At 36.2% G+C, this 230,686-nt stretch carries 208 protein-coding genes, 7 tRNA genes and 1 riboswitch; of the genes, 99 read left to right on the forward strand and 116 right to left on the reverse strand.

Features of this window, described 5'->3' with window-relative positions; translation table 11 throughout:
• Positions 1-113: 113 nt before the first annotated feature.
• From ACUTSE_RS03760 to ACUTSE_RS03775, 4 genes are all read right to left on the reverse strand, one after another.
• Positions 114-530, reverse strand: coding sequence for a hypothetical protein (locus tag ACUTSE_RS03760; RefSeq protein WP_445639295.1), 417 nt, complete (start codon positions 528-530; stop codon positions 114-116).
• A gap of 10 nt (positions 531-540) precedes the next feature.
• A complete protein-coding gene (locus ACUTSE_RS03765) occupies positions 541-1,269 on the reverse strand; it encodes a YqjF family protein (RefSeq protein ID WP_445639296.1) in 729 nt (242 codons plus the stop codon).
• Between the two features lie 420 nt (positions 1,270-1,689).
• Positions 1,690-2,601 carry a GYDIA family GHMP kinase gene (locus ACUTSE_RS03770; RefSeq protein WP_445639297.1) on the reverse strand — a complete coding sequence of 304 codons (912 nt, stop codon included), beginning with the start codon at positions 2,599-2,601 and terminating at the stop codon, positions 1,690-1,692.
• Positions 2,602-2,606: 5 nt separating this feature from the next.
• Positions 2,607-3,923 (reverse strand): hydroxymethylglutaryl-CoA reductase, degradative, encoded by a 1,317-nt coding sequence (locus tag ACUTSE_RS03775; RefSeq protein ID WP_445639298.1) that lies wholly within the window; start codon positions 3,921-3,923, stop codon positions 2,607-2,609.
• A gap of 407 nt (positions 3,924-4,330) precedes the next feature.
• On the opposite strand from ACUTSE_RS03775, the gene ACUTSE_RS03780 reads away from it, so the two are divergent.
• The 6 genes from ACUTSE_RS03780 to ACUTSE_RS03805 all read left to right on the forward strand — a co-directional run bounded on the left by ACUTSE_RS03780 (position 4,331) and on the right by ACUTSE_RS03805 (position 14,368).
• Positions 4,331-6,496 carry a S9 family peptidase gene (locus tag ACUTSE_RS03780; protein ID WP_445639299.1) on the forward strand — a complete coding sequence of 722 codons (2,166 nt, stop codon included), beginning with the start codon at positions 4,331-4,333 and terminating at the stop codon, positions 6,494-6,496.
• A 68-nt stretch (positions 6,497-6,564) separates the two neighbouring features.
• Complete coding sequence (locus ACUTSE_RS03785; protein WP_445639300.1) at positions 6,565-8,337, forward strand: peptide MFS transporter; 1,773 nt, start codon at positions 6,565-6,567, stop codon at positions 8,335-8,337.
• A gap of 38 nt (positions 8,338-8,375) precedes the next feature.
• Complete coding sequence (locus ACUTSE_RS03790; protein WP_353101227.1) at positions 8,376-9,902, forward strand: peptide MFS transporter; 1,527 nt, start codon at positions 8,376-8,378, stop codon at positions 9,900-9,902.
• A gap of 151 nt (positions 9,903-10,053) precedes the next feature.
• Positions 10,054-11,688 (forward strand): MFS transporter, encoded by a 1,635-nt coding sequence (locus tag ACUTSE_RS03795; RefSeq protein WP_445639301.1) that lies wholly within the window; start codon positions 10,054-10,056, stop codon positions 11,686-11,688.
• A gap of 101 nt (positions 11,689-11,789) precedes the next feature.
• Positions 11,790-13,898: a peptide MFS transporter gene (locus ACUTSE_RS03800; protein ID WP_445639302.1), complete on the forward strand. Its 2,109-nt coding sequence runs from the start codon at positions 11,790-11,792 to the stop codon at positions 13,896-13,898.
• Between the two features lie 17 nt (positions 13,899-13,915).
• Complete coding sequence (locus tag ACUTSE_RS03805; protein ID WP_445639303.1) at positions 13,916-14,368, forward strand: thioredoxin family protein; 453 nt, start codon at positions 13,916-13,918, stop codon at positions 14,366-14,368.
• 2 nt (positions 14,369-14,370) lie between these two features.
• On the opposite strand, the gene ACUTSE_RS03810 is transcribed toward ACUTSE_RS03805, so the two are convergent.
• Genes ACUTSE_RS03810 through surE form a run of 5 tightly spaced genes read right to left on the reverse strand, consistent with a single transcriptional unit; the run spans position 14,371 to position 19,218 of the window.
• Positions 14,371-16,371 (reverse strand): ComEC/Rec2 family competence protein, encoded by a 2,001-nt coding sequence (locus ACUTSE_RS03810; protein WP_445639304.1) that lies wholly within the window; start codon positions 16,369-16,371, stop codon positions 14,371-14,373.
• A gap of 48 nt (positions 16,372-16,419) precedes the next feature.
• A complete protein-coding gene (locus ACUTSE_RS03815) occupies positions 16,420-17,025 on the reverse strand; it encodes a C40 family peptidase (protein WP_445639305.1) in 606 nt (201 codons plus the stop codon).
• Between the two features lie 15 nt (positions 17,026-17,040).
• On the reverse strand, positions 17,041-18,168 hold the full coding sequence (lpxB, locus tag ACUTSE_RS03820; RefSeq protein ID WP_259187673.1) for a lipid-A-disaccharide synthase: 1,128 nt from the start codon (positions 18,166-18,168) through the stop codon (positions 17,041-17,043).
• Positions 18,169-18,447 carry a hypothetical protein gene (locus ACUTSE_RS03825; protein WP_115092342.1) on the reverse strand — a complete coding sequence of 93 codons (279 nt, stop codon included), beginning with the start codon at positions 18,445-18,447 and terminating at the stop codon, positions 18,169-18,171.
• The gene (gene surE, locus ACUTSE_RS03830) at positions 18,448-19,218 is read right to left on the reverse strand and encodes a 5'/3'-nucleotidase SurE (protein WP_181816752.1); all 771 of its coding nucleotides are present in this window, start codon (positions 19,216-19,218) and stop codon (positions 18,448-18,450) included.
• A 183-nt stretch (positions 19,219-19,401) separates the two neighbouring features.
• Between surE and ACUTSE_RS03835 the strand changes: the two genes are divergently transcribed.
• Positions 19,402-21,636 carry a carboxy terminal-processing peptidase gene (locus ACUTSE_RS03835; RefSeq protein ID WP_445639306.1) on the forward strand — a complete coding sequence of 745 codons (2,235 nt, stop codon included), beginning with the start codon at positions 19,402-19,404 and terminating at the stop codon, positions 21,634-21,636.
• A gap of 12 nt (positions 21,637-21,648) precedes the next feature.
• Positions 21,649-22,734 carry an ABC transporter permease gene (locus ACUTSE_RS03840; RefSeq protein WP_445639307.1) on the forward strand — a complete coding sequence of 362 codons (1,086 nt, stop codon included), beginning with the start codon at positions 21,649-21,651 and terminating at the stop codon, positions 22,732-22,734.
• 3 nt (positions 22,735-22,737) lie between these two features.
• On the opposite strand, the gene ACUTSE_RS03845 is transcribed toward ACUTSE_RS03840, so the two are convergent.
• From ACUTSE_RS03845 to ACUTSE_RS03865, 5 genes are all read right to left on the reverse strand, one after another.
• Positions 22,738-23,637 carry a glycoside hydrolase family 25 protein gene (locus ACUTSE_RS03845; protein WP_445639308.1) on the reverse strand — a complete coding sequence of 300 codons (900 nt, stop codon included), beginning with the start codon at positions 23,635-23,637 and terminating at the stop codon, positions 22,738-22,740.
• 54 nt (positions 23,638-23,691) lie between these two features.
• Positions 23,692-24,528: a mechanosensitive ion channel family protein gene (locus ACUTSE_RS03850; protein WP_445639309.1), complete on the reverse strand. Its 837-nt coding sequence runs from the start codon at positions 24,526-24,528 to the stop codon at positions 23,692-23,694.
• Between the two features lie 157 nt (positions 24,529-24,685).
• Positions 24,686-25,147: a hypothetical protein gene (locus tag ACUTSE_RS03855; protein ID WP_445639310.1), complete on the reverse strand. Its 462-nt coding sequence runs from the start codon at positions 25,145-25,147 to the stop codon at positions 24,686-24,688.
• Positions 25,128-26,261, reverse strand: coding sequence for a hypothetical protein (locus ACUTSE_RS03860; RefSeq protein WP_445639311.1), 1,134 nt, complete (start codon positions 26,259-26,261; stop codon positions 25,128-25,130). Before ACUTSE_RS03860 ends, ACUTSE_RS03855 begins: the two co-directional genes overlap by 20 nt.
• A gap of 50 nt (positions 26,262-26,311) precedes the next feature.
• Positions 26,312-26,791 carry a hypothetical protein gene (locus tag ACUTSE_RS03865; RefSeq protein ID WP_445639312.1) on the reverse strand — a complete coding sequence of 160 codons (480 nt, stop codon included), beginning with the start codon at positions 26,789-26,791 and terminating at the stop codon, positions 26,312-26,314.
• Positions 26,792-27,155: 364 nt separating this feature from the next.
• On the opposite strand from ACUTSE_RS03865, the gene ACUTSE_RS03870 reads away from it, so the two are divergent.
• Positions 27,156-28,943, forward strand: coding sequence for a hypothetical protein (locus ACUTSE_RS03870; RefSeq protein ID WP_445639313.1), 1,788 nt, complete (start codon positions 27,156-27,158; stop codon positions 28,941-28,943).
• 193 nt (positions 28,944-29,136) lie between these two features.
• Complete coding sequence (putP, locus tag ACUTSE_RS03875) at positions 29,137-30,666, forward strand: sodium/proline symporter PutP (protein ID WP_445639314.1); 1,530 nt, start codon at positions 29,137-29,139, stop codon at positions 30,664-30,666.
• A gap of 51 nt (positions 30,667-30,717) precedes the next feature.
• On the opposite strand, the gene ACUTSE_RS03880 is transcribed toward putP, so the two are convergent.
• The 16 genes from ACUTSE_RS03880 to ACUTSE_RS03955 form a co-directional block, all read right to left on the reverse strand.
• Positions 30,718-32,028 carry a DEAD/DEAH box helicase gene (locus ACUTSE_RS03880; protein ID WP_445639315.1) on the reverse strand — a complete coding sequence of 437 codons (1,311 nt, stop codon included), beginning with the start codon at positions 32,026-32,028 and terminating at the stop codon, positions 30,718-30,720.
• A gap of 280 nt (positions 32,029-32,308) precedes the next feature.
• Positions 32,309-32,743 (reverse strand): DUF6896 domain-containing protein, encoded by a 435-nt coding sequence (locus ACUTSE_RS03885; protein ID WP_445639316.1) that lies wholly within the window; start codon positions 32,741-32,743, stop codon positions 32,309-32,311.
• 43 nt (positions 32,744-32,786) lie between these two features.
• On the reverse strand, positions 32,787-33,113 hold the full coding sequence (locus ACUTSE_RS03890) for a DUF1493 family protein (RefSeq protein WP_445639317.1): 327 nt from the start codon (positions 33,111-33,113) through the stop codon (positions 32,787-32,789).
• A 42-nt stretch (positions 33,114-33,155) separates the two neighbouring features.
• Positions 33,156-33,314, reverse strand: coding sequence for a hypothetical protein (locus ACUTSE_RS03895; protein WP_445639318.1), 159 nt, complete (start codon positions 33,312-33,314; stop codon positions 33,156-33,158).
• Between the two features lie 770 nt (positions 33,315-34,084).
• Complete coding sequence (locus ACUTSE_RS03900) at positions 34,085-34,354, reverse strand: hypothetical protein (RefSeq protein WP_445639319.1); 270 nt, start codon at positions 34,352-34,354, stop codon at positions 34,085-34,087.
• 5 nt (positions 34,355-34,359) lie between these two features.
• Positions 34,360-35,085, reverse strand: coding sequence for a hypothetical protein (locus ACUTSE_RS03905; RefSeq protein WP_445639320.1), 726 nt, complete (start codon positions 35,083-35,085; stop codon positions 34,360-34,362).
• A gap of 168 nt (positions 35,086-35,253) precedes the next feature.
• Positions 35,254-35,589 carry a hypothetical protein gene (locus tag ACUTSE_RS03910; protein WP_445639321.1) on the reverse strand — a complete coding sequence of 112 codons (336 nt, stop codon included), beginning with the start codon at positions 35,587-35,589 and terminating at the stop codon, positions 35,254-35,256.
• A 6-nt stretch (positions 35,590-35,595) separates the two neighbouring features.
• A complete protein-coding gene (locus ACUTSE_RS03915; protein WP_445639322.1) occupies positions 35,596-36,327 on the reverse strand; it encodes a hypothetical protein in 732 nt (243 codons plus the stop codon).
• Positions 36,328-36,529: 202 nt separating this feature from the next.
• The gene (locus ACUTSE_RS03920; RefSeq protein WP_445639323.1) at positions 36,530-36,964 is read right to left on the reverse strand and encodes a DUF6896 domain-containing protein; all 435 of its coding nucleotides are present in this window, start codon (positions 36,962-36,964) and stop codon (positions 36,530-36,532) included.
• A gap of 208 nt (positions 36,965-37,172) precedes the next feature.
• A complete protein-coding gene (locus ACUTSE_RS03925) occupies positions 37,173-37,673 on the reverse strand; it encodes a HEAT repeat domain-containing protein (RefSeq protein ID WP_445639324.1) in 501 nt (166 codons plus the stop codon).
• 116 nt (positions 37,674-37,789) lie between these two features.
• Complete coding sequence (locus tag ACUTSE_RS03930) at positions 37,790-38,170, reverse strand: hypothetical protein (RefSeq protein ID WP_445639325.1); 381 nt, start codon at positions 38,168-38,170, stop codon at positions 37,790-37,792.
• A gap of 126 nt (positions 38,171-38,296) precedes the next feature.
• The gene (locus ACUTSE_RS03935) at positions 38,297-38,626 is read right to left on the reverse strand and encodes a hypothetical protein (protein WP_445639326.1); all 330 of its coding nucleotides are present in this window, start codon (positions 38,624-38,626) and stop codon (positions 38,297-38,299) included.
• Between the two features lie 232 nt (positions 38,627-38,858).
• Complete coding sequence (locus ACUTSE_RS03940) at positions 38,859-39,194, reverse strand: hypothetical protein (protein WP_445639327.1); 336 nt, start codon at positions 39,192-39,194, stop codon at positions 38,859-38,861.
• Between the two features lie 42 nt (positions 39,195-39,236).
• Entirely contained in the window at positions 39,237-39,572 is a 336-nt protein-coding gene (locus ACUTSE_RS03945; RefSeq protein ID WP_445639328.1) for a hypothetical protein, read from the reverse strand.
• 328 nt (positions 39,573-39,900) lie between these two features.
• Positions 39,901-40,266 (reverse strand): hypothetical protein, encoded by a 366-nt coding sequence (locus tag ACUTSE_RS03950; RefSeq protein ID WP_445639329.1) that lies wholly within the window; start codon positions 40,264-40,266, stop codon positions 39,901-39,903.
• 351 nt (positions 40,267-40,617) lie between these two features.
• Positions 40,618-40,699 (reverse strand) — tRNA-Leu (locus ACUTSE_RS03955).
• Positions 40,700-40,847: 148 nt separating this feature from the next.
• Between ACUTSE_RS03955 and ACUTSE_RS03960 the strand changes: the two genes are divergently transcribed.
• Positions 40,848-42,236, forward strand: coding sequence for a dipeptidase (locus ACUTSE_RS03960; protein WP_445639330.1), 1,389 nt, complete (start codon positions 40,848-40,850; stop codon positions 42,234-42,236).
• 22 nt (positions 42,237-42,258) lie between these two features.
• On the opposite strand, the gene ACUTSE_RS03965 is transcribed toward ACUTSE_RS03960, so the two are convergent.
• Complete coding sequence (locus tag ACUTSE_RS03965; RefSeq protein ID WP_445639331.1) at positions 42,259-43,521, reverse strand: glycosyltransferase; 1,263 nt, start codon at positions 43,519-43,521, stop codon at positions 42,259-42,261.
• A gap of 90 nt (positions 43,522-43,611) precedes the next feature.
• Here ACUTSE_RS03965 and ACUTSE_RS03970 point away from each other — a divergent pair, with 90 nt between their 5' ends.
• The gene (locus tag ACUTSE_RS03970; protein ID WP_002989469.1) at positions 43,612-44,193 is read left to right on the forward strand and encodes a tRNA-(ms[2]io[6]A)-hydroxylase; all 582 of its coding nucleotides are present in this window, start codon (positions 43,612-43,614) and stop codon (positions 44,191-44,193) included.
• 31 nt (positions 44,194-44,224) lie between these two features.
• Here ACUTSE_RS03970 and ACUTSE_RS03975 read toward each other — a convergent pair whose 3' ends face one another.
• Positions 44,225-44,758: a hypothetical protein gene (locus ACUTSE_RS03975; RefSeq protein ID WP_445639332.1), complete on the reverse strand. Its 534-nt coding sequence runs from the start codon at positions 44,756-44,758 to the stop codon at positions 44,225-44,227.
• A 139-nt stretch (positions 44,759-44,897) separates the two neighbouring features.
• On the opposite strand from ACUTSE_RS03975, the gene ACUTSE_RS03980 reads away from it, so the two are divergent.
• From ACUTSE_RS03980 to ACUTSE_RS04005, 6 genes are all read left to right on the forward strand, one after another.
• Positions 44,898-45,317, forward strand: coding sequence for a hypothetical protein (locus ACUTSE_RS03980; protein ID WP_445639333.1), 420 nt, complete (start codon positions 44,898-44,900; stop codon positions 45,315-45,317).
• Positions 45,314-45,679 (forward strand): BlaI/MecI/CopY family transcriptional regulator, encoded by a 366-nt coding sequence (locus ACUTSE_RS03985; protein WP_060872810.1) that lies wholly within the window; start codon positions 45,314-45,316, stop codon positions 45,677-45,679. Before ACUTSE_RS03980 ends, ACUTSE_RS03985 begins: the two co-directional genes overlap by 4 nt.
• Before the next feature lie 3 nt (positions 45,680-45,682).
• Positions 45,683-46,927: a M56 family metallopeptidase gene (locus ACUTSE_RS03990; RefSeq protein ID WP_445639334.1), complete on the forward strand. Its 1,245-nt coding sequence runs from the start codon at positions 45,683-45,685 to the stop codon at positions 46,925-46,927.
• Between the two features lie 277 nt (positions 46,928-47,204).
• Positions 47,205-47,732 (forward strand): energy transducer TonB, encoded by a 528-nt coding sequence (locus ACUTSE_RS03995; RefSeq protein ID WP_445639335.1) that lies wholly within the window; start codon positions 47,205-47,207, stop codon positions 47,730-47,732.
• 2 nt (positions 47,733-47,734) lie between these two features.
• A complete protein-coding gene (locus ACUTSE_RS04000; protein ID WP_445639336.1) occupies positions 47,735-48,511 on the forward strand; it encodes a hypothetical protein in 777 nt (258 codons plus the stop codon).
• Between the two features lie 229 nt (positions 48,512-48,740).
• Positions 48,741-49,178, forward strand: a complete 438-nt coding sequence (locus tag ACUTSE_RS04005) for an energy transducer TonB (protein WP_445639337.1) — start codon at positions 48,741-48,743, stop codon at positions 49,176-49,178.
• A gap of 34 nt (positions 49,179-49,212) precedes the next feature.
• On the opposite strand, the gene ACUTSE_RS04010 is transcribed toward ACUTSE_RS04005, so the two are convergent.
• From ACUTSE_RS04010 to ruvC, 4 genes are read right to left on the reverse strand one after another with little or no spacing between them, the layout of a single operon-like run.
• On the reverse strand, positions 49,213-49,584 hold the full coding sequence (locus tag ACUTSE_RS04010) for an MmcQ/YjbR family DNA-binding protein (protein WP_002989458.1): 372 nt from the start codon (positions 49,582-49,584) through the stop codon (positions 49,213-49,215).
• Positions 49,585-49,595: 11 nt separating this feature from the next.
• Entirely contained in the window at positions 49,596-50,366 is a 771-nt protein-coding gene (locus tag ACUTSE_RS04015; protein ID WP_445639338.1) for a cyclase family protein, read from the reverse strand.
• Between the two features lie 4 nt (positions 50,367-50,370).
• The gene (hemW, locus tag ACUTSE_RS04020) at positions 50,371-51,504 is read right to left on the reverse strand and encodes a radical SAM family heme chaperone HemW (RefSeq protein WP_445639339.1); all 1,134 of its coding nucleotides are present in this window, start codon (positions 51,502-51,504) and stop codon (positions 50,371-50,373) included.
• Positions 51,504-52,058 (reverse strand): crossover junction endodeoxyribonuclease RuvC, encoded by a 555-nt coding sequence (ruvC, locus tag ACUTSE_RS04025; RefSeq protein ID WP_002989453.1) that lies wholly within the window; start codon positions 52,056-52,058, stop codon positions 51,504-51,506. The genes hemW and ruvC overlap by 1 nt, the downstream gene beginning before the upstream one ends.
• Before the next feature lie 60 nt (positions 52,059-52,118).
• On the opposite strand from ruvC, the gene ACUTSE_RS04030 reads away from it, so the two are divergent.
• Positions 52,119-53,057: a hypothetical protein gene (locus ACUTSE_RS04030; RefSeq protein ID WP_445639340.1), complete on the forward strand. Its 939-nt coding sequence runs from the start codon at positions 52,119-52,121 to the stop codon at positions 53,055-53,057.
• 169 nt (positions 53,058-53,226) lie between these two features.
• On the opposite strand, the gene ACUTSE_RS04035 is transcribed toward ACUTSE_RS04030, so the two are convergent.
• A complete protein-coding gene (locus ACUTSE_RS04035; RefSeq protein ID WP_115092317.1) occupies positions 53,227-53,706 on the reverse strand; it encodes a hypothetical protein in 480 nt (159 codons plus the stop codon).
• 50 nt (positions 53,707-53,756) lie between these two features.
• Between ACUTSE_RS04035 and ACUTSE_RS04040 the strand changes: the two genes are divergently transcribed.
• Positions 53,757-54,260, forward strand: a complete 504-nt coding sequence (locus ACUTSE_RS04040; RefSeq protein ID WP_115092316.1) for a DUF456 domain-containing protein — start codon at positions 53,757-53,759, stop codon at positions 54,258-54,260.
• On the opposite strand, the gene ACUTSE_RS04045 is transcribed toward ACUTSE_RS04040, so the two are convergent.
• From ACUTSE_RS04045 to trxA, 8 genes are all read right to left on the reverse strand, one after another.
• Positions 54,257-55,129 (reverse strand): DMT family transporter, encoded by an 873-nt coding sequence (locus ACUTSE_RS04045; protein ID WP_445639341.1) that lies wholly within the window; start codon positions 55,127-55,129, stop codon positions 54,257-54,259. The genes ACUTSE_RS04040 and ACUTSE_RS04045 overlap by 4 nt on opposite strands.
• Positions 55,130-55,273: 144 nt before the next feature.
• Positions 55,274-56,371 carry a DUF4465 domain-containing protein gene (locus ACUTSE_RS04050; RefSeq protein WP_445639342.1) on the reverse strand — a complete coding sequence of 366 codons (1,098 nt, stop codon included), beginning with the start codon at positions 56,369-56,371 and terminating at the stop codon, positions 55,274-55,276.
• A 1-nt stretch (position 56,372) separates the two neighbouring features.
• Entirely contained in the window at positions 56,373-57,320 is a 948-nt protein-coding gene (locus ACUTSE_RS04055) for a PKD domain-containing protein (protein WP_445639509.1), read from the reverse strand.
• Between the two features lie 244 nt (positions 57,321-57,564).
• A complete protein-coding gene (locus tag ACUTSE_RS04060) occupies positions 57,565-58,698 on the reverse strand; it encodes a YncE family protein (protein WP_445639343.1) in 1,134 nt (377 codons plus the stop codon).
• Positions 58,699-58,702: 4 nt separating this feature from the next.
• Entirely contained in the window at positions 58,703-60,775 is a 2,073-nt protein-coding gene (locus ACUTSE_RS04065; protein ID WP_445639344.1) for a TonB-dependent receptor, read from the reverse strand.
• Between the two features lie 101 nt (positions 60,776-60,876).
• Positions 60,877-61,056, reverse strand: a riboswitch (cobalamin riboswitch).
• Positions 61,057-61,324: 268 nt separating this feature from the next.
• Positions 61,325-61,401 (reverse strand) — tRNA-Asp (locus ACUTSE_RS04070).
• A 114-nt stretch (positions 61,402-61,515) separates the two neighbouring features.
• Positions 61,516-61,589 (reverse strand) — tRNA-Asp (locus ACUTSE_RS04075).
• A gap of 419 nt (positions 61,590-62,008) precedes the next feature.
• Positions 62,009-62,326 (reverse strand): thioredoxin, encoded by a 318-nt coding sequence (gene trxA, locus ACUTSE_RS04080; RefSeq protein WP_002989433.1) that lies wholly within the window; start codon positions 62,324-62,326, stop codon positions 62,009-62,011.
• A gap of 203 nt (positions 62,327-62,529) precedes the next feature.
• Between trxA and ACUTSE_RS04085 the strand changes: the two genes are divergently transcribed.
• Positions 62,530-63,060, forward strand: coding sequence for a MepB family protein (locus tag ACUTSE_RS04085; RefSeq protein WP_445639345.1), 531 nt, complete (start codon positions 62,530-62,532; stop codon positions 63,058-63,060).
• Positions 63,061-63,116: 56 nt separating this feature from the next.
• Here ACUTSE_RS04085 and dnaE read toward each other — a convergent pair whose 3' ends face one another.
• Both dnaE and ACUTSE_RS04095 read right to left on the reverse strand, forming a co-directional pair.
• Positions 63,117-67,652 carry a DNA polymerase III subunit alpha gene (gene dnaE, locus ACUTSE_RS04090; protein WP_445639346.1) on the reverse strand — a complete coding sequence of 1,512 codons (4,536 nt, stop codon included), beginning with the start codon at positions 67,650-67,652 and terminating at the stop codon, positions 63,117-63,119.
• Between the two features lie 117 nt (positions 67,653-67,769).
• A complete protein-coding gene (locus ACUTSE_RS04095; RefSeq protein ID WP_115092307.1) occupies positions 67,770-68,366 on the reverse strand; it encodes a DUF6252 family protein in 597 nt (198 codons plus the stop codon).
• A gap of 405 nt (positions 68,367-68,771) precedes the next feature.
• Between ACUTSE_RS04095 and ACUTSE_RS04100 the strand changes: the two genes are divergently transcribed.
• From ACUTSE_RS04100 to ACUTSE_RS04125, 6 genes are all read left to right on the forward strand, one after another.
• Positions 68,772-69,227, forward strand: coding sequence for a hypothetical protein (locus ACUTSE_RS04100; protein ID WP_445639347.1), 456 nt, complete (start codon positions 68,772-68,774; stop codon positions 69,225-69,227).
• A 197-nt stretch (positions 69,228-69,424) separates the two neighbouring features.
• Complete coding sequence (locus ACUTSE_RS04105; protein WP_002989422.1) at positions 69,425-69,946, forward strand: 30S ribosomal protein S16; 522 nt, start codon at positions 69,425-69,427, stop codon at positions 69,944-69,946.
• A 12-nt stretch (positions 69,947-69,958) separates the two neighbouring features.
• On the forward strand, positions 69,959-70,489 hold the full coding sequence (gene rimM / locus ACUTSE_RS04110) for a ribosome maturation factor RimM (RefSeq protein WP_002989420.1): 531 nt from the start codon (positions 69,959-69,961) through the stop codon (positions 70,487-70,489).
• A 288-nt stretch (positions 70,490-70,777) separates the two neighbouring features.
• Complete coding sequence (locus ACUTSE_RS04115) at positions 70,778-71,479, forward strand: DUF1003 domain-containing protein (protein ID WP_445639348.1); 702 nt, start codon at positions 70,778-70,780, stop codon at positions 71,477-71,479.
• Positions 71,480-71,703: 224 nt separating this feature from the next.
• Positions 71,704-72,243: an adenylate kinase gene (locus tag ACUTSE_RS04120; protein ID WP_445639349.1), complete on the forward strand. Its 540-nt coding sequence runs from the start codon at positions 71,704-71,706 to the stop codon at positions 72,241-72,243.
• 431 nt (positions 72,244-72,674) lie between these two features.
• Positions 72,675-73,604 carry a hypothetical protein gene (locus ACUTSE_RS04125; RefSeq protein WP_445639350.1) on the forward strand — a complete coding sequence of 310 codons (930 nt, stop codon included), beginning with the start codon at positions 72,675-72,677 and terminating at the stop codon, positions 73,602-73,604.
• A 54-nt stretch (positions 73,605-73,658) separates the two neighbouring features.
• Here the strand turns inward: ACUTSE_RS04125 and ACUTSE_RS04130 are convergent, their stop codons facing one another.
• Together ACUTSE_RS04130 and ACUTSE_RS04135 are read right to left on the reverse strand one after the other, a co-directional pair.
• Entirely contained in the window at positions 73,659-73,859 is a 201-nt protein-coding gene (locus ACUTSE_RS04130) for a helix-turn-helix transcriptional regulator (RefSeq protein ID WP_445639351.1), read from the reverse strand.
• 3 nt (positions 73,860-73,862) lie between these two features.
• On the reverse strand, positions 73,863-74,327 hold the full coding sequence (locus ACUTSE_RS04135; RefSeq protein ID WP_445639352.1) for a hypothetical protein: 465 nt from the start codon (positions 74,325-74,327) through the stop codon (positions 73,863-73,865).
• Positions 74,328-74,542: 215 nt separating this feature from the next.
• Between ACUTSE_RS04135 and ACUTSE_RS04140 the strand changes: the two genes are divergently transcribed.
• From ACUTSE_RS04140 to thrA, 4 genes are all read left to right on the forward strand, one after another.
• A complete protein-coding gene (locus ACUTSE_RS04140) occupies positions 74,543-75,250 on the forward strand; it encodes a tRNA1(Val) (adenine(37)-N6)-methyltransferase (RefSeq protein WP_002989411.1) in 708 nt (235 codons plus the stop codon).
• Between the two features lie 308 nt (positions 75,251-75,558).
• On the forward strand, positions 75,559-76,836 hold the full coding sequence (locus ACUTSE_RS04145) for an O-acetylhomoserine aminocarboxypropyltransferase/cysteine synthase family protein (RefSeq protein ID WP_445639353.1): 1,278 nt from the start codon (positions 75,559-75,561) through the stop codon (positions 76,834-76,836).
• A gap of 32 nt (positions 76,837-76,868) precedes the next feature.
• Positions 76,869-77,834: an alpha/beta fold hydrolase gene (locus tag ACUTSE_RS04150; protein ID WP_445639354.1), complete on the forward strand. Its 966-nt coding sequence runs from the start codon at positions 76,869-76,871 to the stop codon at positions 77,832-77,834.
• A gap of 12 nt (positions 77,835-77,846) precedes the next feature.
• A complete protein-coding gene (gene thrA, locus ACUTSE_RS04155) occupies positions 77,847-80,249 on the forward strand; it encodes a bifunctional aspartate kinase/homoserine dehydrogenase I (protein ID WP_445639355.1) in 2,403 nt (800 codons plus the stop codon).
• Between the two features lie 131 nt (positions 80,250-80,380).
• On the opposite strand, the gene ACUTSE_RS04160 is transcribed toward thrA, so the two are convergent.
• Positions 80,381-81,496, reverse strand: coding sequence for a TlpA family protein disulfide reductase (locus ACUTSE_RS04160; protein WP_445639356.1), 1,116 nt, complete (start codon positions 81,494-81,496; stop codon positions 80,381-80,383).
• Between the two features lie 242 nt (positions 81,497-81,738).
• Between ACUTSE_RS04160 and ACUTSE_RS04165 the strand changes: the two genes are divergently transcribed.
• Positions 81,739-82,554, forward strand: coding sequence for a DUF4349 domain-containing protein (locus tag ACUTSE_RS04165; RefSeq protein WP_445639357.1), 816 nt, complete (start codon positions 81,739-81,741; stop codon positions 82,552-82,554).
• A 132-nt stretch (positions 82,555-82,686) separates the two neighbouring features.
• Positions 82,687-83,790 (forward strand): Fic family protein, encoded by a 1,104-nt coding sequence (locus tag ACUTSE_RS04170; RefSeq protein WP_445639358.1) that lies wholly within the window; start codon positions 82,687-82,689, stop codon positions 83,788-83,790.
• 37 nt (positions 83,791-83,827) lie between these two features.
• Here the strand turns inward: ACUTSE_RS04170 and ACUTSE_RS04175 are convergent, their stop codons facing one another.
• Complete coding sequence (locus tag ACUTSE_RS04175) at positions 83,828-84,937, reverse strand: redoxin family protein (protein WP_445639359.1); 1,110 nt, start codon at positions 84,935-84,937, stop codon at positions 83,828-83,830.
• 218 nt (positions 84,938-85,155) lie between these two features.
• Between ACUTSE_RS04175 and ACUTSE_RS04180 the strand changes: the two genes are divergently transcribed.
• From ACUTSE_RS04180 to ACUTSE_RS04190, 3 genes are all read left to right on the forward strand, one after another.
• Positions 85,156-86,334, forward strand: coding sequence for an acyl-CoA dehydrogenase family protein (locus ACUTSE_RS04180; RefSeq protein WP_115092300.1), 1,179 nt, complete (start codon positions 85,156-85,158; stop codon positions 86,332-86,334).
• Between the two features lie 91 nt (positions 86,335-86,425).
• Positions 86,426-87,196 (forward strand): DUF3050 domain-containing protein, encoded by a 771-nt coding sequence (locus tag ACUTSE_RS04185; protein ID WP_445639360.1) that lies wholly within the window; start codon positions 86,426-86,428, stop codon positions 87,194-87,196.
• Positions 87,197-87,224: 28 nt separating this feature from the next.
• The gene (locus ACUTSE_RS04190; RefSeq protein ID WP_445639361.1) at positions 87,225-87,944 is read left to right on the forward strand and encodes a 3-ketoacyl-ACP reductase; all 720 of its coding nucleotides are present in this window, start codon (positions 87,225-87,227) and stop codon (positions 87,942-87,944) included.
• A 128-nt stretch (positions 87,945-88,072) separates the two neighbouring features.
• Here ACUTSE_RS04190 and ACUTSE_RS04195 read toward each other — a convergent pair whose 3' ends face one another.
• Together ACUTSE_RS04195 and ACUTSE_RS04200 are read right to left on the reverse strand one after the other, a co-directional pair.
• On the reverse strand, positions 88,073-88,405 hold the full coding sequence (locus tag ACUTSE_RS04195) for a helix-turn-helix domain-containing protein (protein WP_231737943.1): 333 nt from the start codon (positions 88,403-88,405) through the stop codon (positions 88,073-88,075).
• A 72-nt stretch (positions 88,406-88,477) separates the two neighbouring features.
• Complete coding sequence (locus tag ACUTSE_RS04200) at positions 88,478-88,819, reverse strand: type II toxin-antitoxin system RelE/ParE family toxin (protein ID WP_445639362.1); 342 nt, start codon at positions 88,817-88,819, stop codon at positions 88,478-88,480.
• Positions 88,820-88,975: 156 nt separating this feature from the next.
• Here ACUTSE_RS04200 and mtgA point away from each other — a divergent pair, with 156 nt between their 5' ends.
• The 5 genes from mtgA (at position 88,976) to ACUTSE_RS04225 (ending at position 92,381) form a co-directional block, all read left to right on the forward strand.
• Positions 88,976-89,674 (forward strand): monofunctional biosynthetic peptidoglycan transglycosylase, encoded by a 699-nt coding sequence (mtgA, locus tag ACUTSE_RS04205; RefSeq protein ID WP_445639363.1) that lies wholly within the window; start codon positions 88,976-88,978, stop codon positions 89,672-89,674.
• Positions 89,675-89,755: 81 nt separating this feature from the next.
• Complete coding sequence (locus ACUTSE_RS04210; protein ID WP_445639364.1) at positions 89,756-90,223, forward strand: hypothetical protein; 468 nt, start codon at positions 89,756-89,758, stop codon at positions 90,221-90,223.
• A 161-nt stretch (positions 90,224-90,384) separates the two neighbouring features.
• Complete coding sequence (locus tag ACUTSE_RS04215) at positions 90,385-90,858, forward strand: Dps family protein (protein ID WP_002989390.1); 474 nt, start codon at positions 90,385-90,387, stop codon at positions 90,856-90,858.
• Positions 90,859-90,946: 88 nt separating this feature from the next.
• On the forward strand, positions 90,947-91,552 hold the full coding sequence (locus ACUTSE_RS04220) for a DUF1684 domain-containing protein (RefSeq protein WP_002989388.1): 606 nt from the start codon (positions 90,947-90,949) through the stop codon (positions 91,550-91,552).
• 73 nt (positions 91,553-91,625) lie between these two features.
• Complete coding sequence (locus ACUTSE_RS04225) at positions 91,626-92,381, forward strand: SDR family oxidoreductase (RefSeq protein ID WP_445639365.1); 756 nt, start codon at positions 91,626-91,628, stop codon at positions 92,379-92,381.
• Between the two features lie 82 nt (positions 92,382-92,463).
• On the opposite strand, the gene ACUTSE_RS04230 is transcribed toward ACUTSE_RS04225, so the two are convergent.
• The 5 genes from ACUTSE_RS04230 to ACUTSE_RS04250 all read right to left on the reverse strand — a co-directional run bounded on the left by ACUTSE_RS04230 (position 92,464) and on the right by ACUTSE_RS04250 (position 98,432).
• The gene (locus ACUTSE_RS04230) at positions 92,464-94,584 is read right to left on the reverse strand and encodes a prolyl oligopeptidase family serine peptidase (RefSeq protein WP_445639366.1); all 2,121 of its coding nucleotides are present in this window, start codon (positions 94,582-94,584) and stop codon (positions 92,464-92,466) included.
• 112 nt (positions 94,585-94,696) lie between these two features.
• Positions 94,697-95,239, reverse strand: coding sequence for a DUF4625 domain-containing protein (locus ACUTSE_RS04235; protein WP_002989379.1), 543 nt, complete (start codon positions 95,237-95,239; stop codon positions 94,697-94,699).
• 62 nt (positions 95,240-95,301) lie between these two features.
• The gene (locus tag ACUTSE_RS04240; protein ID WP_445639367.1) at positions 95,302-95,625 is read right to left on the reverse strand and encodes a hypothetical protein; all 324 of its coding nucleotides are present in this window, start codon (positions 95,623-95,625) and stop codon (positions 95,302-95,304) included.
• Complete coding sequence (locus ACUTSE_RS04245) at positions 95,625-97,991, reverse strand: TonB-dependent receptor (protein ID WP_445639368.1); 2,367 nt, start codon at positions 97,989-97,991, stop codon at positions 95,625-95,627. The genes ACUTSE_RS04240 and ACUTSE_RS04245 overlap by 1 nt, the downstream gene beginning before the upstream one ends.
• Before the next feature lie 69 nt (positions 97,992-98,060).
• Positions 98,061-98,432: a DUF2946 family protein gene (locus tag ACUTSE_RS04250; protein WP_445639369.1), complete on the reverse strand. Its 372-nt coding sequence runs from the start codon at positions 98,430-98,432 to the stop codon at positions 98,061-98,063.
• A gap of 532 nt (positions 98,433-98,964) precedes the next feature.
• On the opposite strand from ACUTSE_RS04250, the gene ACUTSE_RS04255 reads away from it, so the two are divergent.
• Genes ACUTSE_RS04255 through ACUTSE_RS04270 form a run of 4 tightly spaced genes read left to right on the forward strand, consistent with a single transcriptional unit; the run spans position 98,965 to position 104,045 of the window.
• The gene (locus tag ACUTSE_RS04255; RefSeq protein ID WP_445639370.1) at positions 98,965-100,158 is read left to right on the forward strand and encodes an aromatic amino acid transporter; all 1,194 of its coding nucleotides are present in this window, start codon (positions 98,965-98,967) and stop codon (positions 100,156-100,158) included.
• A 36-nt stretch (positions 100,159-100,194) separates the two neighbouring features.
• The gene (locus tag ACUTSE_RS04260) at positions 100,195-101,343 is read left to right on the forward strand and encodes a BamA/TamA family outer membrane protein (protein ID WP_445639371.1); all 1,149 of its coding nucleotides are present in this window, start codon (positions 100,195-100,197) and stop codon (positions 101,341-101,343) included.
• 10 nt (positions 101,344-101,353) lie between these two features.
• Positions 101,354-103,075, forward strand: coding sequence for a sulfatase-like hydrolase/transferase (locus ACUTSE_RS04265; RefSeq protein ID WP_445639372.1), 1,722 nt, complete (start codon positions 101,354-101,356; stop codon positions 103,073-103,075).
• A 4-nt stretch (positions 103,076-103,079) separates the two neighbouring features.
• Positions 103,080-104,045 carry a PCMD domain-containing protein gene (locus ACUTSE_RS04270; protein ID WP_445639373.1) on the forward strand — a complete coding sequence of 322 codons (966 nt, stop codon included), beginning with the start codon at positions 103,080-103,082 and terminating at the stop codon, positions 104,043-104,045.
• Between the two features lie 112 nt (positions 104,046-104,157).
• On the opposite strand, the gene ACUTSE_RS04275 is transcribed toward ACUTSE_RS04270, so the two are convergent.
• The 4 genes from ACUTSE_RS04275 to ACUTSE_RS04290 form a co-directional block, all read right to left on the reverse strand.
• Entirely contained in the window at positions 104,158-104,541 is a 384-nt protein-coding gene (locus tag ACUTSE_RS04275; protein WP_002989355.1) for a DUF805 domain-containing protein, read from the reverse strand.
• Positions 104,542-104,715: 174 nt separating this feature from the next.
• Positions 104,716-105,330 carry an FAD-dependent oxidoreductase gene (locus ACUTSE_RS04280; protein WP_002989352.1) on the reverse strand — a complete coding sequence of 205 codons (615 nt, stop codon included), beginning with the start codon at positions 105,328-105,330 and terminating at the stop codon, positions 104,716-104,718.
• An 8-nt stretch (positions 105,331-105,338) separates the two neighbouring features.
• A complete protein-coding gene (locus ACUTSE_RS04285; protein ID WP_002989350.1) occupies positions 105,339-105,533 on the reverse strand; it encodes a hypothetical protein in 195 nt (64 codons plus the stop codon).
• A gap of 375 nt (positions 105,534-105,908) precedes the next feature.
• The gene (locus tag ACUTSE_RS04290) at positions 105,909-106,913 is read right to left on the reverse strand and encodes an OmpA family protein (protein WP_002989347.1); all 1,005 of its coding nucleotides are present in this window, start codon (positions 106,911-106,913) and stop codon (positions 105,909-105,911) included.
• A 309-nt stretch (positions 106,914-107,222) separates the two neighbouring features.
• On the opposite strand from ACUTSE_RS04290, the gene ACUTSE_RS04295 reads away from it, so the two are divergent.
• Positions 107,223-107,792: a DUF3109 family protein gene (locus ACUTSE_RS04295; protein ID WP_002989345.1), complete on the forward strand. Its 570-nt coding sequence runs from the start codon at positions 107,223-107,225 to the stop codon at positions 107,790-107,792.
• Positions 107,793-107,794: 2 nt separating this feature from the next.
• Here the strand turns inward: ACUTSE_RS04295 and ACUTSE_RS04300 are convergent, their stop codons facing one another.
• Entirely contained in the window at positions 107,795-108,232 is a 438-nt protein-coding gene (locus ACUTSE_RS04300) for a retropepsin-like aspartic protease (protein WP_002989342.1), read from the reverse strand.
• A gap of 80 nt (positions 108,233-108,312) precedes the next feature.
• Here ACUTSE_RS04300 and ACUTSE_RS04305 point away from each other — a divergent pair, with 80 nt between their 5' ends.
• The 4 genes from ACUTSE_RS04305 to ACUTSE_RS04320 all read left to right on the forward strand — a co-directional run bounded on the left by ACUTSE_RS04305 (position 108,313) and on the right by ACUTSE_RS04320 (position 111,380).
• Positions 108,313-109,083, forward strand: coding sequence for a TatD family hydrolase (locus ACUTSE_RS04305; protein ID WP_445639374.1), 771 nt, complete (start codon positions 108,313-108,315; stop codon positions 109,081-109,083).
• A gap of 53 nt (positions 109,084-109,136) precedes the next feature.
• Positions 109,137-110,273, forward strand: coding sequence for a 1-acyl-sn-glycerol-3-phosphate acyltransferase (locus tag ACUTSE_RS04310; RefSeq protein ID WP_002989337.1), 1,137 nt, complete (start codon positions 109,137-109,139; stop codon positions 110,271-110,273).
• On the forward strand, positions 110,263-111,291 hold the full coding sequence (locus ACUTSE_RS04315; RefSeq protein WP_259187616.1) for an asparaginase: 1,029 nt from the start codon (positions 110,263-110,265) through the stop codon (positions 111,289-111,291). The genes ACUTSE_RS04310 and ACUTSE_RS04315 overlap by 11 nt, the downstream gene beginning before the upstream one ends.
• A gap of 4 nt (positions 111,292-111,295) precedes the next feature.
• Positions 111,296-111,380: transfer RNA gene (locus tag ACUTSE_RS04320), tRNA-Ser, on the forward strand.
• A gap of 1,246 nt (positions 111,381-112,626) precedes the next feature.
• Here the strand turns inward: ACUTSE_RS04320 and ACUTSE_RS04325 are convergent.
• Positions 112,627-112,971 carry a hypothetical protein gene (locus tag ACUTSE_RS04325; protein ID WP_445639375.1) on the reverse strand — a complete coding sequence of 115 codons (345 nt, stop codon included), beginning with the start codon at positions 112,969-112,971 and terminating at the stop codon, positions 112,627-112,629.
• A gap of 177 nt (positions 112,972-113,148) precedes the next feature.
• Between ACUTSE_RS04325 and ACUTSE_RS04330 the strand changes: the two genes are divergently transcribed.
• The 3 genes from ACUTSE_RS04330 (at position 113,149) to ACUTSE_RS04340 (ending at position 114,726) form a co-directional block, all read left to right on the forward strand.
• The gene (locus ACUTSE_RS04330) at positions 113,149-113,334 is read left to right on the forward strand and encodes an Arm DNA-binding domain-containing protein (RefSeq protein ID WP_445639376.1); all 186 of its coding nucleotides are present in this window, start codon (positions 113,149-113,151) and stop codon (positions 113,332-113,334) included.
• Between the two features lie 245 nt (positions 113,335-113,579).
• The gene (locus ACUTSE_RS04335) at positions 113,580-114,059 is read left to right on the forward strand and encodes a hypothetical protein (protein ID WP_445639377.1); all 480 of its coding nucleotides are present in this window, start codon (positions 113,580-113,582) and stop codon (positions 114,057-114,059) included.
• Positions 114,060-114,123: 64 nt separating this feature from the next.
• Positions 114,124-114,726 (forward strand): hypothetical protein, encoded by a 603-nt coding sequence (locus ACUTSE_RS04340; protein WP_353101871.1) that lies wholly within the window; start codon positions 114,124-114,126, stop codon positions 114,724-114,726.
• Between the two features lie 204 nt (positions 114,727-114,930).
• On the opposite strand, the gene ACUTSE_RS04345 is transcribed toward ACUTSE_RS04340, so the two are convergent.
• A complete protein-coding gene (locus tag ACUTSE_RS04345) occupies positions 114,931-115,479 on the reverse strand; it encodes a GNAT family N-acetyltransferase (RefSeq protein WP_115092280.1) in 549 nt (182 codons plus the stop codon).
• Positions 115,480-115,781: 302 nt separating this feature from the next.
• Here ACUTSE_RS04345 and ACUTSE_RS04350 point away from each other — a divergent pair, with 302 nt between their 5' ends.
• From ACUTSE_RS04350 to ACUTSE_RS04410, 13 genes are all read left to right on the forward strand, one after another.
• The gene (locus tag ACUTSE_RS04350) at positions 115,782-116,453 is read left to right on the forward strand and encodes a 4'-phosphopantetheinyl transferase family protein (protein WP_445639378.1); all 672 of its coding nucleotides are present in this window, start codon (positions 115,782-115,784) and stop codon (positions 116,451-116,453) included.
• A 307-nt stretch (positions 116,454-116,760) separates the two neighbouring features.
• The gene (locus tag ACUTSE_RS04355; RefSeq protein ID WP_445639379.1) at positions 116,761-119,871 is read left to right on the forward strand and encodes an amino acid adenylation domain-containing protein; all 3,111 of its coding nucleotides are present in this window, start codon (positions 116,761-116,763) and stop codon (positions 119,869-119,871) included.
• A 100-nt stretch (positions 119,872-119,971) separates the two neighbouring features.
• Entirely contained in the window at positions 119,972-120,601 is a 630-nt protein-coding gene (locus ACUTSE_RS04360) for a hypothetical protein (RefSeq protein ID WP_445639380.1), read from the forward strand.
• Between the two features lie 114 nt (positions 120,602-120,715).
• On the forward strand, positions 120,716-121,291 hold the full coding sequence (locus ACUTSE_RS04365; RefSeq protein ID WP_445639381.1) for a hypothetical protein: 576 nt from the start codon (positions 120,716-120,718) through the stop codon (positions 121,289-121,291).
• Between the two features lie 11 nt (positions 121,292-121,302).
• Positions 121,303-121,938, forward strand: a complete 636-nt coding sequence (locus ACUTSE_RS04370) for a hypothetical protein (protein ID WP_445639382.1) — start codon at positions 121,303-121,305, stop codon at positions 121,936-121,938.
• Positions 121,939-121,993: 55 nt separating this feature from the next.
• Positions 121,994-122,680, forward strand: coding sequence for a DUF4919 domain-containing protein (locus ACUTSE_RS04375; protein WP_445639383.1), 687 nt, complete (start codon positions 121,994-121,996; stop codon positions 122,678-122,680).
• Between the two features lie 42 nt (positions 122,681-122,722).
• Positions 122,723-123,283, forward strand: a complete 561-nt coding sequence (locus ACUTSE_RS04380) for a DUF4240 domain-containing protein (protein WP_445639384.1) — start codon at positions 122,723-122,725, stop codon at positions 123,281-123,283.
• A 15-nt stretch (positions 123,284-123,298) separates the two neighbouring features.
• Positions 123,299-123,874: a hypothetical protein gene (locus ACUTSE_RS04385; protein ID WP_445639385.1), complete on the forward strand. Its 576-nt coding sequence runs from the start codon at positions 123,299-123,301 to the stop codon at positions 123,872-123,874.
• Positions 123,875-123,898: 24 nt separating this feature from the next.
• Positions 123,899-124,342 (forward strand): hypothetical protein, encoded by a 444-nt coding sequence (locus ACUTSE_RS04390; protein ID WP_445639386.1) that lies wholly within the window; start codon positions 123,899-123,901, stop codon positions 124,340-124,342.
• 41 nt (positions 124,343-124,383) lie between these two features.
• Positions 124,384-124,785 carry a hypothetical protein gene (locus ACUTSE_RS04395; RefSeq protein WP_445639387.1) on the forward strand — a complete coding sequence of 134 codons (402 nt, stop codon included), beginning with the start codon at positions 124,384-124,386 and terminating at the stop codon, positions 124,783-124,785.
• A gap of 527 nt (positions 124,786-125,312) precedes the next feature.
• Positions 125,313-126,071 carry a hypothetical protein gene (locus ACUTSE_RS04400; RefSeq protein ID WP_445639388.1) on the forward strand — a complete coding sequence of 253 codons (759 nt, stop codon included), beginning with the start codon at positions 125,313-125,315 and terminating at the stop codon, positions 126,069-126,071.
• Between the two features lie 16 nt (positions 126,072-126,087).
• A complete protein-coding gene (locus tag ACUTSE_RS04405) occupies positions 126,088-126,801 on the forward strand; it encodes a hypothetical protein (RefSeq protein ID WP_445639389.1) in 714 nt (237 codons plus the stop codon).
• Between the two features lies 1 nt (position 126,802).
• On the forward strand, positions 126,803-127,663 hold the full coding sequence (locus ACUTSE_RS04410; RefSeq protein WP_445639390.1) for a hypothetical protein: 861 nt from the start codon (positions 126,803-126,805) through the stop codon (positions 127,661-127,663).
• 20 nt (positions 127,664-127,683) lie between these two features.
• Here the strand turns inward: ACUTSE_RS04410 and ACUTSE_RS04415 are convergent, their stop codons facing one another.
• Positions 127,684-128,337 (reverse strand): carboxylesterase family protein, encoded by a 654-nt coding sequence (locus ACUTSE_RS04415; protein WP_445639391.1) that lies wholly within the window; start codon positions 128,335-128,337, stop codon positions 127,684-127,686.
• 278 nt (positions 128,338-128,615) lie between these two features.
• Between ACUTSE_RS04415 and ACUTSE_RS04420 the strand changes: the two genes are divergently transcribed.
• Positions 128,616-129,458, forward strand: a complete 843-nt coding sequence (locus ACUTSE_RS04420; RefSeq protein WP_445639392.1) for a hypothetical protein — start codon at positions 128,616-128,618, stop codon at positions 129,456-129,458.
• Between the two features lie 43 nt (positions 129,459-129,501).
• Here the strand turns inward: ACUTSE_RS04420 and ACUTSE_RS04425 are convergent, their stop codons facing one another.
• The gene (locus ACUTSE_RS04425; protein WP_445639393.1) at positions 129,502-129,999 is read right to left on the reverse strand and encodes a DNA-deoxyinosine glycosylase; all 498 of its coding nucleotides are present in this window, start codon (positions 129,997-129,999) and stop codon (positions 129,502-129,504) included.
• Positions 130,000-130,016: 17 nt separating this feature from the next.
• Entirely contained in the window at positions 130,017-130,826 is an 810-nt protein-coding gene (locus ACUTSE_RS04430) for a helix-turn-helix domain-containing protein (RefSeq protein WP_445639394.1), read from the reverse strand.
• Between the two features lie 110 nt (positions 130,827-130,936).
• Here ACUTSE_RS04430 and ACUTSE_RS04435 point away from each other — a divergent pair, with 110 nt between their 5' ends.
• A complete protein-coding gene (locus tag ACUTSE_RS04435; RefSeq protein WP_445639395.1) occupies positions 130,937-131,848 on the forward strand; it encodes a GNAT family N-acetyltransferase in 912 nt (303 codons plus the stop codon).
• 31 nt (positions 131,849-131,879) lie between these two features.
• Here the strand turns inward: ACUTSE_RS04435 and ACUTSE_RS04440 are convergent, their stop codons facing one another.
• Complete coding sequence (locus ACUTSE_RS04440) at positions 131,880-132,950, reverse strand: SDR family oxidoreductase (RefSeq protein WP_445639396.1); 1,071 nt, start codon at positions 132,948-132,950, stop codon at positions 131,880-131,882.
• 88 nt (positions 132,951-133,038) lie between these two features.
• Complete coding sequence (locus ACUTSE_RS04445; RefSeq protein ID WP_445639397.1) at positions 133,039-133,617, reverse strand: Crp/Fnr family transcriptional regulator; 579 nt, start codon at positions 133,615-133,617, stop codon at positions 133,039-133,041.
• 146 nt (positions 133,618-133,763) lie between these two features.
• Between ACUTSE_RS04445 and ACUTSE_RS04450 the strand changes: the two genes are divergently transcribed.
• The 3 genes from ACUTSE_RS04450 (at position 133,764) to ACUTSE_RS04460 (ending at position 136,665) form a co-directional block, all read left to right on the forward strand.
• Complete coding sequence (locus ACUTSE_RS04450) at positions 133,764-134,234, forward strand: Lrp/AsnC family transcriptional regulator (RefSeq protein WP_002989261.1); 471 nt, start codon at positions 133,764-133,766, stop codon at positions 134,232-134,234.
• Positions 134,235-134,425: 191 nt separating this feature from the next.
• Positions 134,426-135,181, forward strand: coding sequence for a PdaC/SigV domain-containing protein (locus ACUTSE_RS04455; protein WP_445639398.1), 756 nt, complete (start codon positions 134,426-134,428; stop codon positions 135,179-135,181).
• A 26-nt stretch (positions 135,182-135,207) separates the two neighbouring features.
• Positions 135,208-136,665, forward strand: coding sequence for an oligosaccharide flippase family protein (locus ACUTSE_RS04460; protein WP_445639399.1), 1,458 nt, complete (start codon positions 135,208-135,210; stop codon positions 136,663-136,665).
• A 37-nt stretch (positions 136,666-136,702) separates the two neighbouring features.
• Here ACUTSE_RS04460 and ACUTSE_RS04465 read toward each other — a convergent pair whose 3' ends face one another.
• The 5 genes from ACUTSE_RS04465 to ACUTSE_RS04485 form a co-directional block, all read right to left on the reverse strand.
• On the reverse strand, positions 136,703-138,358 hold the full coding sequence (locus ACUTSE_RS04465; protein WP_445639400.1) for a DUF4139 domain-containing protein: 1,656 nt from the start codon (positions 138,356-138,358) through the stop codon (positions 136,703-136,705).
• Positions 138,359-138,376: 18 nt separating this feature from the next.
• Positions 138,377-139,747: a DNA repair protein RadA gene (gene radA / locus ACUTSE_RS04470; RefSeq protein WP_445639401.1), complete on the reverse strand. Its 1,371-nt coding sequence runs from the start codon at positions 139,745-139,747 to the stop codon at positions 138,377-138,379.
• A 123-nt stretch (positions 139,748-139,870) separates the two neighbouring features.
• Positions 139,871-140,443, reverse strand: coding sequence for a hypothetical protein (locus ACUTSE_RS04475; RefSeq protein ID WP_445639402.1), 573 nt, complete (start codon positions 140,441-140,443; stop codon positions 139,871-139,873).
• Between the two features lie 19 nt (positions 140,444-140,462).
• Positions 140,463-141,191, reverse strand: coding sequence for a LytR/AlgR family response regulator transcription factor (locus ACUTSE_RS04480; protein ID WP_445639403.1), 729 nt, complete (start codon positions 141,189-141,191; stop codon positions 140,463-140,465).
• Entirely contained in the window at positions 141,188-142,234 is a 1,047-nt protein-coding gene (locus tag ACUTSE_RS04485) for a sensor histidine kinase (RefSeq protein ID WP_445639404.1), read from the reverse strand. The genes ACUTSE_RS04480 and ACUTSE_RS04485 overlap by 4 nt, the downstream gene beginning before the upstream one ends.
• Before the next feature lie 174 nt (positions 142,235-142,408).
• Here ACUTSE_RS04485 and ACUTSE_RS04490 point away from each other — a divergent pair, with 174 nt between their 5' ends.
• On the forward strand, positions 142,409-144,760 hold the full coding sequence (locus ACUTSE_RS04490; RefSeq protein WP_445639405.1) for a TonB-dependent receptor domain-containing protein: 2,352 nt from the start codon (positions 142,409-142,411) through the stop codon (positions 144,758-144,760).
• A gap of 2 nt (positions 144,761-144,762) precedes the next feature.
• Here the strand turns inward: ACUTSE_RS04490 and ACUTSE_RS04495 are convergent, their stop codons facing one another.
• Genes ACUTSE_RS04495 through panC form a run of 3 tightly spaced genes read right to left on the reverse strand, consistent with a single transcriptional unit; the run spans position 144,763 to position 146,948 of the window.
• Positions 144,763-145,680: a lysylphosphatidylglycerol synthase transmembrane domain-containing protein gene (locus ACUTSE_RS04495; RefSeq protein WP_445639406.1), complete on the reverse strand. Its 918-nt coding sequence runs from the start codon at positions 145,678-145,680 to the stop codon at positions 144,763-144,765.
• 57 nt (positions 145,681-145,737) lie between these two features.
• Positions 145,738-146,088 (reverse strand): aspartate 1-decarboxylase, encoded by a 351-nt coding sequence (gene panD / locus ACUTSE_RS04500; protein ID WP_002989232.1) that lies wholly within the window; start codon positions 146,086-146,088, stop codon positions 145,738-145,740.
• Between the two features lie 11 nt (positions 146,089-146,099).
• Positions 146,100-146,948, reverse strand: coding sequence for a pantoate--beta-alanine ligase (gene panC / locus ACUTSE_RS04505; protein WP_445639407.1), 849 nt, complete (start codon positions 146,946-146,948; stop codon positions 146,100-146,102).
• Positions 146,949-147,057: 109 nt separating this feature from the next.
• Here panC and ACUTSE_RS04510 point away from each other — a divergent pair, with 109 nt between their 5' ends.
• From ACUTSE_RS04510 to ACUTSE_RS04530, 5 genes are all read left to right on the forward strand, one after another.
• Positions 147,058-147,861 carry a glycogen/starch synthase gene (locus tag ACUTSE_RS04510; protein ID WP_445639408.1) on the forward strand — a complete coding sequence of 268 codons (804 nt, stop codon included), beginning with the start codon at positions 147,058-147,060 and terminating at the stop codon, positions 147,859-147,861.
• 72 nt (positions 147,862-147,933) lie between these two features.
• A complete protein-coding gene (locus ACUTSE_RS04515; RefSeq protein ID WP_445639409.1) occupies positions 147,934-149,541 on the forward strand; it encodes a DUF4270 domain-containing protein in 1,608 nt (535 codons plus the stop codon).
• 6 nt (positions 149,542-149,547) lie between these two features.
• Positions 149,548-151,392, forward strand: a complete 1,845-nt coding sequence (gene glmS, locus ACUTSE_RS04520; RefSeq protein WP_445639410.1) for a glutamine--fructose-6-phosphate transaminase (isomerizing) — start codon at positions 149,548-149,550, stop codon at positions 151,390-151,392.
• A gap of 153 nt (positions 151,393-151,545) precedes the next feature.
• On the forward strand, positions 151,546-153,057 hold the full coding sequence (gene atpD, locus ACUTSE_RS04525; protein WP_115092254.1) for a F0F1 ATP synthase subunit beta: 1,512 nt from the start codon (positions 151,546-151,548) through the stop codon (positions 153,055-153,057).
• Positions 153,058-153,080: 23 nt separating this feature from the next.
• Positions 153,081-153,362 carry a F0F1 ATP synthase subunit epsilon gene (locus ACUTSE_RS04530; protein ID WP_002989214.1) on the forward strand — a complete coding sequence of 94 codons (282 nt, stop codon included), beginning with the start codon at positions 153,081-153,083 and terminating at the stop codon, positions 153,360-153,362.
• A 236-nt stretch (positions 153,363-153,598) separates the two neighbouring features.
• Here the strand turns inward: ACUTSE_RS04530 and ACUTSE_RS04535 are convergent, their stop codons facing one another.
• The 6 genes from ACUTSE_RS04535 to ACUTSE_RS04560 all read right to left on the reverse strand — a co-directional run bounded on the left by ACUTSE_RS04535 (position 153,599) and on the right by ACUTSE_RS04560 (position 158,376).
• Positions 153,599-154,975, reverse strand: a complete 1,377-nt coding sequence (locus ACUTSE_RS04535; RefSeq protein ID WP_445639411.1) for a hypothetical protein — start codon at positions 154,973-154,975, stop codon at positions 153,599-153,601.
• A 277-nt stretch (positions 154,976-155,252) separates the two neighbouring features.
• The gene (locus ACUTSE_RS04540) at positions 155,253-155,861 is read right to left on the reverse strand and encodes a hypothetical protein (protein ID WP_445639412.1); all 609 of its coding nucleotides are present in this window, start codon (positions 155,859-155,861) and stop codon (positions 155,253-155,255) included.
• A 269-nt stretch (positions 155,862-156,130) separates the two neighbouring features.
• Positions 156,131-156,204: transfer RNA gene (locus ACUTSE_RS04545), tRNA-Asn, on the reverse strand.
• Positions 156,205-156,253: 49 nt separating this feature from the next.
• Positions 156,254-156,327, reverse strand: a tRNA-Asn gene (locus ACUTSE_RS04550).
• Positions 156,328-156,409: 82 nt separating this feature from the next.
• A complete protein-coding gene (locus ACUTSE_RS04555) occupies positions 156,410-157,060 on the reverse strand; it encodes a trimeric intracellular cation channel family protein (protein ID WP_002989212.1) in 651 nt (216 codons plus the stop codon).
• Positions 157,061-157,083: 23 nt separating this feature from the next.
• Positions 157,084-158,376, reverse strand: a complete 1,293-nt coding sequence (locus ACUTSE_RS04560; RefSeq protein WP_445639413.1) for an aldehyde dehydrogenase family protein — start codon at positions 158,374-158,376, stop codon at positions 157,084-157,086.
• 195 nt (positions 158,377-158,571) lie between these two features.
• On the opposite strand from ACUTSE_RS04560, the gene ACUTSE_RS04565 reads away from it, so the two are divergent.
• Positions 158,572-158,748 carry a hypothetical protein gene (locus tag ACUTSE_RS04565; RefSeq protein WP_445639414.1) on the forward strand — a complete coding sequence of 59 codons (177 nt, stop codon included), beginning with the start codon at positions 158,572-158,574 and terminating at the stop codon, positions 158,746-158,748.
• Positions 158,749-158,907: 159 nt separating this feature from the next.
• Here the strand turns inward: ACUTSE_RS04565 and ACUTSE_RS04570 are convergent, their stop codons facing one another.
• On the reverse strand, positions 158,908-159,861 hold the full coding sequence (locus ACUTSE_RS04570) for an NAD-dependent epimerase/dehydratase family protein (RefSeq protein ID WP_445639415.1): 954 nt from the start codon (positions 159,859-159,861) through the stop codon (positions 158,908-158,910).
• A 196-nt stretch (positions 159,862-160,057) separates the two neighbouring features.
• Here ACUTSE_RS04570 and ACUTSE_RS04575 point away from each other — a divergent pair, with 196 nt between their 5' ends.
• The 3 genes from ACUTSE_RS04575 (at position 160,058) to ACUTSE_RS04585 (ending at position 165,436) form a co-directional block, all read left to right on the forward strand.
• The gene (locus ACUTSE_RS04575; RefSeq protein WP_002989201.1) at positions 160,058-160,660 is read left to right on the forward strand and encodes a hypothetical protein; all 603 of its coding nucleotides are present in this window, start codon (positions 160,058-160,060) and stop codon (positions 160,658-160,660) included.
• A 3-nt stretch (positions 160,661-160,663) separates the two neighbouring features.
• Positions 160,664-164,023 carry a transcription-repair coupling factor gene (mfd, locus tag ACUTSE_RS04580; RefSeq protein WP_445639416.1) on the forward strand — a complete coding sequence of 1,120 codons (3,360 nt, stop codon included), beginning with the start codon at positions 160,664-160,666 and terminating at the stop codon, positions 164,021-164,023.
• A gap of 885 nt (positions 164,024-164,908) precedes the next feature.
• Positions 164,909-165,436 carry a hypothetical protein gene (locus ACUTSE_RS04585; protein WP_445639417.1) on the forward strand — a complete coding sequence of 176 codons (528 nt, stop codon included), beginning with the start codon at positions 164,909-164,911 and terminating at the stop codon, positions 165,434-165,436.
• A gap of 362 nt (positions 165,437-165,798) precedes the next feature.
• Here the strand turns inward: ACUTSE_RS04585 and ACUTSE_RS04590 are convergent, their stop codons facing one another.
• Positions 165,799-168,723, reverse strand: coding sequence for a M16 family metallopeptidase (locus ACUTSE_RS04590; RefSeq protein WP_445639418.1), 2,925 nt, complete (start codon positions 168,721-168,723; stop codon positions 165,799-165,801).
• A gap of 118 nt (positions 168,724-168,841) precedes the next feature.
• On the reverse strand, positions 168,842-170,488 hold the full coding sequence (pafA, locus tag ACUTSE_RS04595; protein ID WP_445639419.1) for an alkaline phosphatase PafA: 1,647 nt from the start codon (positions 170,486-170,488) through the stop codon (positions 168,842-168,844).
• A gap of 304 nt (positions 170,489-170,792) precedes the next feature.
• On the opposite strand from pafA, the gene ACUTSE_RS04600 reads away from it, so the two are divergent.
• From ACUTSE_RS04600 to ACUTSE_RS04610, 3 genes are all read left to right on the forward strand, one after another.
• Positions 170,793-171,353 carry a Crp/Fnr family transcriptional regulator gene (locus ACUTSE_RS04600; protein WP_353101993.1) on the forward strand — a complete coding sequence of 187 codons (561 nt, stop codon included), beginning with the start codon at positions 170,793-170,795 and terminating at the stop codon, positions 171,351-171,353.
• Between the two features lie 84 nt (positions 171,354-171,437).
• A complete protein-coding gene (locus ACUTSE_RS04605; RefSeq protein ID WP_002989186.1) occupies positions 171,438-172,124 on the forward strand; it encodes an HAD family hydrolase in 687 nt (228 codons plus the stop codon).
• Positions 172,125-172,169: 45 nt separating this feature from the next.
• A complete protein-coding gene (locus tag ACUTSE_RS04610; RefSeq protein WP_445639420.1) occupies positions 172,170-172,652 on the forward strand; it encodes a hypothetical protein in 483 nt (160 codons plus the stop codon).
• Between the two features lie 184 nt (positions 172,653-172,836).
• On the opposite strand, the gene ACUTSE_RS04615 is transcribed toward ACUTSE_RS04610, so the two are convergent.
• From ACUTSE_RS04615 to ACUTSE_RS04655, 9 genes are all read right to left on the reverse strand, one after another.
• Complete coding sequence (locus tag ACUTSE_RS04615; RefSeq protein ID WP_445639421.1) at positions 172,837-173,538, reverse strand: outer membrane beta-barrel protein; 702 nt, start codon at positions 173,536-173,538, stop codon at positions 172,837-172,839.
• Between the two features lie 10 nt (positions 173,539-173,548).
• Complete coding sequence (locus ACUTSE_RS04620) at positions 173,549-174,847, reverse strand: TolC family protein (RefSeq protein ID WP_181816748.1); 1,299 nt, start codon at positions 174,845-174,847, stop codon at positions 173,549-173,551.
• Between the two features lie 7 nt (positions 174,848-174,854).
• Complete coding sequence (locus tag ACUTSE_RS04625; RefSeq protein ID WP_445639422.1) at positions 174,855-177,968, reverse strand: efflux RND transporter permease subunit; 3,114 nt, start codon at positions 177,966-177,968, stop codon at positions 174,855-174,857.
• Positions 177,969-177,991: 23 nt separating this feature from the next.
• Entirely contained in the window at positions 177,992-179,107 is a 1,116-nt protein-coding gene (locus tag ACUTSE_RS04630; RefSeq protein ID WP_445639423.1) for an efflux RND transporter periplasmic adaptor subunit, read from the reverse strand.
• A 200-nt stretch (positions 179,108-179,307) separates the two neighbouring features.
• Complete coding sequence (gene mgtE / locus ACUTSE_RS04635; protein ID WP_002989165.1) at positions 179,308-180,705, reverse strand: magnesium transporter; 1,398 nt, start codon at positions 180,703-180,705, stop codon at positions 179,308-179,310.
• Positions 180,706-180,723: 18 nt separating this feature from the next.
• Entirely contained in the window at positions 180,724-181,419 is a 696-nt protein-coding gene (locus ACUTSE_RS04640) for an MgtC/SapB family protein (RefSeq protein ID WP_002989162.1), read from the reverse strand.
• Between the two features lie 228 nt (positions 181,420-181,647).
• A complete protein-coding gene (locus ACUTSE_RS04645) occupies positions 181,648-183,006 on the reverse strand; it encodes a sensor histidine kinase (protein ID WP_445639424.1) in 1,359 nt (452 codons plus the stop codon).
• Positions 182,996-183,697, reverse strand: coding sequence for a response regulator transcription factor (locus ACUTSE_RS04650; RefSeq protein WP_002989156.1), 702 nt, complete (start codon positions 183,695-183,697; stop codon positions 182,996-182,998). The genes ACUTSE_RS04645 and ACUTSE_RS04650 overlap by 11 nt, the downstream gene beginning before the upstream one ends.
• 99 nt (positions 183,698-183,796) lie before the next feature.
• On the reverse strand, positions 183,797-184,120 hold the full coding sequence (locus ACUTSE_RS04655; RefSeq protein WP_445639425.1) for a single-stranded DNA-binding protein: 324 nt from the start codon (positions 184,118-184,120) through the stop codon (positions 183,797-183,799).
• A gap of 136 nt (positions 184,121-184,256) precedes the next feature.
• Here ACUTSE_RS04655 and ACUTSE_RS04660 point away from each other — a divergent pair, with 136 nt between their 5' ends.
• The 3 genes from ACUTSE_RS04660 (at position 184,257) to ACUTSE_RS04670 (ending at position 187,692) form a co-directional block, all read left to right on the forward strand.
• The gene (locus ACUTSE_RS04660; RefSeq protein WP_002989151.1) at positions 184,257-185,783 is read left to right on the forward strand and encodes a GNAT family N-acetyltransferase; all 1,527 of its coding nucleotides are present in this window, start codon (positions 184,257-184,259) and stop codon (positions 185,781-185,783) included.
• Between the two features lie 438 nt (positions 185,784-186,221).
• A complete protein-coding gene (locus tag ACUTSE_RS04665; protein ID WP_445639426.1) occupies positions 186,222-187,097 on the forward strand; it encodes a methylated-DNA--[protein]-cysteine S-methyltransferase in 876 nt (291 codons plus the stop codon).
• Positions 187,084-187,692, forward strand: a complete 609-nt coding sequence (locus ACUTSE_RS04670) for an alpha-ketoglutarate-dependent dioxygenase AlkB family protein (RefSeq protein ID WP_115092239.1) — start codon at positions 187,084-187,086, stop codon at positions 187,690-187,692. The genes ACUTSE_RS04665 and ACUTSE_RS04670 overlap by 14 nt, the downstream gene beginning before the upstream one ends.
• A 112-nt stretch (positions 187,693-187,804) precedes the next feature.
• On the opposite strand, the gene ACUTSE_RS04675 is transcribed toward ACUTSE_RS04670, so the two are convergent.
• Positions 187,805-189,223: an MBL fold metallo-hydrolase gene (locus tag ACUTSE_RS04675; protein ID WP_002989139.1), complete on the reverse strand. Its 1,419-nt coding sequence runs from the start codon at positions 189,221-189,223 to the stop codon at positions 187,805-187,807.
• Positions 189,224-189,384: 161 nt separating this feature from the next.
• Between ACUTSE_RS04675 and acnA the strand changes: the two genes are divergently transcribed.
• Complete coding sequence (gene acnA / locus ACUTSE_RS04680; protein ID WP_002989137.1) at positions 189,385-192,117, forward strand: aconitate hydratase AcnA; 2,733 nt, start codon at positions 189,385-189,387, stop codon at positions 192,115-192,117.
• 35 nt (positions 192,118-192,152) lie between these two features.
• On the opposite strand, the gene ACUTSE_RS04685 is transcribed toward acnA, so the two are convergent.
• The 4 genes from ACUTSE_RS04685 to ACUTSE_RS04700 all read right to left on the reverse strand — a co-directional run bounded on the left by ACUTSE_RS04685 (position 192,153) and on the right by ACUTSE_RS04700 (position 196,231).
• Entirely contained in the window at positions 192,153-192,812 is a 660-nt protein-coding gene (locus ACUTSE_RS04685; RefSeq protein ID WP_002989135.1) for a response regulator, read from the reverse strand.
• 266 nt (positions 192,813-193,078) lie between these two features.
• Positions 193,079-194,068: an aspartate-semialdehyde dehydrogenase gene (locus ACUTSE_RS04690; RefSeq protein ID WP_115092235.1), complete on the reverse strand. Its 990-nt coding sequence runs from the start codon at positions 194,066-194,068 to the stop codon at positions 193,079-193,081.
• A gap of 37 nt (positions 194,069-194,105) precedes the next feature.
• A complete protein-coding gene (gene recJ / locus ACUTSE_RS04695; RefSeq protein ID WP_445639427.1) occupies positions 194,106-195,806 on the reverse strand; it encodes a single-stranded-DNA-specific exonuclease RecJ in 1,701 nt (566 codons plus the stop codon).
• Positions 195,806-196,231, reverse strand: coding sequence for an OsmC family protein (locus ACUTSE_RS04700; RefSeq protein ID WP_002989130.1), 426 nt, complete (start codon positions 196,229-196,231; stop codon positions 195,806-195,808). The genes recJ and ACUTSE_RS04700 overlap by 1 nt, the downstream gene beginning before the upstream one ends.
• Before the next feature lie 219 nt (positions 196,232-196,450).
• Here ACUTSE_RS04700 and mtnN point away from each other — a divergent pair, with 219 nt between their 5' ends.
• Complete coding sequence (mtnN, locus tag ACUTSE_RS04705) at positions 196,451-197,152, forward strand: 5'-methylthioadenosine/S-adenosylhomocysteine nucleosidase (RefSeq protein ID WP_445639428.1); 702 nt, start codon at positions 196,451-196,453, stop codon at positions 197,150-197,152.
• Positions 197,153-197,192: 40 nt separating this feature from the next.
• Here mtnN and rsmI read toward each other — a convergent pair whose 3' ends face one another.
• Both rsmI and ACUTSE_RS04715 read right to left on the reverse strand, forming a co-directional pair.
• Positions 197,193-197,864 (reverse strand): 16S rRNA (cytidine(1402)-2'-O)-methyltransferase, encoded by a 672-nt coding sequence (gene rsmI / locus ACUTSE_RS04710; RefSeq protein WP_002989126.1) that lies wholly within the window; start codon positions 197,862-197,864, stop codon positions 197,193-197,195.
• Between the two features lie 4 nt (positions 197,865-197,868).
• Positions 197,869-199,101, reverse strand: a complete 1,233-nt coding sequence (locus ACUTSE_RS04715) for a hypothetical protein (RefSeq protein WP_445639429.1) — start codon at positions 199,099-199,101, stop codon at positions 197,869-197,871.
• Positions 199,102-199,201: 100 nt separating this feature from the next.
• Between ACUTSE_RS04715 and ACUTSE_RS04720 the strand changes: the two genes are divergently transcribed.
• The 3 genes from ACUTSE_RS04720 to ACUTSE_RS04730 all read left to right on the forward strand — a co-directional run bounded on the left by ACUTSE_RS04720 (position 199,202) and on the right by ACUTSE_RS04730 (position 201,347).
• Entirely contained in the window at positions 199,202-199,813 is a 612-nt protein-coding gene (locus tag ACUTSE_RS04720) for a thymidine kinase (protein ID WP_002989122.1), read from the forward strand.
• A 20-nt stretch (positions 199,814-199,833) separates the two neighbouring features.
• Positions 199,834-201,069: an MFS transporter gene (locus tag ACUTSE_RS04725; protein WP_445639430.1), complete on the forward strand. Its 1,236-nt coding sequence runs from the start codon at positions 199,834-199,836 to the stop codon at positions 201,067-201,069.
• Positions 201,070-201,273: 204 nt separating this feature from the next.
• A tRNA-Met gene (locus tag ACUTSE_RS04730) sits at positions 201,274-201,347 on the forward strand.
• Positions 201,348-201,537: 190 nt separating this feature from the next.
• Here the strand turns inward: ACUTSE_RS04730 and ACUTSE_RS04735 are convergent.
• Positions 201,538-204,414 carry a tetratricopeptide repeat protein gene (locus tag ACUTSE_RS04735; protein WP_445639431.1) on the reverse strand — a complete coding sequence of 959 codons (2,877 nt, stop codon included), beginning with the start codon at positions 204,412-204,414 and terminating at the stop codon, positions 201,538-201,540.
• A 637-nt stretch (positions 204,415-205,051) separates the two neighbouring features.
• Here ACUTSE_RS04735 and ACUTSE_RS04740 point away from each other — a divergent pair.
• Positions 205,052-205,459 carry a hypothetical protein gene (locus ACUTSE_RS04740; RefSeq protein WP_147279647.1) on the forward strand — a complete coding sequence of 136 codons (408 nt, stop codon included), beginning with the start codon at positions 205,052-205,054 and terminating at the stop codon, positions 205,457-205,459.
• A 129-nt stretch (positions 205,460-205,588) separates the two neighbouring features.
• A complete protein-coding gene (locus ACUTSE_RS04745) occupies positions 205,589-205,855 on the forward strand; it encodes a hypothetical protein (protein WP_115092229.1) in 267 nt (88 codons plus the stop codon).
• A gap of 257 nt (positions 205,856-206,112) precedes the next feature.
• On the opposite strand, the gene ACUTSE_RS04750 is transcribed toward ACUTSE_RS04745, so the two are convergent.
• The 4 genes from ACUTSE_RS04750 to ACUTSE_RS04765 all read right to left on the reverse strand — a co-directional run bounded on the left by ACUTSE_RS04750 (position 206,113) and on the right by ACUTSE_RS04765 (position 209,309).
• Entirely contained in the window at positions 206,113-207,066 is a 954-nt protein-coding gene (locus ACUTSE_RS04750; RefSeq protein WP_445639432.1) for a tetratricopeptide repeat protein, read from the reverse strand.
• A gap of 74 nt (positions 207,067-207,140) precedes the next feature.
• Positions 207,141-208,373 carry a type II toxin-antitoxin system HipA family toxin gene (locus ACUTSE_RS04755; protein WP_445639433.1) on the reverse strand — a complete coding sequence of 411 codons (1,233 nt, stop codon included), beginning with the start codon at positions 208,371-208,373 and terminating at the stop codon, positions 207,141-207,143.
• Positions 208,370-208,678, reverse strand: a complete 309-nt coding sequence (locus ACUTSE_RS04760; RefSeq protein ID WP_445639434.1) for a helix-turn-helix domain-containing protein — start codon at positions 208,676-208,678, stop codon at positions 208,370-208,372. The genes ACUTSE_RS04755 and ACUTSE_RS04760 overlap by 4 nt, the downstream gene beginning before the upstream one ends.
• A gap of 133 nt (positions 208,679-208,811) precedes the next feature.
• Positions 208,812-209,309, reverse strand: coding sequence for a DUF6265 family protein (locus ACUTSE_RS04765; protein ID WP_445639435.1), 498 nt, complete (start codon positions 209,307-209,309; stop codon positions 208,812-208,814).
• A 150-nt stretch (positions 209,310-209,459) separates the two neighbouring features.
• Between ACUTSE_RS04765 and ACUTSE_RS04770 the strand changes: the two genes are divergently transcribed.
• Positions 209,460-209,876, forward strand: a complete 417-nt coding sequence (locus tag ACUTSE_RS04770) for a hypothetical protein (RefSeq protein WP_445639436.1) — start codon at positions 209,460-209,462, stop codon at positions 209,874-209,876.
• Between the two features lie 90 nt (positions 209,877-209,966).
• Here the strand turns inward: ACUTSE_RS04770 and ACUTSE_RS04775 are convergent, their stop codons facing one another.
• The 6 genes from ACUTSE_RS04775 to ACUTSE_RS04800 form a co-directional block, all read right to left on the reverse strand.
• A complete protein-coding gene (locus ACUTSE_RS04775; protein ID WP_445639437.1) occupies positions 209,967-211,940 on the reverse strand; it encodes an OmpA family protein in 1,974 nt (657 codons plus the stop codon).
• A gap of 17 nt (positions 211,941-211,957) precedes the next feature.
• Positions 211,958-212,890 (reverse strand): PorP/SprF family type IX secretion system membrane protein, encoded by a 933-nt coding sequence (locus tag ACUTSE_RS04780; RefSeq protein ID WP_115092224.1) that lies wholly within the window; start codon positions 212,888-212,890, stop codon positions 211,958-211,960.
• Between the two features lie 8 nt (positions 212,891-212,898).
• Positions 212,899-214,188: a gliding motility-associated C-terminal domain-containing protein gene (locus tag ACUTSE_RS04785; RefSeq protein WP_445639438.1), complete on the reverse strand. Its 1,290-nt coding sequence runs from the start codon at positions 214,186-214,188 to the stop codon at positions 212,899-212,901.
• 6 nt (positions 214,189-214,194) lie between these two features.
• Positions 214,195-214,800, reverse strand: coding sequence for a hypothetical protein (locus ACUTSE_RS04790; protein ID WP_445639439.1), 606 nt, complete (start codon positions 214,798-214,800; stop codon positions 214,195-214,197).
• 82 nt (positions 214,801-214,882) lie between these two features.
• The gene (locus ACUTSE_RS04795; protein WP_445639440.1) at positions 214,883-218,158 is read right to left on the reverse strand and encodes a hypothetical protein; all 3,276 of its coding nucleotides are present in this window, start codon (positions 218,156-218,158) and stop codon (positions 214,883-214,885) included.
• Between the two features lie 31 nt (positions 218,159-218,189).
• The gene (locus ACUTSE_RS04800) at positions 218,190-223,925 is read right to left on the reverse strand and encodes a DUF11 domain-containing protein (protein ID WP_445639441.1); all 5,736 of its coding nucleotides are present in this window, start codon (positions 223,923-223,925) and stop codon (positions 218,190-218,192) included.
• A gap of 1,167 nt (positions 223,926-225,092) precedes the next feature.
• On the opposite strand from ACUTSE_RS04800, the gene ACUTSE_RS04805 reads away from it, so the two are divergent.
• The 4 genes from ACUTSE_RS04805 to ACUTSE_RS04820 all read left to right on the forward strand — a co-directional run bounded on the left by ACUTSE_RS04805 (position 225,093) and on the right by ACUTSE_RS04820 (position 228,018).
• Positions 225,093-225,854: an enoyl-CoA hydratase/isomerase family protein gene (locus ACUTSE_RS04805; RefSeq protein WP_445639442.1), complete on the forward strand. Its 762-nt coding sequence runs from the start codon at positions 225,093-225,095 to the stop codon at positions 225,852-225,854.
• A gap of 69 nt (positions 225,855-225,923) precedes the next feature.
• Positions 225,924-226,706: a hypothetical protein gene (locus tag ACUTSE_RS04810; RefSeq protein WP_445639443.1), complete on the forward strand. Its 783-nt coding sequence runs from the start codon at positions 225,924-225,926 to the stop codon at positions 226,704-226,706.
• A gap of 82 nt (positions 226,707-226,788) precedes the next feature.
• Entirely contained in the window at positions 226,789-227,241 is a 453-nt protein-coding gene (locus tag ACUTSE_RS04815) for a 6-pyruvoyl trahydropterin synthase family protein (RefSeq protein ID WP_445639444.1), read from the forward strand.
• A gap of 6 nt (positions 227,242-227,247) precedes the next feature.
• Entirely contained in the window at positions 227,248-228,018 is a 771-nt protein-coding gene (locus ACUTSE_RS04820; protein ID WP_445639445.1) for a UDP-2,3-diacylglucosamine diphosphatase, read from the forward strand.
• A 306-nt stretch (positions 228,019-228,324) separates the two neighbouring features.
• On the opposite strand, the gene ACUTSE_RS04825 is transcribed toward ACUTSE_RS04820, so the two are convergent.
• Positions 228,325-229,635 carry an HTTM domain-containing protein gene (locus tag ACUTSE_RS04825; protein WP_445639446.1) on the reverse strand — a complete coding sequence of 437 codons (1,311 nt, stop codon included), beginning with the start codon at positions 229,633-229,635 and terminating at the stop codon, positions 228,325-228,327.
• Complete coding sequence (locus tag ACUTSE_RS04830) at positions 229,607-230,560, reverse strand: bifunctional riboflavin kinase/FAD synthetase (protein ID WP_445639447.1); 954 nt, start codon at positions 230,558-230,560, stop codon at positions 229,607-229,609. Before ACUTSE_RS04830 ends, ACUTSE_RS04825 begins: the two co-directional genes overlap by 29 nt.
• Positions 230,561-230,686: the final 126 nt, after the last annotated feature.

The raw sequence follows: 230,686 nt of genomic DNA on the forward strand, positions 1-230,686 counted from the left end.
ACTGCACAATGTCTACCTTTTTCTAAAGGCGTCATCTGATTCCAATCTTCAGAACAAGGTTTAGGGATATCGATGGTATATTTTGCCATACAGAACAGTCTATAAATAAAGTTTTATTTTTTATGCTTGCTTAAAAGTAAGTAATCTTTTTCTCTTTGGATGTCATATACTCCTAATTCGACCGTTTCAACACGAGAGGAAGAACAAGTACCACTTTGTTCCACTTGATGTAAAGTAAGCACTACTTGGTCTTGCCCTTTATATGTAAAAACACCTTCACTAGAAGTAAAACAATCATTTCCACAAGGCGCTGCATAGTTACTTGTAAAAGTACCATCATCCTTAAACACAATGAAATTACCATATAAAGCCACTTCCTCTGTTTCATCGTTCCTATTTACAAAAGTCATGACGTATTGCTCCTTCACGCGATAAGTTAAGAGCTCATCCGTTCTCCATATTCCCTCAATACCTTGCGCATGTACAGCACCTCCTATCAACAGTAAAAAAAGTAAACTAAAATTCTTCATTGCCTTTTATTTATTCGTTTATTTTTTCTTTACTCCAAGCGACTACTTTAATTCCATCCGAATAATTAGGAGCGATTACCTGGTCTTCCGTCAAGTGAATCCCAACGAGTTGATAATCTACTTTCAATTGATCAAACGTTATTTCTTTCAGCTGCCAAACTTCATGGTGAATTTGATAGCGATACAAATTATGGTTGACGTAAACATACAAACAATAGCGCTCCGTTAACCATACTTGCAACGGCGTCTTCTGTTGTACTTTTTCTCCGATCGTGTATTTTGCTTCTAATTGAAATTTCTTTTTTTCATTTGAAGAGGCATATACCATCTCTTTGCGTTTCATGGTTGCTTTTTCATAGGGTAACCCCGATAGTTGTTTGGAAACAAAAACAGAAAGTGATTTTCCACCTTCAATATTCAAAAAGTAAACGCCTGCTTTCCCTTCTTTTTTTACATAAGTGCGCACATTAATTTCATCAAAATTGGAAATAAAACCAACAGCAGGTAAAAACCGAGGACGAATCTTCTCCATGGTAAAAGGAACAACTGAGATGTAGTATTTTCCGTCAAATTCATCTAGTTCTAATGCAGTAGGCACTAAAGCTCGTAAAACATCAAAAGGAACTTCAAAGTGCATGAAGAGCAATCGGTTCCACTCTTGATAATAGCTCCACGATCCGGAGGGTAATGCCCAAGGCCTATGCGCAGTATCTGCCATAATGTCTTTGATCTTCTTCATTTCTTCTTTTTATTTAAAGGTACTGAAAACCAAAGTAACAAACACTAAAAAGGCACCTGAATAAGATGCCTTTTTCTCAATAGCTTCTTCCTATATTGCTCATACCAAAAGCTATTACTATACAATTGAACACATTCGGAAACTAAAAGAGTTATCAACGAATTAAAACATTATAAATATACTAAATTCCACTAAAACTTCCCCCTACTAGCGAGGCAAACCCTTATTTTTCAATAATACCTAGCGAAACAATCAAAAATCAATTAATCTGTTGACCAAATGAAACATCTCATTTAATATCCTTAGTAAAAGGATTGGATTACAATAGGTTCTTCGCTTTTTGCATTGAGAAATCGTGCCATTGAAGCTAAAAAGCACAAAAAAACTCGAAGTTGAACTTCGAGTTTTTTGTTTTTCTATTTATATCGCTATCATTTCTGCGTAAGGCAGTACCGTAGCATATCCTTTCTCTTGAAAATAACTTGTTGGATCATTTTCGGCAACCGCCATAGCAAAATCACCTCCCCAAGCACCTAAGCTTTTAATTGCTCCATCAAAATCAGCAAACAATTGTTGTTGAATTGGTGGAATACCTAAAATAGTGCTGAGAATCGATTCATGTTCCGTCATTAACGCTTGAAACTCCTCTCTTGTGTTTGCCGTTACCAACAGCTGGCTAATCGCCGTAATACGTTGTATTTGTTCCGCAATCTCTCCTTTCTTCGTTCTATATGCCGCAATTGCCTCTTTACTACTTTGTTTTTGATTCAGGTAGACAAAGTAAATATGTTGGGCAAAAGCAGGTTGAAACTCCACTAAATCAACTTTGGGTTGAATTGGCGACGTTCGTTGGTACAACAGTGCGCTTTTAAATTGTGCACAAGCAATATCATACCCACTTCCTCCGAATGATTCTTGCAGTAATTGGTATGGATTAATTCCGAACCATTGCGCAACATTATTGATCCAAGTCGATGATGTTCCCAATCCCCACAGCCGTGGAAAGGTTAGTTTACTTTCAACTCGAAATCCTCCTTGTTGTATCAGTACGTTTGGATTTTGTCGATGTGCTGCATGTAAGACGTCAATTAAAGTTTGAAGGTAAGAAGATTCTTGTCTATCAGTTCCATTTACTATTTCTTCAATTGCTACTTGTTCTTGCATCCAAACCTGCCCATCTACATCATAGCTGGTCCAATACAGTATAGGCTCTTCAATTGCTGCTACGTGTAAGGATTGTCCCATTGCTGTGGGCAATGCAAAAGCAACTGCTCCATCAAGGACCACATACTCGCCAGATACCAACAATTTTCCATGACTATAAAACTCCATCGAAATTACTTTCTCAGCGTTTCTAACAATTCTACAACGGCACTATGTGACACTACATTTTTTTCAAAATGCGTCACTACTTTTACGCGTTCTTCATCTGTTGCTTTGAATTGATTTAGGATATTCATCAAGTGCATTTTCATATGTCCTTGCTGAATTCCCGTTGTTGTTAGGGATTTCACAGCAGCAAAATTCTGTGCTAATCCAGCAACTGCGATGATTTGCATCAATTGTGTTGCTGAAGGTTTTTGCAGCATTTGCAAAGCAATCTTCACCATTGGATGTAAAGAAGTTAATCCACCTACTGTTCCCACAGCTAATGGTAAATCAATCCAAAATCTAAAGATACCCGCTTCAATTGAAGCATGAGATAAACTGCTGTATTGTCCATTTCTAGATGCATAAGCATGCACACCCGCTTCAATCGCTCTAAAGTCATTTCCAGTTGCTAAAACTACCGCATCTACTCCATTCATCACTCCTTTATTGTGTGTAACTGCGCGGAACGGTTCAATTTCAGCAATGCGTACCGCTTGTACAAATTTCTCTGCAAAAAGCACTGGATCTTGAATCTCACTTGATTTTAATTCTTCAACTGGACAAGATACTTCAGCACGCACTACACAATTCGGTACGTAGTTTGACAAAATACTCATCACGACATCAATTGCTTTTTCTTCCGCAGTAAATGCAGCATATTGCAAAGCCTCACGTTTCAATGTAGTTGCCATTTGCTCCAAACACGAATTGATAAAATTCGCCCCCATGCTATCTTTCGTTTCAAAAGTAACATGCAATTGATAATAGTTTGGAATAGCATCTGTTTTATCGCGCAAGGTTACAGAAAGAATTCCTCCTCCGCGTTTCTGCATATTTTGCGTAATTGAAAAGGTATCCGTTAAGAAAACACCTTGTATCGATTGGATAAATTGTTCTAATTTTTGCTTTTCTCCTTTATAGATAAAGTGAACTTGTCCAATTTTTTCGGTGTTTAGAATTGAAGCTTTAAATCCGCCTCGATCCGCCCAAAACTTAGCAGCTTTGGATGCTGCGGCTACGACAGAACTTTCTTCAATTACCATTGGAATGGTATACCAAGTATCATTAATCAGGAAGTTAGGAGCTACACCAAGAGGCAAATAAAAATTCGTAATCGTATTTTCAATAAATTCATCGTGCAATTTTTGCAACTCTTCATCTGAATTCCAATATTGCTTGATTAAATCTACGACCGCTTCTTGGTTGTTTAAATATGTTTTTGCTATCCAATTGATTTTCTCTTCTTTGTTTAGTTTCGAAAACCCATTTATACTCCCTATCATGATTAAATATTTTAATCACAAAGATAGGAGATTCTATTGGGTTATTGGAAAGGAGTTCATAGAAAAGGGAGAATGGAAAGCAAGTAATGAAATATTTATTTACGATTTAACTCTATTTTCATTTCCTTACCATCCATTTCTCCGCTCTATTTTACGCGCTCTTATATTCATTTTCCCATCTTCCATCCCCTTTCTTCTTCAAATTATTCATGATGCAAGGATACTCTAAACATCAGGGAGTAAAAAATGTAAATAGCAGAAATTAGGTACGATTTGTTCAAGGTATTATGATTTTCACTACCAATATCGCGTCAATAATTTTAAGTTTTTATTGTTTAATCTCAATTAAAATTGGCATAAATCATATTTTTTCAGTAAAATTGGAAGTTTTTTCGACTAATTAGATAATGAAATACATTAAAATTACCTCTCTAATTTGTGTGATTGCCACGCAAATTGGTCTTGCACAAAAGAAGATCGAGCTATCAGAAATTTGGGATGGCACCTTTAAAACGGAGGCTATGCAAGCGGTTAATACGCTAAATACCACGAATCAATACGCGCGTATTGAGCGCATCGCTAAGCAGCATCAGGTCATCAACTTATACAACTTTGCAACTTTAGAAAAAGCAAAAACTGTATTTAGTAATGAACACTTTCCGGAAATCAAATCGATTGAAAGTTATGTTTTTGATGCAAAAGAGGAACAAATTCTAATTGGAACGAATACTACCCCAATCTTTCGTCGTTCTTTTTTAGCGGATTACTACTTATTTAATCCCAAGACGAATCAAACGACTAAAATAGCCAATCATCCAATCATGGAGCCTTTATTCTCACCTGATGGAACTAAGATTGCCTATGCCTACCAAAACAACTTGTATGTTTATACTATTGCGACACAACAAACGACGCAATTAACTCAAGATGGAGCGAAAAATCATATCATCAACGGTATTTCAGATTGGGTATACGAGGAAGAATTTAGCGTAGTACGCATGTTTGATTGGAATAAAGCAAGTAATCAACTGGCTTATGTGAAGTTTGATGAAACAGAAGTGCCTGAATATTCCATGGATGTCTACGGCAGTGGCTTATATCCAACACAAGATAAATTCAAATATCCTAAAGCAGGAGAAAAAAATGCAGAAGTAGCTTTATACATCTATGACGTAGATAAAGCAACCAATAAACGCGTAGATTTATCTGAATTTTCTGATTTTTACATCCCTAGAATTAAGTGGACAAATGATGCTAAGCACCTGAGTGTTCAAGTAATCAATAGACATCAAAACGATTTAAAAGTATTTTTTGTCGACGGTTCTACTTTAACGAAAAACCTAATTCTCAACGAAAAGGACAATGCTTATGTCGATGTACATACACTTTCTTTTTTAGACAATAACGACTTTGTTTGGCTAAGTGAACGAGATGGTAACAACCATTTATACCACTACAACAAAGAAGGAAAACTATTAAATCAAATTACCAAAGGGAACTGGGAAGTTACAGATTACTATGGTATTGATTTAAAAAACAAGAAATTATTCTTCCAATCGGTTGAAAGAGGATCAATTTACCGAGACATCTATTCAATTGATTTAAATGGAAAAAATAAAAAGCTATTATCCAATCAATTAGGAACGAATACTGCAATTTTTAGTCCTGATTTTGATTTGTTTATCAACACCTATTCTTCTACTACAACAGCCCCACTTTACACCTTACAACAAAGTAAAACGGGTAAAGTAGTAAAAGAAATATTAAACAATACCGCTTTAGAGCAGAAATTACAAGCCTACCAATTACCACAGAAAGAATTTACTCAAATTCCAACTGTTGATGGGGTATTATTAAATGCCTGGATTATGAAGCCAGCTGATTTCGATGCCTCGAAAACGTATCCGGTATTCATGTATCAATACAGTGGTCCTGGATCACAACAAGTAGCAGACAAATGGTTGGATTCCAATGACTATTGGCATGCCATGTTAACGCAAAAAGGATACATTGTTGTAACTGTTGACGGAAGAGGTACTGGATTTAGAGGTGCTGAATTTAAGAAAACAACACAGTATGAATTAGGAAAATACGAAGTTGAAGATCAAATTGAAGCAGCTAAATATCTAGCTAAACAAAACTATGTAGATGCAAATCGAATTGGTATCTGGGGATGGAGCTATGGAGGTTTTATGTCAACGAATTGTTTGTTAAAAGGCAACGACGTTTTCAAAATGGCTATTGCTGTAGCACCAGTAATCAACTGGAGATTTTACGATTCAATCTATACAGAGCGCTACATGAAAACGCCACAGGAGAATCCTTCTGGTTATGATGACAACTCGCCGTATTTCTTCGCCAACCAATTGAAAGGTCGTTACTTACTTGTTCATGGAAGTGCAGATGACAACGTACACGTTCAAAATGCCATGGCCATGATTGAAACATTGGTGCAACACAACAAAGACTTCGATTGGTTAATTTATCCAGATAAAAACCACGGAATCTACGGAGGAAACACACGCTTACAACTGTATACCAAGATGACGAATTTCATCTTAAACAACCTATAACACTATTAACGATCAACTATAAAACTATAGTTTAAACTTTAAAACAAACTATATTAAACTTAACGTAAATGGCAGCAGAAACAGCTACTAAATCGGACCTTTTTAAGTCTAATGTCTTAGGGCATCCAGCAGGTCTTTTCGTTCTTTTCTTCACGGAGATGTGGGAACGTTTCTCTTTCTACGGAATGAGAGTCTTATTGATTCAATTCTTAACCGCTCAAGTGCTTTTTGGCAGTGAGTTTTCAGGTTGGGGTTGGTCAGCAGAGCAAGCCGGAGCCTTATATGGTACTTATGCTATGCTTCTTTATTTAACTCCAATTTTAGGGGGAGTTATCGCCGATAAATACATTGGTTCTCGTTGGGCTGTAATCGTTGGAGCGATTATTATGACCGTAGGTCACGCTTCTATGGCAGCAGAGGGAATCTCTAAAATCTGGTTCTTCGTCGGATTGGCTTGTTTAGTTATTGGTACAGGTTTCTTTAAACCAAATATGCCTTCAATGTTAGGAGAAATGTATAAATCGCTTCCTGAAAAGAAAGATGGAGCGTATACTATTTTCTATATGGGAGTAAACTCAGGTGCTTTCTTCGGAATGATGCTTTGTGGTTACTTAGCAGAAACAAAAGGATGGCACTATGGATTTGGATTAGCTGGTATTTTCATGTTATTGGGAACGATTCAATTCTGGTTAGCTAAACCGCTATTTGGCGATTTAGGGGAATTGAAAAAAGTTGACGTAACGAAAGAGAAAACAGAAGAGGAAATCAAAGAAGAAGAGGAAACAAAAAACCCTTATACCCTTGTAGATTACATCTTAATCGCTATCGTATCTATCGTTGGATTACTATATGCGTTTAATGACCCGTTATCAAAAAACAACGTATTAGATCTTTTTGCCTTCTTAGATACTCCGTTCTTACGTGGACAAAACTTAATGGCTATCTTGGCTTTAGTTTCTTTCTTATACCTAGTAGTTTCTCGTATTCTACGTTATGGAAAAGTAATTAGAGACCGTATGTTTGCGGTTATCTTATTGGCTTTCTTCTTAATGTTCTTCTTCATGAGTTTTGAACAGGGTGCTACTTCATTAGTATTAGTTGCTAGAGATTATGTAGATCGTACTTTAGAAGGTACAGCCTTGACAATATTCAACATCGTCAATACGTGTTTAACCATTATTCCATTGTTGATTATTTCATGGGTATTGATTCTATTAGCTAAAGCAACTTGGAAAAAAATTGCCTTATCTAATGTTATCTTATTCATTTGTTTCGCTGGAATTTGGGCGATGGCTATTTATATGTTAAATGCAGAATTTTCAAAAGAAGTATCTGAAATCACCGTTTCTTGGTTCTCTATTTTGAACTCATTCTTCATCATTGCTTTAGCATCATCTGTATCGAAACTATGGGATTCTAAATACAACCCACCTGCTGCATTTAAATACGGTATTGGTTTGTTATTAGTGGCTGTTGGATTCTTAATTTTAGGATTGGGATCAATGGGATTAGGTGATGGTGTAAAAATGTCGATGATATTTTTAGTTTTAACTTACTTATTCCATACTTTAGGGGAATTATTTATTTCACCAGTAGGATTGTCTTATGTGTCGAAATTAGTACCTGGAAAAATGCTAGCTTTTATGTTTGGTATGTGGTACTTAGCTTTGGCTATTGCACAGAAATTTGCAGCCATCCTAGGAGGTCAAATTGAAAATATCAAAGAAGAATATTCATTGAGTCACTTCTTCTTCTTGTTTACTTTAATCCCTGCTGCAGCTGCAGTATTGGTGATGTTAGTAAATCCATTATTGAAAAAACTAATGCACGGTGTTCGTTAACCCACCGTGCATTGCACAATAAATAAAAACTATATACAATGAGTCAAACACAAACAATAGAAGAGATTCAGAATTTCGAGGGAAAATACCCTAAACAGATCTGGAGCTTATTCTTCTCCGAAATGTGGGAACGTTTTTCGTTCTATGGAATGAGAGGAATGTTGGTATTCTTTATGATACACCACTTGGATTTCGAACATGGAAAAGCAAATTTACAATACGGAGCTACACAAGCATTCGTTTATGCTTTTACCTTCTTAGGAGGAATCTTTGCAGATAAAATTTTAGGTTTTCGAAAGTCTCTTTTTTGGGGTGGCTCAATGATGATTTTAGGAAGTTTGATTCTTGCGATTGACCCGCATGCTTACTTCTTTACAGGTATTGCCTTTACCGTTATTGGAACAGGTTTCTTTAAACCAAACATTTCAACTATGGTAGGTAAATTGTATAAAAAAGGAGATAACCGTACTGATGCTGGTTTCTCGTTATTTTATGCAGGAATTAACTTAGGAGCTTTACTAGGAGGATATTTGTGTATCGCTATTGGTAAAGGTCAACTTTTTGCTGATACTATTGATGAAGCTCATCGTTGGAATGTAGCTTTCGGATTAGCAGCATTTGTGATGTGTGTGAGTTTAATCAACTTCATCTTTACAAAGAGACATTTAGGTCCTATTGGACTTCAACCGATGCAAACAAATGCAAATGGGGAGCAAACTAAAATGCCTTTATGGAAAGAAGTTGGAACTTACATCTTAACTTTTGCTATGGTTCCTGTTATTGTATTCATGATTGACAATACAGAATATACAGCATACTTCATGTATACTGTTGGACCATTAGCATTGATTTACTTATTCTATGAGATGAGAAAATTAACGAGCGCTGAACGCAAGAAAATTATTGCAGCTTTAGTATTTATTTTCTTCTCTATCTTATTCTTTGCGATTTACGAACAAGCAGGAGGATCATTGAGCATCTTTGCTGCACAAAACTTAAATTCAGAGTTATTGGGGATGCATTTAGATCCGAACGGGGTGAATAACTCTGGGGGAGCTTTCTTCATCATCTTTATTGCTCCAATCTTAGGTTTATTGTGGATCTGGATGGCGAAAAAGAAAATTGAACCTAATACAGTTATGAAATTCGGTATCGGATTTATATTATTAGGAGCAGGTTTCTACGCTTTATTCGGAACTAGATTCTTCGCCGATGCTGCAGGTATGACTTCTTTAGACTTCTTTACCTTTGCTTTATTAATCATCACGTTAGGGGAATTGTGTTTATCGCCAATTGGATTATCCATCATGACTAAACTTTCTACAGCAAACCTTCAAGGGATGATGATGGGAATGTGGTTCTTAGCTAGTGCATATGGTCAATATGTTGCTGGTATTATTGGGGCTTCTATGTCTACACAAGAAGTTGAAAATCCAACAAACTATGATTTATTAATTACATATACAGACGGATATAAAGAATTAGGATTATACGCTGTAATTGCAGGGGTAATCTTAATTGCTTTCTCTCCAGTAATGAAAAAATTAATGCAAGAGGTGAAGTAATTATACAACACTTCTTTTCTATCCTATCAAGAAAAAGCGGCTAATTAGCCGCTTTTTCTTTTTTAGAGCGTTTTTTTTAACACGGAATCCATTGCTATATAGAATATAGGAATTAAATTACGCTCCTTAATTTTAACAATCTTTTATACGCATGTCACAAAATAATAAAACCTTTGGACAGACTTTAAAATCGTTCAATAAAAACTTCTGGATTGCCAGCTTCATGGAACTTATGGAACGTTGGGCATGGTATGGTATCTATACCCTTTTAGGGCTTTACTTGGTCGGATCAACAGACACAGGTGGTCTTGGTTTCGACCACGTACAAAAAGGAAGTATCATGGGCGGTGTTGTAGGTATCTTATACTTCTTACCTTTATTTTTTGGTGTTATCGCTGACCGTATCGGTTATAAAATATCATTGATTATTTCCTTTGTTATCATGATTGCTGGTTATTACCTTTTAGGGGAAGTAACTGCGTTCTCCAATGTCTATGCTGCATTTTTATTAGTTGCAGTAGGAGCCGCTTTCTTTAAACCAGTAGCATCAGCCATTATCGCAAGTAACACCGATGAATCTACGGGTACCTTAGGTTTCGGTATCTTTTATATGATGGTTAACATCGGAGGTTTTATCGGACCAGCGATGTCTTCGGGATTGCGCACTACCTATGGTTGGAACATCATCTTCATCCAAGCGGCTGTGGTAATCGCCATCAACTTAATTGTCGTATTGTTTTTCTATAAAGAATCAAAAGTAGAGAAACCGAAAGACTCTATCGTAAAAGCCATTAAAGATTCTGTACTAGGTATTTTTGAAGCTTTAAAAGACGTCCGTTTAGGTATCCTTTTGTTGTTAATGATTGGGTTTTGGACCATGTTTAATCAATTGTTCAATACACTGCCAAACTTTATCGAAGACTGGGTTAACTCGGCGGTATTAAGTGAATGGATCAATGAACATATACCTTTCTTAGGAACATTACTAACACAAGATGGTCAGGTAAAACCAGAATGGTTTACCAATATTGACTCATTTATGATTATCATTTGTCAGGTAACTATTTCCTATTTCGTGACTAAAATGCGTCATATCAATGCCGTAATTCGCGGAGCTATTATTGCAAGTATTGGAGTTGGATTAACCTTCTATACCAACAATCCGCTTTTCACTATTTTAGGTACAATGATCTTCTCTATTGGAGAGATGATGTCAAGTCCAACAGTATCTTCGTTTATTTCATTAATCACGCCTAAAGGAAAAGATGGTTTGTACCAAGGGACTTACTTCTTACCTGTAGCAGCGAGTTACTTTGTTACGGATTACATCTCAGGAAACCTATACCAATCGTGGTCTGATAAGTTATCCCTATTAAAAACAGAGATGGCAACACGCAATGTTCCAATGCCTGAAGTAGTCAGCCATGAACAATTTATTGAACAAGGAGCCAAAACGCTAAACATGTCGATAAATGCTTTTGAAAAGCAATTTAATCTTAAAGCTGAATCTGTAGATTGGCCTACTGTAATACAATCTTTTAAAGACTTTGCGATATCTAAGAGTATTGACATTAGCCAAGTACACTTTCCTTTCTCTAAGAATGAATACTTTGCTTTAGCAGAACAAAAGCTAGGTATGTCACATTGGGAAATGGTCGATATGTTGTGGGCTACCTACAATCCAAACAAAATTTGGTATGTAATTGTTGCGATTGGTGTATTTTCTGTTGTTACGCTAATGATCTATGACAGATTGGTGATTAAACCGATCGAAAATAAGAAATAATGGACTGTTTTTATATTAAAATTATTGAGAACAAAAAAAATAGCCTTTTAAACTAAATAAAAATAGCTATCTTTCTCAACCAATTTAAAAAACGACTATTTATGCAGACAAGCTCGAGTACGCAGCCGAACTTTTTTGACACCAAGGTACTTGGACATCCGGCCGGTTTATTTGTTTTGTTTTTCACTGAAATGTGGGAACGATTCTCTTTCTATGGAATGAGGGTTTTATTGATTCAATTCTTAACCATGTCCGTGATAGGAATCAACACCGGTTGGGGTTGGAGCGTTGAAGATGCGGGAGCCTTGTTTGCTACATATGCCATGCTATTGTACATCACTCCTATTTTTGGAGGTATCCTAGCAGATAAATACATTGGTTATCGCTGGGCTGTTGTTATTGGTTCTTTGATTATGACCTTAGGACACGCAGCTATGGCCTTAGAAGGCGAAACCTTCATGTATATTGGATTGGCGTGTTTGGTAATCGGAACAGGATTCTTTAAACCGAATATGACCTCGATTCTATCTGAGATGTACAAATCCTTTCCTGAGAAAAAAGACGGTGCTTACACCATCTTCTACATGGGAGTAAATGCAGGTGCATTCTTCGGGATGATGCTTTGTGGTTACTTAGGAGAACGCGTTGGATGGCATTGGGGATTCGGATTAGCTGGAATCTTCATGTTGTTGGGAACCTTACAATTCTGGTTGGCAAAACCTATTTTCGGAAATATCGGAGAGGTACCTTCTAAAGAAGCAAGAAGTGATAAAGAAGAAGTGGTAGATACAACCAATATGACAGCAGAAGAAAAAGATTCGCTAAAACGCAATCCTTTTACAACTGTTGATTATATCTTAATTGCTATTACAACCATTATCGGATTAATGTACGCCTTTGACGATGTATTCCGAATTGTTGGTGGTATTAACTTATTCCCTGAAACAATTCTAGGGCAAGACGGTTCTACCGTTGGAATTGCTTTCGGATTAATTGTGTTCTTACTCTTAGTGATTTGGCGTATTGCCCGCTATGCAAAAATAGTGCGTCACCGTATGATTGCAGTAATCATCTTTGCTTTCTTTACTATCTTTTTCTGGATGAGTTTTGAACAAGGAGCAACCTCTTTGGTTATTTTCGCTCGTGATAATACACAACGTGTACTTTCTGGTGATACGGCTCTGCTATTCAAAATATTCAATACGCTATTGACGATTATTCCATTGGCTTTGATTTCATGGGTATTAATCATCTTAGCGAAACGAACGTATAAAAAAGCATTGATTTCCAATATCATCTTAGGACTTACCTTTTTAGGTGTTTGGGGTGCTGTGGTTTGGATGTTAGACCGAGATTGGTCTTCACACGCCTACCAAGTACACTTCCAAACAGTGGAAACACCTGTGCTAAATGCAGATGGTACACCAAAATACGATGAGAACAAAAATCAAACGTATCATTATCAAGCTATCTCAACTGCTTTTCAAGCGAAAGACGGAGATAAAATTGTAGAAAAAAATACGATTATTTCCAATAGAGGGGAATATGAAATTGGTTCTACTATCAAGATTTACGAAGAGTTAGGTACTTATCATATCCTAACAGAAGAAATAGAAACTAAGTTAGTCGCAGAATATGGAGCGAAAGATAAAACTCCACATATTGTTCAAGCAGAGATTAAAGAAATTAAGGACAACCAAGTGGAGATTACGGCTTCGTGGTTCTCTATCTTAAACTCTTTCTTTATTATTGCTTTTGCTTCTTTGGTTTCTAAATTATGGGATTCAAAATACAATCCACCTGCTTCAATTAAGTATGGATTAGGATTAATCATTATGGCACTTGGATTCGGTGTGTTAGCGTATGGAGCACATGGAATTACAGAAGGAAATAGAGTTTCGATGATGTGGCTTGTTTTTGCCTATTTATTTCATACCTTAGGAGAATTATTCTCTTCACCAGTAGGGCTTTCTTATGTTTCTAAGCTTGTTCCTGCGAGAATGATTGCCTTTATGTTTGGTATGTGGTATTTGGCTATTGCAATTGGTAATAACTTAGCAGCTAAATTAGGGGGACAAATTGAAAATATTACAGAAAAATACTCTTTATCTGGGTTTTTCTTGATCTTTACCATTGTTCCAATTGTTGCGGGTATTTTAGTAATTGCACTAAATCCAGTTATGAAACGTCTAATGCATGGTGTTAAATAAAAACAAACCTAATTACAATGAAAAAAATCGTATTCTTATTTGCCTTGATTTTGGTTGGATTCACAACACAAGCACAAGAAATCAAGTGGATGTCATTAAATGACGCTTTAGCTGCACAAAAGAAAGATCCGAAACCTATTTTTATGGATGTGTATACAGATTGGTGTGGCCCATGTAAAATGCTAGATAGCAACACATTCAGTGATGCAAAATTTGCAGAGTATGTAACGAAAAATTACTATGCTGTAAAATTCAATGCTGAAGGAAATGAAACGGTTACCTATAATGGTAAAAAATACAGCAACCCGAACTATGACGCGAGTAGAAAAGGAAGAAATGCAACGCATGAATTAACTTTATTCCTACGTGTACCTGGTTATCCAACAATGGTTATCTTGGATAAGAAAGGAAACTTAGATCAATCGATTGTTGGTTATCATACACCTGCTCAGTTGTTGAGTAAAATATAATCTCAAAGAAATTGAGAAGACCAATATCCCTTTTCGCGCATATCGTGAAAAGGGATATTTCTTTTTAGGCAACTCTGTATTACTTTATCTCGATACCAGAAACTCATAGCACGACCGATAATAATCATTTTGGGCTGATGTAAGGCCAAAACGCGATCAATGTTCACTTGGATAGGCTCACTCAAGTAAATCAGCTCAAAATGCAATTGAAATTGATAATAAGGCATCTCTTTGGAAAGTACCAACAACTTGTGATTTGCATCAACTTGAAATAGATTCTTACGCGGTTTCTTGATTACATCCTTAGGCACATAGTACTTGTTATATCCCTCCACAACTCCTCTTGTCTGTTGTTCTTCTCCAAATACCTGCAATTGCTGTTGGATATAATGTAGAAACAACGGCTCTTTTCCCTGTACTGAGGCAATAATAAATTCATCTTGATTTGCCTTTTGATCCGCAAGGCGAAAACAGCTAATTTGAACAACCATGGCTACTACTCCAAGATAAGCGATTTGCTTGATGCGAGGTTTATACAACACCACTCCTATTCCAACTCCCACCATACACATAGCCATCATCACTTCCTTAGTAATATAGAACGAGATAACTGAAAGATTAATCTCATTCAACCCCTGAAGCACGGTAAAAATAAACTGTATCACTTGCTCCAACAGCCAGCCTAAAAAATCAGCAATGGAGGTAGACATCCATCCCATACTCAAAAGGCAAAACCCTCCCACTAACACTACTGTAATTAAGGGAATGACGACGAGATTACTACCTAGAAAAGTCCAAGAAAAAGAATTAAAATAGTACAATTGAAGAGGCAATACACAAAGCTGAGCAATCAACGAAACATAGACTATGCCTAAAAAATAATTGACGATATTCGATTGTGTATATCCCTTTTTAAACAAAGGCATCAACCATACAATACCGAGAACAGCCAAATAGCTCAACTGAAATCCCAAATCAAAAAGCCAATAAGGTTCAAACAATAAACTAAGAAAAAAAGCCAAACCAATACTTTCCTTAGTCGGTTGCTTTCTCTTAAATGATTGAGCTAGAATCAGGAGGGTAAACATAAAAACGGTACGGAAAACAGAAGGAGAAAAACCAGCTAGAAAAACAAAAATCCACAAGAGCACCAAGAGTATACAATGGCGATAACTGGTTCGCAAAAAAGAGGTGATTTTAGATACAAATACAGTAATCACACCAATATGCAATCCTGAAATAGCTAAAATATGCATCAACCCCAACCGCTGAAAAGAAGCAACTGTTTGTTCATCCATCTGATTTCGGTTTCCCAACAACAAACTACTCAACAGTGCTTTGCTCTGACTAGATAATTGTTCGTTTTGATCGATTTGCTTTTGGAACGCAGCTCGACCTTGCATCAACCAGGCATATATGCCTTCAGTTGATCCAATAGAAATTGAGGTTTTAGTCTTTAGCTGTTTTCCTATATGCTTTCTTTTCATATAAGTCTGATAATCAAACTGCCCCAGATTTCCTGCAGTCGGAAACGATTGAAAAAAACCAATAGCAGTAAATCTATCCCCTATTTGAGCCAAACTATCCGCGGACATCAACAACGCTTTTCCTCCTGTTTGCTTCCCTTCTACTTCTTCAATCACAACAACATAACGCATTGCTTGCCCTTTCGTCTTTTGTTTTTCGACGATGCGATACTGCACAGCATACAATTGTCGATCCGTTACGTGCGGAAGATAACTAGCCTGATTGTCCTTCCAGTCTGCATAATGCACAACCAGAAAGCCTAAGATAAAACACAACAAATAGAACACAATCCCTGTTAGGTAGAAGACAACAGGATGAAAAAGCCAATTTTTCTTACTATAAGCACCAACAGCCAGTAATCCAAGTAGCACAACAAAAAGAAGACTCATAGCCATCAGATTGCATGCATCTTTAGCCAGAATACCAAACGCTACCGCAGTAGCATAAAACAAAAAAGAGAATTTTAATGGACTCATACGCTGAGTACATCAAAATTCTCTCCAATTTAAATTAAATCCTTTGATTTAAATATCTTGATCCAATAAAACTCGGTTTATTTGAACAAATCTTCTTTTATAATAATCTTCTTTAGTTGAAGAAACAATAACTCCTTTTGTTGTTGAAGAATGAATGAACTTAATTTCGTCATCAATAACCTCTGTAATAATTCCCACGTGGCTAATTCTACTTCCTCTTCCTGTGCGGAAAAAAATCAAATCCCCCTTTTGTGCATCGTTTTTAGAGATTTTATCTCCTACTTGCGCCATTGCACTAGAATTTCTAGGTAGATTAATTGACGTATCATTAAAAGCATTCATTACTAATCCAGAGCAATCCAATCCACTGCGTGTTGTTCCTCCAAAGCGATAACGAACACCTTCAAAGTCAAAAGCAGCACTTAATACAAGATCAGATACTTCTTCACTCATACTTTTTGACGTACTCATTTCTTCTAAAAGAGCATCTAATTCATTTCGAATCGCATCATCCGTCTTTTTGCTTTCTTTTAAAACAAGCGTTTCTTTCTTTTTACCTGGGTTCTCGACTTCTGCTTTTGCAGCCTGTGTATGACTTGAGCAAAGTAGGCTCAAACCAAATAAAATTGTGGAAAGTATTGTTTTATTTTTCATAGCAAAAAGGGGGTTTTACATAGTCAATCCTAAATTAGAATTTTTAATTATTTCATTAGCGGCTAAATCACTAGCCCCTCGACCGCCTAAATTATGAATTAATTCTTCATAATCCAACAAAATTTTGTCTCTTTTTTCACTTTTGACAATTTTTTCGAATTCTACAGCAATTCTTTTAGCATTACAATCGTGTTGAATAAGCTCTACAACCACCTCATTATCCATAATTAGGTTGACCAGTGAAATATATTTTAATGTGATGATTCGCTTGGCAATTTCATACGAAATTGTATTTCCTTTATACAAGACCACCTGAGGTACTTTGAACAAAGCGGTTTCTAACGTAGCTGTTCCCGAAGTTACTAAAGCAGCATAAGCAACATCCAACAAAGCATACGTATCATTGGTAATAAAAGAGATATTTTGTCCTTTTAGAAATTGTTCATAAAATACGGGTTCCTGTCCTGGAGCACCTGCAATTACAAACTGATATTCCGGGTGCTTTTGCACCACAGATAACATTTCGCCTAGTAGTCGTTTAATTTCTTGTTTTCTACTTCCTGGCAATAGCGCAATAATTGGACGCTCATCCAACTGGTACTTTTTGCGGAAGTCAACTTTTTCACGACTGCGGAACTCTTCAATTTCATCAATTAAAGGATGCCCTACGAAAGTCACCGGATAATGATGCTTTTTTTCGTAAAAGTCTTTTTCGAAAGGCAAAATCACATACATATAATCTACGTCGCGTTTAATTGCTTTAATTCGATTTTCCTTCCACGCCCAAATTTGTGGTGATATATAATAATGTGTAGGAATTTTGTGTTCCTTTGCCCATTGTGCGATACGCATATTAAACCCTGGATAATCAATAAAGATTAAAACATCAGGGGCAAACGCAGCAATGTCTTTTTTACACAAGGAGATATTTTTTAGAATTGTACGCAGGTTTTGTACGACTTCCACAAATCCCATAAAAGCCAAATCTTTATAATGCTTTACAAGTGTTCCTCCCACTTTTTGCATTAAATCTCCGCCCCAAAAACGCATTTCTGCTTGAGGATCTTTGGCATAAATCGCTTTCATCAAATTAGCACCATGCAAATCGCCAGATGCCTCTCCTGCAATAATGTAATACTTCATCTATAAGAATAGGGTAATTAGTGTTACAATAATCACTGCAAAGATGCAGCCTCTTGCATAATAGTCTTTTCTTCGATTGATAAAAAAGGTAAAAATCCCTAAATTCAACAAACTTCCGATAGCGACAATTCTGCCTAATAATCCTGCTTTTCTAATGAGGTCAAAATTGACAAATAAGTCAAAATTGGTAAACAACCTCAAATAAAGTTCAGCGCCCAATACGGTCAAACCCGAGCCAATTAAAAAGCCCAGAAGAATATCTTTAATTCTATTTCCCATTTATACTAATTCCCAATTATTAATTCTATTAATAGCGTGATGTGCAGTTAGATCAAAATGTACTGGAACGATCGAAATAAATCCATTTCTCAAAGCCCATTCATCTGTATCTTCTCCTTTATCTTGGTTGACAAATTCTCCTTTTAACCAATAGTATTCTTTTCCATTTGGACTCAATCGTTTATCAAAATCCTCAATCCAAACCGCTTTCGCTTGTCTACATACTTTAATTCCTTTGATTTCATCTGTTTGTAGTCTTGGAAAGTTGACATTCAATACCACTTCTTTTGGGATGCCTTTTTCTAATGCCTGTGTTGTAATCTTTTTGACAAACGTACGCACTTGCTCAAAATCAGCATTCCAACTAAAATCCAACAAAGAAAAACCAATCGCTGGTATTCCGCTCATTCCTGCTTCCAAAGCAGCACTCATTGTACCAGAGTAAATCACATTGATAGATGAATTCGATCCGTGATTAATTCCTGAAACACATAAATCTGGTTTGCGATCTAGAATTTGGCCCAACGCAATTTTGACACAATCAACAGGAGTACCTGAACAAGCGTATTCATGTTCTAATTCAGCATCAATCTGAACCTTTTCTAAAGTCAAGGTATTATTAATTGTAACCGCGTGTCCCATTCCAGATTGCGCACTGTCAGGAGCCACCACAACTACTTCTCCTATTTCTTTCATCACATCAATCAAAGCACGGATTCCTGGCGCCGTGATACCATCGTCATTAGTAACAAGTATTAATGGTTTTTGCATCATCTCAAATTTTTAATTACTTTCGTAAAAGTAACAATTATTATGTAAAACATTCCGTTATTTCAGACTTTCTAAACATTAAAACACGTCCATTCGAAGTTGTATGTTGTGATTTAACAAATAATTATCTGCTTACTTAATAATTACTTTGCTTTTTTAACTACTTTAGTTCAAAACTATTTAATGAATACTATTTGGGCATTTATGAAAAGAAATTATAAGGTTATCATTCTTCTACTCGCAGTTTCTGCAGCTTTATGGAGTTTTATACCTAAAAAGGAAACTGAGGATCCAGAAAAAGACCAACTTTTATTAGAGTTAGTCACTTATCTAATGGAGCGTACCCATTATGATCCACCCAAGTTAGACGATAAGTTTTCACAACAAGTGTACAAAGAGTACATCAAGGCACTTGACCCGATGAAACGCTATTTTCTTCAATCTGATTTAGATGAATTCAATAAATACGAACTTTTAATTGATGATATGATTCAATTGAAAGAACTTTCATTTTTTGATTTAACCTATGAGCGTATTACAGCTAGAATGAATGAGGCTAAAGCCATCTATACAGATGTCTTAGCAGAACCTTTTGACTATAATCAAGAAGAATCATTTGATGCAGATTACGACAATATTGAATTTGCTAAAACACCAGAGGAATTAAAAGACCGTTGGAGAAAACAATTGAAATTGAATGCTTTATCTACACTTACTGATAACATCAAAGTCCAAGAAGGCAAAGATGTTGTGGAAAAAGAAGAGGAAGAAGTAGATGAATATGGCAATACGGTTGAAAAAGCAAAACCAGCTAAAAAGAAAAAAGACGATAAGCCGAAAGAGATTAAATCTTTCGAACAATTAGAAAAAGAGGCGCGTGAAAGCACTAAAAAATCTTTAGATGAATACTTTGATGCCTTGAATGATTTAGAGCGCAAAGATTGGTTCTCTGTTTACTTAAATTCTATTGTTGAGCGTTTTGACCCGCACTCGTTTTACTTTGCTCCAGAGAACAAAGAAAAATTTGATGCGAGCATGAGTGGTAGTATCGAGGGAATTGGTGCTGTCTTAAGAAAGAAAACAGAAGGTGTTGAGATTAATGAATTAGTACCTGGAGGTCCAGCTTGGAGAGGAAAAGAAATCGAAGTTGGAGATATCATTCTTAAAGTAGCACAAAGTAAAGAGGAAGAACCTATTGACATTGTAGGGGTTCGTCTGGATAATGTGGTAAAATTAATCAAGGGAAAAAAAGGAACAACGGTATACTTGACGATTAAAAAAATCGAAGGAACAATCAAAACTGTTGCCATTACTCGTGAGGTTATTGAGTTTGAAGAAACATTTGCTAAATCGAGTATTATTGAAGATGGAGATAATCGCTATGGAATCATCCAACTGCCGAAATTCTACATCAACTTTGAAAATAAAGATAACCGCAATGCCTTTACTGATGTTCAAAAAGAAATTATTGAACTGAAAAAACAAAATGTAGATGGTATTATCATGGACTTGCGAAACAACGGTGGAGGATCCCTTCAAACGGTTGTAGATATGTTGGGGTTATTCTCTAAAGAAGGCCCAGTAGTACAAGTAAAATCATCAAGAGGAAAACAACAAATCTTAGATGATAAAGGAACTCCAATTGTTTGGGATGGCCCCTTAGTTGTATTAGTAAACAATTTCTCTGCTTCGGCTTCTGAAATTTTTGCTGCGGCAATTCAGGATTACAAACGTGGATTAATCATTGGTAGTAAACACACATACGGAAAAGGAACAGTTCAAAACTTAGTTGATTTAAATGAGTTATTGAAAAAACAACCTTATGGTGATTTGGGTGCCTTAAAAATTACCCTACAAAAATTCTACCGTATCAATGGAGGTTCTACACAGCGCGAAGGTGTATTAAGTGATATTGTTTTACCAGACCGCTATTCGTATATCGATATGGGAGAACGCGATATGGACAATGCAATGCCTTGGGATAAAATTGACCGTGCAAACTATACTCCATACAACAATGACTTTACTTCTGTGATCAACAAAAGTAAATCTAGAATTGCGGGTCATGACCAATTCAAATTGATTGATGAAAATGCGAAATGGATTAATGAGCGTAAAGACGAAAAATCTTTCACATTGAATCTGAAGAGCTACGAGAAAAAACAAAAAGAAGTAGACGAAAAAGTGAAGAAATTCAAGTCGATTTCAAAATACAACAACCATTTAAAATTCTCTTCTTTGCCAAGTGAAATTGAACGTGTAAAAACGGATACACTTCTAGAGCAAAAAAGAGATAGATGGCATGAGTCTTTAGGTAGTGATGTTTACGTTGAAGAAGGTGTAAAAATCTTAAAAGACATTCAACAGCTAACGAAAGCGCCGAGAAATACGAAAACGTTTTCAGATAAAAAAATATAAGCTACTAGTTTAATGGCTAGAAATAAGAATAGTAACACAAGTATTGCGCTCCGAAAATTCAAAAAAGATTTTCGGGGCGTTTTGTGTTTTTGGGTTATCATCTTTTTTCTTTTGATCAGTGTGTTTGCGTATTTCATCATTCCAGATCAATCGCAACATGCTAATGCAGGAGATTTAGCTATTCGTTCCAAGCATCCTGGTTTTAGTACCGCTGTATTGGTTTTTCCAGCTACGGCGTCCACTACGTGGTCCGAATATTGGTTTGGTCGTAAGACACCCAGAGAACAAATTCCATTGCTTAGCCATCGTATAACACAGGACACCTTATTTTATACACCTTATACCGAACTAAGTGAATTAGCACAAGAAAAAAAACTAGCTTTAGCCTCTTTCTCAGCAGAAGAAAAAGCAAACTTAATCCAGCAAAAAACCTTTTGGTTGGGCACAGACAATCAAGGTAGAGATTACTACAGTCGATTGGTATTGGGGTCTCGTGTTTCTATCGCGATTGGTTTCATTGCTGTTTCCATCTCCTTGATTATCGGTATTAGCTTAGGTGCTATAGCGGGATATTACGGCGGTAAAATTGACGCCTTTATCTTATGGGTGATCAATATCTTTTGGTCCATTCCTACCCTCTTACTCGTTATTGCTATTACGCTAGCATTAGGTAAAGGATTTTGGCAAGTATTCATTGCTGTCGGACTAACCATGTGGGTAGAAGTTGCCCGTGTTGTTAGAGGACAAGTAATCAGCGTAAAACAACAACAATATATCACAGCAGCTCGCGCTTTAGGTTATTCGGATTACGCGATTATCACCCGACATATTTTACCCAATTGCATGGCACCTGTCATTGTAATTTCAGCAGCTAACTTTGCTTCCGCTATTTTAGTTGAAAGTGGGTTGAGTTTTTTAGGGATAGGTACGCAAGTACCCACACCCAGTTGGGGCGCCATGATTAAAGAAAATTACAACTATATCTTAGTTGGTAAAGCGTATTTAGCGCTATTACCCGGTTTTGCGATGTTTATCATCGTTATGTGCTTTACGCAACTAGGCAACGCCATTCGCGATGCTTTTGACGTGAGAAAATAGCGCTTACTTGACAAGTATATTGCGAATATCAGACTTGTTTCCGTTGTAGATATTTAAGTCGACCTTACCATCAATTCCCTTTACTATTCCTTTTTCTGTAAATTGCCAAAAGTGCCAATCAGGCTTTATTTCTTCCACAAAGAAATTATAATTAGCAATCCAAACAATATGGTCGGGAAACCATTTTTGAAGGTGATTGGTATAATAGTGTTCCCCTGAATATAAAATAGGCTGTACACCATAGTGTTCTTCAATCATTTCCATCCATCGCTTCAATCCTAAAACTAAATTTTCCATGGATTGCTTTTTAGGTAGATCTTCAATATCCAGTACCGGAGGAAAATCTCCTTCTGATAATTTTACGGTTGCAATAAAGTTTTCTGCTTGTTTGATGGAATTTTCATCTGGACGATAATAGTGATAAGCCCCGCGAATAAAGTGATTGGCGCGTGCCCCTTTCCAGTTTAAATCAAAGGCTTTATCTTTTCCATCATCCCCCATCGTTGCGCGTACAAAAACAAATTCCAAAGGCGCACGTTGAGCCACAGAATCCACGGCCTCCCAATCAATAACACCCTGATAATGAGAAACGTCAAATCCAATCATGCGATCATGATGACGTTGCAATACTTCTACTGTTCTAAAATCAAAAAAGGATTTCTCATCCGCCTCTTTGCGTTGAGCACTAAAAAAGTACTTAATTCCCTCTTGAAAAGTAATACCAAACCACACACCTGCTCCTAGTAAAACCACAACAATACACACCCATTTGATGCGTGTAAATGTTGCATTGTTTTTTTTCTTCTTTGGGCGTCGAGGTGTTGGCTTTCTTCTTGCTGGTTGTTTTTGATTCACAACTGCTATGGGAGAATTTTTTCCAGTTCCGTATTTTGTAGAAGCCATAATTACATTAAAAAGACAAAAGTACGTATTTTACCCGAACGTCATTCAACTGAATTACGCTACAGGTGTTTGATCTACTTTCAGTACCGGTACTGGAAGTGCAATATTATTAAGCTTAAATTTCTTGTCAATGGCAAAGCGTATATCACTTGAAATACGATCGTTATCAAACGCATTTTCGATGAAGTAGTACAGAATAAATCGAATGGATGAATCCCCAAACTGGTCGATAAAAACGATTGGTTGAGGATTTTTCAATACATCTTTATTGTCCTCCACTGCAGAGATTAAAACGGCTTTTACCAATTCTACATCTGTTCCAATATATACACCCACATCAATTCGCGCACGAATAACAGGATCTTCATGTGTCCAGTTGTACACGATATCATCAATTAACTTGCGGTTGGGAATTACAATATCCTTTAAATTTCGCGTTTCCACTATCGTACATCGCAAGTGGATTGCTTTTACACGAGCAACTTGTCCATTCACTTCAATGACATCCCCCATATTCAGGGTTTTATCAAATAGAATATAGATTCCCGCAATGATATCGCGGAAAATATCTTGAAGTGCAAATCCCAATCCAACAAATAGAGCTGCTGAAGTGGTCAAGAACATACTAATATTCAATCCAACTACATTGAGTATGAAAAAGAACATAATCACATAGATGAAGTAATTGACAAAATTAAATACACTTCTCAAGCGCAAAGCGACATCAGGCGGTGAGTTTTTAATTACAGTTTTGCGCAAAAACAACAATCCATACTTAGTAATCAACAAGGTAAAAACGATAAAGAGAATCGTACCTATTGTAATACTAAGTGATTTGCTTGTATAAAGCTCATATTCTAAAAACTTGGAAAGCAGTAGTTTTAAATTCAAAATAAGTCTCTTATTAAGTTAGCTATACTATTTGGACTCGCAATCGTTGAAAAGTCACTTTTATGAACCATCCAATTGATAAATTTAAAGCTTTATAAGAAATATTGAAAGATTTGAGGCAAATAAAAACAAATCTGAATCTTTTTTCCTTTTTGCATTAAGGATATACAAGAGCGGAAAAATAGTTTAAATTTTCTTGCAACACATCCGAATTGGATAACACGAGAATTGTATCTAGTTGCTTCTCTTTAAAAACAAGTACGGCGGAGTCCTCAATAATATTCTTATTATAGAATAATTTCTTATTATCAATAATTAGATTTTCCTTATTGATTGTTTTTAATTCAGACAAGTCAACAAAACGCTCATCATTAGACACGACAAATAATATATCCTCATTATCGATATGCTGAAGCATAAACGCATTCAATGCTTTTTGGCAACTGGGACAACTCCCATCTTCTAACACTAAAATTGCTTTATAGTCTTTTCGTATGTTTAGCGAATCAACTAATAAGGTCTGAATGCGATCATACTTACTAGGAACTGCTTGTTCACAAGCAGCAAACAAGACTAAAACAAACAGGTAAAAACTTATTTTATATTTTGAACAGGTCATAACTTAAGGAATTGGTTTTATAATTTGGATTCATTTTACTATTAGAATGGATGAGCAATCCTTCTTTGGTGGGAAACATACTTTTATAAAAATCATATTTTCGATTATAGAATACTTGTTCATCTATTTTATTCAATGCTTCGTCATACGTAATAATCGAAAAAGGCCTATTGGTGTATTTTTGTTCTGGATTCTTCTCCACATCTGCACGATGAGCCAATACAACTAAAAACGTATTCCGATACGGATCATAAATGATTTGATTAACCGAAGTTGCATATTCATAATTATAATCTGTAAAATTGACAGTCTTTGCTTTTTCTTTGGTATAAAAAGTAAAACGATCGATCGACGTATCCGTATACTCAGACTCAATCGCGACTGTTCGTTTTACTTGTAAAGTCTGTCGATCTAGTACATAGATGAGATTGGCCGATCGATCCACAAATAACACTTGATTTTTAGCCAATATAGCCGAAGTATAGGAGGAGAAATGTTCTTCCTTATTTTTCTTTGCCTGTTCCGTTAAGTAAGCTGGAGTTAGATTAGAATAAATTAATCTAGCATCACTATCAAACCCTTCAATTTTACCAAAACAAGGCCTATATTTTTCAGCTTCTACTTTCATCTCTAGGCTTTCATTTTGTAATGGATCCATATAAGCAAAATCAAGTAAAATCGTCTCCCCTTCAATTCCATCTATATCATTAGTAAAATAAGGCCATACTGCTTTGTTTGATTCAAGGTTATAGAATTTGACTTGTGTTTTTATCTGCCCTAAAGAATCAAGTCTATAAATAAATCGGGTAGCATAATCTAGAAGGTAAATATCATTTCTAGTTAATACTTTTACTTGAAATCCGTTTGTATTGGGAGCAGTTACATGTTCCAAATTCAACCGATTTAACTCATTCCCTTTGCTATCATAAAAACGCATGGTTTGCGTGCCTAAATTGGTTGTATAGAAAAAATCACCTTCCTCTACATAACCAGACCAATAAGAAGATGAATAAACATCAAAACTTATTGTACGATCGTAGGTATATCTCTTTTTTTGCTGCTGTTTACAACTAAGTAAAGCAAGCATTAGGACAATTAAAATAATTTTCTGCATCTGATGTATGTTTGTAGTGGAAGACCTTACATCTTCCACTAATTAAAAATTTACATTTGAATTGGATAAACACCCACATCCATATCATCTATTATGCGATAGAATCTAACATACTTGGTATTTGTACCCTTATTGAAATCAATGCGAATAGAAAAAAATGCATCTATCGTTCCCTCTACTAACTTGGGATCGAATGTTTCAAGTGCCACCTCTTTATACCTTGTAAAAAGATCAACAACCTCTTGTGGATTTTGCTCTAATCTTTCAATAAGTTCTTCTAGTTTCGGTCTTGTAACAATAACTGTTGTATCCGCACAAGCACTACCATTACCACTACAATCGCCTTTTACTGAATCATACCACCCCTTAGCTGGTCCTCCTGCCAATTGAAAGTCTTTATAATCGCTAGGAGATTCATCATTTACTGATGTTTGGTTAACGAGATTCGAATTGTTGGATTCTACCTCATGTTCATTAGAACAACTAGTCATAAAAACAATGCTAGCCATAAAAAAGAAAATATTTTTCATAATGTATTGTATTCAGTATTTAACCGCTGTCTCCCGTTTTAATTAGTTTAATCAAAAAACACAAAAACAATACCTAAAAAGTAACTAATCTCATTTTTAATTGAAACATTACACAAAAAACACCTTTATCATTGATTATTTAACAACACACCTAACTCTAAGCTTCTAAAAGCTCCAATAAAAAAGAAAACAAAACACAAAAGGCCAGCTTTTCGCCCTTCCAAAAAGAATATAATCATCAAATTATCAACACAATATAAAGAATAAAAAGATTTTTACAAATTCATTCTAGTATGATAAATATCACCTCTTACGCACCATAATTTAGCTATTTTTCGCCCTTTACAACTAAACCTAAACTCGAATGAAAATAAAACCTTTGCATTCCTTTCACATTCCTGTGATGGGGCTCGCTTACACCATTGACAGTCCTGTACGCGTTGCACAATATGGACTAGCTTCCACGTTATCCGTTATGGACGATGAGCTTATTGAACGCATGAATAAATTCTACTGCGAGAAATTCGAATTGCCATACCAAGAGATTACGAAAAAAATTGAAGATTTCAGAGCCAAGCGCATCACTGCCTACCTCAACACACTGGATACCATTGTAAAACAAAAATTCGACCACCTCAAAAAGGATTTACTTCAAAGTAAAAAAAACGTAGAAGATTATATTGAGATGTTACCTACCGTTTCGGATATGCGCAAGCAATTACAAACGTATATTGACGATAAGATTTCCGTAGATAACCTCAAGAATATTCTCGATACCTATCTGACTCCAGGAGATATTGACGTCAATATTATGACGAAAGTAGATCGTGAAAACTTTGATAAAAAAGAACCACTACCTGCTAAATTCAACGATGCACATGCCGCTTTACGAGGATTTAGCAACAGTAGTTTAAATTCTTCTGTTGTATTATCTGCAGGGATGAACCACAAATTATTTAGCTATTTTGAAGAATTTGATGCCTTTTACCCCGCACCTGATCAAGCCTTACAGAAGCGAATCATCTTAAAAGTAAGTGATTACCGTTCTGCCTTAATTCAGGGGAGTTTTTTGGCTAAAAAAGGGCTTTGGGTATCCGAATACCGCATTGAATCAGGGTTAAACTGTGGTGGGCATGCTTTTGCTACAGATGGTTATTTACTAGGGGTTATTTTAGAAGAATTCAAAACGAAGCGTCAAGAATTAATTCAAACTACCCACGACCTGATGTGTAAGGCTTTAGCACAGAAAGAACGCTTTGTGCCGGCATTGCCTTTGGAATTAAAAATTACAGCTCAAGGAGGAGTTGGAACGGCGGCTGAACATCAATTTTTACTTGATTATTACCAAGTAGATTCTGTGGGATGGGGATCTCCATTCCTCTTAGTTCCCGAAGCTACTTCTGTGGATGTTGCCACGCGTCAACTTTTGGCCAATGCTAAAGAAGAAGATTTGTATTTAAGTCATATTTCTCCTTTGGGTATTCCCTTTAACAACATCAAAGGAACAACAAATGAATTTCACAAAGCACAGCGCATCGCCAAAGATAAAGCAGGAAGTTCATGCCCACGCAAGTATTTAGCTTTAGATAAAACGCATGATAACGAAGGAATTTGTACAGCATCACGCAAGTATCAAACCATCGAGCTCGCGGCTTTAAAAAGTCAAAAGGAAACACTAACAGCAGCCGCTTATCAACAAAAAATCAATGCCATTACTGAAAAAGCATGCTTGTGTATTGGATTAGCCAATGCGTCTTTTTTAGAAAATGACTTGCAAATCAAAGGAGAAGCCCAAGGCGTTGTTATTTGTCCAGGACCTAATATTGCCTATTTCACTAAGGAAGTATCTCTCAAAAATATGATGCAACATATTTATGGGCGAACCAATATTATAGCAGATGATAACCGTCCACATTTCTTTTTAAAGGAATTGCGCATGTATATGGATCATTTTAAACAGGAGAAAAGCCAATTAGAACTGGAATCGACACCTTTAAAAATGAAAAAAATAGAGAAAACCAGAGCGAATTTACTAGCTGGTATTACCTATTATGAAGCTCTATTCGCAGATGATACTGTTTATTTTACGAATCATCAATCGAAGATTCTCGAAGAATTAAACAACAGCAAAATAGCGTTGTTACACGCATAGCCCCCCTAATTAGTTTTTTTTGATTGTAATCAGGTTCTCTTTCTTTGAGAACCTGATTTTTTTTATTCTATTCGTTTTCGTTTTAATTGCTTCCACTATTCTTATACAATTAAAACATCTACCCTCAAATACTTACTTATATCACACATCGTCAAGGTATTGCGATTTTTTTTATTTAGTTTTAAAAATAAAAATGCAGCTCGACCCAACCTTATTGACCTTTTCCCTCTATCTGTTGCTTATTTTAAGTATCGGAATCATCGCCTATTTGAGAACTAAAAACTTTTCAGATTACATTCTTGGTGGACGTCGTTTAGGTCCATTGGTAACCGCTTTATCAGCAGGAGCATCAGATATGTCGGGATGGTTGTTAATGGGATTACCAGGTAGTATTTTTAAATCGGGATTAGCACAAAGTTGGATTGCGATAGGTTTACTGATTGGAGCTTATTTCAATTGGCGTCTTGTAGCAGGTCGATTACGCGTACATACCGAATACAATCACAATGCTTTGACTTTACCTGATTTTTTCTTGTATCGATTTGGTACAACAGGTCAATGGGTTAAAACCATCGCTGCACTCGCTATTCTTCTGTTCTTTACTTTATACTGTGCATCTGGTATGGTTGCAGGGGCGCAACTATTCACCACAATCTTTCACCTTCCTTACCTCCAAGCTTTACTGCTTAGTGCATTAGCTACCATTATCTATACATTTATTGGTGGTTTCTTGGCTGTAAGTTGGAGTGATACCCTACAAGCGTCTTTAATGTTATTTGCTTTAATTCTAACCCCTGTCATGATTGTTGTTTCACTTGGGGGTTGGTCTGAGATACAAGAACAGATGGAATTGGCTATTCAAACGCATCAAATCGCCTATGCGAACCTCATCCACAACGTCAATTTCATCACTATTGTAAGTGCTGCTGCTTGGGGTTTAGGCTATTTTGGTCAACCCCATATCCTAGCTCGATTTATGGCTGCAGACAGTGCAAAGACGATGCGCAATGCACGCCGTATCGGTATGACTTGGATGTTGTTGTGTCTATTTGGTGCTGTTGCTATTGGTTATTTGGGTATCAGCTATTTTCAAGCCCATCCCAATCAAGCAACTGCTGTACACAAAAATAACGAAATGATTTTTATTGAATTAATTCACTACCTCTTTAATCCTTGGGTAGTTGGAATTTTACTATCTGCTATACTTGCTGCTGTCATGAGTACATTAAGTGCTCAACTGCTCATGGCATCAAGTACATTAACGCAAGATTTTTATCGTTCGTATTTTCGACGCAATGCGCATCAACGGGAATTAGTCTGGATGAGTCGCTTAGCCGTTTTACTCATTTCCTGTCTTGCCTTGTATATTGCCTTAGATGAAAACAACAGCATTTTAGGCTTGGTATCACGTGCTTGGGCTGGTTTTGGTGCAGCCTTTGGACCGTTGATTCTCTTTGCGCTATTCTCTTCCAAAACAACGGGAACAGCTGCCTTAACCGGAATCATCGTTGGAGGGCTAACCGTAATCTTTTGGCCCCTTTTTCAAGAACAAGTTTTAGGCGGTGTTATTTTTGGTTATCATGAACCATTATATGAAATTATCCCAGGATTTATATTGAGTGCACTGAGCATTTACCTCGTTTCTACTTTTGGTTCACCAGCTACTCCAACGATGAAGCTACAATTTAAAGCTGCTGATGCAAAATATCACAGAGAGAAATAAAGGTAAGCATGTGTATACCAACAAAACAATTAGATACAGCTAAGAATAAACTTAATCCTTAGCTACAGCAATCTTAACTTTTTTATTCTTTAATCGGGTATTTTCTAGTGTACGCAATAGTGGTTTAATTTTAGCGGTACGCACTGCCACAAAAGCTTGTGTATCGCGTACGTCAATTAATCCGATATCCTCCTTTTGAAGGCCTCCTATTTTAATTAAATACCCAACGATATCCACTTTATTGACTTTGTCCTTTTTTCCAGCACTGATGTAAATCGTTTTAAAATCTGTGGTATTGTCGATCTTATATTCACCTTTCAGCTGCTCAATAGGCATCTCTGGATCAAGAAAGCTATACTCTTCTTCATTGGTAACCATCACATAGGCTTTCCCCGTTGCTTTCATACGCGCAGTTCGTCCATTTCGATGAATAAACGCATCTTCCTTCTCTGGAATCTGATAGTGAATAACATGTCCAATTTCAGGTATATCCAAGCCTCTAGCAGCTAAATCCGTCGAGATTAGAATATGACAACTTCTATTGCGAAACTTCATCAATGCACGCTCTCGATCCTCTTGTAGCAATCCTCCGTGAAAAGCACCATTAGCCACTCCTTTTTTAGTCAAGGTTTCACTGATTCTCGCTACTGCCTCTCGGTGATTACAAAACACCAAAATGGTATCCTTTCCAATTTTTCCTATCAATTGGATGACAGCTTCTAATTTTTCTTCTGCTGGACAAACAACTTTACTAAATGTCAACTTGGGTTTGATTTCTTCCGTCTGTAAGAACTTGAGGTTTTTAGGATTGTCAATTCCAGTAAATTCTGGTATTTTTTTCAATGCCGTAGCTGAAGTCAACATGCGAAATTCAAGCTGATCGAAAGAATTAATAATGTAATCCATATCATCTTGAAATCCCATTTCTAATGCTTTGTCGAATTCATCAATCACATAGCTATGTACATTGGCTGTATCAAAAGAATTTTCTTCAATATGAAAAGCCACACGTCCTGGTGTTCCGACTAAAACAGCAGGTGGAGAAGCTAGGTTATTTAATTCTGTACGCGTGGAGTGTCCCCCATAACACGCATTGATTTTAAAAGCAGTTCCCATCTTCTTAAACACCGTTTCAATCTGAAGTGCAAGTTCACGTGTTGGCACGAGAATAACGGCTTGTACGCCTTTTACTGCAGGATTTAATCGTTGAACGATAGGCAACAGAAAAGCCAATGTTTTACCAGATCCTGTCGGAGATAATAAAACAATGTTATTTTTTGTTTGCGCGGTTTGAAGGGTTTGAAGCTGCATCTCATTTAGAGCTGCAATCTCCAATTTTTTAAGGATATCTGCTTGATTCATGCAACAAAGGTAGGGATTTTGGTTGATAGTTTAGGGTGAACTATTTACCGTTTTTCTGCTGATTATCTTTATTCAATGATCAGATCAAATCTCTGATAAAAATATTCTCTTCTTTTTGCCTTTCTAAGAAAGACACATAAAAAAGGGGATACAAAAAATCGTTCCTTCTATGTTGAATCGGAAATACCTGCTACTAAAAAAGCAGTAGAATCAACGCTACTGCTTTTTTTTACAATTATAAATCGTTAGGCAGGATTTAGAGATGCTACCTAGCGGATTCTTATTTATATCTTTTTATCAAAAACGAATTATACACCCTACCATCTTCAATCACTTGTCCGACAAAACCTTCTTTTGCTAATGCTACTAATTGGTCATTTAATTCCTTTTCATCACTAACAAGATGATAATAGCTATCCACAAAATCTTTCAACTTCATAGCAGTTATTTGATAAGTTAAATCCTCTATGAAACGAGAATAATTAAAATCACATTTTACACCATCTTTCTCTACAAAACATCCTGCTCCATGGTACTGATAGTAGTATCCCTTTATCTTACCCCGTTTATAATTAATACTACCCTTCGATTTTGAAAATAGTTTATGAATTTCTTGGTATACATCTTCTTCAACCAATCCTAACTCTTTTCTTAATGTATCCTCAAAATCAAGAATAAATTTTCTAAAATCAATGATACTTTGTTTTATTTCCATTTTCAACATTAAGACCAAAATAATATTTTTTCATCTGCTTCATTTAATACTCCCTTTTTTTATTCCATTGTTTTTTATCCAATGATAGTATCAAATCTCTTACAAAAATTTCATCTTCTCTTTTTCTTTTAGCAAAGACACTTAAAATAGTATGTACAAAAAAACCGCTCTCCTCAGGAATAAAATCTCTGTAATTTGTTCCTTCATACTCTATTTTAAATTCTTTGAAGAACTTTACTAAAAACGCTAGGACATCATCCCCATCTAATCCTAAATCAGACAGTGAAGTATTAACTGTTAATTTACTTTTATCATAATTAAGTTCTTCACAGATATAATCTAATACAATACGATAATTTCTATTTTCCATTAATTATGTTATTTGTGTATTATAAAGTGTCATTCACACATCTTATGCAAGTAGGCCCCAAAAATTACCTCCTGTTAGTACAGCTACTCCTCCTCTACTAACCGTAGAAAAAGAAACCATTGCAGCGGTATTATCTTTTAAACTATCGCCGTATTTAAAAAACCTTGCACTATTTATTATTCCAAATATAATGCTTTTCACAAAGCTGTAACTCTTTTTAAACGTTGCTAGTGTACATGTATCACCTTATGATTAATCTTCAACAAAGTTAGAAGTGCCCATACATCAAATGTAAGTTGAATAGGGAATATCATAGAAAGAAAAAAGAGGGAGGTCTTTTGGGATCCCCCTCTTTCAATTATTTACTTGTGTAATCTAGGAGTAAAGTCTTTATTTTTTAATAATTCTAAATTTTCTATTCTATTTATTTTAAATGACCAAACAATGAGTTAGAAGCAGACATATATAAACCACGGTTAGGGTTGTACTTCCAAATAGCGTTTATTGAATTCCCTACATTTGGACTGCCTATCCCTCCAAAATAATCAATCAATTGCTGCTATCTACCTCTTATGGCATAGTACCCTATTGGATAAACTTGCCTTGCAAAGTCAAGTGTTGGACTTCCATATCCAAAGGCACGCATATAAGGAAAAGCATATCTTCCCATCATTACAACATAAGGGCTTCCAAATCCACTTGCTCTACCGCATAAACTTGGCCTACGCTATTTCTCAAAGTGTATGTAACATAAACTCTCTGCGAAAGATTATAAACAGCTTTACAATATATACCCAAAAACCTTTTAAAATAAAACAACTAACTAAACACCAATTACCTGATTAATGCATTTGATACTAATAGGCACTAATTTGATTAGAATAATAATCTTGTGGCCCGGAATTACTGGCTCTTTTTGAAAAACGAACATTTTAAGTATGGGCAATTAAATTACCCACACTATAAAACTGTTAAAACTTCTCTTCCTTTTTAGTTTTTATAATCGATATACCATAAATCCCTATCGAAGAAAGAAAAATTACAATAAGCGCAATCTTTTTACTTCTATCAATATCCTTCTTTTTTTTAATTGAAATCAGCATTTCTTCTTGATTAGGGTTTAACCCCTCCAATTGTGTTTCATATTTTTCGGATACTCCCAAATTAAAATAAGCGAAACTCGCAACAAAACATAAAACAAACAATAATATTATCAACATTTTCTTCATTTTTATTTTCATAGTTTCTATAATTTTGGTCCTAGAAAACTTGGATTATAACCATTTTTAATACTCTGTAATTTTTGAAAATCATATAACATTCCTGCAGGTGTCTGAGCAGCATTAATACTAGCTCCACCTTTATTTAATCCCTTATAGGCTATCGTTGTACAATTATTTCCTCCAGGTTCTATTAAACTATAGGTATCAACAACTCTAGCGAAAGACATATATCCTGATTTTCCACTTATTTTTTGTCCTGAGTTATACATTCTATCGTAATAAGCTTTGACTTTAGATCCATTTACTTCAACAGCAAACCTAGATGTTGGGTATTTAGAAGTTTTTTCAGCCACAAAATTAAGTGCATTTTCACCTTCTAAACGCAGCAAAACACCATCTCCGTATGGCCTCAAACTACATGATACAGGAGAATAGCTACCATTGTATCTACCATATGAATAAACTACACCATCCACTTCCACATGTCCGACTCCATCTGTTTCGATATAAACATTCGCCGTTGACTCTTTATCGCCTTTCTTTGAATTGGCATTATGCGCTGTATGATTCAACATACTCACATAAAAGGCAGTTGCGGCTCCTTGCCAAAAATTACCTCCTGTTAGGACAGCTACTCCTCCTCCACTAACCGTAGAAAAAGAAACCATTGCAGCGGTATTATCTTTTAAACTATCGCCGTATTTAAAAAAACTTGCACTATTTATTATTCCAAATATAATGCTTTTCACAAAGCTGTAACTCTTTTTAAACGCTGCTAGTGCACATGTATCACCTCATAATTAATCTTATACAAAGTTGAAAGTACCCACATAGTAAATGTAAGTTGAATAGGAAATACCTGATAATAAAAAAGCAGTCGAATTAACTCTACTGCTTTTATTGGTTATTATAAATCGTTATTGGGGGTCAAACCACGCTTTTCGTTTAGCGACTTCAATCATATGTCCAACTGTAATAGGTGTTTTTTGAGCGTATTTCTTTTCAATTCTTTTTGGAAAAAAACCTAAAAACAAAGCATCCAAAAAAGCTAATTTATAGAAATACTTATCGATATCAACATCAAAACAGCTAGATTCCTCTATGTCAAATTCAACTAAAAAATCCTCAAAAATCATTATAGCATCTTCTCGGTCTAATTCTATCGTGTTAATAACCTTATCTAACACATTCAACTTATCACACAAATCCCACTTATTAAAAAAATCAATAACTTTAGTTTCCATTAATTCCATAACCATTTAATTACTCATTAATCCTCCAGTACCTGCAGCAGTTCTCGAACCACCAAAAATCAAAGTATTTCTTCCCATAAAAGAGGACCAATAATGTGTTCTACCAACACCATAAACTGAAAGATAAGGGAGTCTTTTTATGCGACCACCAAATAAATTTATCTCTTTAGCTCCTAAAATCGATTTATAATATACAGATGATTGTAGCGTTCCTCTCGAGGTATCCCTTCCAAAAACTTTCAATAGTAAATCCTTTTTTAATAATACTTTAACTCCCATTTTCAGTTCATATGCTCCCGTAATTACATTAAATGCATCCAACACAAAATCAGTTAATCCCATTCCAACCCCCTGTGGGCCAACCATATTTATTTTAAATCCATTATCCCTTAATACTTGTCCTAATTCTCCTTTGGGGGTTGCCAGAACTTCTTTACCATCTACAAAAATTTTATCATAATCATCCTTCATTCTTTCAACTTCGACTGTTTTATCTTTGGTATTAATTCTAACATTATCCTCTGTTGTCATTTTATGCACCCCATGATTCAACATACTCACGTAAAAAGCAGTTGCAGCTCCTTCCCAGAAATTATCTCCTGTTAGTACAGCTACTCCTACTCCACTAACCGTAGAAAAAGAAACCATTACAGCGGTATTATCTCCTAAACTACCTCCGTATTTAAGAAAACCAGCGGACAACAAACTATTTATTATTCCAAATATAGTGCTTTTCATAAAGCTGAAACTCTTTTTAAACGCTGCTAGTGTACATGTATCACCTCATGATTAATCTTCTACAAAGTTAGAAGTACCCACACATCAAATGTAAGTTGAATAGGAAATACCTGATAATAAAAAAGCAATAGAATCAACTCTACTGCTTTTATTTACAATTATAAATTGCTAGGCAGAATTAAGGATGCTACCTAGCGGATTCTTATTTATACCTTTTTATCAAAAACGAATTATACACCTTCCCATCTTCAATCAATTGTTCGATAAAACCTTCTTTTGCTAATGCTACTAATTGTTCATTTAATTCCTTTTCATCACTAACAAGATGATAATAGCTATCTATAAAATCTTTTAGTTTAAATGAATCAATACAGTAGGTTAAATCTTCTGTAAACCGAACATAATCAAAATCGCATTTTACACCTTCTTTCTCTACAAAACATCCTGCTCCATGGTATTGATAGTAATATCCCTTTATATTACCCCGCTTATAGTTGATGCTACCCTTCGATTTTGAAAATAGTTTATGAATCTCTTGATACATATCTTCTTCAACTAATCCATACTCACTTCTAAGCGTATCCTCAAAATCAAGAATAAATTTTCTAAAATCAATGATACTTTGTTTAATATTCACCTTTAAATTATTTTTAATATTAAAATAAACCTTGATGTATTGGATCTATTAAATCTCCAAATTTTTGCATTCCTTTTTGAGTATTAAGTTTTACAACTTCTGAAGATTTATTCACATTAATAACAGCTTGGATTCTGTGATGCCCATCTAAAAGATTTGTTACCTCAAGAGCAACTTTATTCTTTACTTGAAAATATTGCCTTACGCGTTAATTCCTTTTAAGAACCTGCTCAAGTTGAAAGGTTGCATTTTCTTTTATTATAGAATCGTCATAACTTTGTAATAACTCCAATTTTTGTATTGCTTCTGGTGTATTGATTGCACTTAAAGCCCACATGCATTTTTTCGCCAAAGCCCTCATCTCATCATAATCAGGAATATTAATAGCAACTTCGTACAATTTATCTACACTCTTAGCATCTTTAATTAATTCAAGGATACTTACAATATCCTCTTCATAAATATGCCATTTCTCATCTAAAAGATGTAGTAAAATATCGGTATAATCACTATCAGCTCCATCATTATAAATAATAGCTAGGGTAGCAGCTAATCCTTTTTCATTTTTATTTGCAACATTTTCTTTAAGTAAAGAAAATGTCTCTTCTTTAAATCGTAAATGTTGACCACTAGGAAACTGCTCCCAATAATTATCAAAATAATCGGTTCTATCTAATAGACCTTTATAAAATTTCCAAAAATCAAACATTACTTAATTGCTTTAAAACTATTTATCCAAGGATTAAACATATGTATATTTTGTTGTATTCCTAAATTCATCGCTCCTTCTTCTGATTTCCACCATAATCATCATAAAAAACCAAACTAATTGACATCAAAAGACACCTTACTTTTACTATCATAATAAATAACAGTGATATTTGTCTTTTTAGATACCTCTCCGTACATCAAAATATCCTTTGTATAAACCCTCATTGTATCGTTAAGTTGATTGACGCTCCATTTCTCTACCATCGAAATTTCATCTAATTTAGAAATTAGGTATTTGGTGTCTTTGACTTTATATGTGAATTTTAAAGAACCATTATCAATATCATGCGTTCCTTCAAAATTAGCTTCAACTCCGATCACAAATGGTTTTAACCACTCATATTTTACAACATCTTCTTGTTTTAGTTTAACTGTATTTCCACAAGAAAAACACAAAAAACCGAGTATCACAAAAGCTCTTTTTATGGAATACATCTTACTACTGTTTAGGTAAATTATTTGGTACAAATTTAGAGAGTACCTCTTGATATGTAAAATTATAATAATTGAAATAAGGCAATTTTTGAGCTGACAGTCTTCAATCGACATTATTATGTTTCGTTATTTGAATGACCATCTATCATCAACACCATTACCTTCATGATCTATTACATAAACATATTCACCTATTTCTTCTCCTTCTTTTCCTAGAAGTATAAGAAATACTTCTATCGTATAATCAGTTGTATTCTCATGAAACCAAAAAATAGTAATTTGATTATTTTTTATTATAATATCGTTAAAGCAAATTCCAAAATCTTCTCTTAATTCATCTTCAATCGATTTATTGTCAGGAACACTTATCATATATTTGAATCCTTCCTGTGCTTCAACATAAAGCCTATTCATCTCCTGTGCACTTGACATATCATACAATTTCTTTGTCTTCATATTCAATTCTTATATATCATTTTAATCAAAAATCTTAAAAAATAGATTTTACTATCAATCTGATTCCCTTCCATGTCTTCTACAGAATGAAAATCAAAGCACTATTCTATTACATTTAGTTTAATTAAGAAATCCCTAACAACAAAAAAAGTAGTAAAAGATTGCTTTCTACTACTTTTATTAATTCAACATGTTGTATCAATACAAGTCTCAAAAGTGATTCTCAAAAAAACTAAATATCAAAAGTCCACCTATCATCAATAACATTACCTTCTGCATCTAAAACATAGACATATTCGCCTATTTTCTCACCTTTCTTTCCTAAAAGAGTAAGAAATATTTCAATGATATAATCTATGATGTTCTCATGAAACCAAAAAACATGAATTTCCTTATTTTGCATCGTAATATCTTGAAAAGAAACATCTAAAAGTTCTTTAAGTTCATCTTCTAGGTTTTCTTTATTATCAGGAATACTAATTAAATGATTAAATCCCTTTTGTGCTCTTGCATAATATTTTAAAGCATCTTCTTCACTGTGTAAAAAAGACAGTCCTTTTTTCTCCATTACTTACTTCTTATATTCTTTTATTAAATACTAATTATTTCCTTATTCATAAATATGATAGAAATAAAAATTATCATCAATATGATTACCTACCATATCTTCAGAATACACAAATTCACCCAATTCAACCTTATTCTTACTTAAAAAAATAATTTTTACATTTATCATATAGCTGTCAAATTTTGTTTTTGTCCAAACTAAGGTTATTCTATCATTCTTAAAATGAATTTCTTCTAAATAAACTGCAGCTATTTCTTTAGTTAACTTTATTCTATTTTCAGAATTTCTCATCCACTTATCTCCAGCTAATCTAGCCTTATGAAAGAGAATCTGCATCTCTGATTCATCTTTAAAATATAATGCGTTCTTTGTATTCATTGTGTCATTTATTTTTTTTATGTCCCATAGCTTTCTCGAAAAAAATATGCCCATTCGCATTACCATAAATTCTAAGATCCTCTGACTTTGCGCCTTTCATTTTTAATTTATGAGTAAAGCCTGTTGCTTTAGCTTCAGAGGCTGTTAACCTCATGATTATTCTTCTACAAAGTTGGAAGCACCCGCAGATCAAATGTAAGTTGAATAGTAAATACTTTATAATAAAAAAGAAGTAGAATCAGCTCTACTGCTTGTATTGGTTATTAAAAATCGTTATTTGGAATCAAACCATTTTTTATATAGTTGCTTAAAAGTTAACAACACAAATTTAGATATCGTTCCACCAGGTCTGAAAATCGTTAATTTCTTCAAACGAATAATCAAAATCCTCCGTCTTCAAAGTTCCTATTTTTGTAAAAACTTCATCCAGTCTTCCCTCGTTGATTATGTGATTCATAGCCTTTTTAATCGTTGTTTTTTCCATATTTGCAATAACGATTGTATCCACCATATCGATATATCCGTCATAATCGCGTTTCGAAGCTAATGTCGTGACGTTTTTTACAGTCATTAGTAAGCCAAAATATATTTCTCCTGTCTCCAGTACAATATTAACATCACAATTATCATCCACTTTATTTACTAAACTAAAGGGACTGATGAAAATAATTTTATACTTCACTTTATGTTCCATAAATTCTTTTTAGTTGATTAATTACTGTTTGTTGCTTACGTTTATTAGAATAACTTAAAATATCAATCCCATTATTATTTCTAAAATATATTCTAACATTTGCACCACGAAATTCGTGTACATTTTTGAACAGAAACTTATTCCCCTTTTCAGGATTCATAGTGCTACCCTTCTCCCTCCTTCGTCAGGATGACAAAAGTGAAAGAGATTTTTTATTTTTCAAGATAACATACAAACCAAAAACGAGAAGGTAAAAAGATAGCCATTTATATCTCTTGTACCTGATTTTGTAAACTGCAAACTGTTCACCATAAAGCATAAAAAAAGCCTCTTCTTTCGAAGAGGCTTTAGTGCGGGTGATAGGACTCGAACCTACACACCTTGCGGCACCAGATCCTAAGTCTGGCGTGTCTACCAATTTCACCACACCCGCAGGTGGCTTAGAACTGCCGTACACTTGTGTACTGTTGTTCTTTTAAGACGTTGCAAATATACAACCTGTTTTTTAATGCGCAAGAAAAAAATAATTTTTTTTTATTCTTATGTTTGTAAGGAATAATATAACTGTATCGATACATACTATGAAAGATTCAAAACAATTTGTTCAAGAAAACAAGCAACGTCTTCTAGATGAGCTAATTGAACTACTTAAAAAACCTTCTATCAGTGCAGATAGTGCGTACTCTCAAGACGTAATAAACACGGCTGAAGCAGTAAAAGAAAATTTAATAAAAGCAGGTTGCGACAATGTAGAATTGTGCGAAACTCCAGGATATCCTATCGTATATGGAGAAAAAATCATCGATCCTGCTCTTCCAACGGTATTGGTTTATGGTCATTATGACGTACAACCAGCAGATCCAATTGAACTTTGGACTTCTCCACCGTTTGAGCCTGTAATTAAAACAACACCAATTCACCCAGAAGGAGCTATCTTCGCTCGTGGAGCTTGTGATGACAAAGGACAAATGTTCATGCACGTGAAAGCGGTTGAATATATGATTGCAACAAATACTTTACCTTGTAACGTGAAATTCATGATTGAAGGAGAAGAAGAAGTTGGATCAGTAAGTTTAGGATGGTTCGTAAAAAGAAACCACGATAAATTGAAAAATGACGTAATTCTGATTTCTGATACTGGAATGATTTCTAATCAACAGCCTTCTATTACAACAGGATTGAGAGGATTAAGCTATGTTGAAGTTGAAGTAACTGGACCGAACCGAGATTTACACTCTGGATTATATGGTGGAGCGGTTGCTAACCCAATCAACGTATTAACGAAGATGATTGCTTCCTTACATGATGAAAACAATCATATCACTATTCCAGGATTCTACGATAAAGTAGAAGAGCTTTCTCGTGAAGAAAGAGATGAAATGGCAAAACGCCCATTCTCTTTAGATGATTACAAAAAAGCATTGGATATTGATGAAGTATACGGAGAAACAGGATATACAACAAACGAACGCAACTCTATTCGTCCAACATTAGACGTAAATGGAATTTGGGGAGGTTATACTGGTGAAGGAGCGAAGACTGTTATCGCTAGTAAAGCATTCGCAAAAATCTCGATGCGTTTAGTTCCAAACCAAGATTGGGAAGAAATTACAGCGCTATTCAAGAAGCACTTTGAAAGCATTGCGCCTGCAGGTGTGAAAGTAGAAGTAAAACCTCATCATGGTGGGCAAGGTTATGTAACGCCTATCGACTCTATTGGATATCAAGCGGCTGCAAAAGCGTATGAAGATACATTTGGTGTAACGCCAATTCCAGTACGTTCAGGAGGAAGTATTCCAATTGTTGCTTTATTTGAGGAAGAATTAGGATCTAAATCAATTATGATGGGATTCGGATTGGACTCTGATGCGATCCACTCTCCTAATGAGCACTTTGGTGTATTCAACTACCTAAAAGGAATTGAAACTATTCCATTGTTCTATAAATACTATATGGAATTAGTAAAATAATAAAAAAAGCGAGTAAAGATTTTTACTCGCTTTTTTTATGTTTATTTTTCTCTTCAATCCAAAGGGCCATGTACTTTGTACTTTGTGCACTGTGGTGTTTGAATACTTCTTTTAAAAAATGGGTCTTGCGATACTGTTTCAATGTCGTATCCATATCAATTACTTTCGCTTTACATGCAGCTGTAAAATGTGTTTTACTATAATACTTTTGAATGATGTCTACGCCTTTTTGTTGTTTAACTTTCCAAAGGGCTTCATCTTCATAAAGTTCTACTGCTTTTGAAACAAATTCCTCCACTTCATCTGCACAACATCCACTCCACTCTTCAGGAGTTGCCATAGCTTCTATACCAACCCTAGTAGTTACATTGGGGGTTCCCACACGCATGGCATCAATAAACTTCCCTTTAATTCCAGCACCAAAAGGAATAGGTGCCAATAGCACTCGGGCCTTTGCAATTACTTCCAAAGCATCTTCCGCTCTACCGTGGATAAAGAAATTTTCTTGTTCCTTGTGTAACTGTAACACTTTAGCCGAGGGATAGGCTCCATAAATATGCAATTTTGCTTTAGGCAATCGCTTGCGCAACACAGGCCAAATGACGGTCTTTAATTGCAACACCGTTTGCCAATTGGGCTCGTGTATAAAGTTTCCAATAAAGACAAAATCTTCTTTCTCTTCAAAGGTCAACCAGTTCTGTTGTTGTTCTGTTGTTATTTCTTCTTCTAAAAAAGGCAACACAAAGAGGCCTTCCGCGGGTAGTCGAAAAGTTTCAGTCAACAGATGAAATTCGAAACTAGAAATCAACAGCGTCAAATCACATCGCATGATACTCGCGAGCTCTCGTTTCGTTCGTTCGCTATACAAGTAGTCTTCCAAATGACCTTCTTCTTTTTTGCATAACTCTTGACGCGCATAACGCAAAAAGTGTAGATCTTCTGTATCGAGTAGGGTTAACGCATTAGGGCATTGCGCGCTGATACGCCATCCGAATTGTTCTTCAATCATAAAACGGTCATACATCACCCAATCGGGCTGCAAATCCGCTAATAACTGGTCGGTGCGCTCATCATTGAGGAAAACCTCAACTTCTTTCACAGCATAAGGGATTAAATCATCGCTATACGGTGTTTTCTGTGCCGTAGATCCAAAGTAAATCTGCATCTCCCATCCTTGAAAAACATCCAATAGCTGCAACATGCGTTTACCTGCTGCAGATGAACGAGATTCAGGCCAAACTTGCCCAATGATCAATATTTTCTTTCCTTTTAACGAATGCTCCATCTTACAAAAGTACAGCTTCTAAAGCAGTATCACTCCTTAATTTTTAATCTCTATTATATTTAGTATTTTTGCTACAAACGAAAAGGAACTATGTTAGGACTTAAACTTTTAACCGATCCAAGATGGGCAAATATTGCAGAATCAAATCTTGAGGAAATCTTGACGGATCATTGCTGGTGCGAACAAAAAGCCGCAACCAATGCCATTACGTTGATTACGTACAATTCAGAACACGAAGATTTAGTAACCGAATTGACAGCAATTGCTATTGAAGAAATGGAGCATTTCAAGATGGTACATGAAATCATCAAAGAAAGAGGCTATACTTTAGGGCGCGAACGCAAAGATGACTATGTCAATCAGTTGGTTAAATTCTGCAAAAAAGATGGAAGTCGAAATGACGCTTTCATTGATCGTTTGCTCTTTGCTGCTATGATTGAGGCTAGAAGTTGTGAGCGTTTTCGCGTTTTATCTCAAAATATAAAAGACGAAGAATTAGCAACGTTTTACTATGATTTAATGGTTTCTGAAGCCAATCACTATACAACCTTCTTAAAATTCGCCCGCAAATACACGGAACGCGTAGATGTAGATCAACGCTGGAAAGAATGGTTGGAATTTGAAGGAAACTTAATTCAGAGCTACGGAACAAAAGAACATATTCACGGATAATAGCTAAATGCGAGTCATACACTCGCATTTTTTATTTCAATGCACTAACTTTCTTCAGTAGTTTTCGGGCCTTACTTTGGTAAGCAGGTGTTTTGGCAGCAAATCTAACTTCAATTAATTCGGCAATTAACTTCGCTTGTTCTGGAAACTTTGCAGCCAATCGCATGATGATATGCATCGCATTGGCTTCTGTAGCTACTTTGGTTTCTGAAGTTAGCCAAATCAAACACTGATCGAGGATCGCTTCCTCTAAGGTTGCATTGAGCAAACTTTGGCGTTTCTCAACCAATACAATTGTCATTTTACTCGTTAGTCGCTTGACACTTTCATCTTTGACTGATGACAGTTGAAGAATAAAGCGTTCAATATCATCATCTAATAGCAAGGGATTCTCTTGGACTAAATCATCCAAAACAATACTAGCCAGTACATTTACTTTACAGGTAGCATCAAATGTAAATGCAACTAAAGTGGAAATTAAATTTGGTTGTTTTCCTATCATTTCCACCATTTTTTTTCTACTTGCTAAGCTTGTATTTCCAGCCGCTAATATCTCATAAATCATAGTATAAATCGCATAGATGGTTCAATATAAAGGCATTGAGCTAGTAAATATACTAGATTTTTTTTCTGTTTTTAAAAATAACATTTGGTTTTTAAAATACTTATTCTATATTTGTAGAACAACATCTACATAAATAGAAATGAAAGCAATTGTCTTACTTTTAGTTTTACTGTTTTTACAAAGCTGCGCCATCAATCAAAAGGTCAATGGTGAAAAAGTAGGACGTTGGGTCTATAGAACTAAAATAGAAGACAAAGATAACGAAGTCGTACGAGGGCGTTATGACAACAAGGGATTTCAAAAAGGAGTCTGGCGTTATCGTTACAATGGAAAATTATACAAGAAACAACAGTTTAAAGATTCCATTGCTTATACGACCTATTACCATCCCAATGGCAAAATAGCCGAAAGAGGACAAACGAAACTAGTATCTACAGCTTCTAGCTTGCATTATTTTTACTTTGGCTCTTGGTTTATTTATGATACTAAAGAACATTTGACGCATGTTAGACATTATGAATTTGGGCAATTAAAACACGAAACAAAATTACAACGATGATAAAACTACCTCAAACTGAAGAACAATTAATGCAGTATATCTGGGATTTAGAAACAGCTTTTTCCAAAGAATTGTTAGATAAATACCCCGATCCAAAACCGGCACAAACGACCTTAGCAACGTTGCTTAAACGACTGACAGAAAAAGGTTTCATTACCTATGAAATGTTTGGAAACTCAAGAGCGTATACTCCCTTGATTAAAAAAGAAGATTATTTCGAAACACATCTGAACACCATGGTCGAACAACACTTCAATAATTCTGCTTTCTCATTTGCTTCTTTCTTCACCCAAAAAAGTAAGATGAGTAAAAAAGAATTAGAAGCGTTGAAAAAGATTGTAGAAGATCAACTAAAAAAATAAACTATGCTGCTATACCTCATCCAAACCACACTCTTATTGCTGTTATCTATTGGACTATACAAGCTCTTCTTAGAATCGACGAAGATCCATGTATTCAAAAGATATTACTTGCTTTTTGCTCTTGTCTTCATTTTTATTTTGCCTTTAATCAAAATACCTTCAACTAGTATATTGACCACGACAAATACTAAATTACAGGAATTAAATGAAGTAATTATTGCACCGCAAATCGAGTCTGCTTCGTCTGCCTCATCGATATGGACCTTATCTACGTTTCTTTGGAGCATTTATGGACTAGGTGTGTTCATTATGTTCGCACGTTTTCTCCTTTCGCTTCGACGTTTTAGTCGTTTAGCTCAACAGGGGACTCTAATTGTTGACAAGGGGCAAAAATTTGTGTTCGTTCAGCATCTCGATGCTGCATTTACATTTAGACAAACCATCTACCTGCCACTTCATATTCCCATTGATTGGACCAATAAAATCATTTTACACGAATACAATCACGTGAAACAACAGCACTCTTTTGATATTTTATTGATTGAAGGGCTGAAAATAATCTTTTGGTTTCAACCTCTATTATACTGGTACCAACAACAGATGGCGTTGAATCATGAATTTTTAGCCGATGACACGCTTAATGCTTCCAAACAAGAAACACAAGAATACCTACAGCTACTATTAACCCAAACCTATTTACACAATGAACAACCGCTCAGTAGTTCATTCAATTTTAATTTAACCAAAAAACGTTTTACTATGCTTACAAAAAACAACAATCCCCTACAAAACACCTTTGCTGTGTTTGCTACATTGACCTTCTTTAGCTTCTTAGGTCTTACTACCGTTTTTGCGCAAGACAAAACAAACCGAGACCCCATTGTATCCAAATCAACTCAAAAAGAAGACCCTAATGAAGTCCACATTTCTGTTACAGAGCCTGCCAACTATCCAGGAGGGATGCAGGTTTTTAACCAAGATTTTATTACCAATTTTAATACACCTAAATTTGAAGGAAAATCAATCCGTGTTATCCTTCAGTTTATTGTGGAAAAGGACGGAAGTTTGAATGAGATTAAATTGGTCAAAGATCCTGGCTATGGCGTAGGAGAAGCAGCATTAGACGCCTTGTCAAAAACCAAAAAATGGATACCTGCAAAAGATCATGGGAAAGTAGTTCGCAGTCAATTTACGTTGCCTATTACCATACAAACTGACATAACAGATGAGGCAACAACAGATGCTTAGTTTGTTTTAGTAGGAATAGTTGTTGGCTTTTTCAATAGCGCACGACTTAGCTTTGTGTAAAAGAAAAAATCTATTGCGAAGGCTTCATTTTCTCAACTTCAATTTTTAAGTTATATTTATCAAAAAAATAAATTAAAATATTGTTTTTTTGATAAATATAGCTCAAATATAAGATAAGTTCTACCAGTTTACTTATTCCTCTTCTTGTACTGAACCTATCTATCAAATCAACATTCATTGAGAAATTTATTTCCTATTATTTAACCAACATTTTATCATGCTAACAAACCAAACCAAACGCCTACAACACACATTTTCTCTTTTGAGCATCCTGACTTTCTTTATTTTTATGGGGGTATCTCCTGTATTTGCACAAAATAAACCCAAACAAAAAACTATTGTATCTCCATCCATACCAGAAGAAGCGCCTAACGAAATACTTGATACCCCGTCAGATCCAGCAACTTATCCAGGAGGTATACGTGCATTTAATAGAGACTTCATAAAACACTTTAAGTTGTCAAAACCCGTGATTACTGACACCCGTGTTATCTTAACCTTTTTCGTCGAAATAGATGGAAGTTTAAGCGACATGAGAGTCATTCAAAACCCTGGTTTTGAGATATCAAAGGCAGCTCTAGCGGCTTTAGCTAAAACTAAAAATTGGATTCCAGCTCAACACAATGGAGAACTAGTACGCAGTCAATTTACTGTACCAATTACCATTGTTGGATCTGGTACAATGAATCATTCGAATCAACTAAATCAAACCAATCCTACAGATTTAACAAAACCAGCCATATAGATATGATTCAAAAAAAATCTTTTAAACTATATACCCTATTTCTTTTATTACTAGCAACACCAGGATTTGCACAGACAGCATCATCACTGTTTAAAAATTATACTAATTTTCTAAATGTATCGTTTTATGATTCTAGTCCTTTTATCCAAATCAAAGAAGTAGAATCATCTTTTCCTCATGCCTCTTCTGTCAACGGACAGCCAAGTTTTTGGGATTTTATCCTTGTCAATTACACTGAGCGTTTGGATTACGATGCATTAGCACAAATTAAAGATACAGTAGTAGTGCAACAAAAAGTAATCCAACATCTTGAACAAGACAAACGTTTCGGATCACTGCTACAGACGTATGAAGCTAAAGTACTAGATCACACACAAGCTAAAGACACTGTATCCATGAATGAAATACTCAACGTGGCTGTAAAATTCTTTAATCTAACGGGCGTTACCCCTGTAGGATATTCTTCAAAAATTTGTGTAGGAATTAATGCTCTAAAATATACAGAGAAAAAGCGATCACCTTATTTAGAAGCCTTTGCTTTTGATGCAATTATTAACAATTTAAATAATGAGATCTATCCATTTTACGATGATTTTATTCAAAGCGTTCACAACGTATATAAACTTAATTTAGGTATTGATGAACAAGAACAAGTGTTGCGTGCTCAAGGTGCTATATTTGTTCAAATGTTTCAATCTATTGAACTTCAGAAACTGTTATTAGCGGAATACGAACGCAAAAAAAATATTCTTCCCTTTTATTTAATAACCCAAAAGTAAAACTTCTTTTTATTGTATTGCACTACAACCAAGAAAAGATACCTGCAAAAGACCATGGAAAAGTGGTTCGCAGTCAATTTACGTTGCCTATTACCATACAAATTGCCCCAACAGAAGAGGCAACAAAAGAAGCCTAACATAAGGTATTAACATTTTTTTATAAAAAATTCAAGAAGAGCGTTTAAGCGCTCTTTTTTTTATTACCTTTAATCCACCTAAAAACTACTAAATGAAAATTCACCTTACTATTTTTTTATTTATTATAACTTTAGGTAGTATCTCAGCGCAAACACTTGTTCCGACTAACACTCAAAAGGAACAAGTACAGGATGATAACGATATTTATACCCTTGTTGATACGCCCGCTAAATATCCTGGAGGCTCTACTGCATTCAATCAAGCTTTTATCGACAATTTCGAACCGCCCAAAATCGATTCTTCTGTGCGAAAATTAGTTTTTACGATTCAATTTGTCGTAGAGAAAAATGGCCATATATCCCAGATTAGTGTACTCAAAGATTTCGGATACGATATCGAACAAAATGTAAGAGCCGCATTCGAAAAATTAGATACTTGGACGCCGGCGCTAATCAACGAAAAGCCTGTGCGATATAAAATGACATTTCCTTTTACAGTCAATCCTCCAATTGAAGAAGAATCAGATTAAAAAATATAGTTGCTAAAAACAGCTTCCTTTGACTTTACACTAGTTCATCGTTTAAACTGTCTTTGACTTTTTTGGTCAAACTGGCATAAACTAACTCATAGGAGTGATCGATTAACGCTTTAAGCAAAGTCCATTGTACAGCACCCCCTAGGTGTACGCTATTCCAATGTTTTTTGCTCATGTGATACCCTGGAACGATTTCACTGTAATCAGCACGCAATTCTTCTGCTTTTTCAGGATCACATTTTAAGTTGACAAAACAACTTCCCTGCTCCCATTTTGTTAAGTTCAACAAGAGATAAATCTTACCTCCTACTTTAAAAGTCAATGTTTCTTCATCAAAAGGAAAATCTTCTGTTGTTCCTTTTTTATTTAAACAATAATCGTAAATCACATGTACATCCATCGCGTATGAGATTAAAAAATTTGATACAAAATTGGTTTACTTGGTGAGGCATCATTGACAAAAGAGGCAATCTGAATATTTAGAATATACATTCCATCTGCTACCTCATCAGCAACATAAATTAGTTCTGTAATCGTCGCATCGAATTGAGCGTCATTATTCACTTGATTTACATCCTTGACGTTCCAAAACGCTTTGTGAGCCGCTAATTTTCCTTCGTCTTTTTCTTTATCTACACTTGGTAAGTCAATCAATAGGTGCTTGATTCCTTTTTCACGTAAAAATGCAGCGGCATCTGCTGCTAAATACGGAGGATTGGTATGAGAATATTTGCTGTGTTTTTTATTTTCTTGATTAGGTAAGGTACGAAGAACAACAGCTGTTTGGTTTTGTTCGTTCCATTGACGTTGAATTTGTGTCAAAGTAATCACCGCATCCCCATCTTCTTGTTGTTCTGGCGTTATCGTTAGTAATTGTGTAAGAAAAACAAAGGTTTTCAACGTATCATTAATACTGTAAAATTCACGTGTAATATGACCTAAACACTCCGTATGTGTTCCATGTCCATGTGGATTAAACGCAATAGTATTAAAATTGGTCGATGATTGCCCTTCACTCACTTTTCCTACCCAATCGCCCATGCGCACTGGTTCAATAGAAGGTTTGTCCAAATACCAAGCAATGGGATTTTCATCTGTATTCGTCAAGGGAATTGAGATATCTATAGGCTGCGAAAAATCAACAGTATAGGTCTGATTGGAAATAGAGAGGGTTGCTTTCAATGTTTTATTTCAAATCTAACCAAAATAAATCAGATGCAATGCCGTCACTTAAAAATTTTCCTTTATCGGTAATCGTTAAAATATTCGCTTGCTGTTGCATCAATCCATCTGCAATAAATGAAGCGGATTCTCGAACGAGATAGTCGTGAAATTTAATACCAAATTCATTTGAAACACGCGTTAAATCAACTCCCCATATTGTTCGCAATCCCGTCATTACGTATTCATTATACCGATCAACAACAGAAAGTTCTTCTATTTCAGACGGCAATTCACCAGCTTCAATGGCTTTGATATACAAGGGATTATTGGAGATATTCCAACTGCGGTATCGCCCATCAAAACTATGTGCTGAGGGTCCTATACCTACATATTTTTTACCCAACCAATACGCTGAATTATTTTTAGAGTAATATCCTGGTTTTGCAAAGTTCGACAACTCGTAATGTACATAGCCATTGGCTCTTAATTTTTCAATTAACAGCATAAAGTGTGCGTGAGCCACTTCTTCTTTGGGACTGGGAATCACGCCTTTTTGAATGAGCTTATTTAAGGCTGTACGCTCCTCAACAGTAAGCGCATAACAAGAAATATGGGGAATACCTAAATCTAAAATACGCTGGATATTTTCTAACCAACGTTCATTGGATAAATTGGGAATTCCGTAGATTAAATCAATCGAAATATTATCGAAATACTTTACTACTTCTTGTAAACAGCTGATCGCTTCTTGTGCATTATGCGCGCGATTCATCATTTTGAGGTCTTCTTCTCCGAAAGATTGAATGCCTATACTCAAACGATTGACTTTCGATTGTGCTAAACGCTGAATCGTTGCGACATCTAAATCATCTGGATTGGCTTCTAACGTGATTTCAGGTTGTTCTACAACAGTATATTGCTGGTACACGGTATCAATCAACCTATTGATTTCATCCACAGCGAGTATACTTGGTGTTCCTCCTCCAAAGTAAATGGTTTCGATGTGCTCCCCTGCTAATTCATCTTTACGCAAAAAGAGCTCTTTTTGAATAGCTGCTAACATTTCTTCCTTCTTCTTTAATGAAGTAGAAAAGTGAAAGTCACAGTAATGACAAGCTTGCTTGCAGAAAGGAATGTGAATATAAATACCAGCCATTATTTTTTTACTCGATCTTGATTTTGTTTAACAAAAGCATCCCAACCCGTATAAGACTTGCCTACAACGGTTTTTCCTGAATTAAAGAAATGACATACCGCCGCCGCTAAACCATCTGTACTATCTAGATTTTTGGGTAATTCTTTTAATCCTAAAAGTTGTTGGAGCATCTTTGCCACTTGTTCTTTACTCGCATTTCCATTTCCTGTAATGGCCATTTTTATTTTCTTGGGCTCATATTCGGTGATGGGAATACCACGGGAAAGTCCGGCAGCCATTGCGACTCCTTGTGCACGTCCTAATTTCAACATGGACTGCACATTTTTACCAAAGAAGGGGGCTTCAATGGCAATCTCATCAGGACAATGTGTTTCAATTAATTCAATGGTACGTTCAAAAATTCGACGCAATTTAGTATAGTGATCATCGTATTTATTCAACTGTAATTCATTTAGTTGAATAAACTCCATCTTCTTATTTACCACACGTATCAGTCCAAACCCCATGATGGTTGTTCCTGGATCAATCCCTAATATAATTCTATCTATTGTCAAATCTTTACTTTTTTTCTTTCCTATTCATCAAGACCAAAAAATATGATTTACTTTGCATGAATGAAAATTGTATCCAACAAAACTAAGCAATTCCTAGTACTTCTACTTAAGATTATTGTCGTAAGTAGTGCTTTTTATTATATCTATAACAAACTCTCCAGCGATGCTACTTTGGATGGGAATTTACTCAAAGAAGTTTTGGTTGATCCTCAAAATACTTGGGCCTTATTAGCTTTGCTTTTCTTGACTTTTTCCAATCGCTTTGTTGAGATTTTGAAATGGCAGAATCTATCTTCATTAATTCAACCCGTTACAGTAGGACAAGCGACGAAACAAGTATTGAGCGCTTTAACCTTGGGAATTTTCACCCCTAATGGCATTGGGGAATATGCGGGAAAAGCGTTGTATTTTTCTAAAAAAGATACTGGAAGGGTTATTTTTCTCAATATGGTGTGCAATGGTGTTCAGGTCATTTATGCCATTTTATTTGGTTTACTCGGTCTAACCATCCTCAATTACACCCATCAGTTTATTCCGCCTTACTACTTGTGGATTCTCTATGGAATCGCCTTAACGATTATTCTTTTGGTCTTTTCTTTTCGTCATTTGAGCATTAAAGGATATTCTATCAATACCCTGATTCAAATGCTTCGAGATATTCCTAAAGAAAAACATCGCAAAAATCTATTTTTAGCTTTGTTGCGCTATGCTTCATTCACCCATCAATATGTGATTTTATACTATCTCTTTGGGGTAGATATTCCTTATTTTGAGTTGTTATGCGCCGTATCAGCCATCTATCTTTTGGCCTCTTCTCTCCCTAATTTTCAATTTTTAGAATTTGCCGTAAAAGGGAGTATCGCCATGTTTATTTTTTCTGCTTTGGATGTCAATCAATGGGTTGTTGCTTTAGTGGCTACCTTAATTTGGTTACTGAATATCGTATTGCCCATCTCTATTGGTAGCTACTTTGTGTTAACTTTTAAAGTAAAAAAATAAGATTGATCGCTTTATTGTGGGATTCTTTTTTACAATAACTTGATTTAGTTATCGGGCAAATTGCCTTTTGCTTTTACGTTTTCCCCTTCATACATCGCCCTTTCATTTTACAATAAATAAATCAAGTTATTGGGCAAATTGCCATTTGCTTTTACATTTTCCTTTTTTCTTATTGCTTATGCAACACCAATGGCAATACAAATTGACTTGTTACGGGAACGCCTCTTTTTGTTGCAGGAGAAAGTTCGTGAAACTTCTTGCTTTTTTCTACCAATAAGCTATCTACACTTTTTAACTGTTGTTTCAAACTGTCGTTCAATTGATAGAGCGATAGCGACACTTGAGCATCTGCTTGAATCGTCACAAGTACTTTTAGGGTATCTAATGTGGCAAAAGTGCCACGAAGGGTATCTACGCGTAAATTTTCTTCTAGAGCGGCTGTGATATAGTCGAAAAAGCAGGTTTTTCGAGCTGTTTCATCAAAAATAGAATCACAACTAGCAACACTGGGATAGGTATCTACTTTAGTCCAATCAATTTTATTCAACTCTTCCTCCAGCAATTCTTGCTCATTGGGAAGCTGAGCGGACATCCACTGACAAGAAGTGAATACAACGGGAAAAAAGAAAATAATCCAACTCGATTTCATGAAATAATATTGTTGTACTTTAGTTAATCAAAAATACAAAAAAAATAGAGATGGACTATTTCTTATTAATCTTAAGCCTTTTACTATTAATTTTCGGTATTATTGGTAGTGTTCTTCCGGCATTACCTGGGCCTCCTGTCAGCTGGTTAGGGATACTGTGCTTATATTTTGTTGATGGAGTTGAAATCAGTTCGATTGCCCTTTGGGGAAGTTTACTCATTACTATTGTGGTCTCTATTTTAGATTACGTCATTCCGGCGCAAGGAACCAAGCGCTTTGGCGGAAGTAAATATGGCGTTTGGGGAACCAATATCGGTTTAATCATAGGAATCATTGCTCCTATCCCGTTTGGCTTTATACTAGGCCCATTCTTAGGTGCTTTGATTGGTGAACTAATCTTGGATAGCCGAGACATTTCTCGGGCGTTAAAAGCAGCTATTGGCTCTTTTATTGGCTTTTTAGCCTCAACCTTTTTAAAAGTGGTATTGGGTATTGCTTTTCTAATCTGGGGCGTTTTACTGATTATCCAAAAGTTTTCTGCATATAGTTTTTAATTTGATGATCCTACTAAGGGTTTATTGATAAAGGTAATTCCAATTCCCACCAGAATAATACAACCACCAATAACCATTTGCAGGGAAATTGCCTCATCTAAGAAATACCAAGCTAATAACGCGGCAAATAAGGCTTGACTGAGCAAACTCAACGACACACGAGTAGCTCTCATATTTTGGGTAGCATAGCTAATGAGCAACCACGCCAACAATTGACAAACAACACCTTGTACGACTAAAGTCATCCAACCTTCTGGAGAGAATCCCGTAAACGCAGACCCCATAATTAAGTTGAGTATAGCAAGGAAAATAGTTGAAACGAAAATACTATAGGACATAAATGAAACAACGCCTACTTGCTCTAATACTTTTTTACTCATTAGAATGTACGTTGCATACAGCAATCCTGATAGGATACTAAACAGAAAAGGGATATCAAACGATAAGTTCACAAATACCTCAACGCCAACTAAGGTCACCATTCCGATTAAAGCGAGGATTGTTCCCAACCAAAAATTGAGCGTTGGTTTAATTTGTAAAAAGAAATAACTTCCAATTCCCACCCATACAGGAGCCAAGTTACCGAGTAAAGTAGCCTGCGTTGCTGTTGAACCTTGAATGGCAATATTCCAAACACCAATATCCAACCCAAAACACATGCCGCACAAAACAATCAACAGCATGGTTTTTCGATCGTATACTTTGATTTGCTTGGTAAATAAAGCATAGGGTACAATAAAAAGAGCCGCAATTGCCATGCGATAGAAGGCGGATATTAAGCCAGGCACTAAAGCCATTTTTACTAAAACAGGGAAAATAGAAATACACAAAATTCCTATAAACAGTGCAATTCTAGGTTTATTTGCCATGGGATTGTATGCTTTACATTTGCCCCGCAAAATACATTAGTTTTTCTGGTTAAAAGGTGTTTTTTGCATTTTTGTTTTTCCTTGACAACAACAAAAAAACCCTATCACAGGGATAGGGTTTCTTCATTTATGTATTGATTTTTTTTATTCTTCGATTTTATCAACAGTTAATTTATCCATTGTAAAATACAACGCTGTATTCGCATATCCTTGTGCGTTTACATCTGTTGTTTCAAGGAAAAATAACAAGTATTTCACCTCACCTAAAGAAGATAAATCCAGGGTACTCCAATTTTTATTAATTGTATTAACTCCATTTCTGAAATCAACTAAATAATGGGTTACAGGTTTTGCAGATGTTAATTTCATATCTGCTCCTACTCCATACACTTGAAGTGCAAAATAATCTCCTTGTTTAAATTTAGTTGCATAGTCATCTCCTTCTGCAATTCCATAATAAGCCCATGGACTTAAAGCAACAGCTGTACTTACTGCTTTGTATCTATTTTCGTCATCTAAAGTTACCACAGCACTGAAGTTTTCTACATCAATTGTTGCTCCTTGTTGTAATACACTTGCATCAGGTTTATGATCTGCATAAGCCACTAAGAACGGTTTTCCAACTCCATCAACTCCACCTTGTGCCATGGATCCCCATTGGTTTTTCACCCAGCCTCCTTCAGCATCAATCTGATTGCTGTTATCTGAACTGTTAGAAACAGTAAATCCATACCAAGTATTCCATTCTTCAATAGCATTGTGGTTAAACGAAAAGATGTTCGATTTTAAAACTGCATCTTCTGTAAATGTATCTTTCCAGATTTTCCCTCCAGTTACTTCTACACCATCAGCTAAATCAAAATCAACAAGATTCAATTTTACGTATCCAAAATCATCTGATTTTGCAACATCAACGCTATACTTATATAATTGTACGTTACTACCACGTTCAATTTTTAATGAGATGTTATGAACTCCTGGTGTTTGGAAAGCATGTTTTAAAACTGCTTCCTTCGATATCACAACATTCGTTGTATGATCAAACCAAGTAAACACGCCTCCTTGTGTTTCTACTTGTGGATCAATTACAACTTCTTGGAAGGTAACAGCTGTTAAACCTCCTTTGTCAACTGAAACATTGTACACATTACTGTCATCACTAGAACAACTCGTCAATGTTACTGTTGCTAAACTTAGCCCAAGAACAAATAAGGTGCTAAGGCGCAAAAAACTTTTTTTCATATTATTTAAGTGTTTGTATTGATGTTCCTTCTACATGTAAGTCAATCGCTCCAGCTACTTCAGTTGAGGTTTCCCCTAACCAACCCGCTTCTTGATTTAATCCTGTATATACTTTTACAAAATCAATTCCAGGTAAGTGCACTTTATTTCCTGCTTGGTCTACAGCCCAATCAATATCAATAGTAGCTCCTTCTTGACGATTGGGATAATTATCTGCATACCCCCAGGCAAAAGTTTGCAACTGCCAACTCGTTGCTGTTTCTCCTACTTGCACGGCATTATTGGGTAATAAAGTACCTTGAAATGTAATCGTTTCATCTTCTATCCATTGCGGATAATAGCTTTGATGATGAAACGTATTTTTCGTTTTCCACCCTTCATTTCCTTGGTTATCCGTCCAGCGAATATAATGATCTAACGCTTCAACTGTCTCATCATGCTCTTTGGATGGTTTATAATATGTAATCCTATATTCTTTAATCGTTTTCTTATTTTCATGTTCACTTCCTGCAATTTCATACCATTCATCTTCATCGGGAACTCCATTTTTATTTTTGTCGTATGCCACTAAAATGACTCCTGGTTCTGCATTATGTGCAAAAGCATTGCCTAAAACTTTGAAATCTCTTTCTCCAGCAATATTTTCAATGGTATGATCAAAACCAAAAACAACATAGCCTCCAAATCCTCCCAACGAAATAACCTCATTATTAATTAAGGCTTTTTCTGCTTTTATGCGCATGCTTTCTGCCGTATCTCCTACTTCATATCGAGGCAATTCATTGACGAATTGTCCAAAAGCAGGTACATACTCCAAAACACGTGTAATGGTTGCTTTGTATTGCTTCGGCTCTTCTCTTGAATCACTATCACTTGAACAGCTTATGCCACTCCATAAGGCTATTCCTACTACACAAAATAGTCCTACTCTACTTTTTTTGTTTTTCATTTTCTTTTTTTTCTTCTGGTGAATGGTCTTTGACCCATCCATTTTCTCATTTGATTGCCAAATCTCCATGTTATGGGGCAATTACCATTGACCCCTACTTGATTTTCTTGGTATGAAATTCTCATTTGATCTCCAAATCTTCATGTTATGGGGCAATTGCCATTGACCCATACCTGATTTTCTTGGTATGAAATTCTCATTTGATCTCTAAATCTTCATGTTATGGGGCAATTGCCATTGACCCCTACCTGTTTGTGAATGCAAGATGTGCGGGAATATTTCCGGCCATTGTTTTCCACTTTAATTCCCCTTTTGAGGAAAAACAGTAAATATAACCACTCCCTATATAATCTTGTGCATCGGTTACAAAAATTTCTTTGGTTTCTGGGTTTACTGCTATTCCATAAGGCATCAGTATCTTTTTTTCTGTACCATCTGTACTTAATGAAGGACGTATGATTTGCTTTGTATTGGTATCTAATATTCCCAAGGATACTTCATTTGTATTGGTGCTAGCCTGATAAGCGCTAGCATAATAGTACAACTGATCTTCATCAAGTGTCATATTTGAAACTGGAATATCCAATTTTTGTCTGACTTCATCCACTGCTGAATCAATCACATATAAATTAGGGGGTATATCCTTGTAGTTTCCACGTGAACTTACATAGATGTCTCCTCTACGATCTACTTGCATGCGATGTAAATTGGGCGCTACTTCTATTTTTTTGATCTCGGTAAACGTCAATAAATCAACAACGGAAACCGTAGTATCATAATGAGGTTCTCGATAGCCTCCAGAATTAGCCACATACAACTTATTGCCTCTAATTGCCATTTCCTCGGGTTGATATCCCACTTCTACTTTTCGTCTCACCTGCAAAGCAATCGTATCGATTTCCGCCACAAAACCAATTTCTGCATTGGGATTGGTTTCTATTTTGCCTGAAAAAGAACTCACGTAAACTTTTCCATCAGCAAAAGCTAAATACCGACAATTAGGCACATGAATTTGCTTGATGTGTTTACCTGTTGCTACATCAAAAACCTCAATAAAATTGGAGGCATTGATGGTTGCATAGGCTTTGGTTCCATAAATTTTAAGGTCATTTCCAACATCGCCTAATTCACGGGGAATCGCAGGATTTCGTTCAGCAAAAATATCCCGTGTATACAATCCTGTTTCATAATCAAACCAATCGAGGGTTGCGCGATTCATTCCCATATTTCCTTCATTTAGAAGATAAAAACCTTGAATATTTTCTAATTGTACAGGGATAGAAACTGCGGAACTATCGGAAACAAAAATCAATTCGTCCTTGCGACAGCTGCTCAATAATAAGCCTACAATCAACAGGATATAGCTAATTTTTCTCATATACTTATAAGGCTACACGTAGGGTTAAACGAAAATTTCTTCCAGGCATAGGGAAATTGGTCACTACTTCATAATATTGATCGGCTAGGTTATTCGCCTCAGCTCTAATCTGAATAGTCTTATTTCTCCACTGCAACTGTTTTTGTACGCTTAAATCATGCGTATACCACGGTTGTAACTCATTGCGTTTGGTATTGTTTTTATTGCCATTGTAGCGCTTTCCAACATAAATGAAACTATAATCCAGCTGCCAATCGTGATAATCTAAACCGAAGATAGCGGATCCAGAATGCCAAGGGGTATAGGGAATTTGATCTCCATAAAAAGAAGGTTTTCCTGAAGGCGTCAAGCTTAAATCTTGAGCAATGGTATATTCATACGTTGCTCCAATTTGAGCCGTCATCCCCTGCATCAGTTCCCAATGTGTTTTGATTTGGCTTTCTATTCCATAATGCTCCACTTTTCCTAGATTGGACATCATCCAACGCATCATACTCGAAGTAGGCGAAGCAATTATCTTGTCTTCTACTTGAGCGTAGTATGCATCTACCGTCAAATGAACTTCTTTCAGCAACTTGCTTTTAATTGCTACTTGATGGGCAAATCCTACATTAAACTGACGAGAAAGTTCTGGTTTTAAATGAGATGTTCCGATTTGAGTATAATACAAATCATTAAATGTAGGCAGGCGATACATCTGTTTGTAAAACGCATGTACCGTAAAATTTGATGTATCCCAAGGTTTATAACGCAGAAAAACAGAGGGTGTAAACAAGGAGCGATTCGGCGCTTGGTAGTTATACCGCACCTTTTCTTTAGTAAAAGTCCCTAAAAGGTTTGCTTGTGCTTTCAATCGACCTACATCTACACTTGTTGAAAGCACCGTATAAAAGGTATAACGCTCTGGATAGGTAAACAGGGCTTCTTGCCCTAAACGCGTTGCATTTAATTTATTATACTGCACATCTGTAGCTAGCGAAACATTCCAAAATGGGGCTAGTGTAAATAAATGAGAGGCCGATAGGTACCATTCTTGTTGGTGATAAGTATTATCAAATTGAGGATTATAGGTTACCTCTTCGCCTTGAAAGTCGACTGTTTTTCTCGATTGATAATGCAGTTGATCATAGGCAAACTTCCCTTTTATCATCCATTGATACAAAGGAGATACCACGCGTTTCCACTCCCCTTGCAACATGACATTTTTATCGTTTTGTTTTTCATTGTTTTGTTCTGTAGCCAGAGTTGCATCGCTTTTTTTAATAATTGCTTCTGGCAATCCTCGGTGGGATTGATAATAGTATAGATTAACCTGCCAAGTATTGACTTCATCTTGACCAAACCAATTATTTTCTAAACGAAAGGATTCAATACCGCTATTTTTTCGATACGCGGTGGTATCATAGGCTACTGTCCCATCCAGATTAAAGCGTTTTTGCCTGAATTTATAATTGCCATTGGAATATAAATAAGCTGCACTAATACTCGTACTAACATGATCGCTGACTTTAATAGCTACACGAGCCGAAGGATTGGTCCATTGAATGGATCCTAACTTATATTGAAACTGCGTGTGTATTTTCTCTTGCGCGGTAAAAGTGGGGCGCTTGGTTTGAATATAGATGGCTGATGCAGCTGCATATTCTTTAGCAGCTTGCAAGGGAGCACTTCGCTGTCCGTTATACAATTGAATCGCTTCAATATCATCTAAAGAGAACTTCCCTAAATCAACAACTCCATTTTGGGCATTGCCCAATTGGGTACCATTGTAAAAAACACCTACTTGATGGGTTCCCATATGGCGTACATCAACTGTTTTCATCCCTCCCATACCTCCGTAGTCTTTCATCTTCACTCCAGCGAAATAACGCAGGGCATCTGCTACATCTGTACCATTTAAACGGCGTAATTGCTCTCCTTCTAATGTTTGGGGTAAAATAATATCTTTTGTTCGTTCTTTGACTACTAAGATTTCCTTTAATGCTGTAAGAGAATCTTGGGTTTGTTGTGCATATCCACTAGGTGCTCCGAAAAACCACAGACTTCCTACTAAGAAAAATAAATACTGTACTCGCATAAGCATGAATCATTTCGCATACAAACGCATCGTACGGGTCCCCTTATCAGATGAATAACGGGTACGTAGTATTGCGTTTACTATTTTGGCATCGAAAACATTAAACAAAACCTAAAATGGCAGGTATTCTGACTTACTCTTAACAAGGTCCTTCCCATTTTACAACAGTGGACAACCAAGCTTGTTAAACCATTGAGCTTACAGCAGCGGGCCTGTTGGAGATTTTCACTCCATTCCCTTTTCATTATCTTTTCAGATAAACCATTTTATTGATGCGCAAATATAGTGAAAAAGTGATGGGAAAAGAGTGGATAGTTTATGGTGGACGGTTTACGGTAAGTCTAAAAAGAAAGACTCTCCTCTCCATTTTCCAATCCGGTATAAAAACAAAAAAGCTCTCCGTGAATTTCAGGAAAGCTTTTCATTGGTCTAACTACTAAACCTAGTGCTTGCGCACTTAACAACACAACTAAATTTTACAATCTAATAATCCAGTGATTATTAGAGGGCAAAAAAAGCCTCCCACGAAATGAGAGGCTTCTTTTTTACTGGCGGTCTGGACGGGACTCGAACCCGCGACCCCATGCGTGACAGGCATGTATTCTAACCAACTGAACTACCAAACCAGTATTAACCATAAAATCATTACAGCGACAAAGATAGACTTTTTTTAAAAACTACAAAGAAAATTATTCTTTTCTTCGTCTTTTTCGCTGACTCAAAATTGCTCTTGAGTTTTGCGGTCTGGACGGGACTCGAACCCGCGACCCCATGCGTGACAGGCATGTATTCTAACCAACTGAACTACCAAACCTTGTCTTTATTGCTGTAATGCGGTGCAAATATACGACCATTTTCTACACTTCCAAATCCTACGGCAAAAAAAATCAAACTTTTTTTCACCAAAACCAGAAGCCACTTGAGTTTCAGCACTATAAAACCATAAAAAAAATGAACTTTTTTTTCATCATTTTTGAATCTTTCCCCATTTGAAGGAAATAATTCCTCCTTCTTTCTACTTCAAAACGGCGACAACTCCATTTTTCCCACTCTTTTTTTGTTCCTTCTCTATTCTTTTTTGTTCTTTTTCTTCAATCCTCCCTCTTATTATTCTTCTTTTCGATGTAGAAATTTATCTTTTCAGGTGCTGTAAAAACAAAATAGAGCAAAAAAAAACAGCAGTGAATCAAATTTCACTGCTGTTTTTTTATCTTTTTAATCGTAAAAGGCTTCTTATAAAGCTTCATTGATTAAGTCTTCGTATGCTTTTTTAGGAGCTACTCCTACTTGACGTCCTACAACTTCTCCATTTTTGAATACTAATACTGTAGGAATGTTGCGGATTCCATATTTTGAAGCGAATTCTTGGTTGTTATCTACATCCACTTTTCCAATTACTGCTTTTCCTTCGAAATCTGCACTTAATTCAGATACAACTGGAGCTAACATTTTACATGGTCCACACCATACTGCCCAAAAATCTACTAAAACTGGTTTGTCTGATTTTAATACTACTTCTTCAAATGTAGCGTCTGTTATTTCTAATGCCATGGTAATACTTTTTTACGTTATAAGACAAAACTACTAAAATAATTATACTTACCTCATCCTTTTTAATCAATTTTATCTATTTCGAGATATACAAAGCTAATTCACAAGATACACTATATGATGATATCCGTTTTTCCATTTTATTTATCCCATCCAACTACAGCAAAATAATACCGATATTTGTATCTCTTTATGGAATTGTTATGCAAAAGGAATTACAACAGCTTGAAGACTTTTTTCTACAACATGCAGAAATGAATTTCATTCCGCAAGCAATAGATCCCGAATGTGAAGAATACAACGGTTATACCTGTCTATTGGATACCTTTACTATTAAGTTTAGAAAAGCCAAAATAACACCTAAAAAAATCGGTCAATTTGTAACGGTATGGAAACGGAATACTGAGGGCATCACAACCCCCTTTTCCCTTTTAGATCCTTTTGATTTTTACCTTATACTGACGGAAGCATCAAATCAAGTCGGCTGTTTTATTTTCCCCAAGTCTATTTTGGGAGAGAAAGGTATTCTAACTACCCCTAAACAGGAAGGGAAGCGCGGTTTTCGCGTGTATCCTACTTGGGATGCTCCAACGAGCAAACAAGCGCAAAAAACGCAGCAATGGCAAGAAAACTATTTTATTTTGCTCTCTGCTCAAGAGGGTCAACCATCCACGAGTCGTAACACAGTAGAGCTTCATCAAATATTAAAACAACATATCGATACAGTGAAATAAAAAAACGCCTTACTTCCGTTGAAGTAAGGCGTTTTACTATAACTAAATTGGTAGATTTAATTCAATTTAAACATGATCTGTTGGCGTTCTAATTCTTCTAACAGATCCGCGCTAATTGTAATACGGCTATTTCGACTTGACATCTCAATGCGATTTACAATTCTAAATTCTTCTCTTTTATCTTCTAATTCAAAAGAAGCTCCTTCTCCATCTTCCATATCATCCAGCATTTCTCCATCTTCATTCAGTGCCATATTGATAACCGGCATTGGTTTATTCTCTTCTTCCAATTCTACTTTCTCCACTTCAAAAATATCAAAGAAAACCTGTTTATCTCCCATATATTTATCTAGCGTAGCCTTGATTTCATTGAGTTTATTTTCGCTCAGCTCCTTAATGTTCATTTGCACGACTAATTGTTTTGCAAAAGCAGGAATCACCTCATGTAATAATTTCATCTCCATAAACTGTAAACGAGGTTCTCCACGTTCACCCGTATCCTTGCGAATCCATCCTTCATTTACTTGCACGCGAACAAATACAAAAGTATTCGTCAATAAGAAATGTCTAAATTTCAAGAAATCCTCATTAAACAAACGGAATTCAAAAGACTCGTCATATCCTTCAATAGTAAAGGCCGCCCAATCTTTTCCTTTTGCTGACGTTCGAAACTGAACATCGCTAATCATTCCGCCAAAACTAACAACACGTCCTGTAAAGTTTTCCAAACGAACCAATTCTTCTACTCGAACATTACAGAAATTTTTCAATTCAAAACGGAAATCATCCAAAGGATGTCCAGAAATATAAATTCCAACGACTTCTTTTTCTTTCGCTAGTTTTTCCATGGTGCTCCACTCTTCACAAGCAGGCAACATCGGCTCTGGAATCTGTACTTCACTACTATCTCCAAATAAACTCACCTGTGCCGAGTTCTCACTTTCTTGTGTTTTTGCTCCATACTTAATGGCTTTTTCCAAGAAGGTATTTGGATCTGATGGATCTGTATAGAAATATTGCGCACGATGTGTATTCTCAAAACAGTCAAAACCACCAGCTAATGCTAAGTTTTCGAATGCCTTTTTATTTGCTGCTCTCAAATCAATTTTCTTCGCTAAATCGAAAATCGAACGATAACGAGCATTGCTTCGATTATCGACAATCGTTTTCACGGCTCCTTGTCCAACTCCTTTAACTGCTCCCATTCCAAATCGAATCGCATATTCATCGTTTACCGTGAATTTATAAAACGACTCATTTACATCTGGTCCTAATACGTGAAGCCCCATGCGTTTACATTCCTCCATAAAGAACGTTACTTGCTTGATGTCATTCATATTATTCGATAGTACAGCAGCCATGTATTCTGCAGGATAATGAGCTTTCAAATAAGCCGTTTGATACGCAATCCAAGCATAACAAGTCGAGTGCGATTTATTGAAGGCGTACGAAGCAAATGCTTCCCAGTCTTTCCAAATCTTTTCTAGCACTACAGGGTCATGTCCTTTTTTTGCCGCTTGCTCCACAAATTGAGGCTTCATTTTATCCAGTACATCTTTCTGTTTTTTACCCATAGCCTTACGCAAAACGTCAGCCTCACCTTTCGTAAAGTCAGCTAATTTTTGCGACAAAAGCATTACCTGCTCTTGGTATACGGTAATTCCATAGGTCTCTTGTAAGTATTCTTCACAAGCATCTAAATCGTATACAATGGGTTCTTCCCCATTTTTACGGCGAATAAACGAAGGAATATACTCCAAAGGCCCTGGTCGATATAGGGCATTCATGGCGATTAAATCCGCAAATACCGTCGGTTTTAATTCGCGCATGTATTTCTGCATTCCCGCGGACTCGTACTGGAATACCCCAATCGTTTCTCCACGCTGGAACAATTCATACGTCTTTTCATCATCAATCGGAATCAAATCGGGATCAATTTCAATTCCCGTTCTATACTTCACTAACTTGATGGTATCTTTAATAAGGGTTAAGGTTTTCAACCCCAAGAAGTCCATTTTCAACAACCCTGCACTCTCTGCCACGGAGTTATCAAATTGCGTCACATATAAGTCCGAATCTTTCGCTACGGTTACAGGCACGAACTTGGTAATATCATCTGGTGTAATAATTACCCCACAGGCATGAATACCAGTGTTTCGCATGGACCCTTCTAATATCTTCGCTTGCTGAATCGTTTCTGCAGCCAAAGAATCTTCTTTCGCCAATGCGATCAGCTCTTTTACTTTATCAAACTCCTCACTTCTCAACACGCCTTTAATCGCATCTTCTCCTTCCGATAAGAAACGAGCTAAATTCCATTTGGAAGGCATCATACCTGGAATCAACTTCGCAATACGATCGGCCTCAAACAAAGGCAAATCCAATACCCGAGCTGTATCTCGGATTGCAGACTTGGTTGCCATCTTACCATAGGTAATAATTTGCGCTACTTGATTGGAACCATATTTATCAATTACATAATCCATTACCTTGCTACGACCTTCATCATCAAAGTCAATATCAATATCGGGCATGGATACACGATCTGGGTTTAAGAAACGCTCAAAAAGCAAGTCGTACTCAATCGGATCTAAGTTGGTAATCCCTAAGCAATAAGCTACAGCAGAACCAGCAGCAGATCCACGACCAGGTCCAACGGAAACGCCCATTTGACGAGCTGCAGCAATGAAATCCTGTACAATTAAGAAGTACCCTGGATATCCCGTACGCTCAATGGTCGCCAATTCAAAGTCTAAACGCTCGCGTATTTCCTCTGTTACTTCAGGATAACGGCGTTTAGCTCCTTCATAGGTTAAATATTTTAAGTAGTTGTTTTCCCCTCTTTTTCCAGATCCATCTCCTTCTAAATCTCGAGCATCTTGAAACTCTTCAGGAATATCAAATTTAGGAAGTAATACATCGCGGTGTAAAACAAAAGGTTCAACTTTATCTACAATTTCTTGTATGTTGTAAATTGCTTCAGGTACATCCTCAAACAATTTTTTCATTTCGTCTTCTGACTTGAAATAGTACTCTTGATTGGGTAATCCATAACGATACCCACGTCCTCTTCCAATTGGTGTACTTTGTTTTTCACCATCTTTCACACACAATAAAATATCATGTGCATTGGCATCTTTTTTATCTAAATAATAGGCGTTATTCGTCGCTACCATTTTGATATTGTGCTTGCGAGCTAGTTCAATTAACACTTGGTTCACGCGATTTTCATCTTCTTGACCGTGACGCATTAATTCAACATAGAGATCCTCGCCAAATTGTTCTTTCCACCACACTAACGCTTCTTCAGCTTGACGCTCTCCAACGTTTAATATCTTTCCAGGTATTTCTCCAAATAAGTTCCCCGTCAATACGATGACGTCTTCTTTGTATTGCTCTACAACCTGCTTGTCAATACGCGGCACGTAGTAGAATCCATCGGTATACGCAATAGAGGCCATTTTAGCCAAATTATGGTATCCCTTTTTATTTTTAGCCAAGAGTACTACTTGGTACCCGTTGTCTTTTTTCGTTCGATCGAGGTGATTTTCATTGATGAAGAATTCACATCCCACAATAGGAGTAAGCAAAGGCAAAGCCTCTTCCCCATTTTCCAATCGCGCTTTATTCTGGGCTTCAATTCCTTTGTTGTGGTTATTGACCGCCATAACAAAGTGAAACGCTCCCATCATATTTCCGTGATCTGTCATTGCGATGGCAGACAAATTCATTTCTCCTGCTTTTTTAACTAGATTGGGAATCCCAATTGTCGATTGCAATACGGAGAACTGCGTATGCACGTGTAAATGTGCAAATCGAGCGTTTTGAAACTGTTGGCGTTCTTCTGTAGAAATTGCTTCTGTAGCACTTCCTTGTAATTTCGCCAAACGCGCTCTGATTTCATCAGATGCTTTCTTTAAGTTGATGTGTTTTAATCCTACTGGTTGAAAAGGCTGTGGATTGAAAGCGGTATAACGTTGAATATACGTTTCATCACATTGCAATTCATCCTTAGAAAACGTTTCGCGTTTAATCAATTCAAGAAAACAACGCGTTGTTGCTTCCACGTCGGCTGTTGCATTATGCGCTTCTGCGAAAGCTTCTCCAAATAGATAAGTGTGCAATTCCGTTAGGGTAGGCAATTTATATCGTCCTCCACGTCCACCAGGTAGTTTCAACATTTCTGCCGTAACCTCTGTACACGTATCTAATACCGCCATGGTTGTCAATTGGCTATCCACCCCCATACGGTAAAATTCACAGCCCATAATATTCACGTCAAAACCAATGTTTTGACCCACAATAAAACGAGCTTTTGAAAGCGCAATATTGAATTTGGCTAATGCTTCTTCTAAGTCAATCCCTTGTTCTTCTGCTAATTCTGTAGAAATTCCGTGAATACGCTCTGAATCATAAGGAATATTAAACCCTTTCGGCTTGATTAGGTAATCTTGATGTTCAACAAGTCGCCCCATATCGTCATGTAACTGCCACGCGATCTGTACACATCGCGGCCAATTATCCGTATCCGTTAAGGGAGCCGACCAACTCTTCGGAAGCCCAGTAGTTTCCGTATCAAAAATTAAATACATACTTGATTTATAGAATATTAACCCAAAAACAGGGAGATTTGTAACAATTTCAAAGGTACAAAAAAAGCTGCTTAGTTAATAAGCAGCTTTTCTCAATATCGATATTTTCACAAATCTTTATTCTCCTTTTCCTAGTGGAATTCTAAAGAATACTCCACCGTCGAATGTTTTTCTATCCACATAACGCTTGATCACTTTGTTTTTATCATCCAACTCGTTATCTGGTAAGATACTCGCATTCATGTTAATTACAAATGTTCCAGAAATAGTTCCTGGCACTTGTTTATCAGCAGGATCTAAGATAATATATCCTGGGCGATTCACTGGTTTATTTGTAATAACGCTCAATGCATCCGTAGAATACATTGAAGCTGTATTTTTATAATCATCATACACGATATAATCGGCTTTGATATTATCTGTTGCGTTAAATTCATATTTTGCCCCAAATTCATAATCTGGTAAATAGATTCTCAAAGTAGTTGAATCCGTTTTAGCTTCTATGTTCAACGTTTTCTCATTCACTACAAATGCTTTAAACGTTTGTGGTTTGTATTCCGTATAATGACTATAGGGATTACCATTTATTCTCGTTGAATCTGTGATTGCATCAAGAGTCATTGATGCATACATTCCTGGATCTGAAAATTTAACATCACTTTCACATGCCATGAACCCCAAAACTAACGCGAACATTCCTATTATCTTTCTCATATTATACTAATCTATTAGTGATATATATACATCGCAAAAATATATTTTTTATTGTTCATAAAAAAATTTTTTTAATAAAACTTTAACTTTGAAAAAGAACTTATTTTTCCGTTTCCTTAAAATAAAATTTCAATGCTGCTTCATGTGCCACTGAGAATTAATTTCTATTGAGAAAAATACAATTTTTATATATTATAACTGCTTTTCTCTTTAGATTTTTTTAATTGGATACTTTTTCTTTCCCTTTCTACTTATTCCTACCCTAACTTCAACTAATCTCCCAAAAACAAATAATTCTTCTATTTTATTCTTAGAAACAAACGCTGTAAATAAAGATAATTAAAGTTCACATTTGCCAATATACTTTGTTTTAACTTTATTTGCTTTTTTTTAACAAAAATAATTATGAAGAAACCTTTACTTCTCCTTTGCCTTATTGCAAGCATGTTAACGATAAACAGTTGTAATTCAACTGATGATAATGATGGCCCACCAACAACAAAAGAAGCCTTGGAAAAAAAATTACAAGGTCGATGGGAACGCTACAAAATTGTAAATATATTCACCAAGCAAGAACTAAGTGTTGAGGAATACGATTTTAATTCACTTTTTTTTCTTGATTTTGGTACCCTAAATACCATTTTTTTTAAATGGGACACGGGTATATATAACGAAGAATATCCCATTGACTCAGGTCGTTACACAATCTGGACTCCTGGTTCATTTTATATCAATCCAAACGATTCAAAAGAAGAAGAAGAAATTCAATATCTAATTATGGAAATAACGAACAATAAACTTGTTCTTTATAGAAATGGAAATAAAACAGGCGCTGCAGAACACTTTAAACGTGTCAAATAATTTCTTTTTTCTTGTATTGCGTCGTTGATTCACATCAAAAAGACCGCATCATTTTGGGTTATCAGCGGTAATTCGCTTAGAATCAAGGAGATTAAAAGACATATTTTTATACGTAAATACCGTGTTGCATTAAAAAAGTTAGTATCTTTGCGCAAATTTTTAACCGAGGTCGGGTACCTCAAACAAAACAAATTATTATGTCTGTAAAAATTAGATTACAAAGACACGGTAAAAAAGGAAAACCTTTTTACTGGGTAGTAGCTGCTGATTCACGCGCTAAAAGAGATGGTAAATACTTAGAGAAAATCGGTACTTACAATCCTAACACTAACCCTGCAACTGTTGAAATCAATGTTGATTCAGCTGTTAAATGGTTATTCAACGGTGCACAACCAACGGATACTGCTAGAACATTACTTTCTTACAAAGGTGCTTTATTGAAACACCACTTACAAGGTGGAGTGAACAAAGGTGCTTTAACTCAAGAGCAAGCAGATGCTAAATTCACTGCTTGGTTAGAAGAGAAAGCAAACAAAATCAACGCTAAAAAAGATGGTTTAACATCTTCTAAAGCGAATGAGAAAGCTCAAAAGCTTGCTGCTGAAAAAGAAGCAAACGCTAAACGTGCTGCTGCTCAAGTTGCTAAAGTTGCTGCTGAATCTGCACCTGCAGAAACAGAAGAAGTAGCTGAAGAAAACAACGAAGAAACTCAAGCATAATTTCTGAGCGATATGCGTAAACAAGATTGTTTCTATTTAGGCAAAGTCGCAAAAAAATTTAGCTTCAAAGGGGAAGTTTTGGTCTATTTAGATACAGATGAACCTGAGTTATACGAAAATTTGGAATCAGTGTTCGTTGACTTTAACGGACAACTGGTTCCTTTTTTTATTGAAGCCGCTTTTTTGCACAAAAATGATTTCTTAAGAGTCAAATTCGAAGACTGCCAATCCGAAGAGGATGCAGACCGTATTATTGGTTCGGAATTATATTTGCCCTTAAATTTATTACCTCCATTGGAAGGAAATAAATTCTATTATCACGAAGTGGAAGGTTTTGAAGTAATTGATACGACCCTAGGTTCTGTAGGAACTTTGATCCGTATTAATGATAGCAACTACCAAGTCCTATTCGAAATTGATCACAACGGAACTCAAATCTTAGTTCCAATGATTGACCAATTCATCGAACAAGTTGATCGCGAAAACAAAAAATTAATCCTTCATATTCCTGCTGGTTTAGTAGATTTATATTTAGATAATTAATTTTTACCGTTGATAATTTAAAAAAACGCCAAGAGGAAACCTCTTGGCGTTTTTTTTGAGGCGATGAGATTGGTGAGGTGATGAGAAAGTAGGGCGATGAGATCACCTCACCCTCTATCTCATAGGCTTATATTTGTTTTCGCATTCGATGAATATATCTCACCTATTTTATATTGGTTTTGGTGTTCGATGAATCTACACTTCGTTCCGATTTCACCACCTCACCACCTCACCAAAAAAACAATTCCGTGATTTCACAAAAAAATCTATACTTTTAATAGAAAAAAGATGAAGATCAGTGCTATAAGTAAAACAACCATCAATCTAGGCGAAGACATTCGAGCCAAAGATATTAGGAAAGGGATTTTTGAGCTCATTCAGCGAGATTACCCTGCTATTACCAAGGAGGATTTTATCACGTTAAGTGAACTCAACCGATACAGACGCTTGTATCTAACCGAATTAATGATGCAGGAAAAAGGCGAATTGGCTCTGTTGGATCGGGATGTCATGAATGCGATACAGAATAATGCAATCTTATCTGAGAATATCCAGGATGATATCGAAACGAAGTTAACAATGGGGCAAAAGATTGCAGATAAAGTAGCTGCTTTTGGGGGGAGTTGGACTTTTATCATTACGTTCTTTACCTTCCTCATTATTTGGATGGCTATCAATATCTGGGTGTTTACCGCCAAGCCGTTTGATCCTTATCCTTTTATTTTACTCAATCTGATTCTGTCATGCTTAGCTGCTATTCAAGCGCCTATTATCATGATGAGCCAGAATAGACAGGAACAAAAAGACCGCCAACGAGGGGAACACGATTATAAAATTAACCTCAAAGCGGAATTGGAAATTAAATTACTCAGTGAAAAAATAGATCATTTATTAGTCCACCAAAATAAAAAATTACTAGACATTCAAGAAGTTCAAGTAGATTACTTAGAAGATTTAATGAAGGAAATTAAAAAGAGAGAGGGGTTGTGAGGGTGAGAGGGTGAGATTGATGAGAGGGTGAGATTGATGAGAGGGTGAGATTGGTGAGAGGGTGAGATTGGTGAGAGGGTGAGATTGGTGAGAGGGTGAGATTGGTGAGAGGGTGAGATTGGTGAGATCCTCTTCCCTATGTCAGGAATCGCATCGATTCCTCAACGTTCATCACACTACACGATGTACTACTATTTACTTTACAGAAAAGCTCCTTAAAAAAAATGAACAAACTAGAAACTTTAGGAACACGTATCTGCATTATTGGCAATAGTGCTGCTGGAAAATCGACTTTAGCGCAACACCTAGCGAATAACCTCAACTTGACCGTTTGTCATTTGGATCAAATTGCGCATGTTCCTAACACCAACTGGGAACCGCGAGATCGCAAGCTCCTGCGTATGGATCATCAGGTATTTTTAGCTCAACATCAGCGATGGGTCATGGAAGGAAATTACAGCTTTTTAATGCCTGAACGCTTTCAGCAAGCAACAACTATCATTTGGTTGGATTTCTCGCGTTGGGGATCAGCGTATCGCTTTATCAAACGAAGCATTCAAAACAACGAGAACCGAGCTGGTAACCTTGAAGGAGCGCGCCAACAATTCAACTTTAAAATGCTCAAACATATTTTATTTACCGTTCCCAAGAACAAAGTCAAATACCAGCAATTAATCGAAGCAAGTGGTGTTCCTTGTATTCGAATTCAATCGTTTAAAGCTTTGCTGGAGTTTTATAAAAAAATGGAGCTATATACGAAGTAATTCCAAAACCCTACTCTTCCCCCTACCTACTATTGAAGAGAAGAAAAATATATCCTTTTCTCTTATTTTACTCTTATTTTCGTGTGTCTTCCTTCGACAATCCTTGGACAATGCTAGGAGTTTCCTTGGAAAAAAGGCCTTTTTGTCGAAGGAAACTCCAACCAAACTCCAACCAAACTCCAAGAAAACTCCAAGAAAACTCCAAGAAAACTCCAAGAAAACTCCAAGAAAAACAGAAGAAACCTAGTGTCAATCATGGATTGAAACAAGTAATCTTTCGTGCATTCAAATTACATCTTTTCGCGATTTGAAGCAATATAATAAAACTTGGGAATCATAATTTTACGTTCTATCTCCTACTTTCAAAAAATATCAAAATGCAAACAAAAAAACACATTATATTTATAGCCAATAATCAACCTAACTAATCTATGTTATTTCCTAAAGCTAAAAAAATAGCAAAACAGCAGGACTGGTTTGCAACAAACCAGCTTGTGTTTGGTTTATATAAAAAATACCTCTTTCAAATTGGCGACGCTAGTTTATTAACAACACCATCTTCTAAGTTCGTTATTTCTGATATAACTTTAATTTCAGAGGAACAACGTGACATGGTTGAACAAACACTAACAGCAAATAAAAAGGCTTTGAAATTTTCAACTTATGCCTTTCAAAATAACACAATTGTATTCACTTTCAACGAACATCTAGCTTTAACTAAAATAACAACAATCTACGCCCTCCTCGATTTCTTAACCGATTTATATGCGCGTATTGGTTTGCCTATTTCCAATTATTGTCAAAACTGTAAAGAAACCAGTCCTATTAACTTCTACAATTTAAATGAAAAGGGCATTCAGCTCTGTTCTCTTTGTACGAGTGATTTTAAAAAGCGATTCTATCGTCATGAAAGTGATGAAAGAAAAATGAATTCAACGTATAGCAAAGGAGTTATTGGAGCATTACTATTTTCTATTCCAGGAATTATAATGTGGATTATTGTTGCTTATTACTTTAATACGATCTATTCCGCTTTAGCTTTAGTACTAGCTGTATTAGGCTATTTAGGCTATATTAAATTCAACGGAAAAAAAGGTTCAAAAACATTACTTATCCTATCTATAACGAATTTTGCAACGGTTATCCTTGCAAATCTCATTGTCTTTTTAATGGAACTAAATTCCGCAGGTTACTCCTTAAGTGAATCATTTCATGCCTTATTATCAAAAGAACTCTTCGTAGAATATACGCGTTTGCCTTTATTTCTATCCACCATCTTTTGTATTGTAGCCACATTGTTTTTGGTAGGTTTAGTAAAAAAAGGTCCAAGTATCACGCCAGCCGTTAAAATTAAAGGCTAATTTCACACTATTGGCGAAATGCTACTGTAAGATGCAGTAGCATTTGCATACTTCCTAATCCGTTTCCTCCAACATAAATAAATCTTCCACGGTTACCTCGAAATAGCGCGCCAATTTTAATGCTAACACGGTTGACGGCACATATTTATTTTTCTCCATTGCATTAATGGTTTGTCTAGTTACTGAAATAATAGTAGCTAACTCTTCTTGTGTTACATTTTTTATTGCGCGATGTACCTTGAGTGTATTCTTCATGATTTATTTTTTATGGAGCAGTAATAAATAGTGAAAACGGAAAATAAACAAAATCAACATGGTAAACATATTGTAAATCATAACATAAAAAAATTCCATCCCATAGATAAATACAAAGGTAAAAAACAATAAAATGTAATTAATAAGAAAGGCCCATTGAAAAGATTGTAAACGCAATTTGGCTATAAATTCATCTTCGATTCTTTCCTTTGAAAACACAACGAGTAATCCACCTATTAAAAATAAACTTCCGACTAAGGTTGAAGTAATATTTGCCCTAATAACAGTAAAAAAAGCGGCATCATCTGTCAAAAAATAACTTCCTGCAACAGTAAATACAGAGGTTTCCAGAAAAGACAATTCATCTTGACCTGTTAATGTCAGAAAGAGCCATAATAGCGTACTACAAGTCAAAATAACCCAGCCTACTTTTTTGTAGCTATGGGGTAATAAAAATTTTGTTTCCATCGTTTTTTGATTATAAGGTTCAATCAAATGTAATAAAAACTTTTCATTATGTATAAAATACTTTACATTTTGACTAGTATTTTTTACATTACAAAAATAGACCAACTAACTATAAGGAAGTTAAATATCTTCAAAAAGCAGGCGCTTAAAGGAAGATCAACACTAGAACACCTGCATTTTTTGTACTTTTACCGTTCAAAATTATACATATCCCTATGTTTCAATTCAAACAATTCACGATAGAACAAGATAAATGTGCCATGAAAGTAGGTACAGATGGTGTGCTTTTAGGTGCTTGGACTCCCGTTGACCATTATCCTACAAAGATCTTGGACATTGGTACAGGTACAGGATTAATCGCCTTAATGCTTGCACAACGCACCGATGCAGAACAAATTGATGCGGTTGAAATTGATGCGGATGCCCATGAACAAGCCATTGAAAATTTTGAAAATAGTCCTTGGGGTGATCGTTTATTCTGTTACCATGCGGGTTTAGAAGATTTTGCCAATGGCATGGATGAGGAATATGATTTAATTGTTTCCAATCCTCCTTTTTATAGTGAAGATTACCGTACCCAAGACGAGAAAAGAGACCAAGCGCGTTTTCAAGACTCACTTCCCTTTGATTTACTCATGGAGGCTGTCGAATACTTTTTATCCGAAAAGGGAGTATTTAGTATCATCGTTCCTGCTAAAGAAGAAGAACGCATCATGTACCTCGCTGCCGAGTTTGACATCTACCCGCTACAGGTTACACGTGTAAAAGGAACGCCTACAAGTGAGATTAAACGCAGTTTACTTGCCTTTTCTAGAACACGCATAGAGAAAATTCCTCTAAATGAGCTAGTAATTGAAGAAAAAAGACACTGTTACACCCCTGAGTTCACTACCCTAGTACAGAATTTTTATCTAAAATTATAGCATTTCAAGTTTTTATAACTGCTATTCAAAATATTTTACAGAAATTTGCTCTACAATCAATCCAAAAAAAGGAAGCTGAAAAAATAATCTTTTTTACATTGATTCAGTAAAAAAACCAAACCATGATTTTAAAAGTTAACCAAATGATGATGCCTATGAATATGAACATGATGATGTTCATATCCCGTCATGGCCGAAAGTCAGCAAGTTAATCTCTTTTGTAATAGGATAAATTAGTTGAAGTCTCATCGGTCTGCCGGTGGGGCTTTTTTTTTATTTCATTTTTTCCATTCTTTAATACTAATCTTATGAGCAATTTTCATTTTTCAACCCAAGCTTTACACGCTGGACATCAAGTAAATCAAACCGCAGGATCGAGAGCCGTTCCAATTTATCAAACTTCTTCGTATGTATTTGACAATGCAGATCATGCAGCAGGAGCTTTTAATCTATCCATTCCTGCGTTTATCTATACCCGATTAAACAATCCAACCAATGATATCTTAGAGCAGCGCTTAGCTGCACTTGAGGGTGGAATCGGCGCAGTTGTAACCGCTTCAGGTGCTTCGGCAATTAGCACAACCCTATTAACCTTATTAAAAGCAGGAGACCACCTTGTTGCATCGAATAGCTTATACGGAGGGACGTATAATTTACTCAATGTTACATTACCTCGATTGGGCATTCACACGACGTTTGTCGATCCAACTGACTTGGCTAATTTCAGTCAGAATATCCAACAAAACACCAAAGCTATTTTTGTTGAGAGTCTCGGTAATCCCAAGTTAGATGTAATTGATCTAAAAGGTGTTGCTCAAATTGCTCAAGCCCATCATATTCCTTTTATTGTGGACAATACTGTCCCTTCTCCTGCTTTACTCAGACCCATTGAACACGGAGCAAATATTGTAATTCACTCCCTAACTAAATATATTTCAGGCAATGGTACGGCCTTAGGTGGTGCTATCATTGATGCCGGTACTTTCGATTGGAGCAATGGGAAATTTCCGGAATTCACTGAGCCCGCAGCAGGTTACCATGGATTAGTTTACCATGAAGCACTTGGAAAAGCAGCTTTTATTGGCAAGATACGCTTAGAGGGTTTACGCGATTTAGGAGCAGCTTTGAGTCCCTTTAATGCTTTTCAAATTATCCAAGGCTTAGAAACCTTAGCTATACGCTTAAAAAAACACAGCGAAAATGCATTAGTCTTAGCGGAATGGCTAAGTAAACAAGATGCAGTAGCTTGGGTAAATTACCCTGGGTTATCCTCAAGCCCATATCACAAACTCGCTCAAATTTATTTACCTGAAGGGCAAAGTGGGGTTATCACATTTGGGTTGAAAAAAGGATTTGAAGCCGCTAAAACAGTTGCCAATGACACGCAGCTTTTTTCTTTAGTGGCGAATATAGGAGATACAAAATCACTTATCATTCACCCTGCTTCTACAACACATCAACAACTAACTGTACAGGAGCAAAAGGCAACGGGAGTAACGCCTGATTTAGTTCGCCTTTCTGTCGGCATTGAATCTGTAGAAGATTTACAGCAAGACTTGGCACGTGTTTTCAAAAACTTAGTATAATTATTGTTTCGCCTTTACAGTTTCATTTCATCATGCATCACTTACACACCATCCAACTTACAGCTTATCGCTTACCCGATCAAACTGCGCAAACCTTGTATTTGAACTATGAGATTTTTGGTCAACCCTTGCATCAAGCTCCCGTTATTTTGGTTAATCACGCATTAACGGGAAATAGTACTGTCACGGGAGAGCAAGGATGGTGGAATCAAGTGATTGGTTATGATCAAGTGATTGATTTAAATCGATATACTGTTTTGGCCTTTAATATTCCAGGCAATGGTTATGGGAACAAACCGGAGCAATTACTCCTCAATTATACTGCATTTACCACGGCTGTGATTGCGAATGTATTTTGGAAGGGATTGGATTTCCTTCAAGTTCCCCAACTCTATGCGATCATTGGTGGGAGTTTAGGTGGCAGTATTGCTTGGGAAATGGCTTTACAACGACCAGAAGCGATTCACCACTTGGTTCCCATTGCGACCAATGTACAAGCCTCAGATTGGTTGATTGGTCAAGTTGTTGTACAAGAAGCCATTCTCAATCACTCCAAACATCCGTTAGAAGACGCGCGCAAGCACGCCATGCTGCTCTATCGAACGCCAGAATCCATCAATCAGAAATTTACTCGAGAGCAGCAAAGCATGGATCAAATTCACCCCGTTGAACAATGGCTGACCTATCACGGTCATGCCTTGCAAAAGCGCTTTCAATTGGCAGCTTATCAACTGATGAATCACTTGCTCCAAACTATCGGTAAAACGTTAACAGAAGAACAAGTCAAGCAATTCGCCCTAACCACCACCACCCAGATTACCATGATAACGGTGGACAGTGATGGGATGTTTACACAAAAAGAACAAAGAGAAACCTATTGTAAATTATACGCTTATGGCGCTGATATCCAATACAAAGAGATACAATCCATACACGGTCACGATGCTTTTCTCATAGAATACCAACAGTTACAAACCTTATTACAACCTCTTTTTTAAATCTATACAATCATGAAAATTCTAAAGTTTGGAGGAAAATCACTTGCATCAGGACAAGCTTTCGACCAAGTCATTCAAATTATAAAAGATAAAACGGAACAAGACACCATTGCTGTCGTCGTTTCTGCTATTGGCGATACCACAGATGTTTTAGAAGCCATCTTAGATTTAGCTAAAAATCAAGCTGATTACCACACCCCTTTCCTAGCTTTTCAAGGGAAGTCCTATCATCAAACTATTGATTTAAAAGAGGAGTTTACGCTGTTGCAAAAATTATATGAAGGTGTTTCTTTACTTGAAGATTACAGCCTAAAAATCAAAGATTTGATCTTGGCTCAAGGGGAAGTTATCTCAAGTAAGGTACTAACCCATCACTTACTTCAACATGGCATTCAGGCTGTGGCTGTTGATAGCCGTCATTTCTTTGTGACAGACTCAACTTTTGGTCAGGCTCAAGTGCAAGAAGCCTTATCGAAAGCAAAGACTTCCATCTACTTCAAAGGGCTCCCTCCTCAAACACTTGCTGTGGTGACTGGTTTTATTGGAGCCACAGAAAAGGGAGAAACGACAACCTTGGGCCGCAATGGCAGCAATTATTCTGCTGCCCTTCTCGCTAATTTTCTTCAAGCAGACGAATTGCAAAACTATACCCATGTTGATGGTATCTATACTGCAAATCCGGATTGGGTTAAAAATGCACAAAAGATTGATGAGTTACATTTTGACGATGCCAATGAATTAGCACACTTTGGCGCTTCCATCCTCCATGCCAAGACGATTCTTCCGTTGGTAGAAAGCAATATTCCACTGCGTATTTTAAATACCTTAAACCCAAAAAATACAGGAACCCTTATTTCTTCACGTCCCACTGCCGCAGGAATCAAATCGATTTCCGTTCAATCTGATATTGCGTTGATTCAGCTAGAAGGACGTGGTTTATTGGGAATTGTTGGTATTGATGCGCGTATTTTTACTGCCTTGGCTCAAGCGGGTATCAGTGTGGGTATAATTTCGCAAGGATCCTCAGAACGCGGACTGGGTTTTACAGTAGAACAAAAAAAGGCTAGCCGTGCTGTCGAGGTACTACAGAAAGAATTTCAAGCGGAATTTCAAACCAAAGATGTTGACACCATTCACCTCTTACCTGACGTGGCTATTCTGTCTATCATTGGACAAGATCTCACTACGTTTGACAAGCCCTATACAGCGTTGGTCAAAAATAAAATTACGCCCCTACTCTTTCACAATACGGTGACTGGTAAAAATATTAGTTTAGTTGTTCGTCAAGAAGATGCAAAGAAAGCTTTGCATGTTATTCACGGTCAGATTTTTGGTATAAACAAGAAAATCAATTTGGCTATTTTCGGCCATGGACTTGTGGGAGGTACATTGATTGATCAAGTCTTAGCCTCTGCCACAGCTATTGCCGCTAAGAAAAATATAGCCCTCCATATTTTTGCGATTGGAAACTCCAAAAAGGTATGGTTCACTGAAACGGGAATTACTGCCAATTGGCGTCAAGAATTAGCACAAGAAGGGGTTCCTTATACAATCGAAGAAGTGATTTCCTTTGCCAAAGACCATCACTTAGAAAACCTCATCGCTATAGACAATACAGCTTCCCAGACGTTTATCGAACACTATATCCCCTTGGTTCAACATGGTTTTGATTTAATTTCATCCAACAAAATTGCCAATACCGTTTCCTATGACTTCTACAAGACCTTGCGAAAGGAACTAAAGGCCAATCACAAAGAGTATTTATACGAAACCAATGTTGGAGCGGGACTGCCGTTAATTGACACCATTAAACTCCTACATCTATCTGGAGAAAATATCACCAAAATCAAAGGGATATTTTCAGGCAGTCTGAGCTATATCTTCAATCAATATTCCGTTCAGGACAAACCTTTCAGTACGGTTTTACAAGAGGCGATTGCCAAAGGCTACACAGAACCCGATCCACGAGAAGACTTATCAGGTAATGATGTTGGGCGCAAATTATTAATCTTAGCACGAGAACTAGATTTACAAAATGAATTAGAAGAAATTCAAATTGAGAATCTCATTCCATTGGAATTACAATCCATAGATACGCCAACTTTTCTTGCTCAATTGGAACAATTAAATTCTCCTTTTGAAAAAATAAAACAGGCATTACAACCTGATACGGTATTGCGCTATGTGGGTGAATTATCTGGTGATTTACAACAAGACAAAGGTATTTTAGAAACCAAACTAATCGCAGTTCCCCTTCATTCTGCGTTGGGGCAATTACAAGGATCGGACAGTTTATTTGAAATCTATACCGAAAGTTATGGAGAAAACCCCATCATTATTCAAGGTGCAGGTGCAGGTGCATCTGTCACAGCAAGAGGGGTATTTGGTGATATTCTCCGCTTAGCAGATAAGTAAAAACGAAATCTATTTATTCTTATTTTATAGTTAACCATGGAAAGTATTTGATTCATTCCACTTTCCTGGTGGTTGTTTATTCTAAATTTCAAATGAAAATGTCCTTCATACCGAAGGACATTTTTACTTTTTTATTGCATCCATTCTTGTAGTAAGTCACCCATGCCTTCCATATATCCTTCCAAAACGTTGACAAAATTCCCCTCAGGATCAAATAAAACATAATGAGGTGTTCCGCGTTGTTTATACTTCGCTATAGCAAGATCTAAACGCCCATTTTTATTCCAAAGCAAAATACCTTTATTGCCTTTTAACTCATAATACATATCCATAGTCTCAGGAAAATTATCAACGTAGTACGTCACATAATCCATTTTCGCACTTAGTTCCTCGGCTATTTTGGCTGTCTGAGGAGCCGCTTGTTGACAATATCCACAATGCATCGTTGAAAAATCTAGCAGTACATACTTCCCTTTAAAATAATCACTAAACTGTACGGTTTGTCCTTCTCTTGTCAACGCAGTAAAATTGTAATATTTATCCCCTACTGCTAGTGCTTTATATTCAATTAACGTTCGAAAAAACTGAACTTCTTTCGTATTCTCATACTGTGGTTCAACTAAATCTAACAACGTTTTCATTTGTTCTGTTGTATAATTTTCCGTAGTAAATGGCAGCATAAATCTCCCATAAGCAGTATTGATATACTGTTTTAGAAATTCAAAGTCATTCTCTTCCACTTGCTTAAGAATTTTTTGCACCTTTCCAAAGGGTTCAACATTACTATAATAGGCCGATGCGATACTATCAGGAGAAATTCCTTTTTGCATTAGGTCTTGTGCTTCCACTTGCAATTGCTCTATCTCGTCATTGAATTTTTTATTGATTACGTAATTTTGGTAACGAACTCCATCATATTGAGAACCTAATGCCTCAATATTATGAGGAAAATCAGTTATTGCCCCTTCAATAGTAATTGATTCATTTCCTACAAAAAAACTAGTATAATAGGAATCTCCTCCTTGTTCTACAAACAAGAAAATAACTGTTGGAGCCTCCTTCAATTCCATTTCAACATTAAATGTTCCATCTTTTGCTTGAAACTCTATTTCCTCATTATCAGCAGATAGGCTTAATTTAGCATCTTCAGTTAATCCTTTTAACTTTCCATTAAGACGCAATTTTTCTTGCGCTAAGGTTAACGTTGAGATACCCAAAGCTAAAAACAAGAGTAGTATTTTTTTCATTATTTAGTTGTATTAAATTTGGTTGACCTGCAATTTAACCTATTATCAGCAACTATTAACTATAGCCTAAACACTTCTCAACTATTTTTTATTTTTTCTTTCCCTTTCCTCCCTAAAACTAGTGATTTACCTCAAAATCCGTAGTTCCTTCCACAACTGTAGCTATCTTTTTTATACCTTTAATCCAAGTAAGTTGGATGTATGCTAGGCAATCAACCTCCTATAACTTAAATAAAAACGCTATGAAAAAAAAATTATTCCACACCGTTATAGGCGTAATCTTCCTACTAACACTCGCTTCTTGTAATAAGAAATACGACAGTGTAGCGGCTGAAACGGCCGATTATCTCAGTCTTGCTGATACCGATTCATCTCCTGCTAAAAATTTAGAAGCTGGACAAACAGTTGAACGCAAAATCATCAAAGAAGGAAGTATTCGCTTTGAAACAGCTAATGCTGCAGCAACGCGCAAACAAATTACAGCGGCCTTGGCCACTTACAAAGGATATCTTGCACAAGACCAATCCGAAACTTATGCTAATCAATCCGTTTATACCCTCACGTTGCGCATTCCTGCTGAAAACTTTGAGAAACTACTAACAGAGATTACCACTGCAGCACAAAAAGTAGACAATCAAGATATCAAAGCGTTAGATGTTACAGAGGAATTTATTGATGTAGAATCGCGTATTCAAACAAAAAAAGAGCTAGAAAATCGCTACAAAGCTTTATTGAGTAAAGCCAATAAAGTAGAAGAAATCTTAGCAATTGAAAAAGAAATTGAAGCACTGCGTTCAGATATTGAATCCTATGAAGGACGATTAAACTACTTAAAAAGCAGTATTGCCTATAGCACCTTAACAGCTGTGTTTTATGAGAAACAGACCGCAACCACAACATTTGGTTCAGAATTTTCGACCGCTATTGGAGAAGGATGGGACAACCTTGTTTCCTTTACCTTAGGTCTTTTCTATATCTGGCCATTTATTCTAATCCTACTAGCCATTCTCTTCTTTGTGAGACGAAAAATAAAACGCAGAAAACTTCAAAATAAATAAGTTTTCTCCTTTCATTAGAATTTATATTAAAACCATACAAATCAATACATTATAAAAAAATGAGCCGATTAAAAATGCTAATCGGCTCATTTTTTGCGTATATTTGAGCCAATTAAGATTAATAATCGGCTCATGACTTACAATTGGCAATATCCAAACTGGCCTCATTTCACCTATGACACCACTGCTATAGATGCTGGCGTGTCAGCCTTCACCTTAGCCTTTGGGGAAGTAAAAGGCATGCTTGAGACCTTGGGTGAAGAGGTAAAACAAGAAACGTTGATCCAATTCATGATTGATGAAGCAATGAAAACGTCTGAGATTGAAGGAGAGTATTATAGTCGTCAAGACATTTTATCCTCTATCAAGAATAAAATCGGCTTAGCCATTCCCAAACATTCCATTTTCGATAAACGCGCAGCAGGCATTAGTGAATTAATAGTAGAAGTTCGTTCAGGTTACCACAGATCATTAACTGAAACATTACTCCAAACTTGGCATCGTATTTTGTTTGCACAGTCCTTTACCATACAAGGAGGATACTATAGACAAGGTAAAGCATCCATGCAAATTATATCGGGATCTTTTGGTAAAGAAATTGTTCATTATGAAGCACCACCAGCTATTCAAGTGCAAAAAGAAATGACACAATTCATTCAGTGGTATACCCAATATGAAGTTACACCCTTAGATTTTAAAAATGCGATGATTAAAACAGCTATCAGTCATTTGTATTTTGAATCCATCCATCCTTTTGAAGATGGCAATGGCAGAATTGGGCGTGCTTTAGCGGAAAAATGTCTAGCTGAAGCTTTTCAATTCCCTTTAATATTGAGTCTATCTAAAACGATTGAAAAAGATAAAAGGAGTTACTATTCCGCACTAAAGGAAGCGCAACATTCATTAGACATTACGGCGTGGATTGCCTATTTCTGTGGTATAATAATAGAGGCTCAACAACAAGCCAAACAAACCATCCACCTCATTGTCAACAAAGCTCATTTTTTTGATCAACATCAAACCCAACTTAATGAACGACAACACAAAGTCATTCTCAAAATGTTTGATTTAGGTCTAGAAGATTTTCAAGGCGGTATGTCGGCCAAGAAATACATGTCCCTTACAAAAACGTCTAAAGCTACAGCAACCCGTGATTTACAAGATTTAGTAGAGAAAGGTATCTTTGCCGTAACAGGAGCAGGTCGTTCCGTTCGTTATCACTTGAATTTACCTTAAAAAAAGGTAAGACGGTCTAAAAAGACCGCCTTACCTTTTAACCTTGTATGTATTTTTTTATTTGTTCTGGAAAATCATCTTTAATTCCCTCAAATACTTCAACTACCTTGCCTTTTGGGTCAAACAAAACATAATGTGGTGTTCCAGTTTGTCTGTATTTCGCAAGGGTTGAATTAAATTCCCCCTCCTTATTCCAAAGTAAAGTTCCCTTATTCTCTTTTAATCCAAAATATAAGGCTAAACTGTCTTCATCATTATCCACATAATACGTTACGTAGTTGAGCTTATCTTCTAATTGCTCTGCCATTTCAGCAGTAAGCGGTGCTGCACGATGACAATATCCACAAAACCAAGTTGAAAAATCTAATAAAACATATCTTCCATCAAAGAAAGACTTAAAATTCACTTGTTGTTGGTTGTTGTCTAACGCTTTAAAATCATAAAATTGATCTCCCTGCTGCAAAGTAGGGTAATCCACTAACGCTTGAATAAATTGTATTTCCTTTGTACTCTTATATACAGGATCTACTGCATCTACTAAGGTTTTGAATTGAGCTGTTGTAAAATCGGTGGTATTGAACTTTAGCAAAAATCGCCCATAATCCGTATTGATATGCTCGCGAATAAAATCAAATTCTTTTACTTTCAGCTGTTGCCTCACTTTAGTAACCTTACCGGAAGGAATCCCCATATACACTTCATATAAACTATCTTTATCTGCCCCTCCTTCTATTAATTCATATGCTTCATCCTCCAATTCGACCATTTGCGCTTGTAAATCCTTCGTTAACAAATACTCTTGGTAGCGCAACGCATCGTGTTTAGAGTTTTGTGCTTGAAGATTCGATGGAAAATCCTCCACTGATCCTTCTATCCAAACCTCTTCATTCCCTAAGTAAAATACCGCATGTTTAAACTCATTGTCCTGTTTCAAATAAAGAAACACACTTTCGGGTCCTTCAAGAGGTAGACGTACATCAAACTTGCCGTCTTTGACTTCAATCTCCTTTTGTTCTTTTCCTACACTAAGCCAAACTTGTGCATCATTCGGTATTCCTTTTATATTTCCTTTAAAATGAAGTTCATCCTGTGCAAAGGCATTTGTTACTAGAAGTATAGCGGAACTCAATACTAGTTTTTTAATCATAATTTTTAAGTTGGTGGTTAAAAGTTAACAAGCAATTTACTCTATTTAAAACAAATAACCTAGACCTGAAAATACGTCTTAAACAAAAAAAGAAAATACTTGCAACTTCTCTTACCGAACAAAATAAAGGCAATTTAGCTATACTTTCACATGCAAAAATTGCACATCTATAAATATTACTTATTTTTGTTGTCACAACTGATAAACTTAAGAATATTATGAAACCAGATTTATTTCAGGCGCCAGATTACTATCTTTTAGATGATTTGCTTACAGAAGAGCACAAATTGATTCGCGATGCAGCGAGAGCATGGGTTAAAAGAGAAGTATCTCCAATTATTGAAGAATATGCTCAAAAAGCAGAATTCCCAAAACAAATTATCAGTGGATTAGCTGAAATTGGAGGATTTGGTCCTTATATTCCAACAGAATACGGAGGAGCAGGATTAGACCAAATTTCGTATGGTTTAATTATGCAAGAAATTGAAAGAGGTGATTCAGGTGTACGTTCAACATCATCTGTTCAGTCTTCATTAGTAATGTATCCGATTTGGAAATACGGAAACGAAGAACAACGCAATAAATACTTACCAAAATTAGCAACTGGAGAAATGATCGGTTGTTTTGGTTTAACTGAGCCAGACCATGGTTCAAATCCATCTGGAATGATTACCAACTTCAAAGATATGGGTGATCATTATCTATTAAATGGAGCAAAAATGTGGATTTCAAATGCACCTTTCGCTGATATCGCTGTAGTTTGGGCGAAAAACGAAGAAGGTAGAATTCACGGTTTAATCGTTGAAAGAGGAATGGAAGGTTTCACAACTCCAGAAACGCACAATAAATGGTCATTAAGAGCTTCTGCAACTGGAGAGCTTATTTTTGACAACGTAAAAGTTCCTAAAGAAAACTTATTACCAAACAAATCAGGATTAGGAGCACCACTAGGATGTTTAGATTCTGCACGTTATGGAATTGCTTGGGGAGCTATTGGAGCAGCAATGGACTGTTATGATACAGCTTTGCGTTACTCAAAAGAGCGTATCCAATTTGACAAACCAATTGGAGCTACACAATTACAGCAAAAGAAATTAGCGGAGATGATCACTGAGATCACTAAAGCACAAATGTTAACTTGGCGTTTAGGTGTTTTGAGAAACGAAGGAAGAGCAACTTCAGCTCAGATTTCTATGGCAAAACGCAACAACGTAAATATGGCATTAGAAATTGCTCGTGAAGCACGTCAAATGTTAGGAGGAATGGGGATCACAGGGGAGTATTCTATTATGCGCCACATGATGAACCTTGAATCAGTTGTAACGTATGAAGGAACACATGATATCCACTTGTTAATTACAGGTATGGATGTAACGGGATTCCCAGCATTCAAGTAGTCTAGCTTATAACAAAATAGATAAACTTTATATAAAGAGCTTCTCCTTACCGAGAAGCTTTTTTATTTTTGTATAAATCTTTTTAATCATTATGAATATTCAAACCGTTAATCAACTGATTACTCCAGAACGTCACGCTTTATTAGAGCATCCATTATATCAAAAAATTACGACTGTTGCCCATTTACAGAAATTCATGGAAGGCCATGTATACGCAGTATGGGATTTTATGTCCCTATTAAAAGCCTTACAGCAAAAGCTTACGTGTACAACTACGCCTTGGTTCGCTTCTCCTTATCCACAAACGCGTTATTTAATCAACGAGATTGTCTTAGCGGAGGAATCCGATTTAGCTATGGATGGACAGCGTTTGAGTCATTTTGAAATGTATGTCGATGCGATGCGCGACGCACAAGCAGACGTGCAAGTCATGGATGCTTTTTTAGCTCAACTACAAGAGGGAAAAAGCATTGAACAAGCTATTGCAACATTAGCTGTGGACCAAGATATTAAAGACTTCTTGACTTTTACTTTTGACATCATTGCACAAGGAAAACCGCATGAAATTGCTGCGGCATTTACTTTTGGTCGTGAAGATTTGATTCCTGAAATGTTTACTGCTATTCTAAAAGGGTTTCAACTTAACTTTCCGGAAACAGACTTATCCAAATTAATTTATTACTTTGAGCGACACATTGAATTAGACGGTGATGAGCATGGACCAATGGCGATGCAAATGATTACGGAACTATGTGGTTCAGATGAACAAAAGTGGCAAGAGGTGATTCGCGTATCCAAAGAAGCTTTAGTCAAACGATATGGCTTATGGAATGCAATCGAACGCGCGATTGAAGCAAATTAATTAATTCTATTTATAAAAACACAAGGCTATGAGTCCATTAAAAGGAAAAAATGCAATTATCACAGGTGGTGGTAGAGGATTAGGAAAGGCTACAGCACTTGCCTTTGCAAAAGAAGGAATTAACGTGGCAATCACAGGTAGAAACGAAGAACGCCTAAAACAGACGGTAGAAGAATTAACAGCATTGGGCGTAAAAGCTACGTATGCTGTATTTGATGTCGTAGATAAACCAGCAGTTCACACGGAAATTGCAAAAGTTATTGATTTCTTAGGTGGAATCGATATTTTAGTCAACAATGCAGGTATCTCTGAATTTGGAAAATTTGTAGATATGCCCGCTGATCGTTGGGAAGAAATCTTGTTGACAAATGTGATGGGGGTTTACAATGTAACCCGTGAAGTATTACCACATCTGATTCAACAAAATGAAGGGGATATTTTCAATGTGGCCTCTACAGCAGGGCTAAATGGAAATCCAACGACTTCTGCTTATTCAGCTTCTAAGTTTGCGGTTATCGGTCTATCCGAATCCCTAATGAAAGAAGTTCGCAAAAACAATATCCGCGTGTGTACCTTAACACCAAGTACCATTGCTTCGGATATGTCTATTGAACTAGGTTTAACAGATGGTAACCCGGATCATATCTTACAGCCAGAAGATTTTGCGGAGCTACTGGTAGCAACTTTAAGATTACCGAGAAGAGCGATGTTGAAAACCGCTTCTTTGTGGACAACAAATCCCGTATAGTATATCCTCAAAAAACGATAATGACCAGTATTTTACTGGTCATTATCGTTTTTAAATAGTTGCCTTAAGATAATATCCCTTACCTAAGAACAACAAAAGATGAATTCCCTATGTTTACTCCTAATTTTCTAAACGTCTAAAGAAATATCACTTTCTACATTGAACGTTAATTTTGCATCCAAAGCTTGAAATACCTTATGTAAGGTATATAAACCTATATTTAAAGTAGAACTTTCGATTCTCGAAATTTGTGCTTTTTTAACTCCAATTAAATCTCCTAATTGAGTTTGCGTTAAATTTTTTTCTTTTCTTAATCTTTTAATAGCCGCAGCTAATTTATCAATGCTAACACTAGCGTCAAAATCCTCCCTTTCGATAGTGCCTATTTCACCAATATATCGATCAATCATTTGATCATTAGTTATAAGTTCCATGGGTTTGTTATTGGTAGAATGTTTCATAATGTCAAACTAAATATTATTTACTAAATATGTAATATAAAATTAAAACTTCTTTTTATCTATTGGTAGCAATTACTTTTTCTCGTAAGTCAACAAATACTGTTTCCTAATCAACCTCGCTCTATTCAATTCCTTTAGCGGTGTCTTTTGTGTTTTTTTAATAAAACCATTCGAAGCAATTATAAGAGACTCAGTATAAGGACACCAAAAGGCAAGTAAACGATACTGAATACCATTATAAAGAGTTCGAAACTCCCAAATTTCATCATCCAATTTTTTGAATAAATCACTATCTAAAAAATTAGCATGCAATACCTTTTGGATATTATAAATAATCTTTGCACTAGCTTTTGGATCAATGCCATCTAAAAATGTTAGTATCTCCGCGAGATACAAAATTTGGTTGTTCCTCATACATCATTTTTCATTTTATACTGATACAAATGTATTCAAAAGTTTACAATATTGTAAACTTTTGAATATGTTTTTTTTCTATTTTTTTTTACTTCCGTGAATTGCATTTCGCAATATGTTAGTACATTTGTACCAGTTTTTATACGTTATAAATCTATGGTTCGCAAACTTTTACGCTTTATTCTAAAGCTTGTGTTGTGGTTCTTTGCATTAAGCATCTTTTCTGTAATCTTTTTTCGTTTTGTTCCTGTACCCTATACACCCTTGATGTTTATTCGGTTATACGAGCAAAAGAAAGAAGGCAAATCTTTTACATTGAAACACGATTGGGTGTCTTTGGATAAGATTAGCCCTAATTTACAGAAAGCCGTTATTGTAAGTGAAGATGGACATTTCTTAAGCCATAATGGTTTTGATTTCAAGGCGATTGAAAAGGCGATGAAAAACAATGAGAAGGGAAAACGCATCAAAGGTGGTAGTACCATTTCACAACAAACTGCTAAGAATGTATTTTTATGGCCGGGTCGAAGTTATATTCGCAAGGGGTTTGAAGCTTATTTTACAGCCTTGATTGAACTACTATGGTCAAAGGAGCGCATTTTAGAAGTCTACCTCAACAGCATTGAAATGGGTGATGGTGTTTATGGCGCTGAGGCGGCTGCACAGCATTGGTATAAGAAAAGTGCAGCAAAACTGACAGTTAATGAAGCAGCTGGACTAGCGGTAATCTTACCGAGTCCGAGACGTTATAATCCCGTAAAGTCTGGTCCCTATGTCAGCAAGCGAAAACAAACCATCTCTCGTTATATCAAGGGGTACGGCCCATTGGATTTGAAGAAAAAGAAACAGAAGTAAAAAATAATACGTTTTTAGTTAAAAATTTTCATTTAAACTAGATTTTTCCTAACTTGTAGTCAAACTTAAATTATTTTTGTTATGAAAAAAATTGTATTATCGTTAGCTATTGGTGGTTTACTGTTCGCTACATCTTGTAAAGACACGAAGTCAGGAGCTGTAGATTCAGAGACTACTCCAGCAACAGAATTAACAGCAGCGAAATCCGAAGCTGAGCTTAAATTTGATGAAGCGAAAAAAGCAGTAGAGGACGCAGTAAAAAGTGGAGACAAGGCAGCTGAAGAAGCGGCTAGAAAAACACTAGACGAGGCACAAAAAGCATGGGAAGCTACTAAAAATAAAACAGAAGAAGTAGTGAACCAGGTTGGTGATAAAGCGGAAGAGTTGAAAAATGACGCTGCAAAATCACTAGATGAAGCAAAAGGCAAAGTGAATGAAATGAAAGATGAAGCGAAAGAGAAAGCAGACAAAGCCAAAGAAAATGTAAATGATGCAGCAAAAGAGGCTCAAAAAGGGTTAGAAAATGCTGCTGATAAATTGAAAAAATAATCATGCGAAAAGGATCTGGAAACAGATCCTTTTTTTATTTACATCCTACAGAAACACTATCCTTTTATCTAAAAAAGGTTATTTTATCTTTTATTTATCATCCAAAATAGGGATTAATCCCTACTTTTTTTGTAATTTGTAAGCAACTAAAATCAAATACTATGAAAACAAACATTGGTTTAAAAGACGACGTAAGACAACAAATCACAGACAAGCTTGCTAAACTATTAGCAGATGAATTCGTGCTTTATACTAAAACGAGAAATGCACATTACAACGTGGAAGGAATTGACTTCCATTCCATGCACTTATTCTTTCAATCACAATATGAAGCTATTATTGTAGACGTGGATGCTATTGCAGAGCGAATCCGTCATTTAGGACATTATGCGCCTAGTAGCTTAAAAGAATATCTTGCTTTGACTCAACTATCTGAATCAAGAGATAATCAAGGAAACGACAGTGCTTCTTGGATTAAAGACTTGTGCAAAGATCACGAAGCGATTATCATCTATTTAAGAGAGAACATCGATGCCATTGACGATATGCACGATCAAGGTACAGCTGATTTCTTAACGGGATTATTAGAAAAACACGAAGAAGCAGCTTGGATGTTACGCGCACACATCAAGTAATCTTGCTGTTCTGATTTATTATAAAGGTTTGTCTTTTAAAGGCAAACCTTTTTTGCTATTTTTACAGCCAACCCAGAACAACAAAACAATGAAACGATTGATTATGCTTGGTGCTGTCATTCTATTACAGTACGCTTGTACGTCTTCGCCCCAAACTGAGACAGAAAAAGCCCTTTTATTTCAAAAAAGCTTAAATAAAGAATTCGGAAATAAAGAAACTTCTCCTTTAGTGCCTGATGCATTAAAGAAATTTGTTAGCCTCGAATTTTTCCCCGTTAATGAGCGCTTTATTATTGAAGCTCAATTTACCCGCACTCCAGGTGAAGTACCTTTTGAGATGCCAACAACCACTGAGCGCAAACCCATTTATGTCAAATACGGTGAGGCTTCTTTTACCTTTAATGGCAAACCTCAAAAATTAGATTTATTTCAGGATGTGAACTTGCGCAACCAGAAAGAATATGAAAAGCATTTATTCCTTCCCTTTACCGATCTAACTTCAGGTGTTAGCACCTATGGTGGAGGTCGATATATCGATTTAGAGATTCCCGAAGGAGAAACTATTATTTTGAATTTCAATTTAGCGTATAATCCATACTGTGTGTATAATCCGAAATTCTCATGCCCTATTCCACCGCCACAAAATGATATTAATGCGGAGATTAATGCAGGGATCAAAGATTATAAATACTAAAATCAAAATAGCAAGAAACGGATTGTAGCGCTTGTATCATCCTCCTACTTTTGGTCTTTTAAAAGATAGAAAGATGAAATTAAAAGGAAAGATTGCCCTTGTTACGGGTGGTACAAGTGGTATAGGCAAAGCAACAGCTCAATTATTCAGTGATCAAGGAGCTCAAGTTATCCTCACAGGTCGAACGAAAGAAACAGTGGAACGCACAGTTGCTGAAATTGGAAACAACGCTCTTGGGATTGTTTCTAATGCAGGGTCTATGGCAGATTTACTCCAATTACAGCATTTGATTCGTCAACAGGTATCTCATTTAGATCTTGTATTCGTCAATGCGGGATTTGGAAAATATGCTCCATTGGAACACATTGACGAAGCGCATTACAATGAGATGTTTGATGTGTTAGTAAAAGGAACCTTATTCACTGTACAACAGGTACTCCCTCTTTTACGTCCGAATAGTTCTATTGTATTAAACACGTCTATTGTTACGGAAATTGGCATGACCAATTCTAGTGTTTACTCTGCTGCAAAAGCAGCAGTACAATCCTTTACAAAGACCTTTGCTGCGGAACTCATCAGCAAAAACATCCGAGTAAATGCCGTTTCACCTGGTCCAATAGAAACCAACTACTTTGACCGTTCCAATCTATCCGAAGAGCAAGTGAAAGCGTTTACGACTTCCTTTGCTCCACAGGTGCCGATTAAGCGCTTTGGACAGGCCCATGAGGTTGCTCAGGCCGTTCTTTTCCTCGCTTCGGATGATTCCTCCTTTATTGTAGGAACAGAAATCAGCGTAGATGGTGGTTTTCCAAAAATAAAAACAAGTTAATTCCATCGACACGATGTCGCTTTACAGCATAAAAAAAGGCTATCTCCACAAAGAGATAGCCTTTTTATTTATTCTAGTCTGTTTATTTCAACTTCTTTACTCCCATACTGTATAATGTGAATGCTTGTAAGTCAACATGCTCTTGAATTTGTTGAGCAATTGATTTTCCAGCTCCATGTCCAGCATTTGTTTCAATGCGAATTAACATTGGATTATGTCCGTTGTTTTTCGCTTGTAACTCAGCAGCAAATTTAAAACTGTGTGCTGGTACTACGCGGTCATCATGATCTCCTGTTGTAACCATTGTTGCAGGATAAGCTTCTGCTTTTACATTGTGTAAAGGAGAATATCCTTTCAAGTACTCAAACATCTCTTTGCTGTCTTCTGCAGTTCCGTAGTCATATGCCCATCCAGCACCTGCTGTAAAGGTATGGTAACGCAACATATCCAATACTCCTACTGCTGGTAAAGCTACCTTCATTAAGTCAGGACGTTGTGTCATCGTTGCTCCAACTAATAAACCTCCATTTGATCCTCCTTTAATCGCTAAGAAATCAGATGATGTATATTTATTGTCAATCAAATACTGAGCAGCAGCAATGAAATCGTCAAATACATTTTGCTTTTGCATTTTTGTTCCTGCTACGTGCCAAGCTTTTCCATACTCACCACCCCCTCTTAAGTTTGGTACTGCATATACTCCACCGTTTTCTAACCAGATTGCATTTGCAATGCTAAATGATGGCGTTAAGCTGATATTGAATCCTCCATATGCATACAACATTGTTGGATTTTTACCGTTCAATTCAATTCCTTTCTTATACGTGATAATCATCGGTACTTTTGTTCCATCTTTTGAAGTATAGAACACTTGTTTTGATTCATATTGAGAAGAGTCGAATTTCACTTTTGGTTGTTCGTACACTTTAGAAGCTCCATCTTTTACATCGAATGCGTAGATTGTTCCAGGTGTAATGTAGTTTGTAAAGGAATAATACAACGTTGTATCTTCTTTTTTACCTCCAAATCCACTTGCTGTTCCGATTCCAGGTAATTCGATTGTTCTGATTTCTTTCCCTGTGTAATCGTATTGTTTCACCATAGAAACAGCATCTTTTAAATAGCTAGCAAAAATATAGCCTCCTCCTTTAGTTGGTGACAATACATTTTCTGTTTCTGCGATAAAATCAGCCCAGTTTGCTTGTTGTGGTTTAGTTGCATCCACCGTTACTACGCGTGAATTCGGCGCATTGAAATCAGTTTCAATATACAATTTACCGTCTTTGCTATCTAAAACACTACTACTGCTATCGAAGTTATTTACCAACGTTACAATTGGACTATTCGCTTTCGTCAAGTCTTTGATGTACAATTCATTTCCGTATGTAGAATTCGCAGCAGTAATCACTAAATATTGATTATCTCCTGTTACATATCCACCTACGTATCTTCTTTTTTGGTCTTTACCAAAAATCAATGCATCTTCTTTTTGAGCAATGCCTAACTTGTGGTAGTATAATTTGTGTTGATCTGTTTTAGCAGACAACTCACTTCCTTCTGGTTTATCATAACTTGAATAGTAGAATCCTTCATTTTTAAACCAAGAAACACCACTAAATTTTACATCCACTAAAGTATCACCAATAACTTCTTTCGTTTCTGTATCAATTACAATTACTTTTCTCCAGTCGCTTCCTCCTTCAGAAATAGCGTAAGCTGCTTTGCTTCCGTCTTCTGAGAAATCAATGCTTCCTAAAGAAGTTGTTCCATCCGTAGAGAATTTATTTGGATCTAAGAATACTTCTTCTTTTCCAGCTTCATCTTTACGGTATAAAATAGATTGATTTTGTAATCCATCATTTTTGAAAAAATACGTGTATTTTCCTTCTTTGAATGGAGCACCAATTTTTTCATAATTCCATGCTTCTTCCATTTGTTTTTTCAACTGATCTCTAAATGGAATTTGAGCTAAGTAACCATTAGTTACTTCATTCTGTGCTTTTACCCAAGCTGCAGTTTCTTCGGAACGGTCATCTTCTAACCAACGGTAAGGGTCAGCTACTTCAACCTCGAAGTATGTATCAACTACATCTCCTTTTTTCGTTTCAGGATATTGAATATCCGCCACCTGTTCCTTTGCTCCTTCATTTTTACATGAAATAATCAAAGTTGCTACAAGAAGTGTCATAAACGATTTTCTCATAATAAATATTTCTGTTTTAAATTTCTGTGAAAGTAAATATATTAATAATAAATGCAAAAGCAAGGCATTACACCTTGCTTTTCTACAAATATAAACCAATTAAGGCGGCTACTTAATGTGCGTGGTCGTGATCATCATGGTCGTGATCGTGGTCATGGTCATGTCCACCATCACCTTCTCCTGCTGCTACAATTTCGATATTTCTAAATTCCATGGTTTGATTTCCTGATTTATCCAATACTTTTACCACAAAGTGATAGTTTCCTGGTTTAGCATTCGCGTCGATGATGATTTCATGGTGGTGAATTTTATCATTTTTCACCCCTCCTAAATCCCATGTTTTGTTAAAGGCAAAAGGTTTTCCGTCAGCTGCAACTTCTTTTACAGCCAATGCATGCGTATGGTTGTCCCCTCCTGAATGGTTATGCCCATCAAAATTATTGTGGATGTCTACGTTATACGAAGCCAATCCGTCATTATCGGATACCACCATATCAAAGTGAATATCCTTTCCTACTTCTAACTTAGCTCCTTCTGCAGGTGCTACTAAGTCTACGACTGGTTTTTCTGTGTCTGTGCTGTCATCACTTGAACATGAAGTAAAAGTAAATACACTTGCTATTGATGCTATTGCTAAATATTGTAATTTTCTCATTGTTTTAAATTTTAATCGTTTACGTATATGTATATGTTGTTGTTGTTTCCTTCTTTTCTTCTTTATACAAATGGCGGTCCACGATTAAAATAAAAACAACTTACTCGTTGTTCTATAAGTTGACAAATTAATAAAACAGTTGTTTCGTATAGAACTAGGGGGACAATATCAATAGAAAGTTGTGGTACTTCAATGGCTGGGTGAATCTTGAATAAGTATTGATCGCAGTAGTGTACTTTACTACCGTCGATCCATTCTACCTCGTGATTTCGCTGTCCAAATTCATGTTCAATGATAACATAATGCAGTAAATTACTAATTAGAGGAATAAAAAATACTACAACTAAAAAAGCATATTTACTACCATTGATGTTAGCGTTCTTCATTAAAATGGTATTTGAATCATTAATTGAATCGATCTACCTAATTCGGGTATCCCCAGTGGTCGATAAAAACTCATGTGATTCAATATTTTTGCATCAAAAATATTGGTTGCGGTTAAACTTGCTTTGGCTGCTACACTACCCAATCGAATCGTTGAAGAAAGTCCCAAACCATAGCTTTGCGAACTCGGTGTGACATCTTCTCCTTGTGCAATTCGCTTTTGTTCTGCGTACCATTTTCCGTTGACAAATACTTCAGGTTGTTGGAATACTTTCCAATCGTTCAAGGTATAACTTAACTGCCCAAAGAAATTAGCAGGTGTTGAAAAGGGCAAAGGATAATTTCCTTTTTTACCGTTATCTAATTGTTTGTTATAGATAAATTCAAACACCCCTTCTACTGTCAAGCGATCCCATAAACGTTGCTCTGCTTTCCATTCAAACCCTGTAATTAAGGCTTTTGATTGCGTATACTCGTAAATCTGTCCACTATCCGGTAAGATTGAAAACGTTCCGCTTGGCTTTAAGAAGATATAATTGGTAAAATAGTAAGCATAAGGACTTATCGTCGTACTAAACGTTGACGTTTCATAGGTTGCTCTAAAATCAAGGGCAATTCCCTTTTCAGGATCTAAATCGGGGTTTCCCTTTTCATGGCGAAAAGCACCGTGATGCACTCCGTTTGATGCTAGCTCAATCGCTGTAGGAAAACGGAAGTTTGTACCTACTGTAGCTGCAATATTAAAATGTTCTGTCCAATCAAATTTAGCTCCAATCATTCCATTGAAACTACTAAAATTACGGTCTTGCTTTTGACTGCGTTGGGCGTAATTCTCAGCGGTTTCAACAGATTGTCCTCGATCGATTAAATAGTCATAGAGGATTTCATCGTAAAATGGTTTTACGTGTACACTTGCATAATCAGCGCGAATTCCAGCTTCCCAAGTTAAGCGATCATTGACAAAGTACTCATACATACCAAATGCACCAACTCCAGACTTATTGAACTTTGGCAATAAAAATCCATATCCACCAATGGTATTATTTTGGTAATTCTGTTGAATCCCAACGGTCAACTTATGTTCATTACTAAAAAGGTGCTCGTATTTTACCGCTGCGTCAAATGTATTCAACACAAACTCTAGCTCTAGGTTTGGATTATTTGCTGGGGGTGTTTGATTGGAAAAATGCGAGTGAAACAAACTATTTTCTTGTCTCTTATTATTTTGAAAAGCCAATAAAACACTCAACTTTCGATTCGCATCGAACTCCCAAGTAGCTGTATTCGTTACTTTAAAGTGATTGACTGATTGGTTTGGCAATTCTACATTTCTGTGATTTCCATCATCTTGAACCGCTGCAATATTTGGAATACCGTGTGCTCCTGGAAAGAAACCACTTTTATCGTATACGTTGCTAATGCTTAAGATATTTTTAAATTGCGTACCTACATACCCAATTTGACCATAAAGCGCCAAGTTATTTCCGGCAGTATTTTTCATACGTCCCCCTTCAATAGGGATAATCGTATTGAGGTAATCAATTTGTTTGATGGGTACACGATAATCGGCGTAATCCTGTCCTGTTACTTTTAATTTATAGAAGAAGCGTTCTCCTCTTTGTTTGATTTGAACTGAAGCTCCTAGTGCATCATTAACTGATTTTCCATACACAATCGCTTTTCCATCAAAGGAATGTACTTGTGGGACTTTTTCATTGTTAATCTTAATCACACCACCAATTGCATCACTCCCATATTCAATGGCTCCAACTCCTTTGATTACTTCAACCTCTTCTGTACTAAACGTATCGATTTCCAATCCGTGATCAGCACCCCATTGTTGTCCTTCTTGTTTGGCTCCGTTTTCTGCCACAGCCACTCGATTAAAGCCCAAACCGCGAATTACAGGTTTAGAAGCTCCAGCTCCAATATCCATAGAATTAACTCCAGCTACAGATTCTAGTGTTTTCGCCAAAGAACCTGCAAACTTCTCTACTAATTGCTGATTGGATACTTTATCTACGTGTTGTACACTGTGTTTCGCATGACTAGAAACAACTACCTGATCTAATAGTGTTGAACTTTCTTTTAAGTGTAGATCCAAATCTTGATCTGCTTCTACTTTTACGTCCATCGTTAACGTTTCATACCCAAGGTAAGACACGACTAGTTGATAAGTTCCCTTTTCAATAGGTTTTGCTTGAAATCTCCCTTTTACATCTGTCATAAAAGCCTGATTTTCAAAAGTAATTGTTGCGCCAATTAAGGCTTCTCCATGATAGTCCGACACTCTTCCTTTTAAGGTAAACGCTTGTGCAAGCATACTAAAAGAGCACAATAGAACCATCCATGTACATAGAATTCTCATTGTATCTTGTATGTTTTAATTAATAAAATAGCAGTCAGACAATACATTGTCTAACAAAAATCTAAATAATTAAACCCATACTGGAGGGGCGCGAAGGGAATAGTAAACGTGAGATAAAGGGGTAAACAACAACGTTACCTCTTCTTGTACTTCTTGAATGGTTTGGTAGGCAACTGTGTGCCATTCCATTTGAACAGGCTCTAATCCTGAAGTAGGAATAAAATCACAAGCAAAACAATGATCCATGTGACTGTGATCTTCGGTAAGCTGAACGCCACCATGATCACTTCGTCCTTCTGTGTAATGTGCATGTGTGCGATGCTCTTGTTCATAAGCAACTGCAGTAGAAATATGTTGATAGCTATGTACCAATTGGAATACGGTGGTAAACAAAAAAGCTACCACTAACAATACTCTCGCTATCATTTTTTTTCTACTCATAAGCGACAAATATAGTACAGAATATTTAGTTAACGCTTTTTTTATGTTTTTTTTAGTGCTTTTTAAACAACCTTATTTTTATTCTTTTGAATGACTTCTTTGATATTTCACCCCAAATAAGCCTTGATTGATTGGGTTTCCTTCAGTTTATTTCATTAAATACAACACTTCTACTTTTTCAATTCACTACGCGCTGATGATTTGGTAATGATTTATTGATTTTACGCCAACACTGGTAAAAGATGATTTTTTGAGTGGTCTCAATAATTTTACCAAAAATTCAAGCTTCAGACCACAATAAGAATAGTATATTCTACACAAGAAAGAGAAAACAGCACCTTATTCTTCAAATAAATAACAGATTCCAAAACACAATACAAGATACTCTTTTTTAAAGAGAACGCATTTCAATCAATCAAATGTTGTATTTTTAACAATTAACGCATTTTTATAAAACAAAATTATCTTAACATTAAAATAATAAGCCAAAAAGCTTTTTTATCTTTGTGTTTCGTCTAAATTTTTCAACGTAATGAACAGTAAATTGCTTGGTAGCATCTTAATTATTGCAGGCTCTTGTATCGGAGGAGGAATGCTTGCTATGCCCATAACATCAGCAGGTGTTGGGTTTTGGGGAACCACCTTATTGCTGTTTATTATTTGGTTCGCCATGTGTTATACTGCCTTGCTTATGGTTCGCATCTACGACTACAACGAACCAACAGATGGATTTAATACCTTAACGAAAAAATATACGGGTTCCTTTATCAACAAACTGGCAGGATTTAGCCTGATGTTTTTGATTTATGGCCTTACAGCGGCTTATATGTCTGGAGGTGGAACCATCCTCAAAACAAATATTGATTTGTTGCTGGACACCAATTTTGATACGCGTACAGCTATTTTGCTCTTCTCCCTGCTATTTGGAGGGATTGTCGTCATTGGAACGCATTGGGTAGATTGGTTAACGCGAGGCTTATTTATCGCCAAACTTATTTTTTTAGTTTTATTGGTTGCCTTGTTGTTTCCTTTTATTCAACAAGCTAATTTGTTACATGCCCCTCTATCTATTGGTATCACGGTAACAGCACTTCCTGCTATTTTTACTTCCTTCGGATTTCACGGTAGTATTCCTAGCATTGTCAATTATCTTGGAGGAAATAAAAAACAACTGCATCGCGCATTTATTTGGGGGAGTTTACTTCCCTTAATTATCTATTTGATTTGGCAAGTTGTTGTTCTGGGGAGTATTGATCAAACTCGATTCATGCAAATTTTAAATGAAAACTCAGAATTAAGAGGGCTCATTTTAAGTGTCCGTGAAATGACACATTCTGCTCATATCGAAACATTGTTTAGCTTATTTGCAGCTACTGCATTGGGTACTTCATTCTTGGGGGTAAGTATGGGTCTTTTTGATTATTATAAAGATGTATTAAAACCCAAAACTAAAGGTTTTGTAACGACTAGTGTCGCCGGATTATTAACCTTTATTCCGCCTTTACTATTTGCTTTATTTTACCCAGAAGGGTTCATTCTTGCTCTAGGTTATGCTGCAATTGCAGGGGTAATCTTAGCTTTGTTCATTCCTCAGTATTTATATCTAAAGGCTATGAACTACCACAAACAACGTATACCTATTACACAAATTATCTTGATTACCCTCATTTTTATCCTGGCAGCTATCATTATTTATGCGCAGATAAAAATTGCCTTACAGCACTAAATAAAACAAACATATTACAAACACTTTACACAGATCATGAGAAACATACACTATATCGTTTTCTTACTGATTTTATTTAGCAGCCTAGGTGCCTTTGCACAAACGGAGCTAGATAAAGCAAAAGATACGCTAGAAAAGAAGAAGTTTTTTGAGCGGATTGTTCACTATTTTGAAGAAGCCAAAAAAGATAAATCCCAAAATAAATTTGACATCTCCTTTATTGGAGGCCCAAGTTATTCTGTCGATACTAAATTGGGTTTAGGACTTGTAGCTTCTGGTTTATATCGCCTAGATCAAGAAAACATGGAGCTATCTCCTTCTAACGTTTCTATTTATTCTAATATTACCACCAGTGGTTTCTTTTCCATTGGAATTGAAAATAGCACTATTTTTCCAGAGGATAAATTCCGCATCAATTCGGATATGTCCTTTAACTATATGCCGAGTAAATACTATGGCATTGGTTATGATGCAGGGGCATCAGGAGAATATTCAAAATACAATGAGTATCGTTTATCCCTTAAAGCAGATTTCTTAGCCGAAGTGATAAACAACGGATATGTAGGGGTCACCTTTGCTGCACAGAATGTAAAAGGAAGTGATTTTGAAAAAGCAGCATTTGAACCACAAGAAAATTTGACGACTACGCTTGTTGGGGGTGGTTTTATCTTTTCGTATGATACTCGAGATTTTATTCCAAATCCGAGTAAAGGGGTTTTTCTACAATACCAACAAACGTTTTATTCGCGTACCCTAGGAAGTAATATTCACTTCAGTCGCATCGAAACAAGTGCTCGTTATTTTCAACAACTAGCGCCCAAGACCATTTTGGCATTTGATGCGAATGGAATATTCAACAATGGGGATATTCCTTGGAACATGATGGCTCAACTAGGAGGGGCTAGACAAATGCGTGGGTATCTTTCTGGACAATACCGCGACCGAAAAGAACTAAACACACAAGTTGAACTTCGTCAAAAAGTATACAACCGCCATGGGTTAGTTGTATGGGGTGGAGTTGGTACTATTTTCGATAAATTCAAAGACATGAACTGGGCAGAAGCCTTGCCTACCTATGGAATTGGTTATCGCTGGGAATTCAAAAATCGAGTAAATATTCGCTTGGATTATGGAATTGCCAAAGGACAAAGTGGCTTCTACTTTAATATAAACGAAGCTTTCTAAGACACTATTTATGCAAGAAAAAATACAAAGAAGAAGTCTATTAGGTAGACTGAGTACAAATCCGGTGGCCCTATTCTATATTTACTTAGTTGTCAATATGGTGCCCTCCCTTTATTTTGCTTTATTCCAACCACTCAATTTCTTGGGAAAAGCAACGGTATTCTTATTTCCTTTGAGTTTATATCTTCTTGTTTTTTCTCTGTTTAAAAATATGGGACGTACACAGATTCTCTTGTTTCCTGTATTGTTTATTCACGCCTTTCAAATTGTTTTATTCTATTTGTTTGGAGAAGATGTCATTGCGGTTGATATGTACTTAAATGTCGCTACAACCAATACTTCTGAGATTACAGAACTATTGGGAAGTTTACTTCCTTCGATTGCTTTTGTTTGTATCTTATATATTCCAACTATTGTTTGGGCCATCCTTCAATGGAAGCGAAAAATATATGCTCCAAAGCTATTTAGACGCAAAGCGTTGATTGCTGGTGTAGCTATTTTATTTGGTTCACTATTGATATCCTTAGGAGCAAAAAACACCAATCGCAATGCTTTTGCTTTTACTGTTGATGTCTATCCCATCAATGCGTATTACAATTTAAATTTTGCCATCAACAAATGGAAAAAAGTTCAGGCATATCCTGAAACATCCAAGGATTTCAGCTTCAACAGTACCTCAGCTTCAACTAAAGATCAGCGCGAAATTTTCGTGCTCATTGTAGGCGAAACAAGCCGAGCGCATAACTGGCAAGTCTATGGGTACGACCGCCCAACGACCCCTCATTTATCACAACAGCAAAATACGGTATTCTATCAAGATGCGTTGACGCAGTCCAATACCACACACAAAAGTGTGTCGATGATTTTATCTGATGTCAATGCAACCAATTACGCAGAGATTTATCAGAGAAAAGGAATCGCACAAGCGTTTAAAGAAGCTGGATTTACCACGATCTGTCTATCCAACCAATCGGAGAATCATTCCTTTATTGAATATTTCACCAAGGAAGCAGATATCTATCAAACGATTCGCACGACAGATCCCAAAACACGATTAACGGTGAATCGTCCTGATGAGGATTTGATTCCGATTATGATGAATTTAATTGAAAAAACAACGGGCAATTTGTTCATTGTTTTACATAGCTATGGTTCTCACTTCAATTACAAAGAGCGTTATCCTTTAACATATCAAAAATTCACGCCTGATAATTTAACAGCCGTGAGTCGCAGACAAAAAGAGCAGTTAGTCAATACGTATGACAATAGTATTTTGTATACGGATTATTTTCTCTCCTCGACTTTACAGGCTTTACAGAAAGTTAATATTCCAAGTTTGGTTTTATACACCTCTGATCATGGGGAAGATTTGTTTGATGATGATCGCGGTTTGTTTCTGCATTCTTCTCCGACACCATCGTACTATCAATTGCATATCCCCTTTTTCTTGTGGTTTTCGGACTCTTTTATTGAAGAACATCCTGAGCAATATCAACTCGCTCAACAACGCAAAAAAGAGTCCATCAGTACCCATGTTATTTTTCATACCTTATTGGATGCAGCTGAAATACAAACCCCTTACTTAAAACGAGAATTTTCTCTTGTTCATCCACAATTTAAGGCAATACCTCGACAGTATCTCAATGATCACGACCAGGCCGTTCCTTATCAACAGATGAATCTGAAAGAAGAGGATTTTGAACAAATAAAAAAATTGAATTTAAAAAAATAAAAATATGAAGACTTATTTACGACTGATCCCTATTCTAGTTGGCCTTTTGTTATCCACGAGTCTTTGGGCACAGAAAGAGCGTTTCGAATTACTTCCATTTGGAAATATGAACCAATGGCAAGTACGAGAGATTAAAGAATCTCTATTGATTGGAGGAAATACGCGTTATCTCTATTCCATTAATGATACTAAAGACACCCTTAAAGATAACACCCCGTATAAGAACACGCGTTCCCCTTGGGCTACGTCTTCTGTATTGGCTGTTGTAAGTGGAATTACCAAAGGTAGTGTTACCGTCTTCCCAGAAAAAAGAGGCAGTGGCTATGCGGCTCGTTTAGAGACAAAAATAGAACGCGTTAAAGTATTAGGCGTAATCAACATTAATGTTTTAGCTAGTGGAACGATTTTCTTAGGTGAAATGATCGAACCTATTACGGACACGAAGAATCCACAGAGCAAACTCGTAACGGGAATTCCGTTTACCAAAAAACCGAAGGCTTTACAATTTGACTACAAAGTAACGACAGGCGGGACTTCTAGTCGCGTGAATGGTATGGGAAAAGGAACGGTTTTAAATCAAAAAGACAAGGCTGAGATTCGCATCTTATTGCAAAATAGATGGGAAGACAAGGATGGTAAAGTACATGCAAAACGCGTAGGAACAGCTTGGCTGAACTTAACAACAACGGAAAAAGAATGGAAAAACAATTTCCAACTTCAAATCAACTATGGCGATATCCGAAATCAAACCATCTATAAAAAAGAAATGGCTCTTCGCACCGGTGAATTCACAGATTACACCCGCAATAGCAAGGGAAAAATGACACCGATTATTGAGGAAGGCTGGGGAAATGCTGATGATCCGGTTACCCACCTTATTGTTCAATTCTCTTCGAGTAACGGAGGCGCTTATATTGGAAACGAAAATAGCAGGTTGTGGATTGACAATGTAGGATTGGTTTATGAGTAACAATTAAAAAGATCTACATAGAACATAAAAAAGGAAGGAGTTTTAATCAAAACTCCTTCCTTTTTTTATAGAAAAATTACGTATTACTCACCTTCCCTCACACCATATGATTTTATCTCTCTCCTGCTTTAGGATCAGCACCATATTCATTTTGTCCTACCGTACCATCAATACAAGCAAAATAAAGTACTACAAGAGCACCGATTCCTGTTAACCCTAACAACATCCACCAGCCACTTTTTCCAGTATCGTGTAAACGACGAGCTAAAAGTCCTAATGAAGGGAGTAAAACTGCTAAACTATAAATATAGCCTGTAAATCCTATTCCAATCGTTCCTAAGAGTAAATCAACGATTCCGAAAGCAATTGAAATGATCACACTAACCAATGTAAATGACCAATATTCTCTACGTCTAACACGTCCATTAAAATCTGTATAGTGATTTTTTAAAATATTGATAAAGTTTTCTTTTAAAGTAGTAAAATTCAGTTCCATCTTTTTTTTATGTTTTATGAGAACGAATGTAAAATTCTTTCTTGAAACTAGTGTAAAAAAGAAGAAAAGTTCACTATAAATGGGGAGTTCTGGTTGGCTATAAACCATAAACTGTAAACAAAAAAAGGACATTCCGAAGAATATCCTTTTAGGTACTAAAATGATCTAATATTATTATTTTCTAATGCTGTCATGGCTATGCGTTTCAACACCATCATTCCACAGGGTCAGGATATCTGTTGCAACAGCAGCGCCACTTCCAGCTGCAATAGCAAGTTGACTGCGGTGTCCCGCTAATGTACCTGCTACATAAATCCCCTCGGCTACAAGGTGATCTATATTTTTCAATTGAATTCTATTCTTTGTGGGGATAGACTTTTTGTGGGGTTCCACATAGTCCATCAGTCCCTCAATGGCAAACGTATTACTTGAATTAACAGCTACGACAACCATACGTGCAACATATTCGGCTTTATTCGTTTCTACAACAAACAGCTGTGCTGAATTTCTCCCTACACGGCTTACCTTCTCACCTTCAATTTGAGTCACGTTAGCATAGATTTTCAAATTCTCTTTGGCTTGTGTAAGTAAATCACTTCCTAAAGTGCCTGGTTGAATACCAAAAGCATTATTAAAAACGGCATCTTGAAGCATACTTGCCTTTTGGTGCATCACGATACCAATTGTCTTTCCTTCCATGAAAGCTTTTTTGGCAGCGCTACCTAACACTTGAGCACAAGAAACGCCAGAAACGCCTCCTCCAATAATTAAAACATCATAAACCAACATCTTTTGATCTATTTTGTTTTCTCGTCAATTAACTTTGAAGTTCTGTAAATCAACAGAATACAAACTGCGCATAAAAGTGCTACAATACCAATTATAGCAATCAAACTGTCCCCTTGAAATAAGTTATTAAAATCAAGCATTGTGATATTTAATACAATTAAGGCAACAACAAATGCAATAATAATGTAACTGAATATTTTCATTATTTCTAAAAAGATTTTAATTCTATTGTCCGAAAGTACAAAATAAAAACCACGTAGAAGCCTCTTTAACATTCCTACTATATAATTTAACAACGCCATCGTTTGCAACTTTCCCTCTCCTTCTTGTTTGCAAAGCACACAAAAAGAGAACTTTCCGTTTTATTTCCTCCCTTTTAGAGAAGTTTCTCTTCTTCGTTTTCCTGACCTTTATATCCTGTTATGTTATAACTGATTGCTTTTCTTTGTGATTGAACCTGCTCATTATTTTATCTTACATAAAAATTAACGCCCGTAAAAAAGGAGGTTTTAACATAAATCGAGGCTATTCTTTCTTTTATCATTGAACAAAGGCTCCCTTTGGAGGAGCCTTTGTTATTAATTTGTCTTTCTTAATTCAACCCTTCTGTTTTTGGCTTTGTTAGCCTCTGAATCATTTGCCACTAGTGGGCGTTCAGCGCCAAATCCTTCAGCAGTTAAGCGAGTAGCAGCAATCTTTTGTTCGATCAAAGCTGCTTTTACCGCTTGTGCACGAGCAGTGGATAACTTTTTATTGTGAGCAGCATCCCCTACATTATCTGTATGCCCTTCAATGGCAATCGTCAATTGTCCATTTTTTTGTAGGGCAGCAGTAATTTCATTGACTACTTCTTTACCTTCTGGAGTAATCGTCGATTGATCGTGATCAAAGTTGATATACAGAATCGACTTTCCAGTTTCCGCTAATGATTTAGCAATTTCATCTGCTGTAATCTTGGTCATGGTTTGTTCAAACGCTTTTGTCTGAAGTACATTCAATTTAGCTGCAGCATTATTTGCCGTATACTGAATGTAAATATCTCCTTGTTCTTTATGGCGAATGATATAAAACTTAATGGGTTCACCTGCATATCCGATATCTCCTTCATCTCCTTTATGCGGATCTAACTTATTGTATCGATCATATTCTTCTTGTGTAATACTTCCATCGAAGATTTCTACTGCTCCAATTGATTTCAAATAATCGTCCATGCTGCGTCTAAAAAAGCGTTCTGAAAATTGCTCTCCACTTTCAGCTGTTAAGTTGGCTTTATACAATCTTCCTTCTACTTCAGTCATCACACCATTTACAGGAAACAAACAAACGTCAAACGCACGCAATAAAGGTTTATTTAGTTCTTTTATTCCTTTTGGTAAAGCTAAATATGGGAAATCACCAATATCTGCTGTGGTGTAAGGAATTTTAGTTAAATCAAGGGTGGTCTCTACCGCTGTTGTTGTCTCAGTTGCTGTTGTGGGAACCTCTTCTTGTTGTTCCACCACAGGAGTATTCTCTTCTTTTGGCGTTTGTTTACACGAGATAAAAGCTACTCCTGCAACAAACAATAACGCTATTTTTTTCATGTTTTTATAGTCTTTAGTTTATCCATTAAAAGTCGATTTAAATTTTGAAACATGCAATATATTCTGGTTTAAGAAATCATTTTTTTTAATTTCTTTGTCTCATCTTCTTATGAAAGTCAGTCGTCTTACGGTTTTTATTCTGCTCTTTTTCTTTTTGTTTGACTTTTATCCCTTTCAAAACTGCTCTAAATAGGAGCTCAAAATCAAGCAGTTAATTTAGTATCATTATAAAATAGCGGTTGAACGAGCAGAAGCGGTCAACATCCATGAAAGATTCGTAATTTTGTAGCCTCAAAAAAATAAATAAACATGTTTCAAATTGGTTCAGCCTTAGTATCGGAAGATATTTTAGAAAAAGAATTTGTGTGCAATCTAACGGCTTGTAAAGGTCAGTGTTGTATTGATGGAGATGCGGGAGCGCCCGTAGAGAAGGAAGAAACGGCTATTTTGGATGAAATATTTGAAACGGTAAAACCTTATTTACGTCCTGAAGGTATTGCGGCTATTGAACAACAAGGAACCTATATCCTCGGTGAAGATGGGGAATTTGAAACTCCTTTAATTCACGGCGGAGAATGTGCCTATGTTATTTATGATAATGGCATGGCTTTATGCGGGATTGAAAAGGCGTATTTGGAGAAGAAAATCGATTGGAAAAAACCGATTTCTTGTCACCTATACCCTATTCGAATCAAGGAATATTCTTCTTTTTCTGCAGTGAATTACCACAAATGGCATATTTGTAGCGATGCTTGTGCTTTAGGAAAAGAACTAGAAGTTCCAGTATACAAATTTTTAAAAGATCCTTTGACGCGAAAATACGGTTCTGAGTGGTACGAAGAACTGGAATTAGTAGCCAAAGAATACTATAAGAAATAGACTTACTTCACGTATAGGGTCTGTTGTCCGTAGTCGAGAATTGCTTGACCTAATGCGAACACATCAGACCCTATAATTCCGTGGACATTTTTGGTTTTATACTCTGTGAGTGCGGTATTCACATGGCTCAAATCCAACAAGACAAAATTGAAATTATCTTTTTTCCATCGTCCCATTTGAATTTCATTATGGTAGCTCACTTGAGTCAGCATGCCATTTGCTCCAGCACCAGACGCTCTTGTTTCTGATTCTGAAGTAGTTAAATTAAAATGGTCGATACTTTGAAAATCGATACAGCTATTAGATGCGCCCGTATCTAAGATAAAATCTCCCCATACTCCATTTACTTTTACACGTACAAAAAGGTGGTTTGTTCGCGCTATTTTGAAGCGGATTTGTTTATAGCGTTCTTTTTTTAACCAATCTTTATAGTTTTCCATCAATTAAGTTTAGTTTTAATACTTTTTATAAGGTACTTTTGTAGTTTGAAAGATACTACTTTGTAGAATATTACCAAAGCATGATTTTTACCGATACTCATACACATCTCTATTCAGATGCATTTGCGGAAGATCGCAAAGAAACAATAAATCGCGCAATATCAAATGGAGTTACGCGTTTTTTTATACCTGCTATCGATTCAAGCTACGCTCAAGCGATGTTTGATTTGGAAGCGGCGTTTCCGGATTGCATCTTTTTGATGATGGGCTTACACCCTACGGATGTAAAGCCAGAGACGTATAAACAAGAGCTTGCCTTTGTTGAACAAGAGTTAGCTCGTCGGAAATACTATGCTGTTGGTGAAATTGGCGTGGATTTGTATTGGGACAAGACCACATTATCCATCCAGCAAGAAGCTTTTCAGCAGCAGATTCAGCTAGCAAAAAAGCATAAGCTACCGATTAATATTCACTGCAGAGATGCTTTTGACGAAGTTTTTGAAGTCTTAGAACTAGAAAAAGACAAGGCACTTCGGGGTATTTTTCACTGCTTTACGGGAACGGAAGAGCAAGCCCAGCAAGCCATGAGTTACAACCTCAAACTGGGAATTGGCGGTGTAGCTACTTTTAAGAACGGAAAAATTGATCAATTTTTAAACAAAATACCGTTAGAGCATATCGTATTAGAAACTGATTCTCCGTATCTTGCACCAGTGCCTTTTCGAGGCAAAAGAAATGAAAGCGCTTATATTCTCAACATAGCAGAAAGGCTATCAGAACTATACGAGCTTCCATTGGAAACAATTGCAAACCAAACGACTGCCAATTCAAAAGCAGTTTTTGGAATCTAATTGTACAACATAGAAACATAACATTTAAGTTTACATAAATATTTAAAACACTAATGTCTAAGTTTGATTCAATACGCCATTACCATGATCACGAGGTCAATGAGGTCCTACAAAGAATCTCTAAGCACCCTATGGTCAAAGCGTTAATGGGTTTTACTTTTCCAAATAAAACCGAACAGCAATGGATGGAAGATTTGAGCAAAGTAACCTCAATACAGCAATTTCAAGAGGAATTTGCCTATTATTCTATTCTACGCATCTTAGAAAAAAGTTCGAATGGACTTTCAACTTCTGGTTTTGAGAAGTTAGAAAAAGATACGGCTTATTTATATATATCCAATCACCGTGATATCATCATGGATACGTCTTTACTGAATGTAACCTTAAAAGATCACGGCTTAACAATGACTGCTTCTGCCGTTGGAGACAACTTGGTACAGAAGTCTTTTTTATTGGCTTTAGCCAAAGTGAACCGAAACTTTTTAGTTCGTCGTAAACTAACACCGAGAGAATTATTAGAAAGTTCTCGTTTGATGTCAGAATACATTCACAGTCTTATTGTAGAAGAGAATCGTTCGGTGTGGATTGCACAACGCGAAGGAAGAACGAAAGATGGCAATGATGCTACACATACAGGTGTTTTAAAAATGCTTGGTATGGATGCAGGCGATGAAAACTTAATGGATTATTTCAAACAGTTGAAAATCGTACCTGTTTCTATTTCTTATGAATATGATCCTACAGATGCCTTGAAGATGCCTCAATTATTAGCTATTGCGAATAATGAAGCGTACATCAAGGAAAAAAATGAGGATTTTGTCAATTTATACAGTGGAATTATTGGTCAAAAGAAAGGGATTCACATTCACGTTGGGGATGTGATTGATACGGAATTAGACCAAATCAAGGCCATTGCAGATAAACCCAATAAACAATTACAGGCCTTAGCTCAAGTGATTGACCATTCGATCATCACCAATTACCACCTATGGCCGACTAATTATATCGCGTACGATATTCTAAATAATACGAACAAATTTGCGGATCGCTATAGTGAGAAGGAAAAACAGTTGTTTGAACGTCGTTTAGAGCTACGCGTAAACAAACAGGAGCAAAAAGTAGTCGATAACTTCTTAGCGATGTATGCAAATCCTGTAGTGAATAAATTAAAGTTACAAGATGAACAATAAGCCAGCTATCTTACTAATCTATACGGGTGGGACAATCGGTATGGTTAAAGATTTTAAAACGGGTGCTTTGCGCGCGTTTAACTTTAATCAATTGGTTGAACGCATTCCCGAATTGCATTTGTTGGATTGTGCTATAGAAACCTATTCGTTTGATGTACCGATTGACTCTTCGGATATGCAACCGGATTTATGGGTACAAATGGCAAGCATTGTAGAAGATAATTACGACCGTTTTGATGGATTTGTGATTTTACACGGTTCAGATACGATGTCGTATTCAGCTTCAGCTTTGAGTTTTATGTTGGAGAATGTTCACAAACCTGTTATTTTAACGGGTTCTCAGTTGCCTATTGGAGATTTGCGCACAGATGCAAAAGAAAATCTAATTACGGCTATTCAAATTGCAGCTTTACAAGAAAACAATACCCCTGTCATCCAAGAGGTTTGTTTGTACTTTGAATATAAATTATACCGCGGAAACCGCACATCTAAAGTAAGTGCAGAGTTATTTAATGCCTTTACCTCTCCCAATGTTCCGCATTTAGCAGAATCAGGGGTGAATTTGCGCATCAATCATTCGTTATTGATACAAAAACCGCTATCTTTGCCGCTGACCGTTCATAAAAAAATGTCACGCAATGTGATGATTTTGCGTTTGTTTCCAGGTATTCAACAACAAGTTTTGGAGGCTATATTGGCCATCCCAAATTTAGAGGGAATCATCCTAGAGACTTATGGTTCAGGGAATGCTCCTACAGAACCGTGGTTCTTAGAAACATTGCGCTGTGCCACACAGAAAGGACTTAAGGTGATCAATGTAACCCAGTGTTCTAGTGGTAGCGTTATGATGGGGAAATATGAAACGAGTACAGAATTGAAAGAGATTGGTGTTATTTCTGGGAAAGATATTACAACAGAAGCTGCAATCACTAAATTGATGTTCTTATTGGCTCAACCCGATATTGTAGATTTTAAATTAGCTTTCGAAACGCCGATTTGTGGCGAAATGGAAGTATAAATAGAGAGAGGTGGCCGAGTGGTCGAAGGCGCACGCCTGGAAAGTGTGTATACGGCAACGTATCGAGGGTTCGAATCCCTTCCTCTCTGCAAGGAAAACCACCAACGGATGTTGGTGGTTTTTTTATTTGGATAAGGCTCGTGGAAAGCTCTGCTTTTCTAAGAGGCGTTACAAATAAAAAAACTAGCAGGAGTGCAACGAATGCGTGGTTTTTCTTGTGAAAAATACCCTTATTAGGGAAAACCGAAGCGTAGCGGAGGTAATCCCTTTTGATAAGCCTCGTGGGGAGCTCGCTCACCTAAGAGGCGTTACAAATAAAAAAACTAGCAGGAGTGCAACGAATGCGTGGTTTTTCTTGTGAAAAATACCCTTATTAGGGAAAACCGAAGCGTAGCGGAGGTAATCCCTTTGCTGATAAATCGTGGGGAGTTTTACTCACCTAAGAGGCGTACAAATAAAAAAACAAGCGGGAGTGCAACGAATGCGTGGTTTTTCTTGTGAAAAAGCCCCTTATTAGGGAAAACCGAAGCGTAGCGGAGGTAATCCTTTTGCTGATAAATCGTGGAAAGCTCTGCTTTTCTAAGAGGCATTACAAATAAAAAAACAAGTAGGAGTGCAACGAATGCGTGGTTTTCTTTGTGAAAAAGCCCCTTATTAGGGAAAACCGAAGCATAGCGGAGGTAACCCTTTTATTATATTCTTCGCTAGAAATCTCATTCACTAAAAAGAATAATATGCACAAAAACGCTATTACAAAAAAAGCCGTTCCGAAGAACAGCTTTTTGATTACACTATCTTACTTTTATCTAAAAGTAACTACTTGATTGTAAACTAAACCTGGTGAATCAATTACTTGGTGTAAAATTGTAACTGGTTCAGGGTTCCCTAATATTGAAATAGGTAGACTTATATTTCCGCGACTTGCACCCATTGAAAATTGACCTCCATAGGTTGAAACTTCAGTTTTATACTGAATTTTAGAAAAAACATAATGTAAAAACTCTCCTCCATTTGGTTGATAAACCTAATAACATTCTTTAAAAAATCCTCCATCATACTGCCACGTTTTATTAGTTAAACAATCACAACCATAAAAGCAACAGAATGAAAATGCTGTTGCATTATTAGTCTGCACAAATATTACTTGTTAACCTGGAGGTATATCAATTCTATTAAAATAACTATAATAAGGTAATAGTTACTATTCATAAAAAGTAATTCGTTTCAAGGCTCAACACCTCTATAGTATAAGCCGTATCATTTTTGAACGCAAGTGAACGAGCACTTTAACTAAAACTCGTTGAACTAACAACAAGTAATAATATTTCTCATTTCTTAACTACTAATAACTATAAAATATTGCACCAAAGCAAAACCAACGATATCAGGTCCATCAGTATACCCTCCATAGGTAGTTTCACCTAATTTTTCAAGAAATTTCTTTGCTATATCTACACTTTCAGTTCCTTCTAAGTACTCTACCTGATCAATTTCTCCACTTGTATATTGATTGTACAAGTTTTCAAAATCTTTAAATTCAGTCGTATCCCTGATTGGATTTGTATTCATTTCAACCTTTGAATTTCCATCCAAGCTACTGCTTGTTATAGATTCATCACTACTACAACTGGTAAACATGAGTAATCCGCCCATGGCTAATACTAACATTGTTTTCTTCATACTTTTATAAATTTTAATGTTAAACTAAATTTAAACTTAACTTAAATAAACATAATAAACAATGTTTTTTATTCAAAATAACAATTGGTAGACAAAAAATTAACCACAACTATCCGAATTAAAAGCCCGAAAAACACTTTCAAATGTTCATAAACTAAGGAAATACATCAATTAAATTTGCTGTTTATTATTTCTAGGAGTAGAACAAATAAACAAGGCTTAGCCCCTATTAACTGTAGGCTGACCTATAAAGAACAAAGAAAGCAATTTGCTACAGGATTATTCATCAATCCTAAATATTGGCAAAACTCCAAACAAAGAGCCCATCCTCCCAATGAGGAAAACAATTTTATCAATACCTAATTAAGTCTGATATAGGAACCATTGCTTTCTTTTTATAATAAAAAGGAAAAGGAAAATTTAGTTGTTAATTGTATAACAATAAAATAATAATACTGCACTTCTAATTTTTATCACAACAAACAATTTAAAATAGGTTAATTTTGCATAATATTAAAACACACTTTACAAACAAAATCCATATTATGAAAAAGCTAGTTTTCTTTTCCTTTTTACTTACTGCTATTTTTTTTCAAAGCTGTAGTGTTATGAAAGTATCCGACAAAAAATCAAACGGATATTTTGCAGCTACCAAATCTGCCAAAATACTGACTAACCTTCCCTTTGACTTAGATAACAATAAACAGTTATTAGTGGTACAAAATGAACCATTTATGAAAGGTATGGCTGAAAAAATAGGTTATTTTGATCAAGTAATAACGTTTGATGAGTTAGAGAAAGAAATTATCAAAGCCAATATGCAAGATGAAGTTGGTTCTTTAATTGGAAAAATAGGAATCAACACAGCTTATCGCAAATACAAGAAATTCCTTTTCTTAAAAATTGAACGTGAGAATAAAAACAGAATACAACTCAAATTGATTAATCCAGAAAATTTTGAGGAGATTTTTATTGCAGATACAAAGTTTGATTTAGTTTGGGCTGGGGTAAATGACAGCAATACTTTTAATCCTTTATTTAATGCCTTGATTGAGTATATCAAATCTCATTCAAAACAGTACAAATAAAAATTTCGTTTCTATACACCTTTAAAATCATATTGATTCCGTACATCATATTTACTACACAACAATGCAGAGTAAGAGATTTTTAACTACCCTTATCTTTCTTCTTTTGGTACAGCTTTCGTTTGCACAAAAAGAAATCAACCTTGAAGAATTGTTGAATACAGATTACTTAGTTGAAGATAAAGCCATTCTATATGGTACATTTGTCCAGCGTCTAGGTTTTAGTAGTGGGGGGTTTCCACAAGATATCCAGCTACAGAATACAGATACAAAAGAAATTGTTTCTTTTAGAGTTAAACCTACATTTAAATCAGCAAAACGAAATATCTTTATTATTTATATTGAACCTGGCAATTATGTGATTCTCAATTATTGGTGGACTAAAAGTACGTGGTATGGTGGAAAAACCTATACTGAACCTATTTATAGAGATTTTGATAGCTTTAACTACATTACACCAAAAGAAGGGGAAAATCAGTTGATTCAAGCCAATTTAGAGCAGTTTAAATTGACCATTCAGGCGAACACGTTATACTATGTAGGCACTTGGCATTTCGACCAAAGTATCGTCTCCTTCACGAACGACAAGGAGGAATTAGATCTAAAGATAGCTAGGAATCATCCAAATCTTGACTTCAAAAAAGCGAAAGTACACTTACCTGAATAGGTAGTTCAACGAAATACATTACATCAAATACAAGGAATTCTCTTAGAATACACCACGAATTCCCAATACAAATAGTTCTATAAATAACGAAAGAGTTCGATTTTGCTTGTAAAATCGAACTCTTTCACTTTATAGATAATCCCTTGATTGACGACCTTTTCAATTAGACTACACCTATATATACTCTCCTTCAGATTAAATAATTTATCCAGCCACAATTGAATAAACAGCAGTATCCACAAACTTACCGTTATGAAATTCATTTTCTTTAAAATAAGCTTCTCGTACAAAGCCACATTTTTCTAGTACCCGTTGTGAACCTACATTATCTGGGTAAATGATTGCTTCAATGGAATGGAATCCAAAATCATCAAATCCATACTCAACTAATCGTTGTACTGCTTCCGAAGCATAGCCCTTGCCATAGTATTGAGGGAGTAACATATACCCCGTTTCCGTTCGATAATGTTGTAATTTCATGCGATAAAACCCGATCGTTCCAATCATTTCACCATTCTCTTTTAAGGTGATGGTCCAATTGACACATTCCTTATTTTCCATTCGTTCTTGTAGGGAATTGATATAATCTTCCGCTTCTTTGAGCTCCGTTGCTAATGGAACAGGAATATATTGCATTACTTCTGCACTTGAACGCATCGCAAACATGCCTTGAGCATCTCCTAAATTGGTTTGACGTAGGATTAAACGTTCTGTTTCTAATATAGGAGAGGTAGTAAAATTAAAATCTAACATAAATAGTTATTCTAGTCTAAAAGCTAAAAGTAAGAAAAAAGAAGTTGGCTTCTTCTAAAAAAACAACATACTAAGAATTGAGAATTTTCCTTTATCCATCCCTTTGTTTTGCTACAAAAAACGATAATTATCAAAAACTAAATTTACATTATTTGTATTTTTTATCACACAACCTATTGTATATAAGTAAATTAATATTTACTTTTAACCTAATAAATTGACAATTTCATACTGCAACGATTTCAATTTATTACGTTATTTGATGAAGCGGTGTATTTCATTTTTACAACGAACCAAGCGTCATGATTTATGCTTTTTATTTACAACGCTCTAAACTATGTTTAGAATTTGAACAATTAGAACGAGAAATCAACAGTTTTCCAACTGTTATGCGAAACGCTATTTTGAAGCATAAAAACAGAGCTGATCAAGAAGCCAATATTTTAGGAAAATTACTTCTCAAATATGGTTTCATCCAACTTGGTTTTGATGGCAATGCACTCCTTCAACAGCTAACAACAGATACCAACGGCAAGCCATCTATTGCTCAAAGTAGTCTTTCTTTTTCAATTTCGCACTCCGATGATTTCATCATTTGTGTGCTGACTTCTAATCCTAGTATTGGCGTCGATATTGAAAAGATAACCCCTATTCCCCAAGAAGAATATACCTTTCTATTGCGAAAGGACGAACAGATTCAAATCGCTCAATCCTCCCAAAAGGATCGTGCCTTTTATCAATTATGGACCCAAAAAGAAGCTTGTCTAAAAGCAGATGGAAGAGGTTTATCCTTCCCCTTGGAAAACGTTTTCATCTCTCATGATATAGCCTCTGTGGATACCACTATTTGGTACCTAGAGGAACTTTTGCTCTCTGATGCTTATTGTTGTACAATCGCAACCAATACAAAGAGGCAAAATGAAATAGTAAAACAACAGATCCATGATATTAATTCGTTACTATCATCCTATTAAGTTAGACTGACCTCATTTTAGTGGTATTCTATACTAATAGTCGCACTGATTTATTAATCCTCAGCCCAAGACGTATGAATCTAAAACCGACCTCCTTCATACGTCATTTTTCCCCTTTTCCCCTCAATATTCAGGAAATCATGTCTTCCACCTCTTCTTTATCTCAGAAGTAGGTAAGGTCTATTATTTCCTTCGATGCACCTAATATTTTTCATAGATACGATATTTCTTTTATTCCTATTTAATTTAGGAATACCCCTAAGTTCTTATCGTCTTTAAAATAAATATCAACCAATTACAATTTATTATGAACCAAAATGTATACACCGATCCACTAACGATCAACGGGCCAACGCTTACAGCCAAACAATTAGAACAGATTTTATCCTTTAATCAAACCGCAAATAATAGTTATCCACTTCACCAAACCATTATTGATTTAATTGAAGAGCAAGTACGATTAGTACCTAACAAACAAGCCCTTATTTTTCAAGACACAACCCTGACCTATCGTGAAATGGATCAATTAGCCAATCAATTGGCTCATCATCTGATGCATTCTGCCGCAATCAAACCTGACGACCGCATTGGATTAATGATGGATCGCAGTGAAAAGCTCATTATTGCTCTTTTAGCAATTATGAAAACAGGCGCTGCTTATGTGCCTATGCCTCCTTTGTATCCAGAAGATCGATTAAAAACCATTAGCCAGGAAAGTCAGATTTCTCTGTTATTAACTGAACAAGCTTTTGAAAAAGTTGCGCAAAGAATAAGTTCACAAACCGTAACTTGGGAAGAAGTAGATTGGGACATGTCAAAAGAAACTCCTATAAGAAATCTTAAACCACATCATTTAATGTATGTGATGTTCACTTCGGGTTCTACAGGAGGCCCAAAAGGAGTTGCCATAGAACATAGGAGTGTAGTGAATGCTTTAAGTTATTTTATTGAAAACGTTATTCATAAATCCACAGGCTATATGCTTGCAGTTAGCACTTATGCCTTTGATATTTCAGTGCTTGAGATTTTTTCTATATTGATGACAGGACATACGCTTGTTGTAGCTTCACAAGAAGATCAGCTCAACCCAGAAGCCATCGTTGACCTTATTTTAAAATACAATATATCAGTAGCCCAAACAACACCAAGCACTTGGTCTATGTTAGCTGATACAACTAATTGGCATAAAGTAAAACCAATGAATATTATTTGTGGAGGAGAATATTTATCTCCAACACTTGGTAAAATCTTGTTAGATGGAAATCACACCATCTGTAATGTATATGGCCCAACGGAAACCACCATTTGGATTACTTGTAAAATGATTTATTCTGAGGCTGATTTATATACTATTGGTGGGCCAATTGACAATACGGATATTTATATTATGCATCAAAATAAAATACAACCTATAAATGAAGTTGGTGAGATTTGTGTAGGTGGTATTGGGTTGAGTCGTGGCTATTTAGGGCAGCCTGAACTCACTCAAACTAAATTTATAGATCACCCTTTACAACCTGGTAAAAAAATATACAAAACTGGTGATTTAGGAAAATGGTTAGAAAATGGTGAAATAGAATACATTGGCAGAATAGATGATCAAGTCAAAATTCGAGGGTACCGCATTGAGCTCCAAGAAATAGAGGAAAATATTGCTAAACTAGAAGGCGTAGAAAAGGCAGTTGTTCGTGTCAAATCCGCAAGTGACTATGATAAAAAACTTCTAGGCTTTTTAGAGTGCCCTAGTTTGCATCTTGATGAAAAAGGTAGACATGCCCTTATCAAACAGTTTCGAGAAGTGCTTACCCATCGCCTACCTGTTTATATGATTCCTCATGATTTTGTAATTATGGAGAAATTCCCATTAAATTCCAATGGAAAAGTAGATAAAAAAGCATTGCTAGAAAACTATAAAAACACAAAAGTAACTTTTGATGAGAGTAAAGAATTTAAAAATGAGTTTGAAAAAACAATCTATAAAATTTGGACAGAGATTTTGCAGTATCCTTTTATTGAAGTAAAAGACAACTTTTTTGAATTAGGAGGGCATTCTTTACTGTTAGCTAAGTTGTATAACCGATTGCCCGACCTTTATCGTGATAACATCAAATTACAAGATTTATTTATCCACAAAACTATTGAGTCACAAGCCCAAATTATTCAAGAACGAATTAATACCGATGTTACTCATCAAGAAAATGATCAAAATGAAAAAATGATTCAGCAATTACTAGAAGATGCGAAGCTTATACCTGAAATTAAATTAACAGGTACTTTGGATACTTCAATCATGGATGCCCCAGACAGCATCTTATTAACAGGAGCTAATGGATTTGTAGGTGTGCATGTGATTGATGAATTGATGAAGCAAACAGAAGCTACGGTTTACTGTTTAGTTCGTGCCGAAAATGAACAAATTGGATTCAAACGTTTGCGTCAAGCTTTTGAGCAATTCTTAATTCCTTCACATTGGTTTGATACTGGTCGAATTCAGGTGGTGACTGGAGATTTAAATAAGCCTTTATTGGGATTCAGTGAAGCACAATTCAATGCACTAGCAAATAAAATAGAATGCATCTACCATTCAGGAAGTTCAGTAAATTTTATTGAACCATATCCTATAATACGAAAAGCTAATATTTTAGGCCTACAAGAGGTAATTAAATTTGCCGCTACAGGAAAAATAAAACCAGTATCACTATTTTCCACTTGTGCAGTTTTTAGCTTTGGTCATCAGTTTACAAAAAAAAGATTTGCATTAGAAAATGATAATATTCACCAAGATTTAGAAGCAGTTAGTCGTGATTTAGGTTATGTACAAAGCAAATGGGTAATGGAACAAATCATGGAAAAAGCAGAAGAAAAAGGAGTACCTGTTATCGTCTTCCGTTTGGGATATGCCTTGAGCAATTCACAGACAGGTTCTACCGCCATATATCAATGGTGGGGCGCTTTGGTTCGAAGTTGTATTGCAAATAATGCCTATCCATCAATTTTAGGTTTTAAATCCCAACTTGTTCCGGTAGATTATATGGCCAAGAGTATTGTGCGTATCTCTCGCCAAAAAGAAGCCTTGGGTAAAAAGTTTCACCTAACTCCACTTCCTGAAGGTGATGTTTCAATCAATGATTTTTTTGATCGAATTAATCAATACTTTGGATTTAAGATGAAACCACTTCCTTATCATGATTGGCTAAATTTATGGAAAAATAATGAAGATGATCCATTGTACCCTTTACTTGGTATGTTCACTGATAAAGTACATGGAGAATCCACATTAAAAGAAGTGTATCAAAATACTTATTATTATGATTCACAGAACACCTTGGACTTCATTAAGGATAGTGAAATGCCTTATCCACCATTGATTAATAAAACCATACTAGAGCCTTATTTGAAATATTTAGCTGTTATTTAATTTCTAAAAGGCAAAACAAAAAGCGCAGTAAGTTACTGCGCTTTTCTTTTTTCCTTATACCAAAATATTTCATATCTTACTTTTTAATATAAACTGCTTTATGAACTGGCAACCCATAACACTTGAAGAATTACATCTCGAGATTCAAAAAGGAGAAAACAAAATGACTGCTGAACAATTGCTGTTTTGGAAAGAAATTCGCATCGTTCCAGAAAAATGGGTTGAACATACCCTGGGAAAAGAAGGTGGGAGCTTTTGGGTAATAGCCCAATATAATCACAAGGTTTTATACTATAATGATATTGAAGAAGGTTTCAATTGTTCAACCTTTGTACAAAAAGGAATTATAGATTACTATGGGGCTGCGCAAGATGAACTCCAATGGGCTCTCGATTTAATTAATATCCAGAGCTTCAAATCGCAGCTATACATTGACGATATGCTTATTGGTTCATCAATTCTTTCTATTTGTGATGAAACGATGGGTGTTTTATCGGGTTATCTAGTTCCTAATGAACAGTACAAAAAGTTCCAATCTGCTATTTTTACTCAATTCGATCAAAAAGGGATTTCCGCGCTTATGGATTTCAATTATCAAATTATCTTGGAGGACACTTTTGTTTTGCATCCACAAGGCGGAATAGGAATCACACATTCCCGTGATTTCCCTGAAGAAATAGTAATAGAAACTGCAGGAAATACAATCGATGAAATTATGAAATTACGTTAATAGGATTCCCTATGCAAAATCGCTACAATCTTATTATCCCTGAATTATTCACTTACTTGCTTCCACTTATATGCCGTATCTTTAGCATTAAAAATAGAGTTCTTCTTTACGCTTATGAAAAAAATTGCCTTTACCATTATTCCTTTGCTCTTTCTATTTCTAGGGTGTACACATAAAGTTACCATCGACAATAAATACCTAACGGTTACTATACCGATGGAATACCGAAATTTGACAGATTATAATGAAATGGATGTTCTGTATTTGGATTGCAACAGAAAAGATGGATTGCAAAGTATCGTCTCGATTGACAATATCGTTGATTTAACTATTCAACCCAATAGTCAAACGATTTTAGAAGATACACCTGTAGAAGTTTTATCCCGTCGTTTCCGTTCAATCAAAGATTCGGTAGACAATGACTCCACCTTTAGTTGGAAAAAATTTAGCGTTACCGAAGAACCCAAAGCTATCACCTTTAAAGGATTACCTGCAGCAGAAGGCGTATTTGAAGTCGAGGAATATATAAAAAGCACCGATCGAATGATTCAAAAAAAAGTCAAACGCATGGTTGTTTTCGTAGATCACGACTTATGGAATATTGTTTTAGCTCCATCACAACTAAAACATTACGAGGATGAAATGCAAATCTTTGAGCAAATCCTTGCAAGTATTGAGATTAAAAAATAAAGCGTACGCTAATGGTTCATTTTGACAATCTAAAAACCCATGTTACTGATTTTCCCAAGACTTGGACTTTTTTATGGTCCCCTGAAGAAGCCGCGGATATTCCGCAGACCCATAAAGACCAAATTTTCTTCCTCGATGCAGCAGCGACAACTTTTGTGCAACAGTATATAGCGAGTGCTAAAATGGTGACAGGTCCTTTGTGGAAACCCTTTAACGAGCGCTATTTTAAGACTATTGAAACCTTTGAGATTACAACAGATACACAAGAGCACGTCAAAAAATGGTTGTATGAAAAGCCTATTCCCTTTGATCACTTTGTTCTTGTTGATGCTGATCGCAGTGGGCAAGCCGTATTACTCACCTGGAAAATGGTACTTCATTATTGGGAAGGTCTTTTCTTTGCTGATGATCTACTGATTTTTGATGCTTCTCTTACTTGGGGGTTGTTCTATTTTCACGAAGATCAGCTGTATTTTGGAAGCAATAAAATCTATGATAAAGAATTTGAATATGAGAAAACAAAAGCGCTACAAGAATTGAAAAAACAATTCTTTACGCCCAGCAACTTGAACTTCACCCAAGAGGAAAAAAGAAAAGCAATTCAAGCCTTTAAAATCAAGTACGATACGGATTCATTAAACGATTAATTTCTTTTTTTCTATTGTTTCGGTGCACATTGTTTTATCTTTAAACAAAAAAGACATGCTACAAAAGACAATTACCATTTGTTTATTACTCCTATCTATTGTAGGCTTTAGTCAAATTACGGACTTTAAAGCTCCTGATTATTCATCCATTGAAAAGGATATACAAGATACGCAATCGGACTATTACTATCCTCAATTGATGCAACAACTGAAAACAGGAACTGCTGTTCTCACGGCAAGTCAATATGAGCATTTGTATTATGGTTATGTTTTTCAAACAGCCTACAATCCCTATGCAGTATTCTCAAAAGATGAAGAACTTGATACGTATTATAAAAAAGAACCAGACATGGAAGATATTCCTCGTCTACAAATTCTATTACGAGAAGCATTGGATGAATTTCCTTTTGATTTTACTGCTATGATGTTTCTCTCTTATATTTATCACCTCAACGGGGAAGAAGAAAAATCGGAATTACTATCTAAACACTTTGAAGGGTTTGCAAAAGCAATTATGGCTTCTGGTGATGGGTTAACTTGTGAAACAGGACTACACGTTATTGCGGTTGAGCATGAACATCACATGCTTCAACTTTTTGACTTACAGCATATCAGTCAAAGTTTTGATGGTACGTGTGACTTCTTAACTCTTGATCCAGAATATTATACCTTACCTGGAATTTATTTTAATGTGAGTCAGTTGCAGAAAAAGAATCAAGCAATACTAAAATCCAACAAATAGAAATCCTTTTTAATTCATTACCTCTCAAAAAAAACAAACCCTATGCAAACAATAGAAAAAACAGCAGAAATGCTCGATGAAGCTCAATTTTGGACTATCGTTGAAGCTTCTTTACAAGACAGCGATTCCCAAGACACACAAGAAGCTTATTTGATTCAAGCCTTAGAGAAATTAACGCCAAAAGAGATTATTGGTTTTCGTCTGAGAACGGACAAACTTTTATATGACACCTATAATTCTGCTATGTGGTGTGCAGGATATTTGATGAATGGCGGTTGTTCTGATGATGGTTTTGAATACTTTAGAAATTGGGTAATTTCTAGAGGAAAAGAAGTGTATGAACAAGCAAAAGCCAATCCTGATACGCTTATTAGTCAAAAGGATAAAGCAGAAGATGATTTATTCGACTTTGAAAGCTTTTGGTATGTAGCCTTAGAAGCCTTTGAAAATCAAACGGGAGAAGAATTATACGATTATATCGATGAAGATAATTTTGATACAAATGAGGGCAACTATCCTTCTTTTGAATTTGATTGGAGCAATGAAGAACCTGCAAGTATGCAAAAACTTTGTCCTAAATTATACGAGCATTTTTGGAATTAATATCGGAGGTGAATCATGTCAATACAAAAAACATATTTCATTTTTTTATTCTTTATAACAAGTAGTTGGTTGCATCTCGCTTTGGCACAAAATCTAAATAAAGATAAACTTTTGAATAGCATGAATGCTGATTCAACAGCACTATTTGTAATTAATGGCCTCCCATTTGACGATGACATAACAGCAGGGAATATTCAACAAAAACTAGACTGTATTGATCCAAAGAAAGTAGTTGCTATCGAGGTTCTTAAAACAGAGTCATTAGCCCAGCTTAGGAAAGATGTGGTCGTTATCAATTATGCTGTCGAACTTCCATTTGAACAAATCCAGTCAAAATTAAACGAAATTATACCGAAGTTTGAAGATACCTATTATGGGTTTTCTTCTCACCTCTATACTGATGCTAAAGATCCTGTTTTATATATCAATGGAAATAGAATTCATCATACTGAGACAAAAAAAGCAATCAATGATTTAGCTCCTGATCAAATTGCCTATATTTTCAATACCCCTGTTGAACAGTCTATGGAATTACATGGTCAAAATGCAAAAAATGGCATTGTCTTTATTTGGACTAAAGGCCAGCTTTAAATTAGCTCTCTAGTTATGTAAAAAATGATTAACACCTATCCTAATCCTTGGAATTTTTCCAATACCGATCTAAATCTCATTTCGCCTAATCAGCAATATAAAATTGAATATGGCGATTTATACGAAATCGCCATGGGCGCGCCTATAGGGGGTAGTTGTTATCTATATCAGAAAAATAAAAAAATAAAAATAAGTAATTGGGCGGGAGGTCCCGTAATTTGGGATGAAACCAGTACACGGCTAGCTCTTCCCTTGTGGACTTCTGAAAGAAAACAACAAATCGGAATATTCGATTTAATTAATTCTACCTTAACTATTTACCAACAACCATTTCGCGTATTACAACTTTCTCATTTTGATGACCGCTATATCATTGGTATTGATAGTCCCATTTATCAAAGTAAAGCGGTTCATTTTGACTACACAAAAGAAGTAATTGAAAAAGTTCAGACTTTACCTGAGAAATGAAATTCTATTTTTAAATTTAATTAAGCTTTATATTAAAAAGAATGAATCCATCCCATCAAAAAATAATAGATCTAGTAAGTGAGTATATGGAACGACATCCAGAGCAACGATTTGCGCAGATTCTCTTCAATTTAAGAATTAATGAATTCAAAGAAGGAACTGACTTTATTCTTCGCGATATTTATAATGATAGTGATGAAGCTGTTCAAAAGCGCATGCAAGACCAACTTATTTGGTTTGATCTACAACAAAAAGTAAATCGAAATATAAAAGAATTTCGAGATTCGTTGCCTGGTATGACAGTTAATGAAAGACTCTATCTAACAAATCTTATGGATGATTTTAATATTTATCGCTTGTCAAATAAAAAATTTGCTGCCTATATACTGAGAGAATTAGGAGTAGATCAAGAGGCTATTGATCAAATACTATCCTCAAAATAAACCTCGCTATGACCGTATTCTCCTATCATCTAACAAAAGTTTCTTTTCTGACTGCTCTTCGATTATTATTTTGTCCTCTCAAGGCAAAAAACATTCCGGGTTTAGTTCATGCCGATACCCTACATAGCATGATATTGGAATCGCCTGTTGTTTCACCCGCACGATTTCTAGTACGTCAACTTGTTGTATTTACACAATGGGAAAAATAAAGAAGCAAGACTTACTTTGCTAATCGGAACTACACAGGTACAACACAGCAATTAGCTATTTTGCGTATAAACATGTCTACACGAACAATCTTTTAGCTCATTTTTACTGTTTTGAATTTAACATCATTTACCAAAAATCAAATAATTAGAATTGACAACCTTATTTACCACTCTAAACCCATTTTCTTTAATCTCCAACAAGAAAGCATCAATAGTACCAAAAAGACAATTTATCTCCAACATCATTATCTTTCATTTTATGTTGGTTTCGGTATTCTTATTCGGTATTTTTGAAATCTAAACAACCTAAAATAACTAATGAAATATCTCAAATTAAGTTTCATTCTTTTTGTACTTTCATTCTTCACAAGCTGTAATCTTCTAGTAGATTCATCAAGCTATGAAACCACAACCTCAACCTTTGTTGAAGCCTTAAAACAAGATGATTTTGATACGTGCATCTCCTTGATGCAATTGGAAAACACACAAGGACAACGTTTACATGCTGATACCTTACGAGTAGAATTTGATCACTTTAAAAAGCTTTTACATCATAGTTTTGGTGAAAAGCCTTACGAATACAACTTTGTCAAATGGCAAAAAAACATCTACTCTAATCAGGATTATAAAGATAACACACCTCCCAAAACGACCAGAGTTTTTATAGAATTTAATAATGGGAATGAATTAGGTGTCTTCCAACTTTTATTTGATGACTCCACAAATAAAATCCTAGATATTCGTACTTTAGACATTAAAGTAGAAAAGCCTGATATTTACTTGTTTTGGTTGTCTGCTATAATACCAATAATAGTACTGCTATTTAACCTTTACGTTATACGAGAAATTAAACGAAGTAAATTATCGAAAAAATGGATCAAATACTTAGCCGTAATTCTATTGAATGTTCCTTCATTCACCTATGCAGCTATTGGAGGTCTAACTGTTAACTTCTTGAGTTTTCAACTTCTTTTAGGCGTTGGTTTTAGTGGCAATGGTATTATAGAATCTGCTTGGACTGTTGGTATTCCACTTGGAGGACTCTATTGGATTTGGCAACTTAAAATGTGGAAATAAAAATAGGGGCACTTATATGACATTTTTTTCTTATCATTTAGTACGCGTATCTTTCATTACTAGTTTACGCCTCTTATTCTTTCCCCCTAAAGCAAAAAACATTCCAGGTTTAGTTCATGCCGATACTATGCATAGCATGATATTGGGATCGCCTGTTGTTTCACCTGCACGATTTCTAATACGTCAACTTGTTGTATTTGCTCAATGGGAAGATGAAGAAGCTTTAGAACGCTATCTTAAGACGAATACCTTAGGAAAAAAACTAGCTCAAGGTTGGCATACGCGTTTGCTATTTGTCAGACAATGGGGAACACTTTCTAACTATAAAATCCCCAACGAAGGTGTCGCATTAAACAGCGAAAATGAAGCCGTCATTGCTGTGACCTTAGCTCGGATGCAATACTTTCAAATTCCTCGATTTATTCGCTGGGGTCGTCCAACCGAAAAACTCGTCCGTGATCATCCTGCTCCGACATTAGCCTTGGCGTCGTTTAAATTTCCGACCACTATTTCTACCTTTTCGATATGGCCTTCTGTAAAAAGTATGACCGACATGGTTCATGGACATAGCCAAGTTACTCAACCACAACGACACAAAGAAGCCATGAAGGAAAGAAATCGAAAAGATTTTCACATCGAATTTAGCACCTTGCGCTTTAAGCCCATTGCTGAGTATGGTACTTGGCAAGGTCAACAAGACTATATTCTTCGAGCAAATCAAAAAAATTAATATGCAACGCGTATCAGTTAAACAAAATATTCAAGATTGGTTTACCCAACAATGGGTTATCACATGTGGAAACAAATTTGATCCATCAGCCTCTCCTTGGTTAATAGGTCCCTTTGGGCAAGTGGGCGATACCGGAGAAGATTTTATTCATCAATTAGCACAACAAGAACAATTACTCCTGAAACGCAATTGCACAGATGCAGGTTTATTATCCTCCTTTAAAATATTGGGATTATCTCAAGAAGAAGAATCAAAAATAGCTCCAGCTATTATTGATTTTTATGAACAAACATCGGCCTACAACCTAACACTTACTTTGCGTTGGAATCCCTTTTTTAAAGGATTTGGCCGCCTTGTGAACCTCCTGTTTAGCAACCGACTCAACCAATTACATATCCCCATAAACGACCAATTAAGGAACGTACCTATAACGAGTGAGATTATTCAATTAATCGCACCAGATACAAAAGAAGTGCGTTATGCTTTTTGGCTGAGAACCCTTCCATCAACAGGTATAATTATATTTTCTGGCGTTTATGGGGCCTGTCAATTACCCTCAGGTAAACAAGCCGTAAAAGCCGTATTTCCACTACCAAATGGCAATGCTACCGTACTAATGGAACCACAAGTAGGTGCACAGGGAGAATTTATCTTGCATTCTAGTGGAAAAAAATGGGGTGATGCGGGTTTCTATTTTTTATTACAAGATACTCACAAAAATTATTGGTCTCACTTTATCCCTTCATTTAAAGATAAACTTGTCATACAAACCCATTCCGATGGATTAACAGCCAATCAACAACTAAAACTTTGGGGGCTAACTGTCTTAACTATTTCGTATTGCATTACACCTAAAACATAAAAAAGAATAACGTTGTTGCGTTATTCTTTTTTGGTATACTGAAACAACCAGTTATATAAATCTAAATGGCGATATAAGTCCTCTACACTACCGTGATTTCCCCCTTTGACTACTTGTAATTCAACAGGCGCTTTTGCGTTGCATTGTTGTATAGCCGTCATGATTTTTTTCGACTCCTTCAGCGGTACAATAAAATCTTTATCTCCGTGGATTAATTTAATCGGCAAATTGGTTAAGTTACAAGCATCTTGTGTTTCTCCTCCCCCACAGATGGCGATAGCAGCAGCAAGGCGATTAGCATACTTACTAGCATACTTCAATGTGCCATAGGCACCCAAACTCATCCCTGTAATGTAAATTCGACTTTCATCGATGGCATAATGTTCAATCATGTACTGTACCACCTCATCTACTTTATCGGGATTCCACGGTCCAGAAGGTAATTGAGGAGCAACCAAATAAGCAGGTAATTTTAATCCTTTCTCAATACCTCTTAGTGGGCCATAACGCTTTACTCGATCAATATTCGTTCCTGATAAACTTCGCCCGTGTAAAAAGATCACCAATGGATTTTTCTCTTGTACTGCACTGGGTTCATTGACCCAAAATTGATACGAGGTTTGATCTAAAATAGCTTGGGGTTGTGCAGATAACGTAAACGAAATCAACCCCATAAGTATACTTATTAAACGCATAGAATTTTTACCTAAATATAGCTGTATTCTAGAAAAGCACACAGAAAAAAAAGAGCCATTCATTTTTCTTCTCTTGATTTAAGCACAACCCAATTAAAGCATTAACATCCAACACCTTACAATTAACACACAGACAATATTCTACCATTGATTCAAAAACGATATATTATTTTAAGTTAATTATAATGAAATTAATTTAACATTTAAATAAAATATTCTATTTTTAATCAAAAAATAAAAATATATAACACAACTAAATGAAAAAACTAGTAAAGACAACATTATTCGCCAGTCTTGGCTTATTCCTATTCAGCTGTAACTCGGATGATAGTACCCCAATAAAAATGGAAAAAGTATACCAGCTTACTTCCATAGAGCAAAACTATTATGATGAAGATGAGACCACAGATGAAAAGCATTTACTTCATGCGACTTATCAATTAAAATACGATGCTAATTTTAAATTGGAAAAGATCTTATATGAAGACACAGGCTATACTAATAAGAAGGTAGTTAGAGAACAATCCTTTGAAATGCAACACACTTTAGACGACAAAGGAAGGTTACAAACCTTTATGATAAAAAAGCTTCCAACACTTGTAGAAGAGTACACCTATACGTATGCAGATGATTTACTCCAATCAACAACATTTAATTTTTTACAACAGGGTGCTACGTTTACAGCTACATTTCGTCATAACGAAAACAAACAGATGGTGACCAATAATTCACTAGAAGCTAATTTACTTGTTGATTATTCCTACAATGAAAAAAATCAACTAAATCATTTTAAGGTAAATGGTCAAGGAATTAAATTAACATATGATGATAAATTATCGCCCTTCTATAATCTTCCGTATGACTTGACTAGTTTACTAATCAATTTTAATCACACATTTCCGTACAGTTATAAATTCCATAATAATATAACTTCATTTGCTCATGGAACAGAAGTTGCTGATGTTGAATACATTTACAATGAGGCTAATTTACCTACGAAAGCCATCTACTATGATGGCCCCAAAGCGGATAATATAGTAGCCTTCGACATCACATATTCTTATATTGTTAGAGAAGTCGAAGCAAAAGCAAAAAAATAAACTCAACATACCTTACAACCGATTAGTAACCTAATCGGTTTTTTTATTCGCACCAAGTCTTTAAACTACGCCAAGCTTTTAATTTTTCATCAAAAGTCATTCTTGCATTTGCTCCGCTAGGAGAAGGCAAGGTTGCCATTTGTATCCCAACTGCTGTTCCGATGTATTTTTTGAAGTATTTTGCTGCGTTTTGGCTAGAGAACACGATCCGCTGAATACTTGGGTAATCCTGAAGTAATTGCTGGATGTTATTGGGGTATTCCGCTTTAATTGCACTATCTAAACTCCCTTCTCTTTCACACGATTGTAAAACATCCCAAAGCACTAGGTGATGATTTTGAATCAACTTCACTTTATCTGTATACGCAGTTGAAAGGGGTACCTCAAAAACAGCAAACAAAAGTTTCCAAAATACATTCTGCTTGTTGCCATAATATTCCTGCTGTTCTAAAGATTTCACACTAGGCATCGTACCTAAAATTAAAACTTTAGGAGTAGCACTGAGCAAAGGTTGAAAAGATTGAATACGTCCTGTTTCCATTTGTTGATCTTCTTGTTTTATCTATACGCTAAGCGATGTTGCATAGGGCTCTGCCCTACATAGGTTTTAAAATAACGGCAAAATGTAGTCGAATCAGCAAAATGCAACTGTTCGGCAATTTGATAAATCGGCAATTCCGTTGCGGTAAGGTACGTTTTAGCCTTGATGATAACTAATTCTGTAATAACTTTAGAAATAGATTTCCCGGTACGTTGTCGTATCAAAGTCGTCAAATACTTCGGCGTCAACTTCAATTGATCCGCATAGAAACGCACAGACTTCTCCACAAGATAATGCTGATGCAGTAAGTTATAGAACTGAAACACAATACGATCCTTTCGCGAACTCGGTTGCATGGCTTGTTCTTCTTGTTGATATACCCGATTGATATGGGCAATCAAGGAATACAAAAGATAGCGCAACGCATCGGGTTTAAAAATAGATTCAATAGACAGGTGTTCCCGAAAAAGAGCGAGATATGATTCAAAAACAACTTGATCTTTTTGTTGTAAAACAAGAAGAGGTTGCTGAGCCAATACACTCAAAAAATTGTAATTGGTGGGTAAAATCATCTCATCTATGGTTTGAAAATTAAACACCAAATGAATACACTCAAAATCGGTACTGCACTGTTGCGTAAAAACTAAACTTTGAGGCAATAAAGTGATTAGTGTTCCCTGAACTACATTATACGCCTGTGTATTGATAGTTACACATGCCGTTCCCGAAATACAGTACGAAAGAATAATTTGCCCTTCTTGCTGAATTGCAGTAGGATTCCACAAATTAAAGAGATCTTTAGAAGTTAGCACTTGAATATTCTTCATCTTTCTATCGTATTTCACTTACAAATATAACCTTTTGCACATTAATTGAGGTAAATCATCGACACCTATTCAAACTGAAATAGAGTACTTTGCACTTTACATTACTATTTATGCAGACCAAACAAATTACAGTAAACAACAAAACATACACTTTGCACATCGCTTATCAAGGGAATGAAACGCTGCGAACAGCGTTCAATGCGATGACGTTTGATTTTTGGGAATTTACATTTGAATCCTATTATCAATCTGGATATTGGGATGATACCTGTATTATCTTTTCTTTATTTGACGGGGAAACAATCGTTGCCCATACAACTTTGAGCCTATTTCAAACACAAATACAAAATCAATCACTTTGCCTTGGTCAATTGGGAACTGTTATGACCCAGCCTACACATACCAAGCAAGGATTATCGCGTTTCTTAATGGAATATATCATTGAGGCGTATCGCAATACATTGGATGGTTATTTCTTATTTGCCAATGACACCGTCTTGGAGTTTTATCCCAAATTTGGTTTTATCGCTGTTCCTGAATTTCAGGCCACAAAATCATTTCAAAAACAAGCGAATGCTTATGAGGTAAAACAACTCAACCTAACACACAAAGAGGATTTAACCTTATTTCAGCATTACTTAAAAAATGGGCACACAGCTTGTCGTTTTGACACCCAAAGTTTCGGATTAGCGCATTTCTATTGCTACGCCAATCCTGAATTCGGATTTGCAGATGCTATATACATACTACCTGAATTAGATACGTTGGTTGTTGCTCGACAAGAAGAGGATACTTTACTGGTATATCAAGCCTATTATTTACAGCAGAATCACATAGAAGAAGCAATAAATACCCTAGCAACAGCACAAACAACGTGCATCGCGTTGGGTTATACCCCCAAAACAAGTGAATATGACTTTATCCTGTATAAAGAGGAAGACTTAACACTCTTTGTTACACCATCCCTTGTTCCCTATTTTACGGAACAACAAACCATGATTCCACTACTATCACATACCTAAAAAAGGAGAGCTCTAGCTCTCCTTTTCTAATTTAAGGAATGATTTGTTCGTCTCTCAACTTTTGAAACAACGTGTAAAAAGAATCTCTGGTAGATTGATAGGCTGTAAATCCTAATTTTCTACTTTTAGACATATCGGTTACCACTTCCAAAGGGCGACCCAAATCTAAATCTGTATGCCAAGGCGAGATGACTTGATGCAAGGGTTGTCTCTTCAATTGATGAGTAGTTACTATGGTTTCCCATAACGATTCCTTTCCTTGCACCTGTTCTTCAAGAGGTTGTGGTTTCTCTTCATAACCTATGGCTTCTACTCCAAACCAAGACGCGAGTTCAAACCACAATTGATTCCATCGGAATACATCGCCATTGACGACATTAAACGCCTGATTAGCTGCTTGAGGCGTTTCGCTCGCCCAAACGAGTTGCTTAGCCAAAATTTTCGCGTCAGTTACATCAGACAACCCCTTCCACTGTGCTTCTGAACCAGGCCAAACCATAGGTTTTCCTTCTGCTTTACACAAGCTCGCATATACTGCTAAGGTTGTTCCGATATTCATCAAATTAGTTCCTTTCGCGCTTCCTACTACAGTATGAGGTCTGTGAATACTCCAAGTAAAACCATCACGGCTAGCAGCTTCATACACCTCATCTTCTTGAGCATAGTAAAAATTAGGTAAATCCAAACGAGGATGTTCTTCTTTCACCGGAGTTAAAGGCAGTATCCCACTTTTTGCATAAGCATCAAAAGGACCTAAATAATGTTTCAGTCCAGTAACCAAGGCAACATGTTGTACGGATTTTTTAGGAGATAAAGCAGTTAGAACATGGCGAACTAACGCACTATTCCTCTGAATATTTTCATCTTCTGAAGCACCACGTACCCAAGAGGTAAAAAAGACATGTGTTGGTGCGAGATTAGCTAATGCTTCCTGCACTTGTGTTGGGTCTAAAAGATCTGCTACCACAGGAATCACTCCCGAAATCCCCACATTTGGATTGCGTGCCAATCCATACGTTACCCATCCTTGAGTAACTAATTCTTCAGCCAAATTACTTCCCGCAATTCCGCTTACTCCTATTACTAAAGCACTTTTTTTCATCTGTTCCATATTTATAGAACAAAGCTAGCTTTACTTTTAGCGCTATCCTTTGATCTACAATAAGAACACTCCTTGATCTAGATCAAGGTTATTCTCTTTTTTTATGCTTAATCCGGCTAAATGTTTCTGGGGTAAGACCTAAAAAAGAAGCGAGTAAACTCTGTGGAATTCGCTGTATCAATTCGGGATAAGTTTGGATTAAATGGTTGTATTTTTCTTCCGCAGAATAAGTTTGAGCCGTGACCAATCGTTGATCTTTCGTTGCTAAACTCCTCTCATACACCAAGCGAAAATAGCGCTCCATTACAGGAACTTCTTCTAACATCTGATCATAATTTACACGAGACAACAGTAATAATTCACAGTCCTCCATCGCTTCAATAGCCAGCGTAGCAGGTGTTTGAAACAAAAAACTCTGAAAATCAGCAATCCACCACCCCTCCCATCCAAAGAGATTGATGTTTTCATTGCCCTTTTCATCCAATACATACGATTTTAAAAGCCCTTGGCTCACAAAGGCAAAATCCTTACAAACATCTTCTTCCTGTAATAAAAACTGGCGTTTTCTCAATTTCCTTACGCGGAAAAAAGATGAAATTTGTTCTTTTTCTGTTGGAGTCAATCGAACTTTTTGTTCAATATGTGCAAATAGATTTTCATATATCATGATTCGTCCTATCGATACTCAAAGATACAAATCCTTCTACTGAAATGCGATCTTTTTTGACCTTCCGTTATAAATCCTATAGCACTTTTTACCAATCCTATTCGTTTTCTCCTACCTTTGCATGACACTCTTAAAAACAAAACAGCATGCATAACTTAGACGACATAGATTTAAAGCTACTCAACTTATTATCAGAAAATTCCAATGTTACAACAAAGGAATTAGCTCAACAGGTAAATCTATCCTCTACTCCTGTTTTTGAGCGTGTAAAACGATTGGAACAAGAAGGCTTCATCAAAAAGTACATTGCATTAATTGATGCAGAAAAGCTGAATCGCGGTTTTGTTGTTTTTTGTAATGTCAAGCTCAAACAGCATGAACGCATCATCAACAATAAGTTTATTGAAGATATTCTCAATATAGAAGAAGTAGTAGAATGTTATAATATTTCAGGTGAATACGACTTTTTATTAAAAGTATATGCCAATGATATGCGTCATTATCAAGACTTTGTATTCAATAAATTGGCTATGGTAGACAGTATAGGAAGTACCCATAGTTCTTTTGTGATGCGTGAAATTAAAAATGATCACAACATCAAAATCAGCTTGCTGTAACAAGATAAAACAACGGTATGATAACACAATTACCCTAGTTATAATAGCAAAAAAACAAGGTGTTATTGGTGCGATAAAAAAGTACATCACAATATGCGCGCTGACAGGATACTGAAATAAAAAACAAGCATTTTCCAAATTCTCTTAACTTTCAGCACATTAATTCTTAGTTTTGTAAGAAAAGAAAGTCTATGAAAAAAGTTATTTATTTATCATTACTACTCGTTTTTATGGTGAGTTGTAATACCAAAGACAAATCTTCAGAGGCACTCCAATTTGAGCAAAAAGAATTTGTTCAATCCTCAGATAATTGTATAGCAGATGAATGTACAACAATTAAGCTGAGTCTTCCGGTGATGACCAATGAAGATCACGAAATTGCAGCAAAAATCAATCAACATCTTGTATCAGAAATTGACAATATTGTAGCGGTTGATGACACCACTGCAACCAGTGCTTCTCTAGAAGAACTCACGCAGAACTACATCCGAAACTACAAAACTTTTGTTGCTAAATATCCCGATGAAACACTTGCTTGGAAAGCAGAAGTAGAAGGAGATATTACTTTTTACAATGCAGATTTACTCTCTATTTCCTTAGAATACTACACTTTTGCAGGTGGAGCTTATGGATTTAAAAGTGAAAAAGCTTTAAATTTCAACCCTAAAACAGGGGATTTATATCAGGTTGAAGATTTAATTGGCAATTGGGAGGAGCTGCAAAAGCTGATGGCGCTTCAACTGAAAGACAAAATGGACATTTGGACAGCAAACAACCAATTAAAATACCCCGAAAGTATTTTCTTTTATGAAGATATGGTAGGATTTATTTACAATGCGGTTGATGATGATGCGCATTACAATGGCCCAACAAAAATTGATTTCCCGAAAGACCGTGTTCTTCCTTTTTTAAAGATAAACTTGGATCCTGTAACAGCAGAAAAATAAAGCATTGACCCTTAACGCTCGACACTGTGAGTATTTATAAAAAAATTTTTCAACAGACTGCTATCTATGGTTTAGCTGCTGTTTTTCCTAAAGTAATTGGTTTCTTTTTAGTTCCGTTTCACACGGATTTGATGAAAAATGACGCATATGGAGAATATAGCGTAATTTTTTCCATCATGATGTTGCTGAATGTGATTCTATCCTTTGGTATGGAAACCGCTTTCTTTCGATTTTATAATACTCGAGACAATAAGCAAGAAGTCATCAACAATAGTATGCTCTTTTTAGGGGCAACTACCATTCTTTTTGCCGTATTGGGGTTCTCTTTCCTTGATTTTTGGTCGACACTCCTCCATATTCCAACCAATATTCTACACTATGTGTTATGGATTTTGATTTTGGATGCTTTGGTGATTGTACCTTTCGCTAAGTTAAGAGCTGATCAACGCCCACTATATTACAGCGCCATTCGAATTGGAAATGTCTGCATTTATTCTGTATTGAATGTGCTATTTTTATATTTCTTGCCACAATGGGCAGAACAAGCTCCTTCTTCGATTTTTGCATCCCTCTATATTGAAAATTTTCAAGTAGAATATATTTTCATCGCAAATTTAGTGGCTAGTGCTGCTACGTTCTTCGTATTTACTAAGAATTATTGGCAGCTGAATTTTAATATCAACAAGGAATTATTGCAGCAAATGTTGCGCTATAGTTTTCCTGTGATGGTTGCTGGATTGGCTTTTGCCATCAATGAAAGTTTTGACAAAATCTTATTACAGCGTTTATTACCCGCAGATATTGCTTCTGCTGAAGTTGGTAAATATGCCGCTTGTTACAAACTAGGTCTTTTTATGGTGCTCTTTAGACAGGCCTATACCTTAGGAATCGAGCCTTTCTTTTTTAACTACGCCAAAAATGACGATGCACCAACCAAATACGCCACCGTAACCAAGTACTTCATTTTAATGGGAAGTGCTATTATGCTTGGGGTTGTAGTATTTGCAGATGTATTAAAAGTACTGTTTATTCGCAATGAGAGTTATTGGGATGCCATGATTGTGGTGCCGCTTATTATATTAGCCAATCTATGCATGGGTATTTACACCAACCTATCCGTTTGGTATAAGTTGCGCGATAAAACCAGCATGGGGGCTTATATCTCCATTTTTGGAGCGGTATTGACTTTGATATTCAATTATGCATTAATTCCGTTATGGGGTTATATGGGGTCTGCTATCGCTACCTTATTGGCTTATGGATCGATGATGTTAGTATCTTATGTATTAGGACAAAAATATTACCCTATTCCTTACGATAAAAAAGCCATTGGTTTATATATGGGGTTATCTATGCTCTTGTCGTATATCTACTTCTACCACTTTAGAGAAAACTATTTCGTAGGTTTCGCTGCGATTATCCTTTTCGGTGTAGTTGTGTTTAGTCAAGAGAAAAACACCCTAAAACGAATGCTTAAAAAATAAAAAAAAGCCACGCTAAACGTGGCTTTTTACTTCTAAACTAATAGCTGATATTTTCTAGGTTTTTATCCTTACTGTATTTAATTAAGTAACTCATACGTACTTTTTTAACTTCGTTGGGTTGCAATTGAACGTCCCATGTGACTAAACCTTTCTCCTCGTCCACTTTTCCTTTTGACGATTCGTTTAATGTAATCTCAATCGAATTATCCGTACTGATTGGATATTGGTCTTCTACTTGAATAGCAACTGCTTCTTTTTTATTGTTTTTGATTGTAATCTCATACGTAAACGTTTGCTCTTTTTTCGATGATAGTGTTTTCGTTCCTGATTTATCTGAAATCAACGTACGACTAATTGAAATATTAGGATCTTTTCCAATGTTCAGACGCAATTTCTCTTCTGTATTTTCAGTAGATAAATACGTTTGTCCGATATTCATACCATCATAAATCACATTGGCTTGTCCTGATAATAAATTGTGTTTACTATAATCTTTAATCTCCGCAACTAAATAAGCATTGGCATCTAATTTTGGAGCAGCATAGAATTTGTATTCCCCATTAATGTCAAATGCATTCAAATCTACACCATGGCGTTTGCCATTGCTTCGAATCGAATAGGGAATCGCAATATCAAAGGTTACATTCAATTCACTTTCACTTACTGTGGTAAATTCAGCTACAGTTTGTCGCTCTTCGTAAGAAACTTCTTTACTTGATCGTCTGCTTGAAACAGTTACCCCTGCAGCTTTACCTTCAATCATTCGCGATACATATACATCATTGGATGATCCATAACCCGCATAGTTTTTCTTGTCAGAAATAGGTGCTTCATACTGAACAAACCACGTATTCCAAGTTGGAATTGTATAATTCTGATTCAATTTACCCGAAGTTAAACTCAACCTAACATTGCGCCAATCAATACCAGAAAGTTGAATCACTTGCGCTTTATACATCATCTTAATTGGTGCATTTACTTTCTCAATACGCAAATCATACGAAGGTATCCACTGGGCGCGATCGGTGGCATAATTAATTCGCAGAGGGATATTCCCTTCTTTTGCATTCATCACTTGTACAATTAACTTTCCACGACTTGTATGCTCTGATTTATCCCCTCCAATTGTCAACTGAGACTTTAAATCATTCCACTTTGCTTCAATTTTTTCCTTTTCCTTTGTTTTTATAAAGATCGAATTTTCTAATTCTTGTCTTTTTTTTCCGTAATAGTCGATCCATTTTGTTAAATCTGTAAAATTACTCATCCTTGAGGTCTCACCGAATTTATAGCTATCCATAAAATCAACAGCGTTAAGATCTGCATTAATCCCATTCGTAATGCGATTCAATTGCTGTTCAACCGCTGCAATACTATCTCGCAAAGGTTTTGTCAAAGGGGAGTTATTCACATTGTCATATTCTTCAATATAGGCATTGGAAAATTGTACAGACATCACCGTTACGTCATTGATAGAACCTACTTTAATCGTATTTTCCATCAATTGATCCGAAACATTAGTGATTACTACTTCAGACAATCCCTTTGGTAAAGTCACTTGTGTATTTTGCGTTAATTCGGCACCATCATAATACACCCGGGCACTTTCTAAATTCGCCTTAGTATAGACGGGTTTTTGCGCCCACATACTAAAAGCACTTAACGTCATCGCTAAAATTATTCCTTTTTTCATCCTACTTTCTTTTATATTTTATCCAAAGAGATGTTCTACCACATCCTCGATCTTCGTTACTAAAATAACTTTTATTCCTGATCCTGCGTATGAAATCTTGTTGTATTTAGAAACAAGTATCTCCGAAAAACCTAATTTCTCAGCTTCTTGAATGCGTTGATCTACGCGATTAATCGGGCGAATTTCTCCTGAAAGCCCTACTTCTCCAGCAAATGTTACTCCTTTTTGAATGGATATATCTTGATCTGAAGAGAGAATTGCAGCAACTACTCCTAAATCAATTGCGGGATCATCAACCGATATTCCTCCTGTTATATTTAAGAAAACGTCTTTCTGCCCTAAGCGGAATCCCGCTCTTTTTTCCAATACAGCCAACAACATATTCAATCGCTTCAGATTATATCCTGTAGCACTGCGTTGCGGCGTTCCATACACTGCTGTACTAACCAACGATTGTACCTCTACCATCAAGGGACGCATCCCCTCTAAAGTTGCAGCAATCGCTGTTCCCGATAATTCTTCGTCTTTGTGGGAAATTAAAATTTCCGATGGATTGGAAACTTCTCTCAATCCACTGCCTTGCATTTCGTAAATGCCCAATTCAGCCGTAGATCCAAAGCGGTTTTTATTGGCGCGTAAAATACGGTACACGTGATTGCGATCTCCTTCAAATTGCAACACGGTATCCACCATATGCTCCAACATTTTCGGACCAGCAATACTTCCATCTTTTGTAATATGTCCAATAATCAACACGGGAGTACCGGTCTCTTTGGCAAACTTCGTCAGCTCTGCTGTACATTCTTTAATTTGAGAAACTGTTCCAGCAGAGGATTCAATATAATCCGTATGCAAGGTTTGAATAGAGTCAATAATCAACACATCTGGTTGAATTTCTTCAATCTGACGAAAGATATTTTGGGTATTGGTTTCTGTTAAGATATAACAATTTTCATTATTGGGATTGATGCGTTCTGCACGCATTTTGATTTGCTTCTGACTTTCTTCTCCAGAAACATAAAGTACTTTAAAAGGTAAACGCAAAGAAATTTGCAAAAGCAACGTACTTTTTCCAATTCCGGGTTCCCCTCCTAGTAAAACCATTGACCCAGGGACTAATCCGCCACCTAACACGCGATTCAATTCCCCATCCAAGGTATTCATGCGGATTTCTTCTGCGCTATCAATTTCCTTTACTTTTAAAGGTTTTGCTATACGTTTTGAAGTGGATGCGCTTGAACTAACGGCTTTCCATGCTGTTTTCTCTTCTTTTTGAATCACCTCCTCTACCAGCGTATTCCATTCCTTACAAGTAGGACATTGCCCCATCCATTTGGGAGATTGAGCACCACAACTTTGACAGAAAAAAGCGGTTTTTACTTTTGCCATACGACCTTCTACTTTTAAATTCTAAATCTCAAATTTACAATTAAAAGTTTAGATTTGAATTCCCTCTTTTTAGCTATAAATACAGCCATAAAAAAGAAAAAACAGGTGTGTTGATGTAAAAAACTAAACAGATAAATCTTGAATACACTGTTCTCGTATCGCCCAGATTTCAGTTATAGCATAGGGAATATCTTTATTTGCTTGAAGCCATTGAGTCATAAATTCTTGGTGAACTCGCACTTTATATGCTCCAATTTCATCAGCTTGTATCTCGTATTCGACCAATAAATCCGATTGAAAATCTGCTGGGGAAGCCCCCGTTCGCGTAAAGTCAAAACGCTGATTCTTGTATTTTAAATAAGTATGTGCTTCAGGAATATAATCGAGTTGGTATTGAGCCAAAGTATCGCCAACCAAAGGGGTATTTTGTCCGTTCATCTTAAATATCCCAAGAATTAATTGCAAGTCGGTATAGTCGTTTTCTTCAGCCACTTGTTTTAAAACCGCATGTTTGGTACTGCAAGTCCCTTTACCATCAGCAAAAAAGGAAAGTAAATCATCTTTATTGGCGTTTCGACCATAAGGTAAATCGCAAATATAAGCGGTAGCTGCTTGAAAAGTATAGATTCCGATATGGAGAAATGCTTCCGATATCACTCCTTTGGGTTGAATATCAAAATTAAATAATGTATTCATTGGCTTGGGTTTATTATTCTCAATGATGTTCCTTCACCCATTGTTGAAAATGGTCCACATAAGTTTTGCCGATGGGAATAATTTTATCGTTGATAAAAATTCGATTGCGCTCAATCGTATCGATCTGATCCAAACGAACAATATACGATTTATGAACCCGCATAAAATCATCGGCAGGCAATTTCTTTTCTAATTCGAGAAACGTATCGAGGATAATGATTTTTTCTTGTCTTAAATTTAAGCACAAATAGTCTTTTAATCCTTCGACAAAAAGTAAATCTTTTAAAAATATTTTAATTAGTTTCCCATCCGTTTTGACAAATAAGAAATCGGCTTCTCCTTTAACTGGTGGCGCTGAGAGAGCTGGAGCACTTGGTTGAACAACAGGTTGAAAATATTCTTTTGCCTTTTGAACACTCTTGTAAAAACGCTCAAACGAAATGGGTTTCAACAAATAATCTAACACTTGATATTCATATCCTTTTAAAGCATATTCGCTATAAGCAGATGTGACAATATACTTGGTTCGATTGCCTAAAATATCCATGATTTGCAACCCTGTCAATTCAGGCATTTGAATGTCGATGAACAACAGATCAATCGTTTCTTCTTCAAACAGTTTCAAAGCTTCCAAGGCTGAAGTACTGGAACCAACCAACAACAATTGAGGAATCTTTTTAGCGTATTCCGACAAAAGTGAAATCGCCATGGGTTCATCATCTAAAATAAAACAGCGGATTTGATTCATAATTCAATCGTTAGGTTACAAAAATACGACGTTTCCGTTTGTTTAATCGTCAAGGTATGTTGCGATGGAAAATGCAAAGCTAATCGCTTTTTTATATTCTCTATTCCAATTCCTCGCTGCTTATCTTTTTGATAACTATTCACTTTATTACTCGATTCAAAAACTAGGGTATGCTCGTTTTGAGTAATGGTAATTAAAAAAGGATAATTTGGATCCGTTACCTCCCCGTGTTTAAAAGCATTTTCAACAAAAGGCAACAATAAAAGTGGCGGAATTTGCAATTGAGGTTGTTGAATTTCTTTTTTTATTTTAATATACTTCTCACCTTGTATTCGCATACACTCCAACTCAATATAATTCTCAATATACTCGATTTCCGCTTCTAAGGATACTGTTTGTTGTTGACTTTCATAAGTTACATAACGCATCAAATGGCTTAATTTTTCAATCGCACTCAACGCTAAATCCGATTTTTGATACACTAAATAATAAATATTATTCATGGTATTAAAGATAAAGTGTGGATTAACTTGAGACTTTAAAAAATTAATTTCCGCCTGTGTTTTCAATTGCACAGCTTCTGTTTTTTCCTTTTGGGATTGGACAAACTGCACAATCAACCAAATGGTAATCGAGGGAATAATACAAAGACTCGCAAAGTATAAATTGTCAACAATATAAAACGAAGCAGGTAAAACGGGACTATAATTAGTAAATCCAAAAAAGAGATTCAAGAGATATTCTTCCACAAAATAACGCAATCCAATAAAAAGACTATAAATCAAAACGACTCCCAATATAATGCGTCCAAATTTTTTGGATCCAATGAATTTTGGAATTACATACCAATAATTAAAATAAAAAACAATGGCGCTTAGCAACGTAAAAACGATAGGGTAAAATCGAAATACAGCCTGTTCACTCTCTTCTCTCCAAAAAGCAAATTCAAATTGCAACGTATCATAATCAAAACGCGTGGCAGTGCGAAGAATAAAAATAACCCAAAACACAAGATGAATGGCACTAATTTGCTTCTTTGTCATAATTGATTTGCTAAAACACGCATTAAAGGTACAGGTAAAAACAAAACGAAAAGCTATTCTTCGACGAATGTCGTAAAATATCCGACCAACTTCTCATCGGAAAAAGACATTCGTTGGTCTAAAAAAAAACACCAGGTAACAGCGCCTTCGCATATTTGTCCCAAACAAATAAACATGAAATACAGCATCCTCTTTTTTTTAATTTCTTTTTTCTCATTTAGTCAAACTGTTCAAGTAACAGGGCAGATTTATGAAGGAGAGCAACCTACTGAATTTACAACCGTACGGTTCATCAATAAACAATCACAAGAACTCGTTCAAACCTATACGGAAGACCTCGGTCGTTTTACCCTCGCCCTAGCACCAGCTTCCTACCAATTGACGCTACACCAATACAACCAAGAAGTCTATCAATTGGATCTTGAACTTACCCAAGATACTGACTTAGGTAAGATTAGCATTGAGACGAATAAACTTCTAGAAGAAGTGCAAATTGTTGCGCAGAAACGTTTAGTAGAACGCAAAATTGATCGTTTGGTTTTTAATCTAGAATCTGCGGTAGTCGGTACAGGTGGCAATGCATTAGAAGCTTTAAAAGTAACCCCTGGCGTTCAGGTTTCTCCGTCTGGTATTTCCATTGTTGGAAAAAATCAGGTGTTGGTATTAATTGACGATCGACCAACCTATTTATCAGGAGATGAACTTACCCGTTATTTAGAAAGCATCAGTAGTGCTGATTTAAAAAGTATTGAAGTGATTACTACCCCTCCAGCTAAATATGAAGCGGAAGGAAATAGTGGTATCATCAATATTGTAACTAAAAAAACACCCAAAGACACCTGGAATGCAACGATAGGTTCTACTTATCAACGTGGCAAGCGAAATACGCTGCGTTATAATGCAGGGTTTAATCTAAACCAAAAAAGATGGAAAGCCAAAGCAACAGCAAATTTTGGCGATGCACGCTTTCTTCGAACTTGGAGTAATGATTTATTCTATACAGATGAAACTTGGGAAAGCAGAGCGACAACTGATGGTAAAAATAACTACCACAACCTCAATTTTGATCTCTCGTACCAATGGAGTAAAAACTGGGAGATGGGAATTAAATTGGCTAAAAACAACTATGATTTCAAAGGAATTATGGAAGGTAAAACCACGCGTTTAAATCTAAATGGGGTTCATTCTTATATTACAGAAGATTCCAAGGAACAATCCAAATCAGACCGCTTTATTCTATCCTACTTTAATGAAATTAAACTAGATACTTTAGGAAAAAAATTGACGTTAGATTTAGATTATATCAGCAGTGATCAGCCGAGTTTCAGAAATTTCACCTCTGAAACCCTCAATCCTTTGCATCAAAGTATTCCCAACAGTTTGCTACAAGGAGGAAATGACAATCAAAATACAATTGACAATTATATCGGAAAATTAGATGTAGATCTGCCCTTTCAAGGTTTTACTTTTAATGTGGGAGCAAAAATTGCTACTTCAAAAACAAAAAATAAATTGCTGATTTACAATTCAACTCTTCCTTCTGGCGTGCAAAACAACCAATTTGATTATACCGAAAACAATCAGGCTGTTTATGTTTCAGGTACTAAATCTTGGTTAGACGCCTTGACGCTTCAAGCAGGTTTACGCGTAGAAGCCACCCAAACGAAAGGATATGCCTCAGCATTAGATCAAACCAATAGAAATAACTATGTCAAGTTTTTCCCGACGCTTTATATCCAATATCAATTGAAAGAAGACCAAACGTTGGGATTCAATTATGCGAGGCGAATTAATCGACCTAATTTTGAGAGCTTAAACCCTACGCGCTCTACGTACAATGCGTACAGCTATCACGAGGGAAATCCCTTCTTAAAACCGGCCTATACCACTAATTTAGAATTTATTTATACCTATAAAAAATTAGAATCAAAGTTGTACTACAGCCAAATGAAAGATGGTATTTCACAAGTCTCTCAGATTGATGCCGAAACTAAAAACTACAATTACATTTGGATGAATTATGTAGATGTAAAAGAAATTGGTTTGTCAGAAAGTATCTATTTTAAGCCTACGTCCTGGTGGAACAGCTCGAATGAATTCACCTTGACTTACTCTTCTGCAGTCCCAGTTTTAGAAAATGAAGAACGAGTAAAGGGAACAGCGGCTTATTTTTCAACCTCCAATGATTTTATTTTGAATACTGCCCAAACGTTATTTGCAGGATTTAATTATACTCAGAGTTTTAAAGGAGTATCAGATAATTTTCATTCTAAGGCGTATGCAGATTTAAACTTGAATGTAAAATATCTCTTAGTCGACAAAAAACTGGAATTGTCCCTTCAATTGAGCAATGTGTTAAACAGCGTGTATTCCACATATAAAGAAACGACAGAAGCCATGCAGCGCTTTCAAAATAATTGGGACAATCGTGCGATTCGCTTCTCAGCGAGTTATAAACTAGGGCATAGCACCTTGAAAGTAAAGCAAAGAGCCAATGCATACGAAGAAGAACTAGGAAGAATGTAATCTTATCTTCTTCTTGTGTGATATAGAGGTAATAAAAAGAAAGACAATGCACCTAAAACAACAACGATAGCCGTTTGTGTTGTCCACAGAATCCAGCCAAAGGCGGTTCCTGCAACAGTAGAAATATGGTACAAGACCAATAACTCTGCTAATAGTAAGGGGAAAGCTCCAAAACCGCCATTGGTAAAGGATACGGCAAAACTTCCCGCCACAAAAGCCGACATAATCATCGGAAAGGTCAATACACTCGTTTCTGCTAAGGCCAACGTACCAAAGTAAAACGTAGCGATATACCCAAACCAGATAACTAACGTAAAGAATAAGAACTCCACTTTCCTAGGCATTTTAAAAATGCTATTTACTCCCTCAACCAACCCTTTAAGCTTCTGTTTAACAAAAGTAATGGGCTTCCAGGTTACATACATAAATACAACCACCACAAGTGCAAATCCTACAATAGCTAGAAGTCCTAACCACATCAATTGATCTACGGGAACATACTGCAACAAAAAATCCTTGAGTACTTCATACTGCAAAATAAGCGCAGTAAATACACAAAGTAACAAGCAAATTAAATCAACTACGCGTTCAGAAACAATACTTCCAAAACTCTTGTCGAAGGGAATCTGCTGGTATTTTTGCAGTACTAATGCGCGAGAAACTTCTCCAGAACGAGGCACCGTAAGATTCATGAGATACCCAATGTTGATCGCCATGAAATTCGTCGCAGTTGAAGAGGTATACCCCATGTAATTCAAGGCGTATTTCCAGCGATGTGCACGAGCCCAAAGACTGATAATAGAAAAGATTGAAGCGATGATAATATAGCTGTAATCCGCACCTTTAAAGTGCATCACCATCTCTTCAATCTGTTCTTTTGTAAATTTAGCAAAAGCGTAATAAACTAAAAAAACTCCCAACGCAAGTGGGAGTATAATTGATATGAGTTTATTAACGGTTTTCTTCAATATGCTGAATTAAGTTAGACTATTGTTTTCTTCATTTGGAAAAACAATAGAAGGTCTAAATGTTTTAGCTTCCTCAAAATCCATTATTCCATACGAAATAATGATAACGATATCCCCTTGGTGTACCTTACGAGCTGCTGGCCCATTTAAAGTAATTTCCCCGCTATTACGAGGACCAGGAATCGCATATGTTTCAAAGCGTTCTCCATTGTTGATATTCACAATAGAAACTTTTTCACCCTCAATCATATTGGCTGCTTCCAATAGAGCTTCATCTATGGTAATACTTCCAATATAATGTAAATCGGCACCTGTTACGGTTACACGATGAATTTTTGATTTTACTACTTCAACTTGCATGTCGCGATAGTTTAGTTAAAAGATAAATTGTCAATTAATCGAACCCCTTCAATATGCGCTACAAGGAAACCTCTATATTTATGTCCTGCCTGTTTAGCAGTAGCCACCTTTAGCGTCTCCTCATCCGCAATTGTAAAGTATTCGAGGTCAAAGGTAGAATTATTTTTAAATTGAGACTCAACAAATTGATTAACTTTTTCAATCGATTCCGTTTTAAACAATTCTTGTGCTTGTTTCAAAACTTGATATAAAAAGGTTGATTGCTGCAATCCCGTTGTAGAAATACGTTCATTTCTAGAGCTCATTGCTAATCCATCTGTCGCTCTAAAGATCGGAACACCGACAATTGTAACTGGTACTTGTTCTTTTTCAACCAATTTTCGGATGATTTGGAGTTGTTGAAAATCCTTCTCTCCAAAATAAGCTTTTGTCGGCTCAACCAAGTCAAAAAGTTTTTTGACAATTGTGCCAACACCATCAAAATGTCCAGGTCGTTGTGCCCCCTCCATTTCGAATTCTAATCCGTCATAATCGAACTTTTTAGCTACCGTTTCACCCGCGTAAATTTCCTCTACAGAAGGTGAAAAAACAACAATTTGTTCTGATAGTGAGCGGATAATCTCTAAATCTCGCTCTAAAGTTCGAGGATATTTTGCTAAATCTTCTGCATTATTGAACTGCGTAGGATTAACAAAGATACTAACTACTGTACAACCATTTTCTTGTAAGGATTGTTCCATCAAAGAAAGGTGTCCACGGTGTATAGCCCCCATTGTAGGCACTAAACCAATTGATTGGTTTGCCTTGTGAAAAGTCTCCAAATAAGCTTGTAATTCGACTTTTGTATGAAAAAGAAACATCTGCTTCGCGTTTTAAATAATGGCAAAATTAGTTAATTCGAGAAATAACTCCATAAAATTTCGTAAATTTGCACAGTTTTATTTATTTCAACAGAAACTATTTTTGAAGATGAAAGATAAGAGGATATTGTACGTATCATCTGAAGTGGTACCTTATTTAGCAGAAAATGAAGTTTCATTAATGTCTTATGATGCGCCTAAAATGATTAATGAACAGGGAGGGCAAATAAGAATTTTTATGCCGAAATACGGTAGCATCAATGAAAGAAGACATCAATTACATGAAGTAATCCGCCTATCGGGGATGAATCTTGTCGTAAATGATATGGATATGCCTTTGATTATCAAGGTGGCTTCTATACCGAAAGAGCGAATTCAGGTTTACTTCATTGATAACGATGAATACTTTAAAAGAAAATCAACGTTTTCGGACGAGGATGGCGTTCTTTACCCAGATAATGATGAGAGAGCTATTTTCTTTACGAAAGGTGTTATAGAGACAATTAAAAAATTAAACTGGGTTCCGGATATCATCCACGTACAAGGTTGGATGGCTTCGCTATTGCCAACTTATTTGAAAAATTACTATAAAGATGAAGCGATTTTTGCTGACACAAAAATTGTTACTTCTATTTTTGATGAAGGATTTGAAGGCGCTTTAAGCGCATCTATGCATACCAAAGTTGCCTTTGACAACTTGCCAAAAGAAGATATTGCTGATTTCGAAAAAGCAACGTATCACAACATAATGGTTAATGCGGTTAAGAATTCTGATGGAGTGATTCTTGCGTCTAAGAACATCCCTTTAGATTTAACAAAATATATAGAATCTTCTAATAAACCTTTCTTACCTTACGCTACTAAAGAAGCATTTGCTGAGGCATATACTACTTTTTATAACCAATTTTTATAATACTAACGCATATATTCGATTTAGTAGATGAATTATAAAAGCATCGTAAAAACATTCGTAATTCTAGCAAGTATGGCTAGTTTACAATCATGTGACAAAGATTTCAGTGAAGTTGGAGGAGATATCATCGGAGATAACAACTTAAATATTGACACTTATCAAGTTCAAAATATAACAGCTTACACACAACCTTATGGTGCTTTGAGTACCAAAAATTTACCTAACGTTCCTTTTGGATCAATTGACAATGGTGAATTTGGTCGAACAAACAGCAGTTTTGTAACACAAGTATTATCCTCATCTACTTCTTTTGATTTGATGAAGAGCCATGCGGTTATTGACTCTGTTTATGTTTATATTCCCTACTATGCGCAATATGACAAGGTAGAAGATGAAATTACGTATTACAAATTATTAAACGTAACAGGAGATGGAAGCTTCAATTTAGAAGTATACGAGAACGGATACTATCTTAACAATGTAAATCCTGGTACAGGAAAAGATTTAGAATATTTTTCTGATGCTACAGCGCAGTTTGAACAATTTAAGAAGCCAACCCTTCTAAATAATTCAAACGACACCAAGCAGAATACTGATTTTTCATTTACTAAGAGAAACATTATCATTTACAAAAGAGATGATAAAGGGAATATCATATATGATGAAAAGACAAATAAACCAACTGAACAGGAACGATTAGCTCCTGGAGTATGGTTAGACTTAAACAAGGATTATTTCAAAAAATTCGTAGACAATACAGATCTTTACAAAGATCAATCTCAGTTTAAAAACCACTTCCGCGGTTTGTATTTCAAAGCTACAGGAAATAGTTCAATAGGCGCTTTAGGCTTATTGAATATTGCTCAAGGTAAAATGGTGATTAAATACCACCAAGAAATTGAAGAAACAAATAACGAAGGAGAAAAAATCAAGAAAACACAACGTTTAAGTATCACACTTCCATTCACGAAAGATGCTGTAAGTGATGGTTCATTCGATTCTCATATCAATGTCAGTTTAACTACTAATGAAGGGAATACGCATACGCAAGAAGGAGACAAAACCAACGGAGATCCATTCTTATATATCAAAGGAAGCGAAGGAAATGTTGCCGTTATTGATTTATTCAGCGCAAATGGTTTTGAAGAATTAAAAGCTCTTAAAGAGAAAGAATACTTAATTAACGATGCAATTCTAACTGTTCATGTCGATCAAACAACCATGAACAAGAATCAAATTCCTCAGCGTTTATATTTATATAACTACGACAATGGAACGCCTATTTCTGATTTCTTGAATGACAATAGTGCCAATGCAGATTACAGCAAATTGGTATATGGAGGAATTTACCAAACAGCAAATGAAGAGACTAAGATAAAAGGAGACTTTTACAAATTTAGAATCACAGAATATATTCGCGCACTATTAAAAAATAAAGAATTAAAAAGTCCAAAATTAGCAATTGCTGCAACCTATAATTACAACGATGCTTTATTAAACACTGTGACTAAAGGAATCAATAGTAAATTAAAGACAGAAATACCTAACACACCTGAAAACGTAACTTACGTGCCTACACTGTCGGCAGCATACCCTATGGGTACCGTAGTTTACGGAACGAATACTAACTCAGACAAAAAAATGACACTGCAAATATTTTATACTAAAACTAAAAACTAATTATTTATGTGTGGAATCGTTGGATACATAGGGCATAGAGATGCATATCCGGTAATCATCAAAGGACTAACTAGACTAGAATATCGTGGATACGATAGTGCTGGATTAGCTGTTTTTGATGGAGAAACGATTAATCTTTGCAAAACAAAAGGAAAAGTTGCTGATTTAGAAGAAAAAGCTACAGATGCAATTAAGAAAGGGACAATAGGAATTGGTCATACACGTTGGGCAACACACGGTGTACCTAATGATGTAAATTCACACCCTCATTTTTCCAACTCAGGTGAATTAGTCATTATACACAATGGAATCATTGAAAATTATGATTCCTTAAAACAAGAATTAATCAAACGCGGTTATATCTTTCATTCAGAAACAGATACCGAAGTATTAATTAACTTGATAGAAGACGTTCAAAAAACGCAAAAAGTAAAACTAGGAAAAGCGGTTCAAATTGCATTAAACCAAGTTATTGGAGCATATGCAATTGCTGTAATGGATATTAAAAAACCCAATGAAATTGTAGCGGCTCGTTTAGGTAGCCCTTTAGCGATTGGAATTGGTGAAAATGAATACTTCATTACCTCTGACGCTTCACCTTTTATTGAATACACGAATAATGCTATCTATTTAGAAGATGAGGAAATGGCTATTATTCGCTTACATAAGCCATTAAATATTCGCAAAATCAAAGATGACTCTTTGGTTAATCACTATGCTCAAGAGCTACAATTAAACTTAGAGCAAATTGAGAAAAACGGATACGATCACTTCATGTTGAAAGAGATTTACGAACAACCAGACGTAATCCGCGATACATTTAGAGGGCGTTTACTTGCTGATCAGGGCTTAATTAAAATGGCGGGTATCGAAGATAACCTAGATAAATTCCTCAATGCAAAACGCATCATTATCGTTGCTTGTGGAACATCTTGGCACGCTGGGTTAGTAGCAGAATACATCATTGAGGAGTTTGCAAGAATCCCAGTTGAAGTAGAATATGCTTCTGAATTCCGCTACAGAAATCCAATCATCAGTAGTGATGATGTCATCATTGCTATCTCTCAATCAGGAGAAACAGCAGACACCTTAGCTGCAATTAAATTAGCAAAAACCAAAGGTGCTTTCGTTTTTGGTGTTTGTAATGTGGTAGGATCTTCTATATCTAGAGAAACACACGCAGGTGCTTATACACATGCTGGTCCAGAAATTGGAGTTGCATCAACTAAAGCATTCACTACGCAAATCACAGTACTAACTTTAATTGCTTTGCGCTTAGCTAAATCCAAAGGATCTTTATCTAATTCAGAGTATTTAAAATATTTACACGAATTAGAATTAATTCCTGAACGCGTAAAAGAAGCATTAGTACAAAACCAAGAAGTTTTAAAGATTGCAGAAGTCTATAAAGACGCTACAAACTGTTTATATCTTGGAAGAGGGTACAACTATCCAGTTGCCTTAGAAGGAGCTTTAAAACTAAAGGAAATATCATACATCCATGCAGAAGGTTATCCAGCTGCAGAGATGAAACACGGTCCAATTGCATTAATTGACGAGCACATGCCTGTTATTGTAATTGCACCCGATCAAATGCACTATGACAAAGTGGTAAGTAACATCCAAGAAATTAAAGCGCGCAGTGGAAAAATCATTGCCGTTGTAACCAAAGGAGACAGACAAGTGAGAGAATTAGCGGATCACGTAATTGAAGTACCAGGTATTTCAGAAGCGTTAACCCCTATTTTAACAACAATTCCACTACAATTATTGTCATATCACATTGCAGTTTTAAGAGAGTGTAACGTTGACCAGCCTCGTAATTTAGCGAAGTCGGTAACGGTTGAATAACGATAAAATGCGAACCCAAATCGGGCTCGCATTTTTTTATATATAAATAAATTTTTAATCATTTTCATATTAAGAGAAAAAAACTATCTTTGCACTCTGAAAAAGTAGTTTTTTTCACTAAACGTAAATAGCTGTTAAATAAATACATAAGCAATGTCTAAAGTTACAGGAAAAGTTGCGCAAGTTATCGGACCAGTAGTTGACGTAGTCTTCAACACTGAGAATGCCGAACTTCCAAAAATTTATGATTCATTAGAAATCACTAAACCAGATGGTTCTAAATTAGTACTTGAAGTACAATCACACATTGGAGAAGATACAGTTCGTACAATTTCAATGGACTCAACAGACGGATTAAGTAGAGGTTACGCAGTAGCTGCTACAGGATCTCCTATCCAAGTTCCAGTTGGAAAAGAGGTATTTGGTAGATTGTTTAATGTTGTTGGAGACGCTATTGACGGTCTTGGTAACTTACCAAAAGCAGGAGCGAACGGATTACCAATCCACAGACCTGCACCGAAATTCGAAGATTTATCTACATCTACAGAAGTATTATTCACTGGAATTAAAGTAATCGATTTAATTGAGCCTTATGCAAAAGGGGGTAAAATTGGATTATTCGGTGGAGCTGGAGTAGGTAAAACAGTATTGATTCAAGAGTTAATTAACAATATCGCAAAAGGTCACGGTGGACTTTCTGTATTCGCAGGAGTTGGAGAGCGTACACGTGAAGGAAACGACTTACTACGTGAGATGTTAGAGTCAGGAATTATCAAATATGGTGATGACTTTATGCACTCTATGGAAAATGGAGGTTGGGACTTATCAAAAGTTGACCGTGAATTAATGAAAGACTCAAAATGTACTTTCTTATTCGGTCAGATGAATGAGCCACCAGGAGCACGTGCACGTGTTGCCTTATCAGGATTAACAATTGCTGAGTTCTTCCGTGATGGTGCTGGAGACGACCAAGGAAAAGACGTACTTTTCTTCGTTGACAACATCTTCCGTTTTACACAAGCAGGATCTGAGGTATCAGCGTTATTAGGACGTATGCCATCAGCAGTAGGATACCAACCAACATTAGCAACAGAAATGGGTGCAATGCAAGAGCGTATTACATCTACTACAAAAGGATCTATTACATCAGTTCAGGCGGTTTATGTACCTGCGGATGACTTAACTGACCCGGCGCCAGCTACAACTTTCGCCCACTTAGATGCTACAACAGTATTGTCTCGTAAAATTGCTGAGTTAGGTATTTACCCTGCAGTAGATCCATTAGATTCTACTTCTCGTATCTTATCTCCAGAAATTTTAGGAAATGAGCACTACGCTTGTGCACAACGTGTAAAAGAAATCTTACAGAAATACAAAGAATTACAAGATATTATTGCAATTTTAGGTATGGAAGAGTTATCTGAAGAAGATAAATTAGCAGTACACAGAGCACGTCGTGTTCAACGTTTCTTATCTCAACCATTCCACGTTGCTGAGCAATTTACAGGTATCCCAGGAGTTCTTGTAGATATTAAAGATACAATCAAAGGTTTCAATATGATTATTGATGGTGAATTAGACCATTTACCAGAGGCAGCTTTCAACTTAAAAGGTTCAATCGAAGAAGCGATTGCAGCTGGAGAGAAAATGCTTGCTGAAGTTTAATAATCACTTAAAAAACAACTATTATGAGATTAGAAATTGTATCACCTGAAGCGACCTTATTTGCTGGAGAAGTTACTTCTGTATCGGTTCCAGGTGTTAATGGTGAGTTTCAAATGTTAAACAATCACGCGGCTATTGTCTCTTTATTGACAAAAGGAAACGTGAAGTTTACAGGAACTAACATTTCTATTAAAGAACCATTTAATTCAAAGTTCGTTAAAGTTAGCAACGATACTTACCACTTACCTATCAATATGGGTACAGTTGAATTAAGTGATAACAAGATTATTATTTTAGCTAATTAATTAGCGAATAACCCATAAAAAAAGCCCGATTCCAACGAATCGGGCTTTTTTATTATAGATCTTAATTAACGGACATCTTTTTTCTTGTGTTTTAGCCTATTATTACAACCCTTAGTAAGTTTATATAAAGTTACTATGAAGCAATCAAATAAGCCCTATAAAACTAAAAAAGGGAGCCTAAAACAGCTCCCAATCTAATATTATATGATCTTACTTAAAAAGCAATATTAATTCACCTATCTACTTAAAGAACGAAGTGTTTTTACTGTTTTTTGAACACGATCTACATATATAGTAGGTTTTCCTTGCGACCTCACAGAAGTAACTCCTCTTACTGCTTGAGTATTGCTATTATCAAAATATTTCGTTTTTCCGTTATAACTTAAAGTAAATGGCCCTTCTCCTAAACTAGGTGCTGATGCTCTATAAGTACCAACATATACATCATCATCAAGGAGAGCTCCAAACGAAAATCCAATATTCTCTCTAGTCAAAGCCAATACATTATTGTGCTGTACTACTCCAGCCATAAAAGCTTTCGCATTATTTAAATTAGGTCTTTCATAAGTGAAACTTCCTTCACCAAGACTCTCAGCTGGAGTAACAAACATTATAACTGCAATTCTTCCACCCGTATCAGCTACTTCGGCTGCTTCTAATTGCCATTGCGCTTCAAAAACAGTTCCTGCTTCATCTTTTGGCTCAATTCCTTTAAAAAACAAGGTGCTGTTTTTTACATCAAAAGTACGTCCATTAAATGTGAAGCTATTAGAAGCTTTACGTTTTGCCTTAAGTGTAACCTCTACTACATTACTCTCATCTTCTTCACGAATAGCATGTAATTTATAAGTCCCTTCTTCGTCAAAAGCAATTTCAAATACTCCATTTTCAGATTTAATCGCTGTAGCTGTTCCGTTTTTGTATAAAAGAGCATTTGAAACCGCCACACCTGTTCTATCTTTAATATTTAATTTAAATACTTCATCTGCATAAAGTTCATCAGCATCCCCATCTAAAGTCATTATTAGTTCAGCTACTTTATCTTTTACCGTAATAACTAATCCATCACTATCTTTATATCCCTCACTTTTAGCAATCACTTTAAAATTTCCAACTGCCTTAAAAACATAATCATACTCAATTTGAGTCCCATCTGTCAAGTAGATACCAGCATTTGTAATAGAAATCCCTTCTTGATCTGTTACAGTAAAGCTAATTTTCTTGCCTACTCCCACATCAGTTAGTCCGCTAACAGTCTTGATGATCAATTTTTTACTACCTTCAACAACTTTAATAGTCAACACATTACTATCATTATAGCCACTTTTCTTAGCCACTACGTTAAATTCTCCTACCTCATTAAAGGTATATGGATTTTTAACTTCAGTATCATTTACATAAAAACTAACCCCTGCTTTAACCTCTGCCACGTCCTCTCCTTCTTCAGCCATTACAGTAAACTTGACTGCCGTTCCTTGTGCAATTCCACCTTCAACAGCATCTGAAAAAAGCGCTAATACCTTTTGCCCTCCGCCTTTACTATCATCACTACTGCACGCAGTTCCTAGCACTACTAAGCTAGTCATCATAAAAAATAGTACTAATTTTTTCATAAATATTTCTTTAAATTTTGTTATCAAACTAATAGTCTAAAATAACAACATTTTATTAAAATAAAAAAATTATATAAAATAAAATATAAAAAACAAAGAACATCCACATTTTAAGACAAATCAACCATTAGTACTAAATAACAAAAAGTACTGGGCAATATATTTGCTCCTATTAAAAACTAATTAAAATTATTTAGTTTTAGAATCACAAGTATAAGGCAACACACATTAACCCAATAAAAAAAAGCCTTACAAGAAATCTTATAAGGCCTATATCTTATTTTACAGTTATAACGTAACCTTCGCTAGCACGATATCCCCATTTTTCTGCTACCACCTTAAATCTTCCTCGCATATTTGCACGCCATGGATTACTTATAATCACATCATCTGAAATCATCAGAGTAGCATCTACTATACTAAAATCATCATTGTCACGAACATCAAAATAAATCACTTCATTAAAAGAATAGTCAGTCCTTCCGTCACGAGTCTCTACATGTAAACGACGCTCTTCAGAACCATTTCCATCATCCTCTCCAGGATTCTTCTTATCCACCACATTTAGGACAACTGGATAACTATCCTTATATCCTCTCGCTTTACCAACTACTTTATATTCTCCTTTGTCATAAAAGATAAAAGATTGGCCCCGCTCTACTCCATTAACAAAATAACTCACTTCGCCATCAAAACGAATCAAATCATTATCCTTTTCCACATAAGGAACAATATAAACTTCCTCTCCTATTTCCAAAGTATTACTCCCAACATTAGGAACAATAACTAATTGTTCAAGTTGCACCTCTTTATTATCATCACTGCTACAAGCCGTGCCTAATAATGCCAGACTTGTTAGCACCAAAAAAAGTAAAAAATTTTTCATAAATATTTGTTTAAATTTTGTTAGTAAAATTCTTTCAAAGATAATATTATTTACAAATCAACAATACATTTACAAAAAAAACAGCATAGACACATTAAAAACTAAAAAATAAGCAAATAATTTACGCAAAAATCTAAACAAAAAAACAGGAAGGAGACTAGATTATGAAAATTATAAATCCGATTTTTCACTACCTCCAGTACAGCCCGGATTAATTACAGGCAATAAAAAAAGCCTTACAAGATATCTTGTAAGGCTTTTTTTATTTGCTCCCCCTCTTGGGCTCGAACCAAGGACCCTCTGATTAACAGTCAGATGCTCTAACCAACTGAGCTAAGGAGGAAGGTATTTTATACCTACCTAAAGGTTACACGTTTAAAGCTTTTGCTTTGCTCCCCCTCTTGGGCTCGAACCAAGGACCCTCTGATTAACAGTCAGATGCTCTAACCAACTGAGCTAAGGAGGAAGGTGTGTTACCTTTATTGCGATGCAAATATAGTGTGTTTTCTGCTTTCTGCAAATATTTTATACAAAAAAACTTACTTTTTTCAGCTCTCTCCTTTGAGTGTAGGCAATCCCAAACGATAACGAGTTGCTATCAAACGAATTACAAAAACAGAGGCTGCAGTAGAAATTTGAACAATTACGGCATCTAAACCGATAGCTTGTAGCATATAGTAAATAAACACTCCAAAAATACATGCTAATGCATACCATTCTTGTCGAAAAATAGCCGGAATCTCATTGATTAAGATATCGCGAATCATACCTCCTACAACACCCGTTATTGTTGCCATAATAACGACTACCCAAAAAGGATATCCCAGTGCTAATGTCTTTTCAGCTCCTACCACCACGAATAACCCTAATCCAATACTATCAAACCATAGAAACGTATTATTTAAACGAATCAACTTCTGCGGAAACATAATCACGAGCATCAAGGCAACAATGGTACACCAGATATAGACACTAGTAAGCATCCAAAAGGGAGTAACCCCCAATAATATATCTCGTAAGGTACCTCCTCCAGTTGCGGTAACAAACCCAACCACAAAAGCTCCGAACCAATCCACATTCTTAGCAGAAGCTAAACGAATTCCCGAAATAGCAAACGCAATAGTTCCAAAAAATTCAATCACATCGACAAACTTAATTGCCAACCAAAACTCCACAAAGGTGTCCATTAACTCATTCATAGACCAAACCGTATTTCACGCTATTACTTAATTACAACGGTCTTCTTATTGACAAAAGCAAGCAATCCTTCTACCGACATTTCTCTTCCTATTCCTGAAAATTTATTCCCGCCAAAAGGCACACGAGGATCAGAGATGACCATTTCGTTAATAAAGACTGCGCCATCATCAAATAGATGTACCCATTTTTTTAACTCCTCAATATCTTTGCCAAAAATAGACACTCCTAAACCAAAACGAGAATCATTGCTCAAGGCTATTGCTTCTTCAATAGTCTCAAATCCAACTACTACCGCTAAAGGGCCAAAAGTTTCTTGAGTAAAAGCGGGCATTTGATCCGTAACATCCGTTAAAACTGTAGGCTCAAACCAATTCTTATCGCGCTTTCCTCCACAAACTACATGAGCACCCAGGCGAACTGATTCATTTAAGATTGTTTCTAGCTCAATTGCAAGATCTTCTCTTGCCATGAGACCTATTCCTGTAGAAAGATTCATGACGTCTCCCTGCTTTAGTTTTTTGGCTTCTTTGGCTAATCGCGTTGTAAATTCTTCACGCAAAGATTCATGTACTAAGAAACGCTTAGCAGCTATACAACTTTGTCCTGTATTCTGAAAACGCGCATTTACGGCCAGTGGAATAATCTCATCCAAATTAACATCCGCTGTCACAATAAAAGCATTGCTTCCACCTAATTCTAACAACACGGGTTTAATTAAACTCCCTGCTTTCTGTGCCACCGCACTTCCTGCAGGTTCACTTCCCGTAAGGGATACGCCTTTTACCGCAGGATGTTCAATGACTTCCTCCACTTCTTTTCCTGGTAGTGTCAAGTTGAAATAAACTTGCTCAAAGCCTTCTACAGCAAAGCACGATTCTAATGCCTTCGCCGAAAAAGGCACATTGCTCGCATGCTTAAGCAAAACGGTATTCCCAGCTAATAAGGTGGGAATAGCAAAGCGAAATACTTGCCAAAACGGATAATTCCAAGGCATTACGCCTAAGATAACCCCCATCGGATCATGTACAATATAAGTTTCAGACCATTTCGTTTGGATGTGACGTCCTTGCAAAATCTCCTTGCCTTCTTCGATATAATAATCAATCAGGGTTGCACTTTTTTCTACTTCAGCAATCGCTTGGCTCAAGGGCTTAAACATATCTTGCGTAATCACCGCACCATAACGCTCTTTGTTAAGCAACAGCTTTTCTTTTACTTTTTTGAGGTATTCTATGCGTTCCTCCAAGGCAATTTTGCTCCATCTTTGATAAGCACTTTCTGCCTGTTCTATTCTAATTTCTACTTCTTTTTTCATATTAATGCGTCTTTTATCTCCTAAATTTACAACATCATCTACACTAATCTTACTTCTTACTAAAAAAAAGACAAGATTCTTTTTCAAATTCACTTTTAATCTGCTCCACAGAAAAAAAATCTATACAGCGATCAAATTTAGAAAAGTCATCCTTTCAATATAACGCTTATCTTTGTAGAAACAAATTATACAATCATGGATAAAAATGTAAAACTCTTAGCCTTCGGACTCGTACTTTTTGCTTTAAGCTTGATTTTAAAAGCTACACAAATCATCACCACGGGAATCAGCACCGCAGTTATCTTAATTGGATTCGCTTTTATCGTTGTTGCTTTGTATCATTTAGTGTTCACAAAACTGCGCAAGAAATAGGGTAATTGTTACCGGTGGACAGTTGACAGTGAACGGTTTTATTAAGCACGAGATACGTAGTCTTGCCAAAATAAAAACATAAAAAAACAGCAATAAGCTACTGCTTATCACTGTTTCTGTATCTATACATGAACTACTCTTTTCAAAGTAGTTTGCGTTCTATTTCTTTAAAACTTTACTTAGGTTTTCAAGCATTACTTCCGTCATAGAAGATAAGTCATACTTATGTTTCCAGTTCCAATCTTGTTGTGCACGGCTATCGTCAATACTCGCTGGCCAGCTGTCTGCAATAGCTTGACGGAAATCTGGTTCATAAGCAATTGTAAAATCAGGAATATGTTTCGTAATCTCTGCAGCAATTTCTTCAGGGGTAAATGAAATTCCACCTAAATTGTATGAAGAGCGAATTTTAATTGATTCTTTTGGTGCTTGCATGATTCCCACTGTAGCGTCTAAAGCATCATCCATATACATCATTGGCAATCTTGTTTGCTCTGATAGGAAACAGTTGTAGTGTTTATCTTCAATTGCTTTATAAAAAATATCCACTGCATAATCAGTTGTTCCACCACCTGGAGGAGTTGTCCATGAAATCAAACCTGGGTAACGGATACTGCGTACATCTACTCCGTATTTATTGAAGTAATACTCACACCAACGCTCTCCAGTTTGTTTAGAGATTCCATATACTGTACTTGGTTCCATTACCGTATACTGCGGAGTATTCTCTCTTGGAGTAGTTGGTCCAAATACAGCGATTGAAGATGGCCAAAATATTTTTTTAATTTTTCCTTCTTTCGCTAAGTTTAAAACGTGAAATAGAGAGTTCATGTTTAATTCCCAAGCAAAAGCTGGATTTTTCTCTGCAGTTGCAGAAAGCAAAGCAGCCATTAAATAAACCTCCTCTACTTGATGCTTCTCAATCACCTGCGCAACGGCATCAAACTCCATTGCATTGACAATTTCAAAAGGTCCTGAGCTCATCAAAGCTTCATTTCCTTCTCTAATATCTGAAGCGATAACATTCTCATTTCCATAGATACCACGCAACTTTAACGTAAGTTCAGAGCCAATTTGTCCACAAGCTCCAATAATTAATATTTTGGTTCCCATTTGTTTTGTATTTAGTTGCACAAATATAGCCGTTGCTAGACAATAAATCAACGTAAAAAAGGACATTTCTATCAGAGAACAAATAAAATATTGCCTTATTCTGCTATCAATTGGTTGAAATTCGCTATGGTTTATCGCAAAGCAAGTCGAATAAATTCAATAACATTCGTAAATTTGAGGTTTGAAATTCAAGGATATGAAAAACATTTGGACGATTATACTGTTGGTACTGAGTTTGAATCTTACTTCTTGTAAGAAAGAAGTGGATCAAAGTGCCATAGAGCAAACCAAATTACAACAATACAACGATAGTGTATTTACGCATTTAATGAAAGAATGGAAGTTTAAAATTCCTAAAGCTTCAAAAGAGCTAACTCCCATTCTCGAAGATTGGAAAGCGTGGACAAATCTAATCAATGAATTAAAATTACGCCCTGTATCAACGATTGGTGCTTTCCAAAAAAAGGCAGTTACCCTTAGTGAAATAGCAGAAAATCTTCCGTACCAAGGATATCCTTCTGCTTTAGATACTCCGGATATCAAAATCAGATACTCAACGCTACTGACTGCCTTCCAGAATCTGGATATGTATATCAATTTAGATCCTGTTAATATCGAAAAAGTCGATGAGTGGCTTGACAATATTCAGCTTAGCTTGGATGATATTGTGCGTATGATGGACGAAAATTTAGTTCGTCAAAACTATGCAAAAGAAGCAGGAGAAGATGCGATGTTGGAAGAAATGGAAGAATTTAGAAATGATATGCGAAAAGCAAATCCCGAAGAAGAATTAGAATAACCTATGGAATTAAAACAATATTTTAATGAGGCTGTACAAACCCAACAAGTTGTACAAGATTTATTAAATAGTCGACAACCCATACTTTTTAAAGGTATACTAGGATCTGCCCTATCTTTTCAGCTGGAGAGTCTCTTTCGTCAGACTGAACTTCCCTTTTTATTAGTTTTCAACGACAAAGAAGAAGCGGCATACTACCTCAATGATTTAGAACACTTAATCAACAAGCAGGACGTACTCTTCTACCCAGGATCATATCGCCGTCCCTATCAAATTGAAGAAACGGACAATGCGAATGTCCTCTTGCGTGCAGAAGTATTAAATCGCATTAGCTCTCGCAAAAAACCAGCAATTATTGTTTCTTATGCGGAAGCTATTTTTGAGAAAGTAGTTACCAAGAAGGTATTAGAAAAAAATACGTTAAAAGTACAGGTTGGAGATCAGTTGTCGATTGATTTCGTAAATGAAACCCTGTTCGAATATAACTTCAAACGCGTAGACTTCGTTGCTGAACCTGGAGAGTTTTCTGTTCGCGGAGGAATCATCGATGTCTTTTCTTTTTCTAATGACAATCCGTATCGTATTGAATTTTTTGGGGATGAGATTGACAGTATTCGAACCTTCGATGTAGAAACGCAATTATCTGTTGATAAGCAGAAGAAAATCACCATTATTCCCAACGTTGAGAATAAATTCACTGCCGAAACAAGAGAAAGTTTCTTAGAATATGTTTCCGAAAAAACAGTTGTTTTCGCACAAAACACGGCTTTTATTGTGGATCAATTGAATCACAATTTTGAAAAAGCGCAGACCATTTTTGAAAAATTAAATAAAGAGCTCAAGTATTCTAATCCAAATGAGATGTTCCTTCATGGAGACACTTTTTTACGTCAGGCGGAATTATTCAATTACATTGAGCTCACAGATAGCAAACACATCACGCCTAAAAAACAGTATGTGTTTCACACCAAACCTCAACCGTCTTTCAATAAGCAATTTGATTTATTGGTACGCAACCTGAATGATAATTCAGATCATGGTTATACCAATTATTTATTCTGTGCCAATGAAAATCAAGCGCGTCGATTCAAGGATATTTTTGATGCCATGCGCGATGAAAACCAGCACCAAGTGGTACAACAATATAAAACTATTGTTACCCCTATTTATCAAGGTTTTATTGATGAAGAGAAGCAAATTGCCTGTTATACGGATCACCAAATTTTTGAGCGATACCACAAGTTTACTCTCAAAAATGGATACACCAAAAAACAGACCATTACGCTCAAAGAAATCTCTTCCCTTACCGTTGGGGATTATGTAACGCATATTGATCATGGGATTGGAAAATTTGGTGGGTTACAAAAAATTCAAGTAGAAGGCAAAACACAAGAGGCCATCAAATTAGTGTATGCGGATAATGATATTGTCTATGTGAGTATTCACTCTTTACACAAGATTGCCAAGTACAATGGAAAAGATGGTGCTGTTCCAAAAATTCACAAATTAGGTTCTTCTGCTTGGAAAAACTTAAAGACAAAAACGAAAGCACGAGTTAAAAACATTGCGTTTAACTTGATTCAATTATACGCCAAGCGACGAACACAAAAAGGGTTTGCTTGTGCGCCAGATAGCTATTTGCAACATGAGTTGGAAAGTTCGTTTATCTATGAAGATACGCCAGATCAATTAAAAGCGACACAGGAAGTAAAAGCCGATATGGAACTGGATCGTCCTATGGACCGTTTAGTTTGTGGAGATGTAGGATTTGGAAAAACAGAGGTTGCCATTCGAGCAGCCTTCAAAATGGTTGACAATGGCAAACAAGTTGCTATTCTTGTACCAACGACAATCTTAGCCTTTCAGCATTTTAAAACGTTTTCTGAGCGTTTGAAAGATATGCCTGTTCGCGTAAGCTATATTAATCGCTTCCGAACAGCCAAGCAAAAAAGCGACATCCTACGTGATTTGGAAGCCGGACAAATCGACATCATTATTGGAACGCATCAATTGGTAAACAAAAATGTGGTTTTCAAAGATTTAGGCTTACTTATCATTGATGAGGAACAGAAATTTGGTGTAGCTGTAAAAGATAAATTAAAGACGATTTCGGAGAATGTGGATACGCTTACTTTAACCGCAACCCCTATTCCGAGAACGCTTCAATTTTCATTGATGGCAGCACGTGATTTATCCGTTATCACGACACCTCCACCCAATCGTTATCCGATTGAAACGAATGTAGTAGGGTTTAATGAGGAGATTATACGCGATGCTGTTGCGTATGAATTGGAACGCGGCGGACAAGTGTATTTCATCAATAATCGCATTGAGAATATACGCGAAGTGGCGGGTATGATTCAACGTTTAGTTCCCGATGCCAAAGTGGGTGTTGGTCATGGGCAAATGGATGGCAAGAAGCTGGAGGAATTGATGCTCGCTTTCATGGATGGTGAATTTGATGTACTTGTCGCTACTACAATTATTGAAAGTGGTTTGGACGTTCCCAATGCCAATACGATTTTAATCAACAATGCGAATAATTTCGGTTTGTCTGATTTACATCAGATGCGTGGCCGCGTTGGGCGAAGCAATAAGAAAGCTTTCTGTTACTTCATCTGCCCTCCGTATTCTGCTATGACGGAAGAAGCACGCAAGCGAATCCAAGCTTTAGAGCAGTTTAGCGACCTAGGTAGTGGATTCAATATTGCAATGAAAGATTTAGAAATTCGAGGAGCTGGAGATATTTTAGGTGGTGAACAAAGTGGTTTCATCAATGAGATTGGTTTTGAAACCTACCAAAAAATCATGCAAGAGGCGATTGAAGAATTAAAAGAAAATGAATTCAAAGATTTATACCTCGAAGATAAAAAAGAAGAAAACAAGGTATTTGTACGCGATTGTCAAATTGATACTGATTTTGAAATCTTATTTCCAGATGAGTATGTCAACAATATTTCAGAACGTCTCAACTTATACAATGAATTGAGCACCATTGCTACAGAACCCGTATTAAAAGCATACGAACAACGCTTGATTGACCGTTTTGGACCTCTTCCAAGACAAGCGGTTGCGCTTTTAGACAGTTTGCGCATCAAATGGCATGCTAGTAACCTTGGGATTGAGAAAGTGATCTTAAAACAAGGCAAAATGATTTGCTATTTTATTGGCGATCAAAAATCGGGATACTATACTTCTCCTAAGTTTAGACAAGTCTTGACCTTTGTACAACAAAGTTCTCACGTATGTAAAATGCGAGAAAAAGAAACGAAAAATGGCTTGCGCTTGATGTTGTCTTTTGAACAAGTCAAATCGATTAAAAAAGCGTTGGAATATTTAGCGGGAATTGATGAAATGGGTTAGGAGTTATGGGTTAAGGTTATGGGTTAAGAGTTAGGGGTTATGGGTTAAGAGTTAGGGGTTGTGAGTTAGGGGTTGTGAGTTAGGGGTTGTGAGTTAGGGGTTATGAGTTAGGGGTTATGAGTTAGGGGTTATGAGTTAGGGGTTATGAGTTAGGGGTTATGAGTTAGGGGTTAAATAGTTAGGAGTTAAGAGTTAGGGGCTATGGGGCTATGGGGTTATGGGATGAACAAAGAGCAAATCTCACAAAGCACAAACCCCACAAAGCACAAACCTCACAAAGAGCAAACCTCACTTAATACAAATGAATTAGGTTGTGAGTGAAGGTTATGGGTGAATGAAAAGAGGGTGAGGTCAGAAGGTTTCTAATTAAATCAGAGTTCCTTCTTTAATCGATAAATCTTACAACTTCACGAAAAAGCAAAAAGGCCTCTTGCAAAAAACAAACTGTGGGTTAGACACTGATTTAATATTTAATAAACTCCTCCATATTTCCATTCCGCTTATCACACCCAGTATGTCGCCCTGAGGCTACGAAGGGTCGCATCCAGCGCTCACAGCATGCTGGACGAAATAGCTAGCGTTGAGTGACGGATGCGATCCCTCCTTCGTCGGGATGACATACTGGGTGTGAATGGTGAGATTGTGAAGTGGTGAGACGATGAGGTAAGTTATCCAGCTAAAGATAATTATTCTTCTTTAATCGACAATTCTCACGATTTTGCAAAAAAACAACTTCACAAAAAGCAAACCTCACAAAGAGCAAACCTCACAAAAAGCACAAACCTCACAAAAAGCACAAACCTCACAAAACACAAACAAATAGCCATTCGCCTCTAGTTATATTTCTTCTTTTTAGGTTATTTTCGCGTCAAATTATTTTAATTTATGCTAACTCAACCTATACTAACACTCCGAAATCTATTTCTCGGACTTTTCTTTTTTAGCTGTATTTCTCCTGCTTTATCACAAGAGAATCACACTGTTTACATCAATCTTGGCGGACAAGGTATTGAAACTTCCTACAAATATAGACTCACGTATGATATTCATGTAGAAGCATTTTTAGGATTAGGCCCTGGTTATCAATTAGAAAAAGACAAGGGGTATACTGTAGAATATGATTTTATTCCTTTTGCAAAAACCAATTTAAAATGGCATTTTGTCAATGAAGAGGAAAGAAAGTTCTACCTCGGTACGCAAGCCAAATACTCCTTTGGAAAGGTAACAGATGAAAGTTTTAATAAAATATTACTTACAGAATTACATGTCGGTCATGAAGAACGCATCACAAAACGATTGTTACTTAATACACACGTAGGTGGTGGATATATACAAGATTTTGACGTTCAACGAGGTGAATTTATCTTTACTTTCGGAGTAACACTTAAATATGCTATTTTGAGTAGGAAATAAGAAATGGGTTAAGGGTTGTGAGTTAAGGGTTGTGAGTTAAGGGTTAGGGGTTATGAGTTAGGGGTTGTTATAAGTTAAGGGATGAGCAAACCTCACAAAGCACAAACCTCACAAAGCACAAACCTCACAAAGCACAAACCTCACAAAGAGCAAACCTCACAAAGAGCAAACCTCCCAAAGAGCAAACCTCACAAAGCACAAACCTCACAAAGAGCAAACCTCACAAAGAGCAAACCTCACAAAGAGCAAACCTCACAAAGAGCAAACCTCACAAAGTACAAACCTCACAAAGCACAAATCCCTCTCCAATTTCCATTTTACAATAAAAAAAAACACCAACTTTTCAGTTGGTGTTTTTTTTATTAATATCCGAATAGATCTTCTAAAGTTAATTCTTTGATGGTACCGAATTTTTTAACGGCTTCCCAATCTAAGTTTTCTTTTTTACCTAATAGACCTACGTTAAACGTTTTTCCTTTTACGTGTTGATTAAAGAAGTTTACCAAATCAGACAATTGCATCTCTTGGGTTTGTTTGTAAATATCTTTGTTGATATCATAATCAATTCCTCTTTCTTGTAATCCTAACCAATAGAAGAAAATCTGTGCTTTTGTATAACGTTGTGTTGCAATGTTTTTCAATGCTGAATTCTTTGCATTTTCAAACTGATTTTGTGCTTGAGGCATATCATTCATCAAGTCCATCATCGCATCAACAGCTTGTGTTAGTTTGTTTGCTTGTGTACCCACATACGCCATTACGTAGTTATACTTATCTGATTTCCCAGCATTTGCATAAGCTGCATAAGCAGAATAAGCCAATGATTTTGATTCTCTAATTTCTTGGAAAACAACAGATGCCATTCCTCCTCCAAAGTAACTATTGAATACACTTGATGTTGCTAATAAGTCTTTGTTAAACTTACTTTCTCTACCACGGTACGAAATTTCTGCTTGTACCATATCATAAGGAGCAAAATAAACCGTTCCGTCTGTCATTGGCTCAGCATACACTTTTTGCACCGGTGTTACTTTTCCTTTTCCTAAGTTGTGATTCGCTACGATCGCTTTTTTCACCGTTGCTAAGTCATTTCCGTAGTAGAATACTTCTTGATTATAATCAAAGAATTTATGCAACATCCCTACTAATTCTGTTGGGTTGATTGCTTGTAATTCTGCTTCGCTCAAAATATCTTTAAATCTACTTAACTGATTTCCAGACATGATATAGCTATTCAATGCACGTTGAATTCCACCTTTACTTGATTTTGCATCAAAACGAGACTTCAAAATTTGGTCCACTAAATTTTCGTATGCCTCTTGATCTGCTTTTGCATCTGTCAATAAGTGCTCTAACAATTTAATTCCCGCAGGGATATTCTCTTTTAATCCAGCAATTGTGATATATGATTTATCTGTTCCTGTATTCAATGAATAATCAACCCCTAATTTGTAGAACTCTTTGCGAATATCTGCTGGAGAATATTTGTTAGTTCCAATATAATCCAAGTACTCTAAAGCTAAACTTAATTTCTTGTCGTGATCAGATCCTACTGGTGTGATATACGTTACAGTAGCTAAGTCATTCGTTACATTTTCAATGCTGTATAACGTTGTTTTGATTTTGCCAATTTTCTCTCTTTTCAACGCTTTGTTGAAATCAACGAATTCTGGTTGAATATCTTTAACAGTAACTTGATTTAATGCTTTATAGAATGCTGATTCACTATCTCTATTTAAATCAATTGGTGTAATTCCAGGGTTTTCAACGCGAACTAAATCTTTGTTTTCTCCTTGGCGTTTATACACAATCGCATAGTTATCTTTGTAATTCTCGTTAGCAAAACGCACGATATCCGCTTTGGTAATTTTCTCCATGCGGTCGATTTCGCTCACTGCATCTTCCCAAGATCTACCTTGAATAAAGGCTTGATACATTGCAGTAGCCATCGAATCATTATCTTCTAATGCTTTCATTGAATTCTTTCTCAATTCATTGATAACAGCTTGTAATAACCAATCGTCAAATTCCCCTTTTTTGATTTTTTCGATTTGCTCTAACATAATGTCTCTCACCTCTTCTAAGGTTTGTCCTTCGTTAGGCATACCTGTTAGTTCATGAACCGAATAATCTTTCATGATCATGGATGAACTACCTGCGTATAACGTTTTTTGTTTTTGGTTGATATCTAAGTCAATCAAACCTGCTTGACCATTGCTCAATAGCATGTCAATCATCGTTACAAATAAAGCATCTTGTGTTTTTGCACCACCTAAACGGAAGCCCATCTCTACGCGCTCCGCTTGTGGACTAAATACCTCAGCCGATTTAATTCCTTGAATAGGTTGTTCAACCGCTACATATTCTTTCGGTTGAACTCCTTTTTTCATCGCACCGAAATACTTGTTTACCATTTGAATCGTTTCATCAAACTGGATATCTCCCACTAATACTACCGCAATATTATTTGGTACATAATATTGATCAAAGTAATTGTGGATCGCTACCATAGAAGGATTTTTCAAATGCTCTGACGTTCCAATTGTCGTTTGCGTTCCATAGTGTGTTGTTGGAAACAACATCGCCATCATTTTCTCGTTTGACGCCCAGAAGTCATTATCTTGACCGCGGTTGAACTCTTCGTATACAGCCTCTAATTCTGTGTGGAATAAACGCAATACCAATTGAGAAAAACGCTCTTTTTCAATGATTAAGAATTTTTCTAATTCATTTGAAGGAATGACGTTTTTATATACCGTTTCCTCAAACCACGTATGTGCATTCGTTCCAGTTGCTCCAATAGAAGCTACCGATTTATCATACTCATTAGCAACCGCATATTGAGATGCTTCTTTCGAAATTTCATCAATCTTTTTATAGATTGCTTTTTTCTTTTCTACATCCTTTTCATTTTTATGTTGCTCATACAAGTCAGAGATTTTTTTAATCATTGCTTGCTCTACTTCCCAATTAACCGTTCCTAATTTAGAAGTTCCTTTGAACAACATATGTTCCAAGTAGTGTGCTAAACCTGTACTGTCTTCTGGATCATTATTTGAACCTGTACGAACAGGAATATACGTTTGGATTCTTGGCTCATCGTGATTCTGTGCTAAGTAAACTTTTAGCCCATTATTTAAGGTATAAATTCGAGCATTTGCTGGATCATTCTCTACATATTCATAGGTAAATCCGTTGGCATCCGTTTTTGTAAGTGTTTTATATTGAGCGTGTAATACACTACTCATTGAAAATATAAAACCATACAATAGGTATCTTTTTTTCATAAATAGTAATTTGTAAGTCCAAAGCTAAACATAATTCTCTTTTCTTACACAAAAATAACATAGGCTTAAAAAAGAAAACGCCCTTAGTTTTTCACTAAAGGCGTTTTTTTTTTACTTCTTATTGTTCAATTGCTTCTTGGATTGGTGTTCCAATGTTTCCATTAGGGAACTCTATTTTCAAGATTTGCGCTATTGTTGGTGCAATATCTGTCATATGTGTTTGACGGGTTGTTTTTCCTGGTTTAACTCCCCATCCTAAGAATACTGCTGGAATATGCGCATCGTATGAATTCCAACTACCATGTGTCGTTCCTTTTCCATCTTTCGATCCACTAAACCATTGTGGTTCTAGGATAATCTGAATTGCTCCGCTGCGTTTGAAATTGTATCCATTGATGATGCGTTCTCTCAATATCTGAGGTACTGATGATTCCGCAGCTTCATTCATATCCACCACGAAAGCCACACCGTCAACTTTTTTCAATAGTTTGATTGCAGCAGCAATAACTTCATCTTCTTCTACATCATTTGCTTCAATCACTTCATAGTTCAAGTGTACTTGATAATTGGCTAAACTTTTTACCAAATCAGCTACCCCAAACTTACTTGCTAACTTTTCATTCAAGTCTTTTCGGATCACCTTCGTATCAAAATATCCTGAGTTTCCTTTTTGATCCGCAAAAAACTTAGGGTTATGAGCCGCTCCATGGTCAGCACTTAAGAATAACGTATAGTTACCTTTTCCAATATTTTGATCTAAATACGCTAAGAAATCAGCGATATCGCGGTCTAAACGCAAATAGGTATCTTCGATTTCAATTGAATTAATAGCAAATTGATGTCCAATATAGTCTGTAGATGATAAACTTACAGCTAAGAAATCCGTTACTTGTAAAGGGTTATTCCCCAATTGTTCGTTTTCAATTGCACGTTTAGCAAAATCCAACGTTAACGTATTTCCTTGCGGTGTACTTTTAATTAACTCATACCCATTTTCTTTCTTTAGCTTCACTAAATCACGCGGGAATGTTGGTGTTTTCTCTCCTTTAAACGTCTCTTCATATAAGTTGTCATCCGCTGTACTCAACACATATGTATCTATAGGATACAACGTCTTCCATCCTTGTTTATAGTATTGATCTACTATTTTTTCTTTATTGAATCCCTTTACCCATTTTGGCAAATCCTTCATATAGTACGTACTCGTAATCCAATCACCTGTTTTACCATCTAACCAATATGCAGCATTAGCAAAATGCCCAGCAGGGAGAATTCCACCTCTATCTTTGATGGCAATTCCAATTACTTTCGATTGGAAATTAGTCGCTAATTTCAATTGATCGGTAATCGTAGATACCAATAAATTCTTTGGTGATTGCTGTCCTACTTTTCCTTCACCACCAACTGCCTGAACGCTATCATCTTGGGTACAGTACATATTTTGTCCTGTTGCTTGGATGATAAAATCATTTCCTGCAATCCCATGTATTGCCGGTACACTTCCTGTATAAATGGTACTATGTCCAATTGCTGTATACGTTGGTACATAATCAATTAATGTATTTTCGCTGGAGAATCCTTCGTTTAACAAGCGCTTAAATCCATTTTCACTATATCGATCATAATAACGATATAAATAATCCCAGCGCATTTGATCAACTACAAGACCCACCACTAATTTTGGTTTTTCTAATTTTTCATTTGCCAAAATAGCAAAGGAAAAGAAGCAGCACATGGCTGTAATTACCGTTGACTTAAAATTCATTTTTTTCTTTATTTGGGTGTTATTTAAGTATTTAATAAGGTTTAACAAAGCTATTAAAGACATTCTACATAGAAAACATCTCGTATCATAAAGTTTGTTAGCATATTCAACGACCTAAAAAATTCATTTTGACAAATAAAGGCTTTTTGACCTAATTTCATATTATCTCAATATTAAATAACAATAATACACTCGATAAATTAAAAATTTTATTCTTTCGCACTCCTGTAATTCCTCCACTCCCTTTCTTTGAGAATTCCTATCTTTGTGTATTCACAACTCAATCAATTTCATTCCTTTTATCATGGATATCGATCAAATTCTTACAGCTATTTATCCTCTACCTGAGCCTTCCCTGACGGCGCTAAAGAGTTTGTGTAGTGAATTACATCTACCGAAAGGCCATATTATACTTGAAGCGGATCGCATTGAACACAACATCTACTTCATCAAGCAAGGGGTTGTTCGTGCTTTTTCCTCTCATGAAGATGGGGAAATCACCTTTTGGTTTGGCGAAGAGGGAAGTACTATTTTATCCATGAATAACTATGTAGAAAATCGAAAGAGCTATGAGAGCATTGAGCTTTTGGTTGATTGTGAACTCTATCAGGTTAATGTTCATGAGCTAAGTGAATATTATTTAACGGACATCCACATTGCTAACTTTGGACGAAAATTGGCAGAAAAAGAATTAATGCGTGTAGAAAAACGTATTATCTCTCGCGATTTACTATCCGCTACAGCCCGTTATAAAGATTTAATTTCCAACTATCCGACGATTATTCAGCGTGTACCACTCAAACATATCGCTTCCTATTTGGGAATTACCCAAGTTAGCTTGAGCCGTATACGCAAAGATGTTTAATCCAACGTTGCGTTAAATTTAGTCTCTTTATACCAGAAGGCCCTAAATCTTTACTTACCTTTAGGCTAATTATAACAGCATAACATGAATAAAATTAAAGTTGTTGCATTTGATGCAGACGATACGCTTTGGATTAATGAACCTTTTTTCAGAGAAGCCGAACAACAATTTTGTATTTTGATGGAAGATTACCTTACGCATCAAAGTATTTCTCAGATTCTCTTCAAAACGCAAGTAGATAATTTACCGCTTTATGGTTACGGAATCAAGGGATTTACACTTTCCATGATTGAATCCGCTGAAATTATCTCTAAGGGAACTTTAAACGTAAAAATTATTGATAAGATTGTCAAAATAGGAAAGGGATTATTGACGAAACCCGTTGAATTGATTGACGATGTAGAAGCAATTCTCCAAGAACTACAAACAAAATACCGTTTAGTCGTTGCTACCAAAGGGGATTTAAAAGACCAACATCGCAAATTACACAAATCGGGATTGGGTTCTTATTTTCATCATATTGAAGTAATGACGGATAAAGAAAAGATCGATTATGAAAAATTACTTTTGCGACTGGATGTACAACCAGAGGAATTTATCATGATTGGAAATTCGCTGCGCTCTGATGTGTTGCCCGTCCTGGAACTAGGGGGCTATGCCGTACATGTTCCTTTTCACACAACTTGGTTACACGAGCACATTGAACACCCTGTGATTCACGAGAATTTCACTTCCATTAAAAAATTATCTGAAATTAAAGGCCTGTTGTAATAGGTTTGATATACACAAAAAACAAAAACAAAAAATAAACGAGCGATGAAAACAAGAATTTTAATCTTAGCAGCCCTAACCTTAACCTCAGGTTACCTTTTGACAAGCTGCAAAGAAAACACCAAAGAAGCCACTACAACTGCTCCAGAAGCAACGGAAGCGAGTCAAGTTACAGAAGCAACAAAAGCAGCACCTGTTAACCTAACTTTTGTTTCAGAAGGCTATGCAACAAAAGAAGATGGATCGGATTGGGTAAAAATCAACATAACAAGTTTAGAAAAAGATCAAGTTGCTATTCTCGTGACTTCGAGAGAGGACATTAAAAAACCTACTTGTTCTTTAGAAACCACAGCAACCCAATTAAATGACCACACATATCAAGCCATCTTGCAAGAAGTTCCTGTAAACTTTACTTTAAAAGAAGGAGAATTAAGCATTGATACCGTAAACGAAACTGATAGAGGAGTTTTATCGTACTACTGTTCAGGTGGAGGTTCTTTAGTTGGAAGTTATAAAGCACTAAACTAAGGTTTTCATCCCCCCTCATACTTGATGTAATTTACCATTTTTAGGAGGATATAAGACTTATACAAAATAGAAAAAGGAAACCGTTGGGTTTCCTTTTTCTATTTCATAAACAATTTTATTCTATATCGCACTTGTTCATCGATTGATTGGGTATTCTAGGAATCTCCATTTTTGTTCGATTTCACTAAAAGCGATAGCCTACATAAACACCAAAATTCTGATTGTAGATTTTGAGGTCATTGGCTCCTGTATTTTCTTCTACCCCAAACGTATTGGAATTGTCAAAAATAGAAGCAAATCCTCGGGTATATTGTGCACCTACGATTAACCCAAATTTGAATTGATATTCTATACCTGCCGTAACCCCATAATCCATCTTTTGCAGGTATTTACTATCCTCTTGGTCGTCTTCTGTAGAACCAAAGATACCGTGATCTTTATATGTTTTTCCTTCTTCATCTACAGCTGTAATTGAAGAGTACAACAACATATTGATGTAAGGTCCTGCATACACTTGCAATCCCCCTATTTTAAACGTAGGGCTAATGGGATTCAAACGCAAACTGTGCATCTCTAACGTGGCATCAAACGTATGTTCATCTAGTGATCGTTTAAAGTCTGCGCCGTAATTCTGATAGTACAATTCGTGTTTTAATCCAAAATAAGTTCCGATACTATTATCTACACTTACCCCTACAAAAAAGTTATTGCGTTTATCTATTTTGCCCTCTACGGCTAATTCATTCACGTCATCTCCTTTTAGTGTGGATTGTAACCAACCCGCTTTTACACTAAAAGAGGTTCTTCCTTTTAGATCTTCATTGAAGTCCTGTGCTTTCATAGAAAGCCCAGTTAATACTATTAAACTGAATATAATGTGTTTCATCCTACGCTTCTTAAAAATCAATATCCCAAATTCCCACCGCTTTTTCTAACTCCACCAACGATTCTGCATAACCGAATAAGGTCTCTGCATACGCTTGTTGGGTTTCGTTATACGTACGCTGTGCATCTAACACTTCCAATAAGCTACTAGCACCGCGTTGATAGCTATATTTAATTCCTTCAAATACTTGTTTAGCTTCATCTAACATGCCATTTTCAAAACGTTGAATTTGCTTTTGCTTGGTTAGATAATTGCGATACGCCTGTGTGATTTCTTTTTCCAACTCCAATTCCACCATGTCGTATTCCAACTCTGCTTGTCTTTCTTCATACAAAGCGGTTTTCAACCCCGCATCACGTCGATTGGAAAATTTCAAAGGAACCGAAATACCCGCTTTCACTACGGTATTCCCAGGTGTAGGAGCCACTGCATTTTTGACAAATGAATTATTTTCAACCCCTAAATTCAACCCTAAATCAATCACGCGTTCTGCTCTCGCTAACGCAACTTGACGCCCCGCAACTACTTTATTTTGTTGAGCAACTAGAAAATCTGCACGATTATTCTGAGCGGTTACAATAAGATCCTCCAAGGCAAACAATCGAACGAATTGATTAAAATCCCCTACGGGTAGATAAATCGAATCAATTCGACGTGCACTAATGATGTTGCGCACTTCAATCAAACTATTTTCCCAAGCATCATCCGCATCTTGCAAATCATTGAGCATCGACTTGGCTTCCAACTTACTTTGGATCGCATCGACTTTGCTAATTTGTCCTAAAGAATAGCGAATACTATCCGATTGGGCTACTTGACGCATTGATTCGTACGAATCCTTTTGGATATCATACAACATCTTGTTTTGCATAGCCTCCAAAAAGGTAACCGTTGATTCTGCACGCAACGTGTGAAAGAATTCTTGCAGCTCTAATTCTGCTAATACTTTTTGATCGTGTGCTAAGTTCTTTCTTGCTTTTCGCTTTCCTCCAAGCTCTAAATCCCAAGATAATTCTGCTTCAAATCCATACCCCATTTGCATGCGTTTTTGCTGATTATCTGCCCAACCAAAACTCAATTCTGGATCGGGAAATGCTTTAGCCGCTTGTACTTCTGCCTCTGCGATGTTGATATTATACTTTTCCGCAGCATAGCTCAAGTTGTTTACTACCATTTTGGATAGAAACTCCTTATAGGTCAGTGTGCTTTTATTTGTCGCTTCCTCCGTATGCCCATTTTGCGCATACATCGTGCCACCACAAACGATTGACATCACACTTATACTTATATATTTCTTTACAATATTCATCTCAATGCTAGTTTTCTTCTGTTTCTTCTACTTTCACAAAGTCACTGTCTTTTCCCCATTTGCGTTCTACTAAATAATACAAAGCAGGCAATACAAAAAGGGTCAAAATAGTAGCGAATAACAATCCATATACAATTACTGTTGCCAATGGACGTTGAACATCTGAACCAATTCCCGTTGCCATAGAAGCAGGGAATAATCCCAAAATTGCTACAGTTGCGGTCATTAATACCGGTCTAAATCGCTGTTCCGCTCCCAACAATACAGCTTCTAACAGTGCATGTCCTTTCTTGCGCAAGTCATTAATATGAGAAATCATAATCACTCCATTCTGAATTGCGACTCCAAAGAGTGCAATAAATCCAACGGCTGAAGACACGTTCAAGGACATCCCTCTCACATTCAAGGCTAACATTCCTCCAAAAAGAGCCAAAGGAACTACAACCATCAATAACCCTGCTTGTCTGAACTGACCAAATGCTCCATAGAGTAACACAAACATCAAACACAAAGTAAGCGGAACGATAATCGCCAAACGATTGTATGCACGGTGTTGATTTTCAAATTGTCCTCCCCACTCAATGTGGAATTTATTGTGATCATATGTAATGTTGTCCTCTATTTTTTGTTGTGCTTCTTTCAATAAAGAACCCAAATCGCGGTTACGAACGTTTAATTTTACTGTTAAATGACGTCTGTTCATCTCACGTGTAATGGTACTTTCTCCTGTACTTGTTTTTACATCCGCCACTTGTGACAAGGGAATCTTCGCTCCACTACTCGAAGTCAACATTAGATTGGCAATCTTTTCTGGTGTATTTCTACTCTCTTCCGTATAACGCGCACTAATATCATACACCTTATTTCCAATAAAGATTTGAGAAATCGCTTTTCCACCAATCGCCACTTCAATCAATTCCGCTACATCCGCTACATTCAATCCATATTGTGCAATTTTATCTCGATTTGCGTGAATTTGTAATTGCGGTAAAGGAGGTTCTTGATCAATCGCTAAATCTACTGCGCCATCTACTGTTTTCAATGTTCCTAGTACTTCATTGGCAATACGTCTAGTTTCGTGGAAATCTTCTCCATACACTTTAACCACTAATTCACTATGTGCTCCAGAAATCTTATCCATTACACCGTCAATCATTGGCTGTGCGAATCCTACTGTAAATCCAGGAAGCGATTCATATTCTGCAGCCAACTCTTCAATTAGGTCATTTTTCGTTTTGCCTCTTGGCCATTCTTTATAAGGTTTGATCCCAATAGAACACTCAAAATGGGAAGGCGTAAATGGATCCGTACCATCATCATTTCGTCCAGCTTGCACCATAACATAAGTCACCTCTTCATACTTCATTGTTCTCGCACGTAGTGTATCACTCATCTCTTTGGATTTCTCCAAGGAAATTCCTGGAGGTAAAGTCACCTGTAACCAAATAGATCCTTCATCTAGAGGCGGTAAAAAGTCTTTCCCCACTTTTACCGTTAATCCAACTGTAATCGCCAATACAATAACGATAGGTAAAAACACTTGTTTCGGTCTTTTCATAATCTTTTCAATGCGATTATGATACAATCCCGTTAGTTTTTCCAACCACTTATTGTGGTATATTTTTCTTGGTTTTTTATACACCGCATAAGCCAACCCAGGAATTAAGAATAGCGCTACTAAAAGAGCCCCCAACAAAGCAAATCCTACGGTGAATGCCATTGGCGTAAATAGTTTCTTTTCTACGCGCTCAAAAGCAAAAAGAGGTAAATAGGCCGTGATAATAATAATCGTTGCAAAAAATACAGGCTTTGCTACTTCTTTCGTACGTTGTGCAATTGATTTCTCCTTCAGTTCTTCATTCGGATTATCTTCTCGCTTCTTGAGGATGGACTCCATCATCACAATGGCCCCATCGACAATAATACCAAAGTCAATCGCTCCCAAAGACAATAAGTTTGCTGGAATATCTGTGAAATGCATTAAGATAAAGGCAAACAAAAGCGATACAGGAATGGTGATTGCTACAAGCAAAGCCCCTCTCCAACTACCCAAGAACACAATTAATACGATAATCACTAAGCTAATTCCTTCAATCAACGTAGTTGATACGGTATGTAGCGTCGTATCTACTAATTCTGTACGATCTAAAAACGTGTGAATCTTAACACCTTCTGGCAGTAATTCGTTGTTTAATTCATCTACATATTGGTGGATTTTATCTAGTACTACTGATGGGTTTTCTCCTTTCAATAAAAGGACAATCCCTTCAATACTATCGGAGTAATTACGCTCTTTATCTGAATAGCCTAAAACTCCTTTGCGCTCGACATTTCCATATTTTAAACGACCTAAATCTTTTAAGAAAATGGGAATACCATTATCCGCTTTTACAACGATTTTTCCTAAATCTTCTAAATCCTTCACCAGCCCAATTCCGCGAACAACATACCCTAAATCTCCACGTGTTAACACACTTCCTCCAGAATTTACGTTGTTTTCTTCAATTGTTTCCGTTACATCACTTAATGATAAATCGTATTGTTCTAATTTATGTGGGTCTAATTCAATTTGAAATTGAGTCGTAATCCCTCCAAAATTCGTTACTTCTGCTACACCTGAAACTTGATTTAATTTCGGAATAATCACAAAGTTTTGAATATCCGTAAGCTCGCGTAAACTATACCCATCTCCTTCGATAATATAGCGATATACTTCTCCAATTGGCGAGGTCAAGGGATCTAATTCAGGAACAGCTTCATAAGGTAATTCCACTGCATTTAGACGTTCTTGAATACGTTGACGAGCAAAATAATCATCAACTCCATCCTCAAAAACAAGCGTAATCATGGATAATCCGAACGTACTATTACTACGCATTACGTGCATGCCTGGCATTCCATTTAGTGCACGTTCAATGGGAATTGTAATCTGTAATTCAATTTCTTCAGCAGCTAAGCCTGGTACTTGTGTCACTACTTGTGAGGTTGTATCTGCAATATCGGGATAAGCTTCTATGGATAATTGCTTCCAAGAATAATAACCGAAGATACACAGTAAGCCAAACAAAGCAGCAACAAGCCATCTTTTGTGTATAGCTGTATCTATTATATTTTTTTTCATTTTTTTGCTGTTTTATAGGATTACTACAGTTGTGGTAAGTAAATACCTCCTTCGCTTACGATTTTGTCTCCTTTTTCTAAACCAGATAAGATAACGGTCTGATTGCCTGACACTCCACCGATGACTACATTTTTACGGATGTATTCGTTTGGTGCTACTTCAACAAAAACGAAAGAATCGTCTTCTCCCTGTAATACAGCTCTTGAAGGAACTAAAATTACTTTTTCCGGTTGATCAATGAAACGTACATTCACATACATGCCTGGTTTTAACTTGCGATCGTTGTTATTTACTTCAATTAACACATCGATACTTCTCGTTTCTTCATCTACAATTTCATTCACATGGTAAATGGTTCCCTCGATAGGTTCACCTGGATAAGCAGATAACTCAATTTGAACTTTATTCAACTTGGTCAAATGTTGGATGTCTTTTTCTTTGACTTTTCCTACAATCCAAATTTTGTTCAATGCAGCAATTTTAATTACAGGATCTGCATCATCATTGATGTACTGCCCCAATACAATATTGTTTTCCAATACTTCCCCTTCAATAGGAGAACGCACAATTAACGGCTGTCCTAAAACCAAAGAGGTCGGTTGTACATTGTATATTTTGATGGCGGCTGTAGCATTGTCAAAAGCAGCTTTTGCCATTGAGTTTTCCGTTTCAGCTTCTTCATACTCTTGGCGAACTCCAACTCCGTTCGCTAATAAGTCTGCTTGTCTTTTTAAATTCAAAGACGTTTGCTTGTATTCTTGTTTGGAATCAAAGTAATCCTTTTGTGCTTCGAAATAATCTGGTGAAGACACTTCGAATAAGGGTTGGTTCACACTTACTTTTTGACCCAATTTGATAAACGATTTGATAATTCTCCCCGAAAAAGGAGAGGCAATCTCCGCATAATGGTTCGGTATTGCTTTTACTAAACCTGCAGTTACTAAATCAAAAGTAAAATCTTCTACTTCTACTTCTGTCACTTTAATTCTGCCTTTGAGGTTTGAATTTTCTGTTAAGGAAATGACCTGATTATTCACTTGGTATGGTGCAACGTCACTGGTTTGTTCCTTTTTATCAGAGCAAAAACTCAATAAGATACTCAAGCCTAGAACTCCTGCTATTTGTACTTTTTTTGCCATTATGATTGTTTTAAATTTTAACTTTATAATATTTTCTTAATTTACGAAATTTTACGCTATATTTTTTATCATAAAAATAAAACATTACGTTTATTTAACAATAAAAATAATTATCCATTACCCATAGGGAGTCAAATCACAGCGAAAACGCCACTTTTTCATTCTTTTTATCTTTATAGTATGGTTTATCTACCTTTTAATTAGTGTAAATCGAAGATGTAAGCCGCTAATCCGAAATAGATTAACAATCCTAGAATATTGACTATGGTTCGAATTGCTGGACTCGCTACTACAGCTGGATCAGCTCCCATTTTCTTCACAAGGAGCGGCAAGGCAGCCCCAATGACAGTAGAAAATATCACTTGTAAAAACAAAGCCACTGCAATCACTCCGCCAATAATCCACAGGCTAAATACTTCTGGCGATTCTGTTTCCCAACTCAACAGGACCACTTTACTAAAGGCTAACACACCCAAGCACAAGGCTAACATCAATCCGATTTTCATTTCTTTCCACAGCACAAGCATCCAGGACTTTACTGTTATTTGCCCTAATGCAATTGCTCGTACAACAACCGTTGCGGACTGACTTCCTGCGTTTCCTCCTGCATCTGCTACCATAGGCATATAGATGGCTAGAATGACCATTTGCGCAAGAGCTCCTTCAAAATTGTGAATGATTAACCCCGATACTAAACCAACAATAGCTAAAGTTACCAACCAAAACACGCGTTTTTTAAAGTGATCGAAAACAGAAGTTTGCTCATAATCTGCATCCTCACTACTTCCCATTACCCCCATAAACTTTTGCATGTCTTCGGTGTGTTCTGCCTGAATAATATCTAAAGCATCATCATGGGTTACAATCCCCACCAGCTGTTTCTTGCGATTGAGAATAGGCAAGGCTACTAATTCGTATTTATCAATCTTAGCCGCAACTTCTTCATTTTCTTCGTCAACATAGCCAAAAACAAAATCGCGGTGTAGTTCTTCTTGGACCAATTGATGTGGTTCTGCTATAATGAGATCTTTTAGGGTAATGAATCCCAATAGGGTTTGGTCTTCATTTACCACATAGATATAGTAAATCGTTTTCTTTGATGGTGCATCTTGACGTACCTTGTGAATCGCCTCAAAACAAGTCATATCCTTACCAACCGTAGCAAAATCCGTACTCATAATTCCACCTGCCGTATCTTCAGGATAAGAGCTCAACGCCAATACATTCTCTCGTACTTGCTTGGTCAAAAACGGCAACAAATCAATTTGTTCCTGTTGTGTTAGAATTTGAAATAAATCAGCGCGATCTTCAGATGGCATTTGCTCAAATAATCGAGCAAAGCGCTTCATGCTCAACTGCTGAAAAACAGAAAGTTGTTTCACCAAAGGAAAGGCTGCAAATATTTCAGCTTGATGTTCTAGTGGAAATTCGCGTAAAATAACAAACAGTTCTTTTGTTTCCATCAAAGAAAGCGCCTCACTCACATCAATAATGGGCATCTTTTTCAATACCGGAAGCATCTTCATCATTTGATCTAATCCTTGAAAATCTTGTGCTATTTTGCGTAAGCTACTGTGTTCGTACTTCATTGTTCTCATGCCATTTCTCTTTAAAGATTAGTATGTAATTAACTCCCAGGAAACTTCAGATACACCAAATTCTAAAGACACTTTTTGTGTAATCTGTTCTAAAATATCATCCTTACGTCCGATACAGTACACCTCAAATTTGAGATAGGAAAAGGCAGGGTTGCCATTATCTGAGCTTTTTAGCGAACGCATTTGCAATTCTTTTTGTGCTTTCAGGTGCTTCAGCACCATCACTCGGATATCATTCTCTACTTGCTCTTTACACCCTACAATGATTTCGTAGAATACTTCGGCGGAATCGCTTTCTGTTTCAAAAGACAGCTTATTCATTAAATTCCCAATGGGACGTAATAACAAGTGAGCCCCTACAATTAAAATAGTCATTGCGATTGCCTCTTGCCATAAACCTACTCCACACATAGAGCCAACTGAAGCTGAGCACCAAATTGTTGCTGCTGTATTCAAACCGCGGATGCTGAATCCATCCTTCATAATCACTCCAGCTCCTAGAAAACCAATTCCACTTACAACATAAGAAGCTACACGCCCTACAGCGGTTCCTCCAATTTGATACGACATTAATACAAATCCCGCTGCTCCAATACAAACCAACGTATTGGTTCTCAATCCTGCACTTTTTTGTCTTACTTGACGCTCAGCACCAATTAACGCTCCTAAAACAAAAGCAAGTAATAATCTTAAAATAAATACTGTAATTGCCATAACTTCATTTTTTTTGCTCCTACTTCGTGCATACAAACTCCGTTATAAACAAGCAGCAGGACAGTTAACATTCTTTTCTTCGAAAGGATTCCGTGTCCATCATTTATTTTTTTTGATGGGACAAAAGTAGATGTTATGAGGCTTGGCGGCTATTAGAAAGCCTTTAGAAAAAAATTAGAATTCTATTAGAAAAAGAAAGCGCCTACTGTACAGTAAGCGCTTGATAAGTTAAAATTGAATCGTAAAGGTCGTTCCTTCTCCTACTTGAGAGTCGACATGCAACGTTCCTTTATGTAGCTTGATAATTTTATTCGTCAAGGGAAGACCAATGCCATTTCCCTCTTTGTAGTTTTGGTTTTTACCGCGATAAAAAGGCACAAAAATAGATTCTAAATCCTCCTCCGCTATACCAATTCCCTTGTCGATTACCAGAACGACTAAGTGATAATCTTCGTATTTCACTTGAATGGTACAAGCCTTCTGTTCTGAAAACTTACACGCATTTTCGAGTAGATTAACCAAGGCAACCTCTAATAAATAAGGATTTGCATGTACCATCATCATTTCTTCCTTGGTTACCGATTCATCAATGACAAAATTAAATTTATACGACGCATCCATTTTCTGCAACTTCTGACAAGCATCCAAAATCACCTCATCCACGCGAATTGATTTAAACACAATTTCCGTTGGATCATAGCTTGCTTTCGCAAAGTCTAATAAGCTATTGGATAAACGCACGATTTTTTGTGAATCGTTTAAGGCATTCTCAATCGTCTGAATATAATACGCTTGATTTTGTTCTTTACTTAGAGCTAATTCCAGTTCTGCAATAATAGCTGCTAGTGGCGTTCGCAGTTCATGCGAAATATTGGACACAAATTGCTTTTGAGAATCAAAAGAATTCTCTAGGCGATTCAGCATCTCATTAAATGTATTAGCCAAAGCTCCTAGTTCGTCTTTATTTTTTTCTGTGCTAATGCGCAAATCTAAATTTGTAGCTGTAATTTGATTCACCTCATCATTCATCTTCTTGATGGGTAGCAATACTTTGTCTGCGAAAAATAACCCCACAAAATAGATGACTAACAACGAAATTACCACGAGTACTACAATAGTTACAAATAAGTTTTGCAACTTGGTGTAACCGTATTCATCATACGCTGTAGCTGTAACGATATAGTTTTGGTCATTAAATGAATACGTCATTCCAATGACTTGCCAATCTTCTTGTGTATAGTGTAAACTTCCTTTATCAATGATGCTTTTGATCATTTCTTTGGTTTCCTTTACGCGATCAATCTCTTCTGCATCGTGATACAATAAGTTGAAATTATAATCGTAAACGGCTACCTCAACCTCATTGATAATTTCACTATTGTTGAGGTAAATTTTATGCAAGGTTGTTGGCTTTACTTGCGCTTCTAAAAAGAGTTTGGCTTTTGTAATCGCCTCTTTTTCTAATTCTTCATAAAACTCAACTTCTCTGCTTTTGGAGGAAGACCAATAAATAACACTGGCGAAAACCAATAGTATAGAGGCCACCAACAAGGTAAACAGCAGTGTCAGTCTCGTTTTAATTCTCATGGCTTTGCAAGATAAAACCCATACCTGATTTTGTATGAATCAATTTGTTATTCGCATCGAGTTCAATCTTCTTTCTCAAATAATTGATGTATACATCAATAAAGTTCGTCCCTGTATCAAAATGGGTATCCCATACTTTTTCAGAAATCTCCGTTCGCGATAAGACGCGCTCTGGGTTTTCCATCATGAATTGCATCAGGTTAAATTCTTTGGGGGTCAGGTGAATTTCTTGTCCTGCCCGCTTGAATTTTTTCTGATTCAAATCAATCTCTAAATCGGCATATTTTAAAATTGGATTACTGGTTTCTGTAGCATTTTCAAAGCGCTTCAATAAAGCGCGAATGCGGACATAAAGTTCGCGTAATTCAAAAGGTTTCACCAAATAATCATCTGCACCTGCATCAAATCCCTCCACTTTATCATCGGTTGTTCCTAAAGCAGTCAACATAATGATTGGGGTATTGGGCAAGCTTTGTTTGAGTTCCTTACACAAATCAATTCCATTAATCTTTGGCAGGATGACATCGGTAATAATCAATTGGTACTTTTTCTGTAGGGCTAATTTCTTTCCCATATAGCCATCATAGGCCACATCCACAGCAAAGTTCTGATCTTGCAAGCTGCGTTGAAGCAATTCTGCAACGCGAATATCGTCTTCTATTACTAATATTTGACTCAAAAGATTTTCCATTTAAATTAATCTTGAGCAAGATAAGTCTTTTTGCAAAAAAAGAGGTTATTTATCCAGTAAAAACAACCTCTAATTCCTTTTTAATCCTTTCTTCATCAGCTAAAAAAGTAGTTCCGAAACGACGATTTCAGTGATGTATCTCTTGTTGTTTTCCTTGTCCTCATAGGAGCGATTCACCAACTTTCCTTCAATAGCCACCTCTTTGCCTTTTAAGACATATTTTTCAGCAATATCTGCTAGTTTGCCCCAAGCGACAACATTATGCCATTGTACATTTTCAACCTTTTCGCCTTTGTCATTGTAGTAAAACTCATTGACAGCAATAGAAAAAGTAGCTCGTTTTTTATCTGAACCAAAAACGATAATTTCTGCATTTTGTCCTGCTCGTCCAATTAGTTGAACGCGGTTTCGTAGTGAACTCATAGTATGTTCTTTTAAATTAAATAATCTCTTATTATTTTTTAGCAAAAAACACACCAAACCCAAGGGGTTATCCCCATTTACCTTCTAAAATATTTACTTATTACAAGTATTATTTGTAATTTGCAATAAAAAATTCATGGATACTACAATTAACAAGATTGAACTTCGCAACCTCCAACTTGACGATTATTTGGAGCTTAAAAATTCAATGCTTGAATCCTATACGGGTATGGAAGACCCTTATTGGGATAAAAGTGAGATAGAGAACCTACTGAGTATTTTCCCAGAAGGACAGTTGGTCGTTTTGGTGGATGATATTGTTGTAGGATCGGCGCTTTCTATTATCATTGATGAGAAGAAAGCCATGTCCGCCCATAATTACGATCAGATTACGGGTTATTCTTCTTTTAGTACACACAACCCGAAAGGGAATATTTTATACGGGATTGACGTTTTTATTCACCCAAAATATAGAGGATTACGCCTAGGTCGTCGTTTATACGATGCGCGTAAAGAATTGTGTGAACAACTCAACTTAAAATCAATCGTATTTGCGGGAAGAATCCCGAAATACGCGAAATATGCAAATGAACTTACGCCAAAACAATATTTAGATAAAGTGAAGGCGAAAGAAATTAACGATCCAGTGATGTCCTTCCAAATGTCGAATGACTTCCACATGGTTCGCTTGATGCGCAATTACCTGGATGGAGATAAAGAATCGAAAGATTATGCTGTATTATTAGAGTGGAATAACATCTACTACGAAAAAGAGGTACAGCTTATCAATACCAAAAAGAGTGTGGTTCGCTTGGGTCTAATTCAATGGCAAATGCGTCCCTTTAATGATTTGGAAGAGTTCTTTGATCAAGCGGAGTTTTTCATCAATGCGGTATCGGATTATGAAAGTGACTTTGCCATGTTCCCGGAGCTGTTTACAGCACCTTTAATGGCAGCGTATAACCACTTATCGGAGGCTGATTCCATTCGTGAGCTTGCTCGTTACACCACGCCAATCCGCAAGCGATTCCAAGAATATGCTATTTCATACAACATCAATATTATTTCTGGTAGTATGCCGTATATCATTGATGGAACCTTATACAATGTTGGTTTCCTTTGTAAACGCGATGGTACGTATGAAATGTATTCAAAAATTCACATTACCCCAAATGAGGTTCACTATTGGGGAATGCAAGGGGGCTCAGCCATCCAAACCTTCGATACCGATTGTGGAAAAATCGGAATTATCGTTTGTTATGATGTCGAATTTCCTGAATTACCACGCTTACTTGCCGAAGACGGAATGGAGATTCTGTTCGTTCCTTTCTTAACGGATACACAAAACGGATATACCCGTGTTCGCAACTGTGCTGCTGCTCGTGCCATTGAAAATGAGTGTTATGTAGCTATTGCAGGATGTGTGGGTAACTTACCAAAAGTAAATAACATGGACATCCAGTTTGCACAAGCTGCTGTATTCACGCCTTCTGATTTTGCCTTCCCTACTAATGGAGTCAAAGCAGAAGCAACTCCAAATACGGAGATGACGTTAATTGTCGATGTCAACCTAGACTTGTTGAAAGAATTACACGAACACGGAAGTGTCCGTATCATGAAAGATAGACGTCTAGATTTATACGATTTACAGAAAAAGAAATAATTTATTTTTCTTCAACCTATAGAAAAGCTTGAGTAACCCTCAAGCTTTTTCTTTTAATGTTCTGTCATCTAGTACGTCATTTTGCACTAAAAATTAGCATGTTTCGGATTTTAGAACTGATAAAACCTAGCGATATTTGTTGTTAGTTGACAGCATGTAAAAAGTAAAGGGTTAGAAGCACATTCGGAAAGGGTTTATAGTCGTTTTGTTGGACATTCCTTGGACAATGCTTGGAGAATACTAGGAAAATACACCTTTTTGTCGAAGGAAAGTCGAAGGAATCTCCAAGGAAAGTCCAAGAAGTGTTGAAGAAAACTCGAAAGAACCTTATTCAATTCCCTAAGTGATCTCTTATGTTCCTAGTTTTGAAGTAAAGTTGGGAAGTGAGTAGATGAATTAAAAACTAAATCGTACACTGTCAACCGTAAACCGTACACTATGAAAGAAGCAGCCTTAAACTATACTCGTATTGCGGAAGCGATTGAATATATTCATACGAATTTCAAAAGACAACCTCGTTTAGATGAAGTTGCAAATGCTTTGCATTTAAGTCCGGCGCATTTTCAGCGTTTATTTACAGAATGGGCAGGTACTAGTCCGAAGAAATTCTTACAATTTACGAGTTTGGAATATGCAAAATGGCTACTCAAGGACCAACAAGTGACCTTATTTGATGCCACCTTTGAAACAGGGTTATCCAGTACCAGTCGTTTGCATGATTTGTTTATTACCCTCGAAGGAATGACCCCGGCAGAGTATCAGCATGGGGGGCAACAACTGACGATTAACTACAGCTTCGCCTCTAGTTTTTTTGGTCCTATTTTAATTGCTTCAACGGCAAAAGGCATTTGTCACCTCGTCTTTGTTACAGCAGAAGCGGTAGCCTTACAAGAGTTAAAAGCTAAATTTCCGCAAGCCACCTTTCAAGCACAAACCGATCAGTTACAACTACAAGCGCTAAAAATCTTTCAACAGTCTAAACCCGACTTGAATCAGATCAAACTGCATTTAAAAGGAACGGAGTTCCAGCTCAAAGTTTGGCAAAGCTTACTTGCAGTTCCCATGGGCGAATTAACTACCTATGGAGCTATTGCACAAGCGATAGATAATCCAAAAGCATCAAGAGCCGTGGGCACAGCAATTGGAAACAACCCAATAGCCTTTTTAATCCCGTGTCATCGCGTTATTCAGTCCTCGGGTGTCTTTGGTAACTATATGTGGGGAGCGACGCGTAAAACGGCTATTATAGGCTGGGAAGGCGCACAAGTATATGGAAATAACGAATCAAAAAATACAGCTGATGGACTTATTTAATTCTTTGGAAGATACACAACACAATTACTTGCCCTATGATGGGACCGTTCACTTCTATGGCTTTCTTTTAACGGCTGAAGAGGCTTCGTTCTATTTTGAGCATTTACTCCACCATATTGAATGGAAAAATGATGAAGCCATTATCTTTGGTAAAAAGGTAATTACAAAACGCAAAGTAGCTTGGTATGGTTCACAAACCTTCCCTTACACCTATTCTAACGTAACCAAACTTGCTTTACCGTGGACACCTGAATTATTGGAATTGAAAACGCGTATTGAACAAGCCACAGGAGAAACGTATAACTCTTGTTTGTTAAACCTGTATCACGATGGAAGTGAAGGCATGGCTTGGCACAGCGATGGAGAAAAGGATTTAAAGAAAAATGGAGCTATTGCTTCTTTGAGTTTAGGTGCGACGCGAAAATTTCTATTCAAACACAAATCCACAGCCGAAAAAGTTGAATTTACCTTAGCTAGTGGACACCTGCTCGTCATGAAAGATGAAACACAGACGTTTTGGTTGCATCGCTTACCTCCGACGAAAGTTGTCCATCATCCAAGAGTCAACTTGACGTTCCGCACCATTGAGAAATAAAAAAAACAGCTCCCAAACACAGAGAGAGCTGTCTTAAACTAAAAACATAATAACTATTCTTACGATCCACTGAAGAGAATCTTAAGAACGTATAAACAACTGAATTACTACTTTATAACAAGGAAGTAGGACATACAAAAGTCGTCTTATCTACAGTTGTTACGGGTGCGATTGCTTGAAAGCCTCCAACAACATCAACTACTTTTAAAAATCCTTGTGCTCGTAGCATGGAAGCCGCAATCATACTGCGGTATCCTCCTGCACAATACACAACTTGTGTTTTATCTTTATCTAAGGTGTTCATTTTTTCTTCCAATGTATTCAAAGAAACAAAAACGGAAGGAACCAAATGTTCTGCCTCGTACTCGCTTTCTTTTCGAACATCAACAAGCACAGGTTTCTCGCTTTCGATATAAGCATCTAATTGCTGCGCTTCCAAACGCGGAATCTGATGTAACGATCTATTGGCTTTTTTCCAAGTATCGATCCCTCCTTCTAGGAATCCAACTGTATGGTCATATCCCACACGAGACAAGCGAATCATACTTTCTTCTTCTTTTCCTGGATCGGTAATTAAAACAAGAGGCTGTTGAATATTTTTAATCAACTCTCCTACCCATACAGCAAAAGGACCATTCAATCCGATATTGATACTTTTGGGAATAAATCCTGAGGCAAAGTCTTGAGGTGATCGGGTATCCAAAAGGAATACTTCTCCTGTGGCGAGCATCGCATCAAACATAGCCAAGGTCAATGGTTTATAAGCGCGGTCTAATACTTCATCCAATTGCTCATACCCCCCTATATTAAGCAAGACATTTTTCGGAAAATATTGTGGAGGTGTTGCCAACCCAGTCAATACCTCATCCACAAACTCATCTTCCGACATATCAGCGCGAAGCGCATAATTCGTTTTCTTCTGATTGCCCAATGTATCTGTTGTTTCCTTACTCATATTTTTACCACATGCACTTCCCGCTCCATGATTTGGATAGACGATAAGATGATCGGGTAACGGCATAATTTTATGGCGTAGCGACTGATATAAATGTCTTGCTAATTTTTCTTGCGTTAGTTCTGATTTGACCAACTGCACCAAATCAGGTCGTCCTACATCTCCAATAAACAACGTATCTCCCGTAATAATGGCATGAGGTTCTCCTGCTTCATCAAAAATCAAATACGTACTGCTTTCCATGGTATGCCCAGGTGTATGTAGTACTTGAATTTTTACTCCTCCTACTTGAAAAACTTGATTATCTGTTGCGATAATCGCCTCATAATTGGGGGATGCTGTTGGGCCAAATACAATTTGCGCTCCAGTTTTTTGCATCAAGTCCAAATGACCACTAACAAAATCGGCGTGAAAATGCGTTTCAAAAACATACTTGATTGAAGCATTATCTTGTGTAGCTCGATCGATATACGGTTGTACATCGCGCAAAGGGTCAAAAATAGCTGCTTCTCCTTGACTAGAAAGATAGTAGGCAGCATGTGCTATACATCCTGTATAAATTTGTTCGATTTTCATGGTTCACTATTTTGTTAAGTAAAAGTAATTCATCCTCAGGGGTTTAAAAATGACAATTATCATGAATCCTTCAGCAATTTTAGATTTATTTTAAGATTAAATCCCCCATATTACGGGAGGTAATCCATTATTTTTTTGTAAATTGGGAAAAACTAACAATTATGAAGAATTACAAAATAGCTTCGCTTAAAAAGCTACAAGATGAGGGCAAAGACATTCATCGTTTGCCTTTTTCAATTCGTATTCTATTGGAGAACGTATTGCGAAATCACGACGGATTTGCCATTACAGATGAGCATATCGATACGTTAGTCAATTGGCAACCTCAACCTACAGATAAAGACATTCCTTTTAAACCTGCGCGTGTATTGATGCAAGATTTTACGGGTGTTCCTGGTGTAGTGGATTTAGCTTCTTTACGTGCGGAATATGTACGTCAAGGAAAGAATGGAGAGAAAATTACTCCAGCTATTCCTGTTGATTTAGTGATTGACCACTCGGTACAAGTGGATTATTTTGGAACAGATTATGCTTATAAAGAAAATGTAACCAAAGAATATGAACGCAATGCCGAGCGTTATGAATTACTGAAATGGGCGCAACAAGAATTAAAAGGATTTACTGTTGTTCCTCCAGGAATGGGTATTTGCCACCAAGTGAACTTAGAATACCTTGCAAAAGGGGTTATCAATAGAGACGGTTGGTTATTCCCGGATACTTTAGTAGGAACAGATTCTCATACCCCGATGGTCAATGGAATTGGAGTAATTGCATGGGGTGTTGGAGGAATTGAGGCAGAAGCCGCTATGTTGGGGCAACCGATCTACTTTACTTGTCCAGAGGTTGTAGGACTTAAATTAACTGGAAAAATACCAGAAGGAGCCACCGCTACCGATATGGTACTATCCATTACAAAAATACTGCGTAAACAAGGAGTTGTAGGTAAGTTCGTAGAAGTTTTTGGAGATGGTTTAGATCATCTTTCTGTAACGGATCGCGCGACAATTTCGAATATGTCTCCTGAATTTGGATGTACAGTTACCTACTTCCCTATCGACAATCAGACGTTGCATTATATGCGTCAAACGAATCGCGAGGAAGACCACGTGCAATTAGTAGAGGAATACTGTAAAGAAAATCTTTTATGGCGTACGGGTAAAGAAGACATCACCTATTCTGCTGTTGTAGAATTGGATTTAAATACTTTAGAACCGACGGTATCGGGTCCTAAACGTCCACAAGATAAAATCTTAGTACGCGAATTAGACCAAACCTTCTCTACCTTATTAGAAGAAGAATACAACCGCGCTTATGTATCTGTAAAAGACAGACGTGAATCTGCTTGGTTATCTGAAGGGGGTTCTGGAACTGAATTTGTCTACAAACAGGCGGAGAAACCGACAAGTGAACCGACTGAAGTAGTCAAAGAAAATATGCGTGCGGTTCGCATCAAACAAAAAAACAAAGAATATGTATTAAGCGACGGTAGTATTGTGCTTGCAGCTATTACCAGCTGTACCAATACATCCAATCCGGAAGTTATGATTGGTGCTGGATTGGTTGCTCGAAAAGCCATACAACGTGGATTGCGTACAAAATCATGGGTCAAAACCAGTTTGGCTCCAGGGTCAAAAGTAGTTACGCATTACTTGGATCGTTCAGGTCTATCGGAAGATTTAGAAGCTTTGCGCTTCCATACGGTAGGATATGGTTGTACGTCTTGTATTGGAAATAGTGGACCATTACCTGCTCCTATTGCAGAAGCCGTAACCCAAGGTGATTTAGTTGTAGCTTCTGTACTATCTGGAAATAGAAACTTTGAAGCAAGGGTTCATCCTCAAGTGAAAATGAACTTTTTGATGTCGCCTATGCTTGTGGTTGCCTATGCCCTAGTAGGACGTGTGGACATCAACTTACTAACGGATCCTTTGGATTATGATCCAAATGGAGAACCTGTGTATTTAAGAGATATTTGGCCAACGCATGAAGAAATTAGAGCCGTAATCAACGACTCCTTAAAACGAGAAGACTTTAAAGAAGTGTACGATCAAATCTTTGAAGGGGAAGAAAACTGGAAGAATCTTCATGCTCCGAAAGGTGCAAGTTTTGAATGGAACCCTTCGTCTACTTATATTCGTCATGCTCCATTCTTTGAAAACCTTCCGAAAGAGCCTAAACCTCTAACAGATATCGCTGGAGCACGAGTGTTGCTTTACTTAGGTGATTCTGTAACAACGGATCATATTTCACCTGCAGGTTCTTTCAATGAAGAATCGGCAGCAGGAAAATACTTATTGTCCCAAGGAGTGAAACCCGAAGACTTTAACTCATATGGATCTAGACGTGGAAATCACGAGGTGATGATGAGAGGAACATTTGCCAACGTTCGCATCAAGAATAAAGTAGCACAACGCGAAGGAGGATATAGTACCTATTTACCAACAAATGAATCTTTGACAGTATATGATACTGCAATGAAGTACAAAGAAACGGAAACACCGCTTATTGTACTCGCTGGAAAAGAATATGGTAGTGGTTCTTCTCGTGACTGGGCCGCAAAAGGGGCTTATCTCTTGGGAATCAAAGCGGTTATTGCTGAAAGCTTTGAGCGTATTCACCGCAGTAACTTGATTGGAATGGGAATTGCTCCGTTGCAGTTCTTACCTAATCAATCGGCAGAGAGCTTAGGATTAACAGGGAAAGAGACCTATACTATTACGGGATTAGCTGAAAATCTAACACCGCATAAAATAGTAGAAGTAACTGCTGTTAATGAAGCAAACCAAACGATTAAATTCCAAGCTTTAGCTCGATTTGATTCACTTATTGAAATTGAATACTATAAAAATGATGGAATTCTTCAATATGTATTGAGGGATTTCTTGAAACACTAAATAGCAAAAGGCTGTTCCTCGGAACAGCCTTTTTTTTATACAAAACCTTGTTTAATTGCTTCTTGTACGAGGGTTGCTGAATCTGGCACACCAAAAGCCGCTTTCATTTTAGCCAAGCGCTTTTTAATTGTAGGTGCAGATAAAGGCACATAATGTTCTAAATCAATCAACTTATGTCCTTTGGCCAATAGCAGCAAAATGGCTCGATTGTAATCGTCATACATCACTTCCTTACAAACCATTTCTTCTAAGCACTTTTTCACCAATGGGCTTTGATAATCATGCCCCATGATAACCAAGTGAACAACGTCAATTAACACTTGAGGTGTAATTTCCTTTTTGCCAATAATACTTGTAGGTCTAATGTTTTTTACGATATCGTAAATGGTCAATATCTCCGTGTGTCCAGTGATGGTAATGGTTCTACACGTAGGCATTTCTTTTTTAATGTAGCGGATAATATCCCCTCCATCTTCCCATGTTGATTCTTCTCCTTTGGGTAATGAAAAGTCCACAAGTGCGAGATCATAGGGTTCTTTATGAGCAATTGCTTGGTCAATTTTTTGTTTTGCTTCGGTACAATCAAATGCTTTTTCAAAAATAAAACCCTGAGCAAATTCAGCATGATTCAACAATGCCATTCGATATCCTTCTAAAATCAGAGGATGATCATCTACTAACAAAATTCTTTTCATACGACAATCTTTACTATCTTAACTTGCGTTTTGAAACGCTGTGCTGTATGCCCTTAATCAATTCCCCAAAAAGATTAAAAGTTCAAAATAGACTTCAAGCCTATTCCCCGCTAATGTAATAAAAAACGCCCTTCCTTTTTTATCCGTTGTTCACATTTGGTCATTTTTATCCTAAAAGGATAACCAACTTCAACAATACCTTCATTAAACGAATAAAAAAAGCCAATTAGCGAGCTAATTGGCCTACAACTAAGTTGTCTTATTTTTTATACTAACCCGTTGGCTACTAAATATTCTGCAATCTGGATGGTATTTGTAGCAGCCCCTTTTCTCAAGTTATCCGATACAATCCACATGTTTAAGGTATTCGGTTGTGTTTCATCACGGCGAATGCGTCCAACAAAAACGTCATCTTTTCCTTGCGCATAAAGTGGCATAGGATACGTATTCGTATCTGTATTATCTTGCACTACAATTCCAGGTGTTCCATGCAAAATACGACGTACCTCATCGATGGCAAAATCCTGTTCAAAAGCAACATTCACCGCCTCACTATGTCCGCCTACAACTGGAATACGCACGGCAGTTGCCGTCACTAATACCGTATCATCTTCTAAAATCTTCTTGGTTTCATTCACCAATTTCATTTCTTCTTTTGTGTACCCATTGTCTTCAAATACATCACAATGTGGTAAGGCATTGCGGTGAATTGGATAAGGATACGCCATTTCTCCAGCCTCTCCTGTATATTCATTTTCCAATTGTCTTACCGCTTTAACTCCAGTCCCTGTAATGGATTGGTATGTAGAAACAACAACGCGTTTCACGTTGTATTTTTTATTTAAAGGTGCCAAAGCCATCACCAATTGAATGGTTGAACAATTGGGATTCGCAATGATTTTATCTTCTTTTGTTAAACTAGAAGCATTAATTTCAGGAACTACTAATTTCTTCGTAGGGTCCATTCTCCAAGCCGATGAATTATCAATCACTGTTGTTCCCACAGCGGCAAATTGAGGAGCCCATTCTAAAGAAATAGATCCACCAGCAGAGAACAAAGCAATTTCTGGTTTCATCTTTACAGCTTCGGCCATTGATTGTATCGTATACTTCTTCCCCTTAAACTCTATTTCATTCCCTACTGACTTCTCAGAAGCCACAGGTATTAATTCTGTTACTGGAAAATTGCGTTCTGCTAACACTTTTAGCATAATCTCTCCTACCATACCGGTAGCGCCTACTACTGCTACTTTCATTTTAAATAATAAAAATTATAGTTATTCTATTTTGTTTTTACACTAATTGCATATCCTTAATTTGCAACTGATTGCTAATCTCACCTTTCCATTCATTTTCTTCGATGGAATACACTAAATCGAAAAACGCGCGATTCTGAATCTCGTCTAAGTACTTCCCAAAAGAAAAACCTATAGCACTAAATCCTTTATCTAGATGTCCGCGCTGTCTAACGTACATCTTCAGGTGGTCTTGATTGGCTCCCAGCCCTCTTGCATAGCCTGTATCGTACACGTTTTTGGTCAGAAATACAGGACTCATATTCTCTGGTCCAAACGGTTCAAATTGCTTCAAGATACGACAGAACTTCGGTGTGATTTCAGCGAAATTCAATATCGCATCAATTTCAACTTCGGGTATTAGATCGCGTTCTTGAATTGTATCGGCCACTATCGCTTCAAATTTTGCTTTGAAGTTGAGGTAATTTTCTTTCTTACACGTCATTCCCGCGGCATACATATGTCCTCCAAATTGAATCAATTCATCAGAACACGCTTCTAAAGCAGCGTATAAATCGAAATTCTTAACTGAACGCGCAGAAGCAGCTAACACATCACCACTTGCTGTAAATACGACCGTTGGTCGGTAATACGTTTCAATTAAGCGAGAAGCGACGATACCAATTACTCCTTTATGCCACGATTGATGGAAAACCACCGTTGATTTGTTGTTAATCTCGCGATTTTCTATAATCTGATCTTTGGCTTCTTCTGTTATATTTTGATCTAATACTTTTCTTTCTTCATTAAAGGCAATAATCATTTCAGCAGTTTCTTCCGCTTCTCTCATCGAGAAACGCGTCAGTAAATCTACTGCATAATTGCCGTGTTGTATTCTTCCTGCTGCATTTATTTTCGGTGCAACTTTAAATACGATATCGCTTACCGTATAACTGCTTTGCTTGTATAGATTGAGCAACGCTTTTATTCCGGGTCTTGGGTTGCTATTTAAAACTTCTAGTCCGAAGTAAGCTAGGATTCTATTTTCTCCTGTAATGGGTACAATATCCGCTCCAATTGCCGTAACAACAAGATCGAGATAAGGCATTAAATCTGCTATAGTTTGATTTCGATTTGCTGCTAAAGCTTGCACCAATTTAAAACCAACACCACAACCACATAATTCATCGTAGGGATAAGAACAATCGCTTCGCTTAGGATCGAGTACCGCTACTGCATCGGGAATTTGATTCCCTGGTAAGTGGTGATCCCCAATGACAAAGTCCACGCCTTTTTGCTTGGCATACGCAACATGTTCAACGGATTTAATTCCACAATCTAGCGCAATGATTAATTTTATATCATTATCGACTGCATAATCAATCCCTTGATAGGACACCCCATATCCTTCTTTATAGCGGTCTGGAATATAGCGATCCACTTGTGGATAATACGATTGCAGATAGGAATAGACCAAAGCTACTGCTGTAGTTCCATCTACATCATAATCGCCAAAAACCATTATATTTTCGTTTCTATCAATCGCTTCTTCAATGCGTTTAACTGCCTTATCCATATCTTTCATTAGATAAGGATCATGCAATTCATCCAAAGAAGGGCGAAAGAAACTCTTTGCTTGTTCATAGGTTGTGATTCCGCGGTCAACGAGTAGTTGCGCTAAAACGGGATCAATTCCCAATACTTGAACCAGATGATTAACACTTTCTTGATCTTTTACCTCTTTTAAAGTCCACCGCATTATTGTTGTTTATGGTAATGAATATTCGTTTCAACTTTCGCAAATTGCGTAAACATATGCATTACACCACAATATTTTTCTACAGATAAATCAACTGCTTTTTTCAATTTTGCTTCATCAAGATTATCCCCATAAAAGTGATAATCGACAATTACGGTATGGTAAACCGCTGGATCTTCATCGGTTAATAATCCTTCTGTTTCGATTTTAAAATCGGCAACATCCAATCTCATTTTTTTGATTAAAGAGGCAACGTCTAATCCTGAACATCCTGCCAAAGCAGATAACATCAAGGCTTTAGGTCTAAAACCTTTATTATCTCCTCCATTTTCTGGGCCAGCATCAATTCGCATGGTTCCTCCACTTGGATTCGTTGATTCAAATTGCATATTCTCTAACCAAGTAGTTGTAACTTTATGTGACATGATATATTCTCGTTTTTATCAAATGTATCAAAAAAAAACAAGGATTAATCCTTTTAAAACGTTAATAATTAACACATCTAAAATCGTTATTTTCTTCAAAAATTTCCTTACTAAATGTACTTTTTGAAACTTTTTTTATCAAAAACAAAGATTCATAGCATGCTATCTGCAAATTCTCTTTAATTTAAAGGTTTTAAAAAACAAGGACAAAAATAAAAGATGATGAAACCTAAAATAGGAATAATTTTCGCCGGTGACCAGGAACTAGAACCTTTGCTTTCTGTTTTAGTTCAGCCAACGATTGTCAAAAAAGCCATGCTGACTTTCTATTGTAGTACATTATATGATTTGGAGGTTGTTACCTTATATTGTGGCGTTTGTAAAACAAATGCTGCTATAGGTACGCAAATACTCCTGGATCATTTTAATTGTACCACCATTATCAATGCAGGTACTGCAGGTGGGATTCAACATGACATTCAACTATTTGATACGATTGTTGCAACAGAAAGTGCTTATTGGGATGTAGCCGAAGATATCTTAACGGATTTTCATCCTTGGATGGAAGATGTCTATTTTAAAGCCGATGAAAAGCTCTTAGCATTAGCGCGAAATACCGTGGAACACTATTCATTTCTAAATGTTCACTTTGGAAGGATTATAACAGGAGAATCTTTTATTACGCATCAAAATAGAAAGGAGATTGAAGATCATTTTGCTCCCTTAGCTGTAGATATGGAAACGGCCAGTATTGCCCATACATGTTATGTCAATCAAATTCCCTTTTTGGCTATTCGCAGTATAACGGATACGGTCGATCATCAAGGAATAGACGAATTTGATCTCAATTGCGATAAAGCTTCTCAACTTGCAGTTGATCTTACCTTATTATTACTTCAAGAAATTTCAAGACAATCCTAAAATATAAAAGGAGCTGTGTTTTGATACACAACTCCTTTTTTTATTTTTTTCCTGCTACTACCACAACAATTTCTCCTTTAGGTGGTTTCTCTTCGAAGTGTTTAAGCACTTCTACAACAGTTCCTCTCACGGTTTCTTCGTGTAATTTAGACAGTTCTCTCGAAACTGAAATCACGCGATCTTCACCAAAATAGGTTTGAAATTCTCCTAATGTTTTGACTAATTTATGTGGTGAAACGTAGATGATCATTGTTCTCGTTTCTTCTGCTAATTGTAGATAGCGGGTTTGACGTCCTTTTTTATCTGGTAAAAAACCTTCAAATACGAATTTATCATTCGGCAGACCACTATTCACTAAGGCAGGTACAAAGGCAGTTGCCCCTGGCAAACACTCGACTTCAATTTGATTTTCGATACAAGCTCTTGTCAATAAAAAGCCTGGATCAGATATAGCAGGTGTTCCTGCATCAGAGATTAGGGCGAATGTTTCTCCTGTTTGCATGCGTCGCACTAAACCTTCTACGGTTTTGTGTTCGTTGTGCATGTGGTGACTCATCATCGGTGTGTTTACCTCAAAATGTTTCAACAGTTTGCCACTGTTTCTTGTATCTTCTGCTAAAATATAATCGACTTCTTTCAACACCTTAAGGGCGCGAAAAGTCATATCTTCTAAGTTGCCAATCGGTGTTGGTACAACATATAATTTTCCCATAATCTTATTCGAAACGCTTTTCAATTAACGCCATAAAACGCTCAGCATATTCTTCTTTACCTTCCCAATTATTGTATTCTGGTTTCACCAAGTGCTCTACAAAACTTCTTGCTTCATCGTATGTACTTACGGTATTCAACTGCGACAATACGCGATTGAAGTCTTCCGAACTATTGGCAAACAAGTGTTTCTCAAAAGCAATGCGATCATTTAATCCCACTACAATTGTACCGCGATAGATGTCATTGATTGATTTTTTCACAATACGAGGTTCTCTCACCGATACTTGATCTAAATTGAACAACATATTTTGTTGATTTTCAACCTTGTCTTCTTTCTCTTCTTCCTTTTCCTCTTGTTGTTTTGTTTGCTCTTCTACTTGTTGAGCGAAAAAGTTATCTGTCGATTGGTTTTCTTCTACTGGAGTTGTTTGTTCTCCTACTCGTTCAAACATACTGTCATCTACGAGAATCGTATCTTCCTTTGCTAAGTCTTCAACTCGAATAAACTCAATCTCTCCGAAATCAAATCCTTCAAACGGATTATCTTCTCTTTGATCTCCAGTTAAAGGTGCAAATACTTCTTCTTCCGTTTTTTCCTCTTGGAATTCAAACGTTTGTTCGTTTTCAGTCGTTTCGGCAACCACTTGATCTGCTAATTCCTCTTCCTCCAGCACTTCTGTTGTATCCTCTTCCGTCCATTCTTCCTCTTCTTCTTCTTCTAGCTCCTCGTCTTGTTCCTCCTCAGTTTCCTCCTCAATCTCTTCTTCTACAAGAGCAGCAAATTCGGCTTCTTCTGCCTCCTCGTCTTGCTCTTCTTGTTCAAATTCAAGGCTTGTTTCCTCTTCATCTTCCTCAGCGATTTCTTCTTCAACCACAGCAGGTGCATCAAAATCCACCACAGCTTCTTTTTCTGCTTCCACAACGATTGGATAATCTTCCACGATGAGATCTGCTGGAATTTGAGATCGTGTATCCTCTTCTTCTGGAGCAGCTATCATCGCAATTTCTTGCTCGCTTGTTTCGGCTTGTTTCACCGCACTTAATTTTGCTACTAACTGATCTTCAGTTATGTCGTTTACAAGTCCTAATGCTAGGTTATCTTGATAAAATTTTAAAATTTGAAGCTTCTCATACAGTTCTTTGGCTTCAACATATAACTTATCCACATCAGTATCCTTCATCTGTAAAACGCGATGAACGATGCTCAACAACTCTCCCTCTAAGACTTTCTTCATAACTTTTAATTTCATTAGTAAATTATACAAGCTTTTTTTGATAAATTTGTCCTTCACAAAGTAACAAAAAAACTACTGGTTTCGACCTGAAAATTACAAAATGTTTCTAGAAATTCCTGTTAATCACAAAGAACAGTTTGGTTGGATCGAAGTAATCTGTGGATCAATGTTTTCTGGAAAAACAGAAGAACTGATTCGTCGACTAAAAAGAGCCCAATTTGCCAAGCAAAAAGTTGAAATTTTTAAACCTGCTGTAGATACGCGATATCACGATGAGTATGTCGTATCTCACGATTCTAATGAAATCCGTTCTACTCCAGTACCCACAGCAGATAGCATTCGACTTTTAGCTAGTGGTTGCGATGTGGTTGGTATTGATGAGGCGCAATTCTTTGATGATGAAATTGTCAATGTTTGCAATGAATTAGCCAATTCGGGTATTCGTGTTATCGTTGCTGGTTTAGATATGGACTTCAAAGGAAATCCTTTTGGTCCTATGCCTGCCCTGATGGCTACTGCCGAATATGTCACCAAAGTACACGCAGTATGTACACGCACAGGTAACTTGGCACATTATAGCTACAGAAAGGCTGCTAGTGATGCTATTGTTATGCTTGGCGAAACAGAAGAATATGAACCGCTGAGTAGAGCTGCGTATTATAACGCAATGCGAGAAGCTGAAAAACTCAAAAAAGAAAAACCCAAACCCTGATTATATAGATTAAACACGTCATGAAAAAAATATACCAAATTTATCTAGACTCTTATCGAGGATTATCCTCTGCATCTTGGATGTTAGCCATCGTTATGTTAATCAATAGAGCTGGATCGATGGTATTTCCTTTCTTAGGTGTTTACATGACCAAAGAGCTTCATTTTACAGATGAACAAACGGGCTATGTTTTAGCTTGTTATGGACTTGGTTCAATGACTGGTTCGATGTTAGGTGGGTGGATTACGGACAAAATCGGTAACTACAAATTACAGTATTTGAGCTTACTTGGAAGTATTCCGATGTTTATTTTACTGCCTCACTTTACTTCTGTCATCAGTTTGGCTTTGATGATATTCTTTCAAAGTACGATCAGTGAAATGTTTCGTCCTGCCAACTCTGTTGCTATTACAAAATACGCTCGACCAGAAAATATTACGCGTGCTTTTTCCTTAAACCGCATGGCAGTGAATCTTGGATTTTCCATTGGTCCTGCTATGGGAGGAATGTTAGCCGCAATTTCTTATGCTTTATTGTTTTACATCAATGCAGGTGCAGCTTTCTTCGCGGCAGTTGTATTCATCTACTTCTTTAAAGGGCGTAAAGAAAACCCTAAACCGACGGTATCCGTTGAAGAGGATCAAGATATTACTTTAGGTGCTTCGGGTACCAAACGCAAATCTCCTTATAAAGATGGACTATTCTTGTTTTACAGTTTCTTCTGTACGTTATATTCCATTGCCTTTTTACAGCTTTTTAGCACCTTACCTATTTTCTATGAGAAAGTGGGTGGCTTGAATGAATTTGAAATTGGAATTGTCTTAGGGTATAGTGGTTTGTTGATTTTCTTAACTGAGATGCTATTGGTACACATGGCAGAACGCCATTTAACTACGCAGAAAACGATTTTCTATGGGGCTTTAATTGCTCCCCTAGCTTTTGGTGTTTTCTTGTTGGATCACAGCTTATTTACCATTTTCCTTTCTATTACGTTATTAAGTGCTTCGGAAATGCTTATTTTCCCTTATACCTCAACTGTTACTGCTATGCGTGCGGATGATTCGAGTAAAGGGGCGTATATGGGAGTAAATGGGTTAACATTTGCCGTTGGATTCATTATTGCTCCTATTTTAGGAACGAAGATTGCGGCTAATTTTGGTTACAATACCTTGTGGATTGTGATGGGATCGGTCTTTTTACTTTCTGCTTTTGGATTAAATTATACGGTTGGAAAAATGATTAAACCGAAAGTATAAGTGTTCCCTTGTCTTTTCTTGCTTTTTCACGGAAAGAAATAAAATATCGTTAGTTATTGATTACAAATGGGATAGCTGAAAAGGAATAAAAATTAAATGTTAAAATTTAAAACTCTAAATAAAATCGAGCTTTTACGCCTTGCATTATATATATTTTGTTCTATATTTGCACTCGCATTAACAAAATAATGCAGTCCAATATATGGCGAGGTAGCTCAGTTGGTTAGAGCGCAGGATTCATAACCCTGAGGTCACGGGTTCAACTCCCGTCTTCGCTACAAGGTAAAAAGACTTAATCGAAAGATTAGGTCTTTTTTTTTGTTTTATCGTGAACGGTTGGTGGGTTGTAATCATTCTGAATCAAGCACAAAAGTTGAGAGCGAAACAACAAAGTTAGCGCTCCCGCCTAGTAAATGTACCTGTGCGATTGATATTTTAAAATCTGACACCTATAACAGGTATGACTCTTTATTTCTTTACCGAAGAAGGAGGAAAGCCAAAGTGTTTTTTAAATACTTTGCTAAAATAAACGGGATCTTCAAATCCTACTGCCCACGAAGTTTCTGCTACACTTGCCCCCTCTTTTAACAATTGAATCGCTTTTTCAAAACGAAGCGCGCGTATAAAATCAGCAGGTGTTTTCCCTGTTATGGTTTTCAATTTTCGAGTAAGTTGACTCACAGATAGAAATACTGTTTCTGCCAAGTTATTTACACCAAACTGCACATTCGAAACATTTTGTTGAACAGCTAATTCTAAATCGTCAATAAATTTTCTTTCTTTCTTGTTTAATTCAGGGGTTGTCTCCTCCGACGGTAGACTATTCCCTTTGAATTTTTCGCGAAGTAATGCTTTAAACTTCAGCATATTTCTTACACGAAGTTTTAATTCTGCCAAGGAAAAAGGCTTCGCAAGATAGTCATCTGCTCCTGTTTCCAAGCCCAACAATATATCTTTCTGCTCCGCTTTTGCAGTTAATAATATAATTGGAATATGGGAAGTTGCTATGTTATTTTTCAATATCTCGCATAATTGAAACCCATTCGTATCAGGCATCATTACATCGCTAATGATTAAATCTGGTACTAATTCCTCTGCCAATTTTAGTCCTTCACTTCCATTTGAAGCTTCTACATACTGGTATTCTTTCCCAAGATTTTGCGTTATAAAATGACGTAATTCGGGTTGATCCTCCACGATAAGTACTAGTGGAAGCGCTGTGTCTTGTTGTTCCTTATGCTCAAGCGGGCTTTCCTCTTTCACGGGAAAAGCGATATTTTGCTCAGTAAACGCTAGGTTTGTATTATTTTCTGTTGTTGCACTATCAATCCAAAAAGTAAACGTACAGCCACCATCAGCTGGAGATTCTACCTTGATATCTCCTCCATGTAGTACAGCGAGCTCTTTTACTAAAGCTAATCCAATACCGAAACCAGCATAAGCCCTCTTCCCGGGATCCTCCACCTGATAAAATCGATCAAAAATTTTAGGTAGGTCTTCTGCCTCTATTCCATTACCTGTATCAGCAACCGTTACCAACAGTTTAGCATCCTGATAATCTATTTCAACCGTTACACTTCCTCCAGGAGGAGTATATTTAATAGCATTAGACAGTAAGTTAGTAATAATCACAGTTAATGCTTCAGAAGAATAGATAAACGGACTTTCTGCCAACCCAACTTTTACGCGTTCTGTCTGGTTTAATTTTAATTCAATATGGTGTTGTTCTGCATAGGAATGAAAAGATTGCACTAGCATACTTGCTTCGTTCAATACATCTCCCTTTTTATAGTGAAGTTTATAGGCTCCACTTTCCATTTTAGATAGGTCAAGCAATTGATTGATTAAAGTAAGCAGCCTTTTTCCGTTTTGTTCGATTTCTTCAAAATGAGAAAAATCTTCTTTTCGTCCGTTTTCTTTTAATACTTCAATATGTCCGTTGATTAAGGTAAGAGGCGTTCTGAACTCGTGTGAGATATTAGCCAGAAATCGAGATTTAAACTGTTCGGTTTCTTTAATCGTCTCCACTTCTCTACGTTGCAATTCTAGATTTTGTTTTTCAAATTTCAATTTTTTGTTTCTCAATCTGAAAAGATAAACAGCGAAAACGACAAACAGTCCCATTACAACCACACTTGCCAATGCAACATTTCGCTGTAATTTTTTAGTTTTAAGTTCCTCCTGGATTACAGCCTCTTTTTTATCATACTCATACTCCATGGCTATCGCCAAGCTTTGCCTTTCGCTGTCTTCATTCATCAAGCTATCGCGATAGACAATGTATTGTTTATAATTTTCGAATGCATCTTTATAATCCCCCAAAGCGCTATCATCCAACGTAGCGTTGTGGTAAATATTCATGATAAGTTCTTTTCGCCCCATTGCTTTAGCAATAGATAAGGCTTTTTTATACTGTTCTTTAGCTGAGGCTGGTCGGTTTAATTTAGATTCTATAATCCCTAAATTCAGGTATGACATTGCGATTCCACCCTTTTCATCAATTTCCTCGAATCCCTTTAAAGAATTCGAAAAACTCTCTAGGGCCTCCGTGTATTTGCCTTGTCGTTGATAAACAGCACCAATATTGTTATATACCCCTGCCACTCCACGCTTATTCCCTAATTCTTTTTTTAGTTCTAAAGCGGCAAAATAATTTTCCAATGCTTCAGGATACTTGCCTTGATACTCATAAATAAGTCCAATATTATTGTAACACTCTGAGATCCCTAATACATCCCCAGTTTCTTTCCATATTTTTAACGCTACTGCGTAATTTTGTAAAGCTTCATCGTGCTTACCCGTATTTCCATTAATAATACCAATACCGCTGTTGCACAATCCAATTCCCTTTTTATACCCTATTTTTTCAAATATTTTTAGCCCAGCGTATAAGTTTTTTAGGGCTTCTGGAAAGTCTCCTTGATAATCATAAAGCGTTCCAATGTAGTAATAAGAATAGGCAACTTCTCGTTCATCTCCAATTTCTTCATATATTTTTAAACCCGCAGCAAAATTTTTCACTGCTTCAAGATCTTTTTCTTGCTTTTCGTAAAACTTGCCGAGAACGTGATACGTATTTGCTTTTCCTCTTTTAAAACCAAGCTGTTCTGATAATTTTAGCGCCTTTTGAGCATAACTAAAAGCACGATCAAATTGTTTCTCTTGAACCAAAAGACGAGCAAGCGTATTCATTTGACCAACTGTCAAAGTATCCGTAACAGTTTTGGTAGTTAGAATATTCGTTAGGGAGTCTATCTTGTTTTCTAACACTTGTTTGTCTGATTGTGAAAAAAGCGTAGAATGAATAAAGAAAAAAAGGAGTAAGAAAGAAAAGCACTTGTTCATTAGGTGAATTTTGACATGCGCGAAATTAACAAAACAAATTTTTAAAAAAAACTTATTAAATAGAATATACCTAACAAAATATCCTTAGGAAAATACATTTATTAAAAAATTAAAAACAATTTGATTATTGGTTCATTCTCCTTCTTTGGAATGCCGTGTACGTTTTAATACAGTATGACATCCCCGTTTTATATCAATAGCTTTTCTCTATGTACTCCTTACAAAAGCTGATGTTCATACGATACAATTCTGTATCAAGAACAAACACGCTTTCTAGGAATACCTGGAATAATGCATCAAAAAGAGAGTAACACACAACTTTATAGCTTCAAAAAATCAGTATCACTTCATGCTAAAAAGAAGGTAACAGCAACTAAAATTTAATGCATCTGCTGATTTAAAAAAAAGAAAACACTCTTTTACCCCAACAAGCATAACAAACTAACAATTAGTCATTTAATCTATTTACGCATTGTTTTTCAACTGTTTTATGCGCAAAAAACGCCAAGTTTTCGCTTCATTTTTACCTAGAAGAATAATCAACACGGCTATACATTTGTACCGAATTTCCAAACAGAGAATGGATCTGATATCGACTTACTCAACTATTAATAAATAACTAAAAATTCAAAACAAAATGGTTAAAAAACCCTACTTATTTGGATCGTTACTTGTTTTATCACTTATGCTTAATTCTTGTGGAGGGACTCAACCTTATGCAACAGGAGTTAACTCACAAACACAACGTGTAGATTCAAAATTAAAAAGAAGTGATTATACGATGATGGATCAGCAATACCAAGGTGTTGTGGTTAATACGAAAAAACTCAAGAAATACAATGTAGATCAACTGAAAGAGTTGGCTTTTATGGAAGCAGAAAAAGCAGCGATAAAAGCGGGGGCAGACGGCGTGCTAAATCCTGTTTATATGGTAGATCAAAAAGGAAAAAAATTTTATGTTACAGCTCGTGTTAAGGCTTATAAGCTGAAAAGTGACAACGAATATCTTGACATGGAGAACAATTTAAAACACAATCCAAATTGATAATCCTAGTAAAAATCAATGCTGAAAAAGTAAAATCCTACCTATATATTATATCAAAAAACCGCCTCTGTAATTTAGGATATGCAAATTACAATAGCACTAAATTTAATTAAAACACTTATATACCAAATGATGAAACAAATTCTAAAAATTTCGATTGTAGCTACTTTATTTATGTTTATGTCTTGTAGCAGTGATGATAGTGGAAGTGGAAGCTGCGATGAAGCTGCACTTACTAAAGCATACGAAACTGCTTATAACAATTACAATCAAGATAAATCTGACGCAAACTGTTTAGCTATTGTTAAAGTGATTAAGCAAGCGTTAGACAACAAATGTATTGATCAAGAAGAAGCTGATACTTACGGACAAGGTTTACCTTGTTATAAAAACTAAGCGTGATTCAAAAAGTCTTCTATTGCAACTAAATTAAACAATGAAGTACATGTAATACTAGTATTGCATTAGAAGAAGAATCTCATTTTACCTGAAGTAGAAAGCCTTACTAACGCTTCACCTTACTTCGATATTTAAGTTATTTACCATAACGAATATCAAGAGAAACCGCCATGAATTGGCGGTTTCTTTATTTAAAAATGGATTTAACTACAACCTGTTTTTTCTTCTAGATCCGAGCAAAAGATTATACCCTTTTATTCTTTTTCATTCTTATCCAATAATTGAGTAAACAACGATTTTTCATAAATACGTTTAATTTCTTGTTCTCTCTCTTCTCCTGTCAGATATTCTAATTGCCATGAATTTAACTCGATATCTGTTCCTAGAAATGTAATATAGTCTTGTTCATACTGGATTTCTTTCTCTTTGATCGTTTTAATCTGATGATTTTCAAAACTCGCAGCAAATAAACTTTTCAACTCTTCTTGTTTATATTGCGTACTCAAAATATCATAAGTAAAATGCACTAGCTCCGAGTTGTCGGCAAGTCCATTTTCAAGAAGATTGGGAAAAAGAGTTTGGATTGCCTTATCTATTTGATTCAATCCAACATAACATTTAGCGTAAAGCAAACTCATTGTAATTTTTTCTTCAGCATAAGCATTACCACAAAAATGCTGATAGGTATATTGCTTAGTTAAAGCTAAATACTCTAATGCTTTATCGAAATTCTGTTCCTCTATATAGATTTTAGCTAATTCTCTAGCGGCTCTATTTTTATAGTTTGCATAGGGTTCTCCCATAATACCAGAACCCGCTCCGCCTTTTTCTTTATCATTCGCATTACTTTTCAATACTTGTTCAAAGTGCAATTTTGCTTTATCCTTATTTTGTAACGCTAATTCTGCAAATCCAATATTGTTTAAAGCTCTAAATGTCCATTTTGACTTCGGGTATTCCTTTATTAGTTCTTGATATAAATCAATAGCCTTTATTAGCATTTTATCTCTTATATCAACTGCAAGTTCTTTTGCAGATTTGTCTACACTACTAGAATAAAGATAATAATCTAACGCAAGTTCTTCTTGGATAAAATTTTGAATTAAATACGCTTGTTCAAATAACAATTCGTCTGGACCAATTTTTTTTGCTTGTCCAATTCCTTGATAAAAAGAAAAAAATAAAATAATTGCAAGGATCTGTTTCATTGTTTCTCTATTTAGCTTCGATTTTAAAAATAATCCTGAATGCTTCGTTTCTACTTATCTAGAAACAAATCTTCTTATACATATTGATCAATTACTTTACCAATCAAGTTCACATTTTCTTTACTTACTTCATATTCACTAGCTAATTTTCTCCAAGATAGTATAGCCTCTTTTGTTTGTTCAAGAATAGAATCAACAAGCTCTTTTGAAAGACATGCATTCAACCCCAGTTTCCTCAAATGGATGACTGTTGGATTTTTACCTTCTCCCATAACCATTGTGCTATGTTCACCTCCCGGGCCACTAGAAAAAGTCAAATCATAAGCAGGTGTCATGGACCATTGCCCTTTACTATTCATTAAAAAACTAAAATTCTTTGCATGATCATCTCGATTGTGAACCATGACGTTAAAGACAGCTAAACGATACATTTTTTCAACTTCCCTATGATCTTGAGTTAGGCTTCTAGTTAAAGTAATTAAATCTTCATAATCTAAAGATGGAAACCTAAAATCACTATGTGTCAATCCCGCTACAGTATGGAGGTGAAATCGCTCATTTCTTTCTCTATCAAAGCGCTTAACGGCAAAATATCCACTTCCTTTATCTGAAGGGAATAAATGTACATCAGGCATTAAAATTCCAGCTTGATTCGCCATTAAAGCATAGACATATTCAATTGCTCCTGCATCATTTCCATCTTGAGTATTTGGGAATTTCACTAACCAGTGTTCAAAATTGGGAGTCAATTGTTTTGCTCCATGTACTATTATTTCTCTTTTTTCATCAACACCAATTAATGCTTTAGGTCTAGCACCAGCAGAGGATCCATTTAAAGCCAATAACTCTTTGATTACTAACTCTGATTCTCCCTCTAATACTTGTTTTGTTTGATCAGCTAGGTAATCTAAATCAATTTCGTTTTCCTCGCTAGAAGGACTCTTATCAGGCTCATAAACCAACGCTCCCATTCCATACTCACCAACATAAGCCAAACGATCTAAAACTGTTATTGCAGCAGGTAATATACCGTCTTTTCGCATCATACGATCAAAAAGCAATCGTCCCCAACCATCAGGTAAACTATCTGCAAAAACACCTGCTAATCCTTCAAATGGTTTAGCTGGAAGTTCAATTAGACCCGATTGTAACGGTAAACGAAATGGTGATAGCTCAATAGATTTCGAGAGAAAAGTATCATCATATTCAAAATAAACTATAGCATCTCGTTGCGCTAAACGCCCAACGGGTTCAACTTCATTTCCGAAATCTATTCCTACTTTAATCTCTCTAACTGACTCTCTCATCTTTTACGTCCTCGTTTTCTACTTGTTTTGGTCTCCTCTTTCAAAACATCATCTATGGATTTAAAGGTAACCTTAGGAGGTTCGATTACTTCCAATACATCTTCCAAACTACCTAATACCATCAACAATTTAAGGAAGGATTCTAAAGAAATCACTCCTTTCTGTTCAAACTTTCTAAGTGTAGATAAAGGAACACCAGAACGATCTGCTAACCCCTCTTGTGTAAGCTCCTTTAATAATCGTCTTTCACGAATAAACGCTGCAAGTTTCAACTGTGCTTTATAAGGTGATATAAGAAACATCATGATGGTATTTAAAGTTAAAAATATGCTTTAACTAACATTATTGTATTACAAATATACAAAACAACAAACTGATAAACAATGGTATTTCGGCTTGATTCTTATTGAAAAACAAGTTCGAATATTTATGTTTTCCTTACTCTTTCACAAAGTCAAAGTCAATCACCATATCCTTATTTGACACCTTCGCTTTTAGTTTATCTCCATCCAATTGATAGGCGATATGTGTTGGAAAATCGTGCGCTTCATTGACACAAAGCAAGGTGTTTTCTTTTAATTCTGCGACTTTAAATTCGACTGTATCGGCTTCATCTGAGGTTCTGACAAACAAGCTCCATTGTCCATTTACTTGTTCTACTTTCATATACTCTTTACTCAAGGTATCTCCTTGTGCAAGTGTATAGCCAATTCCATCATATTGCGTAGCACTTGTTTTTTTCCACGTTTCAAAAGTAGAACGACCTGCTTCGTCATTGGTTCTTTTCCAATTCCCCAAAAGCCAATCTAAATTTGCGGTTTGGGTTACTTCTGTTTGCGCTTGTGTCGCTACAGGTTCTTGTTGTGGATGCTCTTTCCCGTCTTTGCATGAGGCAAATACAACAGCCATAATCGCTAGTACTATTCCTTTTTTCATCGTTTCAATTTTTAGTGTTTGTGTGAGTTATCTATTAAAGGTAGTTAATTCTATAACATCCTATAAAAAAGTGGTTCTCTTTTTTTTCCTGCTAAACTTTACCTAAAAAGAAAGGAAGATGACTAAAAACTAAATATATTTGTTTCATTCATGATGAAGTACAATCGACATATCGCCCAATTTTTGTGTCTCATATTTGTTTTGTTAGGGGTTGAAAAGATTAATTTTTTCGCCCAACAAGATTGTGAGGACAAGCAGTCTTTCTGTCCGATTGCGAATATGTATGTCTATCAGTTGGGGGCTACTCCTTCAGAAGATACTGGAAAAGCGACCAAGAGTAAAAGCTGTAAGACGACCAACATCAGCTGTGAAACGTTTTTTATTGCACAAGTGTTGGAACAACCGCAAACAAAAGATCGACTTCGCTTTACAGGCAAACTGTACTTCTACCAACCTGTCATCCATTCGAATCCATATATAACACTAGTAGATCCTCCTCCTAATGTTTCAGTACTATACAACAAGAGCTCCCAAAAGGAGCTCTTGTTCGTTTTTAGCCTTGTTTAGCCTTGTTTAGCCTTTATAAACAACAAAGGGCCACTCTGATCGAGTGGCCCTTTTGGGAATTAAAATAATGTGTTTATAGCAGCACTAATTTTACATTTTTACAATGATAAACTCACTTCTTCTATTTTCTTGGTGTTGTTCTTTTGAACATGGAACACCATTTTTGCATTCGTTGATTAACTGACTTTCTCCATATCCTCTTCCTGAGATTCGCTCTGGATCAATGCCTTGTTTAATCATCCATTGCATTGTTGATTTTGCTCTACGGTCTGATAACTTCATATTATAAGCATCATTTCCACGGCTATCCGTATGCGAACGAACGTCAATCTTGATATTTGGATACATTTTCAATACCTCAACAACTTGTGCTAATTCTACTGCTGCATCAGGTCGGATGGTTGCTTTATCAAAATCGAAATAAATTGGTTGTAATTTCAATTTCTTGAATAAATCATCATCTTCCGTAATTGTTTCTTGAAGAGGCTCTAATCCAATTTCTACTTGCTCTACTGCATTTAATTCATACCCCATGGTCTGCGCAATTTCTTTGGTTTGGAATCCTTCCGCTTCTGCTTTTAAACGGTATTTTTTACCACAATCTAGGTCGGTTACATTAAACTTCCCTTGATCATCTGCATGAATACTATCCAATACCGTGTAAGTAGCATCATATACCGTGATTTTAGCATGGGCTAAAGATTCTCTTGTAGAAGCATTAAACACCCAACCAGCAATACTTTGTTTGCAAATGATTTCTTTCTTCTCTTGTACGAAGTAGATATCATCTCCTCCTGTTCCACCAGCTCGATTGGAGCTAACGAATCCCTTTTTTGTTTTAGGATCAAAGTAGTAACCAAAATCATCCGCAGGACTATTCATTGGCTCTCCAATATTTGTAACGGTTCCAAAAGATCCATCTACATTCATTTTCGCCATGAAGATGTCTAATCCACCTAATCCAGGTCTACCATCGGTTGAGAAGTAGAGCATAAAATCACTTGAAATAAACGGAAAAGTTTCGCGTCCTTCTGTATTAATTTGCTTTCCTAGATTCTCTACTTTCGCAAAGCTTCCATCTTCTAATATCGCTACGCGAAATAAATCACTTTGTCCGATAGATCCACTGCGATCTGAAACGAAATACAACCATTTATCATCTGGCGTTAACGCAGGGTGTGCGTTATTTGCTTTCGCATCATTAATCGTCAATGCCACAGGCTTGCTCCAAGTTCCGTCTTCTTGTAACGTAGATTTGAACAACTGTAACAAGGCATTTTTAAAGCGATTCTGTTGTATTTCATCTTTGGTTGCACTTGCATTTTGAGTAAAATACATCGTTTTACCATCTTTGGTGAAAACAGCCGTTGATTGGTTGATGTCCTTTCCATCTCCATTGAAGAAGGTATGGGGTTCATCAAATGTTCCGTCCTGTTTAATTTTTGAAGCATATAAACTTGTATAGGCTTCATTGGTCCATTTGTGTACTTTATTCCCCGAAACATCATTTGATGCTCTCGCAGAGGTATAGATCAATTGATCTTTAAAAATCGCTGCTCCATAGTCTGAATACTCACTGTTGATTTGCAGCGCTTCTACTTCATAGCGATTTGAACGCTTCTCAATATCCGTTCTGTAATTATTCTTGTTTGCTTCAAACAATTGAGCGCGAGAATCCGTTTGTTCCAAAGCTGTAAACTTCGTCATATAGGCATCTGCTTCTTCATATTGTTGCATCGCACGCAAGGTTTGTGCATAGCGATAGTAATATTCTGAACCGATAGAGGCCTGATTCTCTTTCGCAAATTGAAATAGTTCTTCATACCATTTATTCGCCTCAGTCAGCTTGCCATTAAAATAATAAGCATCTCCTAGTTTTTGCAGCGTGTTTACGCTTTTAAATCCTTTTTCAACTGCTTTTTCATATATCTCAATCGCATTGATATACTCGTACTTTTCAAATTTTTGATCTGCTTTATTTTCACGCCTTTCTTGTGCCCATCCTATTGATGTTGTCAACGCGATTGAAGATAAAACTAGTAATTTAACTAATCTCTTTTGCATAATTTATCATCTTTAGGTTAGAAGAAACGCGGCGATGTTTTTCTTGTGTATCGATTAAAGATATCGGCACGTAAGAAAAACTCATGTGATCCACTGTTGTAATGTTTCAATTTGGATGTATCTGCATCATAAGAATATCCTACGAATAGGCTTTCACTGATTTGAAATCCGACCAATCCACTAACAGCGGCATCCCAACGATACGCAACTCCTGCAGTTAATTTCTCAAAAATCAAGAAATTTGCGGTTAAGTCAATCTGTAAAGGTGCTCCTTGTACCGTTTTCATTAAGAATGCAGGTTTGAATTTTAAATCTGGATTGATATCAAATACATATCCCCCGATTAAATACAACTGCATGCGTTGTTTCATTGTTGTTACATCGTTATCATCATAACGGTGTGTTTCTAAAAAGCTAGGCACGGATACCCCTAAATACGATCGATCAGAATAAAGGTATACCCCTGCACCAATATTGGGTGTAAACTTATTGGAGATATTTTCTTGGATATTGATATCTGAGGGATCAAAAGGATGTCCTTTTGTATAATCTACATTCAAGAGATCCGCAGAGGCTTTTAATCCGAAAGCCAATTGATAGTTATAGTTCAGTTTTATTTTGTACGAGAAATCAATAGCAATATTGTTCTCATCCATAATACCAATCTTATCATTGACAAAAGAAAGGCCCAATCCTACATTAGAATCATTAATAGGCGTACTTACGGAAAAGCTCGCTGTTTTTGGAGCTCCATCTAATCCTACCCATTGTGTTCTATAATTTCCAAATACACTTAATACTTCTCTTGTACCAGCATACGCAGGGTTATAAACAGAAGTGTTATACATGTATTGTGCAAACTGAGGTTCTTGCTGTGCAAAACCTTGTTGAGCAGCACTTATCAATACTAAGGCTGTTCCAACTTTTTTGAGTTTGTTTAAAAAATTCATCCTTACTATTAATTCGTTTCTAAATGTAAATACCCTGCTTTCTTAATCGTTCTCGATGCGCCGTCTTTCTCTACTTCATAAACAATAACATAGTAATATGTTCCTGAAGGTAGCTTCTCACTATCATTTAAGGTCATTTTCCCTTTAGAATAGCCTGTAAAAACATTGCCATTTGAATCGTAGTTTTTCGTTTCAAACACTTTAGCTCCCCATCTGTTGAAAATTTGAACGCTATTGTTTGGAAATCTTTGGATGTTATCAATAAAGAAATAATCATTCACTCCATCACCATCAGCGGTAACAATGTTATAGATTACGACATCTCCTTCTAATAACCAATCTGTTTTGACAGTTGCTAATGTAAAGTATCCCAATCCTTTTATTGTTGCTGGTGTGATGATACGATTGGTACTCATATCGACAATTCCACCTTCATCAACCCATATTTTCTTTTCTTCATCCCAACGAACAATATGTAAATCTTTTTCAGGGTTTTCAAGTACAGTAGGAGAAGTTGTACGATCATCCCAACTTAACTCGAGGATGACGTTTTTTTCTTCTTTGTTTGCCTTTCCATTTTTGTTTCCTGTCTCGTCATTGGTTTCTTTATCTATATACCAATACTCCGTTGTATTCAAGGTTTTGATTACACCTGCAGCATTTGATTTATCATGAAAAAAAGCATCGTCTTTGTACTTATATCCTCCTACATAAACTGTGCTGTTTTCTGGCGCAGTAATATGAGCAGGGCGATAGTACCCATGATTTCCTATGGGAAAAGTAAAAGCATCCTTCCCTACTTTATCTACCGTACCATTCACATGGCTTTGGTCTGATGGGTTATTCGCTTTGGCTCCTTCCATAAAAGCAAAAGAACCTTTACTTTCTTCCATTGTTACAATTCCATCTACAAACTCAACTTCTCCTTTTGTTGAAATATCATTGCTTAAGTAAAAAGCACTTTCAGCAGTTGAATTATTCAGTTCGAGGTTATTGAAACGGATCCCTTGACTTCCACCGATGAGTTGTTGTTGATTAGCAGTAAAGATTGTTTTACCTGAATTTTTCAGTTTTCCATCTTCTCTAAAATCAAATATTCCATCATTGGACAAGTTATGGTATACATACAACGTCCCGTTGTTGAATACCGAAGCTTCCTCTTTGTTTTCCATCGGGAAGAGCGTTGCCATTTCTGTATTTGGCATAATGTACAAACCACCGTAATTAACGGTTTGTCCAAACGCTAAACCTCCTGTCAAAGCAAAAAAACCAAGCAAGATTTTGTGGTTTATTCTCATCTCTTCTTATTCTTTAACAACGAAAACAATATTCATCACAGAGTATGGATTACCTGAACCAGTTACGGTATAGGTCATTTTTCCATCTGCTGTAATAGAAATACCAGAAAAAACAGCCGCATCATAATCTGTTACATAGTAATATAAATCAGTTGCCTCAGGGAAATGCGGAATTACTGCGGGTGCTCCAACGCTACTAGCTGTATTACCAACTAACGTAAATTGATTTACATATTCTTGGTATAAATCTTTATTTCCAGCACCAGGTGTTCCCGTATTAAAAACAATAGAAGGCATATAGAAGAACTTCACTGCTTTATTGTCTGAAGTTACCATTTGTTGCCATTTTGTTCCATCATTATAATAGAACCCAGGGACTACATCATTTTGTCTTTTGGTATTGTAAACGGTCATACCTGCTACATGCGCTTCTAATGGAGCAAAATCTGTTGTACTAACCAATTCTAATCTTGGCAATAATAGACCTTTATCTGAAGCTTCAATTTCAAGCATCGCGTTCGCATTGATTGTTGGTGTACCCCCTACTTTAGTTTGAGCGAAACCTACTGTGCTCAATACTGAAAATACGAATCCTAAATATATCTTTTTCATCTTATTGTTTTGTTTAAGTTTAAAATGATGGGGTTTATCTGTTACAATAAAGCCCCATCATTTCGCTATTGATTAATTTAAATTAGGGTTGAACTTGCTCGTTTGAAGCATATTCAACTACAACTTCATAAGCACCTGCTGGCAACATCATATATTGATTACCTACACCAATATTAAATTTCACTGTTGTTCCAGTCTCTACAGTAACATCCGTTGTGCTCTCCGTTACAATGTGTCCTGTTGCATTGAGTAATTTGATTCCCAATACCTGTCTAATTTGTTTATCACCTGCTAAACTAGCAAACGACACAGGCGTAGCAACTGCAGAATACACTTGGATGGTTGTAGCTCCTTTTCCTAGATACACTTTATATCCATTGTAAACATTTCCAGTGAACACTGTTTCTCCTTCATTAATAATTGTATCACCTAATGCTTGCTTCACAATATCTTTGTACTTGTTAATCAAGTTCACTAAGAAAGAAGCTGGTAATTCAATTTCTTTGTTCTCTTTAGTACCATCTTGCTTGGTAATTACTTGGTAGAATACAGCAGGAGTATTATCATCATTATCGTGATCTCCGAAGTACACGTTACCTCCTAAATTCAATACATTCGTGATTGCATTCTTAATCTCTTCGTTATTGTTGATTGAGTTTAAGATATCTTCCGTCATGTTGATGTAATCTTTTTGATCTCCCTCAGCATTGTACTCATAAAAGATTTCGCCTTTTTTCACATCTCCTGCTATTGGTGCTGTACGTACTTCTCCAAAAGCTGGTAATGTACCATCCACTGAAACTTCAGCGCGTTTGATTTGCGTTTTCGTCTCTGTCTGCGCAACTAAATCTTTAATATCAATAGTCTTGTAGCTATTAGATGCTTCATCCCAATATTGGAATACCCAAATTTTCTGACCCGCATTGGCTGGATCATCGATTTCTCTGTACACTACATTTCCATCTGAATATTGAGAAATGTACTGTAAGTATTCTTCTACTGTGGTAAACGTTTTATCACCTTCTGTTGTAGTAATGGTGATATTCGTTGGTGATTCTAAAATCTCTTGGATGTTGTTGATTACACCACCTACTACATCTACGTGAATTGCACCGGTTGGAACAGCCGTCCAATTTGCTGGATCTGTTTCTCCTCCTGCTTTGATATACGCCTCTGATAAGTAGTATTGTTTGTTGTTGTACACAACAATTGTTGTATTGGTCTCAGCTGCTTCTACTAAACCTTGGATGTCGATGGTTTTGTACGTATTTGTTGCTTCATCCCAATATTGAAATACCCAAATTTTCTGACCTGCATTGGCTGGATCGTCAATTTCTCTGTACACTACATTTCCATCTGAATATTGAGAAATGTACTGTAAGTATTCCTCTACTGTGGTAAACGTTTTATCACCTTCTGTTGTAGTAATGGTGATATTCGTTGGTGATTCTAAGATCTCTTGGATGTTGTTAATCACACCACCTACTACATCTACGTGAATCGCACCTGCTGGAACAGCCGTCCAATTTGCTGGATCTGTTTCTCCTCCTGCTTTGATATACGCTTCTGATAAGTAGTATTGTTTGTTGTTATAAGTAACAATCGTAGTATTGGTTTCAGCTGCTTCTACTAAACCTTGGATGTCGATGGTTTTGTACGTATTTGTTGCTTCATCCCAATATTGGAATACCCAAATCGTTTGACCTGCATTGTTTGGATCTGCAATTTCTGTATAAATTACATTCCCATTTGAATACTGAGAAATATACTGTAAATACTCCTCTACGGTTGTAAACGTTTTATCACCTTCTGTTGTAGTAATGGTGATATTCGTTGGTGATTCTAAGATCTCTTGGATGTTGTTAATCACTCCACCTACTACATCTAGGTGAATCGCACCTGCTGGAACAGCTGTCCAATTTGCTGGATCTGTTTCTCCTCCTGCTTTGATGTACGCTTCTGATAAGTAGTATTGTTTGTTGTTGTACACAACAATTGTTGTATTGGTCTCAGCTGCTTCTACTAAATCCTTGATGTTAATAGTTTTGTACGTATTTGTTGCTTCATCCCAATATTGGAATACCCAAATTTTCTGACCCGCATTGGCTGGATCGTCGATTTCTCTGTACACTACATTTCCATCTGAATATTGAGAAATATATTGTATGTATTCTTCTACTGTGGTAAAGGTTCTACTTCCTTCTATTGTGTTAATCGTAAGATTGGTTGGTGATTCTAAAATCTCTTGGATATTGTTGATTACGCCACCTACTACATCTACGTGAATCGCACCTGCTGGAACAGCCGTCCAATTTGCTGGATTTGTTTCTCCTCCTGCTTTGATATACGCTTCTGATAAGTAGTATTGTTTGTTGTTATAAGTAACAATCGTAGTATTGGTCTCAGCAGCTTCTACTAAACCTTGGATGTCGATGGTTTTGTATGTATTTGTTGCTTCATCCCAATATTGGAATACCCAAATCGTTTGACCTGCATTGGCTGGATCTGCAATTTCTGTATAGATTACGTTACCATTTGAAAATTGAGTAATGTATTGCAAATACTCCTCTACGGTAGTAAAGGTTCTATCCCCTTCAACGGTAGTAATCGTAATATTCGTTGGTGATTCTAAAATCTCTTGGATATTATTTACCACGATATCCTTCACTTTGATTGGCATTGCTCCAGGTGCATTATTTGGAATATTCGCAATTGTATTTGCTGGATCTGCTGCTAACCAATCGATAATTGTTTGCTCTGAAAAGTAAATCATTCCGATTACTTTCCCCTCTGCATTCAATACCTCTTTCATGAATGTTTTCGTTTCAAAACCATTCACCATATCCTCAAAATTGATTTCTTGAGTTGTGTATGTTTGTGTTGTGGCATCATACGTTACCGTATAAAATTTACCATCTTTATATACTACTGTCGTATGTGTTTCTGGCGTAGTAGCATCATTAGAAGGATTAGAAGGTAAAATGTAATTAATTACTGTTTGTATGTTTTTTACATCTGCTTCTAAATTGGTAATATTATCGCCTAAATTTTCAATAACTTGATCTAGCTCTGCTTTTCCAACAATTCTATTCCATTTGGAATCAACCCAGTAATAGAATCCGGTTGGAATATCAGCACCGTTACTATTATATACTAATAAACTCTCCGTTTGTGTTCCTACAATTGGCTTAAATTCATTTATCGCCGTTAATGGAACGCGAGGAATTAAAATACCCTTATCGTTAGCTGTCACGTCTAATTGTGTAGACGAAACAGGTGTTGGTATACCTATACCTACCTGAGCATTCGCAAAATATGAAGCTCCTAAAACTGCCGCTAATAATGTGATTTTTTTCATAGTGCTATATGTTTTAATTCTCTAGTATATCTTATTTAATTTTTTGTGTGACGTTCAGATTTGACTTTACTGAACAATTTTTCAATAGTAAGCGAATAGGTAATCTTCTACCTATGACACAGCCATTTCTGTACGTTTGTACATAAACAACACTGTATTTTGGTCCTAAACCTGTATCACCAGGTAATTCATCCTGATATTCCGGTAAATGATAAGGTAATCTGAAGTTATTCAACCCTTCTGTTGGAACTGGTGTACCACCTGTTTCTTCGGTATAAACTTCATAAGTAGAACAGTTGTCTTCAGCATTAATAGTTAATATACCGCCTTGACATAAGTCTAAATATTCCTCGTCTATATCAATACCAACATCAATTCGAGGAGCCACTGTTACTTCGTATATTCTAGTAAGGTCTCCGAGTACTCCAACCACGCTTCCATAAGAAATCTTAACGCGATCAAAAGGTTGATCAATGTCTTTGATGATCATTTTATACTTATTGCGATACCCCAATCCTAATAATTTTAAATCTAGAATTTGAGCACCATTTGTACCATCAATCTCTGCTCCTACTTTTTGATCTCCTAAATAGCGTTGGATTGTATAGCCTTTAATTAATTCTAAACTCAAAATAGGATTTCCAGGAACCTCCGTTACGATATGTAATTTATCTCCAGGCATCGCTTGTTGTTTAAAGATTACTGTTAAACTTGCAGAATTCAACACAGCAATACCTCTAGCTATCGTAGCATACGTTTCAAGATTGCCATCCACGGCATTCCATGGATTAGCAACAGAAGCGGTTGCGCTTGCTGCACCTACACCTAAATCTTGCACTCCATGTAATACATCTAGTACTGCTGGATGTACATTATCAGAAACAGGTTCACAGTATTCAGGCGAAAATGCACTTACATTTTTCGTATGATACGCATGGTACACTTTAGCTATTTGAGCCACACTCAATAAAGATCCTTGAGAAACACGAACTCCTTTATACTTTTTAGGACCAGTTCTATCAGAAGGAACGAATGTATATTCAATCACATTATCTGCTGCTAATAAATCTAATAAACCACCTTGAACTGATTTTAACGTTCCGATGGTATTACCATCAGCATCTAATCCTACAACTGAAATACCTCCAGCTAGCATCAATCCACTGTATTGTTTTCCAAGCTTAATGGTTACAGGAGTACCCGCGGTCGCTTCTTCTTCAAAGTAGATATTTTGCCATACGGTACCGATACCTAAAAGTCCAATACCCGTTGTTAATGTAGAATAAGTTGTTGGATCTCCATCAAGGGTATTACTTGTATCACTAACTCCTCCCGTAATGATAGATCCCCAGCTTGATGAACCTGTTGCATATACTCTCTCTATCATAGGCGGGCATAAGCTATCATCATAAACGGTAATCATTACGTTTTCAACAGATTCACATTGATTAGTTCCCTGAGCCACTACAGTTAAGAGGTAAACTCCAGGAGTGTCAAATGTGATAGAAGATCCATCAAATTCTATAGCCTGATCATTATACCATTTTATAGTTCCATTTCCTCCTTCAACAGTAGCTGTTGGCAAGGTTACTGTTACTGTATTTTGATCTCTTGGTATGGTCACATTAATACGTTGACTCGATGAAAATTGAATAACTGGCGTAGGAAGTTGAGTCACGACAAAAGGATCTGATTCAACTGAAACTTCTACTCCTTTGGTATAAACAACCGTATAACTACCTGGATAATTAGTTGTTAGTGTTTTTTCCTTTCCGTAATTTGGATTCGTCGACCCTGCCATTGTCGCATCAATCGCTTCATCGCCAAAATACCATTGGTACGTATCTGCCTCAGCAGGACCTTTATTCGAATCTAAAGTAAACTCCGTATCTGGACATACAGCATTCCCGTGATCTGAAGTAATAATCGCCTTAGGCAATGCCGTACTGTGTACTACTTTAATAATCGTTCCAGGGTTCTTTGTAAGATCTGGTTCTGTAGGGTTGGTATTATCTACTGGTGGATAAGAAGGATATGAAATAATATCTCCTGCCTCTTTCGTAAAAGCAGTGTTTTTTATTTGTAAGATACCCTCTAACGTAGGATTTACAGCTACTGTAAATACAAATCTTTGCTCATTCCCTGGTGTCATTGTACCTGAGAAATTGTAAGTTATTAGATCTCTATTAACCGACAAAGTTCCATTGGACAAATCAGTACCAAAAGATGTACCTGTAGGGATTCGGTCAGACACTGAAAATTGATTAACTACTGTTGAACCAACGTTTTTCACGTGAATTGTATATTCAATTGTTTCTCCTCCTGTTACGAAATCAGTAGCAGCATCATCATTTACTTTGTATGATTTCCATGATACTAAGTTTTGATCGGGTCCATAGGGACTACAAAGTCTTTCTACCTTATAGATTTCTACTGGAGGAAATACTCCAACACCGACTACACTTTTAATACTAATCGCAATTCGATCATATATGCCATTGGGTTTAAATGGAATATCAACAACATTAGCAGAATTTAGCAAGCCTAAAAGATCTACTCCTTCCAACAATTCGTTATTCCAGTCCAAACGATCTACAAGAGCATCCCCTCTATAAGCTGCTATTTCTAAATTTGCCAATAGGTCAACACTTACGCCTCCTGCACCAACTTTTAAGCGGATATTAGTAATATCGTCTGCTTCAGATAGTGAATTAAAATAAATCCATTGTTTCACACCACCTGCAACACTAATTGTACCTAAACTCATTTGTGAGCCATGGGTAGAATTATCATCAATAGCACGTTCAGGGTATGTAACTCCTGCCCCGCCTAAAGCATTCACAGATAAATTAACTCCTTCATATTCAAACGAAGTTGCAAAAGGAGCTACACAAGTTGCTGGAGCAGTTTCATAACACATCCCATAAACATTCATGCTGTTGGGTTGTGCCAAAAGGCCTAAAGCACTATTTGTTTTATCAATAATACGAACGGATTTATAAGCACTAGTTGGCGTAATAGCTAAATAGGTTCGTCCTAGTTTATCAACCACAACTCTAATGGTTCCTTCACTTGAAGAAGCATTAGTCGTTTGTGTTCCTCTATTTAAAATAACAGTTCCTTGTTCATTTTTTACTTGAACTTCAAAATCGTGATTTCCAAATACTAATCCATTTAATATTCCGGTGACTAGGTTCCCTAAACTTCCGCTTATTAACTTTTCTAAAGCCGTATTTTCAAAATCTATACGGACATAAGACGTGGTGTTGGCAGGTACCGAAGCGGCATATCCCATTTCAACAAAACCTTCAAATTTATTTCCTAATCCCAATAAAAACCCTGCTCCTGATTGCAACGTTGCATAGGAATCAAAGTTACCATCAAATAGGTTATTGATATCATTGGCGTTATTTGCGTCCAATAATTCAGTTGCACAAACTGGTGTCGTAAAAGGAGAAACCCCACTTGATTCAGGACAAGTTGTACTCACGCGTTTCACATCATATAAGCGAATGGCTGGTACAACAGAGGCATTCACTAAAGACCCAACCTGTATTTCAACACGGTCGAATGTTTGGGTTGTATCAAAAGTCAACGTTTGAATTCCCCCTGATTTGAATAAGTTTAATAGATTTAGATTATTAATCAAACCTTGTTGTAACGTGAATACTTCTTTCTGTTGATCACCTAAGAAAGTGACCACACTATACTTACCTGCTAAATCCAAAGCTAAAAGTCCTGTAGGATTTAACTGTAAACGCATTTTTATCTGGTCACCTGCTTGAGAAGGTTTTCCGAAGTAAATTGCTTGTCTTACTGTTGCCGCAACAGCAACTGTTCCAGTACTAATCTCTGCATAATCAGAAGAATTACCACTAATTGCATAATATGGATTAGTTACTCCAGCCCCATTCAACGAACCTACACTCAGACTGAGTCCAGTTTGATCGTAAGATGTAAACTGTGGTGCAAAACACGGATTTGTTCCGATTTCACGACACATATTATATACATTTAAAGTGCGGATTTCTCCATTTGGGATACCTGATACTTTATTAGTAATCTTGATGCTTTTATAGGCTTGATTAGGTGTAACTGCAAGATAATATCGACCGATTTTATCTTGAACAACGGTCATTTTTCCACCTGTTGTAGAAGTAAAACTAGAACTACTACTCGCATGAGCAATTGGATTTGGATTTGTCTCATTATATACATCTACTTCAAAATAGTGCTTTCCTAATATAGCTCCCAAAGTTCCATCAAGTAAACTACCTAAGGTTCCACCTAGAAGTCTACTCAATATTTCGCCTTCCATACCGATACGGATATACGAAGTTGTATAGGCAGGAACCAAGTCTGGATAAGCCATTTGGATCATACCCGAAGCATATTCTCCAGCTAATAACGTTCCTGCTTTTGCATATAAAGTTGCATAGGTTTCGTTATTATTATCCAATACATTCGTAGCGAAATCAACATTTTGGAAATCCACTAAAGAAGTAACACAACTAGCGGTTTCAAAAGGTACTTGTGTTGATTCTGGATCCCTATAATTCGGATTAATGCATGTAGTTCCATCATAGCGTTCTACATCATAAATGCGCAATCCACCACTAGCTAGACCAACATTTACCGAGGTATTCATACGAACCTCTACTTTATCAAACGCTTTACCAGGGGCAAAGGTTAAAGTAACGGGCTCATTATTATGCAAAAGTCCTGCAATATCTACCCCATTTAATAATCCCCCACTTAAGGCTCTTAGATAAACAAGTTCATCATTGCCATAGAGTCGCACTTCAATATTAGAAAGCAAATTAAGATCTAATACTCCTGTATTACCTCCTAGTTTGATATTGACTGTTCCATTACTCGATGATTTTGTTGGAAAATAAAAATATTGTGAAATACTACTTCCTACATTAACTGCTAAAAGATTTCCTCCTTTTAAAACAGAGAAAGAATTTGCGTCATTATCAATTGATTTACCATATTGATTCGTACCTATAGTAGTAAATAATCCACCAAGCACGTCGAGATTTAATCCTACCGAACCAACTCCTGTTGCCAAAGGTTTTCCACATGAAGCCTCTCCTGTATAATAAAAAGCTTCATATATATTCATCTCATAATTTTTGGAACCGAGTAAATTCAAAGCACTAGCTTCACTTCTCAATTTAACTCTAATTCCTTCATAAGGAACTTTAGAAGTAATTGCTAACAATAAATCTCCTGACTTCGTTTCTACGAAAGTAGTTTTTAGATTCGTGCCCGCAATTGGCGAACCATCTCCAGCATTTGCGTATGCTTCGACAAATATCTTATCTCCTAACAAACCCAAGAGACCTCCTAAGACCCCCCCCAAATCAAGGCTTGCGCCTCCAGCAGTAACTTTTGAAACTTTGACATAACTCGTTGTTCCAATAGGAATCTTATGATCAAAATTAGTTTGAACCCATGCCTCTCCATTTTTGGTGACTACTGCTGCTACAGTTTTAGCTTTTAACGTTGCATAGGTAGATTCATTTCCATCCTTAATATTTTGAGCCCCTATAACTTCCGCATAATTAGTATCTGTTGTAGGCTGATAGCTTCCTTGTCCTAATAGGGCCTCTTTCACATTTGTGCCCGATTTTACAGAAGTTGCCAAAACCTTCGTTTGTCCATATCCTTGGACCAATGGTACTAAGAGTACCAGAAAAATTAACACCCTCGTCCAGAGGGAAAAAGTAATTTTCTCTTCCATGTGTTGTCTATTAAACATATTATTATAGTTTTTAATGTGTAAGGTGTATATGTATAGCACAACAACAATATGCATGATACGCATATGTGTCATAAATAGAAGATCTACTAAAAAATATAAAGAAGTGGTTCCAATACAACAGTGTATGGAACAGAAAAATACACGGAAATGCTACACTGTGTAAGTACAGCGTAGACATTCCTATTGCTACTAATACATTTAAATTTACTCAGCCCAAGTCAACTTAAATCTATTTTTTATATTTATTTTTTTTCGATCAATCCTGCGTAGTTTTTAAGCATCCCACTTAAAATATCTACAGAAATACACTTTCGTTTCTTCTTATAGTTCTTTCTCTTTTTTTTGCTTTTTTTTTCTGGATTTTCCTTTTTTTCACTCAGCCCAAGTAAATTATTAGAAAACCACTGAAATGTCCTTTATGCTTATAAATACTTATATTTTTTACTCCTTTTCTTAGGTTTTCCTTCGTTTTAGTAGCAAAAGGTATAAATATATCTTCATGATTTTATGCGTTATTGTATAAAATCAACACAAAAATAAACAATTACATGCAAATAATAAACTATTTATAGAATATTATTCACAATACATCAACTTAAAAAATTATCATATTCACATTTATTTTTTGAAATAAAAAGGATAATAACCTTTGAAAAAGTTAATATCAAAACAAAAAACAACCTAAAAAGTTAATTAACAACTATTAAATGATTTTAAGTTAATTATTTTGAGAAGAGTCAAAAAATCGCATTTTTCGAAGTGGTTCTAAAAAGACATCTTGAAGTATAAAAAGTGCTTTTTGTCCTCTAAATAAGGATAGAAATAAGCGATAAAAAGTCGTCCAATATACTGCATTTTTAGTTTTAAAAAAATGCGTTCAGCGTGTATTTTTACAAGTGATACTCCTTTTTATAAAAAATTATCAACGCAGTAAAGAAAAGTGCTTTTTTCCCTATTACCTGCAATCTAATTACACCCCTTATTTTTAACCTAAAATTAAACGTTAAATACGTTAAATTCAGGTTCCTTTTATAAAATCTCATTATGTGAATTTTTTCTTAATCCAGCACAATTATTTTACTCTAAGAACCAAAACTGGGTTGAATCCTATATACATTTTATTGCGTTCGTAAGATTTCTTACATTTGGCAAAAGACTATTATTATGCAACAAAACGCCAATATAAAAACCGCCATAGCGGACAAAATTGCAACTATTACGTTTTATAGCCCTGCAAGTAACTCATTTCCAAGCTTATTATTAGAAGAGTTAACCACTGCAATTACCCAATTAGATAGCAACACAGCGGTTACCACTGTTATACTTCAAAGTGAAGGAACAGGTGCTTTTTGCGCAGGTGCTTCTTTTGATGAATTATTGGCTATCCAAGACAAAGCCACAGGAAAGAAATTCTTTTCTGGTTTTGCACATGTTATCAATGCCATCCGCAAAAGTCCAAAAATATTTATCGGCCGTATTCACGGAAAAACGGTAGGCGGAGGGGTTGGATTAGCAGCTTCTTGTGATTATTGTTTTGCTACAACACAGGCGTCTATCAAATTATCTGAGTTAGCCATTGGTATTGGTCCATTTGTTATCGAACCTGCTGTATCGAGAAAAATAGGAAAAACCGCTTTTACTTCCATGTCTTTAGCTGCACATGAATGGAAAACAGCTTCTTGGGCACAACAACAGGGTTTATATGATGAAGTATATGAAACGACAGAGCGATTAGATCTTGAACTCAACACTTTTGCACAGCGCGTTAGCGCCTATAATCCAGAGGCCTTAACCGAAATGAAACAAATCTTTTGGGAAGGAACTTCAAATTGGGATGAATTACTCACAGAAAGAGCAGAGATTTCTGGTCGTTTAGTATTATCAGATTTCACAATTAACGCGTTAAACGCTTTTAAAAATAAATAATAGCATCCGCTGAATAAACACGATTTCACTTGAAATCGTGTTTTTATTTTACCTACCTTTAAAAGAAAAATGAAAATCAAACGATTATCATTCCTTCTCCAGTCTTACCTGTTACTAGGCTCTTGTATCCTTTTAGCACAGCATAGCACTACATCACAGGATACTGAAGCATTTAAACAGCTTACGGTTGCCACAGGACTGACAACTTTAGGTTTCAATTTAGAAATAGCAACTCCACTGTCTCCCCATTTTCTACTAAAAGGAGGTTTCAATACCTACAGTTATAGCACCCAATCGCATCGTTTTAATTTAGACGATCCTTATGGTGCATTACGTCAAGCTTTTGGGCAAAACGTAGCCTATGATATGAAAGCTAAAATGAATAATGTACACGGCAATCTCGTTATCGACTACTATCCATTCAAAGGGGGGATACTCTATCTTAGTGGAGGGTTTTACTTTGGAAAAACAAAGCTTTCTGCAAATGGAATCATCGTCAACCGCGATGGAAGTCCAGCGCAATTACAACCACCCTACGATTGGCCTGAACTTGAATTCAATGGTCAGAAACTGGATATTACTAACGGAAAATTAGATGCGGAGTTAACACTCGGCAATACCATCAAGCCTTATGTTGGCATAGGAATAGGTCGAGCCGTACCTAAAAGACGATTTGGCGTAAAATTTGAACTCGGACTTTTATATGCTGGCGATTATGAACTAAAACAAAATGGAGTTGAGATTAGTCCAACACTAGCAAGAGGCAATAACTTTGGAGAAGTAGACACCTACATCAATTGGTTTAAATATTATCCAATGGCAAAGCTTCAACTCCAGTATCGTATATTTTAAAATCAACGGCTCAAACCAAAACCTAACCAAAGAAGGGACAACCCAACTAGATTTTTCACTACCTTTGTCAAAATTTTTGGTTATGTCTAAAATTAGAATTACAAAACAATTTACGTTCGAAACAGGTCATGCATTATATGGATATGACGGTAAATGTCGCAATGTACACGGACACAGCTATAAACTAGCTGTTACAGTAATTGGTACACCTATCACCGATTCCTCTAATGTAAAATTTGGGATGGTAATTGATTTCAGTGATCTAAAGAAAATAGTAAAAGAAGAAATTGTAGATATTTTTGATCATGCTACAGTCTTCAATAAAAATACCCCTCACGTTGAGTTAGCACAAGAGCTGAAAGACCGTGGACACCACGTAATTTTAGTTGATTATCAACCAACAAGTGAAAATATGGTGCTTGATTTTGCTAATAAAATCAAGAATCGTTTACCGGAGAATCTGGCTCTGTTTTCGTTGCGTTTACAGGAAACAGATTCGTCTTATGCAGAATGGTATCAATCTGATAATCTATAGACTCCTGTGAATTTTACTATTGATACAACAAAAGGGATTTACTTTGCTTCTGATCAACATTTCGGAGCTCCTACGCGTGAAAAAAGCATGCCGCGAGAACAGCTTTTTTTAGCCTGGTTGAACGAAAAGGAAGAAGACATGGGGGCTCTATTCATCTTGGGCGATCTATTCGACTTCTGGTTTGAATATAAAACGGTTGTACCCAAAGGATTTGTTCGTATACTTGGCAAATTAGCCATGCTAAGAGACAAGGGAATTCCCATCTACTTCTTTGTTGGCAATCACGATTTATGGATGAATGATTACTTCCAAACAGAGTTAGGTATACCTGTTTTTCATGAACCCCAAGTTTTCAACATCAATGGCAAGCGTTTTTTCATTGGACATGGCGATGGCTTAGGTCCTGGAGATTTAGGGTACAAACGAATGAAAAAAGTATTTACCAATCGATTTTCTAAATGGTTGTTCAATTGGTTACACCCTGATATTGGGGTGCGTTTAGCACAGTACTTATCCGTAAAGAACAAATTAATCTCAGGAGCTGAAGATGTGCGTTTCTTAGGAGAAGACAACGAATGGCTAGTTCTTTATGCAAAGCGAAAATTAGAACAACAACACTATGACTACTTTGTGTTTGGACACCGCCACCTACCGATGGTGATTGATTTAAATCAACAATCAAAATATATCAACCTAGGGGATTGGATTAATTACTTTACCTATGGTCACTTTGACGGTGAATTTCACCTTGAAAAATATAAAAAGCCTTCTGAATAGAAGGCTTTTTTTGTTATCGTGAAGTTGTTATTTGCAAAGTCGTGAGATTTATCAATCAAAGGAAAATTTACTTCGTTTCGATCCCCCATAACTCATTTGTATTAAGTGAGGTTTGTGCTTTGTGAGGTTTGCTCTTTGTGAGGTTTGTGCTTTGTGAGATTTATCAATTAAAGTTTTCACCCATAATCCCATAACCTAACTCATTTGTATTAAGTGAGGTTTGCTCTTTGTGAGATTTATCAATTAAAGTTTTCACCAATAACCCAAACTCATAACCCATCACCTATCACTCGTAACCATCCCCCATTAAAAAGGTTTATCCAAAACCCATTCACTATGCCCAAAGTAATTCCAAGGCACGCTTGCTAAATCGACATTCTCATCGATATAACGGCTATACTCCCGTCCGTTAACCGAAACCCAACTGTCAGCATAAACGGCAACATCTACCCCTTTAGCAGCATATTCTTTCTTAATATATTGCGCCATTTGCCAAATCATATCGGATGTATTCAAACGGGCTTCTTGTTTTCTACTTAGTATGCCTTCTGCATTATAGAAACTGCGCTCTTTTGTGTTTTTATCTTCTACAATAAAGGTGGTATATCCCCCTCTAGAACGCAACATCATACGCCAGCTTAAACGATGAGCCTCATCTGTCCATAAGATATCCCCTTCTATAAAATGTTGTCTTAAAGGCAAAGCAAATTGAATAAACATAAATACGGCTAAAAACCCTAAAACAGGTTTGCTTAACTGAGGAGTTGCGAAATTTTCCTTTTGTTCCAAAACGGGTTTCTTTTTCAAAAAGATACGTCGAATTTGATCGGAAGGATAGAAGAATAACGCAAACGTAAGAGCGAAATAAGGGAAAATTCCAATATGTAAGGTTACAGAATTGAACAAGTGAAAGATGAAAGAAGCGATTAAAGCCAGGGTACGCGTACGTTTCCACAACAAAGCTGGAACAATCAGTCCATCGAATATAATTCCTAAGTAGGCAATAATCAAATAGAATTCTTTCTGAGTAAATATTGTTTTGAAAAAATCGGGAATATTAGCCGATTGATACATAATTTCAGTAAAGGTACCGTCCAACCAATCCGGATAAAACTTTGCAATAGTACCGTATACATACAGTACGCTCACCTGAAAGATAAAAATCCAATTAAAATAAAGCGGCATAGCTAATTCTTCTTTGACGCGATTGGCTTTTACATCTAACGATTTATACGATGCAGCAGGTAAAAAACACATATAAACACAAATAATCATCAAGAGATAATAGTGATTATTATACGATGTTTTCTGTAAAAAGTAGGTTCCTGCCCAAAGTAAAGTCAGCAAAGGCATAGACCATTTATAGCGATACCCTAGCATTACAGCTAAGGAGGTAAGTCCCATTACAAAAAAGTAAACATACATTTGCGGCCCTACTAAGACTTGCAAAAAATCCATATAAATATGGGAGAAGGTAAACTTGACGTCTACCATATTCAATCTTACCCATCCCGTAGCAATAGCGCCAAAAGATTCGCAGGCAAATAAAAATCCGAAAAAAATTCTAAATATAATTAAAGGGGCATTATCAACGGGTTGTAGTGCTTTTTTCCACATGGCGATCAAAATAAGCTCTCGTCGCTAATTCATCTTGTTTTAAACAAGCGATAAGCTCTTCGAGCGAGTTAAATTTTTGTTCATCTCTAATGCGATCCAAGATACGAACTTTTAACGTTTTATTATATAAATCTCCCGACCAATCTAGAAAATTTACTTCTATTGTATGGGGATGATTCACAAAAGTAGGATTAATACCAATGCTCATCATTCCTTTTACTCGTTCCCCTTCTATTTCAGACTCCACCACATAGATACCATTTTGTGGAATCATTTTATACGACTCAGAAATTTCAAAATTAGCAGTTGGAAAACCTAATGTACGGCCTAATTTTTTACCGTGAATTACTTTACCTGAGAAATGGTAGGCATGACCTAAAAACTCATTCGCTAAAGCTATATTTCCGTCCTCTAATGCTGTTCTAATCTTTGTTGAACTAATCGAAACATGATCGATTTCCTGTGCAGAAATCTCCTCCACCTCAAATCCATAAAATGCACCAAAACGCTTTAAATCGTGAATATCTGCTGTCCTGTTTTTTCCAAAACGGTGATCATATCCAATTATAATCTTGGAAATATTAAAGGTGTCAACTAATACTTGTTTGACAAATTCTTCAGCAGTTAAATTTGCAAAGTCCAAGTCGAACTTTTGTACCACAAGATTGTCTAAGCCTAAGTGCGCTAATAGTTCTTGCTTTTCTTCTAAAGTATTAAGCAAGCGAATACCGTGATCTTGTTTCAATACCATTCGCGGATGTGGAAAGAAGGTTAATACCAAGCTTTCAGCATCCAATTCTTTGGCAGCATCCACTAACTTCTTTATAATCATTTGATGTCCAATATGTACACCATCAAAGGTTCCTAGTGTTGCAACAACTTTTTTATCTGTTTTAAATTCGCCAATGGAAGAAAATATTTTCACGATGATAACTTTAGTCTATTAAGGGGATTTTACTTAGTTTTGCCCCGTTTTCTAAATAAAAATTCAAGCTGTAAAAATACTTCATTTTTTACAAATCACATGAATTATTACACAATAATACGCCTA

It is taken from the genome of Myroides sp. TSA_177.3 (assembly GCF_052691955.1).

What these genes read in the sequence shown, in the direction of transcription:
- ACUTSE_RS03760 (WP_445639295.1), bottom strand. Translation starts at nt 530, where the DNA reads ATGAAGAATTTTAGTTTACTTTTTTTACTGTTGATAGGAGGTGCTGTA.
- ACUTSE_RS03765 (WP_445639296.1), bottom strand. Translation starts at nt 1,269, where the DNA reads ATGAAGAAGATCAAAGACATTATGGCAGATACTGCGCATAGGCCTTGG.
- ACUTSE_RS03770 (WP_445639297.1), bottom strand. Translation starts at nt 2,601, where the DNA reads ATGGAGTTTTATAGTCATGGAAAATTGTTGGTATCTGGCGAGTATGTG.
- ACUTSE_RS03775 (WP_445639298.1), bottom strand. Translation starts at nt 3,923, where the DNA reads ATGATAGGGAGTATAAATGGGTTTTCGAAACTAAACAAAGAAGAGAAA.
- ACUTSE_RS03780 (WP_445639299.1), top strand. Translation starts at nt 4,331, where the DNA reads ATGAAATACATTAAAATTACCTCTCTAATTTGTGTGATTGCCACGCAA.
- ACUTSE_RS03785 (WP_445639300.1), top strand. Translation starts at nt 6,565, where the DNA reads ATGGCAGCAGAAACAGCTACTAAATCGGACCTTTTTAAGTCTAATGTC.
- ACUTSE_RS03790 (WP_353101227.1), top strand. Translation starts at nt 8,376, where the DNA reads ATGAGTCAAACACAAACAATAGAAGAGATTCAGAATTTCGAGGGAAAA.
- ACUTSE_RS03795 (WP_445639301.1), top strand. Translation starts at nt 10,054, where the DNA reads ATGTCACAAAATAATAAAACCTTTGGACAGACTTTAAAATCGTTCAAT.
- ACUTSE_RS03800 (WP_445639302.1), top strand. Translation starts at nt 11,790, where the DNA reads ATGCAGACAAGCTCGAGTACGCAGCCGAACTTTTTTGACACCAAGGTA.
- ACUTSE_RS03805 (WP_445639303.1), top strand. Translation starts at nt 13,916, where the DNA reads ATGAAAAAAATCGTATTCTTATTTGCCTTGATTTTGGTTGGATTCACA.
- ACUTSE_RS03810 (WP_445639304.1), bottom strand. Translation starts at nt 16,371, where the DNA reads ATGAGTCCATTAAAATTCTCTTTTTTGTTTTATGCTACTGCGGTAGCG.
- ACUTSE_RS03815 (WP_445639305.1), bottom strand. Translation starts at nt 17,025, where the DNA reads ATGAAAAATAAAACAATACTTTCCACAATTTTATTTGGTTTGAGCCTA.
- lpxB (WP_259187673.1), bottom strand. Translation starts at nt 18,168, where the DNA reads ATGAAGTATTACATTATTGCAGGAGAGGCATCTGGCGATTTGCATGGT.
- ACUTSE_RS03825 (WP_115092342.1), bottom strand. Translation starts at nt 18,447, where the DNA reads ATGGGAAATAGAATTAAAGATATTCTTCTGGGCTTTTTAATTGGCTCG.
- surE (WP_181816752.1), bottom strand. Translation starts at nt 19,218, where the DNA reads ATGCAAAAACCATTAATACTTGTTACTAATGACGATGGTATCACGGCG.
- ACUTSE_RS03835 (WP_445639306.1), top strand. Translation starts at nt 19,402, where the DNA reads ATGAATACTATTTGGGCATTTATGAAAAGAAATTATAAGGTTATCATT.
- ACUTSE_RS03840 (WP_445639307.1), top strand. Translation starts at nt 21,649, where the DNA reads ATGGCTAGAAATAAGAATAGTAACACAAGTATTGCGCTCCGAAAATTC.
- ACUTSE_RS03845 (WP_445639308.1), bottom strand. Translation starts at nt 23,637, where the DNA reads ATGGCTTCTACAAAATACGGAACTGGAAAAAATTCTCCCATAGCAGTT.
- ACUTSE_RS03855 (WP_445639310.1), bottom strand. Translation starts at nt 25,147, where the DNA reads ATGACCTGTTCAAAATATAAAATAAGTTTTTACCTGTTTGTTTTAGTC.
- ACUTSE_RS03860 (WP_445639311.1), bottom strand. Translation starts at nt 26,261, where the DNA reads ATGCAGAAAATTATTTTAATTGTCCTAATGCTTGCTTTACTTAGTTGT.
- ACUTSE_RS03865 (WP_445639312.1), bottom strand. Translation starts at nt 26,791, where the DNA reads ATGAAAAATATTTTCTTTTTTATGGCTAGCATTGTTTTTATGACTAGT.
- ACUTSE_RS03870 (WP_445639313.1), top strand. Translation starts at nt 27,156, where the DNA reads ATGAAAATAAAACCTTTGCATTCCTTTCACATTCCTGTGATGGGGCTC.
- putP (WP_445639314.1), top strand. Translation starts at nt 29,137, where the DNA reads ATGCAGCTCGACCCAACCTTATTGACCTTTTCCCTCTATCTGTTGCTT.
- ACUTSE_RS03880 (WP_445639315.1), bottom strand. Translation starts at nt 32,028, where the DNA reads ATGAATCAAGCAGATATCCTTAAAAAATTGGAGATTGCAGCTCTAAAT.
- ACUTSE_RS03885 (WP_445639316.1), bottom strand. Translation starts at nt 32,743, where the DNA reads ATGGAAATAAAACAAAGTATCATTGATTTTAGAAAATTTATTCTTGAT.
- ACUTSE_RS03890 (WP_445639317.1), bottom strand. Translation starts at nt 33,113, where the DNA reads ATGGAAAATAGAAATTATCGTATTGTATTAGATTATATCTGTGAAGAA.
- ACUTSE_RS03900 (WP_445639319.1), bottom strand. Translation starts at nt 34,354, where the DNA reads ATGAAAATAAAAATGAAGAAAATGTTGATAATATTATTGTTTGTTTTA.
- ACUTSE_RS03910 (WP_445639321.1), bottom strand. Translation starts at nt 35,589, where the DNA reads ATGGAATTAATGGAAACTAAAGTTATTGATTTTTTTAATAAGTGGGAT.
- ACUTSE_RS03915 (WP_445639322.1), bottom strand. Translation starts at nt 36,327, where the DNA reads ATGAAAAGCACTATATTTGGAATAATAAATAGTTTGTTGTCCGCTGGT.
- ACUTSE_RS03925 (WP_445639324.1), bottom strand. Translation starts at nt 37,673, where the DNA reads ATGTTTGATTTTTGGAAATTTTATAAAGGTCTATTAGATAGAACCGAT.
- ACUTSE_RS03930 (WP_445639325.1), bottom strand. Translation starts at nt 38,170, where the DNA reads ATGTATTCCATAAAAAGAGCTTTTGTGATACTCGGTTTTTTGTGTTTT.
- ACUTSE_RS03935 (WP_445639326.1), bottom strand. Translation starts at nt 38,626, where the DNA reads ATGAAGACAAAGAAATTGTATGATATGTCAAGTGCACAGGAGATGAAT.
- ACUTSE_RS03940 (WP_445639327.1), bottom strand. Translation starts at nt 39,194, where the DNA reads ATGGAGAAAAAAGGACTGTCTTTTTTACACAGTGAAGAAGATGCTTTA.
- ACUTSE_RS03945 (WP_445639328.1), bottom strand. Translation starts at nt 39,572, where the DNA reads ATGAATACAAAGAACGCATTATATTTTAAAGATGAATCAGAGATGCAG.
- ACUTSE_RS03950 (WP_445639329.1), bottom strand. Translation starts at nt 40,266, where the DNA reads ATGGAACATAAAGTGAAGTATAAAATTATTTTCATCAGTCCCTTTAGT.
- ACUTSE_RS03960 (WP_445639330.1), top strand. Translation starts at nt 40,848, where the DNA reads ATGAAAGATTCAAAACAATTTGTTCAAGAAAACAAGCAACGTCTTCTA.
- ACUTSE_RS03965 (WP_445639331.1), bottom strand. Translation starts at nt 43,521, where the DNA reads ATGGAGCATTCGTTAAAAGGAAAGAAAATATTGATCATTGGGCAAGTT.
- ACUTSE_RS03970 (WP_002989469.1), top strand. Translation starts at nt 43,612, where the DNA reads ATGTTAGGACTTAAACTTTTAACCGATCCAAGATGGGCAAATATTGCA.
- ACUTSE_RS03975 (WP_445639332.1), bottom strand. Translation starts at nt 44,758, where the DNA reads ATGATTTATGAGATATTAGCGGCTGGAAATACAAGCTTAGCAAGTAGA.
- ACUTSE_RS03980 (WP_445639333.1), top strand. Translation starts at nt 44,898, where the DNA reads ATGAAAGCAATTGTCTTACTTTTAGTTTTACTGTTTTTACAAAGCTGC.
- ACUTSE_RS03985 (WP_060872810.1), top strand. Translation starts at nt 45,314, where the DNA reads ATGATAAAACTACCTCAAACTGAAGAACAATTAATGCAGTATATCTGG.
- ACUTSE_RS03990 (WP_445639334.1), top strand. Translation starts at nt 45,683, where the DNA reads ATGCTGCTATACCTCATCCAAACCACACTCTTATTGCTGTTATCTATT.
- ACUTSE_RS03995 (WP_445639335.1), top strand. Translation starts at nt 47,205, where the DNA reads ATGCTAACAAACCAAACCAAACGCCTACAACACACATTTTCTCTTTTG.
- ACUTSE_RS04000 (WP_445639336.1), top strand. Translation starts at nt 47,735, where the DNA reads ATGATTCAAAAAAAATCTTTTAAACTATATACCCTATTTCTTTTATTA.
- ACUTSE_RS04005 (WP_445639337.1), top strand. Translation starts at nt 48,741, where the DNA reads ATGAAAATTCACCTTACTATTTTTTTATTTATTATAACTTTAGGTAGT.
- ACUTSE_RS04010 (WP_002989458.1), bottom strand. Translation starts at nt 49,584, where the DNA reads ATGGATGTACATGTGATTTACGATTATTGTTTAAATAAAAAAGGAACA.
- hemW (WP_445639339.1), bottom strand. Translation starts at nt 51,504, where the DNA reads ATGGCTGGTATTTATATTCACATTCCTTTCTGCAAGCAAGCTTGTCAT.
- ACUTSE_RS04030 (WP_445639340.1), top strand. Translation starts at nt 52,119, where the DNA reads ATGAAAATTGTATCCAACAAAACTAAGCAATTCCTAGTACTTCTACTT.
- ACUTSE_RS04035 (WP_115092317.1), bottom strand. Translation starts at nt 53,706, where the DNA reads ATGAAATCGAGTTGGATTATTTTCTTTTTTCCCGTTGTATTCACTTCT.
- ACUTSE_RS04040 (WP_115092316.1), top strand. Translation starts at nt 53,757, where the DNA reads ATGGACTATTTCTTATTAATCTTAAGCCTTTTACTATTAATTTTCGGT.
- ACUTSE_RS04045 (WP_445639341.1), bottom strand. Translation starts at nt 55,129, where the DNA reads ATGGCAAATAAACCTAGAATTGCACTGTTTATAGGAATTTTGTGTATT.
- ACUTSE_RS04050 (WP_445639342.1), bottom strand. Translation starts at nt 56,371, where the DNA reads ATGAAAAAAAGTTTTTTGCGCCTTAGCACCTTATTTGTTCTTGGGCTA.
- ACUTSE_RS04055 (WP_445639509.1), bottom strand. Translation starts at nt 57,320, where the DNA reads ATGAAAAACAAAAAAAGTAGAGTAGGACTATTTTGTGTAGTAGGAATA.
- ACUTSE_RS04060 (WP_445639343.1), bottom strand. Translation starts at nt 58,698, where the DNA reads ATGAGAAAAATTAGCTATATCCTGTTGATTGTAGGCTTATTATTGAGC.
- ACUTSE_RS04065 (WP_445639344.1), bottom strand. Translation starts at nt 60,775, where the DNA reads ATGCGAGTACAGTATTTATTTTTCTTAGTAGGAAGTCTGTGGTTTTTC.
- trxA (WP_002989433.1), bottom strand. Translation starts at nt 62,326, where the DNA reads ATGGCATTAGAAATAACAGACGCTACATTTGAAGAAGTAGTATTAAAA.
- ACUTSE_RS04085 (WP_445639345.1), top strand. Translation starts at nt 62,530, where the DNA reads ATGCAAAAGGAATTACAACAGCTTGAAGACTTTTTTCTACAACATGCA.
- dnaE (WP_445639346.1), bottom strand. Translation starts at nt 67,652, where the DNA reads ATGTATTTAATTTTTGATACGGAAACTACTGGGCTTCCGAAGAGTTGG.
- ACUTSE_RS04095 (WP_115092307.1), bottom strand. Translation starts at nt 68,366, where the DNA reads ATGAGAAAGATAATAGGAATGTTCGCGTTAGTTTTGGGGTTCATGGCA.
- ACUTSE_RS04100 (WP_445639347.1), top strand. Translation starts at nt 68,772, where the DNA reads ATGAAGAAACCTTTACTTCTCCTTTGCCTTATTGCAAGCATGTTAACG.
- ACUTSE_RS04105 (WP_002989422.1), top strand. Translation starts at nt 69,425, where the DNA reads ATGTCTGTAAAAATTAGATTACAAAGACACGGTAAAAAAGGAAAACCT.
- rimM (WP_002989420.1), top strand. Translation starts at nt 69,959, where the DNA reads ATGCGTAAACAAGATTGTTTCTATTTAGGCAAAGTCGCAAAAAAATTT.
- ACUTSE_RS04115 (WP_445639348.1), top strand. Translation starts at nt 70,778, where the DNA reads ATGAAGATCAGTGCTATAAGTAAAACAACCATCAATCTAGGCGAAGAC.
- ACUTSE_RS04120 (WP_445639349.1), top strand. Translation starts at nt 71,704, where the DNA reads ATGAACAAACTAGAAACTTTAGGAACACGTATCTGCATTATTGGCAAT.
- ACUTSE_RS04125 (WP_445639350.1), top strand. Translation starts at nt 72,675, where the DNA reads ATGTTATTTCCTAAAGCTAAAAAAATAGCAAAACAGCAGGACTGGTTT.
- ACUTSE_RS04130 (WP_445639351.1), bottom strand. Translation starts at nt 73,859, where the DNA reads ATGAAGAATACACTCAAGGTACATCGCGCAATAAAAAATGTAACACAA.
- ACUTSE_RS04135 (WP_445639352.1), bottom strand. Translation starts at nt 74,327, where the DNA reads ATGGAAACAAAATTTTTATTACCCCATAGCTACAAAAAAGTAGGCTGG.
- ACUTSE_RS04140 (WP_002989411.1), top strand. Translation starts at nt 74,543, where the DNA reads ATGTTTCAATTCAAACAATTCACGATAGAACAAGATAAATGTGCCATG.
- ACUTSE_RS04145 (WP_445639353.1), top strand. Translation starts at nt 75,559, where the DNA reads ATGAGCAATTTTCATTTTTCAACCCAAGCTTTACACGCTGGACATCAA.
- ACUTSE_RS04150 (WP_445639354.1), top strand. Translation starts at nt 76,869, where the DNA reads ATGCATCACTTACACACCATCCAACTTACAGCTTATCGCTTACCCGAT.
- thrA (WP_445639355.1), top strand. Translation starts at nt 77,847, where the DNA reads ATGAAAATTCTAAAGTTTGGAGGAAAATCACTTGCATCAGGACAAGCT.
- ACUTSE_RS04160 (WP_445639356.1), bottom strand. Translation starts at nt 81,496, where the DNA reads ATGAAAAAAATACTACTCTTGTTTTTAGCTTTGGGTATCTCAACGTTA.
- ACUTSE_RS04165 (WP_445639357.1), top strand. Translation starts at nt 81,739, where the DNA reads ATGAAAAAAAAATTATTCCACACCGTTATAGGCGTAATCTTCCTACTA.
- ACUTSE_RS04170 (WP_445639358.1), top strand. Translation starts at nt 82,687, where the DNA reads ATGACTTACAATTGGCAATATCCAAACTGGCCTCATTTCACCTATGAC.
- ACUTSE_RS04175 (WP_445639359.1), bottom strand. Translation starts at nt 84,937, where the DNA reads ATGATTAAAAAACTAGTATTGAGTTCCGCTATACTTCTAGTAACAAAT.
- ACUTSE_RS04180 (WP_115092300.1), top strand. Translation starts at nt 85,156, where the DNA reads ATGAAACCAGATTTATTTCAGGCGCCAGATTACTATCTTTTAGATGAT.
- ACUTSE_RS04185 (WP_445639360.1), top strand. Translation starts at nt 86,426, where the DNA reads ATGAATATTCAAACCGTTAATCAACTGATTACTCCAGAACGTCACGCT.
- ACUTSE_RS04190 (WP_445639361.1), top strand. Translation starts at nt 87,225, where the DNA reads ATGAGTCCATTAAAAGGAAAAAATGCAATTATCACAGGTGGTGGTAGA.
- ACUTSE_RS04195 (WP_231737943.1), bottom strand. Translation starts at nt 88,405, where the DNA reads ATGAAACATTCTACCAATAACAAACCCATGGAACTTATAACTAATGAT.
- ACUTSE_RS04200 (WP_445639362.1), bottom strand. Translation starts at nt 88,819, where the DNA reads ATGAGGAACAACCAAATTTTGTATCTCGCGGAGATACTAACATTTTTA.
- mtgA (WP_445639363.1), top strand. Translation starts at nt 88,976, where the DNA reads ATGGTTCGCAAACTTTTACGCTTTATTCTAAAGCTTGTGTTGTGGTTC.
- ACUTSE_RS04210 (WP_445639364.1), top strand. Translation starts at nt 89,756, where the DNA reads ATGAAAAAAATTGTATTATCGTTAGCTATTGGTGGTTTACTGTTCGCT.
- ACUTSE_RS04215 (WP_002989390.1), top strand. Translation starts at nt 90,385, where the DNA reads ATGAAAACAAACATTGGTTTAAAAGACGACGTAAGACAACAAATCACA.
- ACUTSE_RS04220 (WP_002989388.1), top strand. Translation starts at nt 90,947, where the DNA reads ATGAAACGATTGATTATGCTTGGTGCTGTCATTCTATTACAGTACGCT.
- ACUTSE_RS04225 (WP_445639365.1), top strand. Translation starts at nt 91,626, where the DNA reads ATGAAATTAAAAGGAAAGATTGCCCTTGTTACGGGTGGTACAAGTGGT.
- ACUTSE_RS04230 (WP_445639366.1), bottom strand. Translation starts at nt 94,584, where the DNA reads ATGAGAAAATCGTTTATGACACTTCTTGTAGCAACTTTGATTATTTCA.
- ACUTSE_RS04235 (WP_002989379.1), bottom strand. Translation starts at nt 95,239, where the DNA reads ATGAGAAAATTACAATATTTAGCAATAGCATCAATAGCAAGTGTATTT.
- ACUTSE_RS04240 (WP_445639367.1), bottom strand. Translation starts at nt 95,625, where the DNA reads ATGAAGAACGCTAACATCAATGGTAGTAAATATGCTTTTTTAGTTGTA.
- ACUTSE_RS04245 (WP_445639368.1), bottom strand. Translation starts at nt 97,991, where the DNA reads ATGAGAATTCTATGTACATGGATGGTTCTATTGTGCTCTTTTAGTATG.
- ACUTSE_RS04250 (WP_445639369.1), bottom strand. Translation starts at nt 98,432, where the DNA reads ATGAGTAGAAAAAAAATGATAGCGAGAGTATTGTTAGTGGTAGCTTTT.
- ACUTSE_RS04255 (WP_445639370.1), top strand. Translation starts at nt 98,965, where the DNA reads ATGAACAGTAAATTGCTTGGTAGCATCTTAATTATTGCAGGCTCTTGT.
- ACUTSE_RS04260 (WP_445639371.1), top strand. Translation starts at nt 100,195, where the DNA reads ATGAGAAACATACACTATATCGTTTTCTTACTGATTTTATTTAGCAGC.
- ACUTSE_RS04265 (WP_445639372.1), top strand. Translation starts at nt 101,354, where the DNA reads ATGCAAGAAAAAATACAAAGAAGAAGTCTATTAGGTAGACTGAGTACA.
- ACUTSE_RS04270 (WP_445639373.1), top strand. Translation starts at nt 103,080, where the DNA reads ATGAAGACTTATTTACGACTGATCCCTATTCTAGTTGGCCTTTTGTTA.
- ACUTSE_RS04275 (WP_002989355.1), bottom strand. Translation starts at nt 104,541, where the DNA reads ATGGAACTGAATTTTACTACTTTAAAAGAAAACTTTATCAATATTTTA.
- ACUTSE_RS04280 (WP_002989352.1), bottom strand. Translation starts at nt 105,330, where the DNA reads ATGTTGGTTTATGATGTTTTAATTATTGGAGGAGGCGTTTCTGGCGTT.
- ACUTSE_RS04285 (WP_002989350.1), bottom strand. Translation starts at nt 105,533, where the DNA reads ATGAAAATATTCAGTTACATTATTATTGCATTTGTTGTTGCCTTAATT.
- ACUTSE_RS04290 (WP_002989347.1), bottom strand. Translation starts at nt 106,913, where the DNA reads ATGAAAAAAATAGCGTTATTGTTTGTTGCAGGAGTAGCTTTTATCTCG.
- ACUTSE_RS04295 (WP_002989345.1), top strand. Translation starts at nt 107,223, where the DNA reads ATGTTTCAAATTGGTTCAGCCTTAGTATCGGAAGATATTTTAGAAAAA.
- ACUTSE_RS04300 (WP_002989342.1), bottom strand. Translation starts at nt 108,232, where the DNA reads ATGGAAAACTATAAAGATTGGTTAAAAAAAGAACGCTATAAACAAATC.
- ACUTSE_RS04305 (WP_445639374.1), top strand. Translation starts at nt 108,313, where the DNA reads ATGATTTTTACCGATACTCATACACATCTCTATTCAGATGCATTTGCG.
- ACUTSE_RS04310 (WP_002989337.1), top strand. Translation starts at nt 109,137, where the DNA reads ATGTCTAAGTTTGATTCAATACGCCATTACCATGATCACGAGGTCAAT.
- ACUTSE_RS04315 (WP_259187616.1), top strand. Translation starts at nt 110,263, where the DNA reads ATGAACAATAAGCCAGCTATCTTACTAATCTATACGGGTGGGACAATC.
- ACUTSE_RS04325 (WP_445639375.1), bottom strand. Translation starts at nt 112,971, where the DNA reads ATGAAGAAAACAATGTTAGTATTAGCCATGGGCGGATTACTCATGTTT.
- ACUTSE_RS04335 (WP_445639377.1), top strand. Translation starts at nt 113,580, where the DNA reads ATGAAAGTATCCGACAAAAAATCAAACGGATATTTTGCAGCTACCAAA.
- ACUTSE_RS04340 (WP_353101871.1), top strand. Translation starts at nt 114,124, where the DNA reads ATGCAGAGTAAGAGATTTTTAACTACCCTTATCTTTCTTCTTTTGGTA.
- ACUTSE_RS04345 (WP_115092280.1), bottom strand. Translation starts at nt 115,479, where the DNA reads ATGTTAGATTTTAATTTTACTACCTCTCCTATATTAGAAACAGAACGT.
- ACUTSE_RS04350 (WP_445639378.1), top strand. Translation starts at nt 115,782, where the DNA reads ATGATTTATGCTTTTTATTTACAACGCTCTAAACTATGTTTAGAATTT.
- ACUTSE_RS04355 (WP_445639379.1), top strand. Translation starts at nt 116,761, where the DNA reads ATGAACCAAAATGTATACACCGATCCACTAACGATCAACGGGCCAACG.
- ACUTSE_RS04360 (WP_445639380.1), top strand. Translation starts at nt 119,972, where the DNA reads ATGAACTGGCAACCCATAACACTTGAAGAATTACATCTCGAGATTCAA.
- ACUTSE_RS04365 (WP_445639381.1), top strand. Translation starts at nt 120,716, where the DNA reads ATGAAAAAAATTGCCTTTACCATTATTCCTTTGCTCTTTCTATTTCTA.
- ACUTSE_RS04370 (WP_445639382.1), top strand. Translation starts at nt 121,303, where the DNA reads ATGGTTCATTTTGACAATCTAAAAACCCATGTTACTGATTTTCCCAAG.
- ACUTSE_RS04375 (WP_445639383.1), top strand. Translation starts at nt 121,994, where the DNA reads ATGCTACAAAAGACAATTACCATTTGTTTATTACTCCTATCTATTGTA.
- ACUTSE_RS04380 (WP_445639384.1), top strand. Translation starts at nt 122,723, where the DNA reads ATGCAAACAATAGAAAAAACAGCAGAAATGCTCGATGAAGCTCAATTT.
- ACUTSE_RS04385 (WP_445639385.1), top strand. Translation starts at nt 123,299, where the DNA reads ATGTCAATACAAAAAACATATTTCATTTTTTTATTCTTTATAACAAGT.
- ACUTSE_RS04390 (WP_445639386.1), top strand. Translation starts at nt 123,899, where the DNA reads ATGATTAACACCTATCCTAATCCTTGGAATTTTTCCAATACCGATCTA.
- ACUTSE_RS04395 (WP_445639387.1), top strand. Translation starts at nt 124,384, where the DNA reads ATGAATCCATCCCATCAAAAAATAATAGATCTAGTAAGTGAGTATATG.
- ACUTSE_RS04400 (WP_445639388.1), top strand. Translation starts at nt 125,313, where the DNA reads ATGAAATATCTCAAATTAAGTTTCATTCTTTTTGTACTTTCATTCTTC.
- ACUTSE_RS04405 (WP_445639389.1), top strand. Translation starts at nt 126,088, where the DNA reads ATGACATTTTTTTCTTATCATTTAGTACGCGTATCTTTCATTACTAGT.
- ACUTSE_RS04410 (WP_445639390.1), top strand. Translation starts at nt 126,803, where the DNA reads ATGCAACGCGTATCAGTTAAACAAAATATTCAAGATTGGTTTACCCAA.
- ACUTSE_RS04415 (WP_445639391.1), bottom strand. Translation starts at nt 128,337, where the DNA reads ATGGGGTTGATTTCGTTTACGTTATCTGCACAACCCCAAGCTATTTTA.
- ACUTSE_RS04420 (WP_445639392.1), top strand. Translation starts at nt 128,616, where the DNA reads ATGAAAAAACTAGTAAAGACAACATTATTCGCCAGTCTTGGCTTATTC.
- ACUTSE_RS04425 (WP_445639393.1), bottom strand. Translation starts at nt 129,999, where the DNA reads ATGGAAACAGGACGTATTCAATCTTTTCAACCTTTGCTCAGTGCTACT.
- ACUTSE_RS04430 (WP_445639394.1), bottom strand. Translation starts at nt 130,826, where the DNA reads ATGAAGAATATTCAAGTGCTAACTTCTAAAGATCTCTTTAATTTGTGG.
- ACUTSE_RS04435 (WP_445639395.1), top strand. Translation starts at nt 130,937, where the DNA reads ATGCAGACCAAACAAATTACAGTAAACAACAAAACATACACTTTGCAC.
- ACUTSE_RS04440 (WP_445639396.1), bottom strand. Translation starts at nt 132,950, where the DNA reads ATGAAAAAAAGTGCTTTAGTAATAGGAGTAAGCGGAATTGCGGGAAGT.
- ACUTSE_RS04445 (WP_445639397.1), bottom strand. Translation starts at nt 133,617, where the DNA reads ATGATATATGAAAATCTATTTGCACATATTGAACAAAAAGTTCGATTG.
- ACUTSE_RS04450 (WP_002989261.1), top strand. Translation starts at nt 133,764, where the DNA reads ATGCATAACTTAGACGACATAGATTTAAAGCTACTCAACTTATTATCA.
- ACUTSE_RS04455 (WP_445639398.1), top strand. Translation starts at nt 134,426, where the DNA reads ATGAAAAAAGTTATTTATTTATCATTACTACTCGTTTTTATGGTGAGT.
- ACUTSE_RS04465 (WP_445639400.1), bottom strand. Translation starts at nt 138,358, where the DNA reads ATGAAAAAAGGAATAATTTTAGCGATGACGTTAAGTGCTTTTAGTATG.
- radA (WP_445639401.1), bottom strand. Translation starts at nt 139,747, where the DNA reads ATGGCAAAAGTAAAAACCGCTTTTTTCTGTCAAAGTTGTGGTGCTCAA.
- ACUTSE_RS04475 (WP_445639402.1), bottom strand. Translation starts at nt 140,443, where the DNA reads ATGAATACATTATTTAATTTTGATATTCAACCCAAAGGAGTGATATCG.
- ACUTSE_RS04480 (WP_445639403.1), bottom strand. Translation starts at nt 141,191, where the DNA reads ATGAATCAAATCCGCTGTTTTATTTTAGATGATGAACCCATGGCGATT.
- ACUTSE_RS04485 (WP_445639404.1), bottom strand. Translation starts at nt 142,234, where the DNA reads ATGACAAAGAAGCAAATTAGTGCCATTCATCTTGTGTTTTGGGTTATT.
- ACUTSE_RS04490 (WP_445639405.1), top strand. Translation starts at nt 142,409, where the DNA reads ATGAAATACAGCATCCTCTTTTTTTTAATTTCTTTTTTCTCATTTAGT.
- panD (WP_002989232.1), bottom strand. Translation starts at nt 146,088, where the DNA reads ATGCAAGTTGAAGTAGTAAAATCAAAAATTCATCGTGTAACCGTAACA.
- panC (WP_445639407.1), bottom strand. Translation starts at nt 146,948, where the DNA reads ATGTTTCTTTTTCATACAAAAGTCGAATTACAAGCTTATTTGGAGACT.
- ACUTSE_RS04510 (WP_445639408.1), top strand. Translation starts at nt 147,058, where the DNA reads ATGAAAGATAAGAGGATATTGTACGTATCATCTGAAGTGGTACCTTAT.
- ACUTSE_RS04515 (WP_445639409.1), top strand. Translation starts at nt 147,934, where the DNA reads ATGGCTAGTTTACAATCATGTGACAAAGATTTCAGTGAAGTTGGAGGA.
- glmS (WP_445639410.1), top strand. Translation starts at nt 149,548, where the DNA reads ATGTGTGGAATCGTTGGATACATAGGGCATAGAGATGCATATCCGGTA.
- atpD (WP_115092254.1), top strand. Translation starts at nt 151,546, where the DNA reads ATGTCTAAAGTTACAGGAAAAGTTGCGCAAGTTATCGGACCAGTAGTT.
- ACUTSE_RS04530 (WP_002989214.1), top strand. Translation starts at nt 153,081, where the DNA reads ATGAGATTAGAAATTGTATCACCTGAAGCGACCTTATTTGCTGGAGAA.
- ACUTSE_RS04535 (WP_445639411.1), bottom strand. Translation starts at nt 154,975, where the DNA reads ATGAAAAAATTAGTACTATTTTTTATGATGACTAGCTTAGTAGTGCTA.
- ACUTSE_RS04540 (WP_445639412.1), bottom strand. Translation starts at nt 155,861, where the DNA reads ATGAAAAATTTTTTACTTTTTTTGGTGCTAACAAGTCTGGCATTATTA.
- ACUTSE_RS04555 (WP_002989212.1), bottom strand. Translation starts at nt 157,060, where the DNA reads ATGAATGAGTTAATGGACACCTTTGTGGAGTTTTGGTTGGCAATTAAG.
- ACUTSE_RS04560 (WP_445639413.1), bottom strand. Translation starts at nt 158,376, where the DNA reads ATGAAAAAAGAAGTAGAAATTAGAATAGAACAGGCAGAAAGTGCTTAT.
- ACUTSE_RS04565 (WP_445639414.1), top strand. Translation starts at nt 158,572, where the DNA reads ATGGATAAAAATGTAAAACTCTTAGCCTTCGGACTCGTACTTTTTGCT.
- ACUTSE_RS04570 (WP_445639415.1), bottom strand. Translation starts at nt 159,861, where the DNA reads ATGGGAACCAAAATATTAATTATTGGAGCTTGTGGACAAATTGGCTCT.
- ACUTSE_RS04575 (WP_002989201.1), top strand. Translation starts at nt 160,058, where the DNA reads ATGAAAAACATTTGGACGATTATACTGTTGGTACTGAGTTTGAATCTT.
- mfd (WP_445639416.1), top strand. Translation starts at nt 160,664, where the DNA reads ATGGAATTAAAACAATATTTTAATGAGGCTGTACAAACCCAACAAGTT.
- ACUTSE_RS04585 (WP_445639417.1), top strand. Translation starts at nt 164,909, where the DNA reads ATGCTAACTCAACCTATACTAACACTCCGAAATCTATTTCTCGGACTT.
- ACUTSE_RS04590 (WP_445639418.1), bottom strand. Translation starts at nt 168,723, where the DNA reads ATGAAAAAAAGATACCTATTGTATGGTTTTATATTTTCAATGAGTAGT.
- pafA (WP_445639419.1), bottom strand. Translation starts at nt 170,488, where the DNA reads ATGAATTTTAAGTCAACGGTAATTACAGCCATGTGCTGCTTCTTTTCC.
- ACUTSE_RS04600 (WP_353101993.1), top strand. Translation starts at nt 170,793, where the DNA reads ATGGATATCGATCAAATTCTTACAGCTATTTATCCTCTACCTGAGCCT.
- ACUTSE_RS04605 (WP_002989186.1), top strand. Translation starts at nt 171,438, where the DNA reads ATGAATAAAATTAAAGTTGTTGCATTTGATGCAGACGATACGCTTTGG.
- ACUTSE_RS04610 (WP_445639420.1), top strand. Translation starts at nt 172,170, where the DNA reads ATGAAAACAAGAATTTTAATCTTAGCAGCCCTAACCTTAACCTCAGGT.
- ACUTSE_RS04615 (WP_445639421.1), bottom strand. Translation starts at nt 173,538, where the DNA reads ATGAAACACATTATATTCAGTTTAATAGTATTAACTGGGCTTTCTATG.
- ACUTSE_RS04620 (WP_181816748.1), bottom strand. Translation starts at nt 174,847, where the DNA reads ATGAATATTGTAAAGAAATATATAAGTATAAGTGTGATGTCAATCGTT.
- ACUTSE_RS04625 (WP_445639422.1), bottom strand. Translation starts at nt 177,968, where the DNA reads ATGAAAAAAAATATAATAGATACAGCTATACACAAAAGATGGCTTGTT.
- ACUTSE_RS04630 (WP_445639423.1), bottom strand. Translation starts at nt 179,107, where the DNA reads ATGGCAAAAAAAGTACAAATAGCAGGAGTTCTAGGCTTGAGTATCTTA.
- mgtE (WP_002989165.1), bottom strand. Translation starts at nt 180,705, where the DNA reads ATGAGAACAATGAAGTACGAACACAGTAGCTTACGCAAAATAGCACAA.
- ACUTSE_RS04640 (WP_002989162.1), bottom strand. Translation starts at nt 181,419, where the DNA reads ATGGCAATTACAGTATTTATTTTAAGATTATTACTTGCTTTTGTTTTA.
- ACUTSE_RS04645 (WP_445639424.1), bottom strand. Translation starts at nt 183,006, where the DNA reads ATGAGAATTAAAACGAGACTGACACTGCTGTTTACCTTGTTGGTGGCC.
- ACUTSE_RS04650 (WP_002989156.1), bottom strand. Translation starts at nt 183,697, where the DNA reads ATGGAAAATCTTTTGAGTCAAATATTAGTAATAGAAGACGATATTCGC.
- ACUTSE_RS04655 (WP_445639425.1), bottom strand. Translation starts at nt 184,120, where the DNA reads ATGAGTTCACTACGAAACCGCGTTCAACTAATTGGACGAGCAGGACAA.
- ACUTSE_RS04660 (WP_002989151.1), top strand. Translation starts at nt 184,257, where the DNA reads ATGGATACTACAATTAACAAGATTGAACTTCGCAACCTCCAACTTGAC.
- ACUTSE_RS04665 (WP_445639426.1), top strand. Translation starts at nt 186,222, where the DNA reads ATGAAAGAAGCAGCCTTAAACTATACTCGTATTGCGGAAGCGATTGAA.
- ACUTSE_RS04670 (WP_115092239.1), top strand. Translation starts at nt 187,084, where the DNA reads ATGGACTTATTTAATTCTTTGGAAGATACACAACACAATTACTTGCCC.
- ACUTSE_RS04675 (WP_002989139.1), bottom strand. Translation starts at nt 189,223, where the DNA reads ATGAAAATCGAACAAATTTATACAGGATGTATAGCACATGCTGCCTAC.
- acnA (WP_002989137.1), top strand. Translation starts at nt 189,385, where the DNA reads ATGAAGAATTACAAAATAGCTTCGCTTAAAAAGCTACAAGATGAGGGC.
- ACUTSE_RS04685 (WP_002989135.1), bottom strand. Translation starts at nt 192,812, where the DNA reads ATGAAAAGAATTTTGTTAGTAGATGATCATCCTCTGATTTTAGAAGGA.
- ACUTSE_RS04690 (WP_115092235.1), bottom strand. Translation starts at nt 194,068, where the DNA reads ATGAAAGTAGCAGTAGTAGGCGCTACCGGTATGGTAGGAGAGATTATG.
- recJ (WP_445639427.1), bottom strand. Translation starts at nt 195,806, where the DNA reads ATGCGGTGGACTTTAAAAGAGGTAAAAGATCAAGAAAGTGTTAATCAT.
- ACUTSE_RS04700 (WP_002989130.1), bottom strand. Translation starts at nt 196,231, where the DNA reads ATGTCACATAAAGTTACAACTACTTGGTTAGAGAATATGCAATTTGAA.
- mtnN (WP_445639428.1), top strand. Translation starts at nt 196,451, where the DNA reads ATGATGAAACCTAAAATAGGAATAATTTTCGCCGGTGACCAGGAACTA.
- rsmI (WP_002989126.1), bottom strand. Translation starts at nt 197,864, where the DNA reads ATGGGAAAATTATATGTTGTACCAACACCGATTGGCAACTTAGAAGAT.
- ACUTSE_RS04715 (WP_445639429.1), bottom strand. Translation starts at nt 199,101, where the DNA reads ATGAAGAAAGTCTTAGAGGGAGAGTTGTTGAGCATCGTTCATCGCGTT.
- ACUTSE_RS04720 (WP_002989122.1), top strand. Translation starts at nt 199,202, where the DNA reads ATGTTTCTAGAAATTCCTGTTAATCACAAAGAACAGTTTGGTTGGATC.
- ACUTSE_RS04725 (WP_445639430.1), top strand. Translation starts at nt 199,834, where the DNA reads ATGAAAAAAATATACCAAATTTATCTAGACTCTTATCGAGGATTATCC.
- ACUTSE_RS04735 (WP_445639431.1), bottom strand. Translation starts at nt 204,414, where the DNA reads ATGAACAAGTGCTTTTCTTTCTTACTCCTTTTTTTCTTTATTCATTCT.
- ACUTSE_RS04740 (WP_147279647.1), top strand. Translation starts at nt 205,052, where the DNA reads ATGGTTAAAAAACCCTACTTATTTGGATCGTTACTTGTTTTATCACTT.
- ACUTSE_RS04745 (WP_115092229.1), top strand. Translation starts at nt 205,589, where the DNA reads ATGATGAAACAAATTCTAAAAATTTCGATTGTAGCTACTTTATTTATG.
- ACUTSE_RS04750 (WP_445639432.1), bottom strand. Translation starts at nt 207,066, where the DNA reads ATGAAACAGATCCTTGCAATTATTTTATTTTTTTCTTTTTATCAAGGA.
- ACUTSE_RS04755 (WP_445639433.1), bottom strand. Translation starts at nt 208,373, where the DNA reads ATGAGAGAGTCAGTTAGAGAGATTAAAGTAGGAATAGATTTCGGAAAT.
- ACUTSE_RS04760 (WP_445639434.1), bottom strand. Translation starts at nt 208,678, where the DNA reads ATGATGTTTCTTATATCACCTTATAAAGCACAGTTGAAACTTGCAGCG.
- ACUTSE_RS04765 (WP_445639435.1), bottom strand. Translation starts at nt 209,309, where the DNA reads ATGAAAAAAGGAATAGTACTAGCGATTATGGCTGTTGTATTTGCCTCA.
- ACUTSE_RS04770 (WP_445639436.1), top strand. Translation starts at nt 209,460, where the DNA reads ATGATGAAGTACAATCGACATATCGCCCAATTTTTGTGTCTCATATTT.
- ACUTSE_RS04775 (WP_445639437.1), bottom strand. Translation starts at nt 211,940, where the DNA reads ATGCAAAAGAGATTAGTTAAATTACTAGTTTTATCTTCAATCGCGTTG.
- ACUTSE_RS04780 (WP_115092224.1), bottom strand. Translation starts at nt 212,890, where the DNA reads ATGAATTTTTTAAACAAACTCAAAAAAGTTGGAACAGCCTTAGTATTG.
- ACUTSE_RS04785 (WP_445639438.1), bottom strand. Translation starts at nt 214,188, where the DNA reads ATGAGAATAAACCACAAAATCTTGCTTGGTTTTTTTGCTTTGACAGGA.
- ACUTSE_RS04790 (WP_445639439.1), bottom strand. Translation starts at nt 214,800, where the DNA reads ATGAAAAAGATATATTTAGGATTCGTATTTTCAGTATTGAGCACAGTA.
- ACUTSE_RS04795 (WP_445639440.1), bottom strand. Translation starts at nt 218,158, where the DNA reads ATGAAAAAAATCACATTATTAGCGGCAGTTTTAGGAGCTTCATATTTT.
- ACUTSE_RS04800 (WP_445639441.1), bottom strand. Translation starts at nt 223,925, where the DNA reads ATGTTTAATAGACAACACATGGAAGAGAAAATTACTTTTTCCCTCTGG.
- ACUTSE_RS04805 (WP_445639442.1), top strand. Translation starts at nt 225,093, where the DNA reads ATGCAACAAAACGCCAATATAAAAACCGCCATAGCGGACAAAATTGCA.
- ACUTSE_RS04810 (WP_445639443.1), top strand. Translation starts at nt 225,924, where the DNA reads ATGAAAATCAAACGATTATCATTCCTTCTCCAGTCTTACCTGTTACTA.
- ACUTSE_RS04815 (WP_445639444.1), top strand. Translation starts at nt 226,789, where the DNA reads ATGTCTAAAATTAGAATTACAAAACAATTTACGTTCGAAACAGGTCAT.
- ACUTSE_RS04825 (WP_445639446.1), bottom strand. Translation starts at nt 229,635, where the DNA reads ATGTGGAAAAAAGCACTACAACCCGTTGATAATGCCCCTTTAATTATA.